Genomic DNA, 182,805 nt, shown 5'->3' with positions numbered 1-182,805 from the left:
CTCGGCTAACTTTGGCAATACTGGAGGATTTCAAACTTACGCCAATGTAGTGATTAATAACGTCAATCTGAGTGCAGGAACACAAGAGTTACGTTTGGATATGAAGTCTAATGATTTCAATCTTAACTATATTGAGCTAGTACCTACCAAACCTGTTGCCGATCAAATAGCACCTGTTGTTAAGTTAGAAAATACCCCTGATAATTCAGATACTGTAACCTTAAATCAACTGACCAATAGTACAACTACTGCTAATTTTTCCGTTACCTTCGCTGACAATATTGGAATTGATGTTGCAACTATCGATGCCAATGATGTTACCATCACTGCACCTAATGGATCGACCGTACCCGTTAGTTTAGTTGGTATCAATACTAATGGTAATGGAACTCCTCGCACCGCTACCTACTCCATTGCAGCACCAGGAGGCACTTGGGATGTAGCCGACGTTGGAGACTATAGCATAACAATTAATGCAGCAGCAGTTAGCGGTACTAGTGGCAACACAACAACTGCCAAGACTATAGGCAAACTAGCCCTCAATGTATTGACCCCTGTATCAGACGGCGTTATTCGGATTAATGCAGGTGCTAGCGCAGATGCGGTTGACTCTTTTGGTAAGCTTTGGCAAGCTGATGCTAACTTTATTGGAGGTCAAGCTATTGCTCCATCCTATAATCCGATTGATAATACAAAAGATGATTTCATTTATCAGTCCCAGCGAGTTGGCACTAATTTTTCTTATGCTATCCCTGTAGCTAATGGTAACTACAATGTCAGCCTTCATTTTTCGGAATTAAACTTCACTGATGCTGACAAAAGAATATTTAATGTATCCTCAGAAGGACAGACTGTTTTAAACAACTTAGATCTCTACAGATCTACGAGAAACGCCTTCCTGGATGGGGAAAATGATGCCAACATTCAAAAAATCCACAATATCGCCAAAGTTACCGATGGCAAGCTCAATCTAAACTTTACTTCCCAGTTAGATCAGGCGGCTTTAGCTGGCATTGTCATTACTCCCATTAAAGGAGCAAAGGTACTGGTTGAAGAAAGTCAGCAACTCACTGCGGTAACAGAAGGTGGTAACAGTGACACCTATCAAATACTGCTCAATGAACAACCTACTGCCAACGTGACCATCAATCTGCAATTAGACGGTCAAACTAGCGTCGATAAAAATAGTTTGATATTTACTCCTCAAAATTGGAGTACCCCGCAAACTGTCACGGTTAAGGCGATCGACGATACTCTAGGAGAGAGTTTTCACTCTTCAACTATTAAACACACGATTGCTACGACCGATAGTGCTTACAGCGCTTTGACCATACCAGATGTCACAGTTAAAATTACTGACAACGATCTAACCGAGGTCAAATTCAAGCCGCAACAAGAAATCGCTCAAATTGAAGATGGATTTTATGGGACAACTTCTAGTGCTTGGGGTCCCGATGGCAGACTCTATGTGGCATTAGCCAGTGGACTGATCAAGGCTTATACCTTTGACGATAATTATAAGGTAACTAGTGAACAAAGTATTGATGTAATTAAGGGTCTATCTAATCCCAATATCACTGGTATTGCCTTCAATCCCTTTGAGAACGACGGTAGCCAGCCAAAACTTTATGTTTCTCATAATAAGTTTTACGCCAATCCATCGGCATACGGTGAAGGTGGGTTTGATGAGCTGACTGAATTTTCTCCCTATAGTGGGCAAGTCTCAGTATTAACAGGAGCAAACTTTAATACTCTTAATCCCCTAGTACAAAATATTGGTGTTTCCAACCACGATCATGGAGTCAATGGATTGGCGTTTGATGCCAATGGCGATCTTTTGATTACCTCTGGTAGTAATACTAATGCGGGGATTGCGGATGATGCAATTGGCGGCATTGATGAGTCACCCTTCACCGCAGGTATTCTTAAGGCACAAATCACCAAGCCCAATTTCAACGGCAAGATTATCTATCAGCTACCTGCTGATTGGGTTGCCCCCGCAGGACTAACAATACCCAATCCCGAAGCCAGCCAAGGTTTTGGCGGCATTGTTAAAGTTGCTCCTGGAGTTGATGTCTCAGTTTATGCCCCTGGCATGCGGAATCCTTTTGATTTAGTTTTTGCCACTAACGGCAAGGTCTATGCAACGGAAAATGATGCTAACTCTAGCTTTGGCGATGTTTCTCTTAGTGCCACGACCCAAGAACCTTTTAATTTAGATCCTTTAAATGAGATCAACATCGTAGAGGAGGGCAATTACTACGGTCAGCCTAATCGTAATCGCGGTAAGACAGATAATCGTCAAAACACCTACCATCCTTCATATGAACCAAGCAAGGATGGCTATACCGCGCCGATTGGGCAATTTGACCTACCAATTCAGGGGATTATTGAATATCGCTCTACTGCTTTTGGTGGTCAATTGCGAGGTAATTTACTGACCCAAGAGTTTAATGGATCTTTGCATAATGTCAAACTTTCTCCTGATGGAACTAAGATAGACAATACTAATTTGCTGGAACCTAATCTGGTTGATGCCCAAGGACAGCCAATTAAGGTCAATCCCTTTTACACCACTAAACCTGGTGATAATCCTGGTGAAATTATCTATAACAGCAAAGGTTTAGACGTAATCACTGGTTTTGCTGGAGCAATTATTGGTCTTAACGAAAGTGATAGTCGTGTCGCAGTAATTGTGCCTGATGATGACGCTATAACTGCAATGACTGCCTATGAAATATCAGATTGGCGCGCGCCTGCTAAAGGTGGCGGTCAGTTTACTATCGGTGGGGTCAACTTCTCTGGCTTAACGACAGATACAAGCGTAACCATTGGTAATAAAACAGCCACAATTACGTCGGTTACTGGTAAGCGAATTGTTGGAATTTTTCCAACCTTTGATTTTACCGATCCTATCTTTGCATCTACAGAATATACAGAAGATAAACTACTGAATATTACTGTTGCTAGTGGTGGTGAAGTTTCTATTATTACTGATGCTTTCCAGCCACTGTTTATCTAAATTTTAATTAATAGTTCAACTCACAATAAACTTAATTAACCTCTTGTTTTACGACGGGAGGTTTTATCATTTTTTTTATCAAAAATTCATTCAAAAAACACCCGTTATATTAGATCTTTATTTGCTAAACCAAGTTATCAAGGTTATAACTGAAAATATATATAGATAAAAAATTTAATTAAACCGCTTATTTTATATGAATTGTTTTCAGATAAAAAAAGTAAAGTTAATTTGATTTAAAAAATATTTAGCAGCTTTTTACCAGTGATGAACAAATTTTTATCTAAGTTTTTTTACGTGACCAAAGGTAAACATAAAGCTTTCTTGGGCATAAGCTGTCTGTTTGTGGTCAGCTCTGTATTTGAAATGCTCGGAGTTGGACTAATGGGACCCTTTGCAGCTATGGTAACAAATTCAGATTTTATAACTAATAATAGCTGGATCAATGATATATATGTAAGATTTGCCTTTAGTTCAAGTCAACAATTCATACTTTGCTTCGGTATATTTACAGTTGTTACTTTCTATATTAAAGCTGCTTTGGGTTTTATGGCTCAAAAGTCAATTGCCGAATTTTCTCATAGTTTAAAAGGTGATTTATGTTCCAAATTGATGAAGTCTTATTTAGCTGCTCCCTATACACTTCATTTAACTAAAAATTCGGCTAATTTAGTTCAAAGCGTAGTTACATTTACCGATCATTTTTGCATTGGTTTAGTCTTATCTTTACTAACTGCAATATCAAATGGAGTAGTAATTGTTGCTCTAGTAATCTTATTAGTATCGACCAATGCAGCAGCATCAGTCGGAATTTCCATTGTTTTGCTGATTGCCCTGGCTGTATTGAACCCGTTAAAAGGGAAGCTTGCCCATTGGGGAAAAGAAGGTTTTGATGCTTCTGCTGAAATGATTCGCACCCTCAATCATGGACTAGGGGGATTAAAAGAAACTAGAATCATTGGCTGTGAGCCTTACTTTCAAGGTCAAATGAACGAGGCTGCTAAGAAGTATTCAAAAAATATGGGGTCAGCATCTGGCTATGCTAACTTGCCCCGCTACATAGTTGAAGCTGTAATTATCAGTTTTTTAATTGTCTTTGCTTTCCTGTTTGTAACTTTTAATCAGGACAACAGCCAAAACCTCACCTCTATCTTTGGTATTTTTGCTATTGCTTCAATTCGTCTGTTACCCGCTACTGGTAACACCATTTCGTGTATCAGCGTAATTAGATACAACATTCATTCTCTTGATTCATTATTTGCCGAACTAAAAGAGGCAGAAAGGTTTGAAGCTCAAAATGATGATTTTGGTGCTTTCCAGCAGCGAGATCTACAGCAAGCCAAAAAACTTAATTTTCAGTCAGAAATTGCCGTTGAGAATTTAGTTTATAAGTATCCTAGCGGGGCAACAAATGCTCTAGATCAGATCAGCTTGACCATTAAAAAAGGACATTCCATCGGTCTGATTGGTAAATCTGGTTCTGGGAAAACAACCCTGGTAGATGTTTTGATGGGTTTGCTTTCACCTAAGAGTGGAGATATTTTGCTTGATGGTGTTTCGGTTTACTCTAATTTAAGAGCATGGCAGAACCTAATTGGCTATGTTCCTCAATCTATTTTTCTAATTGATGACACTCTAGAAAGAAATATTGCTTTCGGCGTACCAGATAATTTAATTGATCGCCAACGAGTCCAAAATGCGATCGCCGCAGCTCAATTAACCGAGGTAGTAGAAAATCTGCCTATGGGTTTAAACACCACGGTAGGAGAAAGAGGCATATTGCTATCTGGAGGCCAACGTCAACGAGTGGGTATTGCTCGCGCACTCTATCACGAAAAAGAAATTTTAGTGTTTGATGAAGCAACCGCCGCCCTAGATAACGAAACTGAGAACTTAATTACTGATGCCACTAAGGCACTTTCTGGCAGCAAAACTATTATTATCATTGCTCATCGTCTCAGTACGATCGAACATTGCGATCGCATCTATCGACTAGAACAAGGCGTTATCACTCAGTCAGGTAACTATCAAACTGTCGTCTTGGATCAATAGTTTTTTTACTTTGTCATCTGACTATTTGTTCTTTCATTATGCAGTTATTAATCTTTTTTTATTAATAAATAAAATAAGTTTAATTTAACTTTTTATTATCGTAAAGGTTTTATTAAGTTAGCTTATTACATTTAAAATAAATAAAGTAATTATAAATTACTCGTCTACTTTTTGTTGACCCATATTTAAATTAAAAATTAGATAGAAAATGAAAATAGCATATATAACTGTATATGATTCGACAAGATTAACTGGTTTAGACGAATGGTCTGGAACGGGATACCATATTGCAGAAGCATTACGTTCGCAGTCAATCGATCTTAACTACGCTGGTCCACTTAAAGATTCAATTTGCCTAAAAGGCCTTCGCAAAATAAAACGTCATTATTATCAAACATGTCACCAAAAACGCTATGAAAAAAACCCCGATCCACAAACTTTGAAATATTATGCCAAACAGGTTGAGCAAAAACTTTCCCCTCAAAAAAATGAGATTGTTTTTAGTGCTACAGTCGATCCCATAGCCTATTTAGAATGCGATCGTCCAATGGCTTTTTGGGCAGATGCGACTTTTGCTGGCATTGCTGATTTTTATCCTCAATACAGTAATCTGCATTCTGATGTTGTCCATGACTGGCATCAAATGGAGAAATTGGCATTAGAAAAATGTCAACTGGCAATCTATTCTTCGGACTGGGCAGCTAGATCGGCGATTGAATTTTATCAAGCTAATCCTGACAAGGTAAAAGTTGTTCCTTTTGGGGCAAATATTAAAAGTGAACTTGATTTCTCCCAGATTAAAGATGCGATCGAAGTCAGACCATCAAATGTCTGCAAACTGTTGTTCATGGGTATGGAATGGCTTAGAAAAGGAGGGGATGTTGCCTATGCTGTCGCCAAGCAGCTTAACCAGTCGGGTTTAAAAACAGAATTAATTGTTGTCGGTTGTCAACCGTTGATAAACGAGCCAATTCCTGAATTCGTTAAACCACTAGGCTTTATCAGTAAATCAACGTTAGAAGGAAAAAAACGTCTAAATCAGTTGATTATAGAATCTCATTTCTTGATTTTACCGTCCTTGGCTGACTGCACGCCGATGGTTTTTCCTGAAGCAAACTCTTTGGGTGTTCCCTGTTTATCAACTAAGGTTGGAGGAATTCCCAGTATGATTCACGATGATGAAAATGGCAAGCTGTTTGCTTGTGATAGCGATATTGTCGAGTACTGCGACTATATCACTAATTTATTTTCTGATTATTCAAAATATAAACAATTAGCTTATGCTTCTTACTCAGTTTATAAATCTCATCTAAATTGGCAAGTCTCAGGACAAAAGGTCAAAAGTTTATTGACACAAATTGTTTAATTTTACAGTTAACTAAATATATTTAATCAACACTATGTTACCAAAAGTTTTTTTTTACACTACCTCTCAAGAGGGTACGCCAGAAGGAGCTTATTTTCAGGATTTGATTGTTAATTTGGCGACAGGATTTAAACATTTGGGAATCGAATATTATGCCAGTAATAATTATTGGCAAATATCTCCTGATAGCGATCGCTATCTTCTAGAATCCAATCCCAATGTTACGCCCCGTGATTGCGACATTGTAGTTATCGAACGTCAGTGGTACGAGGAAAATGGTTCTTTACCTAAAGATTTATTTGCACCATCTCGTCAATATAAAACCGTATATCTGGACTGCGAAGACGGCATTGCTGGTATTAGAACGGCATCCTGGCTGCCTGAATTTAGACAGTTCGACTTTATCCTGCGAACTCACTATGCCAACCACACTAGATATACAGCTAATGTATATCCCTGGGCTTTTGGTCTATCGGCGAGAGTTTTGCAAGAGTTAGCAGAGGAAGTACCCTGGACAGAAAAAAAGCAGTCAGTGCTAGTAAATTTCCGTCATCAAAAATTTAGTCATTCCTTAAGACATTATGTCCAGAAATCATTTATACTACAACTTGGCGAGTATTTAAGCGTTGATACATCCTCAGACGATATGACAGCGGTAGCTCAAGATCCTTATCATTACCTCCGCTGGGTACAAACTGGTAGACGGCACTTTCCTAATTACTATCGTCGCTTAAAACAGTCTGCTGCCTGTGCCTGCTTTGGCGGATTTTTCTTAGCCCCTGGGTTGGCTGATTATAACGAACTGATGACTTACTACTTAGTCAAAATAATTGCTGAACTGGGAATCAAAACTAACCGAATTAGTCAGTGGGATAGTTGGCGATTTTGGGAATCAATGGCAGCGGGTTGCGTTACTTTTCACGTTGATTTTGACAAGTACGGTTTTGTACTTCCTGTCATGCCTGAGAATTGGCGACATTACATTGGTATTGATTTAGACAACATCTCCGAATCGATCGAGAGAATAGCCGATCAGCCTCAGCTTTTAGAATACATTTCCGCCGAAGGTAAAGCCTGGGCAATTGATAATTATGGTCCTATACCTACTGCCAAACGTTTCTTGGAAACAGTTGCAGATATCAAATTGGCGGATATTAATCAACTCCAACCAGAGGTAAGTTTAATTAAATGAAATCTAGCCTATTAGTCAGTATTATTATCAACAACTATAACTACGATCGCTTTTTAGCAGAGGCGATTGATAGTGCCTTAAATCAAAGTTACACAGATATTGAGGTAATTGTAGTTGACGATGGCTCAACAGATAACTCCCGTCAGATTATTTCTGAGTACGGCGATCGCATTATTGCTATTTTACAACCCAACGGTAAACAGGCAGCAGCATTTAATAGTGGATTTGCCAAAAGCAAAGGGGAGATCGTGATCTTCCTCGATTCTGATGATTTCTTGTTTTCCCAAGCCGTAGCGGAAATTGTTGCAATCTGGCAACCAAATTTAGCCAAGGTGCATTATCGCTTAAATGTCGTTGATGGAGCAGGAAAATCTCTCGGCTATTCATCACCCCAAGGGAGCAGTCCTTTATCTCGTGGCAAAGTATGGCAAATGTTGCTCGAAACAGGAGGTTATAACAGCACTCCTACCAGTGGTAATGCCCTCAGTCGTCAGGCTTTAACTAACTTATTTCCCATACCCGAGCAATATAAGCTTACCGCCGATGATTATTTGTCTTTTCAAGTGCCTTTTTATGGCGAGGTTGCAGCCATCGAGCGACCACTAGGAGTTTATCGCGTCCACGATAGCAACCAGTGGGCATTAGCTACGGTGACGGGCGATCGCTTTAAACGGTTTGTCTGTCATGATCTGCAAAATTTTTCCTTGCTAACTAAAAAAGCTCAGGAGTTAGGATACCAAATTCCTCCAGACTTAGAACAACGTTCTATTGGCCGTCTTTGGTCGCGGATTATCTCATTAAGGTTAAATATCCAAACCCATCCCGTCAAAGGCGATCGCTCTACCAAGCTGATCTATCAGGGAATCAGGAGTCTGTGGAAATATTCAGACTTTAATTTGCCCAAGCGCATCTTTTATAGTCTGTGGTTTATTTGGGTGGGATTAATGCCCTTACCTTTGGCTAAACCAGCAATTTCCTGGCTCTATGCTCCCCAGCACCGTCCCAAATTGGTTAGCTGGACAACTAACCAACTAAGGACTTTAATCAGCTAGATCCCAGTCCCAGACCTAACTTTTATTGCAGCCAAAACTTAAACAAAATCTCCTTAAATATACGGTTGCAATTTATCCTACTTTATTACTACAAAAGTGTTATTAGAATTAAGGAATAAATAAATTATGTTAAATTTAAGCCCTAGTCCCAGAAACCGTCTTTATACCGATCTTAATAGTTACACTCAGTTTTTGGGCTATGTCCTAGGAGGACGGTTCATCAATAGTAAAAAAGACATCGATCGTTTTGAACATGAATTGCGCCTGCGGTTTAGCTCTCGTTATGCGATCTGTGTTTCTCAATGCCGAATTGGGATTTATTTTGCAGTCAAAGCTTTAATCAAGCCTGGACAAGAAGTAATTCTGTCTCCCTACACCATTGCCGATGTGATTAACATGGTAATTTTTGCGGGAGGTCGTCCTGTATTTGCCGATGTCGATCGCTCAACCTGCAATATATCTGCAACAGATGTTGAGAGTTTAATTACCGCTAATACTGGAGCAGTTTTAATTACTCATTTACATGGGGTTGCTGCTGAGGCACACCGGATTAAAGCAATATGCGATCGCTCTAATATTCCGATGATTGAAGATTGCGCTCAATCCTTTGGAGTAAAAGAGCAAGGTAAACCAGTAGGTACTATTGGCGAAGTGGGTATCTTCAGTTTAGAGATGCACAAAAACTTACCTACCTGGCGTGGAGGCGTTGTCGTTACCGAGCGCGATGATGTGATGGAGAAAATACAGGCTGAGTCCCAAAATTTCTCGACTTCACCACTGCCGCTACTATTTAGCAAATTAAAATCAGGATTAAAACACGATCTTGTTACTTCGTCGCTTTTTTTCCCGCTAATTTATCCTATTCTGCGCTTTAGTACTCTAAAAAATGTTGAGGCAATTAATAAAAGTACTCGCCGAAAACCACAAGAAAGTGAGGCTGCATCAGAACTACCTGACGTGTACAAGTCCTATTACACCTCATTCCAAGCTCGCATTGGTCTGTCTCAACTCAAACAGGTCGATACTAAAATTGAGAAGAGAATTGAATACGGTCGGATGTATCACGAAGGCTTGAAAGATATTGATGAGTTGATCTTGCCTCCTTTACAGGCAGATAAATCCATTACCTATCTTTGGTATCCTCTCCAATGTCCTGACCGAGAAGCATTGCGTACATTTATGTTCGAGCATGGAAGAGATATTGCTCTAGGTCACTTTATTAATAACGCTGATACACCTCGATTCGAGGAATTTTATCGCGATTGCCCCAACGCCAGACAAGTTGCTCAAGATCTATTGTATTTACCCACTTACCCTAGCTACTCCCGCCGTGATGTAGAGAAAAATATCGAAGTGATTCGACTCTACTTTAATTCTCAAGCGAAAGAAATCAAGCCAGAAAAAATCAAGCCAGAAAAAGTTTTGCTTAACAGTTGAGGTTTAAATAGCTTTGACCGTAAGTTTTAAACTCGTTTCAACTCTAGTTATTAACCAGGGCTTCGCCCTTAGAGGTATGAAGTATAAGGTTTGAAGGAAGAAGCAACAAGCTAGCTTCATGCTTCTTCCTTCAGGACACCCGCCCCGTCGTTCGTGACGGAACAGGGAAGAACGAGACTGCCGAGGTCTCCTGGGCAGCTCGATACGTCCGTTTTGAGAGAAACACAAGCCTCTTTTAAACCACTGAACTTCGTACTTTTTTCTTCATACTTTTTTTGACAATTGCTACATTATATTTCGTCACTTTGACTTATGTTAATTGATGCTGAAACAATCCAGGATAAAGCCACTATAACTTCTGATATTGGGGTGGTTGGTGCAGGCCCAGCAGGAATAGTCTTGGCTTTAGAGTTAGCACAGGCTGGGTATGACGTTGCTCTACTCGAAAGCGGTCGCTTAGATTTCTCTGAAGCAATTCAAAACCTTGGTGATGCTAATCACTTCGATCCGCAATTTCACGCACCTATGTCAGAATCAACTCGGCGACAGATAGGTGGCACATCTACTATTTGGGGTGGACGTTGTGTACCATACGACCCCGTGGATTTTGCGCAACGCAATCATATTCCTAACTCAGATTGGCCCGTAACTTATGAAGAGCTGAAGGTCTATTTTCAACGAGCTTGTGACTATTTTTTGTGTGGCAAATCTGAGTTTGACTTGAACAATATGTCCCATATTGAGCAGAAGTCAATTGTTCCAGGTTTACCTGACGAGGAAGTACTCACTTCAACTTTAGAGCGATGGTCGCTACCAACTAATTTTGGTAAAGAATACTTGGCTCAGTTGAAACGATCAGAACGGATTAAGTTGTTTTATGGCTTGACCTGTACCGAAATTAACACCAATGACCAGGGTGTTCGAGTTGAATTACTTCGGGCAAAAACTCTCGGCGGTAAGAATTTAAATATTAAATGCCAAAAGTACGTTTTGGCGGGGGGTGCTTTAAATAATACTCGCTTACTCTTAGCTTCCGATCGCTACCATGCTGGCGGTATTGGCAACCATAGTGGACTGTTAGGCAAGTTCTACATGGGTCATCTCTCAGGAGATATTGCGATCGCTCATTTCACGACTCCCCCCAAAGAAACGGTTTTCGGCTTCGATCGAGATTCAGACAATACGTATATTCGGCGACGTTTTTCCTTTGCACCAGAATTTTTGCAAGAGCAAGAACTTTCTAATACAGTTGCCTGGTTGGGTACTCCCGACTTCGGCGACTTTTCTCATCAAAATGGCATTTTGTCTTCTGCTTACATTGCCTTGAGCCTACCTGTATTGAAGAGTCGTCTTGGTGCTTCAACAGCTATAAGAAAAGCAGCGATCGGTAATGATAAAGGGATTTACTATCGCCATATCATGAATATAATCAAAGATTTTGGCGAGATACTTTCCTTTATTCCGAACTTTAGTTATAGAAGATTCGTGGCTAAACGAAAAATTCCTGCGCTGTTTGTTTATAGTGCTGCCAACGAATATCCGCTGCACTATTACAGCGAGCAAGTGCCAAACCCAGATAGCACCGTCAGCCTATCGGATGAAACAGATGAATTGGGTATGGGAAGACTAAACATCGATCTTCGCTTCACGGATCGAGATATTGAAAATGTAGTTAAAGCTCATCATCATTGGGATCGGCATTTAAGAAAACATGAATCCGGTTATTTAAAATATTTGACTGACGATCTAGAAGCAAGCGTATGGTCCCAGGCTGGGGATGGATTTCATCAGGTTGGTACTACTCGTATGTCAGAACATCCAAGTAAAGGTGTTGTCGGGTCAAACTGTAATATACATGGATTCGACGATCTATTTGTTGCCAGTAGTTCTACCTTTGTGACTTCAGGACAGGCAAATTCTACATTTATGATTGTAGCGTTCGCCTTGAGATTGGCAGACCATCTGAAGCAAGAATTGATTCAGTAAGCAGTATCCTGCACATTTTGCAAAGGCAGCTGGCATTCACTTCATCAAATCCTTTTTATCAAGCAAAAAAATTACCGAGAGTAAATAATTTAAGATGTCTATATCTATTAAAACGGGAAGTCACCCCAATACGTCGATCGCCAAGTACGAAGCATTTTGGGCGACAAGATTAGCGGATCTACAGCCATTAACAATTCCTTTCGCTAAACAAACGCTAACGCAGAAGCGACAGTTTGTAGAAGTTGTCCTGCCAGTTCCCGAGCGGCTAATCAATTCGTTGGAAAAGTCCTTTCTCGCTATTAAACAGGCAGATATTCTGTTTACTGTTTTAATCAGTTATTTGGCTAGAATCAGCGGAACGGTTTGTTTTGATATTGGATTTACTGATCTTGAATTAAAGCAAAATATCGAGCCTGACGGTTCTTTGGCGGCCTATATCCCTTGTAAAATTGAAATAGACTTAGAGCAAGATTTAAAAGAAGTAGTTGAAGTTGTCCAAAGGCAAATTGAATTTGCAAAACAACATCAAAGTTATGCATTAGATATTGTGACTCGATATCCAGTTTTGGATTCAGTACCAGGTATATATGATGGACAATTATTGCCCGTAATCGTGGCACGGGTATCAAACCTAGAAGATTTAGCAGGCGATCGCGCAGCAGCCATCCTGGAGAGCGACCTTACTCTAATCATTCCAGACCATGGTCAAGCATTTTGCTGGCGATATAACTCTGAGGTGTTCGATAGTAATAGCATTGCTAGAATGTGCGACCAGTTTGAAACTTTGTTGCAGAGCATAGTTGCAAATCCCGAACAATCTCTTGCCTACCAGTCACTATTACCCGCAGCAGAAAGTCACAAAATACTGTGGGAGTGGAATGAGCCTGAGGTTGATTTTTCTCAGGATAAATGTCTTCATCAGTTGTTTGAAGCGCAGGTAATGCGATCGCCCAATGCTGTTGCCGTAGTGTTTGAAGATCGGCAATTAACCTATCGAGAGCTGAATAATCGAGCTAACCAATTGGCTCATCATCTGCATTCTTTAGGAGTTGGTCCTGAGGTACTTGTTGGTATTTGTGTAGAGCGATCGCTTGATACGGTGATCGGATTGATGGGAATTCTCAAGGCAGGCGGCGCATATGTACCATTAGATCCAGCTTATCCTCAAGATAGAATAGCTTATTCTATTGCTGATTCTCAGATCGCAGTATTGTTGACCAATGAACAGCATTTAGCCAACTTACCACAAACCCAGGCAAGAGTAGTATGTTTAAATCGAGATTGGCACATAATTTCTTCCAATAGTGTGGAAAATCTCAGCAATCAGACTGAGCCGTCGAACTTAGCTTACGTGATCTATACTTCGGGAACTACAGGTAAGCCAAAAGGAGTTTTAATCGAACACCATAATGTCTGTCGATTATTTACCGCTACCCAGTCGTGGTACAACTTTAGCTGTACTGATGTTTGGACGATGTTTCATTCCTATGCTTTTGATTTCTCTGTTTGGGAATTTTGGGGAGCATTACTATACGGTGGAAGATTGGTAATAGTACCTTATTTAGTCAGCAGATCTCCCGATAGTTTTTATCAGCTTCTCCTAGACGAGAAAGTTACAGTATTAAACCAAACTCCCTCAGCTTTTTCACAATTAATCCAGATAGACGAACGCTCAAATCTAAATTCTCGGTTAAATTTGCGTTTAGTTATTTTCGGTGGAGAAGCATTAGAGATACACAGCTTGAAACCCTGGTTTGAACGGCATGGCGATCGCCATGCGCAGCTAGTAAATATGTATGGCATCACTGAAACCACCGTACACGTTACTTATCGCCCACTTACCATGGCAGATACTAATCAGCAGAGCAGCGTTATTGGCTGTCCTATTCGAGATCTCAAAATCTACTTACTAGATAAATATTTACAGCTAGTACCAATAGGAACTATCGGTGAAATGTATGTTGGCGGTTCAGGTTTGGCTCGTGGATATCTAAATCGTCCTGAATTGACCCAAGAAAGATTTATTTCTAGTCCTTTTGATTCCTCACAAAAACTATATAAAACTGGAGATTTGGCACGTTATTCCAGTGATGGCGAAATCGAATATCTGGGAAGAATCGACAACCAGGTAAAAATTCGTGGTTTTCGGATTGAGCTAGGAGAAATTGAAGCGGTTTTGGCTCAACATCCAGAGATACTTCAAAGTGTGGTCATAGTCAGGGAAGATACACCAGGTGATAAACGTTTAGTTGCTTATGTCGTAGGTAAGTCTGGTCTAAATCTTACTGTTGAAAATTTAAGAAAAGTCCTCAAACAGAAGTTACCCGACTATATGATTCCTGCATCTTTTGTGCAGCTAGAAAAATTTCCCTTAACCATCAACGGGAAAGTGGATCGTCGTGCTTTGCCAGTACCCCAGCAACTCCTACAGAATTCAGCTGAATATATAGTTCCACGAAATGAGTCGGAGAAAAGACTAGTAAAAATTTGGCAGGATGTTTTAGGTAAGGACAAGATCAGCGTAACAGCCGATTTCTTTGATTTGGGAGGTCATTCTCTACTAGCTGTAAGTCTGCTAACACAAATTGAAACAACCTTTGATACTAATATTTCCTTGGGAACTTTTCTTTCTTCCCCCACAATTGAAGGTATAGCCAATGTCTTATCTCAAAAATCATCAACATCCAGCTCCTTGCTTTTTAAAATTAGAGCTACTGGCTCAAAGCCACCTCTTTTTTTAATCAATGCTGTTGGCACTGGGATGTTGGCTTATAAACTATTAACCAAGTATTTAGACCCAGAGCAACCTGTCTATGGAGTTCGGGCGATGGGAATGGATGACGATCGCGTGCCTCACAACCGAATAGGAGAAATGGCAGAAGCTTATATAAAAGAGATTCGTGCCGTTCAACCTGAAGGTCCTTACTTTTTAGCTGGTTTATGTACGGGTGGTACAGTGGCGTTCGAGATGGCACAAAGGCTTCATTCACAAGGCGTTGAAATAGCGTTTCTGGGCTTGCTTGATTCCACGGCTCGTCCCATATTAACCAAAACTAAGAGCGATCTGCCCGCCCAAGAGGTTGATCGCTCACCACCATCTACTATTTACGAGCGCTATATTAAGCATAATTTTCTGCTTAGAGGATTAAATAACTTAGTTGGTGTTGTAACCAATCCTCGACTTAAATTACAGGATAAATTGGCTTTTACTGCTGATATGGTCGAACAGCTATACCAGAAAATTAAAGACAAGCTGGAAGTGTTTACCTACAAAAACAACCAAAAAACTAAGCGTTTGCCTTATAGTGTTCGGCGATCGCGCGTTTATGAAGCTGGTATAGATGCTTTATTAAACCATACTCCATCAGTTTATCAAGGGGGGAAAGTTATCCTCTTTCGCGCTCCTGATAATCCCGAACATATATTTCACGATTATCAATTGGGCTGGAATGAATTTGTTGCTAATGAAATAGAAGTCCATGAAGTATTAGGCGATCAGACAACAATGCTTTTTGAACCAAACATTAAAATCTTAGCTGCACAAATAAATTCTTGTCTAAATGAAATTTATCAAAATAGTTAATCTAAAAAACAGTCACTTTTTAATTTTTACTTAATTCAAGTTATTAATTAGATAGATAAATAGATTACGATAATTTTATTTCGTTTGAATATTAACTAATGAATTTTATTAAAACCTAAAAAATTAAATCTCTAATCAATTAAATGTAGAGCTTAAGTCCAAAAAATAATATGGTTCATCAAAGTTAACTGCCTGAAATCACAGCGATTATTTAATCGATAGAGTCATACTAGACCTTGAAAGATATTTTCAGTTTAATTTGCGAAATATTTATTTTATAACCTTTAGTTTGTTTTAGTAAGCTTAACGCTGTTAGCTAAAATTTGAAAACTCATGATGTTTAATAGTGCAAAATTAACAACCAGAAAGTCAGAAGGTAGTCTCGCTTGGACTAACAATACCAATTTAATAATTTTGGCTTTTTCGCTAGTCTTTTATGGACGTATTTTTTGCACCATTACTAAGGCTCCACCAGTTTTGAATCATGCACACTTTGTCATTGTTCCTTTTGTTCTTTGGATTGCTCTAAGCACCACAGTAATCAAAAATGCCCAACAAACTAAGCTGGTTCAATCTTTGCTGTTGGGACTATTTATTTTCTTGGTGGCTATATTAGCAAGTGCCTTGTGGAACGGGGCTGGCTTAATCAATGCAGTTGCTAGCTTTATGATGCTAGGCGAGCCAATGATGTTTTTAGTGGCGATCGCCTGCATTCCTATGTCCCCAGAATCTTTTACCCGAATCAAACGGTGGTTTATGGGCTCTGTATTAATTAACTTTCTGTTAGCTGCTCTACAGAAACCATTAATTGATGCTAACAAGCTTTACGCTGATGGATTTAACGGCACAGATGGCTGTGGAGGCGTATTTTTTGTCTCTGGAGCAGGTAATTATGTATCCGCATCAATATCAATTGCCTTTGCTATTTATTTTTTGGTCAACGGCAAAAATTTTCCTCTCTGGGCCAGGATTACCGCTTTATTGGCTGCGCTTTGGCAACTGCTGTTTTCTGACTCAAAACAACTGGTGTTTGCTTATTTACTCGCCTGGATTCTATTGACTGTATTTAATTTTAAAGACGTAGGTAAAACAATCCAGCTACTGTTGGGAATTACGATTACAGGAATGATATTTTTCTGGTGCATCCAAAACTTGGAAGCGTTTGGCGCTTTTACCGCCTGGGCAAGACCAGAACTATATGGCGAAAATGGTGATGCCTGGTTCACTAAATTCTATTCGGTTAAAGCCATCCTAACTGAATTTGATTCTTGGGGTAATTGGTTGTTTGGCTTGGGACCAGGTCATAGTGTTAGCCGTTTAGGAGCCTGGTTTATGCAAGATTATCAGTGGATACTTGCACCTTTAGGAGCAACTACAACTTCGATTGGCATAGATTCACGAGAGTTTATTAATAATTTTTGGCTGGCGCAAGGTTCTAGCTTGTTTAGTCCTATTTTTGGTTGGGCAGGAATTTGGGGCGATTTGGGATTAGTGGGTTTAAGCGCATATTTGTTTTTAGCTTATTCAATTTGGAAACACTTTGGCTTGGACAATTCTCTCAAGATTACTCTGCTCGCGACTCTGATTTTGGGCTTTATCTTTACTCAGATCGAGGAGCCAGGCTATATGCTCTCAATTTCCCTGATGCTGGGGCTGGCATGGCATAAAAAACGGTTGAAATTTGAGCAGAATCAGCAGTTACAAATTTAAAATTTTCTATCTAATACTTTTATGTCTAATACCTTTAATCTTCAAAACTCTTCTAGTGTAATTAATGCAGCTCGCCAAATGCAGCGAAAACTGCGGGTTTTATTTGTTAGTCATACCTATGTAGTGGGTGTCAATCAAGGCAAACTTAAAGCGATCGCCGATACCCAAGAGGTAGAGCTGGCTTTACTTGCGCCCAGTAATTGGCAAGCTACGGAATGGAATCGAACTCTGGAGTTAGAAACTCCTTTCCCAGAAATTCGGATTTATTCAGCTCCTGTTTGGTTTACAGGTAGAGTCGGCGCACACTTTTATAATCCCTGGAAGATTGGGCAGGTAATTGATGACTTTAAGCCAGATTTGATTCAAGTTGAGGAAGAAATTTTCTCTTTGTGTGCTTTCGAGGTAGCTGTTTGGGCAAAGCTACGTCATAAGCCGATGGTAGTCTTTGGGTGGGAAAATCAGCTTCGTTCTCTATCTTTATTCCGTCAGTGGATTCGTAATATTGTCATGAGTTCGACAAACCTATATCTCGCTGGTAATCAAGATGGCGCCGAGGTAATGCGTAGCTGGAATTATCAGGGACAAATAGAGGTCATGCCTCAAATGGGGGTAGATACTAATTTGTTTGCTCCTCCCGAAAAAAACCATCAAGACAGACTAAATATTGGCTTCTTGGGGCGACTCGTACCAGAAAAAGGACTGGATACTTTATTTGCTGCGGTTAGTCAGCTAAAACAACAGGATTTAAGCTGCCACGTTACCATTTGTGGGTCGGGTTCTAGTGAAGCCGATTTGCGTCAGGAAGCTGAAAAACAAAAGATTGCCGATCTAATTACCTGGAGGGGTGCAGTGCGTCACGAAGCAGCCCCTACGGAATTAGGTAAATTTGATGTTTTAGTACTGCCTTCTCGTACCGTTGCTACCTGGAAAGAACAGTTTGGTCACGTCATCATTGAAGCAATGGCAATGGGTATTCCTGTAGTCGGCTCTAGCTGTGGTGAAATACCTTACGTAATTGCCTGCGAAGATTTGGTTTTCCCTGAATCAGATTCTACAGCTCTAGCAGCAATTTTAAAAAGAGCAATCTGCGATCGTAATTGGCGAGAAGAAATGGGGAACTATGGAATAGAGAGAGTAGAAAAATATTACTCCCACGGACGCATTGCCCGAAGATTAATCGCTCAGTGGCAAAAGCTAGTACCAATCTTGAAGTGATTTTATGAGTAAAGCAACTAGATTTGTCGGTATTGATTTATGTCGAGGATTAGCAGCCTTTGCAGTAATTCTAGTTCACTCAGGAGATGAAACCTGGGGAGTTCCCATTAGCGATCGGGCAATCCAATTTCGCTATTTGTTTTATTTTGCTGTGCCGTTTTTTTTAGCAGCATCTTTTTATTTTGGTACTACAAAATCACCTTTAAAAATTTCTGCTGCTTTTTGGCAGAAAAAGCTTCAGCGCATAGTAATGCCTTATTTGCTATGGAGCATTTTTTATTTGGTTTCTAAAACGATTATTTTTTCATTCACTGACAATACCGATCTAGTTCAACAATTGTTATCTGACCCATTAGCAATTATTTTTATGGGGGCAGCTTCTTATCATCTATATTTTATTCCACTATTATTAGCAGGAACTATTTTACTTAATCTAGCCAATTATCTGACTAAACAAAGAAATTCAATATTATGGTTATTTTTGTTATCTATTATCAGCCTGATTATTTATCAACTGTTAATTTTATCAAATAATAATTTTGATTTAGATTCTTATACTGCTTTTCCTGAATTAATGAAGTTGTTGCAACCAAATAATATTTTATATCAATTATGGAGAATTATTCTGGTTAATTTGGCTTGGATAATTCGCTGCGCGCCTTATTTTTTAATAGCTTTATTAATCAATGAACTATTGAAACAAAACAATTATAAATGGTTTTATAAAAAGCAAAATATGGCTATACTTTTTGTTTTATTTTTATTAACTAATGTAGCAGGAGAAAAATATTTGCCTAATGCACTAAGTGAGTTAATTATTGCTTATTCTTTATTACTTTGGGGAATTGCTATTTCTCAATATATTTCTAATAACGCTTTGATCGCTAATTTAGGCTTGTGTTCTTTTGGTATTTATTTAATTCATCCTTTTGTCAAAAGCGCAGTAGAAATTATTTTGATTAAACTTGTACCTCAAATTAGTCAAAGCGTTTCTATTGCTTCAATATTAACTTATTCTATATTGAGCTTTATAATTAGCTGGATGTTTATTTATTTAATGCAAAAAAATAAACTAGTTTCGCAATATTTATAAAATTCAAATAGTTTAAAACTTTACTTAAGGAAAAGATTAATGCGAGTAGCAGTTGTTAGAAGAGAACCGAATGTTGCTTTTAGTATGGATGTCTATGCTGATAATTTAGTTGAGCAATTAAAAAAAATTAGACCAAATTGGGAAATTATTGAAATATCGCCTGAGCCATGGAGTGACGATTTAGAAAATCTATGGCATTCTGGAAATCCATTACGCAAATATTATGAAAGGTTTTATAATCATCCTCGTGTAGTGAGTCAAACACAAGCCGACATATTTCATATCATCGATCATACTAATGGTCATGTTGCCTACGGGCTAAAAAAACTAGGTAAACCAGTGTTAATTACCTGTCATGATTTAGTGCAGTATATATATCCAGAAATTTTAAAAAATGAGTCTCGTTTTCCAGCTTTCAGCCTAGCAGTTTGGCAACATTCTGTAAAAGGAATTATCGCTGCTCATAGCACAATTGCCGTTTCAACTAATACTGCTAGAGATATTAATAAGTGGTTAAATGTCAATCTCGATCGAATAAAGGTAATTCCTAATGGAGTGGGGACAAATTTTTGTGTTCTTCCTGCTGAAAAAGTAGCTCAATGGCGTCAAAAGTATGTTGATTCACCAGCAGAAATTTGCTTATTAAATGTTGGCTCAAATCATCAGCGCAAAAACATTTTAACGGTCTTAAAAGCAGTAAAAGCGATCGCCAATCTAGATATTCCTGTGCGCTTATGGAAAGTTGGAGAAAAATTTTATCCAGAACAAGAGCAATATATTAAAGCTAATGGGTTAGCCAAACATATTACCTTAATTAATAATGCTGATAGCGAAGCTTTAATTTATTTTTATAATGCTGCGGATGTAATGTTAGCTCCTTCTTTATATGAAGGGTTTGGTTTAACTATTTTAGAAACTATGGCTTGCGGAACTCCCGTAATTACCTCTAATATTTCCTCTTTACCAGAGGTGGCTGGTGATGCAGCAATTTTAGTAGAACCAACAGATGTTGAAGCAATAACTAAAGCTGTAATTCGTTTGCAAAAAGATACTATTTATCGCCAAAATTTAATCAATAAAGGCTTGGTTAGGGTAAAAGAATTTACTTGGAAAAAAACCGTAGAGCAAACAGCAAATCTCTATGAAGAAATAGTCAATTCTCGAAGCAAAGTGCCTGCTTAGTTTAAATAGAAAAAGTTATCAAAGTTTTATTTATTTCTAATTAATAGTTCTTATTACTACTATAAATCCTATGAAAGTACTGCTGTCTGCATATTCTTGTGAACCAGGTAAAGGTTCTGAACGTGGTGTAGGTTGGAATTTAGCTAAAGAAGTTGCCAAATATCATGAAGTTTGGGTATTTACTAGACCAGATGAAAGCAAAACAATAATTGAAGCAGAATTAGCACGCCATCCAATTCCTAATTTACACTTTGTTTATTTTACTCTTCCCTTCTGGAAAGATAGTCTACGTTGGGGACAATCTGGGGCGATGCAGCTTCACTACTATTTATGGCAAATTCAGGCATATTTTGTTGCTCAAAAAATGCACCGTCATATTAAATTTGACATTGCTCATCACGTTACCTTTGTTCGTTATTCCGTTCCCAGTCTACTTTCCTTATTACCAATACCTTTCATTTGGGGGCCTGTTGGCGGTGGAGAATCTGCACCAGCAAAGTTTTGGACTGATTTCCATTGGAAAAACAAGCTATATGAAATTCTGCGTGAGGCATGGCGAGGCATCGGTGAATTAGATCCTTTAACTCGTTTGACTGCTAAAAACAGCACGATTGCTTATGCGACTACTAAGGATACTGCCAAAAAACTCAGCAAATTGGGTGCGTTTGCAGTAAAACAGGCTTCAGAGACAGGTATATCTTTATCAGAAATTGAGCAACTTAGTCAGTGTACCCCTCCCAAGGCCGAATCAGTCAGATTTATTAATATTGCCAGACTGCTGCACTGGAAAGGAATTTATTTAGGATTGCGAGCATTTGCTCAAGCTAACTTAGCAGATGCCGAATATTGGGTTGTGGGAGAAGGACCTGAACTAGAAAATTTACAAGCTTTGGCAAAGGACTTAAATATTGCTGAAAGAGTAACTTTTTTTGGCTTGTTAGATAGAAAAGAAGTTTTAGTCAAGTTAGGGCAGTGTTCTGCTTTAGTCCATCCCAGTTTACATGATTCAGGAGGATGGGTACCTCTAGAAGCAATGGCATCGGGAAGACCAATTTTGTGCCTAGATTTGGGAGGACCAGGAGAAACGGTAACACCAGATATTGGCATCAAAGTTCCTGCTCATAGCCCAGAACAGGCAGTTAACGATCTGGCAAAAGCAATGGTGAAATTGGCTCAAAATCCCAACTTGTGCGTCCAGATGGGACAAATGGGTCAACAGCGAGTCAAAGAACTTTACAGTTGGGAAGCCAAAGGAAAATGGCTAGCCAAAGTTTATAAAGATTGCGTCGGCGAATTTAAAAATAGCTAATCTTGAATGCCTGAATTCAATCGAGCATTTTAGAGATCGGGCATTGCTCAACATAATTTTTACGATGAATTTTGATAATGTTTATTAAGAAACTAAGAACTATCGTTTTTGGTACTGGTATTTTTGCCAGCCTTGCTATGTCTGTATGTGAGCCAGAAGGATATTTTGTCTCTCCTAATGGTTCTAACGATAATCCTGGCACAATCGATCGCCCTTTTAAAACTGTTCAAAAGTGTGCTGATGCTGTTCAACCAGGAGAAACCTGCTGGTTAAGAAAAGGGACTTATCGAGAAACAATACAGCCAAAAGTTTCAGGAACTAAGGAAAAACCAATAGTTTTTGCAGCCTATAAAAACGAGCAGGTGACAATTTCTGGAGTAGAAGTAGTAAAAGACTTGTTGCCACATCGCGGTTCAATCTATCGTAGTGATGTAACTTTACCTAGTGATGGCTATAATGATACGGGCTTTTTAGCTAATCAAATTTTTGTCAACGGAGAAATGATGCCAGAAGCTCGGTTCCCCAATTTAGATTCCCAGCGAGATTTGTTGCGTCCCACATTGCTTGGTGGAGGAATAAAAAGTCAGGGAGGAACAGCCGCCACCATTGAAAACAGCGAGATACCTAGCTTGTCTGAAGGATGGGTTGGGGCGAGAGTTTGGACTAACGAATGGTATACCACCCGTACTGGTAAGATAACTGGTGGTACGGCGGAAAAATTAACCGCCCAAATGACTGCTCCTTGGGACAGGGGCGGATTTTGGTTTTATCTTTTTGGCAAATTAGAATTACTTGATGCTGAAGGAGAATGGTTTTATGACGGTAGTAGCCAAAACCTTTACCTTTGGTCACCCGATAGTAAAACTCCTCAAACAGTAGAAGCCAAACAGCGCAACTTTGCTTTCGATCTAAGCGATCGCTCTTATATTACTGTACGCAACTTAAATCTTTTTGCTAATACTATCACTACTAGCGATCGCAGTACTGGGGTCGTGATTGACGGTATTCGTGCTAAATATGTCTCCCATCACATGACCCTGCCACCTTTACCAGAATCTGAAAAAGCTGATGATTCTGACGATGCTTTATTTTTGGCTGCTCATGCTCATGATACGGGGATTCAGCTACGGGGCGATGGTCACATCTTAAAGAATTCGGTGATCGATTGGAGTTCTGGCAATGGTGTTTTACTAGAAGGGAATGATCATCAAGTAACTAATAATATTATTACTAACACTAACTATCAAGTGTCCTATGCTGCTCCTGTTCGGATCAACGGCAATGGTCATAAGATCACCTACAACACAATTAAGCGTACTGGTAGAGACGCAATTAGCTGGGATTGGCATACCGCAGGAATAGATGGGCGCAATATCGAAATTGCCTATAACGACATTTCTAACTTCGGTATGCTTAGTACCGATTTAGGTGCAGTTTATGTTTGCTGCCATGTCAATTTAGAAGGTGGCTCAATCCATCACAATTGGATTAGAGATACTCAAGCCTTCAGTCCCTTTTGGGGAACTCGCGGAATTTATTTAGACATTGAAAGTTTTAATAGCACTATTCACCACAATGTGGTCTGGAACTTAACTGGTAGTAAAGATAACTATAGCTTGGTCGCAGGAAGCCCACGGGGATACGAACGAGTATTCAATAACACTTTTCTCGGGGATGTATATTTAAATGATGGTCCTGTTGAAGCGCGAAATAATATTTTTGCAGGTTCTCAAGAAATAGTTGCCGATCAAGAGTCTAATAATCTGTTTATTGATGCAGACGTAAAATTTGTTCAACCTCCTAGCGAAGAATCTCAAGCTAAATTTACTAGATCTATGCCAAACTTTACTCCCCAAGCCGATTCTCCTGCGGTTGATGCGGGAGTGAATATTCCGCAAATTACCACAGATTTTGCGGGGAGATTTCCTGAGATTGGCGCTTATGAGAAAGATATCCCGGCTTGGAAAGCTGGTTCTAGCTTAAAATATGACCTTGAGAAGAACTAAGGTTAAATATTTATTGCCAAAAAATAGATTGGCTAGCTTTTACCTGACCCAAAACTTAAGCGATCTACATCCAGAGTATAAATAATACTAGATCCGATTAATAAAGTACTCTTGACTTAAAGTAGCTATAACTCCTCTGATGTTATCCCCTTATCCTTTAGGACTAGCTGATTCCTTTGGACTTGCCCGTGCATGATTCCCTAAAGGGTATATCCGTAGGTGTATCCTTTAGGACACCTTCGGACGATGCGAAGCGAGTGTGACCGAAGGGAATCCTTTAGGGCTTTAGTATAAGCTCCGCGTCCGCTGCATCGCTTCTGACTTACCTAACCTTAAAGTGTTCTATCCAAACAGGATTTAGTATAATATGCACGTTTTTATTGCAGCCTTACATCGACCGATTAAACCGACTGGTGTTTGCCGACACGCAGCCAACCTAGCTCGTTGTTTAGCCGACAAACCAGAAGTGACTAAAATTAGTTTAGTTGTTGGCTCTTGGCAACAATACTATTTTGAAACTGCTTTTGCTTTGGACTCTAATAAAATTAAATTAGTTAATGTCAACATCAAAAATAGTTCCGTCGTGAGAAATATCTGGTTTCTCAAAGGCTTACCTCAGCTAGCAAATCAGCTAGATGCTGATGTAGTTCATCTTTCTTTTCCTTTTCCTTTTCTGAGAGCTAAATTTAATGCTCCTGTAGTCACTACAATTCACGATCTATATCCCTACGAATGTCCTGAAAACTTTGGCTTTCCCCAAGTTTGGTTTAATCGTTTATTTTTAAAACAAGCAATTAGTAATAGTGATGGGCTGCCCTGTGTATCTCAAGTTACTGCTGACAAGTTAAAATTTTACTTTCCTAACCTCAAGCCTCAGCAAAAAGTTGAGGTGGTTTATAACTACGTAGACTTTGAGGGACTAGAAACTAAGGCTCCTCAACAGTTTACCGAACATAGTCGATTCTTCTTGTCAGTCGCTCAACATCGGCAGAACAAAAATTTAGATTTGCTAATTCAAGCTTATGCTGAACTATTAAAAACTAATAAAATTAAGCAAGATTGCCAATTAGTTATTGTCGGTACTTCTGGCCCTGAAACAGAAAATATTCAGCGGTTAATCGGACACTTGAATCTAGAAACTACAGTAAGTTTATTGTCAGCAATCGGCGATCGCGAATTGGGTTGGCTGTATCAAAAATGCCAGGTTTTTGTCATTGCTTCTTCTACGGAAGGTTTTTGTTTACCTTTGGCAGAGGCTTTATATTTTAGCGATCGCGTCGTCTGTTCTGATATTCCTATCTTTCGAGAGATTGCTAGTGCAAAATGTACTTATTTTTCGCTGAAGGGTAAAGCGATCGCTAATTTGAGTCACGCTTTAATTCAAGCTATTGAACATTCAAGCTCATTTGAGCCAGACGAGATAAAACGATTTGATAAATCGACCATAGCCCAGCAATACTTGGACTTATATCATCAAATCAAGTAAGTTTTCTCGCTATTCTAGCCTTAGGCTAGCTTTCATTGTCGATCTCCACAATGAAAATGAAAAACTTCAGTTAGAGCAATTCAGCAACCGAAGTAAAAAAATTATTTTAAAACAATAAAAAATGAGAAGCGAATCAATAAGTAGTTTACATATCAGATTAGCTTCTCAGCTTTTTTACTACTAGTAACTAAAGAAATACTTAATCCAAATATCCCATTAAAGCAGTAGTTTCATCTGACTCATTGGAAGCGACAGGGCGATTTCCCATAACATAAGAATCGCTGACTTGAAGAGTGCTAGCAGCAATAGGACGATTACCAGATATGGCTATAGAACTGCTAAATTTTATTGTTCCTTTAGAAACTGGGCGATCTGAACCGACCGAGGAATAGGTGTGAACTATCTCTAAACTACTAGGTTCAATAGGTCGATTTTGAGGTAGTAAACTCCTAGGTTGTATTGATAAAGTTAGAGCGCGATCGCTATCGTTATCTTCTTTTTTGGTCGATGCAGTTTTGTTAGGTGTTGCGCTTTTGACTGTGCTAGCTTTAGTCGATGTAGTTTTACTAGTGTCACTACTTGTTTTTGCTTGAGTACCGTTGGGTTTACTTTCTTCAGCCATGAGAATTTTCTCCTGAACTCAATTTAATAAAGTTGGTTAAGTTACTAGTTATTTATTAGTCTTATTTATTTTTAATAACTCTTTCTATTCTGACATCCTCTGGATTTGGCGACAAGAGTTACATTAATTAGAATAAGTTGTGGCTATCTTTACTATTTCTAATTGTAATTAAGTAATTAAGCATCAGTCTAGTTCCAGGGCTTTTGAGCCACCTTCTTTTAACTGCAAAAGAACATCGTTGATCTGATCCCAAACTAGTGAACTAGTAAAAAGCGTTAGCACCAGAGAGACACCATAGGAAGGAATGATCCCAAAGCCTAAGACTAACAAGCCGCCACCTAAAAACACCCATATTCCTAGACCAATTCCCCAGAAAGTAGCGGCGATAACTAAATCTTTGGTTCTATCTATTCTAAATGAGCCTGGTTGTCGAACGTTTTGATATGATTCCCGCAACTTCTGCTCTAAAAGATTTTGAAATGCTGAGCCACAGGTGATGGCAATAAACACTCCCAGAATAGCTACTAGAAAAGGTGGTTGGGGCAGATAATACATGTAATGGTTAATCTTGATTAAGAGAAGTTGCTTTACTACTTTATCTTGAAGCGGGAGCATAAGGAAGAATTGCTGCCACACTATCGGCAGAAATTTGACGGAAAGTACTGAAGGCAAGATCGATTATTTTTTGCGGTTTGATATCGTCCTGAATTAGACTCCAAAGCCTTTTGACTTCATCGGTATGAAGGCGATCGCCCTCAGTTAACGCCATGAGTAACTGTTGACGTAAATACTTTCCTTCTTCGGAAAGAAGATATTGTAAGCTTAGACGGGCGGTGGGCAAAATATCAAAATTATCATCAGAACTAGCAATTTCAATCATATTTTCCAGTCTTTTCCACTGGAATTTACCGTCTTTAATTAATACGTCGAGTAAACGCCTTCTAAGTTGAGGTGATTCTCCTGTTAATAACCTTTGTGATACATAAGGATAGGATACTTCCACAATTTTAAAATCGGGGTTTAGGCTTAGCGCTAATCCTTCTTGAGTAATTAAAGAGCGAATAATTAGGGCAAATTTAGCAGGAAGACGGAAGGGATATTCATACATCAATTCAGAAAATTCATCAGTGATGGTTTTAAAATTAAAATTGCCCACGCTTTCCCCGACTGCATTACCCAGAACAGTTTCTAAAGCCGGAATTATTGGTCGAATATCGGTATTTGGAGTCAAAAAGCCTAAATTAACAAAATCTACCGCTAGAGCTTCATAGTCACGGTTAATTAACTGCACTACTGCACTAGCAATAGTTTCCTTCATCGACTCACTAAGTTGATCCATCATGCCAAAGTCAATGTAAGCCATTCGCCCATCAAGAGTGGCAAACAAATTACCAGGATGAGGATCGGCGTGGAAGAAGCCATATTCTAGTAGCTGACGTAAACCTGAAGTCACACCAATTTTAATTAAATTATCTGCATTTAAACCCGCAGCTTCTAGCTTAGCCAAGTCAGTTAGCTTGATACCATCAATCCACTCTAAAGTTAAAACAAAGTTATTGGAGTATTGATTGTAGATTGCTGGAACTTTTACTTCAGGATCTCCAGCAAAATTTTGGGCAAATTGTTCGGCATTTTTGGCTTCGTTGAGGTAGTCTATTTCTTCAAATAATTTTGCGCCAAACTCATCAACAATTAAAGCTAAATCATGACCCAAATTGAGAGGCAACCAAGGTTCTACCCAACCAGCCAAAAGTCGCATTAAATAGAGATCGAGACTTAGCTTTGGACGTAGATTAGGACGCTGAACTTTTACTGCTACAGTTTCTCCCGTATGCAGCACCGCCTTATATACCTGACCTAAAGAAGCAGCAGCTACGGGGTTAGGAGAAAATTCTCGATAGATTTCTGTGATTGAGCGTCCTAAACCTGATTCAATAATTCTAAAAGCAATCCGATTATCAAAAGGTGGTAGCTGATCCTGTAGTTTAGTCAGCTCATCTAAAAAGTCTTTGCGAATCAAGTCTGGTCTAGTAGAAAGTGCCTGTCCAACTTTAATATATGTAGGACCAAGAGTAGTGATAATTTTGCGTAGTTGAGTAGCTCTTTTGGCTCGGTTGGTTGCTTCTGTGTTGGTCAATTTGTCTAGATAGAGGCGCAAGACAAAATTACCAAATAGCCAGATAACGGCGATCGCTCGCCAGATTACCTGCCAAGGTCTAAAACGATAGTGAGAGGCGATCGCCTCTGCATCGTAGCGTAAGGAATGACTAGGTTCTAGCTGAGAATAATTCATTGTGTTGGTTGCTGAACGCCGAAACGCACAGATAAATGCTCGCTTTTGGACTGAAACTTTTGCTTATCAACTCAAAAGATTAGTTAACTCTTCTCGTTTATCCGACAATTTGCGATCTTTACTAAATTATAAATTATATTAGTATACAAAAATACACTTTGCTTAATCAAGCATTATCTTTTACTTTGAGATTCTCTGCAACAGTAAAGCAGCTTGATTGAGGTTGTGGAATATACAGGGGAAATTTGTTAGGAGGCAACTGCTATGGTTAACATTTCCGCTGGGGTCAGATGAGAATAAACTATTTGACCATCCTTAAACCAAACTATTCTCTCGGTTAATTTAGCTACTTCTGGTTCATGAGTAACCATTACTACGGTTATGCCACTATTATGTAAATCGCCAAAAATATCCAAAACTTCTTTAGTCGTGTGAGAGTCTAGCGCACCAGTCGGCTCATCCGCCAGTAGCAGTAAAGGTTGATTGACAATGGCTCTGGCGATCGCTACTCGCTGCTGTTGTCCTCCAGAGAGCTGATTCGGGCGGTTATTGACTCTGTTACCCAAACCCATCTTGTTTAAGGCTTCTTGGGCGCGATCGCGTCGTTCACTATTAGATATTCCTGCATACACCATTGGCAACATAACATTTTCTAAGGCGCTGATTTGGGGAAGTAAATGAAACTGTTGGAATACAAAGCCAATTTTGCGATTACGAATCTCTGCCAATTGTTCATCAGCCAATCCTGCCACAGCAACATTATCGAGGTAATATTTTCCCGCAGTAGGTCGATCTAAACAGCCAATTATATTCATGACCGTAGATTTTCCTGAACCAGATGCTCCCATGATGGAGCAATATTCTCCCTGATTGATGATGAGATTGACTTTATCTAAGGCATGAACCGCAGTATTGCCACTACCGTAAACTTTTTCTACTTCTTCTAAGCGAATGATGGTTGGCTGAGATTTGGAAAACTGATTTGATAGATTCATACGCCAAGGCGATCGCCATAATTGATGTAACTTTTCTATTTTGGCAATTCTAAATGACTTCTGCGGTTAAAGTTTTAGTGAAGCTGGTGATCGAAGACTGATTGATTGCGCTTTTTCTTCAGGTATTGCTGATGATCTTCAGTCGCCAGATAGTAATCTTTAGCTGGTTTGATTTCGGTAACTAGATCTCGAGCGTATTCACCAGACTGCTGTAGCTGTAGTTTAGATTTACGAGCAATTTGTAATTGTTCTGGTGTGTGATAGAAAATTACAGAGCGATATTGTTCGCCTCGATCTGCACCCTGGCGGTTCAAACTTGTCGGATCGTGAATTCGCCAGAATATGTTTAATAACTCTTCGTAGTTGATTATTTCTCGATTGTATTCAATCTGAGCTACTTCGGCATGACCTGTAATTCTCGCTACTACATCAAGATAAGAAGGATGAGCAAAATCTCCTCCCATATATCCTACCGAGGTTTTAATTACGCCTGGCATATTGAGAAATTCGTTTTCTGTTTTCCAAAAACACCCTGCACCAAAGGTTGCTTTTTGGTTACTGGTAACGTTTGTTTGCATATAGCTTAACAGTCTCTTTAAATTTTCCTGAGTACGAGTAATTAATTGACATGAAGACGATTAAGTATTCGATGAGCAAGTTGTTGAGCAAGAACTGGTTTATTGACAAAATCATTGGCTCCGCTAGCAAATACTTCAGTCGACAAAGCGTCGTCATGATGAATACTGAGAAATAGAACTGGTAGCTTATGCCAGTAAGGATGAGTTCGTAGAACTTTGCACAGTTCAATACCGCTAAGGTGTGGCATTTCTATGTCCAACACCAACAGATCGGGAACAACGGCTTGAAGTACATCCCAAAATTGTCGCGGATCGTCTAGGGTAGTAAGTTTGAATCCCCAAGGTTTTAGTAAAGTTGGTAACACCCTCAATAATTCTGTGTCGTCATCGACAATCATGATCTTTTTCCCAAAAGATGAGTATTGTGCTGCTTTTTGACATACAGCAATAATTTGCTGGGAATTAATTGGTTGAGTAAGATAAAATTTGCCTCCATGTCTTGCTACGAGTAAACGATCTTGGAAGCGATCGCGATCGGCAATGACAATAACTGGTATTGATGGTGTTAGTAATTTGAATTCGGCAATTAAGGTTAAATATTTTTGGGTACTAGGAGATTGAGTAACATTATCCGCGAAGGTTACTTTGAGCAATACAGCATCGGGGAGTTGCTCATTTTGAGTTTGTTTTGTTTCTAGCCAATTGGTAACTTGTTCTGGAGTTGGCATTACCTTGGTGCGGATGCCTCGGTCAGTTGCTTCGGGAATTAACTGTTGAGCAAAGTTGCTATCGTTACTAATAATCAACAAGAAAAGAGAATTTTCTGCTATTTTTTTAGATATTTGACCAACAATACTTTGTTTCCTGGCTAATTCTTGCTTTAAAGCTTTTAATTTATCAGATAACAATAGTAATTCTGCTGAATTATGACTGAGATATCTTTGCAGCAGTTGTTCTATTTCTTGAGCTAACCCAGAAGCGAGATCTAGACCAAATTGTCCTAAATTTCCTGCCAAACTATGGGCAACCACAATCGCTGAGAGGCGATCGCCGACATCTAGATTGCCAACTTTTAATGAGTCGATTGCTGCTCCTAAAGTTGCTAGTTGTTGTTCTCTTTTGGACTGGTATTTTGACCAAATAGAAGTTAGAGCGGTTAGATGTTGCGATCTATGATTAAGTTTAGTGTCTGGATTTCTCCCTTGATTAATAGGCTCAACGGGTGCACTAGTTTCATGATCGCGATCTTGGGGAAAAGGTTTAAGACAATAACCCCGTCCCCTAACTGTAGTAATCAAATCATCGGGAAAACCAGCTTGCTTTAACTTGTGACGTAAACGTCGCAAATGAGAACGGACGGTGGCGATCGCTGGATATTCTGTAGATGACCATAAATGGTCGATAATGTCTTCCACACCTAAAATTTCTTGACTATGACGCAGAAATAGCTCTAGCAATCGATATTCTTTAGCAGTTAAAAATAACGATTGCCCTTGATAAGTAATTTCAGTACTGCAAGGATTTAGCTGTAAATTTCCCCAACTCAATATAGGCAAAAAATCACAGTTCAGTCGACGTAACAAAGCTCGAATACGGGCAGCTAATTCTTCAACATCAAAAGGTTTACAGATATAATCATCTGCACCAGCATCAAGACCTTTAATTTTGTTTTGACTACCACCACGAGATGTCAACAAGATGATTGGAGTGTCATAATCATGAGCGCGAAAACGTTGACACAATTCAAGTCCATCAAGCTTGGGCAAATACCAGTCGAGAATCATTAAATCATAAGTATAGGTAGAACCATAAATCCAGCCCTGTTCGCCATCGGTTGCTACATCGATCGCATAGCTCTGTTGGGATAGAGTTTTGGTTAACAGTTCAATTAAAATTTGATCGTCTTCAACTAATAATATTTTCATTTCTACCAAGTTAAATTGAACAATAGATTTACTACAGTTCCCAGCCCAGTATTTTAGCTATTTGACTAGCAAGAGTCATGGAATTAAAGGGTTTGGTAATAACATCGACTACTCCTAAATTTTGAAACTGTTTTTTTTCCTCAGCTTGAGCTTTAGCAGTTAAAAAAATTACGGGAATATTACTGGTTTTATTGTTACTTTTTAAGCGTGACAAGGTATCAATCCCATCGAGATTGGGCATCATGACATCCAGCAAAATTGCGTCGGGCCGATGGTTTTGGGCTAGATCAATTCCGGCTAAACCTGAAGAAGCAGTCGCTACTTGCCAGCCAGCTTCAATCTCAATTCCTACTTGAACTACCTCTTGAATAGTTTCTTCATCATCAATGAGCAAAATATTTTTTTTAGTCATGACGATCGCCCTCTACTTGCATGAGTTCGGGTAAGGTGAAATAAAACGTACTCCCCTGTTCTAAACAACTTTCTGCCCAAATTTGACCGCCATGTCCTTCTACAATCTGACGACAAATAGCCAAGCCTAAACCAGTGCCTCCTTTTTTACGAGAATCAGATGAGTCTACCTGTTGAAATCGCTCAAAGATTGTTTCTAAGCGATCTTGAGGAATACCTTGTCCGCCATCCTCAACCGTAAAGGTGATGTAAGAAATTGATTGATGCTTACCGTTGCGTTTTTTCTGGGAATTTATGACTGCTGACAAAACCACGGTACTATTACGAGGAGAAAACTTAATTGCATTGCTCACAAGATTAGTCAAAGTTTGGAGGATATAATCTCGATCTGCCCAAACAACAAAATTACTTGATTTTACTGATAGCTGAATTCCCTGTTCTTGAGCTAAGGTTTTCATGGCTTGGACAGTTTCAACCATCAATTCTTTAGCTTGACAAGCTTGTTTATTCATGGTGATTTTGCCTGATTGAATTCTCTGAAGATCGAGAACATTATTGACTAGATGAACTAGTCGCTCAGTCTGTTCGTCGGCAATTTTGAGCATCCGCTTTCCCTGACAAGAAAGACTGCCTAGCTTGCCAGTTGACAGAATTTTTAGAGAACTGTGAATTGAAGTTAAGGGTGTACGTAGCTCGTGGCTAACGACGGAAATAAATTCATCTTTCATCCGTTCGATGGCTTTGCGATCGCTAATATCGCTAGTCAGAGCAAAGAATCCTTGAATTTTTTTCTGTTCTTGGAGATGTGGAATATAGGTAACGCTTAATGAATGCACACATCCATCTTGTAAGATTAAGTCTCGCTCGTAAGTGACTGTTTCTCCCATGAGTGCTATCTCAACATAAGCTTGAATTTGCTGATACTCTTCTATCCCGTGAACCTGCAAAAGATGACGATCATAAATTGCTGAAGGATCGAGTCCCAGCCAAGTTTGGTAAGCTTCGTTGTTAAAGCGATAATGCTGCTGCTTGTCCACATAAGCAATCAGAACAGGCAACCCATTAGCAATCAAGCGCATTTGTTCTTCACTGTGGCGCAATGCCGCTTCTACTTTAGCGCGCTCGCTAATTTCTTGTCTCAGTTTAACGGTACGTTCGGCAACTATTTTCTCTAAATTTTCTAATAATTCGGCTTGAGACAAGGCAATACCAATTTGATCGGCTAATTGTTGCATCAATTCTTGTTCAAAGTCTGTCCACTGTCTAGTTGTTTGACATTGATGGGCAATGAGCAAACCCCAAAGGCGATCGCTATCAGTGTCAGTTTGAGATTGAAAATTTTGCAGAATTGGAACTACTAACTTGGCTTTAACCATCCATTCGTCCATAAACTCAATCAAGCATTCCGCTAAACCTGCATCGGTGGCATGAACATCAGCGATCGCCTTGACTCTACCTTTGGTATACAATTGACGATAATCTTCGGGGAATACTTCTGCAGGAAACTCTACACCCAAAATTGGCTTAAAATCTGGTAACACAGCCTCGTTAATGGGCATCCCTGTACCATTGCTAAAAACTTGATAAATTAATACGCGATCGGCTTTTAAAATTCTTTGTACTTCAGTAACAGCAGTTTGCAGAATTTCTTTGAGCTGTAGAGACTGACGAATTTTCAGGGTAACCTCAGCAAATAGCTCTGCTGCTGCCTGTAATTGAAAATCAGTAATATCTCTCAAAAGCAGCAAATTCTGGTTGGGCAAGAAATCTTTAACTTGACTATACTCAACAGTCTTAATTTCTCCCTCTGATTGTTTAATTTGAATTTCTGCTCGCTCTCGACTCTTTTGCCAATCTAGGGGAGACATTAGGAAATCGTCGAGCAATTTACCAATAAGTTTCTTTTTAGTTCCAGCAAATAATTTACAAGCAGCTGGATTAACTTCCACCATGCGTCCCTTTTGATCGACGATAGCGATCGCTTCTAAGGAATGTTTAAATACTGCCTCAAATAATGACTTTTTGGTTGGAGATTTTTTTACTCCCGCCATGATTAAATTTGTAATTATTTTTTTATAATTATTTTTATTAAAATAAGTTTAACTTGAATTAAATTTTGTTATATCAAGGCGACACTAAAATTAACCAAACAAATAATTTAGGGACAATCAAACAGCATTTGAGTTACGTAACGATCTGCCCAGGCTTTACCCATAGATTTTTCTAATACTCTGCGGGTTTTATCATTTTGCTGCTGTCGATCGCAGTAATAACGTTGTCCCGATAAAATTTGCGCCTCTTGAGCTAAGACAGCAAAACTTGCTACGGCAATGCTACAGTGCAGAGTTAAATATTGCAGAACTCGCTTTAAAAATAGCTTTTCTTCGTAGTTATTTTGGGGCTGAATAAATAAACAAAATTCAGAGAAAATATTGCCCCATGGAGGTAAAGCACGAGGTCGAGTAAAATTAATCTGGGGTAGATTAGCTAGATTTTGACTGTAAGCAGGAGCTAGAGTGCGATTACGATTGACAGGAGACAGATCGACAATTGCTGCTGCGATACCAGCCTGACTTCCCACCAAATCTACGCCAAATATAGGTAGATCGTAGTTAGTGCGGGGGAACATGACACAGTGCAGAATATCCAGGCGATCGCCGACTTGAGCCAACTCTAAATGTAACTTGCGAAATTGAGTTGTTTGATAGCAGCGATTTTCGATAATTAACTTCTCTTGTTGCAGATTTCCCTCGACGTAACCCAAGTCATCAGGAATATTATAGGGAGAAAGATCTAAGTGTCGTATCCAGTGTTCTTCAATACAGTTTGCCAACTGTTGAATCAAATAGTGTTGACGTTCTCTCAGAGAAGATTTAAATATGGCAACCATTGGCTTGTTTAGCTTACAAAATTCATAACTATTAATTCGTAGGAGCTTTATCCATAAAAGCTCCTATAATTAGTCGAGCTAACCTTCAATTACTTTGAACCCTCAAAATTAATCTCGATCTGCTGGAGAAACTTCACTTTCTTTTTGCTTGGCTTTAGTTTCTTGAGGCCTATTTGTCCGAGTTTGTTCAAAATCATCTAGAGATTGAATACTGACAATCGTTCCTCCCATTTTGCCAATACGCTGCATTTCTTCGTTCATCCGATTATAAGGAACAGAAATAAACACACTACTACTAGTACGAAGAGCATAGCTATTGCTATCGTTTTCTAGGTTTTGCTTCAATCCTGTCACTTCGTAAACAAAGGCGCGATTTTTTGAAGGAGAACTGGAACGACCGCTAATTACTGATTTTCCTAACATTTTCTCAAATCCTTTAAGCTAAAGTAACGCTGGCAACCTTGCCACCCATTTTGTTGATTTTTTTCAGAGTTGGCGTGAGCTTATCGTAGGGTACTAAAATAGCTCGGCTAACCCGACGTACCTTGGGATATCTAGGCAAATTCATCGCGGATATTTCAATCCGATAGATCCGATTATCCCGATTAGCTGTTCTAAAAGCCCGATCTGGCGTTACCCCTTTATTAGACTCTTGATAAGCCCAACCTTCACTTCCTCCAGAGGGTGCTACTACCGCTGAAGCACCATTTTGAGCCAAATCTTTTGCCAAGCGAGATGGTTTTCCTGCGATTTGAGAGCGATCGCTGTTGGCATATCCCCGATAGAGTTGGAACATTCGGGTAAAACCGACGGTTTTTTGTTGGGTTTGGGTCGTAAAACCCCTATAGTAGGGAACGATATAGTCACCGAAGTTGGCTTCGTATTCTGCTGAGTCGATATAAGAATCGATGTCGGCTTCAAAGCCTTTGTTCTGATACAGATCCAGGTGATAAATTACCTCAGATTCGTCATAGGCTGCTCGCCCTAATAAATGCTTGAGGTTTAACTCAATTACTCTGGTTTGAAAATTGTCATACAGAAATTTAGTTTTATAGAGTTCTGATTTAGCTACCGCCCGTACGAAGTCTCGTACGGTAAGCGAACCATTGCACAGTAAAGATTCTGTCGATGTCAGACGCTCGGACTGCATAATGTAATCGTTGCCCAAAACTTGACGATAAACGGCATTAATTACCGCTTTTGCTTCGTCTTGTGTCCAGTTGGGACGTAATTCTAGAGGTTCGCGATCGCTAAAAGCAGAAACTCCCAAACGAGAGGCTGCTGTGGTAATTGCCACTTGTTATTCTCCTAATTATAAATATGTATCTTGATCGGTATGATGAGGAGTCACAGTAAAGCTAAGAGCTAAGAGCTAAAAGCGACGAAGTGTGGTCTTGCGAGACAGTCCGTTGCGCGGGGAACCCGCGTTGAAGGAACTGTCGAGGGCGGGGGTTTCCCCCATGAACAACTTCGTCAAGAAGCCAAGAAGCTAAAAGCTAATCAAGCACTCGTAATACTAAGAATTCGACTACCTTGTTTATTGAGCTTTTGTAGTGTCTCCGAAAGTCTTTCGTAAGGAACGACATATTCTTGCAAACTACGACGTATTTGAGGAGCGCGTCCAATTCCTCTCTTAGTTACCCGCAAGCGATATAGATCGCCCCGTTCGGTAGTGGTAGTCCCCGACAGAGAACCATTCCCCCCTGGAAGACGCACGGGAGTTGCCATATTACGAGCCAAATCGTAGGTCAGGCGCGGGCTACCCGTGTTTCCTTGGGCGCGATCGCTATTAGCATAACCCTGATATAGTTGAAACATACGGGTGAAACCCACAGTTTTTTGTCCTGTTTGGGTTGAAAAACCGCGATAGAAAGGCACAATATTTTCGCCAAAGTTATGCACGTATTCTTCAGAATCGATATAAGAATCAATATCGGCTTCAAAGCCATGATTCTGATACAGATCTAAATGGGTTACAATTTCTGATTCATCGTAAGGCGCACGACCGAGAAGATGCTTGAAGTTCAATTCAATGGTGCGGGGATGATAGTTGTTATAAAAGAATTTTGCTTTATATAATTCTGACTTGGCTACCGCCCTAACAAATTCACGGACTGAGATCGAACCATCGGCCAATAAGGATTCGGCACTAACCAGACGTTCTGAGTTCATCAGGTAGTCATTACCTAAAATTTGTCGATAGACTGCGGAGATCGCTCTTTTTGCATCCTCTTTACTCCAGTTAGGACGCAGTTCCACTGTATTGGTATCGTCAAAGGCAGAGATTCCCAACCGTGATGCTGCTGTAATTGCCACTGGTTATACTCCTAATTTTTTTGATTGTTATGTTAAAAAAATTGCTCGAAATTACAGCCAACCATTAAACCAAAACCAGCCTAATAGTCACCTGCGATTTCGAGCTTTAAGAAAAGATCTAGCTAAGAGCGTTAATCGCGTACTCGATATAAGAGTTAGCTTCTACCGCAGGATCGCCACTTAAACCATGATTATTTTTGATATATTTGAGAGCCTCTACATACCAGCTAGGAGATAATTCAAAAGTAGAGTTGATTTCAGCAACTCCAGCAATTAAATAGTCATCCATAGGACCAGTACCACCAGCAACCAAACAATAGGTGATCATGCGCAAGTAGTAACCAATGTCGCGAGCGCACTTAGCTTTACCTTCGGGAGTAGAAGCATAGTTTGGTCCCTGCATCTGAGTAGTGTAGGGAAACTTAGTGTACACGGCTTGTGCCGCACCGTTAACTAAACTATCGGCTTGTCTAGTTAATGCTTGAGCAGCTTCTAAAGAAGCGTTAGCTTGGCGAAAACGACCAAATGCAGTTTGAATTTCGCTACTGCTTAAAAAACGACCTTGAGAATCGGCAGCGGATACTGCTTCAGTAATGGGAGTTTTCATGGGTAAAATACCTCTTGCTTTAAATTTTTACAATGTTTATGTTTAACCAAAAAATGAAACTGGGCAGAAGCAAACTAGCCTACAGCAGCAGCAGCGCGATCGAAGTAACTGGATACTTCTGACATCAAGGAACTACAATCTCCTTGAGTTACGCCATTTTTATCATTAGCAAGAGCGATCGCAGCAGCTTTCATTTTGTTCACAGCTTCCGCCACAGAACCACCAGGAACTCCCAAAGCTACATAAGTTTCACGTAAACCATTTAAGCAACGGTCTTCTAAAACACTGCCATCGCCAGAAAAAGTAGCGTAGGTGACATAGCGTAAAATAATTTCCATGTCTCGTAAACAAGCAGCCATTCGACGGTTGGTATAAGCGTTACCGCCAGGGGCAATTAACTGAGGCTGTTCGGCAAACAAAACACGAGCAGCATTAGCGACAATAGCTGAAGAATTACCAGTGATGCGGTTTACCACATCCATGCGTTTATTGCTTTCTGCTACCATATTTTTAAGAGCATCAAACTGACCTTGATTGATATAATCACCTCTAGCGTCAGCTTGAGAAATTACCCGAGTAAATGCGTCAAACATCAATATTTCTCCTAGATATTTAGTTGCACAAAATTGCTATATAAAAACTGATTCCTAACTTTCATCAGAAGTACAGATAGTTAATCCCAAAGCTCAATGCTTTGTTAAGTTTAGATCGACTCTGCTCAACACCAGTTGAAACTTTCAAGTTAGGAGATTCAGTGGCTTTTGACTAAACTTATTCAATCAAAGTTTCTGTGCAATTCTCGTGCAATAGTGTATTGAAATAATAAAGTTATATGGTTTTTTGTAACGAACAATTATGGAGATTTTTAAGCATCTTAGGGAAAAACTTCTTGCGCTGCACGATGCAGTAAGGAATGGCGATAAACTAGCGCAGACATATCTTTACCATAGCCACCACCAATTACGCTAGCAACGGGATACCCCCCAGCTTTACAGGTACTAAGAACCATTCTTTCTCGTCGATATATGCCCCAGTCAGTGAGAGATAGCTTACCTAAGCGATCGCTTACATGAGTATCAACTCCTGCATCAAATAATACTAGCTCTGGTTTTACTTGACTCAGTAAATCTGACAAATGATTGGCTAGTATTTGTAAATAACCATCATCATCTAGACCAATGGGTAAAGGAACATCAAGATCGCTCTGCTGTTTTTTGCTAGGGAAATTTGCTTCACAGTGCATGGAAAAGGTAAATACGCTGTCATCATTTTGAAAGATATAGGCTGTACCATCTCCTTGGTGTACATCACAATCGATAATTAAAATTTTGTGGACTAATCCCTGATGTTGCAGTACGCGAGAGGCGATCGCTAAATCATTAAAGATACAAAAACCAGAACCATAACTAGGAAAAGCGTGGTGTGTTCCTCCTGCGGTATTACAAGCGCAGCCATATTCGAGAGCTAATTTAGCAGCGAGTATAGTTCCACCGATGGCAATACGGGTACGATGAGCTAAGGCTAAACTCCAGGGTAAACCAATACGACGCTGGGCTTTAGATTCTAATGTTCCTTCGCAGTATGCCCGAACGTATGTGGGGGTATGAACTAGCTGAATTAATTCTAAATCGGGTAATTCTGGCTGCTGGATCTGTTCTGGTTCAACTACCCCATCTTTGAGCAGTAAGTCTCGTAGAATCTTAAACTTGGGCATGGGAAAGCGATGGGCATCGGGCAGTGGGGCAACATAATCGGGATGATAAACCAGAGCAAAACCAGACTTACCCATTAACTCAACTCCGGTAGAGATTAAATAGATGTGGATTAAATGAAGTAATAAGTTGGAATGATTTTTTGGTGTTCACGACAAAGCTTGCTGAATCAAGATATAAAAAGCAAAAATCTAAGAGCTGAGAGCCAAAAGCTATAGTAATTCAACGATCGCGCTCATATTTCAGACTAGTAATGTTTTAATTTAAGACCTCTTTTAGTTGGTGTTGTTCCCACAGAGATTTATATAGTCCCGCTTCTTGCAGTAGAATTTCATGAGTTCCATCTTGGACAATCTTGCCTTCATCCATAACTAAAATGCGATCGCAGGTGGCTGCTGCGGATAGTTGATGGGAAATAAAGATGACGGTTTTTTTAGCTCTTGTCGGAGATAGGCTATCTAAAATTTTGGTAGCAGTTTCGTTATCGACGCTGGAAAGGGCATCGTCTAAAATCAGTACTTTGGCTTCTGCTAACAAGGCTCTAGCTAGGGAAGTTCGCTGTCTTTGTCCGCCAGAAAGAGTAATCCCCCTTTCTCCAACTAAAGTTTCATATTCTTGGGGGAAAGTCAGAATTTCTGGGTGAATTTGTGCTTGTTTGGCTACTTGCTCAACTTCCGTACTTTCGCTTAATGGCTCGCCATAGCGGATATTGTTTTTAATCGTGGTGCTGAATAAAAAGCTATCTTGGGGTACATAGGCGATCGCTTTTCTCAGAGAAGCGAGATCTAGCTTAGTGACGTCGCAATCATCACAAAATAGTTCTCCGGCTGGTATATTCAGCAAGCGAGGAATGGCGTTAGCAAGAGTAGACTTACCTGAACCAATCGAACCTACGATCGCAACGGTTTCTCCTGGCTTGATGTTAAAGTTGACATCATACAGAGCTGGAGTATGAGAACCTGGATAAGTATAGGTAAGGTGGCGCGCCGTAATTTCTCCCTTAATATCTTCTAAAGGCAGGACAATCGGATTAGAACTATTTTTAATTTTGGGTTCGGCTTTGGTAATGGACTCAACCCGATCTATACTGACTTCTCCCTGTTGATAAGCGGTGATTGTAAACCCTAGTAAGGCGGTAGGGAAAACTAATCTTTCGACAAATAAAACTAAAGCAATAAAGTCACCCACGGTAATTTGACCGCTGGCGATCGCTGCTGTACCCTGCCATAAAAGAATTAAGAGGCTGACATAGGAAATTCCTTCAATAATGGGAAAAAGCAGATTTCTAATTTTGGCTAACTTGAGGTTTGCCTCTAACAACTTCTGATTTTTTTGCTTGAATGCCTCTCTTTCTTGATTTTCCTGGGCATAAATCCTAATTAGAGCCATGCCGCTCATATCTTCTTGGATTAGCTCACTGAGATCTGAAAGTTTTTCTTGAATTTCTGCCTGATAATGACGTAATTTACCGCTAAATAGCTGGACTGTAATTAGCATCACTGGATACACGGCTATCGCCAATATGGTAAGCCGAACATGAATCCTCAGCATCGCAGGAAGAGTAAAGGCATAGGCAAAAATTATATTGATAAAGCTCAACACCGCAAATCCTACCAAACGGCGGATATTATCGACATCACTAGTAGCGCGATTAATTAAATCTCCCGATGTGTTGTTAGAGAAATATCCTGGCTCTATGGTTAGTAAATGTTGAAAAATTCTTTGCTTGAGATCGAACTCTACTTGTCTTCCTACACCAAAAATTGAGGTACGGGATAGCATCCGAAAAGTCCACATAATAGCTGACAAAACCAGCAACCATAATGCAGTACGCGACAGCTGATTGAAGCTAAATTCTCCCTGTAGCTGGTCAATACTGTCTCGAATTAATAGAGGAATATAAACTCCCAACGCATTTACAATTACGAGAGCGACTGTTCCCCATAAAACCGTTCGCCAGTGGGGACGAAGGTAGTTGCCTAGTTTCTGTAGCCTTGAATTTGCCATGCTACAAATATTAACAACTTTTTCTGATGAAACCAACCATTACAGGGATGAATTTTGAATTATCAGGTCAGTGAAAATGATTTACTATTGATGCCAATTATATTTCTGATATTTGGTGGCAAAAATCTGACTCCTCAGTCTTGAATGCCAGAAAGCAAAGGAGTTTTGCCTTTATCTAGCCCTTACTTCTTATCCCTCATTCTCAATCTTTCTCATTACCTTTCTTCCATCGGAATGTAAGGAGCATTATGTTCTCCTGTATAAATTTGAGTTGGGCGGAAGATGCGGTTTACGGCTAACTGTTCTTTCCAGTGTGCCAACCAGCCTGCGACGCGAGCGATCGCAAAAATTGGCGTAAATAAATCGGTAGGAATTCCTAGTTTTCGATATACCAAGCCAGAATAGAAATCAACGTTAGGATAAATTCCTCTTTGTCCTAATTTTGCTTCAATAACTCTTTCTAATTCCAAAGCAAGATCGTAGTAATGATCGTGTCCTGTTTGATCGAATAGTTCTTCGGCTAACCCTTGTAAAATCTTAGCTCTAGGGTCTTTAACTTTGTAGACGCGATGCCCAAAGCCCATAATTTTTTGCTTATTGGCAATTAAATTTTCTATATAAGGCCGAACATCTTTTACCGAGCCAATATTTTCTAACATCAATAATACTTCTTCGTTTGCCCCTCCGTGAAGTGGACCTGCTAAAGTTCCTACAGCCGAAGCAACTACAGCATAAGGATCGGTCAGCGTAGAAGCAGTTACCATGGCTGAAAAGGTTGAGGCATTAATGGTATGTTCTGCGTGTAGCGTCAGACAGACATCGAAGATTTTTGCTTCCAAAGGATGGGGTTTTCTTTCGGTAAGCATATACAAAAAGTTGGTCGCATAATCTAAATCATCATTAGGGGTAATCGCATCGTTTCCCCGTCGCATTTGATGAAATGCCGCTACCATTGTGGGAATTTTTGCCAAAATACGTACTACTGCTCTTCTGATATATTCAGGGTCATCCAAAGCCCGACGAGCATAAAATAAGCCTAATGCTGCTGCTGAAGTTTGCAAAGCATCCATCGGATGTCCAGACTCAGGAAAACATTTCATCATGTCCCGAATACGATATTTAATGCGGCGATGATACAAAATATTAATTTCAAATTCTTTAAGCTGTTGTTCGCTAGGTAACTTACCCCAAATCAGTAGGTAGGCTGTTTCTAAAAAACTACCCCTTTTAGCTAACTCTTCGATCGCAATACCGCGATACTCTAAAATTCCTTTTTGACCGTCAACAAAACTAATACTAGATTTTGTAGCAGGTATGCCTTCTAAACCTGGCTTATATTCGCAGAATGTCGCTGTCATTGGCTTTGGTAAATAAATTTTAAGATTAATATATTCTGAAAATAGCTTATATTGGGTATCCGTTGAGTGGTGAAAGTTACCGAAAAAGCAATGTCACCGATAATACTACAGTATTATTATAATTATTATATTTTGGAAATAAGTACGATATACAGCAGTATACTATATGCTCACCAAGACGCTTGGTTGTGTTAATAGTTGTTAGTTTTGCGATCGCCAATAAATAATTGCCGAATCAGACTATAGCAAAATTAGCGCAACAAAAAAAGAGGTGTTCTAGATCGACACCCCTGAAATGTTCAATAATTTTGGTTTAATCAGTTTAATCAATACTGATTGAAGTTGGTGCAGAGGAACTACCCCCACTAGGAGGAAAACTAGACCCCTGACGGAAATCGGCATAAAGGCGATCGCGCCAAGCGAAAAATGGTTCAAAGGTAATATTATCGGCTAGTCCAGGAATCCCTTTACCCTTGAGAGGATCGGGGATATTAAGATAAGAACCTGAGGGAAACTTTAATAATATGCTTAGCCCTGCCACGGCTAAATCAGCTAAGGTTGGAGTGTCTCCAGTTAAATAAGGCTGGTTTTGCAAAATTAAGCATAAAGCCTCTAAATCTTGCGTCAGGCTTTTTTTGGCTTCTTTTACTGCATCACCGCCAAAGCCGATTCCTGTACCTAGCACGTCCAAAACTTCGCCAGGAATAGCTCCGATTGCGGTTTTTACTAAATCTGGAGTATTTGCAGGTAATAGAGAAGTCCGAAAATTTTGATTTTGATTTAATGCACCGATAAACGCTTTACGCCCCAAAGCACCAATGGAGACATCTGCCCATTCTTCCATCAGCAAACACTGCCCTTTTGCCAAAGAGTCTGTAGGTATAATCGGTCGTTCAGGATATTTTCGCTCCAGGTATAAAGCAATTGCTGTAGAGTCAGCAACATAAGTACCGCCATCTTTAAGTACTGGAACTTGACGACTGCCAGACTTTTGCAATAATTCGATTTGACCCACTCCAGGAGTAACTTCAATTTTGCGATATTCTAGCTGTTTGTAATCGAGAATGAGGCGAACTTTTTCTGAATACTGAGATAGCTCAAATTGGTATAGCTCTAGCATTAAAACTCCTTGTTATCAGCTCAATATTAATTGTTAATAGTATCCTGCCAAAGATTGACAAGACTTGGCTTGACTTGGTTAATTTAGCCTGTTCCAACAATTAATGACATCATCCTCAAGTCTAGACATCTAAATCGGAGTTTGAGAAAAATCTTTTAGTTGTCTTTAGAAAACGTTGAGGATAAATTGGCGAGCTTTTAGCTAGAGGCTTTAACTGTCCAGACCGAATTTGGTTTGCTGTCAGCACTTAATTTAGAACGCGGATCAGCTCTAGGGGTAAGCCGTCTGCATCGGCAATGAAAGATACTTCGTAAATGCGATCGCCAATTATCTGTTGTTCGGGTGGCAGCAGAATTTTGAGCGGAGTCAGCTTCTGAGGATCGCTTTCTTTCAGGTTGGTAATGTTTTGCTCCAGTTTTTTGAGCCAACTAGTTAAGTCTGAGGTTGAATCAGTCAAGTCGAAAGACAAGTGATAGTAGCCGACATAATGTTCATCATTAAAAGCATCAGGTGCAGGTTTTGGCTCAGGAATTTGAATTAATTCAATTCTGCCTCCTAATCCCGTCATCCAGCAGGCTAGAGTATATCCCGTAGTAAAACGCTCTTTAACAGTAAAACCTAACTGTTCATAAAAAGCGATCGCCCGATGAATATCTGCGGTGCGAATTGAAGCATGGTGCAGCATCTCAAACTCAAGTAAAATTTAGCTATATTTATTATTCAAACAAAAAACGATAGGGATAGTGGCGCGGGACTCCTGGCTCTTTTTCTAAAATAAAATTAATTATTTCCCAATAGGGTTCATGATTCTCTTCTGGGCTAAAGCTGATGGGCAATCCATAAAGTTTAGGAGATTTGAACTCTGGGGTTTCTCGCCAGGGATGACTACGTCCCAAGTAGGAACTGACTAAATCTCGATAACGACTGGCAATAATTACTTTAGTGGCGCGATAACCTTCGGTATACAAAGCATCTAAAGCTTCATGAATTTCAAATCGAATCCCGTCAGGATGAGTATGCTGACGATACCATTGATTTTTCCAGCGTCGCCAGCGTCTACCAGAAGGAAGATGAATCAATTCTTGAATTTTAGGATCGGCTTCAAAAGCACCATGACGGCTACAGAGATAAGTATCAGTCAGAGTGAGAGCAGGAATTGTCTGCCGGCAGTGAGGGCAAACAATTTCGGGACCAAAAACAGGGTATTGTAGAGCTAAATCCATATATTATAAACTGGGTTCTTTTTCCTTATAACACGGCTAAATCTTATTAAGCTTAATTATCTTGATATCGTTAGATAGCTTATTCTAAATCATGGCTCAATCTCTTGATTCTTATTGGTCTATTCCAGATTTATCCCATACGGCTTTTGTGGCTGCTAATGCCACCGTGATGGGCAACGTTTCTTTAGCCGAAGGTTCTAGCGTTTGGTATGGAGCAGTAGTTAGAGGAGATGTCGAGCAAATTGCGATCGGCAAATGTAGCAACATTCAAGATGGTGCTGTGTTGCATGGCGATCCTGGTAAGCCAACTATTGTGGAAGATTTTGTCACGGTAGGTCATCGTGCAGTAATTCACTCGGCTCATATAGAAACTGGGTGTTTAATTGGCATCGGTGCAATAATTCTCGATGGGGTAACCGTAGGTGCAGGTAGCATTGTCGGTGCAGGTAGCGTTGTAACTAAAGATGTTCCTGCGCGATCGCTAGTTATCGGTATCCCAGCTCGTAAGGTTAAGGACGTTAGCCACCAACAAGCTCTAGAACTATTAGAACACGCTCGTAATTATCAAAAGCTAGCTCAGGTTCATGCCGGTACAGGAAAAGATTTGGGGTTTGAATAGAGTAATCTGTGACTGGCGATCGCACTTTTATCACCATTTGTCGCAATCATTCTTTAGATTAGTCTGCTTAGAGAAAAATAATTTGATAAGATGGTCTCTTTACAAAAGAGTATCTAGGCGAAACTAGTTTTTTAGCCATGAAGATGATTAAAGTCTCTCCAGCAAAAATTAGGGAAATATTAGTCACCAAGATCGGCAAAAATATAGTCTGGGGATTGGAAAAAATTATCGCTCATTATTCTCTAGTACCAAATACTGCCTTTTTGGCAGGGGAGCAATTTAGTTGGGCGTCAACTCTAGAGCAAAACTGCCAAGCTATTAGAAATGAGTTAGATGTAATTCTACAATACAGCGATTTACTGCCCCGCTTTCAAGATATTTCTCCTGACCAAGGCCGCAACATTAGTAAAGATAATCTTTGGAAGACTTTTTTTCTCTATGGCTATGGAGTAAAAATGCAGCAAAATTGCGATTACTGCCCTGAAACCACTCGTACTATCGAACAAATTCCTGGATTAAAGACAGCTTTTTTTTCGATTCTACTGCCAGGCAAACACATTCTTGAACATCGAGGTCCTTATAAAGGAGTATTACGTTGCCACTTGGCTTTGAAAGTTCCTCAAGATCGAGAACAGTGTGGTATCCGAGTCGATCGTGAAGTGCGTCATTGGTCAGAGGGAAAAATTATCATTTTTGATGATTCTTATCTGCACGAAGCCTGGAATAAAACTGACGAAATTCGCGTCGTTTTGTTTTTAGATATTGTTCGTCCCCTGCTTTTTCCTGTTTCTCTACTCAATCATTTACTAATTAATTTAATTCGCTGGTCACCTTTTATTCGGGATGCTCATAAAAACCAACAACAGTGGGATCGAAAGTTAGCCGCAGTCTTCGAGCGATCGCCAAGCTTGAGTTAAAAGTCAATTGAAAATATTGATTTTATCGCTTATATTTTCTTCAGTTAACTATAAAAAGCGTAAAAATAATATTTAATATTATCAATGAGAGATTTGTATCCGCCAATTGAACCTTATAATCACGGCAAGCTGAAAGTCTCGGAACTACACACTATCTATTACGAAGAATCTGGTAATCTTTTGGGAAAACCAGTAGTTTTTCTTCATGGTGGACCAGGTGGAGGAATTTCTCCTCTGTATCGACAATATTTTGACCCTCAGCGGTGGCGCATCGTAATTTTTGATCAACGGGGTTGTGGACAAAGCACTCCTTACGCTGAATTGAAAGAAAACACTACCTGGGATTTAGTTAGCGACATTGAAAAGCTACGACAACATCTTGATATTGCCAAGTGGGTAGTATTTGGCGGTAGCTGGGGTAGCACTTTGGCTTTAGCCTATAGTCAGACTCATCCTGATAGCTGTAAAGGTTTAATTTTACGGGGAATCTTTATGTTACGCCCCTCAGAAATTCGCTGGTTTTATCAAGAAGGTGCAAATTATATTTATCCCGATGCTTGGCAAGAATATCTCAAGCCAATACCTTTGGCAGAAAGAGATGACTTACTGTCGGCTTTTTATCAAAGGTTAACCAGTGAAAACCGTCAAATCCGTCTTGAAGCTGCCTGCGCCTGGTCTATTTGGGAAGCCAGCACTAGCAAGTTGATTCCTTCTGTGGTCAGCCAGCAACGCTTTGGCATGGCAGCGTTTGCCGAAGCTTTTGCCCGTATCGAATGTCATTATTTTGTTAATAAAGGGTTTTTTGAGCGCGAAAATCAATTAATCGAAAATGTCGATCGCATTCGTCATTTACCAGCAGTAATTGTTCAGGGACGATATGATGTGGTATGTCCGATGATTACCGCTTGGGAACTACACCAAGTTTGGCAAGAATCGGAGTTGATTGTAATCGCCGATGCAGGTCATTCTGTATCCGAACCTGGAATTAAAGCAGCTTTAATTGAGGCAAGCGATCGTTTTGCTGCGTTATAACTAAGGAAATAGACTATCTATTTTTATACCTAAATGTTTGCTTTAACTAAAAACACCTCTCGCCAGAGAGAAATTGCTGAAGTAGTATTTCGTAACGGCTGGGGTTATGCGCGGGGGTTGTTAACTGGTAACAAATCTGATGAACCACGCTTACCTTCTCCTGAAGTCTTACGCAAAATCTTAATCGAGCTTGGTCCTGTATACGTCAAGTTGGGTCAGTTACTTTCGACTCGCCCCGATCTTTTGCCTGCTCGCTATGTAGAAACTTTGACCGACCTCCAGGCCAACGTACCTCCTGTTTCCTGGTCAGAGGTAGAAGTTTTAATTAGAAGCGAGCTATCTCAGCCCATAGAAGCTGTTTTTAGCGATATTGACCGTAATGCGATCGCAGCCGGTTCTATTGGTCAGGTATATCGTGCCGTATTAACCAGTGGGCAAAAAGTGGCTCTAAAAGTACAGCGTCCAGGAATTGATGTTGTAATTGCTCAAGATATTTCTTTAATCAGAAGCCTGGCAGAGTTAGTATCTCTAACTGAATTCGGCAAAAACTTTGATATGGTGGGCTTGGCAGAAGAATTTAGTAATGCCATCAAGGCAGAGTTGGACTTTACCACTGAAGCTGAATATACTGAACAGCTACGCCATAATCTAACAGGAAGTAAGTGGTTTAATTCTCAACAGCTGGTTATTCCCCAGGTGTATAACGACCTAACTACTACCAAACTATTAACTTTAGAATGGCTCGAAGGAGTGCCAATACTAGAAGCAAAAATACCCGAAATCAGACTAGACCAAGATGAAGCTACCCAGCGTTTGGAACTGACTACTGTTTTATTTAGAGCTTTCTTTAAACAGGTTTATATAGATGGTTTTTTCCATGCCGACCCTCATCCAGGCAATATTTTTTATCTTCAGGATGGTCGCATTGCCCTCTTAGATTGTGGCATGATTGGTCGTTTAGACCCCCGTACTCAACAGATTTTAACCGAAATGCTGCTAGCAATTGTCGATCTTGATGGTCGCCGCTGTAGTCAGTTGACCTTGGAATTAGCCGAAGGTGGTCAACAGGTTAATTTAAATCGCTTGACTAACGACTACGATAGTATGTTACGCAAGTATTATAATCGCAGTATTTCACAGATCAACTTTAGCGAGGTGATCTATGAAGTTTTGCAGGTATCCCGCAATAATAAAATCAGGCTGCCCAGTAACATGGGGCTATATGCCAAAACTTTAGCTAATTTGGAAGGTGTTGCCAGGGGTTTTTATCCTGAAGTCAATCTTTTAGACCAAATTAGACCTTTAATGGCAGATGTATTTCGCCGCCAGCTTTTAGGAGAAAGGCCAGCAGAAACTTTACTACGCATCGGTTTGGACTTCAAAAGTCTTTCATTGCGATCGCCTCGTTTAGTCGAACTGCTGTTAGATCGAATTACCTCAGAAACCCTCAAATGGAATGTTAATATTCCTCGCCTTGATATCTTAGCTCTGAGCATCGAAGCTTCAGCTAATCGCCTTTCATTTAGTGTCTTAGTTGGCTCTTTGATTATGGGGGCAGCAATTATTTCAGCTGGTTCTGCGACTACTCAAGTTTCGGTTCTAAGTAATGTTTTATTCGCCGTAGCCAGTCTTTTAGGTCTGTGGTTAGTTTTTAGTATCATTCGTTCGGGAAAACTTAAATGAAAGGCAGGATACATAGTCATGCTAATTAATTTCCCTAAGTTAAGCTGTTTTGAAAGTTAAAAGTTACATTTATTTCCCTGCGCTTTTATTGATACTTTTCTATTTTGCAATTCATATATGTATGCGGTAAGTTTAGCGACTGTCTTTGACTCAAAGCGTCAAACAATCCAAAAAAATCCACGCTAATTTTATACTTTAGCGTGGAAAGAATTATTTTAATTGTTTAGATAAGAAGCAATATTCTTTTTCTTTTGCTTCTTATCTTGTGCAATGAATTTAATAGCTAACAGCCACGAACCCAGCGATCGCACTAGCTATTAAAGAAGTGGAAGCAGCACCAAATAACCACCAGGCTGCATCTGTAACAGCTTTTCTGGTATCTTTAGCTTGTCTTTTTGCTTCTTTTTTGATAGCTTTTAAGCGTTTTTGTGTTTCTTGCTGGATACGTTCAGCTTGGTGCAGTACGCTATCCCGTGATTCTTCAATGCGATTAACAATTTGATTAGCTTGTTCTTCGGAAATGTCTTCGCGAGAACTTAAGACAGAGATTAGAGTATCGCGATCAAATTGGGATAAGCGATCGCGCAAAGCTTCAAACCCTGCTTTGGGGTCGTCAAATACTTGGGTAAAGTCTTGCTTAATCTCTTCATAGTTAAGTTCGGGACGTTCGAGGGAATTGAGGTAGTCGCGAACTTTGCCGAAACTACTGTCAAGTACAGACTGCAACTGCTGTTGAATTTGCTGAAATTGCTCTTGGATTGAGTCACGTACCGATACAATGCGATCGACAATTTGATTGGCTTCTTCTTCAGAAATATCTTCACGTTGAGAGAGTGCAGCAACGAGAGTTTCGCGATCAAATTGAGAAATTCGTTCTCCTAAACTACCGATTCCCACACGCGGATCTTGTATTAATATTTGCAGATCGCGCTTGATTCCTTCGGGATTAAGTTCTTCTTTGTCAGTATTGCGCAGATAGTTTTCCAGATTAGCTTCAAAGTCCAAAACTGGTTTGGTAGCTCGTTGTACCAGGCGTTGTGGCGCACGAACAATATTTTGAATTGCCTCTTCTACTCGATCGATAATTTGATTAGCTTGCTCTGCGCTCAAGTCTTCTCGCTGAGATAGCAATTTCACCAAAGTTTCGCGATCTACTTGAGACAGGCGATCGCGCCAGGCTTTAGCTCCTTCTTGGGGATTATCGAGTAATTTGCTCAAATCTTGCTGAATTCCTTCAGGATTGAGTTCTTCTAGGTTAGTGTTACGCAGATATTCGCTAATCGAGCCGATTGTTTCTTGATAGCGTTGTTTAGCTTGCTCACTTACCTGCTGTGGTGCTTGCAAAATACTATCTCGTACAGATTCAGCGCGATCGATAATTTGGTTAATTTGTTCTTCGCTCAAATCTTCTCGCTGTGATAATAGCTGTACCAAAGTATCGCGATCGAACTGTGATACTCGCATCCGTAAAGCCTGAAATCCTGCTTGTGGATCTTCTAGCAGCGTCCGTAATTCCTGTTCGATCGCATCGGGATTGAGTTCTTCTTTTTGCGTGTTACGCAGATAGTCTTCTACTCTTTGTCTTACTTCTTGAGCGTTGGTTTGAGCTTGTTCTTGCAATTCTCTGGCTCGATTTAAAACATTATCGCGGGTATGCTCAAGTTGACCAACAATATTGTTAGCTTCTTCTTCGTTAATGTCGTCTCTTTGGTTGAGTAGCTGCACCAGAGTATCGCGATCGAATTGGTCAAAGCGATTTTGTAAATCTTCCAATCCTACTTCTGGATCTTCGAGTAAGGTGGAAAATTCTTGTTCCATCGTTTCAGGATTTAGTTCTTCTTTACCAGTAGAACCCAAATAATTTTCAATTCTGCTACGTAAATCCTGAGATTGTTCTTCGCTGTCGGCGTTTTGCACAGTTTCTAAAACTTCTGTGCGTATTTGCTCCATGTCTTTAGCAATGTTGCCAATTCTCGATGGACTGAAATCACCGCGTCGCTTCAGTAAATAAACAAAATACTCTTTATTAAGTTGTGACAATTGTTTATTGACGCTGCCAGGATTAGCATTGGGATCGTAAATAACTTCTTTGAATTCATCGAGCAGATTGCGATGGCTAAATTGCCAAGGTAAGGAATTGAGGATGTAATCTTCTATGTCGGTTTGAATCGTATTAGAAGGTGAGGCGAATTGTTCGCTTGCCTTATTTCTCAAACCTTCTAACTGATCGATGATTTGCTCGACATCTACTTGTTGAGCTTTCCCTTTAAGCTGTTCTAATTGACGGGAGATTTTGTCTATATCCACATCAGAGAGATTAACTCTCTCCATTACTGCCGGTATAGCCTTACCAACGCCTGTTTTAATAGCTTGTCGGACTAAGCCATTACCTTGTCTGCCATTGCCAGAAGTTCCTGCTGTAGCTAGTTGCTGAATTCGCTCGTTTAGTTGTTCTGTATTTAACTCTTCTGGATTGGTTTCTTTGATTAAATTAATGATTTTCTCAGTTGGATTTTGGCGATTGAGAACTTGTTGCCAAACATCTTCTAATTCATCGGCAACACGGTCAAGATCTTGTTTAGACAAGTTGCTGCGACTGCCAACAAAATCGATCAAAGTCTCACGATTAATATTATTGAGCAAATCGCCATTATCGCCGATCGCTTCTAAATCTACATCACCCAGTAGCTTTTCAAATTGATCGCGAATTTCTGGAATATTTAAGGAAGGTAATTCTAGAGAACCCAAAGAACTGGCTAAAAACTTATTTAGGTTTTCAGGAGTTACACCAGAAGTTAATTCTTCACGCACCGCAGCAGTAATCTCTTCAGCCGTCGAAATTGCTTGTTTTCTGGCAACATTTGCACCAATTGCAGTAGTTGCTGTCCCCATAAGACCTTGTAAGCCAGAGGTGGCGGTACTAACTAAAGAACCAATTAAAGAACCGACTGCTGATGAACCCCACCACATGATTAGGGAAAAATAGGTAGCCCAGATAACTATGCCTAGAATTATGCCTAGTGGCGCACTGGAAATCAGACTCAGTTTGACTGCTAAATAACAAGCACCGAATAAAGCAAGAGTGCCTGTAATTAATGCCCAAAGACCGATTTTAGCTTCGGCTTTACGAACTTTTCCACCTATAGTATCTGGTTCGTCATCATCGTCGTCGTCGTCACTAATTAGAATCGGAACGCCAACAGCGACTGTGAAATTAGTTAAGAGTAATTGGAAGGCAAATGCCATAACCACACCAGCCAGTAGTGCTACTAAAAATTGCGGTCCAGAAAAGAGAACCGAAGATTCTTCTGGCATTAAATCTTTTTCAAATATTGTATATTGTGCCAGTTCTAGCGGTAGTTGGTATAAGTTAAAAGCAAGTTCATTAGCCAACAGATTAAACATAGTTTTTCCTCTTTTAGTTTGAACTGTTTTTATTTAGCGATTTTCTTCTTGAGGAATGCATCTACTACCAGGCTAAACTTATTGCTATATTTTGGAGTACCGACTTAGGTTATAAAGTTTGCTATACCCTAAGATAGATTCTCGGTTTTCAACTCTTATTCATTAATAGGAAAGAATGATAATCTCATCCTATTTAAGGACAATATTTTCCTCGATTTTCTTAGTTGATTTTGAAAGCGCGATTACCCTTCGGGTACCTTAAAGGATATGCCCTAAAGGACTAGCTTCGCGTCGCGCTTCGCGATCGCACCTTGGTAGACTGGGCGAAATTTTAATAGTTTAATATCCCAGACTAATTTGTCCAGGAGCAAGAGCAATCTCGGTAGTTGCTCCAGGCGAGCGCAATTTGACCTTTAATTTTCCTTGAGCAGTTACTCCTATTACTTGACCAGGACAGCCATTAATATTGACCTGTTGACCTAAATTATGAAAAATTGCTAGATATTTATCTAGTAATTTTTCGATTCCAACTGATAAATAATCTTGGTATCCTAAGACAATACCGTAAGCACTAATAGCCGCTAACTCTTCGAGAGAATTAATACTTTTAAAATTATGATTTTGATAATAAGACTCCAAATTAATTCCTAGATTAGGAACAGCATTGCGCCAATTAATTCCTACCCCTACGACAGCTTGGGATATTTTATTTTTACTATTGCGCGTCTCAATTTTTATACCCCCCAATTTACACCGATCTAAGATTAAATCATTCGACCATTTAATAGTGACTGGTAGCTGATGATGTCGTAAAACTGTGGCAACTCCCCAGACTGTTGCCATGACTAAATGAGGATAATTATGGGGTTCTAAATCCAAATCAAAACCGATAGAGAGGTATAGTCCACCGTTTGCAGAAACCCAACTATGTCCCCACTGTCCTTTGCCTGCGGTTTGCTGTAAGGCGATCGCGCCAAGGGGATATTCAACTCCGCGATCGATTAATTCCCAAAGTTTATTATTAGTCGAGGGAATACTAGCAAAAACCGCTAAAGGAATTGGCTTAGCAATTATTTGGCTTTGATTAAGCTTCTGCCAAACCTGCCAATATAGCTCTAGATTAAAACTCAATTTTCTTGTCCTTTTTTGGCGGACGTGGAGTCGTACCGCTACTTCTTACTTGATTATTATTAGCATATTGACTAGAAATTAAACCTTTTAACAAATAAAGCAGGTGTCCTTCCAATTGTGGAGGAAGCTTGATTGGTAGGTCTTCTAAATTTAAATTGACATCTCTTTGAGGAAAAGGAATTTCGATTTGCTGTTGTTTAAAAATTTCTTCAATCCGAAAATAAAGATCGCTTTTTAAGGGTGCTTGACGACTAGGATCTGATGTCCAAATGAGTAATTCAAAGTTAAGAGAACTATCACCAAATTCAGTAAAAAATACTTGGGGTGATGGATTTCGCAAAACTTCTAAATGTTCTTCTGCTGCCTGTAACAAAGCTGATTTAACTTTTTTTACATCAGAACCATATGCCACTCCAACAGGCAAATGTAAGCGAGTAATGTTTCGGCGATGATTCCAGTTGATTACTTCCTCACTTAATAAGCGCGAGTTAGGCACAATAATTGAAATACGATCCAGGGTTTTGAGAACAATACTACGGGTTCTAACTTCTTCAACCACTCCTAAATGACTCCCGATTTGAATAAAATCTCCTACCTGAATTGAACGTTCAAACAGTAAGACAATACCGCTGGCAAAGTTGCGAGCAATATCTTGGAAACCAAAACCAATACCTACACCCAGCGCACTACCGATTAAGGCTAAAGAACTAAGATTTAACCCGTAAGCCTGGAGTAAAACCACTGTAGCCAGAGAAATTAAACCATATTTAGTAATAATTGTGATAATTTCCTGCGAACCTCTGGTCATTCTGGTAGCTTGCAGGACATTTGTTCGTAATAAATTAGTTATGTGATTGCTGAGAATAATCGAACCAACAAACAAGCCCAGCAAAACTAGCAGGTTAATAATTGAAAATTCATTACCACCAAAACTAAATATGGATTTATTAAAGGTACTAACTAATATGCTGAAGAGAAAATATAGCCACTGCCTCGTATAGGGAAAAAGGCGAAAAATGACGAAAATTGTCACAGTCCAGACAATAAAGCGAGCGAAACCTAATTTAAGACGAAACAGAGTAGTTAGGTTAGAAGGTTGGGAACTGCTATTACTAGCTAATCCTGGAATGATCCTTTGAATCGCTTTTCTGAGGGGATAAGTTTGTAGCTGATTCAATAGTCTTGTAACGAGCAAAGCCAACAACAGTAAAACACAGCTAATAATTGCCTGACGCTGAATATAGGCAGAGCTTCTTTCCTGTTTGGCTCTGGTGATCGCACGTTCTATTTCTTGCTGTAGGTCTACTGCCGTTTCTCGGATAGACTTTCTACCAATAGTATCTTCTTTAGTAACGGTAAACAGGTATCTTTTGACCTTTTGAGGGCCTAAGTCTAAATTATCCTCAGGCTGCCTCTGATATGCTAAATACAGTACGGGAAGACCGCCTTGCTCTTCAATTGTTACTCCAGTAAAGTTATCATCTTGAATTGCTTCCTGTAATTCTAAATGAATCCCCGCAACTCTTTCTCCTGCGGAATTACCATCTATTTTACCTACAGCAAATATGGCTCTGCCATCAATTACTACAGGAGCTTTGGGAATATTAGGATCGGTGTAAATCTGTGAATTTTCAAATTGAATATTATAGGGCAGTGGATTGTAATTTAGTTGAGCCAGTCCTGAGCTAGCTGAGCCAACTAAAATCGCTACAGCAGTAACTACTGTCAAGGCAACTAGGAAAAGTTTTTTAAGCCACATCTATTGATAAGGTATGCTGTTTTGCTGTTGGTTTGAACTTATCGTTTTGTAATATTAAGTATTATGCAATCTTCTGGTCAGGTTTTAATTTTGATGATTGTTCTTAATTAGAATTTTATTCTTTATCTTCATAGTGAACTCTCGTTCCTGCCCACTGTAACTTTTCTCGGAGAGTTTCGTAGAAAGAATAGCTTTCGCGCAAAATAATAAAATTTGCCTGACAGTTAGCCATCTTAATTACAACTCTTTGACCAGGCCAGATAGTCGTGCCTAATGCGCCATCTGTCCATAGTTTAGTATTTACTTCATAATCTCTAATTGGACGCACGCTAACTACGCTACCAGAGGGCAAAACTAAAGGACGACCAGAAAGACTCAAAGGGCAAATAGGCGTAACAGCGATCGCCCACATTCCCGGGTGTAAGATCGGTCCATTAGCCGAAACTGTATAGCCAGTAGACCCTGTAGGAGTTGAAACTAGTAGTCCATCTCCGCTATACTGATCTACCACCTGCCCATCTGCCTCCAGTTCTAAAACTGAGGTTGGCATCCGATCAATGCTAGCAGGTTTGATACACATTTCGTTTAAACAGTAAAATGTTTCGCTGACAGACTCTAGCTGAGTCCGTTCTCCCTGATATAGCTGCGCCTGTAGCATCATTCGCTTTTGCACTGCATAATGGTCTGACTGCAAACGATCCCAGATGACTTCAGTATTTTGAAATAATTCAAAAGGTTCGGTTAAAAATCCTAAGTGTCCACCGACATTCACTGCCAATATTGGTATGCTTTGAGGAGCTAATTGTCTAGCAGCAGCCAAAATCGTACCATCTCCACCTAAAACTACTGCCAAATCTATTTTGACCGTAGAAGAGGCTAAAAACACGGGATAGGGATTATCTTTGATGCCACTAGGTCCAATTAAGGCTTTACATTGATGAGCTTCCAACTCGCGCGCGCATTTTTCCGCCCACTGCTTACTGATTTTATCTCCTGCTTTATAGGCAATGATTGCGTGTTTTAAATCCACTATATTTATAAGACAGATGAATGATTCAACTATCCCTCATCCTATCGCTACCATCATGGTTTCTGATTGAACTATTGTTACAAGAAATAATTTTTCAGTAGGCATAGTTACTTAATTTTCTGCCTCATGATTTGTCTGTTAAAAATCCCTCTTGCTAAATTTGAAAAACTGATTATTATGGATAAAGTACCACTACCGCGTTGGTGACTACCTCACAAGTTTATTGATCTATGCTTGATTTATGAGGGAATAGCATTAGTTTTCGTGGAAGTATACCGAGCTTAGACTCGGAAATGGAAACGAAAGCAGCCAATTCCCACCCTGGACTTCCAGGTCATAAACTAAGGTAAAACGGCGCGGCGGTGGGCTTTTTTGCCTTGGGCTCGATGATGGACAACAGTCCAAGATACATTGTGTCGATAATTTCTGTTAAAAATGTAACAAGAGAGACATTAGGCAAAAGTTATGATTGGCTATATTATCGGGAATATAGCTAAAAGTGCAAAAACTATCGGAATCCCTTTACCAAACTAAGTTCCATGCTAATACTTTTCGCTTAAGCAATGGACTAACGATTATTCATCAGCATTTACCCGCTACTCCTGTAGTGGTTTCAGATATTTGGGTCAGTGCAGGGGCGATCGCTGAACCCGCAGCCTGGTCGGGAATGGCACATTTTCTGGAACATATGATTTTTAAAGGTTCTCCGAATGTGATGGTAGGGGAATTTGACTGGCTGATCGAAAGTACGGGTGGGGTAGCTAATGCGGCCACAAGTTATGATTATGCTCATTTTTATTTAACTACCGCAGCGCAGCATTTTGAACAAGCTTTGCCTTGTTTAGCTGATATTTTATTGAGAGCGAGTATTCCTGATGAAGAATTTATTCGAGAACGAGAAGTAGTAATTGAAGAAATTTATTCTAGCCATGACGATCCCGACTTTCTAGGATTTCAGGCTTTATGTCAAAACACCTATCAGTGTCATCCCTACCGACGTTCTATTTTAGGGGAAAAAGAATTATTACTAGAACACACTCCTAATCAAATGCGCTGCTTCCATCGCACCTATTATCAGCCAGAAAACATGACGGTGATCGTGGTTGGTGGAATTGAACAAGAACAGGCTTTGGCTTTAGTCAACGATAACTTTAGTAAGTTTAGCGCACCTTCAGAATGTCCCCCTGTCATCATAGAAGCCGAACCTCCAGCGATCGCCATTCGCCGTCAAGAGTTACATCTTCCCAGAATCGAACAGGCGCGTCTGTTGATGGCTTGGATCTGTCCTGGTTCGGAGTCTTTGCCAGAAGCGATCGCTTTGGATTTAATCGCGCTGATTTTAACTGGAGGACGTAGTTCAGGCTTAGTTAGGGAACTGCGGGAAGAAAGACAGTTAGTCATGGATATTGACTGTAATCTATCTCTGCAAAAAGATTCCAGTATGTTCTCAATTGGTGCATTGCTGGCCACAGAATATATCCCCATGGTCGAAACGATGATTTGCGATCGCCTAAACCAACTACAGCACAATCTAATCCCCGAAGTAGAAATTAACCGCGCCAAACGCCAGTTAGTTAATGATTACATTTTCTCGACCGAAACCCCCAGTCAGCTAGCCAGCGTATACGGTTTCTATAATATTGTAGCTACTGCTGCTCACTCCGCCCTGTATCCTCAAATCATTTGTCAGCTACAGCCAGAACAGCTACAGGCGATCGCCAAACGCTATTTATCTCCTGAACGTTACGCCGTTACTATTTTAAAACCTAGTTAATTTGCTATTATTTCAACTCAAGGCTCATTTAAAACTTTCCTCACAAGTCAAAAGTTATACCAATTCTCAAAAATAGCTATTAGTAGGGAAGTAAGCAAATAAATCATCTGTGTCCATCTGTGTTAATCTGTGGACGTTTCTCAAGCAATATTAATGACCGATATTCATGAGCTATTAATCTGTATTAGTAGCGGTTTATTTCTCTTAATTTTTGGCAGAGTAATTATGCAAATGTTTTAAGAGACACCTTATAAATATTGTCTTCTACTTATATTCCAGTTTAATTTTTCTTTGCTAGTAAAAATTCCACATTTTCTAGATTGTATGACTAGCGGATCTTCCCTATATTGATGCTTAGATGCAGTTATTGGCAGGAATCTAATAGATGATGAAAACTATTAATCTACTTCAGCAAACAGCTATTCTTGGTTTTGTTGGTTCAACTGTTTTGTTTACTCCCTTTGCCAGTCGAGCCTTAACTGTTCAAGAAGTAACTAATCCCCGCAAAGATCATAATGGTTGGGTATCAAATATGGCAGACATCCTTATAAATGAAACTTTAAGCCAATTTTTTATAACTATTGAAAAAGACTTAAGGATTATAGTTAGTTGATTATAGTTTTTATTGAAAATTACATTACTTATTCTAACTAGTTTTTTTGTATCGACAAGTTTTTAAAAATGTCGAAAAATTATATTGATGAAACAAATAATTATCTGAAAATAGAATAGCTTAATTCATCATAGTGACCCTGATCCCTGCCTCTTGTCTCGCATTACTTAAACGACAAAAGATGAAACGAAAAGCGATGAAAAAAATTACTTTCAAAAAATTTATCTATTGGCTGTTGGGTGAAACAGCAGGAAGAACCTTAGTAGGCACATGGAAATGGGTTTGGGGTTTACCTGTTGAGTCTGGAGGCAAAATTGCTCAGAAAGTAGCACAAGAGTCTTTACAGTCGATGCAAGAATCGATCGCACAGCTAACCGAAGGTGTTTCTAAAGTAGTTGCTGCATATAGACTGACACGAGAAAGATATGACAAAAAACAACAAGAATTTCAAGAAGCCGAACAGCAAGCAGAACTAGCTTATCGCCGAGGAGATGAAGAAGCAGCCAGATTATTAATCACCAAAGCGATCGCGATTGAAAAAATTATGCCTCAATTAAAGCAACAAGTAGAACAGGCTAAACAAATCGCCACGGCAGCCACAGAAAAACTGAAAAAAGAAAAAGAAAAAATCCAGGCTTACAAATTAGACATGGCAAATCTTAAAGCTGTGTCGGAACTAAATGAAATCATGGCAGACATTCATAGCATTTCCACCGAGTTAGATCTTGATTCAGCGCGATCGCAGTTTGAAGAGGCACAAAATAGCGTTGAAGGAAGATATCTCTGGGAAACTACCAAAGCTGAATTGGCAGAAGATGAAACAGAAAAAATCCAAAACAATATCAATAAGTTATCCCTAGATGAACAAATTAATAGCCGTTTAGAAAGATTTAAACAATAGAAAAAATAGAATTTACGGAGAATGATTTAATTATGACTAATAAATCTAAATCTTGGAAAGCCCCTCCACCAATTTTTTTTATTTTACTGGGCTTAATTATCTTTGGTGGAACTAAATTACTCAAGAAAAATCCTCAGCTTAGGAGTAATTTATTACCATCAATTGCTCAACCTCAATTGCTAGAAAAAAGCTTTAGTCTGGGAGAACATTTATTAATTACAGCAAATGCAACTGATAAAAAGCAAGAAGGAATAAACGCCTTCGCTAATCAAGATTACCAAGGTGCGATCGCTCTGTTTCAAGCATCTTTAGAACAATTTCCTAACGATCCAGAAACATTAATTTATTTAAATAATGCTCAAGTAGCCACCTCAAATCCTGTCAAAATTGCCGTTGTCGCTCCTATTAGTAGTGATTTAAATCTGGCTCAAGAAATGCTGAGGGGAGTAGCACAGGCACAAGATAAATTTAATTCCCAAGGCGGTAACTTGCAGGTTGAAATTGTCAATGATCAAAACAAACCAGAAATTGCTACAAAGGTTGCTAATGAACTAGTAAAAGATACCTCAATTCTGGCACTTGTTGGTCATTATTCTAGCGATGCCACCTTAGCAGCTGCGCCTGTATACCAACAAAATGGTTTAGTTGCTATTTCCCCGATCAGCACCTCTGTATCTCTTGCTGAGGCGGGAGATTACATCTTTCGTACTGTACCAAGCGATCTGTTTGCAGGAACTTCTTTGGCTGAATATTTCTTGGAAAAACTAACTAAGCAAAAGGCAGCTATTTTTTATAATTCTGAGAGTAATTACAGTAAATCTCTTAAAGATGCTTTTAGTACCAGTCTTTTAAGCAATGGTGGCGAAATTGTTGCCGAATTAGATGTTGGTGATAGTCATTTTAATGCAGATAAGGCGGTACAGCAGGCAATGAATCAAGGTGCAGAAGCACTGATTTTACTAACTAATTCCACTACTCTTAAGCAAACTTTCGAGATTGCGAAAGTCAATGATCGTCAATTACCTTTATTGGCTGGTGATGATATTTATATTCCCGAAACTTTAGAAAATGCGGGAGAAAATGTGACGGATATGGTGCTAGCTGTGCCTTGGCACATAGAGGGAAATACCAACCCTGACTTTATTCAAGCAACAAATAGTCTCTGGAAAGGAAAAGTTAACTGGCGCACTGCTATGGCTTATGATGCAACTCAATCTTTGATTGCAGGTATTAAAGCTAATTCTAGTCGACAAGGAATACAGCAAACTTTATCACAAGCAGGCTTTTCGGTAACTGGCGCGTCGGGAGTAGTTAAGTTTTTACCTTCAGGCGATCGCAATCAAGCGGTGCAGTTAGTTAAAGTTGAAGTGGCTCCTAATTCGGAATTTGGCTATTCTTTTGTGCCTGTAGATTAAATTTTAGCCAATTAAATTGCTGCTCTTTGTATCGAAAACGCTTTTGGTAGACAAAGTTTTCTTTCAACATTTAATCTAGTTTCTATCACCTGAAATTGATTGAATTGTTTATTTGTTAAGTCTGTTGATAACGTTAATTCATGATTTTCTATTAAATAGAAGGTATATCTATGAGTATTTTTTCAATTTATTTTATAATTATCATATTTATATACCTTTTTGTACACATTTCAATCATCAGATGGGTATTTCGTATCGATTATATAGTGTTGTTGTTAAAAGAAAATTCAAGAAACACATTCGATAAATTTGAACTTCTTAAGATCATTAAGAAACAAAACGATTACTCCATTGGACAAACTAAAGTTTTCATACAGCAACAAGAAAGAATGGTTGAACTCCTTGAACAAGGTATCGAATTATTTGAAAATAATAGAGAAAATCAAAATTAGATTTGCTTTTTTATATTAAATAATTTTTAATTACGATCTGTTTGCGATCACTTTATCAATTTTATAATTAAAAAAATTATATCTAATAATAAGGACTACTTAATAGCTAATGAAATACCGCCAATCCATTTCAAGTTTTATGTTTGCATTAATTCTAATTTGCTTTCTTTTCCCATTTATTACTCATGAGTTTATAGATAATTATACATTAACAGGTTTTGAGATTGTAACTGGTATAACTGATAATCCTAACTCTGGTGATAGCAAAGTTATCTATACTTATTTCTTGGCACTTCTAGGACTGATAGCAAGCTTTTTAAAGTCACAAAAAAGTAAAAATATCGCTTTTGAAGTGGGAATATTTGGGGCAATATTACTATTATGGCTAAGGGTAGAGACAGCTGTATTTATAACTTACGAAATTGGCTTTTGGAGTGTTTTACTGTTATTTATTGCAGTCATAATTGTCAATAATCCTTTATCAAAATGAGCGTCAAATGCGCTCAACCAAGTACGTAATCACTGCCTAATTTACGAATACACTCAATGATTTATTTATCTAATAAAATATGACTTCAAAAAAATCTGGTTGCGGTTGTTTACCTATACTCGGAATAGGACTTGCTCTTAAACTTGGAGGACTATATTTCTTTAATGGGAAAGAACTAAATATGGGTTTGGGAGCAGCGATCGCCTTAGAAACTAGTGAAGCAACTATAGCTAAAGCTAGTCTGGATAAAATAGAAAATGTAATTCAACAAAACTCACCAATTACTCCTAGCCTAGCAACACGTTCGGGAAAAACTATTACTGAATGGCGCATTCCTGATAGTAATTTTACCTGGACTTATAACTGGATAGATAATAATTCTCTGCTTTTTACTCTTGGTGATTCTGTTATGGATAATATTGAAAATATAAGTATTACTTCTTTCAATAAAAGTTCAAACTTTAAAGCGATCGCTAATGAATTGCCCAAAAAGAATTTAGGCTTTTTATATTTAAATATGAGTTCAACTAGCGAAATAATTAATCGTTTACCATTTAAAGCAAAAAGCGATATTTCGCTTGAAATAATCGAGTTATTGGACTCAATGGCAGGAATTGGCGCAACTGCTAGTATGCCGAAAAAATCTCAGCCTAAGGTTGATTTATTAGTACGCTTTAAATAAAATTTGTCTGCCGTAAACTCTCTGTAAACAATAATTATGATTTTACATCAATTGAACATATTAAAGTGGTTAGTCAAGGCGATCGCTTTTTATTAAAGCCGATTCAAAAATTTTTGTTTCGATCTTAACCAATAAAGAGATATTTGGTTTCCCGCGATCGAAAATAGTTAAACATAAAAACAAACAAGAAAAATAAAGGGTGGTATTTCAATATGACGAATCTGATTGGAACTGTTGGCAATGATACTCTTAATGGTGGAGCAGAAAACGACACTATTGAAGGTCTTTTCGGAGATGACGTTCTCTTCGGCTTTGGTGGTAATGATAGCCTAACTGGCGGCGCAGGAAATGACATTTTGTATGGTGGTGGTCAAGGTACAACTGTTATTAGTGTTGGTGGTAGCGATACCTTAAAAGGAGGAGAAGGCGATGATTTCCACAGTATTTCCTTAGCAACAGGAGGAGGCAGTGTTATTCAAGATGAGCAGGGTAGTAATAACGGTATTTTAATTATTGCAGGAAATACCAATGTTGTATTTATAGCGAGTTTAGCGGATATAAGCACCATCAAAACATCGTGGTGCGATCGCGCTTTTTCCAGCTATATGTTTACTAATACCAAATTTAATCGTGTTTCTTACATATATACCTTGTAAGGGCTATTCGGACGCGAAGCGAATCCTTTAGGGCGAATAGCCCCTACATAAATCATCTGTCATATTTCAAATTGAAATTAGTATAAATTATGTATTCTCGATTCGTTATAATTCTCCAATTTTTACAACTTCTTGGCTATATTGGTTCGCTTATTGTTGCAGGCATCTATGCAACATTTGTGCCGCTTTTGAGCTTTTGGATCTATGCCATATTTTTTTGCATCCTTAACTACACAGGAACTCAAACCATTATTGCAGTTATCGATCTGCTAAATCGAATTGAAATCAACACTCGAAACTCAAGACGAAATTAGGCTTTTTGCCAGTTTATTTACCAGGTTAATCTAAAAGAGATTTCCTAACGTTTTGATGGCGCGTATTTTAGGTTTTTAAAGGATGTCCTGAGATGTTTTAAACTACAAATATAATACAAAACAAAAGTTGAACCTGAAAGCAATTTTTGTCCATCTCTTCAGTTTTTACCTACTTAGATTAACTAGTTGCTAGTTAGTTAGTCATCATCGATAATTCTCTAAGGTAAAAGAGGATGTCGAGATTATGGTGACTGTAGCTCAAGGATTAAGAATTTTTATGGCAACTTTTTTGCTCATATTTATTTTTGCACCATTACAGGCAAATGCACAAACTGAACCACGTAGCTATTTAACTAGAGAAATACTTCAAGATAAAACTACAAATTTAATTCAGCTAGAAGGTGGGGATACAATTGATTTAAGCAATTATATTATCGATCTTTCTAATTTGGATAGCGAATTAAATCGGCAATTTTACCAGATAATTAATAATACTATTAGTCGCGCTAATAATGTTATCAATCTCAATTTTGATAATTCAATTTTTCAAGGCGATTTTAAGCTCAACCAGTTAGGTATTGCTAGTTCTTTAGGAGAAGGAGCTTTGTCTTCGTTGTTTACTCCTTTAGAACAAGATAAAATTAATCAATATTATCCTTTAAGTATTAATGAAGCCAAACAAATACCTAGAGTCAATATTTTTCGAGGTCGGCTATACCTCAATAGTACAGTATTTACAGGACAAGTAGACGGATCTAATAGTTTATTCCTACAGTCACTAACAGCAAATACGGCAAATTTTCAGAAAATAGTTAAGCTTGATAAGTCTATTTTTGGTAAAACAGTAGACTTTAATCAGGCTATTTTTAATCAAAATGTCGAGATATCTCAAAGTCATTTTTTTGCTAAAGTTAAATTTTCGCAAGCCCAATTTCAGGAAACTGCCGACTTTAGCCATAGCCAATTTGAAGGATTAGTTGAATTTAAAGAGGCTATATTTACTCAGATTGCTGATTTTACTCATAGCGTATTTATTCAGCCAGTTGATTTTAGTAAAGCCATGTTTCGCGATCGCCTTATTTTCGCTAAAAGCAAATTTTTAGATTCACTAAGCTTTATTAATAGTACCTTTGAGAAAACTATTACCTTTCGTGATATTTATCTCAATTCTTTAATTAATTTACAAGATGCTGATTTACTAAATCGACTTGATTTTAACAATGCCTTTTTTACTCCCCAGGCAAACATTAATGTTTCGGGATTAGCTTTTGATGCTACAGAAGCTAAAATAACCGGTCAACCTGGAATAATTGCTCAGTTTATTAATGTCAATCGTTTAGAGGGAAACGAAACTGTATTAGATAATTTAATTCGTAACTTTCGCAGTTTAGAACAAATAGCTGATGCTAACTATATTGAATATCAACGAGAACAACTAAGAGTCAAACAAATAGGCGATCGCCTGATTAAAACTTCATGGCAAAAAACATTTACCTGGGCTTGGATTAGCTTAATTTCTCAGTGGTTAAGTCTAAATTTGTTACTGCTATTAGGAGACTATGGTACAAACATTAATTTAATGTTCAGTATTGGGATTATTATTATTGCTTTCTTTAGTCTTTTGTTTTGGCTAATCGATCGCTATCGCCCGAATATTTCACAGCCAGTTATGCCTAGCCGCTACGAAATTATCGTTATTTCAGGTAGCTATTTAATTTTGACTATATTTAGTATGCTCAATATTTTTATTGCTACCGATCAACCTTGGTTGACTCTAATAGCGATCGCTATTGTTCTAATTCCCATACCAATATTAATAGTTGGCATAATTTATCAACGCGGTAGATATCATCAGCTATTAAATACAACTTATTTTGTAGAAAATGGTGAATATCGCGAGTTTAGACTGTTAATTGGGCGTTTGCCGATTATGCCTCGATTTACTTTTTACCGCGATCGCTATATGCCAATTTTATGGGAAAAACGTTGGAGTTGGCTCAATTATTATGACTTTAGTTTAAACAATATTTTCAAACTAGGATTCAACGATATTCGCTTGCGCGATCGGCATTTACCAGGCTTAATTTCTCTTCTAGTTTGGTATCAATGGTGTTTAGGCGTTTTATATATTATCCTGTTACTTTGGACGCTTTCTCGCACAATTCCAGGCTTGAATCTCTTAATCTATTTCTAATAAGTACTAGACTTATCTTATTTTGTGGTTTTTTATACACAGCTATAATACAGTTTTTTAGCTTTTTTCTCAACCAAGTTTTTCACTCTATTTGAGCGATTACGGTAAAATACATTAAGATATAGTTTATATATTTTTTTGTAACTCTCAATTAACAGCTACAATCATGTTGCAAGATAGTCAGTTATCGAGTACGCCTCAGTTATCTCAAGCAACTTTTGATGCTTTTGATAGTCAAATCGCGCTGTTAGATCGTTCAGGCGAGATCGTTGTCCTCAATAAAGCCTGGAAAAACAATTCAATTAATAGTTGTCTTTCAAAAAACACCAGTGTTGGAGAGAACTACTTAAATATATGTAAGTGCAGAGTTGGTAGAGATTGCAAGTTACTTAAACAGATTGCTAGAGAGATTGAGGCGATCGCCAACTTAGAAAAAACAGAGTTTAGATTTAACTATAGTAACGAGCATCTCAATCAAAAAAACTGGCTAGCCATTCATGTCAAACAAATTAAACAAGGTGACTGGTTTGGAGTTCTGATTATTCAAGAAGATATTACTAAATATATGCAGACAGAATTATCTTTGCGCTCTGTAGTTGAGGGAACAGCAGCTGTAACTGGTGAAGATTTTTTCTACTCTTTGGTATATCATTTGAGTTGCGCCCTTTCAGTTAGTTATGCGTTTGTAACAAAATGTATAGAGAGAACCATACCAGAACGTGTCTGTACTTTAGCTTTCTGGTGCAAAGAAGATTTTGGTCAAAACTTCGAGTACAACATAGCCAATACACCTTGCGAGCAGGTTATTGGTGGATTGTCTTGCTATTACCCTAGAAACTTACAAAACATTTTTCCTGAAGACCACGATTTATACAGGTTAAAAGCTGAAAGCTATGTTGGTGTTCCTCTGATAAACTCATCGGGAAAAATTCTGGGACACCTAGTCGTAATTCATGAGCGTTCGATGGAGGATGGTTCAATCGAACTATCAATCTTGAAAATTTTTGCAGCAAGAGCAGCAGCCGAACTAGAACGTCAAAAAGCCGAACAAAAGCTAGCTTATGATGCGTTGTACGACCGCCTTACCGATCTACCCAATCGTCACTTGTTGAGTAATCACCTCAATCGAGCTTTAGAAAAGTATCGACGGGATCGAAACGGCAAATTTGCCGTTTTCTTTTTAGACTTAGATCGTTTTAAATATGTCAATGATAGTTTAGGTCATAAGAGTGGCGATCTGCTTTTAATGGGGATCTCCCAAAGATTAAAAACTTGTTTACGCAAAAGCGATATTTTAGCCAGACTGGGTGGCGATGAGTTTGCGATTCTGCTCGAAGAGATCCAAAGTTTAGACGAAGCGACTAAACTTGCAGCGCGAATACAACAAAGTCTGCAAACTCCGTTTCATTTAGGCATACACGAAGTTTTCACCAGCGTCAGTATTGGTATTGCTTTTAGTAAGCCTGGCGTAGATTCTCCAGAAGAATTGTTGCGTAATGCTGATATTGCTATGTATAAAGCTAAAGCTTTGGGCAAAAGTAGGTATGAATTGTTCGACGAGACTTTGCATGTTCAGGTAGTAAACCGACTGCACCTAGAAACTGATTTCCATCATTCTCTCAACCGAGGAGAATTTCGACTGCACTACCAGCCGATTATTTCTTTAGTCGATGGTCGAGTAACTGGTTTTGAAGCTTTAGCCCGTTGGCAGCATCCCCAAAGAGGTTATGTTGCTCCTGAAGAATTTATTGCCCTTGCAGAAGAAACGGGAATGATTATTCCCCTTGGGTGGTGGATTTTACAAGAAGTTTGTTATCAGCTTAGGGAGTGGCAAATTCAGTTAAATAATTCTAGTTTAACGATGGGAGTTAATATTTCTCAAAAGCAGTTTTCTCAACCTCGTCTGCTCGATTCACTAGTTCAAATTCTGCAAACAACTGGATTAGAAGCTTACAGTCTGCGATTAGAGATTACCGAAAGTCTCTTAATGCAAGATACTCAAGCAACTATGCAGACTTTAACGCAATTGAAAGCTTTAGGTTGTCAGCTACATTTGGATGATTTTGGTACAGGTTATTCTTCTTTAAACTATCTTCACAGCCTACCGATTGATGCCCTAAAAATCGACCGTTCTTTTGTCGAAGCGATTGATTCGGAGGGTAACAATAGCGAGATTGTGGAGGCTATTGTGATGATGGCTAAAAGTTTGGGGTTGGGGGTAATTGCCGAAGGAATTGAAACTGAAGCTCAACTAGCTAAATTACAAACTCTCCAGTGTCTTTACGGACAAGGCTATTTATTTACCAAGCCATTAGATGCGCGATCGCTTCATACCTGGTTAAATAGCTGGGCTAATAATCGAGCTTTTGTGTTTAATAATAACTAGTTTTGCTACGGGGAGGTAAGAAGCTCTATCACGGACGACGCGAAGGACGAGAAGCGCATTCATTGCGGGAATAACGGGGTTTACCCCCCGAAGCACCTTTTGATCCCATCAAGCCCCCATTCATCCCGTCAGGCGGGATAATAAGGATAAACGGGATCGAGATAAGAAGCTAATCCGTGATTGGCAAGCCGCTTCGCATATAAGAAGTAAAAGTAAGAAGTATCAATTTATCGGCTTTTGAGCATTTCAAATGATAAATATATTTATTCCTACGTTTAATAGATAAAATAAGTATTTTTATCAAATTATTTTCACTTAAATATTTTCACATAAAAGTTATTTAATTTAAGTACTCTTACTCAAATTTTAGAGTTTAAATCTTTGAATTTAAGTAAATACCTCATTATCAAAGCAAAACATTAAGGCTATTCTTTGATTGTTCCAGTATTCTACTTAGGTGAACAATGAGTACTAACACTGAACTTTATGGCGATCGTTTCAGAAAGAGTTTACAAAGCGAATATCAGGTTGCAGTAATTGGTGCTGGACCTCAAGGTATTCTCTATGCTTCTTGGCTCAAGCAAGCACGTCCCGAACTTCAAGTAGTGGTTCTAGAAAGAGAAGAAAAACCTAAATTTAAGATAGGCGAAAGTACTCTTTCAGGCTTTTGTAAAGCATTACGTTCTGTAGGAATTTCCCAAGAAGCTCTAGAGCTATTATTTTTTCCTAAAAATGGCTTAGGTTTCTTTCACGTTGATGAATCAATTGAAAATGTTACCGAAGCACCAGAATATATTTTAGAAACATTTGATGAAACTTTTCAGGTCGAACGACGCTTACTTGACGGTTTATTGATTGCTAATGCTCGTCGCTTGGGAGTAGAAGTAATTCAGGGCGCACGTGTGGATCTGGCTAATTCTCAACTTAGCGATCGCGCTAACACAATTGCCTATCGACACCAGCAACAAAAATACGAACTCAAATCGCAATTAGTAGTAGACGCTAGTGGTACTGCCAGCGTAATTGCCAGACATCTCGGTTTATATAACAAAGAAGATGTAGATTTTCAAAGCAACGCAGTTTGGGGTTATTTCAAGAACGTAAATCGCCTAGGCGATCGCACTGACTGGCCAAATGTAGCGCAGTTTAGCCGTGACGAGTATACACAACATTTTTGCTTCCGCGAAGGTTGGATGTGGTACATTCCCTTAGTATCTTGGGAAAACGTACCCGATGCTGGGGATGACTCGATGTTAAACCGTTTTCTTGGTTCAGAAGAATTGCCAACCAAAGAAGAACTAGCTGCCCTGCATGGATGTCCTGAAGAAGATATAATCAGCATTGGTATGGTCTTACGCCAAGACCGCGACCCTAAATTTGCCCAAGGTCGTAAAGTTGCATTCGATCACTATGTCGAGCAATACCCAGCGATTGGGGAAATGCTTGAGGGGGCAGAACTAATCTCCGATCTTTATGGCACTCAGCAGCCTCTAAGAGCACGTGCTAACATTCGTGGCTATGCCGAACAAGTTGTTGGTGATGGTTGGTTGAGTATTGGTGAAGCTGCCTTTTTTGTCGATCCTCTAATTTCACCTGGCTTGACTGGTGGTGTAGCGACTGCTTATTTTGCCGTTCAAAGCACTCTTAAAGCGATCGATCGCAACAACTTCTCTCGCAGTACTTTTGCCGATTACGAATCCTTTGCTGGCAAGCTGTATGAAGCCTTAGAGCGAGACAATCAGCTAGTCTATATGTCGTTTAATCACCCCAAGGCGATCGAGTTAATTCAACGTTTCCAAGAAATTGATGCTCGAAGACACTTCAATCAGCATATTATGTCGGACTATTGTTTAGCTGATACTAATGTTTGGGGAATTCTCAATCCAATCTATCAATCATTGCAAAAGCAGCTTTGGCAAATCATGCGCCAAGCGGAGATTACCGTAGGCAAAACCAAAGCAGTCAACGAGCAATCAATTGAAGACTACGAGTTGATGGTAGAACAAATTCAAGCTTATTTAGCTAATTATTTAGATAATCACTCAGAATTGACTCCCTACATCCTTCAAAATGAGGTAACTGAAGAGTTAAAAACTGAATTTGCTTGTATCAATTAGTTTCTTTTTCTTGGGTTTAGTATCTTTTGTTAAATTAAAGATACTTTTGAACCAAATCGTTGTCTAATACAATTATTTAATCAAAGTTGGTGAGGGAGAATTTTTAAAATGCCAGTATCACAATGGTTAAGAATAAAAGAGATTAACGCCCGTTTTAGAATTAGCCAAGAAGATTGGCAACCAGTAACAATTTTACTAAATGAGAACGGCGGAAGATATGTAACTCCTGATGGTAATGAGGAGGGAACATTGCAATATATTGCTCATGGCGATCATCCTTCAGGGGGAGAAGTGCTTGTTTTACACTGGCAAGAACACAAAGGGCCTCTCGAAGGGAATACAGGCATAGATACTTTATGGTTGCAACCCCAGGGTGATGCAATTAAAGTAGTCTGCGGTACATTTTTTTTCAATCGCAGTCATGAGTATGGTGAAATAAGCGGATAATGTTTAAATAATACGCCGATCTGCTTATCCGTTGTTTATTAAAGATGGATGAGCCAGTGGCGTTAGTTGGTAAAATATTTGAAACAGAAATAACACAAAATGTGGGTGTAGAGTAGTAGTTAATCATTAATAATGAACAACTAGCCCGATAAAAGTGATTAAAGCAGTAATTTTCGACATGGATGGTTTGCTGATCGATTCTGAACCTCTATGGCAAGAAGCAGAAATGCTGATCTTCAAGCAGGTAGGAATTACGCTTACCCTTGAACTATGTCTACAAACTAAAGGCTTGAGAATCGATGAGGTAGTGAACTACTGGTATCAAAAATTTCCCTGGACAAATCTGACTCAACTAGAAGTTGCAGAATTAATTGTGGCTAAGGTAATTGAGTTGATTCATCTTAAAGGACAACCACTAGCAGGAGTAGATCGTGCCATATCTTATGTAAAGCAGAAACAGGTAAAAATTGCTTTAGCTTCTTCCTCTGCATCTAGAATTATCCAAGCTGCATTGCACAAGCTTGATTTGACTGATATGTTTACCGAGATCTATTCAGCGGAATCAGAAATTTTTGGCAAACCCCATCCTGGAGTTTATTTGACTACTGCTAGTAAATTAAACGTTTCTCCTCAAGAATGTCTGGCTTTAGAAGACTCTTTAAATGGCGTATTAGCTGCCAAAGCTGCCCAAATGAAGTGTATCGCCATACCAGAGCAGTTACAGCGTAATAATCCTCAATTTGCGATCGCCGATCTTATACTTAAATCCCTCGAAGAATTCAATGATCGAGTGTGGAACAGTTTGATTTAGCTAATGCCTGCAATTCTTGTAGCACTTTCTCGACATGAGCTTTGACTCTGACTCGATCCCAAACCCGAGCAATTTTACCATCGGGAGAAATCAAAAAAGTAGAGCGTACTACTCCCATGTATTCTTTGTCCATAAATTTCTTTAAGTGCCACGCGTCATATGCTTCAACTACCTGATGATCGCGATGGCTCAATAGCTGAATCGATAAATCTTGTTTAACAATAAACTTACAGTGAGATTTCTCCGAATCTGGACTAACCCCAATGATCTCTGCACCTAATTCTTTAAATTGAGCTGCATATTCCGTAAAGTCCTTAGCTTCTGTAGTGCAGCCAGGGGTATTATCCTTGGGATAAAAATATAATACCAGCCAGCGATCGCTTTTATCTTTGAGACTTACAGCATTACCATTTTGATCTGGTGCTGAGAAATCTGGCGCAGTCTCTCCAATCCGAGGGATATCAGTCATTTCAACCAGGGGCAATTATCAACTTCAAAATAATACTCGATCTTATACTAAATCCTGTTTGGATAGAACACTTTCAAAAGTCACAAGTCAGCTAGTAGTACCATGTCTAAGCTAGAAGTACTGAGCTAATTCCCCCAAGCTTGGAGGTTAGGGGGCTGAAAATAATTTTAATACCCAACAAATTAATCTGGACGTTCTACTACTAGCTGCTAGCACGTCTTTTATTACATTTGAGAAATGGTATTAGCTTTAGATTAGAGGCTAGCTAATGCGCGATCGCAATTAAAATTAATTAATAACACCTATTTACATTCGCTAATTGAGCTAAACTAGTCTATATTTCAGTAAAAATAACTAGTAATTGAAAAAACTCGCCAATAAAATCATCGTAAATATACTGTTGTAATTCAGTTAAATAAATAAGATGATAAATTCTAGTAGTAAACAAAGGCTATTTCCAATCAAATATTTTGTGACCAAGCTAGTTAAAAAACTCTTCATAACTAGCTTATCACTCGGTCTTGCTCCAGAACCCAGTCGTAAAAAACTGGGTTTTTTTCTATTTGAATAATATTGTAGCCTTTTACACTAAAATGTCGCCACTTAATAGTCATTAATCAGAATTACCACCAATGGTTACATCTTTAATTCTTAAACTTGGCCCGCCACAGCCAACTGCTAGTCCTGATTGTCCTCCTTTACCACAACCGCCAGACTCATCCCAATAAAAATCATCGCCGATCGCTTCGATATTAGCCAAGGTTTTGAAGACATTTCCTGAGAGAGTTACATCTTTGACTGGTTCTGCCAGTTCACCGTTACGAATCATCCAGGCTTCTCCCGCACTAAAGGTAAACATTTCCCCGTTAGTCATTCCACCCAGCCAATTACGCGCATAGACTCCTTCACTGACATCTTGAATCAAATCTTTAACAGGCGTTTTCCCTCTAGCAATCCAGGTGTTGGTCATCCGTACAATAGGCGAATAGTGATAATCTAAGCAGCGCGCATTACCCGTAGGCGTTTCTCCTAGCTTGCCAGCAGTCTCGCGAGAATGCAGTCTACCGACTAAAACTCCATCTTTAATTAGCTGAGTCGTAGTAGCAGGAGTAGCTTCATCGTCATAAAAATAGCTACCTCGATGGATATAATTATCTTCCGACTCAATTGGCGCAGCTCCATCAAAAATCTGTAGCTCTGGAGAACCAAAACGTTTGCCCATGCTCATTACTTCTAACAGGTCAGGATTTTCATAAGCCAGATCGGCTTCGGAGAGATGACCAAAAGCTTCGTGAACAAACAACCCGGTTAAGATTGGGTCGATAACTACGGTGTAGATATCTCCCTGAATTTTTGGCAAAGTTAAAGCATCAACCGCCCTTTGTGCTGCACTAATTACCTGTTGATCTAAACTAGTTAAATCTTCATAAGCCTGTCGGGAACCTGTGGTTTCTCTTCCTGTTTGAATTATGTTGTCTTTTCTAGCCGTAGCTGAAAAGCGCATTTCCATATCTGACCAAGACTGCTCAATGACGCTCCCTTCGGATGTCGCAATGATAATCTTTTGCGAATTATCTCCGTAGCTAACGGTAGTGGCAGTGAGACAATCATGATAACCACGCAGCAGGTTGTTATAGCGATCGCACAAAGCCTTTTTAGCTGCCAAAGAGATGTTTCTGGGGTCGCTTCCTCTTAGGGGAACACGACAAACTGTTTGGATCGGTTCAACTGGTGCTAGGGTGGTTGACAGTTCTCCTACCATTCTCGCCGCAGCGATCGCTTCTTCGATTCTAGCGATTAAACTTGTTAGATCGTCAAACGCGGAAAATCCCCAACCGCCACGATAGCAAGCTCGAACCTGTCCACCTAAAGCGATACTTTCACTCAAGGTTTCTATTTTATTGGTTCGTAATAAAATATTAGTTTCTTCGCCTTGTTCCAAACGAATTGTCAGAAAGTCAACGCGATCGCGATATTTAGCAATTAATTCAGTCAGTCGATTTTTATGTTCGGCAAATGAGTCAGACATAGCAGTTATTAATCGGCGTGAATACTAGCTTATCTCATTTGTCTGAATTTGCATTTTGAGCTTAGTTTTTCAGCCAGGATAAGCATTGATATAACTTTCGATCTAAATATAAAGATTGAGGATAGTTGGCTGCCAAGTCCATAGCTTCTAAAACAATTTCTGCATCGCTTTGTTTGGTACAAAAAGAATTAACTCCAAGAGAATAAAGCAGCTCAATTACTTCTGGGTGTTGATAATCACTCCAATGTATCAGGCTGGTTTGGGGTGAAATTGCTTTAATCAAGGCTAAATTGTCGGTATTAGATTCCTCTTCTATATCAAAGAACAAAATATCAATCGCCATTTCCCCATACATCAAGGAAAAGACTTGCTCGGAATTTTCTAACAAGATCACTTGAAGATTAGGTCTTTTGAGCGTAATTAATTCGCTTAACTGCCTTCCTTGTTGTCTATTAGGTTCAACGATGACAATATTTAGCGATTTTATCGCAAAAATCTTGTTTAACATAAATTTTAAGCAAATGTTTTTGGGTATATTTATCTAAATATTATTACCTAGAATAATATCCAGTTTTTCGCTGCTTAAATATTTTCTTAGTTGGTTAATCTAAAGTTAATAAAAATGTCCTGTTTTTTAAAGCCTGTTTAAAGCTGTGTTTTTAATGTTCATACTTAATTGGATTTAAAATATTTATTCAAAACGCTTAAATAACTAGGCATTTTCTTTACAATCTGTTACAGTAGTACAAGTAATTTTATTAGTGGAGCAAAACATTTGATTTGCACCGTTAATAGAAATGCCGAAACGAGCTGTTTATGTCTTAATTCATTAAGGTGTTTGCTAAATCGAGGTTTTGACTAATTGCGAGCGCAATTATAGTTATTAATCACTTTGCTCTTGTTTATTGTTTATTGCTGAAAAAATCTTTGATTAGCAAACTAATTGATAAGTTTAGTTTTGGTGCCTGAGTTTCAATCATTTAATCAATTCATTGCCCCATAAAAACAGTCTCAACAATGCTAAATAACTCAGTTGAATCTAATTACTCAAACTTAATTGTTCTTGAAAAAAGCCAGACAGGCTTTTCGCAAAAGATAGCAAATCAGGCTATTCAGTCTTTAAATCAATTTAGCTTTATCAATATAGGTCAATGGGTACTTTTGCTAACACTAAATGTAATCTGTTTTACCTTTATGGTGTTTGCCTGTGTCTGGGTTATTTAGGCAGCAAAAGTAAAGTTTTGCTTAAATTAGGCTCAAATATGCTCAAAAAAATCTTAATTGATAGCTGTTAAAAAAATGCCTGGTCAATACTACTTTTTAAACATTTTTCAGTGGAGTATGTCACTTAAGTTAGGCTGCTGCCTGCCAATACTTATAAGCAGCATAAGCCATGGTTACCACTCCAGTCAGAATAGCATCTTCATCCACTTCAAACTTAGGATGATGGAGAGGATAGTTAATTTTGTTGTGGTGTCCGACTCCAAGACGAAACATACAGCCAGGTACTTTGTCTAAATAAATAGAAAAATCTTCTGCACCTAAAGAAGGGTCTGGCAAAATCTGTATACTATCATCCCCCCAGGCTTCGCGAGTAGCTGATTCAATAATCTGAGTTAGGGTTTTGTCGTTTTGTACCGAAGGAACTCCTCTACGGTAATCTACTTGGCACTTAGCACCGTAAGTTTGGCAGATACCTTGAATAATATTCTCAACCCATTGAGGTAAATTGGCATGGCTTTCGGGATGAAGCGATCGCACTGTTCCAACCATCCGCACGTGGTCGGCAATTATGTTAGGCGCTCTACCGCCTTCTATTTGCCCTATAGACAAAACAATCGGATGCAATGGGTTCTGAGTCCGACTAATCGCTTGCTGTAGTGCGGTAATTACCTGAGCCGCAATCCAGACGGCATCGATCGCCTGATGAGGACGCGCACCGTGTCCCGACTCTCCCTGAATGATAATTTCTAATTCATCCGCTGCGGAAGTTAATGCTCCATAGCGTATGCCAACCCGACGAACGGGAATTGAAGGAAATACGTGAACTCCATAGATCGCATTTACTCCTTCCATAACGCCATCTTCTACCATCCATTTTGCCCCCAAAGCAATTTCTTCGGCAGGCTGGAACAAAAAGCGGACATTTCCAGGCAGATTACTCGATAGCTGGGATAATACCATCGCTGTACCCAAACCCAAGGTAGAATGAACGTCATGACCACAAGCGTGCATAATTCCAGGTTTGCGTGAGGCAAAGTCTAATTCCAGATGCTCTTGAATCGGTAGGGCATCCATATCAGTGCGAATTGCCAAAGTACGGCGATCGCTTCCTGAACCTGCTAGATCGCCAATCACTCCCGTCTTGCCGACTGCTTCTTTGACATTCAAGCCGCAGGAAGAAAGTACCCCGGCAATGTAGGCAGAAGTCTGGTGTTCTTCGCCGCTCAATTCAGGATGAGCGTGAAGATGGCGACGGATTTCAATCAATCTTGGGGTAAATTTCTCAGCAGTGTTTTTTATTTCAGCCAGCATTTAGTTTAATTAACGATCGCGCATTCGGTATTTGAGCTTATTCTTGTTCGACAATAACCACTGTAATGTTATCCGATCCTCCTGCTGCCTTGGCTGCATCAATTAATTCTTGAGCGGTTTCCTGGCAGGTTTTTAAGTTAGCCAAAGCAGCTTCAATTTGCTCATCGGTAACTTCTTCAGTCAAACCATCACTACAAATTAACAGGCGATCGCCAGGCTGCACTTCAAATTCCTGAATATCAATGTGCTGCAAATCTTCTCGTCCTAAGCACTGAGATAGAACGTGCCTCCAGGGATGAAATTTTGCTTGTTCTGCATTAATCTCGCCTTTTTTCAGAGCCATACCGACCCAGGTATGATCGTCAGTAATTTGCTCTAATTGAGAACTTCGTAAACGATATAAACGAGAATCTCCTACATGAGCGCATAAAGGGTGTTCATCTCGAAAGATAAGCACCACCACGGTAGTACCCATATCGCGCCTTGCTGGGTTGCTGCGCTGATCTTGAATGATGCCTACGTTAGCTTTTTCCACCGCTTCTTTGAGTAGCACCTGTGAGTCTAAGGGAGAGTTCCAGTGCTGTTGCAAATAGGCATTAATTATTTCTGTAGCGATTTTACTCGCTTCTTGTCCGCCAGCGTGTCCTCCCATACCATCGGCTACAATGAAAAAACGTCCCAACTGATCGTCTACAAAGTAATTATCTTGGTTGGCTGTTCTGACAACTCCTGTATCCGTAAGACCTATAAATTGACGCTTCATAAACAGTTAGTCGATAAACTGATAAAAACCAAAGATCCAGTCAACATTTGCAACATTTTAGTGATTGCAGCCTGATATCTTTTTAGAACATACGGTCAATGCGATCGAGACGTTTTAGTAATCGCAGTAATGCCCATCCAGGCACAAGTGCAATCACAGCAGCGATCGCTGCCAAGATCTCAAACTCACTAACCAAAAGAAGAGTGGCACAAATAAGTAGCGCACTGAATAATACAGTATAGTTCGTTCCTAGTTGAATGGCACTTAGGCGACGCATAACCCGTTCCGATTCAAGAGAACGAACGCGAACTCGCAAATCTCCTCTTTCTAATTTATCTATTGTATCGTCGATTCGTCCAGGTAACCCCAGGGCTGCTGACCCGACCTGTGCTGCCTGTCTACCTAATTCATCAAAAATTGTACTACCGTTGGAGCTATTGCTTTTAGTCATAAGCTTCATTGCATAGGGTTGAGCTACTTCCATAAAGTTGAATTCGGGATCTAGACCTTTGCCAACGCCTTCTAAAGTAGAAAAGGCTCGCATCACAAAAGTAAAGGTAGCAGGAAAGCGAAATGGTTGACCATAAGCAATTTCATACAAATCTTCGCTAATTGCGTCTACGGACTGTTCTTCAAAAGGCTTGTCCATAAAGTTATCCAGCATAAACTGGATCGAACGCCTGACCGAACTCATATCCCCCGTCGGTACTAATGCTCCCAAATTGATTAGCGAGTTAACTACTTTGTCGGAATTTTTTTGTGCCACTCCGACTAAAGTGTCCATCAAGCCTTCTCGAATATTGGTTTCGATCTGACCCATCATGCCGAAATCATAAAAAATCAAAGAACCATCTGTATTTACTGCAATGTTTCCTGGGTGTGGATCGGCATGGAAAAAGCCGCCATTGAGTATCTGCTGTAAATAAGCTTTTGCTCCCAGCCTTGCTAGTACCTTGCGGTCTAAACCAGCAGCTTCGATCGCTTCGTAATGGCTAATTTTAATGCCTGGCATATACTCTAAAGTCAATACCTTAGGAGAAGTGTATTTCCAGTAAACCCGTGGTACGCAAACCCAATCTTCGCTTCTAAAGTTACGACGGAAAGTATCAGCGTTGCGACCTTCCTGGAGATAATCAGTTTCTTCCCACAAAATTCGGCAACATTCGTCATAAATTCCGAGCCAGTCGCGGTTTTTACCCCATTTGGGATGGTTTTGAAAATAGCGGGCAATCTGGCGTAATATAGCCAAATCTACGGTAAATAACTGTTTGAGTCCTGGTCTTTGCACCTTGACTGCTACATCCTCACCGCTATGCAGCTTCGCTCTATGCACCTGACCCAAACTAGCTGCCGCTAAAGGAATCGGATCGAAACTAGAAAACAGTTGATCGATTGGCTTAGAAAAATCAGACTTAACAGTTTCTTTAACCTGCTCATAATCGAAAGCAGGCACTCGATCCTGTAGCTTAGATAATTCTTCTACATATTCAATCGGAAACAAATCTGCCCGTGTAGAAAATAATTGACCAAGTTTAATAAAAGTAGGCCCTAACTCTAAGAAATTCTTTCTGATCCAAATAGCCTGCGATTTGCGTCTAGCTGCCTGTTTTTCTGGGGTATGCCCGCCAAAATAAGTCCACTTACGATTATCGCGCCAGTTACTAAACAGAAAAGAAAATGCAAAAAGCCAAATATCGATTCGGCGACGATTTCGAGAATATTTAGCTCGATTCCAGCGATAAGATTTAGTAGAAACTACTAGTACAGCTTTTGTGTCATCGGATTGGGATAGAACAGGCTTGAGTTCATTATTCACTTGCTCGGACTTATTCGACTCGTAATCTATTGAATTTTGATTGGGAAAAGCAGGAGACACTGAGTTTATAACAAAAAGTTAATTATGATGTTATTTGGTTAAGTAAGATTAACTAATCTAAATAGTAGCGACATATCGTCAAAAAGACAGTTAATTAACAGCAACACTTAGCTAGACAGATTAAGATTCATGGTTTAAAAAGCTTAAGAGCAAGGGATTGCTGAGATAGGCAATTTGCCTAATAAGATTTGTATTAGTTCGGATATTTTTTTAATTCCGCCCTTAAGGTAGCAATTTCAGCTCTCAGTCGATCAAGCATGGTCTGCAAATCATCTGAGTTGTTGCTACTGATATCAATATTAATTGTACTAGGAGCATTACCAGTACTACTATTATTGCTATTGTTAGGATAAGAAGGGGAAGAAGGATAAGAAGTGTTACTTACCGTACGTTCGGCTCGTAGCTGTACCTCTTCCATAAGTTGTCTTAAGTTTTCTCTTTGTTCAGCATCAAATTTGCCTAAGTCGCTCATCGTGTTAGTGAACGATTCTTCTAGCTTTTCGCTCATGACTTCTGCTAATGCTCTACCAAAAAAAAAGGCGTTGGTGACAGGGTTATTATTCATAAAGTAAAGAACAAAGTATTAAAATAGCTTTCGTAACAAATTATATCTCTATTCTTGGAGCTAGTAGTTATTAGTTAAGTGAGCTGGTGCTAACAAAATAAGCCAGTTGAAATTGTTATTGGTCATCAATCGTTAGATAATTTGCAGTTGAACTAAATATCAGGCTTATGTTGAAAACTAGTTGGCTTAAAATTATGTTCCGTAGACGATTAGTAGTCTTGGTTCTAACTTTAGCTTTTTATTTGCCCCTGACGGCTTCTGTCGGAGCGCAGCTGCCTTTTTTGCCGCAAATTAATTGGGAAACCTTCAACTTTAACCAAAATCCAAATAACGCTGTAGCTTCTGCTTGTGTGCGTCTTGATGGTCGCTGTGTATTTAGTATTTTAGATCGCAGGTCTAATCTGCCTCAGAGAATTAAATATACCGAGGAAAGAATTAAGGAGATTAGCCAGACATATTTCGCCCAAAAACGGGATCAATTGGAAGTTTATCCCGAAAATCAGGGAAGTCAAGAAAATATTTATGTGGCAATAGGCGATCGCCGATTCCCCGTGATGACTCTCGACTCGAAAGATGCTGCTACTAGAGGGGTGAATCTAGAACATCAGGCAGGAGAAATTGCCAATCAGCTCGAATCTGCACTAAAACAAGCCAGACACAAACGATCGCGATCGCAGATGATTAGACAGGCACAGTTAGCTGGAATTACTGCTTTGGTTATTTTATTCGGGCAGTTGATGATTACTGACGGTTTAAAACGTTCTCGAGAAGTTAAAGCCAAACTAGAGACTAATCAACTGCCTTTTCTTCGGTCTTTAGCTGATTATGTCAATCACAAGCAAAAGTTTAATCTGCGGTCAATACAATACGGTTTGTTACAGGTTTTTCAGCTAGCTTGGTGGTTAGGAGGAATTTTAGCCATTTTAGGTCTATTTCCCCAGACGCGATCGCTGCAAATTTGGCTAATTACTTTGGTTCGGATTCCCCTGCGAATTTTCCTTGTCGGTTTAACGACCTACATTTTAATCCGTTTAAGTAATATCTTAATTGCCAAGCTGAATAACACCGTGGCAGCAAACTACGTTTTGAGTCGAGATGTCCGTCGCCGAATTCAGGTGAGAATTACGACTATTACCCGTCTGATTGGCGGAATTATCGCCATTTTATGGATTGTATTGGGCATTTTGGCTGCTTTAGCCCTAATTGGAATCAACGTTACTCCTCTGCTGGCTGGTGCGGGTATTTTAGGACTAGCGCTCTCTTTCGCCTCGCAAAATTTTATCAAAGATGCTCTCAACGGCTTTTTTATCATCTTGGAAGATCAGTATGCTGTGGGTGATGTCATCGAGATCGGAGAATTCGCTGGGTTGGTAGAAAACTTAAACCTGCGCATCACTCAGCTTAGAGATGGTCAAGGCAGATTAATTACTATTCCCAATAGTGAAATCAAAACCGTAGCTAATCTTTCTAGTCAGTGGTCGAGAGCTGAAATTGATATTCCTATTGCCTACCAGGCCGAAATAGATCTGGCATTAGAACTAATTGGTCGGATTGCTCATGAAATGGATCAAGAATCCGACTGGCAAGAGCAAATTATTGAACCGCCTGAAGTTTTGGGAGTAGACAATTTCAGCGATCGCGGTTCGGTGGTTCGTATTTGGATTAAGACTGAACCATTAAAGCAATGGGCAGTTGCTCGGGAATTTCGTCGCCGTTTGCAGAAAGCTTTTGAGCAAAATAATATTCCTCTTCCCACATTACAACAGAAAATCTGGCTCGAGCGCTCAAAAGTGTCCAATGACTAAAATACACAAACCTGGGATTATTTTAGGTCTTTACCTCGATCTTTGTTCTGCTCTGAGCGTAGCTTTGCCGATATTGGTAGTGAATTCTAAATCTGTGTAGCTATATAATTACAAAAACATAATTATAAAAACATAATATTTAATGTTACTCACGCTTTAGGCTGACTATAGCTAGATAAATAGTGACAACAGTTTATGAATTCTTCTCCCGAAAATCTACCGGCTTCAGCTACCAACCAAAATTTAGCTTCACTTGACTTAGAGCCAATTGAAGATCTGATTAATTTTTTATTAGAGCGAGAAGTAGCTCAGGATGATTCTTTTTTGAAGCCAGACTCTGTCAATCATCTTGACTCATTGTCCGAAAATATTGAATTATCTTTAGAAGATGTATCACAATCAGATTCGACGCATGCCGGCTTTAATTATCCTGAAATCAAAGTTGAGATTGAGAGTGAATCAAAACCTACTTTAAATGAAGCCGTTGAATACGAAGCTTTCTTGCGACAAACAGTACCAAAATCTTCAAAAAATTATTATAACAATCCTAGTTTTCGTTCTATAGAGCAAGTTGAAGCAATAGATACCGCCCAGGCTTCGACTGAGGAATTGGCTGATGTAGTTAATAGCTTAGTTCCTTTAATTGTCGAACTACTCCAATTTAAGCTGGACGATTCTAAAGAGAGAGTCATTCAAACAGTCAGGCCTGTTCTCGATCAGCTAATTGAACATCGCGTAGCCGAAGACTCCCCCAAAATGGCAGCAGCGATCGCCAAAATTCTGCCTTCTGCTATTAGCGCAGAAATGAACCTTGACCCCGAAGCCATTGCCAGAGCGATCGCCCCAGAAATTGCCCTGTCGATTAGAGAACAAATTCGTCTGGATCAAAATGCTATTCCCCAGGTTTTAGGGCCAGAAATGGGCAAAGCAATTAAAGCTCAGATTGAATCGGAACGAGATGCCATGGTAGATGCGCTCTATCCTGTGATTGGCAGCACGATCTCTAAATACATGGTCAAAGTTGTGCAAGAGATCAATAGCAAAGTAGAAAGTACTCTCAGTCCTACTGGCATCAAGCGCAAAATACGAGCCAGAATTCAAGGAGTTTCTGAAACCGAATTGATTTTCCAAGAATCGGTCGGATATCAGGTACAGGCGATATTTCTCATTAATAAAGATTCAGGTGTAGTTATCCAAGAAATACAGCAACCAGGAGAAAAACAGCTTGATTGCGACCTGATTGGGGGAATGCTCACCGCAATTCGCAGCTTTGCTAATGACTGCATTACTTCTGGCTTAGAATTGGACTCAATCGACTATGGTGACTGGCAAATTCCTTTAGAAGCGGCAGGATATTGCTATTTAGCGGTAGTGATTCAAGGAAAACCAGATAAGCAATTTAGAAGCAAAATTCGCCAAGTTTTGGCTGAAATTGTCCTAGAATACGGCGATGACATTCAGGACTACAATGGTAACATGGTGACTATTCCTCTAGCAATTAGAACTAAGCTGGAGCAATTAAGCCAACAGAATAAAGATAAGCCACAAAAATCTTCGTCTCCACCCATGTTGTTATGGCTGATAATTTTGCTGCTTGGTTTGGTTTTTATTCCCTGGGGCATAGTCAATTATCGTGCCAAGATGGCTCAAAAGGTTGAACAAACAGCAGCTATTAAACTAGACGCAGTACCAGAACTATCTGTATATCGTTTAGACTCTAAAGTAAAAGATGGTAAATTAACCGTTAGCGGTAGAGTTCCCAGTGAATATCTCCGCGATCGCGCAGCCGTAATTACTCAGCAAATTGCCAGCCAAAATAACCGTCAGTTAAATAATCAAATCGCTACGGTCGATGTCCCGATTAACCCTAGCTTCTAGGAGGCGAAATCCAAAGGCTAACCAACCTATTTAATCGACAGCCCAAGGTAATTATTCAAACAAGTTATCAACCAAAAACTCTGATCATCAAGGGGTTTATCCTAGATCAATCTATTTATCAAGCTATTACTCAAGCTTTTAGCCAGATACCTGGAGTTGAGCGAATAATCTTTGAGGTGGAGGAGCAGCTACCAATGGTTGAGCAGCAAATTTATTTTGAATCTGATTCCGAGCGGCTAGATTTTGCCGACAACTTGAGTAAGATTAATGTGATTAAACAATTTTTGGATCTTTATCCTCAGCTACATTTAAAGTTAGTAGTACATAGCGATGGTCGAGGTTTAACTGAAATTAATCAAAAATTAGGTGAAAAGCGGTGTCAAGGTGTTAAAACTGCTTTGGTAGCCAGAGGAATTCAGCCTAATCGACTCGGTGCTAATTGTGACTCAGTATTTTTGCTTGCAAAAGCAGAAGACGAGCGAGCATTATGGTTCAACGGCTATGTCAGCTTCGAGCCATTTATTCCCACGAATTTGTTGCAATAATCAAGATTTAATGTCGATAATAACCAAAAAAATTTGTCTGCTAGGAGATTTTAATGTCGGTAAAACTAGTCTGGTACGACGTTTTATTGATGATAAGTTTAGTGACCAATATCTTTCAACAGTAGGAGTTAAAGTATCTCGCAAATCAGTCAAGATCGAGACAAAGTTAGATTGCCATCAGGTTAACCTTTTAATCTGGGATTTGGAAGGTCTTACCAAATTTAAGTCGATTACTCCTAGTTATCTTAAAGGAGCCAGCGGTTCAATTATTGTTGCCGATCTGACTCGTTCTGGTACGCTTGCCAATTTAAAGCAGCACATCAAATTGTTTCTTAATGTAAATCCTCAAGGGGTGATTATTCTCGCTTTGAACAAGGCAGATTTAATTTCGCCAGAAAAGTTAAGCAAGCTCATTGAAAATTATAGTAACTATAGTTTTCAGCAAATAGTTGGCATTTACACGACTTCTGCCAAAACAGGAGAAAAAGTTGCCGATATATTCGCTCAATTAGCTAAGGTAGTTACTATTTTTACTTGATGTATAACTACTTTTTGAGAATTTGACTACATCTGCCATCGTTCAATTTAATAATATAAGTTACATTGAGCTAAAAGCTAAGAGCTAAGAGAAATACCGATTCCATTGTTGAAAAACTCGGTTACGGTTGTTTGCGATAGCTCGTGGGCAGTCATTGCTCGCAAAATGTTCATCGGAACTGTAAGATGATGCGCTCCCGCTTGTAAAGTATCTGCTGCCTCTTTTGGAGACTTAATGCTGGTTGCCAAAATTTCTGTCTGGCTATTTTTTAGCAGACTGGACATTTCCTGTACTAATGCCAAACCATCTCCTAAAAGTCTGGTGGCGCGGTTAACATAGGCGATCGCATATTTGGCTCCTGCTTCTGAGGCGATCGCAGCTTGAACAGGACTATAAATAGCTGTTACAGAGCAGGGGATATCGGGAGAGAGATGGGCTGTTACCCGAAAACCTAATTCAGTAGCAGGAATTTTTAGCACAATCTTGTTGCCAATAAGTTCGGCAGCCTTGTTTCCTTCTGTAACCATTTGCTCAAAGTTAGTAGCGCATAGTTGATAATATAGTTCTCCTGGGCTAATATCTGACAACTGTTTAAGGCATTCTTCAGCAGATAAATCACTTTTATTCAATAAAGTGGGGTTGGTGGTAATTCCTTTAATCCAACCCATTCCTACTGCTGCTTTGGCTTCATCGAGCGATACTGAATCAAGATAAATCATAATTACCAAAAGTGAATATCTAATATTTCTATTTAATGCAGACCTATTACATCAGCCCTCAGTTTTTCTTGAAGTAAACTAAAAAGAATAAATCAAAAATATTATAGTGTTAACCTGCCAAAGCAAATTAAAACCTCGTAGTATATATATTTTGGGGAACGATTCTAGGAGACCATTGCACCCATGGGAAAAGTAGTCGGCATCGATTTGGGAACAACTAATTCCGTAGTAGCGGTAATGGAGGGTGGTAAGCCTATAGTAATTGCTAATTCAGAAGGAATGCGAACTACCCCCTCTGTAGTTGGCTTCAATAAAGATGGAGAATTAGTAGTTGGGCAGTTGGCAAGACGACAAAGCGTCTTGAATCCAGAAAATACCTTTTACGGTGTCAAAAGATTTGTGGGTCGTCAGTATGCTGAACTACAGCCAGAATCTAAGCGAGTTCCTTACACCATTAAGCGAGATGAACTGGGCAATATTAAAATTCGCTGTCCCAAGTTAAAAAAAGAGTTTGCCCCCGAAGAAGTCTCGGCAATGATCCTACGCAAGCTGGCTGAAGAGGCAGAACGCTATCTGGGAGAATCGATCACTGGTGCAGTAATTACCGTACCTGCTTATTTTAATGATTCTCAACGACAGGCGACCAGAGATGCAGGGCGGATTGCGGGGCTGGATGTACTCCGCATCATTAATGAACCAACCGCAGCAGCCTTGGCTTATGGACTCGATCAGCGTCGTCCTCAAACTATTATGGTGTTTGATTTGGGGGGCGGTACTTTTGATGTTTCCATCCTCGATATTGGTGATGGCGTATTTGAAGTTAAATCGACCAGTGGTGATACTCAATTAGGAGGAAATGACTTTGATCGCCGCATCGTCAATTGGTTAGCCGAAGAGTTCTTGAAGCAAGAAGGAGTGGATCTGAGAAAAAGCGATCGCCAAGCTCTACAAAGGCTCACTGAAGCAGCCGAAAAAGCTAAAATTGAGCTATCTAAGCTATCTGTTACCGAAATTAACCTACCTTTCATTACCGCCACCGAAGATGGTCCAAAACACATTGAAATCAAGCTAAATCGCGCTAAATTTGAAGAACTTTGTGGCGATTTAGTCAGTCGTCTGCGCCGTCCTCTCAAACGAGCAATTTCTGACGCTGGTCTTGGTCCAATGGATATTGATGAAGTAGTTTTAGTCGGTGGTTCAACCCGCATCCCCATGGTGCAGGATTTGGTTCGTAGCTACATCGACCTCGAACCCAATCAAAACGTCAATCCTGATGAAGTAGTAGCAATTGGTGCTGCCATTCAATCGGGTATTATGACCAATGAAATTAAAGATGTCCTCTTGTTAGACGTTACTCCCTTATCTTTAGGCTTAGAAACCATTGGCGGGGTAATGAAAAAATTGCTTCCCCGCAATACGACGATTCCCGTACGTCGCTCGGATGTATTCTCTACAGGTGAGAACAATCAGACGGTAGTAGAAATCCATGCTCTTCAGGGAGAGCGAGAAATGGCAAGTGGGAATAAATCTCTGGGTAGATTTAAGCTAACAGGTATTCCCCCTGCGCCCAGAGGAGTTCCCCAGGTTCAGGTATCCTTTGACATTGACGCTAACGGTATTTTACAGGTTACAGCCAGAGATAAAACTACAGGTAGGGAACAGGGTATTACAGTTTCGGGTGCTTCGACCCTTAGCGATTCAGAAATCAATCGCATGATTAGTGAGGCGGAAAAATTTGCTGAGGAAGACCGCGCTAGAAGAGAGCGAGTTGAAAAACGTAACCGCGCCAAGGCTTTAACCGATCAGGCGCAACGAAAGCTGAAAGAAGTAACCTTAGACTTTGGCAGTCAATTCGCTAGTTATTATCGCCGTCGGATTGATGTGCTGTGTGAAGAAATTCTTAAAAGTCTCGAACAAGATGATGAAAGAACTTTAGATCGGGCAGAAGCAGACTTACAGGACACTCTATATGAGCTTAACCGTGAGGTTAGGCTGCAATACGACGACGAAGATGATGACAACTTTTTTGGGGCAATTAAGAAGACTTTCTTAGGGGATGATGACAAGTTTGATGAGGACTATTCATACAACCCGCGCCAGACAGATTATTATGGTGATTATCCTGCGGACACGCAACGCGATCGCTATGGCTATCCTCCAGAACGCGGTGCAGGTCGAGCCAACACAGGATACGATGATAATTATGGCGATGGGTATGTTAATGAACCTCGTCGTCCTAGCAATGATGGCTACGGCGATCAACCTCGCCGTCCTGCTGCGGGATACGATGACTACGGCGATCGCGGTAGAGGTTATAGCAATCAATCTCGCCGTCCTGGTTATGAAGATCCTTATGCTAATTCAGACCCTTATGCACCCAGACGAGAACCGACTACGCCAAGAGGTGCCAGCAGCCGCGATCAATTTCCACCACAAGACCGTTACAATGGTCGCAATACTTCACCACGCAAGGCCTCCTATGAAAACGATTGGGATGATGACGACGATGAATGGTTCTAACGCAACGATTAATAACTAATAACTAACAACTAACAACTGAGATATGCAGGAAGTGCGTAACTATTATGAAATGCTGGGCGTTGATAAAAATGCCCCTAGTAATGAGATTAAAAAAGCTTATCGCACATTAGCCATCAAATATCATCCCGATCGCAATTTGGGCAACAAAGCTGCTGAAGAGAAATTTAAAGATATTGTCGAAGCCTACGAGGTTTTGTCAGACCAAACTAGGCGGGTGCAGTACGATCAGTCGATCACTCGCAAAAACTTTATCAACAAGGCTGGTTCTTTTAGTAACTTTGGTCGCAATAATCGCTCAGAAACAAAAGGTGGTACTGCCGAACGTTCCCGCGTTAGAGTAGACAGCCAGGATTATAGTCCTGGAACTACCAAAAGAGAAAGAGTCGTCCGTTCCACTACCCAGCGTCGCGATATTGAAGCTAAATTGACCTTGGGTTTGGATGAGGCTTATCGGGGAGGCAAAAGAAAAATACGCTTAGAGGATGGCAGATCTTTAGAGGTAGATATGCCAGCGGGAATGTTCAATGGGCAGCGCATTCGCCTCAAAGGGCAGGGCATTGAAAACGGAGATCTATATCTTAAGATTACCGTGGCACGTCATCCCTTCTTTGAGATTCAGGGAGAAAATATTTATTGCCAAGTTCCTGTTACGCCGAGTGAAGCAATTTTGGGTAGCGCGATCGAAGTTCCGACTATTGATGGTTTAGTTAAGGTTAGCATTCCTAATGGAGTGCGATCGGGTCAGAGATTACGCCTGGCAAATAAAGGCTACTTTGGTAAATTGGGAAATAGAGGCGATCAGCTAGTAGAAATTCAAATTGTTGCGCCTCAAGAAATTAGCCCTAAAGAAAAGGAATTATATGAAAAATTAAGAGAATTAGAGCAGTTTAATCCCCGTAAAAATATTATTAAGAATCTCTAGCTTTGGCAAATAGCAGCTGATTTGCCTAGTAAGTACTATCTTAAGATATTTCAAAAGTTTACAAAAGTATATTTTGCTCAATATTCGACGCGATCGCCTACAATTTGCTTACTAGGTAGAACAAAGGTATTATTCTCACTGCCCCGAAACAGCTAAAATACTTAGCATCTTTAAATCGACCCTTCTTAGTGTAGTTATGCAGTTTCTGATGCAGAATACTTGACCTTTTATAGGATACCGTATAAGTCTCTAGCTAATTTTAAGGATTGGCAATTAATTCAAACTACTAATTGTTTTAATCTGGATTAGAAGACGGTAATTACAGTTTTAGGATTTTGACCTGATTAAGATGATGACTGATTCCAATGTTTCTGTGATGGGGAACAAAACTACCATTAGACCGATCGCAGCAAGTTCAATCCACGGCATCGTATTTCACGAAGGCTTGATTTGGGCGATAGATTCTCATAATGGTTATTTATTACAAATCGATCCAGAAACAGACAACACCACAATTGTGAATACCCGTAATTGGTCGGATTTTTTGGGTGCGACAGGTTTAGCCATAAGCGACAATATTTTATGGTTTACCAACCGAGAATGTGTTTATTGTTGTTCTTTAATCACCAAAGATTTTGAACCGCAATTATTTTTACGTTTAGATAACGATATTGACGGAATTGCTGTCTGGGAATCGACGATCTACCTTACTAGTCAAAAGCAAGGCAAAATTCTCATTTACGATCGCCATCGCGCTACTAAAATCACTCATTTTTATGCCCCTGGAATTGGATTAGAAAACATCACCGTCAAAGAAGAAGAAATTTGGCTGACGGACACCTTGGAGCAAACTGTTTATTGTTTGGATCGAGCTACAGGAGAAACAATCTTTAGTCTGTTGACTCCCTTCCCATCGCCTACGGGACTTGCTTTTCAGACTGATGCGGAAGGAAAAGAAACTTTATATGTGGCATACGCCGATCGCGAAATCTATATCCGCGATAATCCTAACGCCGAACCCAACTACGAATTACAATATCGCGATCTTACCTTCATTCATCCCCTCTACTTTTATTACAACCACGAGCAAAACTTTGCACTCTCCAATGGCTATCTAGTTGAGATGTCCTATACCGAAGAGATTTCTCCTCTCGATCCGATTGAAATTAAAGATTTACAATGGCGAATCGCTTTACCCGCCGAGACAGACAGACAAAAGATTCGCGAGGTTATGGCGATCGGGCTACCCTTCAAAGAAGAGATTAAAGATGGGCAGCGAATCGCTGTATTCGAGTTCGATAATTTTAATTCCGAACAGCGTCACCTTTTTGGCTGGAAGGCAGTTTTAGAAGTTTGGAGTATCAAATACCAGCTCAAACCCGATCATTGCCAAAACATACCCCAACTTACGGCTGAATTTAAACAAAAGTATCTCACAGACAACGATAATTTGGCAATGGATACGGAAATTATTCGTCAGGCTGCCAAAATTGCGATCGGTTCGGAAACCAATCTCTTGCGTCAAGTTTACAGTATTCGCAACTATGTCTACGACAAACTAGCCTATGGTATTAAACCTCATATTGACACTCCAGATATTGTTCTCAAGCGGGGAGTAGGTTCATGCGGGGAATATCTCGGCTTGCTCTTAGCTTTGTGCCGTCTCAACGGTATTGCCTGTCGTACCGTCGGCAGATATAAATGTCCTGGCGATCCTTTCAAGCAAAACATACCTTTACAGCCCGACTATAATCATGTCTGGATGGAGTTTTATCTTCCTGGCTACGGTTGGCTACCAATGGAATCCAATCCCGACGATCTTTTTGAGGGAGGACCATATCCTACCCGCTTTTTTATGGGACTGTCTTGGTATCATGCAGAGATGGCCAAAGATACTTCTTTTGAAATCATTACCAGTGAAGGAGTCAAGATAGAGAAAGAAACTGCTTCCATTGGCGAATTATCCCTTAACCACATTCGCTTTATAATTCTAGACGAGTTGCAGCCAACCTCAAATTAATTGAAATGATTAGTACGATCAAAAACTTAGATGTGGTTGGCAAGCAAACCAATTATCCCTGTTTATCTGTGGACATAATTAGCCCAAAGCGATCGCAGTTGCCCGAAAAACCAACTCCCGCCAACAAAACCACTACAATACCTACCGATCAACCTATCTGTCTTTATCTATTAACTTTTATACAGCCAGATCTCAGACGGATCAGTTCACTACTAAATGTCCGATTACTTTTGCTCAATCGTCTAAACACTAGTTTGAATAATTAATATATCAAGACTAAAGATCGATCTTAAAGATACAGAGGTTTTTGTCTGCTTCTAGAACATCTGTACCTCTTAGTATTGCTTCAGAGGGAGGAAAATTATCGCTCAAATTTGGATCGGTAATTACGTTAATTTTTAAATGTGGGTATCGTTTAGCTAAATCTAAACCTAAGATTTTTTGATATTTTTGACTACTAGAAGCATTTTGGCATTTGATAATAGTCAAGCTATTAATATCTTCAAGATGATTGGTAGAAACTAGCTGATATTTTCCTATTGGTTGCGCTTGCAAATACAAAGTCTTATCAATATGTAAAATTATATGAAATATTAACAATACTGAACAAGTTAATTGGAAAATGCGCGATTTTTGATGATAAAAGCGATCGCGAAACCATAAAACTGTAGGCAAAGTAGCAACGGTAGCTAGAGGGTATAAAATAGAAACGGCAAATTTACCCAAGCGGTAGGTATATTCTAAAGGGATATAGGCTAAAAGATAAACCAGATAAACCCCGACTACCAGCGCAGCAGCGATTAAGTCTTTAAAACAAACGCTATTAGTTTTTTTATTGTTCTTCAAATCGAGTAGATTGCGATAAATTGTTTTGAGAACAAACCCACAGAAAATAGCACCCACCACAATATTAAACCAGACTCCGAAGTCCTTAATGTTAGGCATTGGCTTAGGTTTTTCCTGAACTAAACTCCAAGGATTTAATGGCACAAAATTTTTACCATGTTCTGTCAAAGCGTTTAAGTTTACTGATACTTCATTTAAGTTAATTTGATGTCTAAATAAAATACAGCAGATTAAAATACTTATTCCAGCAGATAGCATTACCTTGCTAAAATTAATAATTCCTAAATATGGTTGCAAATACAGCTCGTATCGATAAATAAATAAGGTAGCGAGATAAAAAATTAAGGCAACAGGCAAGAAGACAAGATAAAAAGAAAATATATTAAGAATAAAGCTAAATAATAAAATGCTTTCGGCATAGAAGGGATATTTATTGATATTTAAGCAAATTCGACGAGCAGCAGTTAGACTTAAAATAAAAATTATGACAAATAAAGCATTAGATAGATAGGAGCTAATAATCAGCCAAAAAACCGAAGGAGAAGCGATCGCCCAAATAATTGCTGCGATAGTTCCTTTTTTAGATAAGCTTTGTCTCTGGTAATTAAAATTTTGCCAGTTACCAAATAAGCTTAAAAATAGGCTACAGCCTAATAAACCTTGAAACCAGGTAATTCCCAATACTGTATTTGGTGAACCATAAACAATGATTGACCCGATAAAAGAACTAAGCTTTTTGGGACTATCTTGTAAATAAAAACAGGCAGGTTGATTATCAAAGCTGACGTTATTAACTGTATAAGCAGCAAATCTTCGCACATAAAACCACATATCGCCATTGCCATTGACTAATAGTCGATCTACGCCTTGATTTATCTCAGGATCGATTGCCAAATATCCCCAAACAGAAAATGCTAAACACCAAATAGTTGCTATCAGAAAAATTACCCAATTAGAGCGATAATATCGTTCGCCCAAAAAATTGCTGCTGCTTTTAATTCGCTTAGGAATAAATAAAAATAAACCTAAAACAATTACCTCGGTAATTAAAAAACTTGGAATACTATGCTGGCAATTTTGCCCCATTGTACTAACTAAAGAGGCGATCGCTATCGGGCATAACCCCAAAAGAATTACTTCAGTTTCTGTAGCAATAGATAACCAATTCTTAGCCCTAAGATTAGACCGACTGCGATTAACAATACGCGAAGTAATTAAATCGAAGATTCCTAATAAAGTTTTGCCATTAAAATGAACAATTAACCATACTAAAAAACTGATGCCCGCGCTGCCGACAAAAACTCTAAAAATTATAAGCAAGCTTTCCATATACAAAATAGATTAATTCTGAAGCTAGAGCCGTACTATTATCGATCAATTAATTAGCCCAAATCATACTAATTGCTGCACAAAACTGTCAAACCGACTCTCGATTATTTCGACAATAAAATTAATCATGTTTGAGAGAAATATAAAATTGCTGGATACATTAGCCAGCAGTCGAGTAAAACAGTACAAAATAACTAAATCAGGAACCAAACTGGTCAAGAAATTTATTAAGCTTTTGTTAACGCCTAAATTTAAGAAATAATGCTTTGAATTAAGAAATGATTACTTTGTCGATCACGGTGAAACGATGACTTAAATAGTGTTAGAATTCGCATGTAGCTAGGGGTGCCTCAAGATTTGGGCTGAGATATACCCTAAGAACCTGAGACTGGTTAGCACCAGCGTAGGGAAGCTGTTTATAGAGGAATCAAAATATGAGAACGCAATGGGTTGCCAAGCGACGAGGACAAGGCAATGTATCTCAGATGCACTATGCGCGTCAGGGAATCATTACTGAAGAGATGCAGTATGTCGCTACCAAAGAACGTTTATCAGCAGAATTAATTCGTGATGAAGTAGCTAGAGGCAGAATGATTATTCCTGCCAATATCAATCACACTAACCTAGAACCAATGTGTATTGGTATTGCTTCTAGCTGTAAAGTGAATGCCAATATCGGTGCTTCTCCTAACTCTTCTGATATTAAAGAGGAAGTGGCAAAGCTTGAGTTGGCGGTTAAATATGGTGCAGACACTCTAATGGATTTGTCCACAGGGGGAGGAAATCTAGATGAAATTCGCACGGCTATAATCAACGCCTCACCAATTCCCATCGGTACTGTGCCAATTTATCAAGCATTAGAAAGCGTTCACGGCGATATCGACAAACTTAGTGCCGATGACTTTCTCCGTATTATTGAAAAACATGCTCAACAGGGTGTGGACTACATGACTATTCACGCAGGTATCTTAATCGAGCATCTGCCATTAGTTAAAAACCGTTTGACGGGTATTGTCTCCCGTGGCGGCGGAATTATCGCTCGCTGGATGCTACACCATCACAAGCAAAATCCTCTCTATACTCATTTTGATGAGATTATTGAAATCTTTAAAAAATATGATGTTTCCTTTAGTTTAGGTGACTCATTGCGTCCTGGTTGCGCTCACGATGCTAGTGACGAAGCACAGTTAGCTGAACTAAAAACCTTGGGTCAATTAACTCGTCGTGCCTGGGAACATGATGTTCAGGTGATGGTAGAAGGTCCTGGTCATGTGCCAATGGATCAAATTGAGTTTAACGTCAAAAAACAAATGGAAGAGTGTAGCGAAGCACCTTTCTACGTTTTAGGCCCATTAGTTACAGATATTGCACCTGGTTATGACCATATCACCTCGGCAATTGGCGCAGCCATGGCTGGTTGGTACGGTACAGCAATGCTATGTTACGTTACTCCTAAAGAGCATCTTGGCTTACCTAACGCCGAAGATGTTCGTAACGGTTTAATCGCCTATAAAATAGCGGCTCATGCAGCAGATATTGCCCGTCATCGTCCAGGTGCTAGAGATCGAGATGATGAGCTTTCTAAAGCACGCTATAACTTCGATTGGGAGAAACAGTTTGAACTGTCTCTAGATCCAGAAAGAGCGAAAGAATATCATGATGAAACTCTTCCCGCAGATATTTATAAAACAGCTGAGTTTTGTTCGATGTGCGGTCCTAAATTCTGTCCGATGCAAACTAAAGTTGATGCCGATGCGTTAACCGAGTTAGAAAAATTCTTGGCACAGGAAGAAGAGAAGGAAACTGTTAAAAGTTAATAGACAATTGACAATTGATAATTATAAATAAATTTGATTATGGAGTAGGTGATAATAAAGCCTACTTTTTTTATTGTAAAAAATTTGATTATGGAGTTGGCTTTGCATACCCTACGGTTGGCAATCTAAACGATATTAAGTATTGTGACACCAGAAATAAAATCAAAATTGAAACAGAATGAGATAAGCGATCGCCTGTTGTGTAACCCTCAATTCACAATTCATTCTAATATTTAATTTGCAGAATTTTTGAGAATTAAATCACAACTAATTCAATGAACTCTTATAATGACTAAACTCCTCTTGTTGGAGGTAATGTTAATTCAGTTGCTCTCAAAGACAATATAGTTCGGCGTAAGCTTACAGCAGGAAGCCCTGCTATTCACCAGTTACTTAAATATCTCGAAGCCAAAAATTTTCAGCGTGTTCCTAGACTTCTCGATCGCGACGATGACTATGAATATCTTTCTTATCTTCCTGGCGAACCAATTTTTAGACCTTGGTGTGAAGCAATTAAGACTGATGAATTTATCGGACACTTAGGTGAATGGCTCAAAAGTTATCATGATGTTGTTGCTGAGTTTAGGTTGAAAGATGATGCTCAGTTTAGCTGGGGACTAACCTCACCAGAGTCTGACACGATCGTTTCTCACGGAGATTTAGGCCCTTGGAACTGTATTCAGAAAAATGGTAAATTTCAGGGAATTATTGATTGGGACTTGGCACGTTATGGCTATGCCATAGACAATGTGGCGGAGTTTGTTTTTGAGTTCATTCCTTTTCATCCGAATCTTCAAGAAATAACAGGAAAGCAAGTATCAGATGAAAGTCTTAAAAGACGTTTAGAAGTTTTTTGTGAAGCCTATGGACAGATAAAACCTGAAGAAATTTTGGAGCATATTCCTGTTTACCTAACTCGGATGAATGCAGATTTGAGGAAGCAAGCTAAATTGGGTGTTGAACCTTTTGTTTCATTTGTTGCAGGAGGTATTGCAGACAAATTAGATAGACATAAAGCTTATGTATTATCCCATTGGTTAAATTATCAAAATCAGCCGCCTGCTTTATAAAATTGCTAGCCTTACTTTTAGCGATCGCTTTAGGAATTCGTTTGCCGATAAATTCTGCCTAAAGAGCGATCGCTTTTGATCTCCACTACCAGATCTGCGGTACTAGTTAAAGGCTTGATAAACAATTCTGGATGGAGAGACTTCCAGAAATACTCCACAAAGCGATCGCATTCCTCATCACTCATACCAGTTTTACCTGTAGCAATCATTTTATGTTCCGCTTCTTTACGCCACTGTTTACTAAGACAATAATCTTCAGGATACAAAACAATTAAACTGTCTAATTGTGACCACAAAGGCAAATAGGCTCGTAAACGCTGATTACAATCTAAAGCAAATTGCCGATCATCTGAGGTGTTAATTGGCGCAGGAGAATCATTAAAGTAGTCTTCTTTTATGGGTTGTACCCCCACAAACCAACCTTCAAACAATAAAATATCAGGCTTGGCTATAATTTCTGACTTGGTGCGATCGCCTGCTCCATTAACAGCAGATTTATCAAAACGAGGCATTAAAATCTGTATAGAGTTATCTTGCTGTAAACACTGACTAATTATCTTTAAACCCAAATTAAGATCATGAGTCCCAGGAGGGCCACGCCAGATCAGCCTCGAGTCTTGCTGTTGCAAAACTTGTCTTTCAGCATAGGTCAGATACAGATCGTCGATCGACACAGTAGCAACAGAAAAACCTAAATAATTGAGGATCAGTTTAAGTATTATGCACAAGGTAGTTTTCCCTGTTCCCTGACTCCCCAAAACCCCCTGGATTAAAGTCCTGCCTAGTTCTTGCTTCGCCGTAGCTAAATCCAATGCGGTAGGTAGCCACAACCGTTCTAAGTTGGTTAAGACTCGCTGACGATCTTGTATTCCTAAACTGCGACAGACTGCAACTACTTCAGTAGATAACTTGATAAAATACGCCGATCTTACTCCACGAGCGATTAAATCTTTTAATCTTGGGCGCTCAACCTCCTCTTTCATTCCTCAATTTATGACCCTATTTTGAAGGCTTCTATAAACAGACTATAGATCAAACCAATTTTAAATAAATTCAACGCATCAACATAGAGCGATCGCCTTTTAGGTAATGCGTCTTTTTCTTGACGGTTGCGACGACTATAAACCAACTTACTGACAAATTCGGTAAATATCAATAAGATAACTGCTGCCGAAACATCCCAAACCGCAGCGGCTCCAGCAGTTGTGGAAATTGCCGAACCCATAAAAAATCCCAAGAGAATGCTAATCAAGCTTAGAGAAACTCGTCGCCAAGGATTATTAAATAATTGATCGAGGCGATCGCCAATAGTATCTACTAAACTGTTTAGACGAGTACGTTGCATTTTTAATTAAGGTTTGAGCCGCACGAAATATATTGTGTGTACTGTGTGTCTGGATTGGTGAGGGAAAAAGATTAGTATTTCAACCGTACTTATTTATCGATACGAGTGTAAAGCCATAGAGAGCTAACTAACCCCGCAAAGTGGGCAAAGATCACATTAATACAGGCTTGGATAATAAATACATCCAAAGAATTAACAAACTCTGTATTGGATTGATTATTAAAAACTTTAGCTGGATCGAAAGCCAAAGTCTTGGAAAGAACAATACCAGCGATCGTTTCCGCACCCAAGATAGTAATTAATGTACCAGCCAGACTAGTAATCACACCAATTTGAATTATTTTAATCGTGGTAGATTTCTTGGGTGGAGTAACATTAGGTGTCGCAAATTTATTGGCTATTTTGCCGTATCTAAAAGAAATACAAATTCCGACGATCAGACAAATCAATCCACAAACGGCACAAAACAGACTAAACCCAACTCCAGAGTTACTTCTTTCGGCTCGATTCGTGATGGCCAAAGCCAGAGTAACCGAGGAAACTACCCCAAAGAATATTTGAACCCAAAACCCAGCTAAACCAGCCCATTTTAGAGCCGTAGCTGCTCGACGCATCCGTGATGATTTTGATAGCGGAGGAGAAGTAGAACTAGAATTAGTCTTGCTCTCAAAAGGGGTAATTTCTGATTCTTTACTCATGGTCAAATTATCCTAGATAAATAAATATACATTTAACTCACTTAACTATTAATTTTAAGAGGTATTGCTGGGCGCATCATTGTTGATCGAACCTGGAGCAGAAAAAGTTTACAGCGTACAATCCGAAGCAATGCTGCGTCTTACCGCGACGCAGCGGGTTTTATGCCCTTGTGGTACATAAAACCCGTCTTGATAATCTGTGCATACGTCTTGGGTTATAAACAGTATAACTATCACTTAGATCTACATAAATTAGCAATTTTATTTGAGGTTATATATCAATCAATAATAAACTAGATAAATGAGAGAGTTGGTGAGGTGGTTGCAAGTTTGTCCTTTGAGGCAGATTTGAGGAAAGTCCGGACTCCCAAAAGACCAGACTTACTGGGTAATTCCCAGTGCGAGCGATCGCGAGGATAGTGCCACAGAAAAATACCGCCAATTTAAAATGCAAGGGCAGTTCACGAACTGTCCTTACGGTTTTGGTAAGGGTGCAAAGGTGCGGTAAGAGCGCACCAGCAGTATCGAGAGGTACTGGCTCGGTAAACCCTGGTAGGGAGCAAGGTCGAAGGGGTTATGGTTGGTCTTTTTCCCATCCCGATTTAGGTCAGGTTCTCCGTCTGGAACAGGAGAAGCGACCCCGCGAGGGAAACTCGCGCCAAGAAACGCGCCCGAAAAGACAGGAATTGCCTGACCGTTGGTGAACCGCAAGAGGTGTTTGGCAACAGACATCCTAGATAGATAACTACCCTCAAATCAAAGTTATGTTGGTTTGAGAACAGAATCCGGCTTACGTTCCAACTCTCTCTCTTTCCCCCCAATGATGACACGCCCTAAATGTTTGAAGACCCTAGACGACAAAAACAACTCCAAATATTAATCCAAAAGTTAGGGTTACCTGCCACTGCGCCGATTAACTGGTCTTTATTAGATTTGGCATTGACCCATCCCAGTATTTCTCGAACCCATAATTACGAACAGCTTGAATTTGTTGGTGATTCGGTAGTGCGCCTAATTTCGGCTGAATTATTACTGGAAATTTATCCTCAAGAGCCAGTCGGAGAATTTGCAGCAATTCGTTCCATCTTGGTTAGCGATCGCGTTTTGGCTCAATTAGCCGAAAGTTATGGCATTGAACCTTATCTGACAATTGGTAACAATGCTACAGGCAACCCCGCAGGTAGGCAATCTTGGTTAGCTGATGCTTTTGAAGCAGTGTTGGGCGCGCTATATCTTAGTACTCATAATATGGATTTGATTCGTCCGTGGTTAGATCGAGTGTTAAAAACCAAAGCCGAAGAAGTTCGTAACGATCCTGCACGTTTTAACTATAAAGACGCGCTTCAGGAATGGACTCAGAGAAAATATAAAATTTTGCCCGAGTATAAGGTAGCAGAAAATAGGGAGCTTAAATCATTACTGCCAAAAGAGAATCAAGCTAAATTAGCTCATTATTCAGGCGATCGCTTTGTAGCGGAAGTCTGGTTTCAAAATCGCTGTTTAGGTAAAGGTTATGGTCAATCTAAAAAAGCTTCAGAACAAGCTGCTGCCAAGGAAGCCCTTTTATTTATAGAGGATCTTGAAGCATAATTCTTGGTAATGAGTAATAAGTGATTATCTTAATCCTGCTTGAGATTGTTCCTCGTTCAAACAATCAGACAGTAGTATGGAAATTTGAACCTTCCTTCGGCATAGCCGAGGGATTCCCTTATAGGCTCGACTCTAGACATCAAAAATGTCCGCGATCAAACGCCATTCCAGGGCTACTTGAAGCACGGGCGCACCGACCGCACTAATTTCTAATCCTCTATTTCTTACTATTTGAGCTGCTGCTACGTTAGGGGTCGAGCCAGAGATCGCTCTCTGACACTCCCATTCAAAACCGTGCTTGCGACTTTCACCGCACACGGCTCCTCCTGGCTTTTCGGTAATTTGTATTTTGTTCCTTTTTTATCCCACACTCTATCAAAGATAGGTGTATTAGGTATATTAAGAACTACTTATTTCCCTACTCAGACTCAGGGCTGCACGTCAGCATATCTCAGACATTACATCCATCCTTGTCAGGCATTACCTGTTATTTCAGGTTAAGCATTGGCTTTTTACAGCATCCTACTCCCATATTTCATACGCTTCACATCTGGTTTATCAAGATAAGGTCTTGATAGAAATATGGGGTTATCCCGTTCCCTAAACTCATTTCACGTTGTTCTTAGTTCCTAATCTGTATCCCGAGAGGTCTATTGATGATAAAATATTAACTCTTTCAATTTAATATTCTTTTTTTTTTTCTTAAGAGACATAAGAAACACATACCTCTATTTGCCTTTTGGCGTAGTGTATAAGCCGTTCCACTACTTGCAAGTTACGAGACTTACGATTAATTAGACCTTGTTGAACATAAACAGCTTTCCTTGCAGAGTTACCAATTTCGGCTATTAGCTATCTGCTTTTATCCTAGCTCTGCACCACTATGATGTTACCTAGGAGCACATAGGATATGGGTTCAAACGTATCATTCATCGGTAGGAATTTAACCTACATGAGTCTAGAGTTATTGTATTTTCTAGGTTCTAGTTAATCCCCTCAGCGTTCCTACAAATTGTAGTTAGGCTGAAACGGGTCGCACATCTCTATCTTGCTCATATCCACATTCTGAACACTTATGCACTCTTTGTGCTAATGTCTTCTTGCCCGTGTAAGTACCGCAGTTAGGGCATATTTGAGATGTATAATCTTTGTTGACCTTAGCAAAATAGGTATCAGTTTTGCTACAGACATATTCTAAAATATTAAAGAATTGTCCTAATCTCATATCCAGAGATTGCTTACAGAATAATCCTCTACTCCAAGCAACAAAGTTAATATCTTCTACAAATATCATTCCTACCTTCTGGCAAAGCTTATAAGCAAGTTTAAAATGGTATTCTTTTCTTCTATTAGCAACAGCTTCATGTAGTAATGCAATTCGATGTTGTAATTTCTTCCAGTTGTTAGAGCCTATAGTTCTCCTTTTAAGCCTTCTTTGTAGTAATTCAATCTTACGCAGTGCTTTATCTAAGAACTTAGGTCTTGGAAGTATTAATCCATCAGAAGTTGCAATCATACTTTGAATGCCTACATCAATTCCTACAGCATGACCGTGAGGAATTGGTTTAACAACATCAACATCTAATTCAATCATTACATTGGCATAGTAACCACTGGCTTTTTTAATGATTTGAACTTGTTTAATCTTAAATCCTTCAGGAATATCCCTAGACTTTCTCAACTTAATTGATTTAAGTAATGGCATCTGTAGATAATTTTTATCTACAGATATTCTGCCAAGTATATTAAAAGACTTTAAGTTCTTTCTAAATCTAGGGAAGCCCATCTTTTTAGACTTCATCTCATTAAATGCTCTATCTAACTTACGCAATGTTTGCTGCATCGCTTGAGCATTACCAGACTTAAGAAAAGCATTTGTTTTCTTGGCTTTAGTTAATTCAGCAGATTGAGTATGATAGGAAGGATATTCAAACGGTTCAACAATATATTCACTCTTGAGTGAATATATTGTTAATCTCACAACTACGGCTGTTTTACCAAAGCTTACGCACGTAAAGAGCGTGATTCCAAACAGATTTACAAACCTTAAGGTTATGCTCAATCAGTTCTATTTGTTTAGTTGTAGGCTGTAATTTGTAGTTGTAAATGAGATTAAACATTTCGACCTAAATGTTGTATTGTTATTACTCATTAATATGCTATAGATTTTACAATTCAAACTATTGTTTTGTAAAATTTAGTAATTAAATGTCGCTTACATAAGGGGCTGTCATCTGAAGTAAATTCAGATGCTTGAAAGCCCAGTCCCATCACTAAAAGCACTCCGTCCCTAAGCTTCAGGAAACCTCAAGCATAGGGACGGAGCAAGAAGTGAGGGAACGATCGCGACGAAAGATAAAAAGACGTAAAATATTAGACTTTAACAACCTGCCAGGAATTAGATAATCACAGAGCGATCCCAAGTATAAGTAATAATGAAAAATGACGAACTAAATTTTATCGAAGCTGAACTAACCAGTCCTCTAGATCATATTGATTCGGTAGATTCTGAAGCTAAAATTCCTCCTCCAAATCCAGAGCGAATGCTAGAGTTGCTGAAATCTGATACAGCTTCAGACAAAATGTTAGCGGCAAGGGCATTTTGTGAATTAGAAGATCGGCGTTCTATTCCTCTATTGATCGAGCTATTAAATGATGCTTGTCCTTTAATTAGAGTCAGCACTACCTACGCTTTGGGTCGAAACACCGATCGTAGTGCGGTCGAGCCATTAATTGAGCTATTAGCCAAAGATTTTAATGGTTATGTCCGCAAAGGAATAGTTTGGGCATTGGGCAACAGTAAAGATCGTCGCGCCCTCCAACCATTGCTCCACGCTCTAAAGACTGATATTTCAGCCGTAAGGCTTTGGGCAGCGAGTGGTTTAGCTCAGATTGCTCCTCTAAATTATGAGGATATTATTGCAGCCATTCCGCCTTTAATTCAGGGTTTGAGAAGAGATAAAACTTCAGCAGTGCGGAGTAACTGCGCCTGGGCAATTGGGCAACTATGCCGAGAGCTACCATCTAACGTAGTTTATGCTACGGCGATCGATGCTTTAATTGAATCTTTAGTCGAAGATGATGATTTTGGGGTTAAGGATGACGCAAGAAGTGCTATTCTCAAGGTCGGCGATCCTGGTGGTTTACAGATGATCGAAGAACTAGAGTTTGAAGGATTGATTTAAGGATTAGTTAATAAATATTACATGACCAAACCCTTGATTGTCGGAGTCAGTGGTGCTTCGGGACTGATTTATGCTGTGCGCACTTTAAAATATCTGTTGGCTGCTGAGTACACAATTGAATTAGTAGCTTCTCGTGCTACTTATATGGTTTGGCAAGCAGAAGAAAACATTAAGATGCCCGCAGAACCAGAAAAACAAGAGCTTTTTTGGCGATCGCAAGCTGGGATAAAATCAGGAGGAACGCTTAATTGCCATCGTTGGGGTGATGTGGGAGATAATATTGCTAGTGGTTCTTTTCGTACTTTAGGAATGGTAATTATTCCCTGTAGCATGAGTACTGTCGCCAAAATTGCCGCAGGACTAAGCTCAGATCTATTAGAAAGAGCAGCGGATGTGCAGCTCAAAGAAGGTAAACCTTTGGTTGTTGTTCCCAGGGAAACTCCATTGAGCTTAATTCATTTACGTAACCTAACTGCCTTAGCTGAAGCTGGGGTGAAAGTTGTACCAGCAATTCCCGCCTGGTATCATCATCCTAAAACTATTAATGATTTGGTTGATTTTGTTGTAGCTCGAACTTTGGACACTCTAGATATCGACTGCATTCCCCTAGAGCGTTGGAAAAGTAAATAATTTTCCTGAGCTATTAAAAGCGATCGCTTTAAAAAAGAGGGTTAACTTTAAAATGTTTTAAGAGCTAAGAGCTTACCGCGAAGCGGTTTAATTGGTGACGGGCGTAGCTTTAGTTACCGAGCCATTGTTTACCCCCATAGTGAAGCTTAAAGGTGTGTCTGGATAAGCTTTGGCTACTTGCCGATAGACAGAATAGTTAGTGGGTAAGTTGAGTCTTTCGCCCTCTCGGTCAAATTTGACTCGATACTCCACGTCTTGTCCTAATTCCAGCCTGCCAATTTTTTCGGAAGGTTGTTTTTTTCTCGCTTCTATTTCATCGATGGATGGTTTGGGAGGCAATTTGGGCCACCAAATTCCCGTGTTGTCATCTTGTAATACTGCACCTTCAGGCTTTTCTCCATTAACGTTAACTAGTGAAGTTGACTCAAACTCCTCATAGCGTCCCCCTTTGTTTTCTGTCGGAGCGTTGGCATAGTTTACTCGCCAGGTGTAGGTAGTCTTGGCGGTTGCTTCGTATTGGCCTGCACCTGATTCTGATGTGCCACAACTATTAAGAGCGATCGCCAAACTAAGAACTGCCGTAGTTAAGCAGATGCGATTAAATGTTCTGCGAGGAAACAATTTGGATGCTTGTATCATATGTATTTTTACCACACTAGATGTTAGTAATATTTCCGATCGCTTATTCAATTTGATATTTGAAAAAGCTCAGAAATATGTGAATATATGTAAGGACTTTGTTATCTATCTAAGTAAATATTACTAGAGTCAAATACCCAAATATTAAACTAGCTTCAAAAATGGTGAAGACTATAGCTTTAGGATTATTGATAGCGGGAATAACGCCGATCGCTCTGGCTAACTCTACTGTAATAAATATGGATAATCAGCAGCAAGTCGTTGACTTGGCTCAACCAAAAATTGCTCATCCTGGTTTGAGTTCAGCCTGTAAGGCGTCGGATTTAGCAGTTAATTGCCTAGCTAATAATGCTTTGGGAAAACTAGAAGAAATTCACCAACGTTCAGAGATAATCTCTAACTCAGATTTATGGCTACGGCAAGTTGCTAATATTTTATTACCCAACGCGCTTTTTAATGACTGTCAAGAGCGATCGCTACAGAAAACAGAGTATGTTAATGGACTACTAGATTACGGCAATAGGACTGAGCAATTATTCAATTCGCAGCAGCAAACCTCTCTACTGTATGCTGTCTCTGTCGAACCAACACTTAACAATACCGAGCTTTCCCAGTCATTATTAGGCAAATTAATCAATCCAGGATGCGTTTTTTCTTGGCAACAGCGAGTCGATCGAGAAGCAATTGCATTAAAGCCAGTCAAATCTACCAAATTGGATTATCAATACGAAAGCTTTCAAAGTTCTTCACCAGCGTCAATTTCCAAGCCTTTATCGCCCAAATTGCCAAAATTATTTCCTAAATTGTCCCGTAGTAGTCTAATTGTGTCTTTTCCACAGGCAAATAGCTCTTTTATTCCCAAAAATACCAAGCTAGCTAATCCAGCCCCCGAGACTAAACGCATTGCTAGTCCTTTTGGTTGGCGCATAAGACCCTATAGTAATCAGCTACAGTTCCATCAGGGTATTGACTACGGTGCTCCCTATGGTTCTCCTGTGGTCGCAATTGGTAATGGAATTGTTACTAAAGTAGTTTCTGGCTGTGCCGACTTTGGTAATTTGTTTTGTGGCGATCAATTAGGCAACTGGATTGAAATCGATCATGGCAATGGGTTAATTGGGACTTATGGTCATCTAAAAAATAGCTCAATTATAGTCAAAGCAGGAACGATAGTCTCGAAGAATCAGAATATTGCTCAGGTTGGTAGTTCTGGTTGGTCAACGGGAGCGCATTTAGATTTACGTCTCAAAGTTAATGGCAAACATGAAGATCCAGCAAAATATGTCATGGCAATTGACCTGAATAAAACAGATACTAATAAATATTAACTCTCGTGTCACTCTAGGCATAAGAGCTAAGAGGTATAAAAGAAACACATTGTACGTCATACATCAAACTACCAACGTCTAAATTGACATCAACTAGGCTTGATATAAGGCGACAATTCTGACCATAGTTCGGGAAAAGATGCTTGAAAAAAATCAGCTTGAGCAATTTCCAGATCGCGGTAGTCAAAGCCTGGAGCAACAGATTCACCTAGCAAACCGAATTCTCCTGCTGACAATACCGCAGCTTTCCAATAGCGTTTTGGTACAAGTAACTGAGCAACTTCTCCTTGGGCAAAATTAAGTCCTAATTTAACTTTTTTCAATTCTCCTGACGGACTAAGCAATATATAGGTAATGGGCGAACCAGCTTGGAAATAGTGGAGGATGTCTGATTCATTGCGATGCAAATAATCGATAGGGCGATCGTCGGTAAGTAAATAATAAATCGAGGTAAGTATACTGCGATCGCTTCCGACTCTATGGGTGGGTATCTCAATATCTGAGCGATAGCTTTCCACAAAATAGCCACCTTCTGTATGCTCGGTTAAAGATAGATGTTTAATCAAGTCATGTTTGTTCATTCTTTACGTCCGCCAAAACTTTATTTTTCTACTAAATTTAGTTCAATCTCTTGAGGATTTATCTTTAAGATTAAACGATCGCCGTAATTAAGTTGCGGTATTTTAGGAGCGATCGCTTCTAAAATTGAATCGTCTTGAAAATGTCCAATTTTAGTCTCAGGATGGGGGTAGTAAATCAATCCGTCATAGCTAATATTTTGATGCACCACCTGACAAGGGGAAAAAGAAAAAGTTTCCGCAGCATAGTCTGGATGCCACTTGACCAAAGGAAAGGTATATTTTGGCTGAACTAATTTAAAAGTATGAGGAGCGATCGAAATGTTTAACGTTCCCAAAAAGAAGCCACTGAGATCGAGTCCCAAAGCTTTAAACAAAGGAAGCTGCATCTCCAGCGTACCTCGTTCATAAGGACTAGCTGCGGCATTTCCTGAAGCTACCTGATGTCCTGGTTTAACTATTCCCGCCAGCGTCATAAAATTTGTTTCCATTCTCTATTCTCTACACTCTGCACACAAATTAAACATCTCGATCTTAAATAAATCGACGCAGTTATCGATCGAGATAGAGAAAATAGTTTTTGGCGATCGATTAAATAGCAGATCAAACGCTTAGAAGCCTAGCAATAGCTCTGGCAAAATCGTTAATAATTAGATTAGCAATATAATCTCGGTCAAGGGATTTATGTAGCCTTGGATTCTCAAGTAGCAATCTTTGGTAGCACTATTGCTAACAACTTCTCAGAAATTGTCGGTGGTGGAATCCATTTGGAAGCCAACGTAACAGCGATTGTCAACAACAGCACAATCTCCAATAATTCGGCACTTAATATCAACGGTATTTCCTCTTTTGACGCCATTAGCACCATTAAAGTCATCGATAGCTCTGTAACCGATGAAGTCCAAGCCAGCGTAGTGTTTGTTACTACTCCAGTAGTCAAAAGTCCTGCAAAACCTAGCCTAAAATTGACTGAAGTACATTGCTTCTATCAGTATGACCGTGGCTTCCACTTCTACACCGCAGACAGCAATGAAAGCAACGTAGTTAAGGCATAGTCTTAGGTAGGCAATCTAAGTTACAACTATGAAGGCACATCATTTGCTGATGCTGAGCAAGTCTATCGCTCCTTTAATTTAGAAACTGGAGCGCATCTATACACTATGGATGAAAACCAGAAAAGCTATATTCTCGGCAATCTAAGTAACTATACCCTAGAAGGTACTGCTTATTACGCGTTTGAGACTGAGCAAGAAAGCCTAAATACTATTCCAGTATACAGAATGCTCAACAGCGACAACGGAACTCATCTGTTCACTAGAGATAGTAACGAATTAGCCTACATCAAAGAAAACTTAGCTAACTTCTCTTTAGGAGATAGCGGCGTTGCTTTCTATTGTAATGGAAATTTAAACTAACCAATGCATCAGCACAGCACGAGCAGTCTAGTCTGGTTAAATTACTAATCAGACTGTTTTTTTAGTTACGAATGTTTCCCCAAGCGAAAAGCAGCTTGGTGAATAAAGCCGATCGCTTAAAAGTAAAAATACTTAGCAATTAAGCAGGACATCGATCGCTAAAATATAACTAATTTCTCTGGGCAATTAATTCATGAATACTTTTCCCGAAACTTTAGACGCAGCAGTTGAACAGGCAAAAGAAGCAACCCAAGCAGCGATCGCCGATGGCTATAAACTGATTCAGGTAGAATTAGTCATTCCTGAAATTGCGCTTAAGTCTGAAGCCTTAGCCTTAGAATTTGCCCAACTTTTTGCTGAGTCTGGTTCAAAGGTTAAGGTAATGTTTCCCGATACGGGTGCAGCCGCTTTAGCCAAACGTAACTGGGGAGAACAGCCGTTTCAAGTTACAGACATGGGTAGTCGCTTTACTTCAATTGAAACTCAAATTGCGGAAGAAGATGAAATATTTATTGTCGCTTGTCCTTCTGCGGTAGAGGTAGAGCGCGCCGAGAAGCTGAGTAAATTAGCAGGCGATCGCCTGGTGATTTTTTTGATTCCCCAATTAGAAGACGTGGCGATGGTTGGTATTGGATTGGCTGCACGACAGTTACGCGATCGCTTTATCAAAAATATTTATTCTTGTTATTATTTACGTCCTCTTGAAGATGGCGCAATTGTGCGTTGTCATCCCTCTGACTGGCAGGTATGGTTAGAGCGAGACTCTGGCTATGAGTTGGCTACGGAATTAGCTACTCAACCTATGGGAGAAGATTTGGAACGATTAATGATCCGCTTGACTAACCCCGAAACAGAAGATATTAATAGTAAGCAATCTAAAAAGAAAACTAGCTTGTTAGGTAATTTACAAAAGTTTCTCAAGGCTCTTAGTCAATAGTTTTTGGTTCTCGAAGCAACTATAGCTGCCAAGGTAATTTTAAAGTGGCTGTTTGCCTTAACGAGATATGTCTGATTCTTTTTTTTGTGGATCTAATAAAGTTTTGAGCGATTTTTTGGGCAAATCCCAATATAAATTTTGGCTAGCTGCCAGCATTGTTGTCGCGATGTTGTTTAGCCTATCGGGATTTGGAGTATCCCTAAAATCTTCCTATATTATTCAAGATGATGCTAGACAGCACGTTTTTTGGTTGCAGCGATTGAATGATTCTCAGCTATTTACCAACGATTTAATTGCTGACTATTTTAGCTCTGTCGCTCCAGTAGGCTACAAATTTTTATACTGGCTCGCTAATTTGTTCGGACTTGAACCGCTTGTATTCAATAAAATACTTCCTTTGTTGCTCGGCGTTGGCACGAGCATTTATGCTTTTTTAGTAACTCTAGAAATCTTTCCTCTTCCCTTGGCAGGGTTTTTGTCTAGTTTGCTCTTGAATCAAAATCTCTGGCTCTTAAACGATTTGGTTTCTGGTACTCCCAGAGCTTTTTTTTATCTTTTATTTCTCGGATTCGTTTATTATTTACTGCGTCAAAAATTATTTCCTTGTCTGCTGCTAATTATTTTGCAGGGTTTATTCTATCCCCAAGTAGTTTTAATCTCCGCAGGTATCCTTAGTCTCAATCTGATTACTCAACAACAAGACAGATATTTTTATTTAATCGGATTAATTACGGCAGTTTTTATCTTAGGAGTTTATCAACTACAAACTGCCGAATTTAGTCAAGTTGTAACTTTAGAAGCTGCCAAACGGCTACCGGAATTTTATTCAGGAGGAAGAAGCGAGTTCTTTGTAGATAATCCCTGGATTTTTTGGCTATCAGCGAAAAGAAGCGGATTTTTCCCTTTTGAATGGCAATATTCAGCAATGTGGGGCTTTGGCTTATCTCTGCCAATTATTAGTAGATTCCCGCGTAAGTTTCCTTTAGTCCGTAAAATCAACGTTAAAGTCAGGATTATTTGGCAAACACTATTTACTTCTCTGGGTTTATTTTTCCTGTCGCATTTACTGCTGTTTCGTTTACATCTACCCAGTCGCTATTCCCAACATACTTGGAGAATTGTTATTGCCTTAAGCACTGGAATTACTCTGGCTATACTGCTATCCCAACTTATTCGGCGAATGACTAATTTTTCTAAGATCAGTCAGTTGATTATCATGGCGATCGCCAGCGCGATCCTCTTGTATCCGACAATTAACGTTCAGTCTCGTTCTTATCGCCTTAGCTATCTTACAGGGCAAGCACCACAGCTTTATAAGTTCTTACAGCAGCAACCCAAAGATGTTGTAATCGCTAGCCTTAGTTTGGAAGCAGACTTTATCCCTAGCTTTGCCCAACGTACAGTCTTGGTTTCTAAAGAATACAGTATTCCCTATCATTGGGACTATTATGCCCAAATTCGTCAGCGAACTAAAGATTTGATTCAGGCTCAATATAGCTCTAATCAAGCCGATCTTAATCAGTTTGTTCAACAGTACCAGGTAAATTTATGGCTCATCGATCGAGGTGCTTTTACTCCTGAATACTTAAGCACAAACCCTTGGCTAACCCAGTTTCAGCCAGAAACGCCAAATGCGATCGCTTCTTTACAACAAGCCGAAGAACCTTCAATTATTAGTAAATTCGATCGATGCAGCGTTTTTCAAACTACAAAATTAAACCTTTTAGATGCTCAATGTATCGTCGAAGAGCATAGCTAAATAGCTTGATTATTTACCGAAATTAGCAATTAATACTATAGCCGTACAAAATTAGATTAGGACACAAAACGGACATCACGAGCTTTTGAGGTTTCCTCAAAAGACGTGTCCTCAACTACTGACTCGTAAGTAGTAATACCAATTATCAAAAGTGTCTAGATGAATAAGCAATTTATTAATTATTAAAATTAATTTATAAAAACATGACATGGACTTACTTTTGACCTTTGACTTTTAACTTAAAACTAAGTCTCTTGTTACTTTCGAGAAATTGTATAAGTAGCACGTGGCAATCAAATAAAATTGTCCTAACTTTTATACGTAGTGCTATAGCTGTGTATTTAATTAATTATGAAGAAAATACTTGATGAATAATCAAAACCGTAATTATTCCCAAAAATACTAATCCTGCATTTGCTAATAAACCTGTCTCATACCACTGTTTAATTACTGGGCATAATCGAGAGTGATGGTAAACTAATTTGGCTTGGCAGAATTTAATTTGCGGTTCGTATTGTGATGCTTTTAATTTATAAAGTCGAGCTATTTTAATTTTATATTTTAAGAATGGTGGTTTGTTGGTTATTTTCTGAAGATGATTTTTACTTTTTAATACTACTTTTAATAGTTGGTTTTGCTTACTTGTAGAGGTTGAATTTAGTTTTGAAGCTGAACCTTGAATAAGAGGAAAAGAAAAAAATTGATTAGTAACAACAGGTAAATTCTTTTCTTCGTTGGATTTTGATTGAGTATTGTGATTAAATTGACTATTATTGTAATTTGAGCCCAGAAGTTCAACTACATTATTCTGGTTAACTGTTTTGGCTAAGTTTAAATTAGAGAAATTAACTTCTGACTCTGGATTTTTGGGAATTGTCGGTTCAGATACATTAACTTTGCTAACTTCGTCTGGAGACAGCAAGGGTTGTTTTACAGAAGAAACTGAAATTATACTCTTTTCTTCAGCCTGCTTATATTCTGGCGTTTCTTTTGGCGGAAGATTTTCCACAACAGAATCATTTGATTTTCTGCTGTGATGAGCGATTTTTTGGTTCTCAGCCTCGGATTTACTTTTATGGAATTTAATATTACCAGGAGCGAAAATCTTAGCTAACAACCTAGACTCTATCTGAGAATATCCATTATTAACCGCTAAAATAGCTTGTTTCAAGTCCGTCATCAAACTATCTTTGAGCATATAGGCTCTAGCTCCTGCCATAAATGCCTGAGTCAAGTATTCTTCGTCTTCGTGGCTGCTAAGAATAATGACTTTTGTCTGAGGAGATGAATGATTGATATATTTAGTGGCAGTAATACCGTTCATTCCAGGCATTTCTATGTCAAGCAACACAATATCAGGAGACAAAAGCTCGACTTGCTTGAGAGCATTATGACCATCTTTTACTGTCCCAACTATGTGGAAATTTGAGTCTTGCTCTAATAGTGATTTAATTCCCTGTCTAACTAAATTTTGGTCGTCTACTAATAAAATACGAATCATATTAAGCCTAAATGTAAGTTATTTAAAAAATATTTAACTACTATTTGTTAATAAAACTATGTAAATATAATCTACAAAGATCGGTGATTATATTTAACTATTTTAATAGTTAGCTAAAGTAAAGAAAAATAATTCATTTATGGCGAAAATGTAACGTCAAGATTATGATTGACGAGCTAAGGTGTTAAACAATAGGCGTTAATTTCTCGAAGCAGGTTTTGCTGTATTTCACCCGCTTGTTCTGCATCTCTGCGAGCAGACTTAAGGGTTGACAAATCCATGTTTTCTCTGGCTCGCACGGCATCATTAGTAGCCTGAGCATAAATACGATAAACAGTGGCAAATTTATTTTGATATTCAATTAATTTACTGTCATTGATATGCAACGCTTGAATCTGATCCGCGGCTCTATTCATTAAACTGGCTGCTTCCAACCAGCTTTTTACTTCTACTGGCTGTTTATTGTTGAGATAGCTAAAGTTGTGACTATTTTCTGCCACACTATGGGCAATCTGAAAAATTGGTTTGCATTGAGTAACTCTATTTTCCCTACAGCCATAAAACACAAAAGCTAATGCTAACCCGAAACAAACTATTAGTATGTTGGTTTTACTACGGTACTTTAAAGCAATATGATGATTATGGCGGCGAGTAAATTTGTCGCCGACTACGTTTCTTTTTCTGCCCTCATCCTTCATTCTTGCTCCTTTCTATTTCTCCGTGTCTTTTCTGATGCCATTGCCAAGCATGACTGATAATTTTTTTCAGATCGGCATAATTTGGATTCCAGCCCAACATGGTGCGAACTTTTTCACTACTGCCAACTAAAATAGGTGCATCTCCAGGGCGGCGATCGCTTTCAATAACAGGAATCTCTAAACCTGTCACCTGACGGGCAGTTTCAATTACTTCTCTGACTGAAAAACCATTCCCGTTACCTAAGTTGAATATTTCTGATTCTCCCCCAGACAGCAAATACTCTAAACCTAAGACATGAGCATCAGCTAAATCGTTAACGTGAATATAGTCTCGTACACAAGTACCATCAGGAGTGTCATAGTCAGTACCAAAAATGTATAACGATTTACGCTTTTTGAGGGCGGTAAGTAAAGCCAGAGGAATTAAATGAGTTTCTGGCGTATGATCTTCGCCTAGTAGACTACTTGGATCTGCACCGCAGGCATTAAAGTAGCGGAATGCTACGGACTTTAGGTCAAAGGCAGTATCAAAGTCGCTTAAGATGCGTTCTACCATATCCTTGCTTGCTGCATAAGGACTAAGAGGATTGTGAGGATGATTTTCGCTCATGGGGACTTCTTTAGGCATCCCGTATACCGCACAGGTAGAAGAAAAAACGATCTGATTAATTCCATGTGCCAACATTGCTTCTAAAAGATTGAGGGTACTAGCAACGTTGTTACGATAATATTTTCCTGGCTCGTTGACCGATTCTCCTACAGCTATATAAGCCGCAAAGTGCATTACTGCATCAATTTTATGAGTAGTAAATAAGTGATCTAATAACACGCGATCGCTTGTATCACCAACCACCAGTTTTACCTGAAGTACATCTTCAACTATTTCTCGATGCCCGTAAGATAAGTTATCTAAAATTATGACATTATAGCCCGCTTTTTTAAGAATCAGCACCGCATGAGAACCAATATACCCCGCACCGCCAGTAACCAAAATAGTCTGATTTCTAGATGACACCCGCCTTTACTCCTTAATCGACTCTAACTAAGTTACTAACTTAACCTGAATTAATATATACGGCTAACAGCGTAATTAGTTAATTCATGAAGAGCATCTTTGGAGTCCGAAGCAGCTAAACAACTGAGATTTTGTGCAGCTTGACGAGCCAGATCCTTTGCTAGCTGACGAGCCTGTTCAATTCCCTCACTATTTTTAATTAATTCTAAAGCTTTACTCAGATCGTCTGGCTCAGAAAATTCTCTTTCGATTAAAGTTTTTAAATAAGGCTGTTGTTTGAGAGCATAAAATACAGGAGAAGTTAACTTCCCACTAGCTAAATCTAGTCCTGCTGGTTTGCCCAATACTTCAGTTGAGCCAGTAAAATCTAAAATATCATCAACAATTTGGAAAGCCAGTCCTAGATTGCGACCATAACTATAGAGATCTTCAACTATTTCATTGTCAGCATCACTGAGTACGGCAGCAGCTTTAGCACTATTAGCCATTAAAGAAGCGGTTTTATAGTAAGTCTTATCTAAATAGGAATCGATCGACGCATCGATATCAAAACGATTTATGCTTTGCATAATTTCTCCTTCGGCAAAATCCCTGATTACCTCGGACAGAAGCTTGACTACCTGTAAGTTATCTAAATTGGCGAGATACCATGATGATTGAGCAAAAAGAAAATCTCCAGCTAATACAGCAATTCTATCGCCAAACAAATTGTTAACTGTTTCTACATTGCGACGTAAATCAGCTTCGTCTACTACGTCATCATGTACTAAACTTGCAGTATGAATCATTTCGGTAATTTCTGCCAAACGGCGATGGCGCGAAGTTAGCTTTTGATCCGACATAGTTGCCCGGGAAACCAACAAAACGATCGCGGGTCTAATTCTTTTACCTCCTGCATCAAACAAATGTTCGGCAGCGGCACCCAAAATTGGATGGCGCGCACCAATCAATTGCTTGAGATTATCTGTCATAGTGTTGAGATCATTTTCAACGGGTGCTAATAAAGAAGTAGTAGAAGATGTCATTGTTAAGCCAGGTCTGGCAAATAATTTATTTAAGAAACTTTACATATTATTGTACTTATTTTAAGGGAAGCTCAGCTAATAACCAACCATTAACTTCGCAAGTAGCTAAAAATTCGCCTTTAATTTAGATGCTATACGTATTTAATCGCAAATGTTTATGTTATGCTAATAACAATAAGTTTTTATAAAATTAGCGTTATCTTAAGCAGTGCGATCGCATCAATAGCGTTAACAAGATTAGCTAGTACAGCCACCTAATGATTGGCAGTTTTCTAGCCTACATAATTTTTGTAAAAGAGTATTGACCAACGGTCACCCGCAGGCACCTTCGTTTTACGGAGGTGTACGGGTGACTGGCATTAGTAAGATTTGCTCTTATTAATTTATTCGAGCGTATTTTGTTGTCTACCGACTAAGCTGATTTGGTAATTGGGGATAAGCAATTTACTTGTGGATGTGAGGATTTAAAAAACTAAAATATTCAGTTGTTAAAGTTATTGTCTGATAATTTTCTGATCAGATAATTAATTCTTAATCAGGACGTTTTTCAGAAAGGGCAGTGAAGACCTAGTTTCTGATGAGCGGTTTTTGTAGTAGTCAATCAAAGCTAATACAAAAGGTCAGCCATAGTCCGAAATTTAGCTCAAAAACAACTTTTAATTCTACTGAATGATCTTTGGTTTTATAGGGTTATCTAATAAAAAGCTAATTTCATCGAGCCGACACTACCAATGATTTATCTAAATTTACCTATTTTCATTTTGTTTTTGGCTTTTATTTATCTTCTAATTATCTATGGCTTGCTCAAAATAGCAGAAACACAGAAGCGGTAAGAAAATATTATTTCTGATAGTTCTCAAGATACTAGCCAGGGAATTAAAATTCCTTAAAGCATAGAGTTAAAAGTGAAGGGTACGGTACTCCGTTCGCCAGTCTTGTTATGTCCGTGCGGAGTAATGTTCGCTGCTTTGCGCGGTCAAAGTTTTTAATCAATGGGATTAAGAACCATTATTTCTGAAGCTGATTTTTGAGTTTTAATTTGTTTAACCTGGGGATAGTAACCCAACCACTGTTGAGATAAACCAGCAAACTGTTGAGGAGAGCCGCTGACGTAAAAGCGAGTGGGGAGAGAGAATTGATTATTGCGCAGTCCTAATAAAGATAATTCTTTTTCCGCAGCCACTACAATGTGTTCTGCTGGATCGATAACCTGTACTGAAGCGGGTAACAAAGCGCGGATCGTTTTCTCCAGGTGTCTGTAGTGAGTACAGCCATAAATTAAAGTGTCAATTTGCTCTTGGATGAGTGGAGCTAAATATTGTTGCGCCATTTGACTAGTGTAGCTGGTATAAAGCTGATTTCGCTCGATCAAACGGACAAATTCAGGACAGGCAATTTCCCAAACCTTAGTTTGAGGACTAATTTCTTGAATTGCCTGACGATAAGCATGACTTTTAGCGGTAGCAGAAGTAGCAATTACACCGATTCGCTTTCCATGTTTGACGGCAGCTTTCGCGCCAGGCAGAATTACACCTAAAATGGGAATATCGTATTCTTTTCTGACCGTTTCCAGCGCTAGAGCCGAACTAGTGTTGCAAGCCATAACGATCATCTTGACATCTTGGTTACACATCCAGTCGAGAATTTCGCGGACAAACAACAAAATTTCTTCGGGCGATCGCGTTCCATAAGGCAAACGAGCCGAATCAGCAAAATAGAGCAGAGACTCGGTAGGCATCTGGCGATACATTTCCCTTAATACGGTTAATCCCCCAACCCCACTATCAAACAAGCCAATGCGCTGATGTAAATTTTTAATCATTGATTTTGATTTTAAATTGTTAGATCTTTGTGTAATCTCATAGAAATGAAAATGAGGAATTTTGACTTAGATCGACTATCACAGTAAAAATACTTGTAGTTTACAGATTGTTCTGTTTAATATACTCCACAATTCCTCTGGCGATCGCCTCTGCCATTTGGCGACGATGGTTAGGATCTTTAAGACGAGAAGAGTCAACTGCACCTGTCAAAAAGCCTACTTCTACCAACACAGCGGGCATAGTTGAATGCCGCAGAACATAGAATCTGGCTCGACGAATACCGCGATCGTCGATATTGACTCCATTGAGGATGCTCCAATGAATTATTTCTGCCAGACGGCGACCACTTTGATAATAGTAAGTTTCTAAACCATTGACATCAGGACGACTCAGGTTAATTGCATTAGCATGAATGCTGACGAATAAATCAGCATCAATATCATTAGCCATGTCAGTCCTGCCCTCAAGACTGATAAAGTTATCCGTATCCCTGGTCATAATGACCTCTATGTCCTGCTTCTTTAAAATTTCAGCCACATCTAAGGAAATTGGCAAAACTAGATCTTTTTCCTGAAAGCCACCAATGCCGATCGTGCCTGGATCGTCTCCGCCGTGACCAGCATCGATAATTATTTTAGGGCGATCGCTAGGAATAACAGGAGGAATTTCTCGTTCAAATATAGTGTCTTTGGGAGCTTTAGCAAATCCTGGAGGCAATAAAGGAGCATCCATTGGGGGGAGTGGATCTACTCCGATCTCAATTGGTAAAGCAATCTTTTGGTCTTCAGCACTAAGCTTTCCGAGGCGATATCTCAATCGGGTCGTGATCTCTAAAACTACTCGAGAATTTTCCTGACGTACCTTGAGTTCAGAAATAGGGCTACCAGCTTCTAGTTCAGGACCTTGAAAGTCTTCTGCTAGCTCCGCATTATCGATGGTAATTTGATAAATACCGTTGCTTTGTCGAGATACTACCGCAGATAGCTCATCATCGGCATTAATTAAAAATTCAGAATCATCTACTAGCTCAATCGATGAAATTGAGCTCAATTCTTCACTCAGCTCTAATTCTGGCTCAGTTTCCGTTGCTTCAGACTGAAAATCGGCGGTATTCGCAGCGGTGGTAGAAGTAGGTAATTTTTCTACTGGAATTAATAATAAACCTTTGATGCGGCTAAAAGTTGCTCGCCAGTCAGGACTGTCTTCGGTCACAGTTAGACTCATAACAGCTTCTTCATCATCCGTCTGCTCAAACTCAATGCTAGAAACGCCATATTGATCGAGCTCTATCGACTGAGCCACTAGTTCGTCTGGGAGAGTGATGCCTTCGAGAAAGAAATCAATGCGATCGCCATCTCTTTCTGAATCAATTTTAATTTGACGATTACCATCAATGTCAATAAAAAAGCCATTTTTGGTGGCTTTAATATGCGAAGAACCAGTACGGGTTGCAAGAGATTGTCCCTCTTCTAAGCCAGGCAAGGCAGTTGGCATCTCTATTTGAGGTAACTCTAATTCTTGAGTGTCACCATCATCAGATGAAACAACACGAGACACTTCAGGCTGTGGCATTTCTACCTCCCAATGAGTCGGGGAGACATCGCGAAATTCAATTTCGTCGGCATCAATATTGTAACCAGGGGCTAATTCCACTACGATCCGAGAAGTATCCGGCTCTGGTTGTCCAATGCGAAATCCGCTCACTGGGCCCTGGTAGCTTTCTTTAACTGTTTTTCGATCTAACACGGTTCCTGGCAAATTGATTACCAGTCGTGTCGGATTACTGAGCAGCTCCGCTTCAGGCTGTACTCCCTCGTCGGTCTTAAAAATTAAATTATTGTCTTGTGATTCAAATTCCCAAGATACAATTTTTCCTGCCTTAGCGGGAGAACAAAACAGAAAAATACCTATAAAACCCGATAATAGCCAGTGAAATCTCACAATTATTGCTCCTCAAACACAGTAGATAACTGACTTTTCAGATACGGTTAGCCAGGACTCCCATCTAAAACAACACAAGCACCAACAAGAACGTAGTACCAAGTTTAACTGCCTTAGGAAGAGTGATCGAGATCCTAAAATATTTTCAGTTAATCCGATTAGAAATCTATAATACCCATTCTTGAAGTTCGATCTATCGAGACGTAAAAAGAAGCAATTTGGTTTCATAAATTACTGGAGACTAATTTCACAGGAACTCATAGATGTCTTTGCGCTCAGCTTCGCCTAATTATGTTGTCATTCTTGAATTTTGTCCACTGATTGACTTATGGATTCTGTCTCATTAAACACTAAGCGCAACAGTGGAGGGGCAACAAATGTAGTTGTGATTACCATGACGATAATGGCTGCTTCTGTCGCTTCTGATAAAGCTCCGCTGGCTGAACCCACTCCTGCAAACACCAAACCGACTTCTCCTCTAGGAATCATGCCGACACCGATAGCCAGTTTGTTTAAATTGGGATTGCCAAATACGGTAAATCCCGTAATAACTTTACCCAGGATAGCAACCAAAATTAAAAATGTGGCAATAATTAATCCTTCACGGTTGCTAGCAACGGTAGGATTAAGAACGCTCAGGTCAGTTTTGGCACCTACGCAGACAAAAAATATTGGTACGAGAAAATCGGCAACAGGGATAATTTGTTCTTCCAATTCCTTGCGCTTATCGGTTTCGGCTAAAATTAATCCCGCAGCAAATGCCCCCAAAATACCTTCTAAATGAATTGCAGTAGCGATATACGATAGCATAAAAGCAAATATTAAACCAGTTAACAATACTTCACCACGGGTTTTCATTTCGTTAACTAACCCGACGATTAAAGGACTAACTAAGCGACCAAGTAAGATTGAACCAATCAAAAATACCGCAGCACTGATAACTAGATAAACAATATTGGTAATTTGAATTTCTCCTGTTTTGACTAAGCTAGCCACTACAGCCAAAATTACGATACCCAAAATATCATCTAGTACCGCAGCACCAATGATAATTTGACCCTCTTCGGAACTCAGCTGACCTAACTCGGCTAATACCTTAGCGGTAATCCCAATACTGGTAGCAGTTAAAGCAGCCCCCGCAAACACAGCCGGTATTACTGGAGTATGGAAAATATAGATTAAACCAACTGTTCCCGTAACGAAGGGAGCAACTACCCCTACTACTGCAACTACAGCAGCGAATGGTCCGACGCGGATTAATTCTTTAAGATCGGACTCCAAGCCTATTTCAAATAAGAGAATGATTACTCCTAATTCTGAGAGTAAAGTAATGACCTCACTTTGAACAGCGAACACTGAGGTTGCCGATTCAGTCTTTAATCCTGCGGTATTTTGTAAAAAGCTAATGATTAAAGAATCTTCGGCTACACTACCGCCTTCTGGAAAAACTAATAAACGAAACGCGGAAATACCAATTAAGACTCCGCCAACTAATTGTCCTAGCACTGGAGGTAAATTGATGCGGGAACAAATTTCTCCCCCTAATTGACTGGCAAAATAAATGACAACCAGACAAAGCAAAACCCCAGCTAGGATTAAAGTACCTTCTTCCGCATCAGATTCGGTGGCAGCTTCTGTGGCAGCAGCAATAAGAGGCGAACCACTCAACCAGTTCCAAGTCAACATATAAATAATATCGGTCATATTTTCGGCTAAAATTTTTCTCTAATTTATTAGCTTATCGTTATCCTTCGTCATGTGATGTTCACCAGGTAAATTGAGACAAATAGAATATTTATCAGTCGATAGTATCGATATTGGTGTGCATAATATACAGATATTGTGAATAAACAGATTAAGAGCAGCGGTAGTCCTAAAGGTGTAAGGAAGCATTGTAGTAATCTATAAAATACCAAATAGCCCCGCTCTGATTTTCCATCTTTTTGGAGAATGATCAAGTTTTTCGGACTAATCGAGAAACTCTTGGGCGTAAAGTGCAATTGAACCTTTCAAGATCATTAGTTTTGCCTGTTTCTTTCTCTACCGCTCGATGGCGTTTTGAAGGAATGACTGTTTTGTAAGCGTACCAGAAGTCACGCTTGGCAAACAGCTCACTGTCGATAGACTGGAGGTAAGGACTTCCATAGTTTTCTCGCTCCATTTCTGCTGCGATGGCGCGGAGCGCACCAGCAAAGCTGATCGCCAATATAAACACCAACAATTTATCTGGTTTGAGCATCTTTAGCCAACCAAACCGACTGTTTGTTACCTTTGTTAGTCACAAATGACCAAATTTCAGCACACTCAAGTGCTAATTTGCCTTTTTTTTGGCTTTTGCTTTAGTTGGCCGAGGAACTGAGGCATATATTATCATTGACTTACCCTTGCAGCCATGGCTGTTAAACGTCTGTAACTGGCGCCAATTGCTGTCAAGGGAATCTTCTCCAATAAAAGCTGGTCAATTAAATCCTTCGTCGATTGGCTTATAATCTTTTGCTGTCGGTTCTCTACAAACTGTCTGCCACAGTGACGGCACTTGTAATTCTGTTTACTATTATGTATTTTGCCATTTTTTACAACGTGCCTTGATGTGAATCAAGGACAATTTATTGACATCCTAATCCGCCTGCTATTTTCTCTATCCTTACATCTTTCGCACTACCAGAGCAGCAACTGTTAGCCAAAAATTAGCCGAAAATTAGAGATCCTAATCAAAATGTTGCTGTTAATGAATGCTGTTTTGCAATATTTCTAAAGTATCTTTGAGCATTTTAGTTTCAGAGAATTTCTGTACTTGTACTCTTGCTGCTTGGGCCATTCGGGTCATCGCCAGAGAATGAGTCAAAGCCCAATTAAGTTTTGTTGCAGCTCTTGGCGATCGCATCGGGACAAGCTGAAGCTAGACGACTGCTATATTTAAACTGGGTAGAACAATACCTAAGCGAACAACAGATAATAGATTGAGAAGTATGGCAGTCTCTCAAACATTCGCTCTTTCCCTTCCGTCATCCAAAGCTTTATCAATTAGAGACTAACTATAAACAGGCGATCGCCAAAAGCAAAAGCTCGATTAAACAATTTGTTAAATTACTATTGCCCAAACAGATACGTTATTTAGTTCGCAGCGCGAAAATCCGCAAACTACGCTGGAAAAATTCCCAGCTTTAAAAAAATTTACAATTCCCAACATCATGTCGGGTATTAATTCTATCGAGCGCCATTTAATCTGGTGTCAAGCAAGATAACTGACAATAAATATATTACTTGATTTTATTTGTCGAGCGATCGTCTAAAATTTCTCCTTGTTCTCCTAGTTCAGGATAAGGTTTTCCTTGACGGCGATACATAGCCGCCAGATCGGGATAACTCCATTCAAAAACCACCTGTCTGTAGGTTTCTGAATCTAAACGAACTTGCTCGTATAAACCAGCCTGTAGTCTTTGGCGTTGAGCTTCAAACAAAATTACTGCGTTGGCTACAGAGACATTGAGAGATTGAACCATTCCCTGCATCGGAATAATAATATGTCCATCTACCAAATCCGCCGCTTCGTTACTTACGCCCCATTTTTCTGTACCCAAAAGGATAGCTGTCGGTTGAGTATAGTCAACTTGGCGATAATCAATAGCCGTGTCGCTTAAATGAGCAGCATAAACTTGGTGACTGTGCTGTTGAAGATGTGCGATCGCCGTTCTAATATCGGCATGAAAATGTAGCTTTATCCATTTTTCGCTTCCCTGAGCAACTTGAGAATAAGTTAGAGTGTCGCTATGGCGATTAACGGCATGTACGGCAAAAACTCCTACCGCATCGCAGGTACGGATAATAGCTGATAGATTATGAGGTTTATGAACATTTTCAGTTAAAACTGTTAAATCTGGCTGTCTTTGATTGAGAACCTGCTTTAGTCTTTCATATCTTCTAGGAATCATTTAACTATAATTATGATCGTCAACTCTTTAATATTTAACGATAGTAGCTACATTAATTCCTAACAATATTGCCCAAAAAACTAGCTTTATGTTACTAACCATAACTTGCTTGTCAATAGACAAAAAATACCTGATGGCTCAAAAACTCGAATCAACGAAGCTAATTTACATCAGGCATTATTTATATTTTATGATGAGCGAGAAGGGACTTGAACCCCTGACCTTTTGGTTCGTAGCCAAATGCTCTAATCCACTGAGCTACTCGCCCTTAGCTGAACTGTAAGTAATTTACTTACTCAACCCAACAGTGTTCAATATTAGCAGAACTTAGTATAGCAATGCAAGAAAAAAATCAGTTTAATTGTTTATCGCATCTCAACGATCGCGGTGAAGCTCAAATGGTCGATGTTTCAGACAAACCAATGACTCGTCGCCAAGCCGTAGCAATCGGTAAAATTAGCATGTCTTCAGAAACTCTAGCCAATATTGAAGCGGGAAACGCACCCAAAGGAGATGTATTAGGTACGGCAAAAATTGCGGGAATTATGGCAGCGAAACAGACGGCAAATCTCATCCCTTTATGTCATCCATTACCAATTCATCAAATTGAAGTAGAGATTACGCCCGATCGCAGTTTACCTGGATATAAAATTCAGGCGACTGTTGTTACCAAAGCTGAGACAGGAGTAGAAATGGAAGCTTTAACTGCTGTCTCGGTAACGGCATTAACCCTCTACGATATGGCTAAAGCACTAGAAAAATCGATGCAGATTGAATCAATTTATCTTTTGAGTAAGACTGGGGGAAAATCAGGCAATTATTTAGCTGGAGGAATGAGCAGCTAAACAGATACAATGAAAATATCATTCTCTATGTATATTTGATATTTAGTAATTGCCTATGCCTCCTCGTTGGCCTCGTGAACCAGACCGTAAAACCGACCCAGAATTTCGCCGTCTAGACGATTTAATGAATTTTGCGATTCATGTTGGTATTTATGCTGCAAGTAATTCTGGCTTATGGTTTGCCCATAATTTAAAATCGGCAGAATGGCCCTGGTTACTGTGGGTAAACGGTATTTGGTTTGGCATTTTAGCTCTACACTTTATCTATATTAAAGCGATCGCAGACTATACATCAATTAAAACCTAATGGCTACTACACAAGACATCGAAGCTTTAGCAGCTCAAATTGGCGAAAACATCTATATGGATATTGCTAAGTGGCATTTGTATCTAAACGATGCTCATCTGCATACTGTTGTGGCAGAGAAAGTTTATCCGATCTTAGAAGCTAATTCTTTAAGTGAAGACGCAGTTACCGCTATTTTACAGGATATTCCCGTGAAGCTTGGTGGTGGAAAAACTGAGTTGACTTTAAATGAATTATTACCAATGCAGTGCAAAATGACTCTTCTGGATTTATTAGAAGAATATCAGAAAGATCTGTAAACTGTTAACAATTGCTCTGACTTTTGTGTTTGTAGGTTGGGTTAGTGCTAACATAACCCAACAAAAACTGCCATAAAGTTTAAAGTTTACGCATTTAACGCTCCAAAAGCGATCGCCTTATTCTTTAGACTTAACTCAAATATTCATTTAAAAACTCGGTAGTTTGCTCCCACGCTGCTTCGGCTGCTTTTGGAACGTAGTATTGACCAGAGGGATTAGCAAAGGCGTGTCCTGCATTTTCGTAAACTAGGATTTCTGCTTCTTTGTCTAGCTTTTCTAGAGTAGTTTGCAACCTTTTAACTGTCTCTAGAGGAATGGAACTATCATCTGCGCCAAATATGCCTAAAATTGGCATTTCTAAAGTGCTTAATTCTTCAGTTGTGGCTTTTCCTACATCCCCACCATAATAAATTACTGCTGCATCTAATTCTTGAGGAAATAATAACGCTGTTTCTAATGACCAGCTACCACCAAAACACCAACCAATACTGGCTACTTGAGGAGCTTGTTTTTCTTCTACTAAATAATTGTAAGCTTTAGTAATATTTGCTTCTGCACCGAAAGGATTATCTGCTACTTGTTTCACTAATTGACTAGCTTGCTCTGGAGTGTCGGCTACCTGTCCATTATATAAATCTACCGCTAGTACCTGATAACCTTCTCCCGCTAATCTGCGTGCCATTGCTTCGATATTTTCGTTTAGTCCCCACCATTCATGAATAGCTAGAATGCCAGGAAGTGGCTCAGTAGAGTCTTCAGGATAGGCATAGTAACCGTTAATCTCCTGTCCGTCTATGGTGACGTACTCCACCGATTCTGTAGCTACAGGAACTTTAGGTTCTGCTTGAGCGATCGCTGTGGGACTGGGATAGTCATGACTATGTGCTGCTAACACTGTTGCTGTTTGGGGCTTAGCCCAAGACATTCCGACGCTTAATAGCAGCGTCACGATAAATATTATTGCCAAAATTAGCTTATGCTGACCAATTCGATTCATCTTTCTTTCTCCAGGTAAACATCAATATTCTATGTTTTTTCGCTGTTTTTTTACTGGAGAAAAAATAATCTTGTTGGCAACAAAAACTTAGCTATCTTGTTTATAAAGATAACTACCAGAATAAGCTCATTAAAAAAGTAGCTTGGATTTAACTTTCCCAACGCTTTAATAATCAAGAATCTGGAGCGCGGTAATTCTTTCTTATTTCATCGGGTTAAGTTTAATATTTTGAGGTTGATAGATTGTTGGAGGAGCAGGTTGTGGGTTGCTGCTAAACGGAGAATTCGAGGCAATCATCACTAGGGGTAGAGTTAAGGTAACTACCGCAACTCCCGTTCCTAAGATTCCTGCCCACCTATGACCAGGAGGGTCTTCGACTTTTCCTGGGCGTTGGCTAACTTCCATATATGAATATGATAAATTCAGCTTTATCTTGATAAAGAGTTGGAAAAAGTAGAAATAAAAAATACATTTTATTCTCTACATTGACCATTGTAACCGCAAATTTCAAATAAATTAGTATCTTCCAGGACTTAGGTTATAGAATCTTAATCAAGATTTGTAGGAGAGAAATTTAGTGGAAACACAGAAAGCACCAGCATTTAATCATCGTTCTGTGTTGAGTCGCGAATTAATTGCCGGATTAGATCCATCGCCCGAAGGTATATATTTGGATGCTACCGCCGGAGGTGGTGGACATAGTGAATTAATTCTCGCTCAAGGAGAAAACCTGAAGCTAATCGCCATAGATCGAGATGAGACGGCGATCGCAGCAGTCAAGGCTAGATTAGCCGATCATTATCCCCAGCAGTTAAGTTTTTGGCAGGGAAATTTTGCCGACTATCAACCAAATGGCATATTATTTGAGGGAATTATCGCCGATCTGGGGGTAAGCTCACCTCAGTTAGATATTGCCGCTAGAGGCTTTAGTTTTCGCAACACTGCACCCTTAGATATGCGCATGGATCGCAGCAGTGGAATTACCGCAGCCGAGATTGTTAACCACTGGAAGGAAGTGTCTTTAGCCAATTTAATTTATGAATATGGAGAAGAAAGATTTTCGCGCCGTATTGCTAAAACGATCGTACAAAAACGCCCATTTAAAACTACGACAGATTTAGCTGAAGCGATCGCCTCTACTGTTCCTGGCAAATATCGTCATGGTAGAATTCATCCTGCTACCCGAACTTTTCAAGCATTACGTATCGAAGTTAATCAAGAATTAAAGTCTTTAGAGAAATTGATCGATCGCGCTCCTCACTGGCTCAAACCAGGAGGTAAAATTGGCATTATTAGTTTTCATAGCTTGGAAGATCGCATTGTCAAACATCGTTTCCGCGATCACGAATTATTAAAGGTGATTACCAAAAAACCGATTACGGCTCAACCAGACGAACAACGAGCCAATCCGCGATCGCGATCGGCTAAACTAAGATTCGCTCAAAGAAAAGAAGAAGGATAAAAGTACCACGTTTCCATAGTAAAGTTAAAAAATCTGCCCAAGTACACTAGAAGACGAGAAGATAATACTTCTGACTTCTGACTTTATGCCCTAAAGAATATGCCCGTGCATGATTTGCGACGCGAAGCGGTATGCTTTAGCATACCGCTTCGCGTCGTCCTAAAGGACGGCGGAGTAATCTCTGACTTTTGACTTCTGACTTAATCTTTTAAATATCTTCTTCAGTAATGGTTTCAACACAAAGTGCATTTACCTCTGGTTTAGAAAGAGTGATAATTTTCTCTTTAAGCATAATTTGTACTGCACCCTGAGGCAAAGCTAGGTCGAGCACCACGAAAGAAGTACCTGGTAATAATCCCTGAGATATGAGTTTCCCAACGTAACCACCATAAACCCGACTGTATCCTGCAACAATAGCTACCGAACCGATTGGTAATTCTGAAATGCTAATCGCTATTCTCATAATTTTGTATCATCAACCAAAGTCACAATAATTTTCTGAGCAATCTCCGCGCCGATGCCGATTAATTTATTATTAATGCTAATCACTACAGAGCCATTGCTAGTTTTGCTAACTAGCTGCACAATTTTTCCAGGTTTGAGCCGTAGATTTTTTAGTTGACGAGACAAATTGCGGGGAACGTGAATTTGATCGATCAGTGAAAAGTTTCCGACATCGATTTGACTTAACAAGTTGCGATTAGAAGGGAGATGTCGCTCCTTAGTTAAATCCACCGATGTTGTTGAGGCATTGCCAATAAAGATAAATTTAGGTAGCTGCTTGAGCTTCGATGATGGCTGGTATTTGAGATCTATAGCGTGAGTCATAAACAAAATTTATTGAGATAAATTACTATTTAGCTTTCCCTTACTATAGATATATCGTGATTAGTGCTTGTTGACAATCTTTTTTAAGTAGATTTAAGAAGTTCTGAGCAATCATCTTTCCCATGTTGCCGTATTAGCGCAGATAAAATGTTGCCAAACACTCTGTTAGTTTTTGGCAAGAAAGTTAACAGGATATCAATCTGCATTGATTATAATTTGATCGAGATGTCCATTATCTATATGGACTTAATTATTACTTGAAGAAACGGATTGCAAAGCAGCTAATGAAGTTTAACTTTTAATTATTGAGGTAGCTAATGACTCAATTCTCTGTCGATCCCGTTACGGTTCTACCGATGGATACCTATAATCGAGAGTTGATCTCTAATGTCCATCCTCCAGATTGGCAAAATCCAATTCCAGCAAAGTGCTATAACCTGGTAGTGATTGGCGCAGGTACAGCGGGATTAGTTACTGCTGCTGGGGCATCCATGCTGGGGGCAAAAGTGGCTCTGATCGAGAAACATCTTATGGGTGGCGACTGTACTAATGTAGGTTGTGTTCCCTCTAAAACCCTAATCCGCTCGGCAAGAGCCATCTCTGATGTTTTGCAGTCCCACCGCTTTGGGGTGCAGATCCAGGAGGGAGTACACGTCGATTTTCCAGCCGTGATGGAGCGGCTGCGTCGAGTACGAGCAGAAATCAGCAAAAATGATTCGGCTCAACGAATGCATGAGAAATACGGTGTTGATGTGTTCATTGGGAAAGCTGAGTTTTCAGGTTCAGATACAATTACCGTTGCTAATCAGACCTTGCGGTTTAAGAAAGCAGTGATTGCGACGGGATCTAGCCCAGTCCAACTTCCGATTGAAGGGCTTGAAGCGGTTGGATATCTCACAAATGAAACGGTCTTTAACCTGACGACTTGTCCCAATCGCCTTGCTATTATTGGAGGTGGATACATAGGTTGTGAATTAGCCCAAACTTTTCAACGTTTAGGTTCACAAGTAACGCTTTTACAACGAGGATCGCGAATTCTGGAAAAGTCCGATCCAGATGCCTCTAATCTGATGCAACAAGTGTTTGTAAATCAGGGCATTAATGTAATATTAAACGCTCAGGTTCAACGGGTTGAGAAGCAAGGAACTGAGAAACTGATTTACTATAGTGTGGACGACAACTATCAATCTATCCCCGTTGATGAAATTCTAGTTGGAGTCGGGCGATCGCCCAACATTGAAGGATTAAACCTTGATAGTGTTGGCGTTGACACAGATCGAAAGAAAGGTATTTTAGTCAACGATTACTTGCAAACGTCTAATCCGCGGATTTATGCTGTGGGCGACTGCTGTATGAAATGGAAATTTACTCATGCCGCTGATGCTGCCGCACGGATTGTCATTCAAAATGCACTTTTTTCCATCTTTGGTATCGGTCGCCGCCAGCTCAGTCACTTGACAATGCCTTGGTGTACCTATACCGATCCAGAGATTGCTCATGTTGGCATTACAGCGCAAGAGATCCAAAAGCGCTCTGATGAAGTTCGTACCTTCTATATATCACTGGATGACGTCGATCGGGCGATCGCCGATGGAGAAACTACGGGCTTTGTTAAAATTCATGTGTTAAAAAACCGAGACCAAATTCTGGGCGCAACTCTTGTTGCCCGTCATGCTGGAGAAATGATCGGTGAAATCACGTTGGCAATGGAGCAGAATTTAGGGTTAGGTGCGATCGCCAGTGTAATTCATCCTTATCCCACCCAAGCGGAGGTGATTCGCAAAGCCGCGGATGAATATAGCCAGAGTCGCTTTACTCCGTTCGTTAAAAAGCTAACTTCTACCTGGTTGCGATGGCAGCGTTAAATCAATTCAAAAATATGCTGGTACTAAATGATCGCCAAATTATATTGATCGTTTAGTATCCAGACAATTCTAATGGCGTATTGCGCGTAGGTTTCCACCCGAACCGTATTTTTAATGAATTTGGGTAGTGTCGTAATTGCCAGATTAGTTGCAACCATCTACAGCTGATAATCAGGAATACAGTTTTGCTCCATAAAAAAGCGATAGTCGGCACAGGCGCGATCGCTTTGTGGCTGAGTCCAACCGCAGTATTGTTGCAAAGTTTCAATGATTACGGGTAATAAATCCATGCCATAATGACCATTCATTGCCAACGTAGTGCGACGGCGCAAAATATCTACTAAAGTATGGGCGGACTCGCTATCGACAGCATAAACAATCTGAGCTTTGATATCAGGCAATTGTGAGCTAAGAAGCTCGCCTAATTCCTGATTTTCCTTGGTTAAGGCTAAAACCTCTAACGCCTTGGCACCATAAATTGAGAATAAGTGATCGATAGTATTAACTGATAGGGTTGGAGTATAATCATCAATTGCCTGTTGAATACGCCGATCGCTCGGCAGAATGCTGCCTGGCAGAGGTAGAGAATCGGTTTGGCAGGGTTTTGGCGATCGCTTCATCCTTTTAAAGATTGCATCCACTATTTCTTCGCCTACGTTGCGATAGGTAGTTAGTTTACCGCCAATTAAAGTTAATAAATTGCTGACTCCTTCCTTGCGATGGTCAAATATAATGTGCTTGCGGGTAATGCTGCCTGGTTTTTTGCCCTCAGCGTTTGGTAAAGGACGTACTCCAGAATAAGTAAACTTAATATCATCCCGCTTTAATTTAGCAGTCGGAATAATACTATTAGTTTCCCTCAATAAATAATCAATTTCTGCATTGTCGGCTTTGAGATTATCAAGATCGTTATTATAGGGTATATCTGTAGTACCAATAAGATACATACCTAACCAAGGAACAATGAAGAAGGGGCGACCATCAGATTTTGCTTCAACATAAAGAGTTGACCCTGGTGCGCCAGGAAATTGACCGACGACAATATGACTGCCTTTTGTTCCACCATTTTTTTTTGTATCGCCAATAGGATTTTTTTGCCCTGCTTTGCTACCCAATTGACAAACTTTATCAATCCAGGGGCCTGCGGTATTAATAATTACGGCATCAGGGCTGCCTGAAATGGTAAAGCTTTCTCCAGTCAACTTATCTTTACAGATAACATCGCTAATGCGGGAATTTTTAATCGGTAATTCAGTAACTTCAACGTAATTTAAAGCAATTGCCCCTGCATTCTGCGCCGAAACAATATTTTCCCAACAAAGACGCTCTGCTAGAGTTACCTGTCCGTCATAATATTGTGAACCGCCGACTAAGTTTTCCTCATCAAGTGAGCGAAATAGCTGTTGAAACTTCGCTTTGGGCAACATTCGATGCACGGGTAAAGTTTTATCAAAGCTAAAAACATCATAGAGAATCATCCCCGCCCAAATCTTCCAATAAGGGCGAGAGCGATTGCGATAGATTGGAATTGTCAGCTGTAGGGGATTAACCAGATGAGGCGCAGTGTGGAGTAATATCTCACGCTCTTTTAAGGACTCCCTTACCAAAGGAAATTCAAAATATTCCAAATAGCGTAAACCGCCATGAATTAGTCGGGTAGACCAGCTGGAACTCCCGCTAGCAAAATCGTTTTTCTCAACTAAAATTGTGTTTAAACCTCTTAAAGCAGCATCCCTAGCGACACCTGCGCCATTAATTCCCCCTCCAATAATAATTACGTCGTAATCAGTCCGTTGAATTTGAGCAAAATCTCGCATAATGCTGGTTATTTAAAATATCTTCAATCATCTATAACTTAACTAATGATTGAATTTTAATCATTAAAGAAAAAATAATCGATGATTTTTACTCCATATTGATTGGATCGACATCAATGGTCATGCTGACAGATTTAGGTAAGTGCGATCGCCAGATATTTAGATCGGGCAAGTTAGCCTGGGCTGCTGCGGAGAACTTGAGTAAAATTTGCCACCGATAGCGACGGGCAACCCGCATAATATTGGCTGGTGCGGGACCTAATATTTCGTATTCCGCGCTCAAAGTATCAATTAAGCGATCTGCTAACGTTTGGGCAGCTTGTTCTACCTCGCGCTGGTCGATACTACTCAGCTTGATTAAAATTAAATTTCCGTAGGGAGGATAGTTTAATTCTGCTCTCTGGCTCAATTCGGTGGTGCTGAAATCTTCATAGTTGTGGGTTTTAACTGCCTGAATTACTGGATGTTCGGGGGAATAAGTTTGTAAAATTACTTGACCAGGAATGTCGCCTCTACCTGCTCTACCCGCTACCTGAGTTAAGGTTTGAAAGGCTCTTTCGGCAGCTCGATAATCACTACGATGTAATAAGCCATCTGCTGCCACAATCCCGACTAAGGTAACTCCTGCAATATCTAATCCTTTGGTCAGCATCTGAGTTCCAATTAAAATGTCTGCTTCTTGCTGAATAAAGCGATCGATTAACTGACGATGAGCCCCCTTGTTGCGGGTAGTATCGCTATCAAACCGAATATATTTAAGCTCAGGAAATAATTTAGCTAGTTCTTGGGTAACTTTTTGCGTCCCACTGCCAAAAAACTTGAGATAGGGAGAACTGCATTCAGGACAAATATCAGGCTGGATACGAGTATGGTTGCAGTAGTGACAGCGCAATAACTTGGCTGCCCCTTCATGGGTATGGTGATAAGAAAGAGATACATCGCAATCTGGACATTCCATCACGTAACCGCAACTGCGACAAGAGACAAAGGTACTATGTCCTCGTCTGGGAATAAATAAAATACCCTGTTGTCCTTGTGATTGCATATCAGCGATCGCCTGTTGCAGAGCTAAACTAAAAATCGAGCGATTGCCTCGACTTAATTCCTGACGTAGATCGACTATGGTTACCTGGGGTAAAGGGCGATTACCGATTCTTTCAGGTAGAGATAGATAAAATGCTCTGTTTGTGAGGGCGCTTGTGTCGCCCGTCCACTCTCGCCCTAATTCTGGCGCAGGATCTCGCTTTGCTCGCACTTCTGCACCTGCATCTTGTAAGGGCGAATAACCATTCGCCCCTGCTTTGGCAACCGCTATCAAACTTTCCAAAGATGGAGTGGCTGAACCTAAAACCAAAGGACAATTTTCTAACTCGGCACGCCACTGAGCGACCTTGCGGGCGTGATAAGTAGGTATCGGGCGGTCTTGTTTAAAACTAGAGTCGTGTTCTTCATCAAGGACAATTAAGCCTAAATTTGGTAACGGAGCAAAGATAGCCGAGCGCGTACCGATTACTACCTGGGGTTCTCCCTGTATCGTCTGTCGCCAAGTATCGTAACGTTCTCCAGCGGAAAGTTTGCTGTGATAGACACATACTTGTTCACCAAAACGAGCGCGAAAGCGATCTGTTAACTGCGGGGTTAAGCCAATTTCAGGCACTAGGACTAGAGCTGATTTTCCCTGTTCTAAGATAGGCGCGATCGCCTGAAGATAGACTTCAGTTTTACCTGAACCTGTTACCCCATGCAAAAGGATTTGAGCATGGTTCTGTTGAGCGTTGATTACTGCTAAGGCATCGGCTTGCGCTGGATTTAGTTCTTTGGATTGGTCTGCTGCTTGAAGGACTCCTTGTTCTTGACGCAAAATCTCGCGTTCTGAGCAGATAATATAGCCTTTAATTTCCAGTTTTTTAATCGTGGCTGAGGTAGTACGACACAATTGGATCAATTCTTTCAACCACAATTCCCCACCGCGATTTTTTAAAATCTGCAATATTTCTTGCTGTCTTGCGGTTAAATCGTCCAAAAAGCTATTTGTTGCCAAAGTAACGGCTATTTTTAATTTAGGTTTGGCTCGTTTGGGAGGTTCTAAGTAATTTTCGATCCAGCCTCGCTTGCTAAGTTCTTTGATACCACGATTTGCTCCTTTAAGCTGATTTTTGAGATAATTTACGCTATAGTCGCCATCTTTCTGACTTTGTAACAGTTGGAGAACTCGCCCTGCAATAAGGCTACAAAAAGCTTCTGCACCAGGCGGAACTACAGAACTTAATCTGACTCTTCTTTGCGATCGCCCTAATAAACCAGGGGGGAGAGCTACCCGAATCGCACTGATTAAATCTGTACTGTAGTAGTTAGCTAATTTTTCTAGTAGTTGCCAATAGGTATCTTTGAAAAATCCCGACGTAATTACATCTTCGACAGAACGAATTTGTTTTGGCTCTAAATGTTCTGGGGGAGAGGTTAATAAGCGAATGGCAATACCTCCTGTAAGCTGCATCCCAAATGGAACGCTGACTATATCACCCGAACGCACTATTAAGTCTGGGGGAAGGCTATAAGTGTATAAACCTTGTGTTCCTGGACAATCAACTAAAACCTCGACCCACTGCTGAGAATTAAACGTGTAAATGTTTTGGGGTTCTGCTAGTACCAGACTGGTTTGAGTCATAAATTTATAGGAAGAGCGATCGCTACCATCTTGGGAAGAGCCATTTTCGGCAGTACCAGTTAACATTCAAAGTTGATTAATTACTCGTACAAAAATACTATTTTACCTTTAGTCTCGCCACTCAAATAAATATTTAGTTTAATACTAATTTTATTTTGTGTAATAAATAACATTAATCGAATTTATATAAGATTAATGTGGCAGTGCAATCAAAAATATATAAGCTAATCTGATTAAAGTCATCGCTTCATCACAAAAAACATTTGAAAGTAAACAGAGCTACATTTTTAATCAAATTTTTGTGAAAAGATATTAAGCTAATCATCTAGGAAAAATTTGTTACTTGGATGTTTAATCCTGTTTAATTAAATATATTTCAAGGAAGATTAAAACTCAAGCACCATAGGCGATAGAGAAAAATTATGTAGGCTACCTTACTATAATTTTTCAACAAATAATATTAAGAAAAAGTATGCTTTTAAAGGAAAAAATCAGAAACATGAGAGTTTTATAATTAACCAATTAACTTAAAACAGAAAATAAAATAAATTTAGTTTAAAAAAACAAAATGCATTGCCGATTATTTGATTCAGGTCTTTTTGCCTAATTTTCAGGTTTCTAGTTAAACATCAACAGTGTAAAAACCAACTAGTTCTATTGGTCAAAACTAATTGTAAATTATTTTTCAGACATCGAAAAACTTGCTTTAGAAAAAGGGGCTAAGCCAATGACTACAGTGAAATTGACAGAAAACGATAGCTATAGCACAAATATTTTAGTTAGTGAAGAATCTCAAATCATAGTCGAAGATTTAAACTTAGTTGAAGCAGAATACACTGATAAAAATCAGTTTGGCTCTGAGACTGATAGTCGGCGTAAAATTGCCTTAGAAGATAATATTGGCGCATTTTTCAAGGAAATGGCTCGTTATCCTTTGTTAACAGCAGAGGAAGAGATTATTTTGGCTAATGATGTCAAGTTAATGTTAAACGTAGAAAAAACTCGACGCAAGCTAGCTGAAGAACTACAGCAAAAGCCGACCAAAGCTGAATTGGCAACAGCAATGGGGTTAGAATCAGCAAGACACTTAGAGCTTATGCTATACCGGGGAAAAGTAGCCAAGCGCAAAATGATTCGTTCCAATTTGCGACTAGTAGTATCTATTGCCAAACGCTATCTTAATCGTGGCGTTCCTTTTCTGGACTTAATTCAAGAGGGAGCGATCGGTTTAAATAGAGCTACAGAGAAGTTTGACCCCAATAAAGGCTATAAATTTTCTACCTACGCTTACTGGTGGATTCGTCAGGCAATTACCCGCACAATTGCTAATGATGCTCGTACTATTCGTTTGCCGATTCATATTGTCGAAAAACTCAACAAACTTAAAAAGGCTCAGCGTAACTTAAAGCAAAAGCTACAGCGTAATCCTAGCGAGACAGAATTAGCACAAGAGCTAAAAATACCTCCCGTTCAACTGCGCCAGTTATTAGAGTTACGTCGCCAGTCACTATCTTTGAATCATCGCGTCGGTAAAGCGGAAGATACAGAGCTTGTCGATCTTTTAGAGGATAGCGATCTTCAGCTTCCTGAAGAGCGGATAAATGAAACCATGATGCGCCAAGAAATTACTGATGTTCTTGATGATGTATTAACCCAGCGAGAAAAAGACGTTATTTGTTTACGTTATGGTTTATCTAGCAGCCAACCCTACACCTTAGAAGAAGTGGGGGGAATGTTTAGCCTATCTCGCGAAAGAGTGCGCCAAATTCAAAGTAAGGCGATGCGTAAGCTGCGACGCCCTCAAGTAGCGCGTCGACTCAAAGGATGGCTAAATTAATTAGCGATCGCCAGAGCTTTTCGATCTAAGTAGCAATAAAGTCAGAGATTACTCCGCCGTCCTAAAGGATACCGCTCCGCATATAAAACGACGGAGCCTGCTCTGACCGTTGGTCAATCAAGCCTTAAATTCTAAGGCTTTTTTTTCTGGCATAGTCTGGCATAATTTAGAGCTGCGCGTAGCCGAAGCGATCGCCCAGCGAGATAAATCTAAATAACTCTAAAAATCCAGGTTATGGTCCTGAAAAGACTGCATCTTCTACATCTTGGCGACTGAGAGAATATTTAAAAGAGCGACTCAGATTTTGACTTTCTAATTCGGCATCAAAATAACGCACGGTCAATTCTTCGGTATCAAGGCAAATTTCTGCTTTCCAGGCTGATTCAGCTAAATACCAACAGTGAAGATTATTTTCGTCTTGATCGCAGCCTTTACTGCGTAGCCATTCTTCGAGAGTAGGCAAAGTGTGATTATATAAAGGGGTATCTGCTTCGGGTAAACTCACTAAAATTTTCTTAAACTATAAAGTAGTATTAAGAAAATTTTATCCTATCTATATAAAAATAAAATAAACTCAAAATAAACATAATTTTTATGACCAATCAAAAAATAGATACAAAAGCTTTCAAACGTTCTTTGCAGCAGTCGCAAAACTATCATCGTCGCGGTTTTGGACACGATGAACAAGTGCATCAAACCATGAATTCCGAGTATCAAAGTGATTTAATTCAAATTATTCGCGATCGCAACTATTGCTATTCCCAAGAAGACGTAACGATTCGTCTAGCTGAGTCTTTCGGCTTTTGTTGGGGTGTAGAAAGAGCCGTAGCCATGGCTTATGAAACCAGAGAGCATTTCCCGAACGAGAAAATCTGGATTACTAACGAAATTATTCATAATCCTTCGGTCAATCAGCGTTTGCGAGAGATGAATGTAGGCTTTATCGAACTGATTGATGGCGAAAAAGACTTTAGTGTAGTCGATGGTGGTGATGTAATTATTTTGCCTGCTTTTGGTGCCAGTGTTCAAGAAATGCAGCTGCTCAACGATCGAGGCTGTAAAATTGTTGATACTACCTGTCCTTGGGTGTCTAAAGTCTGGACTTCTGTCGAAAAGCATAAAAAACGCGACTATACCTCAATTATTCACGGTAAATATGCCCATGAAGAAACTATAGCTACTAGTTCCTTTGCCGATCGCTATTTAGTAGTGTTAAATCTGACACAGGCAGAATATGTGACTAACTATATTCTTCATGGTGGGGACAAAGAAGAGTTTTTAGCTTTATTTAAAAATGCTTACTCTCAAGGATTCGATCCCGATCGCGATTTAGAGAAAGTCGGCATTGCCAATCAAACCACAATGCTCAAAAGCGAAACAGAGCAAATTGGCAAGCTTCTGGAACAAACCATGCTGAAAAAGTATGGTCCAACCGAGTTAAACGAACATTTTATGAGCTTCAATACGATATGTGATGCCACTCAAGAAAGACAGGATGCCATGTTTGACTTAGTAAAAGAAGATTTATCCTTAATGATCGTCATTGGTGGCTTTAATTCTTCTAATACTACTCATCTTCAGGAAATCTCCGTCGAAAGCAAAATTCCTTCTTATCATATTGACTCTGTAGAAAGGATTTTAAGTCGCGATCGCCTAGAACACAAGCCTTTAGACGGAGAAATTACCGTTGCCCAAAACTGGCTACCAGAGGGAAAAATTACCGTCGGCGTAACCAGTGGTGCATCTACTCCCGATAAAGTGGTGGCTGATGTGATCGAGAAAATATTTGATTTAAAAATTCAAAAAAGTAGGGCGATCGTTTAAATTACCCGTTTAACTAACATATTGCAGATAATGTGAGTTAGCCTTCTGGTTTGACAATCGAAATATAAGGCTGGCTCAGATATTTATTGGCTACCTGATACACTTTCTCAGCCGTAATTGGGGGAATACTAGCCTGGAAGGTATTGTCAAAGTCTACCCCCAAACCCAAAGTTTCATACCAACCATAGGTTTGAGCAATTTCACCATTGGTTTGTTTACCCAGAGCATATTGTCCCAGCAGCTTATTTTTTGCTCCCTGCAACTCTTCCTCCGTCAAGGTTACTTGCGTCAGACGTTTTACCTCGCTACTTAAACCTTCAATTGCTATCTCAGTATTAGCAGGTGCTGTTCCCATATAGGTAATAAAAGGTGCGATATCCAAACGAGTCGGAAAAAATGCGGAAATATCGTAAGCCAGACCTCTTTTTTCTCGTAATTCGACAAATAAACGGCTAGAGAGTCCGTTACCCAAATAAGTGCTGATTAGTTTTAAGACGGGATAATCCTCAAGATTTACCTTGGTCCCCAAGTAACCCAGCATGACAATCGACTGTTGGGTATCTTGAATAATTTCTTGCTGAGAAGGATTAAGAGTAGGAGAATTTAGCGGAGAAGGAGGACAAGGATAATCTGGTTTTTGCCAATCACTAAAAACCTCTGAAATAAGATTAACTGCTTGCTCTTGGGTAATTCGTCCAGATAGACTAATAACCAAGTTATCGGGACGAAAATAAGTTTGATGATACTGCTGGAGATTGGCGTGAGTTAAAGCTGCGACACTGGTTTCTGTACCCAATACAGAAACCCCATAGGGATGTTGCGGATACATCTGTTGACGCAACTGATCGAAAGCCACGTTAAACGGCTGTTCTTTTTGAGAACGAATTGCTTGTAAAGTTAGCTTGCGCTCCAATTCTACTTCTGATTCAGGGAAAGTAGGCGATCGCATAATCTCTGCTAACAGCTTCAGCATCGGCGGAAAATCTGACGATACAGTTTTGAGACTGAGGGAAAAATAGTCAGTCGAAGCATCTGTACCTAACCCCGCACCAATCGACTCGATTTTTTCAGCAATTTCTAAAGCAGATAAATTTTCTGTTCCCTTGGTGATTACCGCCGAGACTAAATGAGCCAATCCAGCTTGCTCTGGTTGCTCGGCAATTGTACCTGCACCTTTAAGAAAGAAACGACCTGAAATGATATCTGCTGCTTGGTTTTCGACGACTATCAAAGTGATGCCATTATTTAAAATTAAGCGGTGTAGATTAGGAATCGTTATAGTGGAATTGGAAGACATAGGGTATTTTATTGAAGAAATTAATGTATTGTTAGCCGAATAAACCGCCTGTATCTATATCTAAGCAGCTTTTCTAACTGTAGGTTTACCAATTAAGAAAAAACTATCAACGCAACGCGGAGTTTTGAGTCTCAAAAGCTGGAACATTTTCTTGAGCAAATCAGTAATATTTATTTTTTAGTTTTTAGCTAATAGCTATTAGCTGTTAAACCAGAAGTATTGTCCTATTTTCTACTTCTGCTCATTCATTTCTCGTTCATCTTTTTAAATAATGTCTTCTTTTCGCGATATTGTTAGTTATTTTGGTAAGTACAAAGCGATCGCCATTCTCAGTATCGCTGCTTCTAGTTTGTTTGAGATTATTGATTTAGTTGTTCCCTATTGCATCGGGCAAATCTTGAACGTATTGTCGAATCAGCCTTTGGATGCGCCGATCCGCAGCTCGATTGCCTTAGTGCAGAATATTGGCAATTTTCCTCAGGGAAAATGGTTGTCTTTGGGGGTGTTGCTAGGAATAATTTTTATCGTAACGGTAGTGCGATCGCCTATTGAGCCTTGGATTGGAGTCTGGCATCACTGGGCAATTGCGCTCAAAGCCAGACGAGATAACTTTAGTCAAGTGGTAGCCAAGATTTTGACTTTACCCTTAGGTTATTACGATGAGAATAATCCTGGGCGTATTTCGGGGAGAATCGCGCGGGGCATCGAAAATCATACCTGGACGTATCCTGAGATTGCAGGGCAGTTAATCCCCAAACTGGCGCGGATTCTGGGTATCTTTGTGATGATTTTATTTATTGAACCCAGAATTGCGATCGCTTTTCTGCTTTCTTTTGTCTTAATTCTGATCTACAGCTTGAAACATCTGCGATTTTTGATTGCTAAAGAAGAATTATTGGAAAAACATCAGGAGAATACCGAAAGCCGTACCTCAGAAATTATTACCAACATCAAAACCGTTAAGTCTTTTGCTGCCGAAGCCCAAGAATATCAACGGCAACAGCAGCGATTTGAGCGGGAGTTTAAATATGTTACCTATCGCATCCATCGGGGTTACGTCAATTTAATTACCTGGTCGCGCACCGTAATTCAAACCTGTGTCTTTTTTGTTTTGTTGTTTACCCTAATTTCTACCGTTAGGGGCAACATTACTTTAGGTCATTTTATTACCACTCTGACCGTTTCTAGTATGGCGTATGCAGAGCTTGAACCTATTGGTCAGCTAGCAGAAATCTTTGCCCGTCGCTATGCTTCGATGAAACGTTTTCATGACTTTATGCAGCTTGAGACGGGAATGGATGCAGCCAGTTTGGTTATGGAAGACGTGGCGGATAACCCTTACAAGTTCGATGGCAAACTAGAGTTTGAGCATCTCAGCTTTGGTTACGATCGCCATCGTCTAATTTTGCAAGATATTAACCTTTTAATTAAACCATACCAGACTGTTGCTTTAGTAGGTCGTTCTGGTTCGGGCAAATCTACCTTGGTCAAACTACTGTTCCGCTATTTTGAACCTAACCAGGGAGCGATTAAGGTTGACGGTGAAAACATTCGCGATCTAGATATTACTCATTATCGTCGTCGTTTAGCGATCGTACATCAGGATGTCGATATTTTTAATGGTACAGTTTGGGATAATTTAATCTACGGTAATCCTCAAGTAAATCGAGAACAAGTTAAGCAAGCCTGTCAAATAGCTAGGGTTAATGAGTTTATCCACGATCTACCCCAAGGTTATTTAACTGTAGTGGGAGAAAGAGGAGTTAGGCTTTCAGGAGGGCAAAAGCAGCGTTTGGGTATTGCTAGAGCTTTAATTGTCGATCCTGATATCTTAATTTTTGATGAAGCGACATCCAGCTTAGATTATGAGTCGGAACGTTCGATCCAGTTAGCCATGAGAGCGATTTTAGGTACACGCACCACCCTGATTATCGCTCACCGTCTTAGTACTATCCGTGAAGCCGACCAAATTGTCGTATTAGATGCAGGGAAAATAATTGAGATAGGCAATCACGCGGAATTATTAAACCAAGGCGGTATTTACCACCGCCTCCATTCTTTACAAGAAACAGGCGAGGTTTTTAGTTAAAAGCTAATAGCTAATAGTTAAAAACCAGAAAGTCTAAACGCAACCAATCTACACCCAGCCAATTAAGCAATATGCGATCGCAATACTGAACGAGGTGCGCGGCGTACTCGACATTTAATAGTTGCTTTGCCAAGCAGCTGATGTGCTTCATATCGATGACAACCAGAAAAACCATAATACTGTCCATCTACTTCTAAAACATCAATAGGCTCATGTAAACCTTCTTTGGCGATTGATTGAGCTAATTGTTCTACCTTAAGCCGATCTGTTTGTCTTGGTAAAGGTCGATGAATTTGATTGACTTCTAGTTCTCTGACTTCCATTTACTTATTCATACTCATTATGAGTTGTATTTTACCCAAATAATATTAAAGCTATTAGCTATTAGCCAATAACTCAATAACGCGACTAAAAAGTAAAGTTCAAACGAACGTTAACAATATTTCTCCATCAAAAGATGTATATCTTTATACAATGTAGGGTCAAAGCTAAACAAACTAAGTTTGGTTACAAGAAAATGGGTAATTACGCCCCGTCATTAATGACGATTGGGGAAAAGGAAAAAGGGAAAAGGCAGTCCCCCAGTCTCCCGGTTCGCTGCCCTTTTAGGGGAAGAGTCTACCTAACAACCTCCATTTCTTCTCTATCTGTTTGCCTGTCTTGACCACTGACAATCATGACTGGTGCAGGTTGCTTGCTATGGTTAACGATTCTGTTTTTGGGAATCGAACTTGGATTGCGGACTCGGGGTGATTCGCTGAGAGTTGCGATCGCGCCTGCTCTGTTAGTTTCTATCGTAGAATCGAACAAGATATCTTCGACCTGAACCGACAATATTTCTTCAATCAGTGTTTTTAGCTTAAATTCAACTACTTTATTAATTTCTTTATTCAACTGTTTAACCATGCCGTCTAATTCTGGACAACCAGCCAGAGCTAGTTCAACAGCCGTTAATGAATTTTCAATGACAATCGCCAGTCGATTACCAAAAAGCTGACAAATTACTTTATCAGGAGAGTGTTCTAATTCTCGAAGATATAGTTTTTGAATGCTTTGCGAAAGATTTCGCTCTAATTGTCCACAAGTTGGTAGGTTTTGCTCCATTATCTTTTTTAATTCTCAACATAAATGATAGATTGTAGTCGACAAACATCTTTAATAAACATCTTCTTTCTAGATTTGGTTATTGACTACAATGTGGCTTACAAGTCAAAGAAGATGATGCAATTCTTCGTATAAAAATCCTAGAACAATTCCAAGGCTTTTCAAATGAGCCAAAAGTTGGATCGTTTGACTATATCCAAAGATGTATATCTCAAGATAGGTGACTATTTATTAAATGGTTTCAATCCTCGCACTTTGGGGCGAAAAAGCTAAGAGCTAATAACTAATAACCAATTGACAAACAACGTAGTGTCTTAACTTGTCACCAATAACTGACCTTATGATAAAGACATAAATTCTTCGCCAATGGTAGGATGAATACCAAAAGAATTGTCTAAATCCTGTTTAGAAATGCCTTTACGGATAGCTACACCAAGACATTGAATCAGATCCGCAGCGTGTTCTCCAACCATATGTGCGCCGATAACTTTTTCTGATTTGCCTACGACTACTAACTTAATCACTGCTGACTCTTGTGCCTCATCAGCTAGACTATAAAGCATGGGCGTAGTGCGATCGCAATAACATTTAACCTCATCACCGTACTTATCTTTAGCTTCTGATTCACTCATGCCGACGGTGGCTGCTTCGGGACGAGAAAACACCGCCGAAGTAACATAGGTATAGTCGATACGCTGAGGATTTTTACCATATAAGGTTTCTACTACTGCTAAGGCTTCTGCTTTAGCTACTGGAGTTAGCGGAACGCGGTCTATGCAGTCACCGACAGCATAAATATGCGGATTTTGGGTGCGACAATATTCATCAACCTTAATCTCACCTTTCTCGCCAGTTGCCACCCCTGCCTTGTCTAAATCTAAACTTTTGGTGTTAGGTGCGCGTCCAGTGGCTAACAATACTTTATCGGCAATAATGGTTTGATCGTTAGACAAGTGAAGCTTAAAACGGTTACCATCACCGTCAATTTTCTCGGCTGTAGTTTCGCTAATAAATTTAACTCCACGATCGATCAATCCTTGCTGAACATTGATTCTCAAATCGCGATCGAATCCTGACAGAATTAGTTCGCCAGTGTCCATCAACACTACTTCTGAACCAAAAGCATTCATCATACTAGAAAACTCCACGCCAATATAGCCACCACCAATGATTGCTAGTTTCTGGGGAATTTCTCCTAGCTGAAACATCTGACGAGAGGTTATAGCCAATTCTTTGCCTGGAATGTCTGGCTTAATTGGGTGTCCCCCGACGGCGATCAAAATTTTATCGGCACTGATTAATTGGTCTTCTACTTCAACTGTGCCGCGATCGATAAACTTAGCTGCACCATAGATTAAATCAATTCCTTTTTCGGCGAAGGTATCTTTAAAAGAATTGCTAATATCATCTAGGCGTTGATGAATTTTCTGCATTAGCAATGACCAATCAATTTTTCTCTCGCATTGATGCCAGCCATAGCTAACGGCTAAAGATTCTTGAAGCGCAAAATCCGCAGCATAGACCATCAATTTTTTAGGAGTACAGCCTCGGTTGAGGCAAGTTCCCCCAACTTTTTCCTGTTCGATAATTCCTACTTTTGCCCCATACTCAGCAGCTTTTTTAGCAGCAGCCATCCCACCAGTACCTGCGCCGATGATTAAAAAATCGTAGTTAGTCATTCTGTAGTAGTTTTATTAGTGCTTAGTTGTATTGTTAAACTTGTTTAAAGCAAAGCAGCGATCGCCTTTTGCCAATCCTGCAAGCTAGATTGAGAAGACAAATCAGTTGCTTCTGCACCATTAATAAAGTAGGTGGGAGTTGACCAAACCCCTCGTATAGTAGCGAAACGAGCGGGTATTCTGGCTTGGCTATAAATTTCTTGGCTATTTAATAATTCGATAAACTGGTTTTTGTCTGACCATTCGCTAGCATCCACGGCATAGCTAGCTAGAAGTTGATGCCACTGGTTTTGTGTCCTATCTTGAGATGCCTCGTTAGCAAATTCTGACTGATGCTCAAAAAGATAGCTGACAAACTTAATGAACTGGTTGGTATCATCTCCCGCCACTGCGATCGCAGCTTTAGTTCCATCCCAGCTTTGACGATGATTGCCCAGAGTCATCGGATAAAGAATCAGGTAGATCTGTTGCTCAGAGTATGCTGCTGCCACCTGCAATATTGTTTGCCAACCCTTTTTCGAGAAAGGACATTCGATATCAAAAAACATCTCAATTACTATTGGGGCATCGGCATTACCTAATCTATAGCCGCTAGGTCTTTGGGGGATGGGAATAGACATGAAGCTGATTAGATAAAATTGTTTAATGTATACTTTTATTACACTTTAATTTATCGGTCAAAAATATCTTCTTTAAGAAGTAGATATAAGCGCTCACCGCTGTTAGTTATTTCTATCTAACGAAGGATGAGTAAAAATCTTCGACAAAATACGTCAGATTTTCTTGACTGAGTTTATGGCGATCTCTATTAGTAACAACTTATCTACAAACGAGTAAAGTTTGTCAGAGCATATTCACCACAAATTATAATATTCCCCACAAATTATAACCTTAGTCGGAGGAATTAATGTTGGTAAGTTAGTTAATCTAAAATTTAGTGGATAATAGCCAAGTAAATTTAGTATTCAATCTATTTGACCAAAATCGAATGAATTTACTTTGATTTTAAGCTATTGACACTGATTAAAAAATCGCACATTTATCTAACAAACCAACTATGATACATTTAATTTCTCAAGCTATAAGTTACGCTAGTTCTCTGCTTAAAAAAATTCAAGTAACAAGCTTTCTAACTACTATTTTATTAGGAGCAATTTTATTAACCAGTGGTGTTAGCAATTCGGCCACAAACGGCAAGACTGCCGCCGATGTTGTTGGCAGCGATGTTGTTAACACTAATCCTGAAAGACCAAGCACAACTCGTGAGTGGCGACAAGAAGCACGCCGAACCGACGATGCTCCCTTAGAAAGAGTCAAAGAAATCGGCAAGGAAACAAAAGAAGCAGTAAAAGATTGGGGCAAACTTTATCCAGATGTTGCCGATAGTACTATTCCCGACGATCTAAAATAATCAGCATTTGCTTACTCAGATAGTAAATCTAATTAAGCTTAGATTTACTGTCGAGCATTTTTTATTTAATATTTTTCAGTTCAAATTCCTATGTCATATCAAGTTCGGATAGTTATTTATTAGAAGATTGAGAATACTTTGCTTGAGAGTCGGGACGAATTTTTTTGCCATATTTACGAGCATAAACTTGAGTAATCTCTGCGCCGAACAACAGAATTTGAGCTGAATAAAATACCCAGGCTAAAAAAACGATCAAAGAACCAGCAGCACCATAAGCTGAACCCAAGCTGCCTCTACCCAAATACAAGCCGATTAAAAATTTGCCTATGGTAAATAATAAGGCGGTAATTATTGCTCCTACCGAAACATCCTTCCAGCGTATTTTGGCATCGGGAAGATACTTATAAATTAGGGCAAATAATAAACTGATCGAGCCAAAAGAAACGACAAAATTAACTAATCGCCACAGGGGAGTAAAACCAGAAAGCAAGTTAATTTCTAACTTACCAATGCCAGATAATATAGCACTCAGGACAAGAGATACTAGCAGTAAAAAGCCGATCGCCAGTACCATACCGAAAGATAATAGTCGCTTACGAACAAATTCCCAAATACCCGCATTTGGGTTGGCTTTAACGTTCCAAACAGTATTTAAAGCTTCCTGTAGTTGAGCAAACACGCCAGACGCACCGATAAACAACACCACCAGACTAATAATTGATGCTAAGTTACCAAGCTGTGGTCGATTTGCATTAGCTAAAATCGTTTCAATTGCTTCAGCTCCCTCTTGTCCTACCAACTGATTGATTTGAGATACAATTTCACCCTGAGCAGCATCTTGGCCAAAAACCGCACCAGCGATCGCGATCGCAATAACCAACAGTGGCGCGATCGAAAATACCGTATAGTAAGCCAAAGCAGCAGCCAGCATCGAAGCTTTATCTTGCTGCCATTCACCGAAGGCTTCTTTAATTAATTTAAAAATTGGTTTAACTCGGATCTGCATCAATCAGCGACAATATACAACTGCCCACAATCTTGCATGGGATTAAAAACGATCGCATCTAACCAGGGAATGAGCTTCTTGCTTTATGTCATCAATTAGTAATGCAGAAGTAGTTATACTAAATCCTGTTGAGATCCACCCAGTCAAAATTGAGTGCAGGCAACAGATTTTTAGCCTGGTTCAAACTACTCACCGAAAGTGAGTTTTCCGAATCAGATTTAGTGTTGAGAGCTAATGGCGATCGCTGTTGATTATTGAGTGAACTATCCTTCATTCAATTCGCTTTTGAGCTTTAATACTTGCGTACCGTCTTCTTGCTCAATTAAGTAAGCAGGGTTATCTTTCTCACCGTTGCGTGTAACCTCACTCCCTTTAATTTTTTTAGTTATTTTTTCCTGGTGAATTTCTTTTACCTTACCTTGGGCGGTACCGTTGCCCCAATCCCAGGATACGGGTGAACCTGTTCTAATTTGCTTTTGTCCCATGATCCGTTGCGTATTTTTGCTGGTGTTGCTGCAATAGTTGTTGGTATTTACGATTAGTTTTTGCTTGTTGCCACTTTGCCTTAAATATTTCTGCTGACTTGGCTTTGATCGGATCTACCTCCAAGGGTAGTAGTTCTTTTCGTGCTTCTTTCTCGGCTGCTTTAGATTCTGCCTTTTGAGGATTAGTGCGGTATTTTTTACCACTCTTATGATTAGCATAACGCCTGGATCTGGTGTACCCCATCTGGATAAACTTACGCGCCATGTCTGCACCAACAAAATCGTCATTATCTAAATATTGCAGGAACATTTGATAAATTTTTTCGCTGGATTTAGTAGCTATTTCGGGATTCTTAAATCGCCAATGGGGTAATATTTCAGACTTATAAGGTTCAACCAACAAAACCCCTTGTTCTCCTTTGCCCACGCGGTAGAGATCGGGGCGATCGCGAAAATTTAAATTAGCATAGTCTAGAGAGTAATCAAATTTTGCCATGATTGAAGATGCGAAGAAATCGCGCCTTGAGTAACTTACCGCCAAAGGCATTTAGAAAAACCCCGTCGTTCCATTTATCCTCCAATAAGTCTAGGATCTCCATGATTGGGGCATATAGAACTAATTTGTTGAGGACGACGAGGTTTCTCTGACGAATTTAGGTTACATCTTGCTCAAAGTTATTATTCCGGTAGCACTACTCGATCATCTATGGCACCTTTAGCATTATCTACCGCTTCATCAAATACTCTTTTGCTTTCGCCAGGAACTCTTTCAAGATTATTTTTTAACTTGTCAGATTTGTCGTCAACGTAATCTGCGGCTTTATCTTTATTGTATTCCAATTTACGAGAAAATCCTTTTAGGGCTTTTTCGTCTACATCTTTATTAAATACTGAGCGTTCTAACACATTATCACCATATTCGCCCAGGTCGTCGGCTTTACGGCGTTCTGCTGTGTCTATTAGCGTTTTAGTTTTACCAGCAGCAGTGCCTGAATCATAGCGGGGATCGTCGTTATACTTGTTCATGCCACCCTGAAAAGATTGCTCACCCATTTTATCTTTATCGGAGGTATCGGACATTGCTCTTTGAGAGGTTTCGGTGTATTCCTTTCCTTTGGCTTGGGCAATGTTATCTTTATTACAGGCTGTACTAATTACTAGCAATGAACCTGCCAAAAATACCGTTAGTATTTGCTTTAGTTTGATCGACTTTATAAATTTAATTAATCTTTCCATTATTGACTCCTTATTATTGGTCTCTTACAAACCATAAAAAAAATTATGAAATATTGTTTCTATCTAAAGTAGAGTCTTTGAATCTATTAATAGTTATAAATATTGTTTAATACACATTATGGGTTTAAAAGTTATACACTTTTGGGATGATTTTTCTTGCCGTAATATAAGATTTTTTTATCTCTTGTGAAAAATATCAAGCGTTTATTTACTGTTGTCCAAAGAAATATAGTAATACGATAAAGAGCAGGCACGCTTTCATGATTTAAAACTAGAGCGCAGACATCAGATAAATTTAGGCGATCGCTAACGAGGACATAGTCGGTTTTGATATGACTATAAGCATCAGCAATGACTTCTCCTTCAATCAGATTAGTCAAGCTAAGGTTAGCAAGCAAATCGAAAATATCGTTTTGTCCTACCTTAAGATGTTTACCATGCTTGATTTCTCGCCAAGAGGCAGTTCTGAACTGCTTAAAATTTGAGTTTCTCGCCATGACTATATCTTTTATCTAAGGTGCAAAGACGATTTTGTTTTATCATTTCAATTGCCCAAGGTAAAAGATTTTTTTGAATATTATCTTGACATCTTTTGCCATATTCTTTTTGCTGCTTCAAATATCCGCGAGGAGATGTAGCGTAGAGACTAGGAACTTAAATATGGTTGAGGAGTAAGGCACAGACTAAAGCTGGTTCTAAATATTGCTTATCTTGGAAGTATTGGGTATTAATTACGAATAAAACTGCTTGAAGTATCTCTATTTCGGCAACATTGATTAGCTTTATCTGACTAGCTAATTCAGCTTGAGTTAAAGTGTTTTGATTACTTTTGAGAGAATCTTTCATCGATCTAGCCAGATATTTCACGACGATTTTAACTCTCATTTTCTAAAATGAGTGAACTACTTTTTGGCGATCGCTTTACAGCAGTTTTCATGCTTGATAGACTACGCTGTTGATTAACTAGCTTTTAGCTTTTAGAATTTCCTCTTCCCGCAGGATATCCGAAGGTGTATGCTTTAGCACAATGTGACTTGTGTGTTCTACTCAACCGAAAAGCTTAGTAAACTGTACAAAAGCTGATTTTTAGGAGAAATTATCTATAACTAGTTTATTTTTGGCAAATATTTGATGATTGCACTATTAGTTTCCATCAGAAAGTACTGGATATTCACCACGCTGTTTATTCTTACAGTCATTACAGTCTTGTCCGTTTGGCCATTAAAAAGTTTACCTCCTGTACCTGGCACAGACAAAGCTCATCATTTTATTGCCTATGCCGCGCTAATGATCCCGACAGCCTTGAGAAAACCCAATTATTGGCTAATCATCAGCCTGTTTTTTATTGCCTGGAGTGGAGCGATCGAACTAATTCAACCCTATGTCAATCGATACGGGGAGTTTAAGGATCTTACAGCTAACGTTGCTGGTTTGGGCTGTGGATTTCTGGCAGTCAAGATTATCGAATGGTTTTTGCCCATTAATTCAAATCCGCAATAAATCTTTCTTGATTGAGTTTTTTGATTGAGATTGTGTCTGACCAAAAATTAGCGATCGCTAAATTAGCAACGCCATTAATTACACTAAATCCGATTAATAAAGTACTCTTGACTTAAAGTAGCTATAACTCCTCTGATGTTATCCCCTTGTGGCTTGTCCTCGAATGAGGGGACTTCTGACTTTACACCCGTGCATAATTTACGAAGCGGCTTGCCCGTGCATGATTTGCCAATCACGGATTCACGGATAAACCGCACTCCGCCCTTCGGTCTCGGAGCGGTATGAAGTAAGCATTTGCTCCGCTTATCATGCACGGACTAACTTCGTGTCGCACTTATCGCATTGAGTGTAGCCAATATTGGCTGACTTGTGAAAGTGTTCTATCCAAAGATTTAGTATTACAGCCCCCAGTATTTAATTCTTGAGTCTAACCAACCAGACTCTTTCCATTCAGAGATCGCCTGATTGACTTTTGAACGTAATTCCCTATACTGTAAACCTTTAGGCATTACTACTGCTAAGGCAGCCCCTGATAGTCTTTCTGGAAGCAGATTATAGGCAGGATATTCTTGTATCCAACCTGTTAAAACAGAGCGATCGCCCGCAAAGGCATCAGCCCGATTGGTTTCCAGCAATTTTAAGGCTTCTTGATAAGAGTCGGCGCCAATTAAAGTTGCATTAGGTAATCGATTACGAACTACGGCAATGGTGGCAGACTTTTTGAGTACGGCAATCCGATCTGAAGCTAACCTGCCTAAATTTTTAATCTCAGGATTTTTGGTAATTATTCCTGTTCCGTCTAAATAATAATAAGGGCTAAAATCGACTATTCTGCTACGAGAAGTAGTAACAGCTACTCTGGCGATCGCTATATCTACCTCATCTTCTAAAATTACCTGCAATCGCTCTTTATTATCTACAGGTATAAATTCTAGAGCTTCTCTATCTTCCAATAATTCTTCGGCTAATTTACGAGCAATATCAATTTCTAAGCCGACTAAATTACCATCTTGATTAGTAAAACCTAAAGGACGCAAATTATCTTTAACAGCGACTTTTAATTCTCCCCTAGATTCAATTTCTGACCATTCCCGAGCAACTATTGATTGAGGCGTAGCTGTCAGTAAAGCGATCGCGAAGGACGCGTTAGCTAATCCTTTAGGGCTAGTCGAAGATATCGCCGTAACTAAATTTAAAAGCAGTGGTTTCATTATGCTGCATGATTTATTCGCTTCAGCAAATTTAACACCTGACGAGGATTTTGCAGAATAATAATTTCTTTACTCCGTTGCTCTGCTAGCTTGTTGATAATTATCATACGGTGTAGTTTAGGAAAGTTCCACACATATTGTAAAAATTCCCAGTTCAATCTCTCTGGGCATTCAGCAGCCATATTTGGTCTTGTTTTGCCGTTATACTCTAAATATCTGTTGAAAACACGGAAAACACGCCATAAACACAAATAGCGATTTAAATCGAGCCAAATAATCGTATCTGCTGCTAATCGAATCTCGATTGTACTACCGTAATTACCATCAATAATCCAGCGATCGCCTTTAACTAGTTCTTGCTGTAGCTGCTGCCATCGATCGGCATCTGTTTCTTGCCATCGCGTAACTTTGAATACAGGATAGTTAGGTAACTTGTATCACGATAGTGGATAATAGCTTATTTATTTCTTATCTTGTGTCTGATGACAACCACGTCTTAATCAACTCGACTCGACTGCTATTTGAACTACGAAATATTGCTATTCTTAATCAAAGTCTGTCTGGTTATCTCGAACCTGAAGCGATCGCATCTCAAATAACTAATGGTTTGATAGACAGGTTTAACTGTTCCTTTATCCGTATTTGGCTAGTGGAAGCAGATCGCATGGCTTTGAAACTAGTAGCTTCTTCAGGATTGTATACCCGTTTGGATGGGGATTTTGCTTTAGTGCCGATGGATGCTTATAAAGTCGGAAAAATTGCGCAAAACTGTATTCCTTTTTTGAGTAACCAGTTAGCAGAAGAGACTTGGTAAAAGAGCGTCAATCGGCGATCGCCAATAGTATTTGTGGTTTTGCTGGGTTACCTCTAACTATTGCAGGGGAGGCAGTTGGAGTGCTAGCAGTTTTTAGCCATCAATCAATGGAGGTCGAGTTTTTAGAAGCCTTAAGAATACTCTGTAGTTCGGTAGCAGTAGCTTTAAATAACGCTCAACTATATCAACAGGAATTAACAGTGCGAGCGCGTTTTGATAATCCACGTTTATGGACAAATAAACCCCTTTGTGAGCAAATATCGGTTATTTTAACTAATATTGCCCTAATGCTGGTAGAGAAAAAACACCCTTTGTCTATTTCTGGCAACTATATCTTATTGAAAACGGCGGAAGTTCTTCAGGTCAATCGCTGTAATTATTGCCGTTTGTCTTATGAAAGCGATCGCCTATATTTAGAAGCAATGTTGTCCAACTCAGATCCACAGACGAAAACAGCCTTTGAGGAGATTACTGCTGCTATTACTAATATGGGTGGTAAATTATCAATCGATACCAATGACAATATTATTCAGGTTCAATTATCTCTGCCCTATCGCGATCAACCTAAATTAACTGCATCTGTTTGTGATCGAGAACAAGAGGTAATTCAACTCTTAGCTAAGGGAATGCGCGATCGCCAAATTGCCCAGAAGTTGTTTATCAGCGATCGTACCCTTAAATTTCACGTCAACAACGCAGTAAATAAGTTAAATTCTCGTACCCGTATTCAAGCCATACATCAAGCATATTCTCAGGGTTATTTGAGTCAAAATTTAAACTAAATAAATCGAAACAACGTAACTAATCTGGGGTAAGGGTGGTTTAAAAAACGCACTGCAAAAATTATGAACGACACTACAAATCAATTCACAATCAAAGGTTTTTCTCTACAATGTGGGGCGATATTACCAGAAGCAAGCATAGTATATAAAACCTATGGGGAATTAAATCAAACACTCTCTAACGTTATCTTGTATCCCACTTCCTACGGGGCAAATCACACGGATATTGAATGGTTAATTCGTTGCGACAGCATTCTCGATCCCAGTCAACATTTTGTGATTATTCCTAATATGCTGGGGAATGGCTTATCTAGTTCTCCTAGTAACGATCGAGTCTGTAAATTAGCTGAATCAGGATTTTACTTTACTCATTTAGATAATATCCGCGCCCAAAAACAATTATTAGAAAAAGTATTTAAGATCGAGAAAATAGCCTTAGTCTATGGTTGGTCGATGGGGGCGCAGCAAGCATATCATTGGGGGGCGTTATATCCCGATCGCGTTAAGCGTATAGCTGCTTTGTGTGGCACAGCCAAAACTACCGCACACAACAAGATATTCTTACAGAGTTTACGCACTGCCCTAACAGCCGATCCTGCTTGGAATGGTAATGGGTTTGATGGCATTCCCGATCGCGGATTTAAAGCTTTTGCCCGTATTTATGCCAGTTGGGCAGCATCCCAAGCTTACTATCGAGAAAAAGTTTATGACCAGTTTGGTTACGAGTCTTTAGATGATTATTTATTACGAGGTTGGGAAGCTAATTACCGCCAACGCGATCCGCATAATTTATTGACAATGATCGATACCTGGTTGCATTGTGATGTGGGTAATAATCCAACTTATCAAGGAAACTATCGACAGGCACTGGGATCGATTACTGCTAAAACTCTAGTTATGCCAGCTACAACCGACTTGTACTTTACCCCAGAAGACTGCAAAATCGAAGCGGATTTAATTCCTAATGCCGAATATCTACCTATTCCTTCAATTTGGGGACATCGGGCGGGAAATCCCTATCAAAATCCTGAAGATGAAGCGTTTATTAGAAAAGCGATCGTTCAATTATTAAAAGAGGTTAACTAAAAAAAGTGGCGTTGGGTATCGTGTCATGTCAAAGTCAAAGGAACAGCTAGTCCTTTTAATGCGGACTTAGCGGATTACTGGGAAAAACGTCAAACCAAAGAGGGTAAATCATATTGGGCAAAAGAGAGTAAATACGAACAAGTAGCCAAACAACAAAACTGGAAATGCCCAAATTGCAGACAATCTTATTCAACGGAGAAAGTATCGAAACTCATCACATAGTTCTTGTGAAAGATGGTGGCTCAGATGACACTGAGAATTTAATCCACTTACACAGTGCTTGTCACAAACAAGAACACTCAAACCCAAGTTAAAAGCTGGAAGTATGGCCCCGGCCGTGTGATGCGAAAGTGTCAAGCACGGTTCTTAGGGGAGGGGCGAAAGGTGACTCTCAAACCTTACCCGATCAATATGGTAATTAGTTTATTGTTTAATAAAGTTGCTCAAGTTGACTAGCAGTTATTTCCGCAACAGGAATTACTTTAGTTGTGGCTGAGAAGGACAAATCCTGATACTGAACAAAAGCTAAATCGTTTAGATGAATTGCGATAGATAAAGCGGCTTGAGCTTCGAGAAAATTGCGAATATCAGCAGCAATTTCTTCATTCTCTTCTAAAGTTAGCTGACGATCAATAGCTCCCAAACGTAGATAAAAATCGTTATCTATTGCATCGGGAGTTGCATGATATTTATGCAGCAAATTAAATTGTTGCAAGTCATGACGTAGATTATCTATTGCTAGAGAGACACTGTAATTTTCCCATGGCCAACCAATCAATACTGGTATAGTTTGATTGTCTGCTGGCTGGAGTTGGAAAGAACGAAAATATAAATGTTGACTGCGACTAAGGAAATTATAGTTCGTACTGCGATCATATCCTCCGAAGCGGATCGATAGCGGAAAATTAACTTGATGCTGAAGATGATTGATTAAACCAGAAAAATTTATATATCTAGTTTCTTGTCTATGTTCGTAAAACCATTTATTAACTACTCCTGACTCGGTTTTAAATCCCTCACAGCCAATAATTGTCCAGTGTATTTGCTCTAGTTGATAAGGAATAAATTGCTCTTGAATTAGTTCATGATTGACTAGATAAGCGTGTATCTTGTTAATAAAAGTGGTCAACTGCGACGATTTATCACCATAAAAAGCGATTAAACTAACGTTAGGAATATTGGGAATTACTAAATTAGTTGCCATAATAGTAGTCTATTTCCTGGTCTTAATTGTCTGCTCAAATTCTTTATCCAATTAATAAAGCAACGGAAAAGTTCTGTAAAATTTTGCCGATCGCCAGATTTTCTCCGACTATTGTTTGATTATCTACTAGATTATGCCAATTTTTGTGAGCCAACTTTAAACTGGTATCTGACCATACTTCAGTACCAAGAGGAAGTTGTCCTGGTTTGATGATTCCTGTCAAGAAACGAGGCGCGATCGCCACCAAAGTTTTATCTTCATAGTTTCTAGCAAAAGCAACAAGATGATTATGATATTTTCCAGTAACTTCTATTGGTTGATAATCACTATTTTGAAAGATTTTTGCGTATTCTTGTCTGGCTTTTAATAATTGATAAGTTAAAAAAAGTTTGATTTTACCGTTTTCTTTAGTTTCAATCAGTTCCTTAATTAATTGCAGAATATCTTGGTTACTTTTTTCTTTTATTTCTTTTAAAAAGTTTGTTCTTTTTTGATAATTTACAGGACGACGATTATCAGGGTCAACTAAACTTAATTCCCATAATTCTGCACCTTGGTACAAATCTGGTACGCCAGGTGCAGTATTTTTAATTAAGACTTGGGAAAGAGAGTTATAGATACCATATTCGGCTATTTGTTGCTGAAAAGGTTGAAAATGTTGCCAAAAATCAGATTCTTTGGCTTCTAAAACTCGATCAATAAAGCTAAAATATGCTTGTTCGTATTCTTCATCTGGGCGTAACCAAGCTGTATGAACTTTTGCTTCTCTGACTGCTTTGAGAATGTAATCTTTGATTCTGCTAGAAAAGTCAGATAATTCACTTGCGTCAAAAGGAAAAGTACCTAATAAAGTTTGATAAAAGAAATACTCATCATTAGCATCAGGAATTCCCTCTTGTTTATAAGATTGATTAATTTCTCGCCAGTGATTTACTTGTTGTTCCCACTCTTGAGGAATTTCCGAAAGAACATTTAGTCTGGCACGTATATCTTCACCCTTCTTAGTGTCGTGAGTAGCAGTTGTATTCATTCCATGAAGCCAATTCTTAACTTTTTTTTGATTGAATTGATGAAACAAATCCAGATCGATACCAAAGTGGCTGGGGTTTCCTCCTACCTCGTTTAATGATAATAATCGGTTATAAACATATAAAAGTGTATCTTCAACTCCTTTTGCCATTAATGGTCCTGTTAGCTGTTGCGATCGCATCACAAAGTGTAACCATTCTTCTCGTTGCGTTTGACTGCGAAAATCTTCGTACTCTAACAGTAGTATTTTTTGGATAAAATTGAATTCGTTAACCAATAAAGGAGCTTTTTTCTTAGCAGCTTTTATAGTTTGATTGACATACTTATTGTCTGTTCTTCCAATACCATTTTCATCAATGTAAGTGCGATAAACAGGAAACAAAACTAATACTTCAAATAGAGCCTTTTTTAAACCATAGGTAGTAAAATCACTCCCTTCTCTTGTATGAGAGGAAATCTTTTTGAGAATTTGAGCTAAATTTTCTAGATCTCCTGCTAAGTTTTTTTCTAAAATTAAACCTTTCTTTTCATAAACTAAATCTTTGTAAGTAGCTTTTAATCCAGTAAAATTAGTATAAATATTACTAAATTGTTGTTTATTTTCTGGATAGCAAAATACTCCGTTAACATAGTTAAGAAATTCGTAACCGCTCGTACCTTGAATTTGCCAATCTTGCGGTAAGTCTTCAGTTAATTCGAGAATTTTTTCTACGGTGATATAGACATCTCCTAGTTTTTCTCTTAATCTAGTTAGATATTGGGCAGGATTATACAAGCCATCAATATGATCGATTCGTACTCCCGTAAATTTGTTTTCGGCAATTAATTGACTAATTAATTCGTGAGTTTTATTAAATACTTTTAACTCTTCTACTTTGACAGAAATTAATTCGTTTACGGTAAAAAATCGACGATAATTAATTTCTTCTGCGCCAACTTTCCAAAAAGATAAACGATAAAATTGTTCAGAAAGTAAGTTGTCAAGTAAATCAAAACTTTCAGGCTTGTCTACTTCACCATTAAACGCTTTTAGGTTGTTTTGAATAAAATTTTCTACACTAGAATTTTGCCTATAAGTTTCCCAAATGAGACTTTTAACAAAATTTATTTGATCGTAACGCTCTTTTCCTTTGGTTTCTTCAGGAATATTTTTTAGTAGATATAAAATTCCTAAAAACTTAATAAAATCAGGATGTTGGCGACCTATTTGTCGCGCTAATGCACCTAAATTATGAGTAATAAAGGTTAAATAAGACTCGAACCTTACTGGTAATTCTAAGTCAAAATAATTAATAAATAAGCCCTGTTCATTGTAGTCAAGCTTAATTTCTCCTCTGGCTAAACAGTTACCATAAAAATCACCTAACAAAGGAGCAAGTACTCGCCCGTGCATTTCTTCATAAAGTTGATTCCAATTAATATCAAAAAAATCAAAAAAATCAGAATCTTTGCCATTTTCTAAAACATCCATTAACCATAGATTTTGACTATCATAAGCCATGTGGTTAGGAACAATATCTTGCAACCATCCCATTTGATGTTGGTGAATTTCGGCAATTAAATCGGTAAAATCTGACTCAGTTCCCAGTTCAGGATTGAGTATAGTTGGGTTTACTACGTCATAACCATGGGTACTTCCCTGACAAGCTTCAAAAATAGGTGAAGCGTAAAAATCGGAAATACCTAAATCTGCTAAATACGTAACTATTTCTTTAGCACGTTCAAAATTAAATTTGGAGTGAAATTGAATTCTATAAGTAGCTGTTGGAATACGCATAATAGGCAATAATCTCAAGTTCGGTTGAATACTTAAATTAAAGAGGTGGCGACATCCAAGGTTGCCTCGGATGCGGTCAAATAAGAAATAAAAGTTTATTGTTGGTAAACTACAAAACTACGAGACTTAATTGATAATTCTGCTTCTTTTCGGGTAATTTGTTCTGGCAAGGAAGAACTAGATCCCATCCATTTAGGTTCGGCAGAGTCTAAGATTTTTTGCCATTTACCAGGCGGAAAATCAATTTTTAAATTAACATCTTGTTGATTAAAATTGAGAATACTAAAAACTTGACTGTTATTCTGCCAACGATGTAATAAGAGAAAGCGATCGCTTTCTCTTGCAGTAGCGGTTAGATTTTGTTTATCGAGTTTTTTTAACGCAGGAATAGTTCGTCGCATAGTAATTAATTTTTGGTGCAGTTGCCATAAAACTTGATGCTTACCTTCGGTTCTTTTCGCCCAATTAATTTTTGATAAATTAAAAGCTGGTAAACTTTGAGGATCGATATATTCTCCCTCAAGGTGAAAATCAGTAAATTCTTTTTTTCTACCTTCTCTTATCGCTTCAACTAAATCTGAATCGCTGTGACTGACAAAATAAAGAAAAGGAGATTCTTCGCCATATTCCTGCCCCATAAATAATAATGGAATATAAGGAGCAAGCAATAAAGCACCCGTAGCTAATTTTACCGACTCAAAATCAATCAAGTCGGATAAACGTTCTCCTAACATCCGATTGCCAATTTGATCGTGATTTTGAATGCAAACTACAAATTGATGCCCTTGGCGATCGCCAAGGGCATTACCATGATATCTTTTACGAAAGGGGGAATATTGCCAATCGTAAACAAAAGTATTTTGATAAGCTTTGGCTAGTTGTTCGCAAGTACCAAAATCTGCATAATATCCCCCAGACTCTTCAGTTAAAACAGTACGCAGAGAATGATGAAAATCATCACTCCATTGAGCATCAACTCCGTAACCGCCTAATTCTTTAGGACGAATAACGCGCACATCATTAAGATCGCTTTCAGCAATTAAATAGAATTTTCTACCTAGCTTTTGCGAAAGTTCCTCCACCTTTTCGGCAATGTCTTGCAGGATGTGTTTTGCGCCCAAATCATAAATAGCCTGAATCGCATCTAAGCGCAGCCCATCTAGATGATAATTTTCCAACCAATAGAGAGCATTTTCAATAAAATAATTACGCACCCCATCACTATAGGCATCATCAAAGTTAATTGCACTTCCCCAAGGAGTTTGATAAGTTTCGGTAAAATAAGGACCGTGATGAGCGATATAATTACCTTCTGGGCCAAAATGGTTGTAAACTACATCCAAAATTACCGCTATCCCTTGCTGATGCGCTGCATCTACCAGTTGCTTTAAATCTTCAGGTCTACCGTAAGAATTTTGTACCGCATAAGGATATACTCCATCATAACCCCAATTGCGATCGCCCGGAAATTGAGCCACTGGCATAATTTCTATCGCATTGACTCCCAACTCCGCTAAATTTGACAACCGCGGAATGATTGCTTTAAAAGTCCCCTGATCAGTAAAAGTCCCCACGTGCAACTCATACATAATCATCTTATCAAGAGGAATACCAGCCCATTGAGAGTCTTGCCAATTGATATTACTGTGATCAATTACTTCTGATGCTTGGTGAACTCCTTGAGGTTGAAAATGAGAAGCAGGATCTGGTTTATCCGATGCGTCCTCAAGTCGATAATAGTAAAGCGTACCAGGCTTGATATTGTCTGCTTTAAGATACCAGTAACCCCGTTCCTGCTTTGTCATTGGTAGCAACTTCTCTTCTGGCAAAACAAGATGTACCGCTACTTCTTCTTTTAAAGGCGACCAAATAATAAATTCGCAAACACCATTACCCAGATAATGAGAACCAACTTTCATGTTTATTTAGCTATTGTCTAATGATTTGATAACCAGGAGTAACGATTGTCCGCATTCCTGTTTGTTTCTACCACGATTAATTCTGAAGCGCTTCTATCTAAAGAGTGGTTTACGTCTGAGAAGCTATTTTTTGCCAGTAATTTAATTTGAGTTGAAAAAATTTTGGGTGATTGGTTTGGATAAGTGCGAGCGCTTATTTTTTAAGCACCTACCACCAGAAGCGATCGCAATAATCAAATTAGTCGAGAAATTTTAAATAAATGGGCATTCTAAAAATTGAAACGATATTTGATTATTTCAATAGTGATAGCAATGCTTATTTTCTTCATTCATGGTGTAGCAACACGAGATGTTAAATACGCTGAACCATTCAAAATTGCCATTAGAGAAGAATTAAACAAGCATGGTGTGATATCTCCTTGCTTTTGCTCTAGTTTTTGGGGGAATGCCTTAAGCGATGTTGACAAAATGTGGAGTCAGATAGATCGCGACATAAATACTCTTCAGCATGACTATCCAGAAATAGATGTTAAGGACTATTTTAGATATAGAGAATTTAGAGAAGGTTTCTTATCTGAATTTATTGGAGATATGTTTACCTATCTTAATGAGCGACGTGGAGCCGAAATTAGAAAATTAATTGCTCAACAATTGATCCAGTTTTTAAAAGAAAATTCTCAAGAAACAGAGTTACACATGATTACTCATTCGTTGGGAAGTGTGATCTTATGGGATATTTTATTTTCTGAAAGATTTAAGCCAAACGATCCTGCTTTTGATATTCGTTCTGCGATTCATAATTTAAGCGAAGAATCTAAACGGGAACAAGTTTATCTAAAAAGTATAACTACTATGGGATCTCCTATCTTATTTTTCAACACTATGTTAGGGGTCAATCCAAATAAAATTCAAGAATTTTCCCAGAAAAATCAAAGTTATTCATTGAAATGGGTTAATATTATTCATCCTTCAGATATTATTGCTTATCCTCTAAAATCGAGTTTTTGTCTAGATGCTTCAGACAAACTCGAATTAAAAGATATTTACATTGATCCTAATAATAATTTGGCAGCCAAAGCCGCTCGTTCTATTGGCCAAGAAATAGCTGCAATGGCTTTGGATGCGGTCACCTCACATGCAAAATACTGGAGTTACGAAAGAATTGCTCAGTTGATTGTCGATCATCTTCAAAATGAAAAAAGTAGTCAATGTTCAGATGAAAAATATCTCCAAGAAGCAATAAATTGTTTGAAAAAAGTTTCGGGAATTAGTCCCGACAAACTACGATTTGCTATTAATGACAAACCAATCACCACATTAAACTTTGCCGATGGTAGTGGAAAATTATTTTATGTTGTCAATGTTGCTAAAATTCATTATGTCTATCTTTTTGATAAAATGAATATTTGTCGTTTTGCGGGATATGTAGGCTGGATACATGCAAATGGATTAAAAGCAGCTATTGAGTTAATTAAAAATTGCTGTTGTTAAATTTTCAACTCTTTTCCCAATTTCTACAAAGCTAAAATTTTCAACAATTCTAAAATCACTCCATTCGTCCAACCAAAGCCAATCTCATTAGAACTATAGCCAAAAAAGATTTCGTCAGAAACGTTAGCAGAACAATTACATACATCATATTTTTCTACTAACGTCCCACTTTTGTTAAATTCTTGAACTGCCATGGTTAAAAATTTGCCAGCAATACGTTTAGCGTCTGCTTCGTAACCATAGCGTAGCAATCCTTCTACAGCCATCAAGTTTAAAGGAGCCCAACCAAAAGGAGCATCCCATTGATTTCCACTAACATGAGTGCTGGTAAGAATTCCGCCTGCTTCTTCAAATTTATCTAAATTTTGCCAAACTCGTCGAGCTTGTTCGGGAGAAGCTATACCTGCCCACAAAGGATAAAATGTAGTAGCGTATTCATATAGTCTCCGTTTACCAGTACGGAAATTGTAGTCAAAATAAAGTCCTGTCTCTTCATCCCATAAAAACTGGTTAATTCTCTCCTGACGTAAAAAAGCGCGATCGCGCCATTGGCTGGCTATTTCTGAATAACCCAGAATTTCGTTGATTTTAGCCGTATCTAATTCCATTTGATACAGCAAAACATTCAAACAGACAGGGGCGTAGTGAATAATATCAATACTAAAAGGCCCAAAACGGTTGGTAATATCAAATCCCGATTCACGCATCGAGCGATCGCCCTGATAAAATAATTCAGTTAATTCATCTTGACCTTGATCGTAATACAGGTTTACGTCATAATCATCGAAGCGAAATTGACGGTAATATTCTTTAACGCGATCGTAATGAGTTTTTCCCTGTTCATCTAATTCTGACATAACTACTTCTGGAGCAGGACCATGTCCCAAAGCTGCATAATGAGACAATCCTGTAGCCTGGTTAAGATGAGGCGGTACACTCCAGTAATAATAATAAGTTTCGATAGTTGGTAGCATCGACTGCAACCATTGCTTATCTTGAGTATATTCGTAGACTTTGACAATTGCTGGAGCAAATATTGGCGGCTGCGATCGCGTCAGTAAATAGGTACGATTAGCGTTAAGAATCATCCCATAATGCTCGATTTCATAAGCTAACTGATCGACCATATTTTTAGCTAGTGCAATTTCTTGGTCTTGCAACAGTCCTAAAATAATAAAATAACTATCCCAACCATACATTTCATTAAAACGTCCACCAGGAACCACGTAGGAATGCGGCAGATAAAGCAAACCATGTTCTTCGATTGATTCTACCTCAGCAGGTAAAATCCGCAATTCCAGTTGTTGCCATTCTTCAGGAGTCAGAATTTGTTGTAGAGATGTCTTGATGCGATTGAGATCTTCGCGGGGTGAAATATAAACTAACCAGGGGCGATCGCGATTATGCTCGATTTTAGGATCTTTTGCTGCTGCTAGAAGGTCTTTTGGAGAACGTGTTAAAGTTTTCCAAGTATGTTTGATATAAGTTCTAATTTTTTCTAGATCTGTTGCATTAAACATTGATTTCATCGGGTTCAGTTATTTTATTAATTGAATAGTTGTAGTGTAAAAAAGCGATCGCTCCATATGGCAATTATTTTTTGGTTTTTAGTCTTGGTGTTGCAGAATACAGAAGCGTCTATACAAAACTAAGATTTGGCATTGCATATATTGTTTACTACAGACAAATCATTGAATAGCGATCGAACATCTATACTTTACTTTGCAGTGAACCAACACTCTTAATCTTCTATTAAACTGAGCGTGTTTTTATGTATTGATCTACAAGAAGAGCTATGGTCTAAACGTAATTTCACTATAATTCACATAATATATAGAACCGCTGGTCAGTGACTCCAAAAATATTAACATGACTATTACCTGGACGACTTTTGCTATTCGCTTACTTGTGGGGTTTTTTCTGGCGGTGGGAATTGGCATTGAAAGACAATGGCTGAAAACCAGAGCGGTTTTAAAAACTAATGTATTAGTAACTCTGGGATCGGCAATGTTTGTCATGCTTTCGATTATGACTCCAGGAGACGCTAGCCCAACTAGAATTGCCGCCCAAATAGTCTCGGGAGTTGGTTTTTTGGGTGGTGGCGTAATTTTAAGAGAAGGAGCAAGTGTCAAAGGAATAAATACCGCAGCTACTCTTTGGTGCGCAGCAGCAATAGGTTCACTCGTAGGTTCAGGTTTTCTGGTACAGGCTTATGTTAGTACTTTGGCAGTGGTTGGAGCTAATTTATTATTACGCCCTTTAGTAGAAGCTTTCAAACAACAGCAAGAAGACCAAGACGCTCACTTGTCTTTAGATGATACGAAGCAAATGAATAATGCTATTAGTCCCTTATCTTCAATAGACTCTTTGGCATTAGCTACTGCAAAAAATTATAATCGATATGATTGCCATTTGTTGTGTTCTCTTGCAAAGGAGTCTCAAGTTTTAGAGTTAGTCCTAAAATTTGCTAGAGAACAAAAACTAACAATAGTAGGAATGCAGAGTAAAAATCTTGATAATCGGGCAAAATCTGGAGCAGTAGAAGTAGAAATTAAAATAAGCTTTGCTGCGCAAAGTTCTCAAGCCAATTTTGGTAACTTAAATGAAATTATTAAACTACTTAAAACTGAAGCTCAGGTAAATTCAATTAGCTGGCAGTCTTTACTAAAGTAAACTCGCTTACTCGTTGAGCAACCATTATGGCGATCGCTTAATGAGTCAGCAAAAACTAGATAAATTAATCCAAAGCTTCTCTGCTATTAAGTTTTCGATAATTAGGCTCGGATAATGTTTGTAAGCTTCTTGTTTTAGGTAAAACTTTGGTATTAAAATTAATTCATTGTCAATTCGCTTATATTAAGCTTTTATTGTAAATTTATTTTTTAATTTAGATAATTAAATGCTTAACTGACAGCTTTAACACTATAGGTTGTCTGATTACGAAGCCAAGAACCAAAAAATTCGATTTGTTTTAAGCGAATTTGCGGTTGACCGAGCAGAATAATTAGAAATGGCTTCATGTAGTTGATAAAATTTCTTTAAATTTATTTGGTTTAAATGACAATATTGCTTAATTATTTTTGATTTAATTTATAGTGTTTATTGCCTTGAATGTTATCAATTATTTTCAGCAAAATGCTTGTTAAAAATACATTTTTTATCTTACTTTTGGCAAATGCGTTTAATTTCAAAATACAGTTACTTTGATCAATAATTTTATCTGGATAATGCTTAAAAAAAAAAACACTCTCAATCAAAAAAACTTTTTGCTTTTATTGTACATTTTTATTTTGTGTGTGTTTGGACCGGCTGTTTATTGGCTAAACAACGCTGATAACCAGTTTTTTCCTAAAGTAAAAACAGATAGCAATGCCGTTCAAAAGCGAATTAGTATTGGCGATAAAATATTAGTTACTGCTCATAATAGTATATCCAAGCAAGCGGGAGTTGAGGCTTTTGCCGATGGAGATTATGTTAATGCTATTGCAAAATTTAATTCTGCTCTTTTAAGCGATCGCAACGATCCAGAATCTCGTATTTACCTCAATAATACTATTGCTGCTAAAACAGAAGATCCTTACATCATTGGAGTTAGTGTTCCTGTTGGGGGAAACCTTAATGTAGCGCAGGAAATTTTACGGGGTGTAGCTCAAGCTCAAGATGAAATTAATCATCGAGGTGGTATTAACGGCAAGTTGATGATGATTAAAATTGCCAACGATGATAATGATTCTAAGATTGCTCAAGAGATCGCCGAAAGGTTTGTTAAAGATAAAAAAGTTTTAGCAGTAGTAGGACACAACGATAGCAATGCCTCTATTGCTGCCGCTCCAATTTATCAAAAGAGCGGTTTAGTCATGATTACTCCCACAAGTTCAGCCGAAGTGTTAGCGACAATGGGCAATTATATTTTTCGTACTACCCCTAGCACCAGAGATTTAGCTGAAACACTAGCTGAATATGCGGTTAAGATTGCAGGAAAAGAGAACATCACAATATGTATCGATTCTGAAGCTCAAGTTAGTGTCTCGTTTAAAGAAAATTTTACCTGGGCTGTTTACAATTACGGCGGTAAAATTACTTCTCTTGATTGCGATTTAGCAGCAGCCGATTTTTCGCCGACAGAGATTCCTTCCCAAGCAGTTAGTCAGGGTGCAGATGCCTTGCTACTTGCTCCTTCTGTCCGTAAAGTGGACAAAGTGATAGAAATAGTTGCAGCTAATGAAGATCGCCTAACTCTACTAGGCAACCATTCTATGACCACTTATAAAACACTTAAAGAGGGACAAAAAGATGCTAACGGGATGGTTCTTTCGGTAGCTTGGTATCCATCCTTAGCTAATTCATTCACCAAAAATGCCGAAGAATTATGGGGTGGAGCAGTCAATTGGCGAACTGCAATGGCTTATGATGCTACTCAAGCTTTGTCTAAAGCGATCGCTTCTGGTTCAGAAAGACAAAAGATACAGCAAGTTTTAGCCAATCCCGAATTTTCGGCTCAGGGAGCATCTTCAACTATTAATTTCTTACCATCAGGCGATCGCAATTTACGAGGAACTTTAGTTGAGATTTATCCTGGTAAAAAATCAGGAACTGGCTATGATTTTGTGACTTTAGATACTAAAGCTAAATAAACCCTAGCAAATGCCACCACCAACCCCCAATCACGATCCAAATGATTAAATAAGCCAAACTTAAGTAAAATCCCAGTCTACACCAGGTGGCAGCATCCATATATCCTGCACTCAAATAAATTGGCGCTTCGGCAGTGCAATAATGAGTTAGACAGCCCGATAAGTTAACTAAGAAAGCTAAAAGCAGGGCAGCGTACATTGGTGGCGTTCCCAAAGAAATAGCGACAGATAAGAAGGCAGGATACATCGCGCCAGCACGAGCCGCTTTGCTGGCAAAAAAATAATTGCTGTAAAAATAAACTAGGCTTAAACAGACAAAAGCTATTTGCCACCATAAATTCTCAATAGCACTGCCCATTACGTTGCTGATCCAATTAATAAAGCCAAACTGGCTTAAAAAAGTTGCCATCATGAGCAAGATAGAAAACCAAATAAAAATATCCCAGGTTTGCTGTTCTTGGGTAATATCTCTCCAAGTTAATACTTGAGTAATTAACAGCAAAACAACCCCAATTAAACCAGTAGTAGCGCTTTCAATTCCCCAAAGCTGTTTGCCCCATCCCCAAAATACCAATAACACTACAAATATTACCAAGATTGACCACTCAGACTGTTTAATTTTGCCCATTTGTCGGAGCTTTTTTTGGGCAAGTGCTGGAGCTTCAGGGGTAGATTTAAGCTGTGGAGGATAAAACCAATAAATTATTAGAGGCATAATTAATAAACTTATGCTGCCAGGTAATAATGCAGCTAAAGCCCAAGTCAGCCAATCTATACGTACACCAGCAATCTCTTGGGCAAGTTCTGCCATCAGAGGATTAGCTGCCATTGCTGTGAGGAATAACGCAGTAGTAATTTGAGTTCCCTGGTATGCAGTTGTCATCAAAAAAGCACCAATTCTTCGTTCAGTGCCATCGTGAGAATCGCTATGGTAAGCTTTTGCTAAAGACTTCACAATGGGAAAAATTACCCCGCCACTTCTGGCATTACCACTGGGCATTACAGGAGACAAAACTAGATCGGTAACTAACAAGCCGTAGCTCAATAGCAAAGTATTTTTACCAATAATAGTAATAAATAGATAAGCAATACGAGTACCCAAACCAGTTTTAATAATTGCTCTGGCAATTAGAAACGAGCTAACAGTAAGCCAAGAAGTTTTATCACTAAAACCACTTAATCCTTGCTCGATAGTTAATGTATTGCTAGTAATCAAGACGGTTAAAGCAATTATTGCTACTGCACCTATAGGCAGCGGCTTGGTGATAAAGCTAATAATAGTAGCCAAAAAAATTGCTAACAAATGCCACGCTTGTTCATTGACTCCTGTGGGAGATGGCAACAACCAGATAATACTGCCGATGAATAATGGCAACAACCAGGATTTAGATTGATTAATTTTTTTGTTGATCTTGCCTAATTTTAGTCGGTAACAAACAAGCCAATAAAAGCTCGGCACGATAAATAATAAATACTTAGTAAAGGAATACTTTTTAAGTCTGTAGCAATCTATACTACTTGGCAAAGAAGCGACTTTTGGTTGACCAGAGTTGTTCTGTGAACGGTGACTTTTTAAAAATGTATTATTCTGTTTAGATTGCTTAGATACAGATCTCATTAGTACTCTGCTACGATGATTTTGAATGGCTTCAGTAGAGGTAGGGTGTATATATAGATCCTTTTCATGATGAGTATTAGAGTAATTACGGCTTGTAGGTTTGAACGCTATAAAAAAAAGCAAGGATAGTAACTTTATTTTTCATATCCTGATTCGGCAACGCCCAATTTTTGATTAGAAGCAAAATCACGCCAAGATAAAGCTAACTAATTAGTGCCGATACATTTACCTGAACAAGATGAGTCAGTAAATTAGATATCTGCCATTTATTTACAAGGCTGCTTTGGCAAACATCATTAGTTAACGTACAGTAGCCAGAAGAATGATCTAAGGTGAGAATATGTGACTTACCGTTGGAGCTTTTCAGGCTGTAGGTTTGGCATAACTGTAGTAATTCACTCAAACTATACAAAGTTGGTACTTTAAGCTGGGCGATTTTTGCCATTTCTACCAGTGCTGTAATTAAACTAACTTCCCCTGGTTTATGTTGAGAAAAATCTTGGGCGAGAGAAGGGAGATGACTTTGGCTACCTGGAGTTTTAATATAAGCATAAATTTTTTGTTCAGTGGGTAAATCTTCTGGTTTGATACCATAACGAACAAAAATATAGTTGACCTCGGCAATCACAGTTTTAATTAGACTGTTTGTGTGAGAATTAGTAGTTAAGTCGGCAATTACCTTTCCAGTCAAAGCCGACAAAACATTAGTAGTAACGTTAATGGCTAGTTTGTTACATACTGCTGCGCGTATTTCGCTTGTATAGGTAGCGGTTACGCCATGGTGAGAAAACAATTCGCATAAATGCTTGACTATAATTTGTTGTTTTGAATTGCAATTACCGTTTTTGGTTAAACCGAGAATTAATTGAGGCGGCTTTCTGACTTCAATTTCTGCTTGGGCTGTTCTGCGACAAGGAGCTTTTACTACACAGCCTGCCAAAGTGAATTTGCTTAAATTTTTATAGAGATAGCCATTTTGATCGACACTATCTAAATAAGGACGAGAACTTAACTTATTAAATAGGTTTTGGCTGAGTAAATTTAAATAGCTATCGTCATCAAACCACCAGTAGGGAATTCCATTTTGAGCATGAATCAAAATTGTATTTGAGTTGGAGTGAGCTTGGATATAAGAAACAACATCATGTAGATGATTGCTTTTAATAGCAACAATAATTAGGTCAAACTTTTCAACGAGATACGTTGCCGTATCGAGAAATCGAACTTGAGGATTGGATGGTGAAATCCACAATTTTTCTCCGTTGGCGTAATGTATTTTTAAACCCTGTTCTTGTAGCTGATGAGTGTAGTTGCTGCCAGGTTTACTAGCAAAAGTAATTTTCAAATTAGCTTTAACTAGAGAAGCTCCCAATAACGCGCCAACTGAGCCGGCACCAATCACTAAAATGTTATCCATAGGAAATTTTATTGGCTTTCTGCCAATAACTGTTGACGGCTGTAAATAAACTTTTATAACTGTCGAAGTCGGTTAACTTATTGTTCTGTAAAAATTTTGTGCCAAAATTTGTTACTTCAATTAATTGATGATTTTGCCTAGTAGCTAGCGCGAGCGCGTTATTAAACTCCTAAATAAGCTATCAAGACACTGTCTTAAAATCTTAAAATTAATATATTAAAATTAAATTAAGCTTTTAATATGATCTATTTATTTAACAGTTTATTGTTGATTAGTGTGGCGGTAATTTTTCGACAATTTGAGCGCAATTAGAAAACTGTCTTATTTCCTGGCTCAATAACATCAACTGTAGTTTCTCTTCAAATTCAGTCTTCTGTTCTACTTACAGCAAATTTTTTTAGGGAATAAAAGTAGTACAATAATATTGAATTTTTTGGATTTTTACTTAAAATGACCAAGACCCCAGCAGTTTCTCATTTTGTGGCAGTCAGCGATCTTTCCAAGCCAGCAGCAGAGCAAGAAGGAATTTTAGTCGAAGTACCAGGAACAGGAGACACTAAGAAAAATCGTGCTAAAGCTTTAGATATCGTGCAAGAGATGTGGGAAAAAGAAGAGATTGATGTCAATCGTTTTCCTGATGGTTTAACATCAGACCATATTTTTTATGTACCCTCAGATAGTCCTCAAGTAAAATCTACCAAAGCCGTGTCAGATAGTCAGGAATTATTGCCCATTGTTCAGGGAGCGCAAGAAATTATTCAGTTAACTAAACTACAGTTAGAGGTGCAGGAAGCATCAGAAGAAGCAGAGCAATATGTTCCAATTATTAAAGTAGTTTTAGAGCGATCGCGTCCTTTATCTCCCGAAGAGAAAGAATTAGCTAAAGATAAAAAATACGGCAAAACCATTGAAAAACTCGGCTCGGTAGTAGCCGCCCAAGAGGAATTTCAGGAAACTTGTTCGGGTAATGGTAATTTGGTTTTAAATGCGATCGCCTGGCAACTTAGTCAGGGTGCTGAACCTCACGCAGATAAGAATTGATTGGGTTCGGTAAAGTAATGGTGGTAGAGACATTCGAGAGAACGTCTCTACTGTCAACAGTAATGAATTTAGCGATCGCACTCACAACAACGAACGCAGATCCTAAACACGGCAACAACTGCGAGGATTTCTGCACCCAATAAATACATTTGGGGAGTCAGACAAAGACCCCAGACAAGAAAAATTGCGCCAATAATTGCTGCTGATAGTTGAGTTATTTCTTCTGTGGACTTTAAACCCCAGGCGATAGAACCTACACCAAGTCCCAGGAAAATTATAAAGCTCATGAGCTGTAATCTAAAACTCTAACTAAAGTTGTATCGCCAGTCAGATAAGACTTCTTGACTGTAAAGCGATCGCTTCCTACCTGAGCAACTTCGAGATCATCTACTAAGCCAAGAAACTGTTCTACAGGTGCTAAATCACAATTTTCTTTATTCGCTGCACTAGTCTGGTAGTGAGTCGGGATTACCATCTTAGGATTGAGAACTTTGACTACCTGTTTTGCCTCTTGAGGATTATAGGCTTTCATTCCTCCACCAACAGGAGTAAGCAGAATATCTGCACCGCTTAAGAGAATTTTATCTTCTGTAGCTAAAGGAGCCGCAGCACCGCCTAAATGCAGGATATTGACCCCTCCTTGAGTCCATCGCCAAGCAATATTTGTACCAAAGCGACGACCTGACTCGCGATCGTGCGGTAAAGAAAATCCTTGAAATTTAATGCCGGCAAACTGGTGAACACCTCGTTCGGTAATCACTTCGGGATTGCCTTTTACTGACTCAACTGCACCCTCATCTAAGAGGAAGCTGCTCACTAACACCACATCAGGCTGTAGATCTGGTAAGGTATAGCCTGCGGTACAGCCAACTGATTCGTAGGGATTGACTAGTACTTTTAAACCACTACCCGTAAATAAAAAACAGGTGTGTCCTAAATACTGAATACTAACTCCATCAGAATTATCCTGAGCCAAAATAGTTCGACGAGACATTAAACCTGTAGCGATCGCCGTTGTCAAACCGATTCCACCGTAGCGGATTAATTGTCGACGTTTCATAAAATGCTAAATTAAATAACTAAATAACGTTTACTGCACCTATATCGTAAGGGGGATCAAAATAATTCGTTTTAATCAGAATTAGGTAACGGTTTCCCATCTAGAGATTGCAAAAAATTACGTAATAATAATTTCCCATTATCCGTCAAAATGCTTTCAGGATGAAACTGTACTCCCTGAAGATGATGATAGTCTCGATGACGAACACCCATAATCGTGCCGTCTTCTACCCAAGCTGTAACTTCTAAAGTATCGGGAATGGTCTGAGGTTCAATGACCAAACTGTGATACCTAGTAGCGGTGAAAGGAGATTTTAATCCAGCAAATACGCCGACATTTTGGTGATGTATCATAGATGTTTTACCGTGCATCAGCACAGGTGCAGAAACTATCTTGCCGCCAAAAGCTTGACCAATACTTTGATGACCCAAACAAACACCCAATATAGGAATCTGAAAACCCAGTTTTTCGATTAATTGAAGCGATATTCCTGCATCTTCTGGACGACCAGGACCTGGCGAGATTAAAATTCCGTCTGGCTTAAGCTGATCAATCAGATCGATATCGATAGCATCGTTGCGATAAACCTGTATATCTGATGCTACAGGCAATTCCTGAGCCAGCTCTCCTAGATACTGCACCAAATTATAGGTAAAGCTATCATAATTATCAATAACTATAATCAAGTTAAATCTCCATTACATCATAAGCATAATACGCTGAAATAACGGCGGAAGCAAGATAAATGTTGCTACGATTACTGCTGCGATCGCGCTAACTAATACTGCTCCAGCAGCACAATCCTTGGCTATTTTAGCTAGCTCATGATAACTCTGCTTAACTGTTAGATCGACAACAGATTCAATTGCCGTATTGATCAATTCCAAGACCATGACAATAGCACAGGTCATGGTGATTACTGCCATTTCTATAGCATCAATTCTCAAGACAGCACCCAAACTTACTGCGAAGATGCCAATAAAAGTATGAATGCGAAAGTTTCGTTGTGTAGCAAAAGCGTAGCGCAGACCAGCCCAAGCATATTTAAAACTTAAAAATAAATTTGGTGCTACCTGCCAGGCTAAGTTACGAATAATTTTTGGATTAGCTATAGATGATTCTTGAGTAGGGGCAATAGTAGAAGATTTCATATTTATATTGATTAAAGACAGTTTCGGATTGGTTTTTTGGTTTGATTCAATCATAGCGATAGACTCAATATTAATCCGTATATGTATTTATTTATAACCTAATAATTACTAAACAAAATGTTCAAATAAAACAGTATAAATATTGGCAATTTATCAACATTTTGCTTAAATATTTAGTAATTGAATTAGTTTAGACTGCTGCTGCAACATCTGCTGTAAGCGGAGATCGTCAGGATGATCCCAACCGAGAAGGTGCAACAAGCCATGGCTAGCTAACCAAGCCAACTCTATAATAAAAGAATGCTGTTGTTCGATTGCCTGTCGAGCAGCAGTATCTAAAGAGATAATAATGTCTCCCAAATATACAGGTTCAGCAATATCTATAGGAAGAGTAATATTTGCTTCCGTAGCAGCAAAAGCCAAGACATCTGTCGGTTTGTCTAAACAGCGATATTGATGATTAAATGCTTGAATTTGGCGATCGCTGGTTAGGCGTAGACTAAGTTCGCAACTTGTGCCTAGCTGAGTATTAGTAGAACTTAATAACTGCAACCAATCCTCAAACCAATTAACCCACGGAATCAAGTTGATTTCGAGCAAATCTGACTCAGACAAACTCCCTTGATAATCATTTTCTACATAAATTATGGCATCTATAGGTTGTTTAACAATTATATTCATACATAATTTTGTTTATGGTTTGGTTAAATAAGCTAGACCGATTAAAAGCCCTACTAGACCAACGGTAGTCAGAAAAAAGTGCCATAAAGACTGTTTTCCTTTGCGAACCATGTTCCTCATTGCTAACTTAACATAGCTATCTTTTGCTTGAGCAATTTGGGGGAGATCTTCTACCTTTTTTTCTTGAGAAATAGGTTCTTCAATTGGTTGAGGAGCAGAATTTGTCATTATTAAAAGTAATCTGGCTAAATATTAAAGTTTATTTGGTCGATATTTAATTTAATAATAGTGCCTGAACACCAAAAAAACACAAGAATCCACTAGCTAAAGGAACGGTTAGATTATCTATGCCTAGCTTAGAAAATGCTTCGGCGATTGTGGCGACCAAAGCAACCACTATCGAAATTGTCCACGTTTGCCAGCTATTTCCCTCTACCAAAAATAACCAAGTCCCGATAACAGTTAAGGCAACTAATGCCATTGCTAGAGAACCTTCCCAGCTTTTAGTTATCTGTCCTACCTGATACTTGTGTTTACCAAAACGCTGACCAATAATCGCCGCCATGCCGTCTCCCCACGCCATAACTAAAATACCGATGACCGCATACTGAGGACTACTCCGCCAAAAACAGGCAGCTAAAATACCCATGCTGAGCGCATAAAATAGTGTGCCAAAACTTTTACGTCCTACACTTTCAATGCTGGGTAAGATCGGGATTAGGTAAGATACAATAGCGATCGCTGCTGCAATAATAGCTGCACCGATAATTACGCCTCTAGATATATCTAGCCACCAAGCCAATAAAATTACGTTGCCGCTACCGATATGAACCACTTTGCGAGTCAATTCAGGATCGTCGGTTAGTAGGCGACTGAGAAATTCTGCCAAAATCACCAATGTAGCCAGGTAAAGAAAAACTAAACCCAAAGGATAGGCAAGACTCCCCCAAAAACTGTCGAGCGAAGTCAATTCTGAATTAGTCATAAATTTAGAGATTTGGATTGGACAGACAAAAATAGATTGACGGTTGAGCAATTCAATTTAGCAGTAATTTGGCAATTGATTCTGAGCAGGCAGACTAAAAGACTTGTAAAAATCACCCTTGAGAATTTAACTTTATAAAACTATTATTCATTGTAGATTGTTGTAGATTGCCTTAGTTAAGACCAAACCGTTGTCAATATATGCTTAAGAAAAAGCTCTTAGTAGCTCTATTAATTTTAAGTTCAACAATTACCGTGGGAATTGCTCCAGCCACAGCACAATTACCCTTCTTGCCAGATTTGGCAATATATTCCCAATTACTGCGTCAAGTACAGAAAAATTCCTTCAATTCTGCTTGTATTCGTTTGGATGGACGCTGTTTGTTTAAGCTGTCTGCTACGGATGATGAATTGTTATCTGACAGAATTAGCGAAATTCAGGCACGTTTTGGCGAAATAACCGCAGATTACTTAGCCGATCGCAGTAATGACTCGGAAGTTGCGGTAAAACCAAACGGTAATTTACAAGATCTATATCTGACTATTGGGGATCGCTCAGAACGTTTGTTTACCGTAACCAATACCGATGCTCAAGCGAATGATGTGGGTGTACCAGTTAGGGCGAGGGAACTTAAATCGACGATTGAGCAAGGTTTAGCAACAGCCAGACAACAGCGATCGCATCGATATTTAACAAAACAGGTCATCATCGGATTATGTATTTTTGCTGTGATGTGGCTGAGTAATTTTCCTTTAAATCGGGAAATTAGAAAACTACGTAAATCAGCTAAACAACTAGCTCCAACAGCCAGTTTAAAAAGCTTATCTGTACCAGAGCAGTTGGCTCGTCGGCAAAAATGGAATTTAACTGAAATTCACTATCGACTGCTGCAATTAGTTCAAGCTTTAGTTTGGTGTGGTGGAACTCTATTTATCTTCGATTTATACCCGCAGACGCGCATCATCCCTGTTTTACTGATTGCAGCTTTGAAAATTCCTTTCCGTATTGGTGTCGTGGCTTTAATTGTCTACTTTTTAATTCGTTGGACTTATTTTCTAATCGCTAAACTCAGTGCAGCAGCACTCGATAGACAACCTGAAGATCCAAAAGTTAACCAGCGAGGAAAGTTAAGGATTAATACTACAACTCGAATTTTACGTAGTGCAGTAACCATTGTTTGGGCTGGCGTGGGAATTCTAGCTGCCTTTTGGGTAAATGGAGTTAATTTAGCACCTCTTTTGGCTGGTGCAGGTATATTTGGCTTGGGTATCTCACTGGCTTCACAAAACCTGATCAAAGATGCGATTAACGGCTTTATTATCATTTGGGACGATCGCTATGCTGTAGGAGATATTGTTGATATTGGTACAGTCAGTGGTTTGGTCGAAAATATCAATTTGCGGATTACCCAATTAAGAGATGCGCAAGGACGATTAATTACCATACCCAATAGTGCGATTGATATTGTGGCAAACAGTTCTAGCCAGTGGTCTAGAGCCGATATTAACATTCCCGTCGCCTATCAAACAAACATCGATCGCGCTTTAGATATAGTCACTCAAGTAGCCCAAGACATGACGCAATGTTCTGATTGGTGTGAACGGATTTGGGAGTTTCCCGAGATTTTGGGCGTAGAACAGTTCAGCGATCGCGGAATCTTAATTCGCGTCTGGATCAAAACTGAACCATTGAAGCAGTGGGAAGTTGCTCGAGAATTTCGCCGCCGAGTTAAAATAGCCTTCGATCGAGCAGGAATTCCCATTCCAGCACCACAACAAGAGATATTGATAGATAACAAGAATCTTAATAGCCAAGAAGAGACAACCCAGCTAAGATTTAATAATTAATTAGCAATAAAATAATTCCTGGTTCCTTTAGCATCTAATGCTGTTGCCAATCTTTTAAGAGCCTGAACATAAGCAGCGGTGCGAATATCAATATTTAAGTTTTTACTGAGATGCCAAACCTGTTCTGCTTCTTGGCGCATCTTTTCTTGAAGACGTTGATTAACTTCTTGTAGTGTCCAATACCAACCGCTACGATTTTGCACCCATTCAAAATAACTAACGGTAACGCCTCCAGCATTGACTAAAATATCAGGGAAGACATAAGTTCCGTTTTCGCCAAGTATTTGATCGGCATCGGAATTTATTGGGCCATTGGCGACTTCAAAGATATATTTAGCTTTGATAGCTTCGGCATTGTGTTGGGTAATTTGATTTTCTAAAGCAGCAGGAATCAAGACATCGACATCTAAAGCCAGCAGTTCTTGATTGGAAATAGTTTGATGTTCTACAATGCTGCATACAGTGTCGTGGCAATATACGGCTTTCATCTCACGACTTTGATCTTTGTGTTGCTTAATGCTGGCAATATCTAAACCCTGAGACGAGTAAATACCTCCTTTAGAATCGCTAACGGCGACTATTTTGTATCCTGCTTCAGCCAGTAACTCTGCCAAAGTTGAACCCGCATTGCCAAAACCTTGAATTGCTACGGTGGTTTCAGCGGGAATTAATTTAAATTTGGGCAACATAGCTTGAATTACGGTAAAGGCTCCCATTGCCGTAGCCGTGTCTCTGCCTCTACTTCCGCCCAATGCCAATGGCTTTCCTGTAACTACGCCACGACATAGGTGACGCTTAATCGTGCTGTATTGATCCATCATCCAGCCCATAATTACCGCATTGGTATAGACATCAGGGGCAAGAATATCTATATCTATACCAATAGCATCGGCGATCGCATCTACATAACCCCGACTCAATCTTTCTAATTCTGCCTTGGATAATTCTTTGGGATTTACGGTAATACCTCCTTTAGCACCACCGAAAGGCAAATCGAGCAAGGCACACTTAAACGTCATCCAAAAAGCTAAAGACTGTACCTCATCCAAACTTACCCCAGGATGATAACGAACTCCGCCTTTTCCCGCACCTCTAGTATCGTCGTAACGCACTCGATAACCTGAAAACACTTTTAAACTGTTATCGTCCATCCGCACGGGGATAGACACAATAAGGCTAGTTTTGGGGTGCTGTAAACGGGAGATCGCATCATCGGAAATATTAACGTGCTTTAAAGCCTGTTCTAATCTTTTACTGGCATCAGATAGTAATGAAGTCTTCAAGTTTTCTGTATTTTGCATCGCTATCTTTAAATTGCCGAAAGTACGTTCTTAATGTACGGTTTCTCGGTAGCTTATTTATGAGATGATGTTTGTTTTTAATTTTTATTCATAACTTTCTCTGCTTTATTTTGGCGATCGCTATGAAAATTCAGTGTCGATAATTTCTTAATTCACTACTAGTATTTAGTGAACAAGATGATACTCTTTCTGTAAGAATAGCGATTAGACTCTGTGTTTAATCTCCTGATGTTTAAGAAGCAGTTTAATCTTTCCCGTCTGGCAATCGAACATTCTCGTCTGACTATTTTCCTCTGGTTAACGATGGCAATAGCAGGCTTATTTGCTTTTAGTTCGCTGAAATATTCTTTATTTCCAGCCGTTAACTTTCCTATCGTAGTAATTCGCGCTCAGGCTGATACAACCTCAGTTTTAGCCACAGAAGCTAAAATAACTAATCCTTTAGAAAGTACATTAGCCGAAACTCCTGGATTAGCGCAGCTATTTTCTGCTACATATTTAGGACAAACGGTAGTCAATTTATTATTAGATACAAATATTGATATTGAAGAGGCTACCGCTACGATTGAAGCTAATCTTAAGCAAATATCTTTACCTTCTAGCACAGATTTAGAAATAATTCCTTTCAATCTTAACGAAACGAGCGCGATCAGCTACATTGTTACGGACGATACAAGCTTTGCCCTGCAAGGCCAGGATCGCGTCACCAATCAAGAACGCGACTTAGAAAAATTAAATAGTATTGCTTCGACTGAAATTATTCCCGCCATTAAACAACTACCAGGAGTTCAACGGGTTGATATTTTAGGAAATCTCGATAGCGATCTCAATCAGGAGATTCCCACTGCCAATAGTAATAGCTTAATCCACTTTAATGGCGAAAAGGCGATCGCTTTTCAGGTGATCAAACAAGCCGACGCAAATACACTAGAAGTTGTCAAGCAGGTTGAACAGCAAGTAGCTCAACTAAAACCGCGTTTGCCAAATGTAGAGTTAATTTTAGCTGAAACTCCCGCTGGCTATATTCGCGACAGCACTAAAGCGACAATTGAAACTTTATTAAGTGCGGTTGTTTTAGCAATTATGATTATTTTTCCGTTTCTACGTAATTTTAAAGCAACTTTAATTACGGCGATCGCTATTCCTGTATCTCTACTCGGTACATTTATTGTCATGGCGGTAGCGGGGTTTAACTTTGAAACCTTAACCCTGTTAGCTTTGGCTTTGGCTATAGGGATTATTGTCGATGATGCGATTGTCGAAGTAGAGAACATCATGCGTCATTTAGAAGCAGGAGAAAGCCCTCGTCAAGCGGCTTTTTCGGCTACTCGCGAGATTGGACTTACCGCCTCCATTTCCACTTTAACTATCGTTGCGGTATTTTTGCCTATAGGGTTGATGGGAGGCACACTAGGACAATTTTTTCGTCCATTTGGTTTAACTATTTCCGCAGCGGTGTTAACTTCTCTTTTGGCAGCCCGAACTTTAGTCCCAGTACTGGCTGTATACTGGCTCACACGTCAAGATATTAAACCAGGGAATCATCGACAAGGATTTATCGTCAACGGTTATCGTAATTTGCTGCAATGGTCATTAAACCACCGCCAACAAGTAGTGGGTATAGCGATCGCCAGTTTTATTGCAGGTATTGCTTTAATTCCGTTGATTCCTCAAGGTTTTGTTCCTCAATTGAATCGAGGGGAATTTAAAATTGTTTACACAACCCCATTACCAAAATTAGCCAATTCTGCACCAGAAGTAGAAAGTAATAACAATTCGCCCTCTAAAGATGAACCAGGAAGCAGTTTTAGCTGGCTGAAAAATATGGCGCGATCGCCAGAACAAATTCTGTTACGTCGAACTCTTACCGTAGGAGAACAAATAGAATCAACAGTTTTAGCTCATCCAGCCGTAGAATCTGTTTATACTATTGCGGGAGTTAGGGGTGAACCTAATAAAGGTCAGCTTTATATCAAATTAAAAGACAATCGCGCTTTAAATACTAGTCAGGTACAAGAATCTGTCCGTCAAAATTTACCCCAAATACCTAATGTAATTATCAGTGTTGAAGATATACCCTTTGTGGAAACGGGGGAAGATCCCTCTTTTAAAGTCTCTTTAGCAGGAGAAGATTTAGATAAATTAAGCAAAAGTGCGATCGCGTTTCAATCAGAAATCCAACAGTTATCAGGATTCAATGATGTTCGTGTGGACGGGGTTAGTCAACCTTTAACCAAAATTATCCATCTAGATCGCCAAAGAGTCGCCTATATCAACGCAAACTTGACGGCAGATCTAGGCATTGGCGATGCCACAAAACAAGCCAAGGCGATCGCTAATAAAATACTACCTGCTGATATTGATTTCGATTTGGAAGGAGATTCGGCCAGATCTAAAAAGATTCTGGGGGAATTCGCAATTACCCTAACTTTAGCGATAGTTTCAATGATGATAGTTCTCTATTTGCCGTTTCGTCGCTGGCTAGAACCATCGGTAATTGGTTTATCTTTACCATTGTCTATTGTGGGGGCAATGTTAGCCTTGCTAATTACCCAGAGTGATTTTGGCATGATTTCTTTAATTGGTTTGATTTTTCTGTTGGGTCTATTAGATAAAAACGCTATTTTACTTCTAGACTATGTTAATCAACTACGTGCTTCTGGAATGGATCGCACTGAAGCCATTTTAAACACTGGAGTAGTACGTTTACGCCCGATTGTCATGACTACCTTTTCCACTATCTTGGGAATGCTGCCGATCGCTTTAGGCTGGGGTGCGGGTTCGGAATTGCGTCAACCGATGGCTGTCGGCATTATTGGCGGTTTAATTACTTCTTCTCTGCTAAGTTTAATAGTTGTCCCCGTACTCTATACACTATTGGAAGATAGGAATTTGAAAAAGCAACGACATGCAAGCAAGTAATTGTATTTTCCAATTATGCACGAAAACCTAACGCAGGCTTTAATTTTAACTATAGATTCAGAATTTATAGGCGATCGTGTTAATTTAATGAACTATAATCCAACTACTTTTTTTGTAGCGGCTAAAACAGAAGCTGGTTTAAATCTTTGATTTGATTGGTAACTACCTTATGTAGAACAACCCAATAAATTAGTAAGTAAATATTAAAAACCTTAATTTTTATCAAAACACAATTTTTTAAAAAATTACCTATCGAGAGCAAGTTATTGTTGGCTAATATTTATAATTAATATTTACATTTTGGGCTAAAGGATTTATATTATTGCTCGCCCATACTTATATTTCTTAAATAATTATCAATTTGAATGAATAGAAGAAAAATACTATCATTACTTAGCGTATTTTGCCTCAGCTTAATATTAGCGATTAGCTGTTCTCAAGCCCCTCAAACATCAGATTCAGACAACCCAACTCCTGAAGAAAAAGCTATTGTTATTGGCTATAGCAACTGGGCTGGATGGTGGCCTTGGGCGATCGCCGAACAAGAAGGTATGTTTGCTAAAAATAACGTCAATGTTGAAATGAAGTGGTTTGACGGCTATCTTGAGTCAATGGAGGCCTTTGCTGCTGGTCAATTAGACGGTAATTGTCAAACTCTCAACGACACTATTTCTTTTGCTACTGATGCGATCAATGGAGAAGTAGCTATTTTAGTTAACGATAATTCCGCTGGAAACGACAAAATTATCGTCGCTGAAGATATTAATACTATTGAGGATTTAAAAGGCAAAAAAGTTGCTGTAGAAGAGGGAGTAGTAGACGACTTTCTGCTAACTTTGGCGTTGCAATCTAAGGGCATGAAGCGGTCAGATGTCGAAATTGTTCCTCTAGAAACGGGTGCTGCTGCTGCTGCTTTTGCGTCTGGACAAGCTGACGCTGTTGGTGCTTTTCCTCCTTTTTGGTTAACTGCACTCAAACGAGAAGGCTCTAAAGAATTAATTTCTTCGGCGGAGTTTCCTGGAGCAATTCCTGACTTATTGGTAGTAAGTCAAAAGCTCATTGATGAGCAGCCAGAAAAAGCTCAAGCACTGGTAAATACTTGGTATGATGTTATGGATTTTATGGCGCAAAATCCTGAAAAAGCCGATGAAATTATGGCAAATAGAGCAAGTGTTACTACAGAAGAATTACAGTTGTTTAAAAAAGGAACAAAAATGTTCACCATTGAAGACAATTTGACAGCATTTAGTAATGGTGACAGTATGAAACATATGCCCTATGCTGCCCCGCAAATGTCTGAATTTATGATCGAAGTAGGTTTTATTCCTGAAGCTCCAGATTTTACTAAGATTTTAGATAAACAGTTTGTTCAAGCTTATGCAGCTGCGGCAAAGTAATATTTAAAGATTAAGTAGCTAAAGTGTAGTTAGATTGTCTTGTAGCTACTTAATAAACAATTACCGCAGATCTTTTTCAATCGTTATCAATGATATTTGTAGACGTAATAATTATCAAGAATGGCTAAAAGTGAATCGTTTAAAGCTTTAAATTCTAGAGTTGTTAAAGATAATTTAAAGCCCTCTACTTTTTGGCGTATTGCTAAAGATATTCCTCAAAGTTTGTCTGGAATTTTAATTACCTTGTCGATCGCAATTCCTTTACTAATTTGGCTTTTGGTCAGTCAGTATGCAGGAATAAACTCGATTTTTTTACCGTCTCCTACTGATGTGATCGAAGCTTTTAAAAAATTATGGTCGCAGGGATATTTGGCAAAAGATGCATTCAGCAGCTTTGCTCGAGTTAGTATAGGGTTTATTCTTTCAGCGATCGTTGCTGTTCCCTTGGGGATTTTGATGGGAACTTTTGCCAGTATTCGGGCTTTGTTTGAACCAATTATTGGCATTGTGCGCTATATGCCTGCCCCTGCCTTTATTCCTTTATTAATTATCTATCTTGGCATTGATGAAGCACCCAAAATTGCGCTGATATTTATCGGCACGGTGTTTTTTAATATTTTGATGATTATGGACAGCGTTAAGTTTGTGCCTCAAGATTTAATCGAAACTACATATACTTTGGGGGGAAAGCGTTGGCAGATATTACTGGAAGTGATTACCCCCTATATTATTCCTCGTATTTTCGATACATTTCGGGTCAACATGGCAGCTTCTTGGAACTTGGTGGTGGTAGCCGAATTGCTGGCAGCCAATGAGGGTTTGGGCAAAAGAATCTTATTAGCTCAAAAGTTTCTCAGGACTGAAGAAATCTTTGCTTGTCTAATCGTCTTAGGTTTAATTGGTTTTGCGATCGACATTTTTTTTCGCTTGCTAGTTAGATTGACCTGTAAATGGGCATTCTAATTAAATTTACGTCAGCAAGTGCTACTTTTGATGTTGAGTAAAAAATAAATGATAAAAAGGTACAAGCAATTCCAACACCTAAAATGCTGCCCAAATTAATTAATGGTCATTATGCATCTGGAAATATCTCGTTTACACAAACAATTTTTGACCAAGAAAGGGGCAATAGTTGCTCTTAAAGATATTAATCTGCACGTTGAGACGGGAGAGTTTATCTGTGTGGTAGGTGCTTCGGGTTCTGGTAAATCTACCCTACTGCGGTTGATTGCGGGTTTAGATTTGCCCACATCAGGAACAATTACTGTAGACAATCAGATAATTATAGGGCCAGGTGCAGATCGAGGCATGGTGTTTCAGAAATATACTCTTTATCCCTGGATGACAGTTCAAAAGAATGTCGAATTTGGCTTAAAGCTATTAAAAGTTTCGGCTCAGGAACGAAAAGAAACAGCTTCTTATTACCTAAATATTGTCGGTCTGGCTAATTTTGCTAAATCTTTACCCAAAGAACTGTCAGGAGGCATGAAACAGCGGGTAGCAATCGCTCGTGCCTTAGCTACCAACCCGAAAATACTGCTTATGGACGAACCATTTGGGGCATTGGATATTCAAACCAAAGAAACTATGCAGCAGTTTCTCTTAGAAATTTGGCGTAAAACAGACTGCACTATTTTGATGATTACCCATGATGTAACAGAAGCCGTATTTTTATCCCAGAGAGTTTATGTCTTTTCTGCCCAACCAGGTACAGTCAAACAGGAATTTAAGATCGAGTTGCCTAGCGATCGCAATTATCAAATCAAACGCCAGCCAATTTTTCATCAACAGACCGATGAAATTATCGATCTACTAAAGTTTAGCTGAGATGAGCCAAGATTATCTGAAATACCTCTTTTGCTTCAATAGTTTTGCTATTTAATAAGTCTTGCTGTTGAGTAATTAACAATGGCGATCGCCCTACCGCCTGAGTAACATGACCATGAGAACCTTTGACTAAGCTGGCATCTAAAGGAATTACATCCATCAGGTATCGAAAA

Annotated in this window: 158 protein-coding genes, 1 tRNA gene, 2 other RNA genes, 2 pseudogenes and 1 riboswitch; of the genes and pseudogenes, 75 read left to right on the top strand and 88 right to left on the bottom strand. The window is 39.2% G+C overall.

The genetic code is table 11. The features are described from left to right. From V6C71_05965 to V6C71_05895, 15 genes are all read left to right on the top strand, one after another. On the top strand, positions 1 to 3,022 hold a 3,022-nt coding region (locus V6C71_05965), incomplete at its 5' end, for a malectin domain-containing carbohydrate-binding protein (GenBank protein HEY9768041.1). 549 nt (positions 3,023 to 3,571) lie between these two features. Next, a complete protein-coding gene (locus V6C71_05960; protein ID HEY9768040.1) occupies positions 3,572 to 5,074 on the top strand; it encodes an ABC transporter ATP-binding protein in 1,503 nt (500 codons plus the stop codon). Positions 5,075 to 5,282: 208 nt separating this feature from the next. Further along, on the top strand, positions 5,283 to 6,440 hold the full coding sequence (locus V6C71_05955) for a glycosyltransferase family 4 protein (GenBank protein HEY9768039.1): 1,158 nt from the start codon (positions 5,283 to 5,285) through the stop codon (positions 6,438 to 6,440). 34 nt (positions 6,441 to 6,474) lie between these two features. After that, positions 6,475 to 7,632 carry a hypothetical protein gene (locus tag V6C71_05950; GenBank protein ID HEY9768038.1) on the top strand — a complete coding sequence of 386 codons (1,158 nt, stop codon included), beginning with the start codon at positions 6,475 to 6,477 and terminating at the stop codon, positions 7,630 to 7,632. After that, positions 7,629 to 8,684, top strand: coding sequence for a glycosyltransferase (locus V6C71_05945; protein ID HEY9768037.1), 1,056 nt, complete (start codon positions 7,629 to 7,631; stop codon positions 8,682 to 8,684). The genes V6C71_05950 and V6C71_05945 overlap by 4 nt, the downstream gene beginning before the upstream one ends. Positions 8,685 to 8,810: 126 nt before the next feature. Next, positions 8,811 to 10,121: a DegT/DnrJ/EryC1/StrS aminotransferase family protein gene (locus V6C71_05940; protein ID HEY9768036.1), complete on the top strand. Its 1,311-nt coding sequence runs from the start codon at positions 8,811 to 8,813 to the stop codon at positions 10,119 to 10,121. Between the two features lie 312 nt (positions 10,122 to 10,433). Further along, positions 10,434 to 12,107, top strand: a complete 1,674-nt coding sequence (locus V6C71_05935) for a GMC oxidoreductase (protein HEY9768035.1) — start codon at positions 10,434 to 10,436, stop codon at positions 12,105 to 12,107. A 94-nt stretch (positions 12,108 to 12,201) separates the two neighbouring features. After that, positions 12,202 to 15,690, top strand: coding sequence for an amino acid adenylation domain-containing protein (locus V6C71_05930; GenBank protein ID HEY9768034.1), 3,489 nt, complete (start codon positions 12,202 to 12,204; stop codon positions 15,688 to 15,690). A 333-nt stretch (positions 15,691 to 16,023) separates the two neighbouring features. Beyond that, a complete protein-coding gene (locus tag V6C71_05925; GenBank protein HEY9768033.1) occupies positions 16,024 to 17,400 on the top strand; it encodes a hypothetical protein in 1,377 nt (458 codons plus the stop codon). Between the two features lie 21 nt (positions 17,401 to 17,421). Then, entirely contained in the window at positions 17,422 to 18,615 is a 1,194-nt protein-coding gene (locus V6C71_05920; protein HEY9768032.1) for a glycosyltransferase, read from the top strand. Between the two features lie 4 nt (positions 18,616 to 18,619). Then, positions 18,620 to 19,708, top strand: coding sequence for an acyltransferase (locus tag V6C71_05915; GenBank protein ID HEY9768031.1), 1,089 nt, complete (start codon positions 18,620 to 18,622; stop codon positions 19,706 to 19,708). A 39-nt stretch (positions 19,709 to 19,747) separates the two neighbouring features. Continuing rightward, positions 19,748 to 20,890, top strand: a complete 1,143-nt coding sequence (locus V6C71_05910; GenBank protein HEY9768030.1) for a glycosyltransferase family 1 protein — start codon at positions 19,748 to 19,750, stop codon at positions 20,888 to 20,890. A 70-nt stretch (positions 20,891 to 20,960) separates the two neighbouring features. Continuing rightward, positions 20,961 to 22,199 (top strand): glycosyltransferase, encoded by a 1,239-nt coding sequence (locus V6C71_05905; GenBank protein HEY9768029.1) that lies wholly within the window; start codon positions 20,961 to 20,963, stop codon positions 22,197 to 22,199. A gap of 77 nt (positions 22,200 to 22,276) precedes the next feature. Beyond that, entirely contained in the window at positions 22,277 to 24,205 is a 1,929-nt protein-coding gene (locus V6C71_05900; GenBank protein HEY9768028.1) for a hypothetical protein, read from the top strand. A gap of 367 nt (positions 24,206 to 24,572) precedes the next feature. Beyond that, entirely contained in the window at positions 24,573 to 25,691 is a 1,119-nt protein-coding gene (locus tag V6C71_05895) for a glycosyltransferase family 1 protein (GenBank protein HEY9768027.1), read from the top strand. A gap of 199 nt (positions 25,692 to 25,890) precedes the next feature. On the opposite strand, the gene V6C71_05890 is transcribed toward V6C71_05895, so the two are convergent. From V6C71_05890 to V6C71_05795, 20 genes are all read right to left on the bottom strand, one after another. Beyond that, positions 25,891 to 26,313 (bottom strand): hypothetical protein, encoded by a 423-nt coding sequence (locus V6C71_05890; GenBank protein ID HEY9768026.1) that lies wholly within the window; start codon positions 26,311 to 26,313, stop codon positions 25,891 to 25,893. A gap of 183 nt (positions 26,314 to 26,496) precedes the next feature. Next, entirely contained in the window at positions 26,497 to 26,868 is a 372-nt protein-coding gene (locus tag V6C71_05885) for a hypothetical protein (GenBank protein HEY9768025.1), read from the bottom strand. Positions 26,869 to 26,908: 40 nt separating this feature from the next. Then, positions 26,909 to 28,606 carry an AarF/ABC1/UbiB kinase family protein gene (locus tag V6C71_05880; GenBank protein ID HEY9768024.1) on the bottom strand — a complete coding sequence of 566 codons (1,698 nt, stop codon included), beginning with the start codon at positions 28,604 to 28,606 and terminating at the stop codon, positions 26,909 to 26,911. Between the two features lie 248 nt (positions 28,607 to 28,854). Beyond that, entirely contained in the window at positions 28,855 to 29,601 is a 747-nt protein-coding gene (locus V6C71_05875) for an ABC transporter ATP-binding protein (protein HEY9768023.1), read from the bottom strand. Between the two features lie 74 nt (positions 29,602 to 29,675). Continuing rightward, on the bottom strand, positions 29,676 to 30,179 hold the full coding sequence (msrA, locus tag V6C71_05870) for a peptide-methionine (S)-S-oxide reductase MsrA (GenBank protein ID HEY9768022.1): 504 nt from the start codon (positions 30,177 to 30,179) through the stop codon (positions 29,676 to 29,678). 41 nt (positions 30,180 to 30,220) lie between these two features. Next, complete coding sequence (locus V6C71_05865) at positions 30,221 to 32,104, bottom strand: response regulator (GenBank protein HEY9768021.1); 1,884 nt, start codon at positions 32,102 to 32,104, stop codon at positions 30,221 to 30,223. Between the two features lie 31 nt (positions 32,105 to 32,135). Continuing rightward, a complete protein-coding gene (locus tag V6C71_05860; protein ID HEY9768020.1) occupies positions 32,136 to 32,516 on the bottom strand; it encodes a response regulator in 381 nt (126 codons plus the stop codon). Next, entirely contained in the window at positions 32,509 to 34,566 is a 2,058-nt protein-coding gene (locus V6C71_05855) for an ATP-binding protein (GenBank protein ID HEY9768019.1), read from the bottom strand. The genes V6C71_05860 and V6C71_05855 overlap by 8 nt, the downstream gene beginning before the upstream one ends. Positions 34,567 to 34,673: 107 nt before the next feature. Further along, entirely contained in the window at positions 34,674 to 35,405 is a 732-nt protein-coding gene (locus V6C71_05850; GenBank protein ID HEY9768018.1) for a phycocyanobilin:ferredoxin oxidoreductase, read from the bottom strand. Positions 35,406 to 35,513: 108 nt separating this feature from the next. Further along, positions 35,514 to 35,828 carry a phycobilisome linker polypeptide gene (locus V6C71_05845; GenBank protein HEY9768017.1) on the bottom strand — a complete coding sequence of 105 codons (315 nt, stop codon included), beginning with the start codon at positions 35,826 to 35,828 and terminating at the stop codon, positions 35,514 to 35,516. 13 nt (positions 35,829 to 35,841) lie between these two features. Continuing rightward, positions 35,842 to 36,702: a phycobilisome linker polypeptide gene (locus V6C71_05840; GenBank protein ID HEY9768016.1), complete on the bottom strand. Its 861-nt coding sequence runs from the start codon at positions 36,700 to 36,702 to the stop codon at positions 35,842 to 35,844. Between the two features lie 203 nt (positions 36,703 to 36,905). After that, complete coding sequence (locus V6C71_05835; GenBank protein ID HEY9768015.1) at positions 36,906 to 37,721, bottom strand: phycobilisome linker polypeptide; 816 nt, start codon at positions 37,719 to 37,721, stop codon at positions 36,906 to 36,908. A 118-nt stretch (positions 37,722 to 37,839) separates the two neighbouring features. Continuing rightward, positions 37,840 to 38,328 (bottom strand): phycocyanin subunit alpha, encoded by a 489-nt coding sequence (gene cpcA, locus V6C71_05830; protein ID HEY9768014.1) that lies wholly within the window; start codon positions 38,326 to 38,328, stop codon positions 37,840 to 37,842. A 74-nt stretch (positions 38,329 to 38,402) separates the two neighbouring features. Further along, on the bottom strand, positions 38,403 to 38,921 hold the full coding sequence (locus V6C71_05825) for a phycocyanin subunit beta (GenBank protein ID HEY9768013.1): 519 nt from the start codon (positions 38,919 to 38,921) through the stop codon (positions 38,403 to 38,405). A 281-nt stretch (positions 38,922 to 39,202) separates the two neighbouring features. Then, positions 39,203 to 40,117, bottom strand: coding sequence for a histone deacetylase (locus V6C71_05820; protein HEY9768012.1), 915 nt, complete (start codon positions 40,115 to 40,117; stop codon positions 39,203 to 39,205). 181 nt (positions 40,118 to 40,298) lie between these two features. Then, a complete protein-coding gene (locus tag V6C71_05815; GenBank protein HEY9768011.1) occupies positions 40,299 to 42,047 on the bottom strand; it encodes an ABC transporter ATP-binding protein in 1,749 nt (582 codons plus the stop codon). 215 nt (positions 42,048 to 42,262) lie between these two features. After that, the gene (locus V6C71_05810) at positions 42,263 to 43,405 is read right to left on the bottom strand and encodes a citrate synthase (protein HEY9768010.1); all 1,143 of its coding nucleotides are present in this window, start codon (positions 43,403 to 43,405) and stop codon (positions 42,263 to 42,265) included. Between the two features lie 322 nt (positions 43,406 to 43,727). Then, positions 43,728 to 44,525 carry a glutathione S-transferase family protein gene (locus V6C71_05805; GenBank protein HEY9768009.1) on the bottom strand — a complete coding sequence of 266 codons (798 nt, stop codon included), beginning with the start codon at positions 44,523 to 44,525 and terminating at the stop codon, positions 43,728 to 43,730. Positions 44,526 to 44,772: 247 nt separating this feature from the next. Next, positions 44,773 to 45,210 (bottom strand): VOC family protein, encoded by a 438-nt coding sequence (locus V6C71_05800; protein HEY9768008.1) that lies wholly within the window; start codon positions 45,208 to 45,210, stop codon positions 44,773 to 44,775. Between the two features lie 31 nt (positions 45,211 to 45,241). Further along, complete coding sequence (locus tag V6C71_05795; GenBank protein HEY9768007.1) at positions 45,242 to 45,748, bottom strand: TIGR02652 family protein; 507 nt, start codon at positions 45,746 to 45,748, stop codon at positions 45,242 to 45,244. 91 nt (positions 45,749 to 45,839) lie between these two features. Between V6C71_05795 and V6C71_05790 the strand changes: the two genes are divergently transcribed. The 4 genes from V6C71_05790 to V6C71_05775 all read left to right on the top strand — a co-directional run bounded on the left by V6C71_05790 (position 45,840) and on the right by V6C71_05775 (position 49,999). Further along, positions 45,840 to 46,367 carry a gamma carbonic anhydrase family protein gene (locus tag V6C71_05790; protein ID HEY9768006.1) on the top strand — a complete coding sequence of 176 codons (528 nt, stop codon included), beginning with the start codon at positions 45,840 to 45,842 and terminating at the stop codon, positions 46,365 to 46,367. A 143-nt stretch (positions 46,368 to 46,510) separates the two neighbouring features. Continuing rightward, complete coding sequence (locus tag V6C71_05785; protein HEY9768005.1) at positions 46,511 to 47,284, top strand: aspartyl/asparaginyl beta-hydroxylase domain-containing protein; 774 nt, start codon at positions 46,511 to 46,513, stop codon at positions 47,282 to 47,284. An 84-nt stretch (positions 47,285 to 47,368) separates the two neighbouring features. Beyond that, positions 47,369 to 48,316 carry a prolyl aminopeptidase gene (gene pip / locus V6C71_05780; protein HEY9768004.1) on the top strand — a complete coding sequence of 316 codons (948 nt, stop codon included), beginning with the start codon at positions 47,369 to 47,371 and terminating at the stop codon, positions 48,314 to 48,316. A gap of 33 nt (positions 48,317 to 48,349) precedes the next feature. Further along, on the top strand, positions 48,350 to 49,999 hold the full coding sequence (locus tag V6C71_05775) for an AarF/ABC1/UbiB kinase family protein (protein ID HEY9768003.1): 1,650 nt from the start codon (positions 48,350 to 48,352) through the stop codon (positions 49,997 to 49,999). Between the two features lie 276 nt (positions 50,000 to 50,275). On the opposite strand, the gene V6C71_05770 is transcribed toward V6C71_05775, so the two are convergent. The 4 genes from V6C71_05770 to V6C71_05755 form a co-directional block, all read right to left on the bottom strand. Beyond that, positions 50,276 to 53,404: an MFS transporter gene (locus V6C71_05770; protein ID HEY9768002.1), complete on the bottom strand. Its 3,129-nt coding sequence runs from the start codon at positions 53,402 to 53,404 to the stop codon at positions 50,276 to 50,278. A gap of 339 nt (positions 53,405 to 53,743) precedes the next feature. After that, a complete protein-coding gene (locus V6C71_05765) occupies positions 53,744 to 54,535 on the bottom strand; it encodes a biotin--[acetyl-CoA-carboxylase] ligase (protein ID HEY9768001.1) in 792 nt (263 codons plus the stop codon). Beyond that, complete coding sequence (locus V6C71_05760) at positions 54,525 to 56,294, bottom strand: mechanosensitive ion channel domain-containing protein (protein HEY9768000.1); 1,770 nt, start codon at positions 56,292 to 56,294, stop codon at positions 54,525 to 54,527. The genes V6C71_05765 and V6C71_05760 overlap by 11 nt, the downstream gene beginning before the upstream one ends. Before the next feature lie 115 nt (positions 56,295 to 56,409). Next, on the bottom strand, positions 56,410 to 57,324 hold the full coding sequence (locus V6C71_05755) for an NAD(+) kinase (GenBank protein HEY9767999.1): 915 nt from the start codon (positions 57,322 to 57,324) through the stop codon (positions 56,410 to 56,412). Between the two features lie 186 nt (positions 57,325 to 57,510). Between V6C71_05755 and ssrS the strand changes: the two genes are divergently transcribed. The 13 genes from ssrS (at position 57,511) to hxpB (ending at position 72,576) form a co-directional block, all read left to right on the top strand. Further along, a non-coding RNA gene (gene ssrS / locus V6C71_05750) (6S RNA) lies at positions 57,511 to 57,694 on the top strand. A gap of 129 nt (positions 57,695 to 57,823) precedes the next feature. Next, positions 57,824 to 59,098, top strand: a complete 1,275-nt coding sequence (locus V6C71_05745) for a pitrilysin family protein (protein HEY9767998.1) — start codon at positions 57,824 to 57,826, stop codon at positions 59,096 to 59,098. Between the two features lie 385 nt (positions 59,099 to 59,483). Beyond that, positions 59,484 to 59,711, top strand: a complete 228-nt coding sequence (locus V6C71_05740; GenBank protein HEY9767997.1) for a hypothetical protein — start codon at positions 59,484 to 59,486, stop codon at positions 59,709 to 59,711. Positions 59,712 to 59,892: 181 nt separating this feature from the next. Then, the gene (locus V6C71_05735; GenBank protein ID HEY9767996.1) at positions 59,893 to 60,612 is read left to right on the top strand and encodes a PspA/IM30 family protein; all 720 of its coding nucleotides are present in this window, start codon (positions 59,893 to 59,895) and stop codon (positions 60,610 to 60,612) included. A 32-nt stretch (positions 60,613 to 60,644) separates the two neighbouring features. After that, positions 60,645 to 62,027: an ABC transporter substrate-binding protein gene (locus tag V6C71_05730; GenBank protein HEY9767995.1), complete on the top strand. Its 1,383-nt coding sequence runs from the start codon at positions 60,645 to 60,647 to the stop codon at positions 62,025 to 62,027. A 561-nt stretch (positions 62,028 to 62,588) separates the two neighbouring features. Further along, positions 62,589 to 62,969, top strand: coding sequence for a hypothetical protein (locus tag V6C71_05725; GenBank protein ID HEY9767994.1), 381 nt, complete (start codon positions 62,589 to 62,591; stop codon positions 62,967 to 62,969). 79 nt (positions 62,970 to 63,048) lie between these two features. Then, the gene (locus tag V6C71_05720) at positions 63,049 to 63,651 is read left to right on the top strand and encodes a DUF3352 domain-containing protein (protein HEY9767993.1); all 603 of its coding nucleotides are present in this window, start codon (positions 63,049 to 63,051) and stop codon (positions 63,649 to 63,651) included. A 212-nt stretch (positions 63,652 to 63,863) separates the two neighbouring features. Next, positions 63,864 to 64,307, top strand: a complete 444-nt coding sequence (locus V6C71_05715; GenBank protein ID HEY9767992.1) for a hypothetical protein — start codon at positions 63,864 to 63,866, stop codon at positions 64,305 to 64,307. 558 nt (positions 64,308 to 64,865) lie between these two features. After that, on the top strand, positions 64,866 to 66,815 hold the full coding sequence (locus V6C71_05710) for a pentapeptide repeat-containing protein (GenBank protein HEY9767991.1): 1,950 nt from the start codon (positions 64,866 to 64,868) through the stop codon (positions 66,813 to 66,815). Between the two features lie 166 nt (positions 66,816 to 66,981). Next, the gene (locus tag V6C71_05705; protein HEY9767990.1) at positions 66,982 to 69,201 is read left to right on the top strand and encodes an EAL domain-containing protein; all 2,220 of its coding nucleotides are present in this window, start codon (positions 66,982 to 66,984) and stop codon (positions 69,199 to 69,201) included. Between the two features lie 464 nt (positions 69,202 to 69,665). After that, positions 69,666 to 71,318, top strand: a complete 1,653-nt coding sequence (locus tag V6C71_05700; GenBank protein HEY9767989.1) for an NAD(P)/FAD-dependent oxidoreductase — start codon at positions 69,666 to 69,668, stop codon at positions 71,316 to 71,318. 108 nt (positions 71,319 to 71,426) lie between these two features. Beyond that, positions 71,427 to 71,765: a hypothetical protein gene (locus V6C71_05695; protein HEY9767988.1), complete on the top strand. Its 339-nt coding sequence runs from the start codon at positions 71,427 to 71,429 to the stop codon at positions 71,763 to 71,765. A 154-nt stretch (positions 71,766 to 71,919) separates the two neighbouring features. Then, complete coding sequence (gene hxpB, locus V6C71_05690) at positions 71,920 to 72,576, top strand: hexitol phosphatase HxpB (GenBank protein ID HEY9767987.1); 657 nt, start codon at positions 71,920 to 71,922, stop codon at positions 72,574 to 72,576. On the opposite strand, the gene bcp is transcribed toward hxpB, so the two are convergent. The 7 genes from bcp to V6C71_05655 form a co-directional block, all read right to left on the bottom strand. Continuing rightward, a complete protein-coding gene (gene bcp / locus V6C71_05685; GenBank protein ID HEY9767986.1) occupies positions 72,545 to 73,045 on the bottom strand; it encodes a thioredoxin-dependent thiol peroxidase in 501 nt (166 codons plus the stop codon). The genes hxpB and bcp overlap by 32 nt on opposite strands. Before the next feature lie 613 nt (positions 73,046 to 73,658). After that, on the bottom strand, positions 73,659 to 75,074 hold the full coding sequence (locus V6C71_05680; protein HEY9767985.1) for a TldD/PmbA family protein: 1,416 nt from the start codon (positions 75,072 to 75,074) through the stop codon (positions 73,659 to 73,661). Between the two features lie 61 nt (positions 75,075 to 75,135). Then, positions 75,136 to 75,582, bottom strand: coding sequence for a hypothetical protein (locus tag V6C71_05675; GenBank protein ID HEY9767984.1), 447 nt, complete (start codon positions 75,580 to 75,582; stop codon positions 75,136 to 75,138). Positions 75,583 to 76,427: 845 nt separating this feature from the next. Continuing rightward, positions 76,428 to 77,609, bottom strand: coding sequence for a M20 family metallopeptidase (locus V6C71_05670; protein HEY9767983.1), 1,182 nt, complete (start codon positions 77,607 to 77,609; stop codon positions 76,428 to 76,430). A 37-nt stretch (positions 77,610 to 77,646) separates the two neighbouring features. Further along, entirely contained in the window at positions 77,647 to 78,372 is a 726-nt protein-coding gene (locus tag V6C71_05665; GenBank protein ID HEY9767982.1) for a Stp1/IreP family PP2C-type Ser/Thr phosphatase, read from the bottom strand. Positions 78,373 to 78,454: 82 nt separating this feature from the next. After that, complete coding sequence (locus V6C71_05660) at positions 78,455 to 80,188, bottom strand: AarF/ABC1/UbiB kinase family protein (GenBank protein ID HEY9767981.1); 1,734 nt, start codon at positions 80,186 to 80,188, stop codon at positions 78,455 to 78,457. A gap of 253 nt (positions 80,189 to 80,441) precedes the next feature. After that, positions 80,442 to 80,813, bottom strand: coding sequence for a hypothetical protein (locus tag V6C71_05655; protein ID HEY9767980.1), 372 nt, complete (start codon positions 80,811 to 80,813; stop codon positions 80,442 to 80,444). Between the two features lie 194 nt (positions 80,814 to 81,007). Here V6C71_05655 and V6C71_05650 point away from each other — a divergent pair, with 194 nt between their 5' ends. The 4 genes from V6C71_05650 to V6C71_05635 all read left to right on the top strand — a co-directional run bounded on the left by V6C71_05650 (position 81,008) and on the right by V6C71_05635 (position 85,579). Continuing rightward, complete coding sequence (locus tag V6C71_05650; protein ID HEY9767979.1) at positions 81,008 to 82,618, top strand: mechanosensitive ion channel family protein; 1,611 nt, start codon at positions 81,008 to 81,010, stop codon at positions 82,616 to 82,618. A gap of 195 nt (positions 82,619 to 82,813) precedes the next feature. Continuing rightward, on the top strand, positions 82,814 to 84,496 hold the full coding sequence (locus V6C71_05645) for a BON domain-containing protein (protein ID HEY9767978.1): 1,683 nt from the start codon (positions 82,814 to 82,816) through the stop codon (positions 84,494 to 84,496). Positions 84,497 to 84,690: 194 nt separating this feature from the next. Further along, a complete protein-coding gene (locus V6C71_05640; GenBank protein HEY9767977.1) occupies positions 84,691 to 85,041 on the top strand; it encodes an OmpA family protein in 351 nt (116 codons plus the stop codon). A 10-nt stretch (positions 85,042 to 85,051) separates the two neighbouring features. Continuing rightward, positions 85,052 to 85,579 (top strand): Rab family GTPase, encoded by a 528-nt coding sequence (locus tag V6C71_05635; GenBank protein ID HEY9767976.1) that lies wholly within the window; start codon positions 85,052 to 85,054, stop codon positions 85,577 to 85,579. Positions 85,580 to 85,656: 77 nt separating this feature from the next. Here V6C71_05635 and V6C71_05630 read toward each other — a convergent pair whose 3' ends face one another. Beyond that, on the bottom strand, positions 85,657 to 86,298 hold the full coding sequence (locus V6C71_05630; GenBank protein HEY9767975.1) for a transaldolase family protein: 642 nt from the start codon (positions 86,296 to 86,298) through the stop codon (positions 85,657 to 85,659). Positions 86,299 to 86,481: 183 nt separating this feature from the next. Here V6C71_05630 and dnaK point away from each other — a divergent pair, with 183 nt between their 5' ends. The 4 genes from dnaK (at position 86,482) to V6C71_05610 (ending at position 92,047) form a co-directional block, all read left to right on the top strand. Beyond that, complete coding sequence (dnaK, locus tag V6C71_05625; protein ID HEY9767974.1) at positions 86,482 to 88,818, top strand: molecular chaperone DnaK; 2,337 nt, start codon at positions 86,482 to 86,484, stop codon at positions 88,816 to 88,818. Between the two features lie 43 nt (positions 88,819 to 88,861). Then, a complete protein-coding gene (locus V6C71_05620) occupies positions 88,862 to 89,761 on the top strand; it encodes a J domain-containing protein (protein HEY9767973.1) in 900 nt (299 codons plus the stop codon). 349 nt (positions 89,762 to 90,110) lie between these two features. Beyond that, entirely contained in the window at positions 90,111 to 91,781 is a 1,671-nt protein-coding gene (locus V6C71_05615; GenBank protein HEY9767972.1) for a transglutaminase family protein, read from the top strand. A 5-nt stretch (positions 91,782 to 91,786) separates the two neighbouring features. Continuing rightward, the gene (locus tag V6C71_05610; protein ID HEY9767971.1) at positions 91,787 to 92,047 is read left to right on the top strand and encodes a hypothetical protein; all 261 of its coding nucleotides are present in this window, start codon (positions 91,787 to 91,789) and stop codon (positions 92,045 to 92,047) included. A gap of 10 nt (positions 92,048 to 92,057) precedes the next feature. Here the strand turns inward: V6C71_05610 and V6C71_05605 are convergent, their stop codons facing one another. Continuing rightward, positions 92,058 to 93,956, bottom strand: coding sequence for a hypothetical protein (locus tag V6C71_05605; GenBank protein HEY9767970.1), 1,899 nt, complete (start codon positions 93,954 to 93,956; stop codon positions 92,058 to 92,060). A gap of 331 nt (positions 93,957 to 94,287) precedes the next feature. After that, positions 94,288 to 94,383, top strand: a riboswitch (TPP riboswitch). A 7-nt stretch (positions 94,384 to 94,390) separates the two neighbouring features. Here V6C71_05605 and thiC point away from each other — a divergent pair. Further along, on the top strand, positions 94,391 to 95,773 hold the full coding sequence (gene thiC, locus V6C71_05600) for a phosphomethylpyrimidine synthase (GenBank protein HEY9767969.1): 1,383 nt from the start codon (positions 94,391 to 94,393) through the stop codon (positions 95,771 to 95,773). A 587-nt stretch (positions 95,774 to 96,360) separates the two neighbouring features. Then, complete coding sequence (locus V6C71_05595) at positions 96,361 to 96,843, top strand: phosphotransferase (GenBank protein ID HEY9767968.1); 483 nt, start codon at positions 96,361 to 96,363, stop codon at positions 96,841 to 96,843. Positions 96,844 to 96,872: 29 nt separating this feature from the next. Here V6C71_05595 and V6C71_05590 read toward each other — a convergent pair whose 3' ends face one another. From V6C71_05590 to V6C71_05580, 3 genes are all read right to left on the bottom strand, one after another. Then, positions 96,873 to 97,826, bottom strand: coding sequence for a glycerate kinase (locus V6C71_05590; protein ID HEY9767967.1), 954 nt, complete (start codon positions 97,824 to 97,826; stop codon positions 96,873 to 96,875). A gap of 8 nt (positions 97,827 to 97,834) precedes the next feature. After that, entirely contained in the window at positions 97,835 to 98,188 is a 354-nt protein-coding gene (locus V6C71_05585) for a DUF565 domain-containing protein (protein HEY9767966.1), read from the bottom strand. Positions 98,189 to 98,277: 89 nt separating this feature from the next. Then, positions 98,278 to 98,886, bottom strand: a complete 609-nt coding sequence (locus V6C71_05580) for a DUF3611 family protein (protein ID HEY9767965.1) — start codon at positions 98,884 to 98,886, stop codon at positions 98,278 to 98,280. 306 nt (positions 98,887 to 99,192) lie between these two features. Here V6C71_05580 and rnpB point away from each other — a divergent pair. Together rnpB and rnc are read left to right on the top strand one after the other, a co-directional pair. Then, positions 99,193 to 99,695: RNase P RNA component class A (rnpB, locus tag V6C71_05575), an RNA gene on the top strand. A gap of 28 nt (positions 99,696 to 99,723) precedes the next feature. Next, positions 99,724 to 100,476, top strand: coding sequence for a ribonuclease III (rnc, locus tag V6C71_05570; GenBank protein ID HEY9767964.1), 753 nt, complete (start codon positions 99,724 to 99,726; stop codon positions 100,474 to 100,476). 132 nt (positions 100,477 to 100,608) lie between these two features. Here the strand turns inward: rnc and V6C71_05565 are convergent, their stop codons facing one another. Together V6C71_05565 and V6C71_05560 are read right to left on the bottom strand one after the other, a co-directional pair. Beyond that, positions 100,609 to 100,794, bottom strand: coding sequence for a hypothetical protein (locus V6C71_05565; protein ID HEY9767963.1), 186 nt, complete (start codon positions 100,792 to 100,794; stop codon positions 100,609 to 100,611). A gap of 700 nt (positions 100,795 to 101,494) precedes the next feature. Continuing rightward, positions 101,495 to 102,457, bottom strand: coding sequence for a transposase (locus tag V6C71_05560; protein HEY9767962.1), 963 nt, complete (start codon positions 102,455 to 102,457; stop codon positions 101,495 to 101,497). Positions 102,458 to 102,908: 451 nt separating this feature from the next. Between V6C71_05560 and V6C71_05555 the strand changes: the two genes are divergently transcribed. Beyond that, entirely contained in the window at positions 102,909 to 103,661 is a 753-nt protein-coding gene (locus V6C71_05555; protein ID HEY9767961.1) for a HEAT repeat domain-containing protein, read from the top strand. Positions 103,662 to 103,682: 21 nt separating this feature from the next. Next, on the top strand, positions 103,683 to 104,291 hold the full coding sequence (locus V6C71_05550) for a flavin prenyltransferase UbiX (protein ID HEY9767960.1): 609 nt from the start codon (positions 103,683 to 103,685) through the stop codon (positions 104,289 to 104,291). An 87-nt stretch (positions 104,292 to 104,378) separates the two neighbouring features. Here the strand turns inward: V6C71_05550 and V6C71_05545 are convergent, their stop codons facing one another. Beyond that, complete coding sequence (locus V6C71_05545) at positions 104,379 to 104,930, bottom strand: hypothetical protein (GenBank protein HEY9767959.1); 552 nt, start codon at positions 104,928 to 104,930, stop codon at positions 104,379 to 104,381. A gap of 161 nt (positions 104,931 to 105,091) precedes the next feature. Here V6C71_05545 and V6C71_05540 point away from each other — a divergent pair, with 161 nt between their 5' ends. Further along, positions 105,092 to 106,258, top strand: a complete 1,167-nt coding sequence (locus V6C71_05540; GenBank protein HEY9767958.1) for a M23 family metallopeptidase — start codon at positions 105,092 to 105,094, stop codon at positions 106,256 to 106,258. 89 nt (positions 106,259 to 106,347) lie between these two features. Here V6C71_05540 and V6C71_05535 read toward each other — a convergent pair whose 3' ends face one another. After that, positions 106,348 to 106,839 (bottom strand): cupin domain-containing protein, encoded by a 492-nt coding sequence (locus V6C71_05535; protein HEY9767957.1) that lies wholly within the window; start codon positions 106,837 to 106,839, stop codon positions 106,348 to 106,350. Positions 106,840 to 106,859: 20 nt separating this feature from the next. Continuing rightward, positions 106,860 to 107,327 carry a hypothetical protein gene (locus tag V6C71_05530; GenBank protein ID HEY9767956.1) on the bottom strand — a complete coding sequence of 156 codons (468 nt, stop codon included), beginning with the start codon at positions 107,325 to 107,327 and terminating at the stop codon, positions 106,860 to 106,862. Positions 107,328 to 107,528: 201 nt separating this feature from the next. Between V6C71_05530 and V6C71_05525 the strand changes: the two genes are divergently transcribed. The 5 genes and pseudogenes from V6C71_05525 (at position 107,529) to V6C71_05505 (ending at position 110,947) form a co-directional block, all read left to right on the top strand. Then, positions 107,529 to 107,891 (top strand): hypothetical protein, encoded by a 363-nt coding sequence (locus V6C71_05525; GenBank protein HEY9767955.1) that lies wholly within the window; start codon positions 107,529 to 107,531, stop codon positions 107,889 to 107,891. Between the two features lie 72 nt (positions 107,892 to 107,963). Further along, positions 107,964 to 108,059, top strand: a pseudogene (locus V6C71_05520) (hypothetical protein). A 57-nt stretch (positions 108,060 to 108,116) separates the two neighbouring features. After that, complete coding sequence (locus tag V6C71_05515) at positions 108,117 to 108,251, top strand: hypothetical protein (GenBank protein ID HEY9767954.1); 135 nt, start codon at positions 108,117 to 108,119, stop codon at positions 108,249 to 108,251. 193 nt (positions 108,252 to 108,444) lie between these two features. After that, complete coding sequence (locus V6C71_05510; protein ID HEY9767953.1) at positions 108,445 to 109,188, top strand: DUF1995 family protein; 744 nt, start codon at positions 108,445 to 108,447, stop codon at positions 109,186 to 109,188. A 67-nt stretch (positions 109,189 to 109,255) separates the two neighbouring features. Then, positions 109,256 to 110,947 (top strand): hypothetical protein, encoded by a 1,692-nt coding sequence (locus V6C71_05505; GenBank protein HEY9767952.1) that lies wholly within the window; start codon positions 109,256 to 109,258, stop codon positions 110,945 to 110,947. Positions 110,948 to 111,296: 349 nt separating this feature from the next. Here V6C71_05505 and V6C71_05500 read toward each other — a convergent pair whose 3' ends face one another. From V6C71_05500 to V6C71_05450, 11 genes and pseudogenes are all read right to left on the bottom strand, one after another. Next, entirely contained in the window at positions 111,297 to 112,448 is a 1,152-nt protein-coding gene (locus V6C71_05500) for a response regulator transcription factor (GenBank protein ID HEY9767951.1), read from the bottom strand. Between the two features lie 176 nt (positions 112,449 to 112,624). Next, positions 112,625 to 113,146, bottom strand: a complete 522-nt coding sequence (locus tag V6C71_05495) for a hypothetical protein (protein ID HEY9767950.1) — start codon at positions 113,144 to 113,146, stop codon at positions 112,625 to 112,627. Continuing rightward, on the bottom strand, positions 113,136 to 114,161 hold the full coding sequence (gene galE, locus V6C71_05490) for a UDP-glucose 4-epimerase GalE (GenBank protein HEY9767949.1): 1,026 nt from the start codon (positions 114,159 to 114,161) through the stop codon (positions 113,136 to 113,138). Before galE ends, V6C71_05495 begins: the two co-directional genes overlap by 11 nt. 50 nt (positions 114,162 to 114,211) lie before the next feature. Next, a complete protein-coding gene (gene sds / locus V6C71_05485) occupies positions 114,212 to 115,186 on the bottom strand; it encodes a solanesyl diphosphate synthase (protein ID HEY9767948.1) in 975 nt (324 codons plus the stop codon). Positions 115,187 to 116,171: 985 nt separating this feature from the next. Next, complete coding sequence (murI, locus tag V6C71_05480; protein ID HEY9767947.1) at positions 116,172 to 117,008, bottom strand: glutamate racemase; 837 nt, start codon at positions 117,006 to 117,008, stop codon at positions 116,172 to 116,174. A gap of 100 nt (positions 117,009 to 117,108) precedes the next feature. After that, on the bottom strand, positions 117,109 to 118,950 hold the full coding sequence (locus tag V6C71_05475) for an N-acetylmuramoyl-L-alanine amidase (GenBank protein ID HEY9767946.1): 1,842 nt from the start codon (positions 118,948 to 118,950) through the stop codon (positions 117,109 to 117,111). Positions 118,951 to 119,247: 297 nt separating this feature from the next. Further along, positions 119,248 to 120,654 (bottom strand): cation:proton antiporter, encoded by a 1,407-nt coding sequence (locus tag V6C71_05470; protein HEY9767945.1) that lies wholly within the window; start codon positions 120,652 to 120,654, stop codon positions 119,248 to 119,250. 169 nt (positions 120,655 to 120,823) lie between these two features. After that, positions 120,824 to 121,512 (bottom strand): annotated as a pseudogene (locus V6C71_05465) (IS1 family transposase). Between the two features lie 163 nt (positions 121,513 to 121,675). Then, on the bottom strand, positions 121,676 to 121,834 hold the full coding sequence (locus V6C71_05460) for a hypothetical protein (GenBank protein HEY9767944.1): 159 nt from the start codon (positions 121,832 to 121,834) through the stop codon (positions 121,676 to 121,678). A gap of 376 nt (positions 121,835 to 122,210) precedes the next feature. Next, positions 122,211 to 122,882, bottom strand: a complete 672-nt coding sequence (gene trmH, locus V6C71_05455; GenBank protein ID HEY9767943.1) for a tRNA (guanosine(18)-2'-O)-methyltransferase TrmH — start codon at positions 122,880 to 122,882, stop codon at positions 122,211 to 122,213. 194 nt (positions 122,883 to 123,076) lie between these two features. After that, a tRNA-Arg gene (locus V6C71_05450) sits at positions 123,077 to 123,150 on the bottom strand. Positions 123,151 to 123,220: 70 nt separating this feature from the next. Between V6C71_05450 and moaC the strand changes: the two genes are divergently transcribed. From moaC to V6C71_05435, 3 genes are read left to right on the top strand one after another with little or no spacing between them, the layout of a single operon-like run. Next, entirely contained in the window at positions 123,221 to 123,727 is a 507-nt protein-coding gene (gene moaC / locus V6C71_05445) for a cyclic pyranopterin monophosphate synthase MoaC (GenBank protein HEY9767942.1), read from the top strand. Between the two features lie 55 nt (positions 123,728 to 123,782). Next, entirely contained in the window at positions 123,783 to 124,034 is a 252-nt protein-coding gene (locus tag V6C71_05440) for a 2TM domain-containing protein (GenBank protein HEY9767941.1), read from the top strand. Further along, positions 124,034 to 124,333: a DUF3181 family protein gene (locus tag V6C71_05435; protein HEY9767940.1), complete on the top strand. Its 300-nt coding sequence runs from the start codon at positions 124,034 to 124,036 to the stop codon at positions 124,331 to 124,333. Before V6C71_05440 ends, V6C71_05435 begins: the two co-directional genes overlap by 1 nt. Before the next feature lie 130 nt (positions 124,334 to 124,463). On the opposite strand, the gene V6C71_05430 is transcribed toward V6C71_05435, so the two are convergent. After that, positions 124,464 to 125,330 carry a dienelactone hydrolase family protein gene (locus tag V6C71_05430; protein HEY9767939.1) on the bottom strand — a complete coding sequence of 289 codons (867 nt, stop codon included), beginning with the start codon at positions 125,328 to 125,330 and terminating at the stop codon, positions 124,464 to 124,466. 201 nt (positions 125,331 to 125,531) lie between these two features. Beyond that, on the bottom strand, positions 125,532 to 125,735 hold the full coding sequence (locus V6C71_05425; GenBank protein HEY9767938.1) for a hypothetical protein: 204 nt from the start codon (positions 125,733 to 125,735) through the stop codon (positions 125,532 to 125,534). Positions 125,736 to 125,907: 172 nt separating this feature from the next. Between V6C71_05425 and rsmH the strand changes: the two genes are divergently transcribed. Continuing rightward, on the top strand, positions 125,908 to 126,792 hold the full coding sequence (rsmH, locus tag V6C71_05420; protein ID HEY9767937.1) for a 16S rRNA (cytosine(1402)-N(4))-methyltransferase RsmH: 885 nt from the start codon (positions 125,908 to 125,910) through the stop codon (positions 126,790 to 126,792). 208 nt (positions 126,793 to 127,000) lie between these two features. Here rsmH and V6C71_05415 read toward each other — a convergent pair whose 3' ends face one another. After that, complete coding sequence (locus tag V6C71_05415) at positions 127,001 to 127,255, bottom strand: FeoA family protein (protein ID HEY9767936.1); 255 nt, start codon at positions 127,253 to 127,255, stop codon at positions 127,001 to 127,003. Continuing rightward, positions 127,252 to 127,620, bottom strand: a complete 369-nt coding sequence (locus tag V6C71_05410; protein HEY9767935.1) for a ferrous iron transport protein A — start codon at positions 127,618 to 127,620, stop codon at positions 127,252 to 127,254. The genes V6C71_05415 and V6C71_05410 overlap by 4 nt, the downstream gene beginning before the upstream one ends. 317 nt (positions 127,621 to 127,937) lie before the next feature. On the opposite strand from V6C71_05410, the gene V6C71_05405 reads away from it, so the two are divergent. After that, positions 127,938 to 129,485 (top strand): mercuric reductase, encoded by a 1,548-nt coding sequence (locus tag V6C71_05405; protein HEY9767934.1) that lies wholly within the window; start codon positions 127,938 to 127,940, stop codon positions 129,483 to 129,485. Positions 129,486 to 129,643: 158 nt separating this feature from the next. Here V6C71_05405 and glpD read toward each other — a convergent pair whose 3' ends face one another. Both glpD and priA read right to left on the bottom strand, forming a co-directional pair. Continuing rightward, entirely contained in the window at positions 129,644 to 131,302 is a 1,659-nt protein-coding gene (gene glpD / locus V6C71_05400) for a glycerol-3-phosphate dehydrogenase (GenBank protein ID HEY9767933.1), read from the bottom strand. An 88-nt stretch (positions 131,303 to 131,390) separates the two neighbouring features. Beyond that, positions 131,391 to 134,036 (bottom strand): primosomal protein N', encoded by a 2,646-nt coding sequence (priA, locus tag V6C71_05395; protein HEY9767932.1) that lies wholly within the window; start codon positions 134,034 to 134,036, stop codon positions 131,391 to 131,393. A gap of 661 nt (positions 134,037 to 134,697) precedes the next feature. Between priA and V6C71_05390 the strand changes: the two genes are divergently transcribed. After that, a complete protein-coding gene (locus tag V6C71_05390) occupies positions 134,698 to 135,807 on the top strand; it encodes an RNA polymerase sigma factor, RpoD/SigA family (protein ID HEY9767931.1) in 1,110 nt (369 codons plus the stop codon). Positions 135,808 to 136,039: 232 nt separating this feature from the next. On the opposite strand, the gene V6C71_05385 is transcribed toward V6C71_05390, so the two are convergent. Further along, positions 136,040 to 136,312: a DUF3143 domain-containing protein gene (locus tag V6C71_05385; protein ID HEY9767930.1), complete on the bottom strand. Its 273-nt coding sequence runs from the start codon at positions 136,310 to 136,312 to the stop codon at positions 136,040 to 136,042. Between the two features lie 89 nt (positions 136,313 to 136,401). Between V6C71_05385 and V6C71_05380 the strand changes: the two genes are divergently transcribed. Beyond that, positions 136,402 to 137,631 carry a 4-hydroxy-3-methylbut-2-enyl diphosphate reductase gene (locus V6C71_05380; protein HEY9767929.1) on the top strand — a complete coding sequence of 410 codons (1,230 nt, stop codon included), beginning with the start codon at positions 136,402 to 136,404 and terminating at the stop codon, positions 137,629 to 137,631. 37 nt (positions 137,632 to 137,668) lie between these two features. Here the strand turns inward: V6C71_05380 and V6C71_05375 are convergent, their stop codons facing one another. Continuing rightward, positions 137,669 to 138,928 (bottom strand): pitrilysin family protein, encoded by a 1,260-nt coding sequence (locus tag V6C71_05375; GenBank protein HEY9767928.1) that lies wholly within the window; start codon positions 138,926 to 138,928, stop codon positions 137,669 to 137,671. 271 nt (positions 138,929 to 139,199) lie between these two features. Between V6C71_05375 and V6C71_05370 the strand changes: the two genes are divergently transcribed. After that, positions 139,200 to 141,017 carry an ABC transporter ATP-binding protein gene (locus V6C71_05370; GenBank protein HEY9767927.1) on the top strand — a complete coding sequence of 606 codons (1,818 nt, stop codon included), beginning with the start codon at positions 139,200 to 139,202 and terminating at the stop codon, positions 141,015 to 141,017. Positions 141,018 to 141,079: 62 nt separating this feature from the next. On the opposite strand, the gene V6C71_05365 is transcribed toward V6C71_05370, so the two are convergent. From V6C71_05365 to V6C71_05350, 4 genes are all read right to left on the bottom strand, one after another. After that, on the bottom strand, positions 141,080 to 141,340 hold the full coding sequence (locus tag V6C71_05365; protein ID HEY9767926.1) for a sulfiredoxin: 261 nt from the start codon (positions 141,338 to 141,340) through the stop codon (positions 141,080 to 141,082). Between the two features lie 295 nt (positions 141,341 to 141,635). Continuing rightward, the gene (locus V6C71_05360; GenBank protein HEY9767925.1) at positions 141,636 to 142,121 is read right to left on the bottom strand and encodes a DUF2294 domain-containing protein; all 486 of its coding nucleotides are present in this window, start codon (positions 142,119 to 142,121) and stop codon (positions 141,636 to 141,638) included. A gap of 338 nt (positions 142,122 to 142,459) precedes the next feature. Continuing rightward, a complete protein-coding gene (gene gorA / locus V6C71_05355) occupies positions 142,460 to 143,800 on the bottom strand; it encodes a glutathione-disulfide reductase (protein ID HEY9767924.1) in 1,341 nt (446 codons plus the stop codon). A gap of 44 nt (positions 143,801 to 143,844) precedes the next feature. Continuing rightward, positions 143,845 to 144,420, bottom strand: coding sequence for a thioredoxin domain-containing protein (locus tag V6C71_05350; GenBank protein ID HEY9767923.1), 576 nt, complete (start codon positions 144,418 to 144,420; stop codon positions 143,845 to 143,847). 437 nt (positions 144,421 to 144,857) lie between these two features. Between V6C71_05350 and V6C71_05345 the strand changes: the two genes are divergently transcribed. Next, positions 144,858 to 145,211: a hypothetical protein gene (locus V6C71_05345; GenBank protein ID HEY9767922.1), complete on the top strand. Its 354-nt coding sequence runs from the start codon at positions 144,858 to 144,860 to the stop codon at positions 145,209 to 145,211. Positions 145,212 to 145,323: 112 nt separating this feature from the next. Here the strand turns inward: V6C71_05345 and V6C71_05340 are convergent, their stop codons facing one another. From V6C71_05340 to V6C71_05310, 7 genes are all read right to left on the bottom strand, one after another. After that, entirely contained in the window at positions 145,324 to 146,217 is an 894-nt protein-coding gene (locus tag V6C71_05340) for a YihY/virulence factor BrkB family protein (protein ID HEY9767921.1), read from the bottom strand. A gap of 118 nt (positions 146,218 to 146,335) precedes the next feature. Beyond that, on the bottom strand, positions 146,336 to 146,491 hold the full coding sequence (locus tag V6C71_05335; GenBank protein ID HEY9767920.1) for a hypothetical protein: 156 nt from the start codon (positions 146,489 to 146,491) through the stop codon (positions 146,336 to 146,338). After that, the gene (locus tag V6C71_05330; protein HEY9767919.1) at positions 146,481 to 146,702 is read right to left on the bottom strand and encodes a DUF2945 domain-containing protein; all 222 of its coding nucleotides are present in this window, start codon (positions 146,700 to 146,702) and stop codon (positions 146,481 to 146,483) included. Before V6C71_05330 ends, V6C71_05335 begins: the two co-directional genes overlap by 11 nt. Beyond that, positions 146,683 to 147,198: a DUF4385 domain-containing protein gene (locus tag V6C71_05325; GenBank protein HEY9767918.1), complete on the bottom strand. Its 516-nt coding sequence runs from the start codon at positions 147,196 to 147,198 to the stop codon at positions 146,683 to 146,685. The genes V6C71_05330 and V6C71_05325 overlap by 20 nt, the downstream gene beginning before the upstream one ends. A 182-nt stretch (positions 147,199 to 147,380) precedes the next feature. Beyond that, positions 147,381 to 147,938, bottom strand: a complete 558-nt coding sequence (locus V6C71_05320) for a DUF6658 family protein (GenBank protein ID HEY9767917.1) — start codon at positions 147,936 to 147,938, stop codon at positions 147,381 to 147,383. A 131-nt stretch (positions 147,939 to 148,069) separates the two neighbouring features. Further along, the gene (locus V6C71_05315) at positions 148,070 to 148,435 is read right to left on the bottom strand and encodes a hypothetical protein (protein HEY9767916.1); all 366 of its coding nucleotides are present in this window, start codon (positions 148,433 to 148,435) and stop codon (positions 148,070 to 148,072) included. Between the two features lie 157 nt (positions 148,436 to 148,592). After that, positions 148,593 to 148,784, bottom strand: coding sequence for a hypothetical protein (locus V6C71_05310; protein ID HEY9767915.1), 192 nt, complete (start codon positions 148,782 to 148,784; stop codon positions 148,593 to 148,595). A 285-nt stretch (positions 148,785 to 149,069) separates the two neighbouring features. Between V6C71_05310 and V6C71_05305 the strand changes: the two genes are divergently transcribed. After that, a complete protein-coding gene (locus V6C71_05305) occupies positions 149,070 to 149,438 on the top strand; it encodes a VanZ family protein (protein HEY9767914.1) in 369 nt (122 codons plus the stop codon). 398 nt (positions 149,439 to 149,836) lie between these two features. On the opposite strand, the gene V6C71_05300 is transcribed toward V6C71_05305, so the two are convergent. After that, on the bottom strand, positions 149,837 to 150,649 hold the full coding sequence (locus V6C71_05300; GenBank protein HEY9767913.1) for a transporter substrate-binding domain-containing protein: 813 nt from the start codon (positions 150,647 to 150,649) through the stop codon (positions 149,837 to 149,839). Beyond that, positions 150,649 to 150,831 (bottom strand): hypothetical protein, encoded by a 183-nt coding sequence (locus V6C71_05295; protein ID HEY9767912.1) that lies wholly within the window; start codon positions 150,829 to 150,831, stop codon positions 150,649 to 150,651. Before V6C71_05295 ends, V6C71_05300 begins: the two co-directional genes overlap by 1 nt. A gap of 293 nt (positions 150,832 to 151,124) precedes the next feature. On the opposite strand from V6C71_05295, the gene V6C71_05290 reads away from it, so the two are divergent. From V6C71_05290 to V6C71_05280, 3 genes are all read left to right on the top strand, one after another. After that, the gene (locus tag V6C71_05290) at positions 151,125 to 151,463 is read left to right on the top strand and encodes a hypothetical protein (protein HEY9767911.1); all 339 of its coding nucleotides are present in this window, start codon (positions 151,125 to 151,127) and stop codon (positions 151,461 to 151,463) included. Further along, entirely contained in the window at positions 151,457 to 152,245 is a 789-nt protein-coding gene (locus V6C71_05285; GenBank protein HEY9767910.1) for a LuxR C-terminal-related transcriptional regulator, read from the top strand. Before V6C71_05290 ends, V6C71_05285 begins: the two co-directional genes overlap by 7 nt. A gap of 63 nt (positions 152,246 to 152,308) precedes the next feature. After that, entirely contained in the window at positions 152,309 to 153,331 is a 1,023-nt protein-coding gene (locus V6C71_05280) for an alpha/beta fold hydrolase (protein HEY9767909.1), read from the top strand. 430 nt (positions 153,332 to 153,761) lie between these two features. Here the strand turns inward: V6C71_05280 and V6C71_05275 are convergent, their stop codons facing one another. From V6C71_05275 to treZ, 3 genes are all read right to left on the bottom strand, one after another. Then, on the bottom strand, positions 153,762 to 154,535 hold the full coding sequence (locus tag V6C71_05275; protein HEY9767908.1) for a hypothetical protein: 774 nt from the start codon (positions 154,533 to 154,535) through the stop codon (positions 153,762 to 153,764). Between the two features lie 43 nt (positions 154,536 to 154,578). Further along, on the bottom strand, positions 154,579 to 157,341 hold the full coding sequence (gene treY, locus V6C71_05270; GenBank protein HEY9767907.1) for a malto-oligosyltrehalose synthase: 2,763 nt from the start codon (positions 157,339 to 157,341) through the stop codon (positions 154,579 to 154,581). Positions 157,342 to 157,436: 95 nt separating this feature from the next. Further along, positions 157,437 to 159,260 carry a malto-oligosyltrehalose trehalohydrolase gene (treZ, locus tag V6C71_05265; protein ID HEY9767906.1) on the bottom strand — a complete coding sequence of 608 codons (1,824 nt, stop codon included), beginning with the start codon at positions 159,258 to 159,260 and terminating at the stop codon, positions 157,437 to 157,439. 312 nt (positions 159,261 to 159,572) lie between these two features. Between treZ and V6C71_05260 the strand changes: the two genes are divergently transcribed. After that, positions 159,573 to 160,751 carry a hypothetical protein gene (locus tag V6C71_05260; protein ID HEY9767905.1) on the top strand — a complete coding sequence of 393 codons (1,179 nt, stop codon included), beginning with the start codon at positions 159,573 to 159,575 and terminating at the stop codon, positions 160,749 to 160,751. Positions 160,752 to 160,774: 23 nt separating this feature from the next. Here the strand turns inward: V6C71_05260 and V6C71_05255 are convergent, their stop codons facing one another. Continuing rightward, positions 160,775 to 162,280 (bottom strand): trehalase family glycosidase, encoded by a 1,506-nt coding sequence (locus V6C71_05255; GenBank protein ID HEY9767904.1) that lies wholly within the window; start codon positions 162,278 to 162,280, stop codon positions 160,775 to 160,777. Between the two features lie 340 nt (positions 162,281 to 162,620). Here V6C71_05255 and V6C71_05250 point away from each other — a divergent pair, with 340 nt between their 5' ends. Together V6C71_05250 and V6C71_05245 are read left to right on the top strand one after the other, a co-directional pair. Beyond that, complete coding sequence (locus tag V6C71_05250) at positions 162,621 to 163,424, top strand: MgtC/SapB family protein (protein ID HEY9767903.1); 804 nt, start codon at positions 162,621 to 162,623, stop codon at positions 163,422 to 163,424. A 554-nt stretch (positions 163,425 to 163,978) separates the two neighbouring features. After that, positions 163,979 to 165,385 (top strand): ABC transporter substrate-binding protein, encoded by a 1,407-nt coding sequence (locus V6C71_05245; protein ID HEY9767902.1) that lies wholly within the window; start codon positions 163,979 to 163,981, stop codon positions 165,383 to 165,385. On the opposite strand, the gene V6C71_05240 is transcribed toward V6C71_05245, so the two are convergent. Continuing rightward, on the bottom strand, positions 165,378 to 166,763 hold the full coding sequence (locus V6C71_05240; protein ID HEY9767901.1) for an anion permease: 1,386 nt from the start codon (positions 166,761 to 166,763) through the stop codon (positions 165,378 to 165,380). The two genes, V6C71_05245 and V6C71_05240, sit on opposite strands and share 8 nt — an antisense overlap. A gap of 442 nt (positions 166,764 to 167,205) precedes the next feature. Next, the gene (locus V6C71_05235) at positions 167,206 to 168,420 is read right to left on the bottom strand and encodes a 2-dehydropantoate 2-reductase N-terminal domain-containing protein (GenBank protein ID HEY9767900.1); all 1,215 of its coding nucleotides are present in this window, start codon (positions 168,418 to 168,420) and stop codon (positions 167,206 to 167,208) included. Positions 168,421 to 168,870: 450 nt separating this feature from the next. Between V6C71_05235 and V6C71_05230 the strand changes: the two genes are divergently transcribed. Next, positions 168,871 to 169,461, top strand: coding sequence for a hypothetical protein (locus V6C71_05230; protein HEY9767899.1), 591 nt, complete (start codon positions 168,871 to 168,873; stop codon positions 169,459 to 169,461). Positions 169,462 to 169,529: 68 nt separating this feature from the next. Here V6C71_05230 and V6C71_05225 read toward each other — a convergent pair whose 3' ends face one another. The 7 genes from V6C71_05225 to V6C71_05195 all read right to left on the bottom strand — a co-directional run bounded on the left by V6C71_05225 (position 169,530) and on the right by V6C71_05195 (position 173,338). After that, a complete protein-coding gene (locus tag V6C71_05225; protein HEY9767898.1) occupies positions 169,530 to 169,748 on the bottom strand; it encodes a hypothetical protein in 219 nt (72 codons plus the stop codon). Beyond that, a complete protein-coding gene (locus V6C71_05220) occupies positions 169,745 to 170,521 on the bottom strand; it encodes an MBL fold metallo-hydrolase (protein ID HEY9767897.1) in 777 nt (258 codons plus the stop codon). The genes V6C71_05225 and V6C71_05220 overlap by 4 nt, the downstream gene beginning before the upstream one ends. A 71-nt stretch (positions 170,522 to 170,592) precedes the next feature. Beyond that, positions 170,593 to 171,207 (bottom strand): aminodeoxychorismate/anthranilate synthase component II, encoded by a 615-nt coding sequence (locus V6C71_05215; protein ID HEY9767896.1) that lies wholly within the window; start codon positions 171,205 to 171,207, stop codon positions 170,593 to 170,595. A gap of 12 nt (positions 171,208 to 171,219) precedes the next feature. Further along, complete coding sequence (locus V6C71_05210) at positions 171,220 to 171,672, bottom strand: diacylglycerol kinase family protein (GenBank protein ID HEY9767895.1); 453 nt, start codon at positions 171,670 to 171,672, stop codon at positions 171,220 to 171,222. A 165-nt stretch (positions 171,673 to 171,837) separates the two neighbouring features. Continuing rightward, entirely contained in the window at positions 171,838 to 172,353 is a 516-nt protein-coding gene (ybeY, locus tag V6C71_05205) for an rRNA maturation RNase YbeY (protein ID HEY9767894.1), read from the bottom strand. Positions 172,354 to 172,365: 12 nt separating this feature from the next. Further along, positions 172,366 to 172,581: a DUF3285 domain-containing protein gene (locus V6C71_05200; GenBank protein HEY9767893.1), complete on the bottom strand. Its 216-nt coding sequence runs from the start codon at positions 172,579 to 172,581 to the stop codon at positions 172,366 to 172,368. Between the two features lie 46 nt (positions 172,582 to 172,627). After that, entirely contained in the window at positions 172,628 to 173,338 is a 711-nt protein-coding gene (locus V6C71_05195; protein HEY9767892.1) for a diacylglycerol/polyprenol kinase family protein, read from the bottom strand. Between the two features lie 200 nt (positions 173,339 to 173,538). Here V6C71_05195 and V6C71_05190 point away from each other — a divergent pair, with 200 nt between their 5' ends. Then, positions 173,539 to 175,185, top strand: a complete 1,647-nt coding sequence (locus V6C71_05190; GenBank protein HEY9767891.1) for a mechanosensitive ion channel family protein — start codon at positions 173,539 to 173,541, stop codon at positions 175,183 to 175,185. Here the strand turns inward: V6C71_05190 and V6C71_05185 are convergent. Beyond that, positions 175,182 to 176,486, bottom strand: a complete 1,305-nt coding sequence (locus tag V6C71_05185) for a Glu/Leu/Phe/Val dehydrogenase (GenBank protein HEY9767890.1) — start codon at positions 176,484 to 176,486, stop codon at positions 175,182 to 175,184. The two genes, V6C71_05190 and V6C71_05185, sit on opposite strands and share 4 nt — an antisense overlap. Before the next feature lie 228 nt (positions 176,487 to 176,714). On the opposite strand from V6C71_05185, the gene V6C71_05180 reads away from it, so the two are divergent. From V6C71_05180 to V6C71_05160, 5 genes are all read left to right on the top strand, one after another. Next, positions 176,715 to 179,408 carry an efflux RND transporter permease subunit gene (locus tag V6C71_05180; protein ID HEY9767889.1) on the top strand — a complete coding sequence of 898 codons (2,694 nt, stop codon included), beginning with the start codon at positions 176,715 to 176,717 and terminating at the stop codon, positions 179,406 to 179,408. Positions 179,409 to 179,423: 15 nt separating this feature from the next. Continuing rightward, the gene (locus V6C71_05175; GenBank protein HEY9767888.1) at positions 179,424 to 179,558 is read left to right on the top strand and encodes a hypothetical protein; all 135 of its coding nucleotides are present in this window, start codon (positions 179,424 to 179,426) and stop codon (positions 179,556 to 179,558) included. A gap of 215 nt (positions 179,559 to 179,773) precedes the next feature. Beyond that, on the top strand, positions 179,774 to 180,805 hold the full coding sequence (locus tag V6C71_05170; GenBank protein HEY9767887.1) for an ABC transporter substrate-binding protein: 1,032 nt from the start codon (positions 179,774 to 179,776) through the stop codon (positions 180,803 to 180,805). A gap of 120 nt (positions 180,806 to 180,925) precedes the next feature. Then, the gene (locus tag V6C71_05165; protein ID HEY9767886.1) at positions 180,926 to 181,768 is read left to right on the top strand and encodes an ABC transporter permease; all 843 of its coding nucleotides are present in this window, start codon (positions 180,926 to 180,928) and stop codon (positions 181,766 to 181,768) included. Between the two features lie 102 nt (positions 181,769 to 181,870). Continuing rightward, on the top strand, positions 181,871 to 182,632 hold the full coding sequence (locus V6C71_05160) for an ABC transporter ATP-binding protein (GenBank protein ID HEY9767885.1): 762 nt from the start codon (positions 181,871 to 181,873) through the stop codon (positions 182,630 to 182,632). On the opposite strand, the gene V6C71_05155 is transcribed toward V6C71_05160, so the two are convergent. After that, positions 182,625 to 182,805: hypothetical protein (locus V6C71_05155; protein HEY9767884.1), on the bottom strand; the 181-nt coding region annotated here is incomplete at its 5' end. The two genes, V6C71_05160 and V6C71_05155, sit on opposite strands and share 8 nt — an antisense overlap.

Source organism: Coleofasciculaceae cyanobacterium (genome assembly GCA_036703275.1).
Lineage (GTDB): Bacteria > Cyanobacteriota > Cyanobacteriia > Cyanobacteriales > Xenococcaceae > Waterburya.
The sequence above is the reverse complement of the archived record's forward strand: the minus strand, read 5'-3'. Positions and strand labels throughout refer to the sequence as shown.

Coding starts and splice junctions, on each gene's coding strand:
- V6C71_05540 (HEY9767958.1), top strand. CDS start 105,092: ATGGTGAAGACTATAGCTTTAGGATTATTGATAGCGGGAATAACGCCG.
- V6C71_05470 (HEY9767945.1), bottom strand. CDS start 120,654: ATGACCGATATTATTTATATGTTGACTTGGAACTGGTTGAGTGGTTCG.
- V6C71_05380 (HEY9767929.1), top strand. CDS start 136,402: ATGACCAATCAAAAAATAGATACAAAAGCTTTCAAACGTTCTTTGCAG.
- dnaK (HEY9767974.1), top strand. CDS start 86,482: ATGGGAAAAGTAGTCGGCATCGATTTGGGAACAACTAATTCCGTAGTA.
- V6C71_05585 (HEY9767966.1), bottom strand. CDS start 98,188: ATGCAACGTACTCGTCTAAACAGTTTAGTAGATACTATTGGCGATCGC.
- V6C71_05550 (HEY9767960.1), top strand. CDS start 103,683: ATGACCAAACCCTTGATTGTCGGAGTCAGTGGTGCTTCGGGACTGATT.
- V6C71_05280 (HEY9767909.1), top strand. CDS start 152,309: ATGAACGACACTACAAATCAATTCACAATCAAAGGTTTTTCTCTACAA.
- V6C71_05345 (HEY9767922.1), top strand. CDS start 144,858: ATGATACATTTAATTTCTCAAGCTATAAGTTACGCTAGTTCTCTGCTT.
- V6C71_05910 (HEY9768030.1), top strand. CDS start 19,748: ATGCGAGTAGCAGTTGTTAGAAGAGAACCGAATGTTGCTTTTAGTATG.
- murI (HEY9767947.1), bottom strand. CDS start 117,008: ATGATTAAAAATTTACATCAGCGCATTGGCTTGTTTGATAGTGGGGTT.
- V6C71_05635 (HEY9767976.1), top strand. CDS start 85,052: ATGTCGATAATAACCAAAAAAATTTGTCTGCTAGGAGATTTTAATGTC.
- V6C71_05315 (HEY9767916.1), bottom strand. CDS start 148,435: ATGGCGAGAAACTCAAATTTTAAGCAGTTCAGAACTGCCTCTTGGCGA.
- V6C71_05305 (HEY9767914.1), top strand. CDS start 149,070: ATGATTGCACTATTAGTTTCCATCAGAAAGTACTGGATATTCACCACG.
- V6C71_05235 (HEY9767900.1), bottom strand. CDS start 168,420: ATGGATAACATTTTAGTGATTGGTGCCGGCTCAGTTGGCGCGTTATTG.
- V6C71_05820 (HEY9768012.1), bottom strand. CDS start 40,117: ATGGGTAAGTCTGGTTTTGCTCTGGTTTATCATCCCGATTATGTTGCC.
- trmH (HEY9767943.1), bottom strand. CDS start 122,882: ATGATTCCTAGAAGATATGAAAGACTAAAGCAGGTTCTCAATCAAAGA.
- V6C71_05495 (HEY9767950.1), bottom strand. CDS start 113,146: ATGAAGGATGAGGGCAGAAAAAGAAACGTAGTCGGCGACAAATTTACT.
- gorA (HEY9767924.1), bottom strand. CDS start 143,800: ATGACTAACTACGATTTTTTAATCATCGGCGCAGGTACTGGTGGGATG.
- priA (HEY9767932.1), bottom strand. CDS start 134,036: ATGTTAACTGGTACTGCCGAAAATGGCTCTTCCCAAGATGGTAGCGAT.
- V6C71_05390 (HEY9767931.1), top strand. CDS start 134,698: ATGACTACAGTGAAATTGACAGAAAACGATAGCTATAGCACAAATATT.
- V6C71_05810 (HEY9768010.1), bottom strand. CDS start 43,405: ATGACAGCGACATTCTGCGAATATAAGCCAGGTTTAGAAGGCATACCT.
- V6C71_05515 (HEY9767954.1), top strand. CDS start 108,117: ATGCTCAACAGCGACAACGGAACTCATCTGTTCACTAGAGATAGTAAC.
- V6C71_05165 (HEY9767886.1), top strand. CDS start 180,926: ATGGCTAAAAGTGAATCGTTTAAAGCTTTAAATTCTAGAGTTGTTAAA.
- V6C71_05865 (HEY9768021.1), bottom strand. CDS start 32,104: ATGAAAATATTATTAGTTGAAGACGATCAAATTTTAATTGAACTGTTA.
- cpcA (HEY9768014.1), bottom strand. CDS start 38,328: ATGAAAACTCCCATTACTGAAGCAGTATCCGCTGCCGATTCTCAAGGT.
- V6C71_05695 (HEY9767988.1), top strand. CDS start 71,427: ATGCCAGTATCACAATGGTTAAGAATAAAAGAGATTAACGCCCGTTTT.
- V6C71_05650 (HEY9767979.1), top strand. CDS start 81,008: ATGTTCCGTAGACGATTAGTAGTCTTGGTTCTAACTTTAGCTTTTTAT.
- V6C71_05895 (HEY9768027.1), top strand. CDS start 24,573: ATGCACGTTTTTATTGCAGCCTTACATCGACCGATTAAACCGACTGGT.
- V6C71_05890 (HEY9768026.1), bottom strand. CDS start 26,313: ATGGCTGAAGAAAGTAAACCCAACGGTACTCAAGCAAAAACAAGTAGT.
- V6C71_05645 (HEY9767978.1), top strand. CDS start 82,814: ATGAATTCTTCTCCCGAAAATCTACCGGCTTCAGCTACCAACCAAAAT.
- V6C71_05730 (HEY9767995.1), top strand. CDS start 60,645: ATGACTAATAAATCTAAATCTTGGAAAGCCCCTCCACCAATTTTTTTT.
- V6C71_05580 (HEY9767965.1), bottom strand. CDS start 98,886: ATGAGTAAAGAATCAGAAATTACCCCTTTTGAGAGCAAGACTAATTCT.
- msrA (HEY9768022.1), bottom strand. CDS start 30,179: ATGCAAACAAACGTTACCAGTAACCAAAAAGCAACCTTTGGTGCAGGG.
- V6C71_05175 (HEY9767888.1), top strand. CDS start 179,424: ATGCACGAAAACCTAACGCAGGCTTTAATTTTAACTATAGATTCAGAA.
- V6C71_05190 (HEY9767891.1), top strand. CDS start 173,539: ATGCTTAAGAAAAAGCTCTTAGTAGCTCTATTAATTTTAAGTTCAACA.
- V6C71_05275 (HEY9767908.1), bottom strand. CDS start 154,535: ATGGCAACTAATTTAGTAATTCCCAATATTCCTAACGTTAGTTTAATC.
- V6C71_05295 (HEY9767912.1), bottom strand. CDS start 150,831: ATGGCTGCTGAATGCCCAGAGAGATTGAACTGGGAATTTTTACAATAT.
- V6C71_05255 (HEY9767904.1), bottom strand. CDS start 162,280: ATGAAATCAATGTTTAATGCAACAGATCTAGAAAAAATTAGAACTTAT.
- V6C71_05440 (HEY9767941.1), top strand. CDS start 123,783: ATGCCTCCTCGTTGGCCTCGTGAACCAGACCGTAAAACCGACCCAGAA.
- V6C71_05325 (HEY9767918.1), bottom strand. CDS start 147,198: ATGGCAAAATTTGATTACTCTCTAGACTATGCTAATTTAAATTTTCGC.
- V6C71_05700 (HEY9767989.1), top strand. CDS start 69,666: ATGAGTACTAACACTGAACTTTATGGCGATCGTTTCAGAAAGAGTTTA.
- V6C71_05770 (HEY9768002.1), bottom strand. CDS start 53,404: ATGTTTAATCTGTTGGCTAATGAACTTGCTTTTAACTTATACCAACTA.
- V6C71_05710 (HEY9767991.1), top strand. CDS start 64,866: ATGGTGACTGTAGCTCAAGGATTAAGAATTTTTATGGCAACTTTTTTG.
- V6C71_05715 (HEY9767992.1), top strand. CDS start 63,864: ATGACGAATCTGATTGGAACTGTTGGCAATGATACTCTTAATGGTGGA.
- V6C71_05850 (HEY9768018.1), bottom strand. CDS start 35,405: ATGGTTGCCATATTTAAATCTTCTCTGAGAGAACGTCAACACTATTTG.
- V6C71_05210 (HEY9767895.1), bottom strand. CDS start 171,672: ATGAAATCTTCTACTATTGCCCCTACTCAAGAATCATCTATAGCTAAT.
- V6C71_05885 (HEY9768025.1), bottom strand. CDS start 26,868: ATGTATTATCTGCCCCAACCACCTTTTCTAGTAGCTATTCTGGGAGTG.
- V6C71_05200 (HEY9767893.1), bottom strand. CDS start 172,581: ATGACAAATTCTGCTCCTCAACCAATTGAAGAACCTATTTCTCAAGAA.
- sds (HEY9767948.1), bottom strand. CDS start 115,186: ATGACATCTTCTACTACTTCTTTATTAGCACCCGTTGAAAATGATCTC.
- V6C71_05805 (HEY9768009.1), bottom strand. CDS start 44,525: ATGCTAGAGCTATACCAATTTGAGCTATCTCAGTATTCAGAAAAAGTT.
- V6C71_05775 (HEY9768003.1), top strand. CDS start 48,350: ATGTTTGCTTTAACTAAAAACACCTCTCGCCAGAGAGAAATTGCTGAA.
- V6C71_05925 (HEY9768033.1), top strand. CDS start 16,024: ATGATGTTTAATAGTGCAAAATTAACAACCAGAAAGTCAGAAGGTAGT.
- V6C71_05825 (HEY9768013.1), bottom strand. CDS start 38,921: ATGTTTGACGCATTTACTCGGGTAATTTCTCAAGCTGACGCTAGAGGT.
- V6C71_05720 (HEY9767993.1), top strand. CDS start 63,049: ATGACTTCAAAAAAATCTGGTTGCGGTTGTTTACCTATACTCGGAATA.
- V6C71_05955 (HEY9768039.1), top strand. CDS start 5,283: ATGAAAATAGCATATATAACTGTATATGATTCGACAAGATTAACTGGT.
- V6C71_05905 (HEY9768029.1), top strand. CDS start 20,961: ATGAAAGTACTGCTGTCTGCATATTCTTGTGAACCAGGTAAAGGTTCT.
- V6C71_05360 (HEY9767925.1), bottom strand. CDS start 142,121: ATGGAGCAAAACCTACCAACTTGTGGACAATTAGAGCGAAATCTTTCG.
- glpD (HEY9767933.1), bottom strand. CDS start 131,302: ATGCGAGATTTTGCTCAAATTCAACGGACTGATTACGACGTAATTATT.
- V6C71_05250 (HEY9767903.1), top strand. CDS start 162,621: ATGACTATTACCTGGACGACTTTTGCTATTCGCTTACTTGTGGGGTTT.
- V6C71_05160 (HEY9767885.1), top strand. CDS start 181,871: ATGGTCATTATGCATCTGGAAATATCTCGTTTACACAAACAATTTTTG.
- V6C71_05425 (HEY9767938.1), bottom strand. CDS start 125,735: ATGGAAGTTAGCCAACGCCCAGGAAAAGTCGAAGACCCTCCTGGTCAT.
- V6C71_05760 (HEY9768000.1), bottom strand. CDS start 56,294: ATGTGGCTTAAAAAACTTTTCCTAGTTGCCTTGACAGTAGTTACTGCT.
- V6C71_05530 (HEY9767956.1), bottom strand. CDS start 107,327: ATGGAAACAAATTTTATGACGCTGGCGGGAATAGTTAAACCAGGACAT.
- V6C71_05535 (HEY9767957.1), bottom strand. CDS start 106,839: ATGAACAAACATGACTTGATTAAACATCTATCTTTAACCGAGCATACA.
- V6C71_05915 (HEY9768031.1), top strand. CDS start 18,620: ATGAGTAAAGCAACTAGATTTGTCGGTATTGATTTATGTCGAGGATTA.
- V6C71_05675 (HEY9767984.1), bottom strand. CDS start 75,582: ATGTTAAACAAGATTTTTGCGATAAAATCGCTAAATATTGTCATCGTT.
- V6C71_05320 (HEY9767917.1), bottom strand. CDS start 147,938: ATGGAAAGATTAATTAAATTTATAAAGTCGATCAAACTAAAGCAAATA.
- V6C71_05300 (HEY9767913.1), bottom strand. CDS start 150,649: ATGAAACCACTGCTTTTAAATTTAGTTACGGCGATATCTTCGACTAGC.
- V6C71_05335 (HEY9767920.1), bottom strand. CDS start 146,491: ATGAAGGATAGTTCACTCAATAATCAACAGCGATCGCCATTAGCTCTC.
- V6C71_05855 (HEY9768019.1), bottom strand. CDS start 34,566: ATGGCGGGAGTAAAAAAATCTCCAACCAAAAAGTCATTATTTGAGGCA.
- V6C71_05800 (HEY9768008.1), bottom strand. CDS start 45,210: ATGCTGCACCATGCTTCAATTCGCACCGCAGATATTCATCGGGCGATC.
- V6C71_05605 (HEY9767970.1), bottom strand. CDS start 93,956: ATGGAAAGCTTGCTTATAATTTTTAGAGTTTTTGTCGGCAGCGCGGGC.
- V6C71_05705 (HEY9767990.1), top strand. CDS start 66,982: ATGTTGCAAGATAGTCAGTTATCGAGTACGCCTCAGTTATCTCAAGCA.
- V6C71_05370 (HEY9767927.1), top strand. CDS start 139,200: ATGTCTTCTTTTCGCGATATTGTTAGTTATTTTGGTAAGTACAAAGCG.
- V6C71_05945 (HEY9768037.1), top strand. CDS start 7,629: ATGAAATCTAGCCTATTAGTCAGTATTATTATCAACAACTATAACTAC.
- V6C71_05680 (HEY9767985.1), bottom strand. CDS start 75,074: ATGTCTGACTCATTTGCCGAACATAAAAATCGACTGACTGAATTAATT.
- treZ (HEY9767906.1), bottom strand. CDS start 159,260: ATGAAAGTTGGTTCTCATTATCTGGGTAATGGTGTTTGCGAATTTATT.
- V6C71_05405 (HEY9767934.1), top strand. CDS start 127,938: ATGACTCAATTCTCTGTCGATCCCGTTACGGTTCTACCGATGGATACC.
- V6C71_05735 (HEY9767996.1), top strand. CDS start 59,893: ATGAAACGAAAAGCGATGAAAAAAATTACTTTCAAAAAATTTATCTAT.
- V6C71_05340 (HEY9767921.1), bottom strand. CDS start 146,217: ATGCAGATCCGAGTTAAACCAATTTTTAAATTAATTAAAGAAGCCTTC.
- V6C71_05590 (HEY9767967.1), bottom strand. CDS start 97,826: ATGAAAGAGGAGGTTGAGCGCCCAAGATTAAAAGATTTAATCGCTCGT.
- V6C71_05365 (HEY9767926.1), bottom strand. CDS start 141,340: ATGGAAGTCAGAGAACTAGAAGTCAATCAAATTCATCGACCTTTACCA.
- V6C71_05220 (HEY9767897.1), bottom strand. CDS start 170,521: ATGAAACGTCGACAATTAATCCGCTACGGTGGAATCGGTTTGACAACG.
- ybeY (HEY9767894.1), bottom strand. CDS start 172,353: ATGAATATAATTGTTAAACAACCTATAGATGCCATAATTTATGTAGAA.
- pip (HEY9768004.1), top strand. CDS start 47,369: ATGAGAGATTTGTATCCGCCAATTGAACCTTATAATCACGGCAAGCTG.
- V6C71_05410 (HEY9767935.1), bottom strand. CDS start 127,620: ATGACTCACGCTATAGATCTCAAATACCAGCCATCATCGAAGCTCAAG.
- V6C71_05795 (HEY9768007.1), bottom strand. CDS start 45,748: ATGGATTTAGCTCTACAATACCCTGTTTTTGGTCCCGAAATTGTTTGC.
- treY (HEY9767907.1), bottom strand. CDS start 157,341: ATGCGTATTCCAACAGCTACTTATAGAATTCAATTTCACTCCAAATTT.
- V6C71_05670 (HEY9767983.1), bottom strand. CDS start 77,609: ATGCTGGCTGAAATAAAAAACACTGCTGAGAAATTTACCCCAAGATTG.
- V6C71_05655 (HEY9767980.1), bottom strand. CDS start 80,813: ATGAATAATAACCCTGTCACCAACGCCTTTTTTTTTGGTAGAGCATTA.
- V6C71_05845 (HEY9768017.1), bottom strand. CDS start 35,828: ATGTTAGGAAAATCAGTAATTAGCGGTCGTTCCAGTTCTCCTTCAAAA.
- V6C71_05610 (HEY9767971.1), top strand. CDS start 91,787: ATGATTAGTACGATCAAAAACTTAGATGTGGTTGGCAAGCAAACCAAT.
- V6C71_05435 (HEY9767940.1), top strand. CDS start 124,034: ATGGCTACTACACAAGACATCGAAGCTTTAGCAGCTCAAATTGGCGAA.
- V6C71_05375 (HEY9767928.1), bottom strand. CDS start 138,928: ATGTCTTCCAATTCCACTATAACGATTCCTAATCTACACCGCTTAATT.
- V6C71_05875 (HEY9768023.1), bottom strand. CDS start 29,601: ATGAATCTATCAAATCAGTTTTCCAAATCTCAGCCAACCATCATTCGC.
- V6C71_05640 (HEY9767977.1), top strand. CDS start 84,691: ATGGTTGAGCAGCAAATTTATTTTGAATCTGATTCCGAGCGGCTAGAT.
- V6C71_05860 (HEY9768020.1), bottom strand. CDS start 32,516: ATGACTAAAAAAAATATTTTGCTCATTGATGATGAAGAAACTATTCAA.
- V6C71_05940 (HEY9768036.1), top strand. CDS start 8,811: ATGTTAAATTTAAGCCCTAGTCCCAGAAACCGTCTTTATACCGATCTT.
- rnc (HEY9767964.1), top strand. CDS start 99,724: ATGTTTGAAGACCCTAGACGACAAAAACAACTCCAAATATTAATCCAA.
- V6C71_05545 (HEY9767959.1), bottom strand. CDS start 104,930: ATGATACAAGCATCCAAATTGTTTCCTCGCAGAACATTTAATCGCATC.
- V6C71_05330 (HEY9767919.1), bottom strand. CDS start 146,702: ATGGGACAAAAGCAAATTAGAACAGGTTCACCCGTATCCTGGGATTGG.
- V6C71_05665 (HEY9767982.1), bottom strand. CDS start 78,372: ATGAAGCGTCAATTTATAGGTCTTACGGATACAGGAGTTGTCAGAACA.
- V6C71_05630 (HEY9767975.1), bottom strand. CDS start 86,298: ATGATTTATCTTGATTCAGTATCGCTCGATGAAGCCAAAGCAGCAGTA.
- moaC (HEY9767942.1), top strand. CDS start 123,221: ATGCAAGAAAAAAATCAGTTTAATTGTTTATCGCATCTCAACGATCGC.
- bcp (HEY9767986.1), bottom strand. CDS start 73,045: ATGACTGATATCCCTCGGATTGGAGAGACTGCGCCAGATTTCTCAGCA.
- V6C71_05505 (HEY9767952.1), top strand. CDS start 109,256: ATGTCTGATTCTTTTTTTTGTGGATCTAATAAAGTTTTGAGCGATTTT.
- V6C71_05740 (HEY9767997.1), top strand. CDS start 59,484: ATGATGAAAACTATTAATCTACTTCAGCAAACAGCTATTCTTGGTTTT.
- V6C71_05785 (HEY9768005.1), top strand. CDS start 46,511: ATGATTAAAGTCTCTCCAGCAAAAATTAGGGAAATATTAGTCACCAAG.
- V6C71_05460 (HEY9767944.1), bottom strand. CDS start 121,834: ATGCGATCGCCAAGAGCTGCAACAAAACTTAATTGGGCTTTGACTCAT.
- V6C71_05350 (HEY9767923.1), bottom strand. CDS start 144,420: ATGTCTATTCCCATCCCCCAAAGACCTAGCGGCTATAGATTAGGTAAT.
- V6C71_05935 (HEY9768035.1), top strand. CDS start 10,434: ATGTTAATTGATGCTGAAACAATCCAGGATAAAGCCACTATAACTTCT.
- V6C71_05195 (HEY9767892.1), bottom strand. CDS start 173,338: ATGACTAATTCAGAATTGACTTCGCTCGACAGTTTTTGGGGGAGTCTT.
- V6C71_05900 (HEY9768028.1), top strand. CDS start 22,277: ATGTTTATTAAGAAACTAAGAACTATCGTTTTTGGTACTGGTATTTTT.
- V6C71_05510 (HEY9767953.1), top strand. CDS start 108,445: ATGAATACTTTTCCCGAAACTTTAGACGCAGCAGTTGAACAGGCAAAA.
- V6C71_05790 (HEY9768006.1), top strand. CDS start 45,840: ATGGCTCAATCTCTTGATTCTTATTGGTCTATTCCAGATTTATCCCAT.
- thiC (HEY9767969.1), top strand. CDS start 94,391: ATGAGAACGCAATGGGTTGCCAAGCGACGAGGACAAGGCAATGTATCT.
- V6C71_05815 (HEY9768011.1), bottom strand. CDS start 42,047: ATGGCAAATTCAAGGCTACAGAAACTAGGCAACTACCTTCGTCCCCAC.
- V6C71_05880 (HEY9768024.1), bottom strand. CDS start 28,606: ATGAATTATTCTCAGCTAGAACCTAGTCATTCCTTACGCTACGATGCA.
- V6C71_05615 (HEY9767972.1), top strand. CDS start 90,111: ATGATGACTGATTCCAATGTTTCTGTGATGGGGAACAAAACTACCATT.
- V6C71_05930 (HEY9768034.1), top strand. CDS start 12,202: ATGTCTATATCTATTAAAACGGGAAGTCACCCCAATACGTCGATCGCC.
- V6C71_05180 (HEY9767889.1), top strand. CDS start 176,715: ATGTTTAAGAAGCAGTTTAATCTTTCCCGTCTGGCAATCGAACATTCT.
- V6C71_05950 (HEY9768038.1), top strand. CDS start 6,475: ATGTTACCAAAAGTTTTTTTTTACACTACCTCTCAAGAGGGTACGCCA.
- V6C71_05185 (HEY9767890.1), bottom strand. CDS start 176,486: ATGCAAAATACAGAAAACTTGAAGACTTCATTACTATCTGATGCCAGT.
- V6C71_05230 (HEY9767899.1), top strand. CDS start 168,871: ATGACCAAGACCCCAGCAGTTTCTCATTTTGTGGCAGTCAGCGATCTT.
- V6C71_05725 (HEY9767994.1), top strand. CDS start 62,589: ATGAAATACCGCCAATCCATTTCAAGTTTTATGTTTGCATTAATTCTA.
- V6C71_05620 (HEY9767973.1), top strand. CDS start 88,862: ATGCAGGAAGTGCGTAACTATTATGAAATGCTGGGCGTTGATAAAAAT.
- V6C71_05500 (HEY9767951.1), bottom strand. CDS start 112,448: ATGATTCGTATTTTATTAGTAGACGACCAAAATTTAGTTAGACAGGGA.
- V6C71_05960 (HEY9768040.1), top strand. CDS start 3,572: ATGGCTCAAAAGTCAATTGCCGAATTTTCTCATAGTTTAAAAGGTGAT.
- V6C71_05920 (HEY9768032.1), top strand. CDS start 17,422: ATGTCTAATACCTTTAATCTTCAAAACTCTTCTAGTGTAATTAATGCA.
- V6C71_05245 (HEY9767902.1), top strand. CDS start 163,979: ATGCTTAAAAAAAAAAACACTCTCAATCAAAAAAACTTTTTGCTTTTA.
- V6C71_05225 (HEY9767898.1), bottom strand. CDS start 169,748: ATGAGCTTTATAATTTTCCTGGGACTTGGTGTAGGTTCTATCGCCTGG.
- V6C71_05310 (HEY9767915.1), bottom strand. CDS start 148,784: ATGAAAGATTCTCTCAAAAGTAATCAAAACACTTTAACTCAAGCTGAA.
- V6C71_05170 (HEY9767887.1), top strand. CDS start 179,774: ATGAATAGAAGAAAAATACTATCATTACTTAGCGTATTTTGCCTCAGC.
- V6C71_05415 (HEY9767936.1), bottom strand. CDS start 127,255: ATGAGAATAGCGATTAGCATTTCAGAATTACCAATCGGTTCGGTAGCT.
- V6C71_05260 (HEY9767905.1), top strand. CDS start 159,573: ATGCTTATTTTCTTCATTCATGGTGTAGCAACACGAGATGTTAAATAC.
- V6C71_05430 (HEY9767939.1), bottom strand. CDS start 125,330: ATGAATCGAATTGGTCAGCATAAGCTAATTTTGGCAATAATATTTATC.